196 protein-coding genes, 1 other RNA gene, 1 pseudogene and 1 other annotated feature are annotated in these 206,900 nt (G+C 38.7%); of the genes and pseudogenes, 38 read left to right on the forward strand and 160 right to left on the reverse strand.

The annotated features are described in order from the left end of the window. Positions 1–282, forward strand: a pseudogene (locus GHI93_RS12970) (integrase core domain-containing protein); the annotation flags it as partial. A 285-nt stretch (positions 283–567) separates the two neighbouring features. Here GHI93_RS12970 and GHI93_RS02085 read toward each other — a convergent pair. From GHI93_RS02085 to trpX, 48 genes are all read right to left on the reverse strand, one after another. Next, the gene (locus tag GHI93_RS02085) at positions 568–2,745 is read right to left on the reverse strand and encodes a toprim domain-containing protein (RefSeq protein WP_170272368.1); all 2,178 of its coding nucleotides are present in this window, start codon (positions 2,743–2,745) and stop codon (positions 568–570) included. Then, positions 2,738–3,712, reverse strand: a complete 975-nt coding sequence (locus GHI93_RS02090) for a DNA-methyltransferase (RefSeq protein WP_153495161.1) — start codon at positions 3,710–3,712, stop codon at positions 2,738–2,740. The genes GHI93_RS02085 and GHI93_RS02090 overlap by 8 nt, the downstream gene beginning before the upstream one ends. 1 nt (position 3,713) lies before the next feature. Then, positions 3,714–5,531, reverse strand: coding sequence for a VirD4-like conjugal transfer protein, CD1115 family (locus GHI93_RS02095; RefSeq protein WP_153495163.1), 1,818 nt, complete (start codon positions 5,529–5,531; stop codon positions 3,714–3,716). Next, a complete protein-coding gene (locus tag GHI93_RS02100) occupies positions 5,528–6,049 on the reverse strand; it encodes a DUF3801 domain-containing protein (protein WP_170272369.1) in 522 nt (173 codons plus the stop codon). The genes GHI93_RS02095 and GHI93_RS02100 overlap by 4 nt, the downstream gene beginning before the upstream one ends. 145 nt (positions 6,050–6,194) lie before the next feature. Beyond that, positions 6,195–6,332 (reverse strand): hypothetical protein, encoded by a 138-nt coding sequence (locus GHI93_RS02105; protein WP_211368869.1) that lies wholly within the window; start codon positions 6,330–6,332, stop codon positions 6,195–6,197. A gap of 273 nt (positions 6,333–6,605) precedes the next feature. Further along, positions 6,606–9,749, reverse strand: coding sequence for a DEAD/DEAH box helicase (locus GHI93_RS02110; RefSeq protein ID WP_153495167.1), 3,144 nt, complete (start codon positions 9,747–9,749; stop codon positions 6,606–6,608). Beyond that, positions 9,743–10,552, reverse strand: a complete 810-nt coding sequence (locus GHI93_RS02115; RefSeq protein ID WP_153495169.1) for a Hachiman antiphage defense system protein HamA — start codon at positions 10,550–10,552, stop codon at positions 9,743–9,745. Before GHI93_RS02115 ends, GHI93_RS02110 begins: the two co-directional genes overlap by 7 nt. A 91-nt stretch (positions 10,553–10,643) precedes the next feature. Further along, positions 10,644–11,549 (reverse strand): Fic family protein, encoded by a 906-nt coding sequence (locus tag GHI93_RS02120; RefSeq protein ID WP_153495171.1) that lies wholly within the window; start codon positions 11,547–11,549, stop codon positions 10,644–10,646. Between the two features lie 55 nt (positions 11,550–11,604). Further along, positions 11,605–12,588: a nucleotidyl transferase AbiEii/AbiGii toxin family protein gene (locus GHI93_RS02125; protein WP_153495172.1), complete on the reverse strand. Its 984-nt coding sequence runs from the start codon at positions 12,586–12,588 to the stop codon at positions 11,605–11,607. After that, positions 12,581–13,168 carry a type IV toxin-antitoxin system AbiEi family antitoxin domain-containing protein gene (locus GHI93_RS02130; RefSeq protein ID WP_153495174.1) on the reverse strand — a complete coding sequence of 196 codons (588 nt, stop codon included), beginning with the start codon at positions 13,166–13,168 and terminating at the stop codon, positions 12,581–12,583. Before GHI93_RS02130 ends, GHI93_RS02125 begins: the two co-directional genes overlap by 8 nt. Positions 13,169–13,239: 71 nt before the next feature. Continuing rightward, positions 13,240–14,289 (reverse strand): hypothetical protein, encoded by a 1,050-nt coding sequence (locus GHI93_RS02135; protein ID WP_153495176.1) that lies wholly within the window; start codon positions 14,287–14,289, stop codon positions 13,240–13,242. Beyond that, positions 14,276–14,575: a hypothetical protein gene (locus GHI93_RS02140; RefSeq protein WP_153495178.1), complete on the reverse strand. Its 300-nt coding sequence runs from the start codon at positions 14,573–14,575 to the stop codon at positions 14,276–14,278. The genes GHI93_RS02135 and GHI93_RS02140 overlap by 14 nt, the downstream gene beginning before the upstream one ends. Beyond that, the gene (locus tag GHI93_RS02145; RefSeq protein ID WP_153495180.1) at positions 14,575–15,267 is read right to left on the reverse strand and encodes a hypothetical protein; all 693 of its coding nucleotides are present in this window, start codon (positions 15,265–15,267) and stop codon (positions 14,575–14,577) included. Before GHI93_RS02145 ends, GHI93_RS02140 begins: the two co-directional genes overlap by 1 nt. A 17-nt stretch (positions 15,268–15,284) precedes the next feature. Then, positions 15,285–17,876, reverse strand: coding sequence for a phage tail tip lysozyme (locus GHI93_RS13145; RefSeq protein ID WP_153495182.1), 2,592 nt, complete (start codon positions 17,874–17,876; stop codon positions 15,285–15,287). 10 nt (positions 17,877–17,886) lie between these two features. Next, the gene (locus GHI93_RS02155) at positions 17,887–20,262 is read right to left on the reverse strand and encodes a VirB4-like conjugal transfer ATPase, CD1110 family (RefSeq protein WP_170272370.1); all 2,376 of its coding nucleotides are present in this window, start codon (positions 20,260–20,262) and stop codon (positions 17,887–17,889) included. Next, positions 20,186–20,566, reverse strand: a complete 381-nt coding sequence (locus tag GHI93_RS02160; RefSeq protein ID WP_023164109.1) for a hypothetical protein — start codon at positions 20,564–20,566, stop codon at positions 20,186–20,188. Before GHI93_RS02160 ends, GHI93_RS02155 begins: the two co-directional genes overlap by 77 nt. Next, positions 20,566–21,348: a hypothetical protein gene (locus tag GHI93_RS02165; protein ID WP_153495184.1), complete on the reverse strand. Its 783-nt coding sequence runs from the start codon at positions 21,346–21,348 to the stop codon at positions 20,566–20,568. The genes GHI93_RS02160 and GHI93_RS02165 overlap by 1 nt, the downstream gene beginning before the upstream one ends. Before the next feature lie 9 nt (positions 21,349–21,357). After that, positions 21,358–21,585, reverse strand: a complete 228-nt coding sequence (locus GHI93_RS02170) for a hypothetical protein (protein WP_023164107.1) — start codon at positions 21,583–21,585, stop codon at positions 21,358–21,360. Between the two features lie 74 nt (positions 21,586–21,659). Continuing rightward, complete coding sequence (locus tag GHI93_RS02175; RefSeq protein WP_023164106.1) at positions 21,660–22,076, reverse strand: hypothetical protein; 417 nt, start codon at positions 22,074–22,076, stop codon at positions 21,660–21,662. A gap of 10 nt (positions 22,077–22,086) precedes the next feature. Then, positions 22,087–28,233 (reverse strand): LPXTG cell wall anchor domain-containing protein, encoded by a 6,147-nt coding sequence (locus GHI93_RS02180; protein ID WP_153495186.1) that lies wholly within the window; start codon positions 28,231–28,233, stop codon positions 22,087–22,089. Next, positions 28,197–28,754 carry a hypothetical protein gene (locus GHI93_RS02185; protein ID WP_153495193.1) on the reverse strand — a complete coding sequence of 186 codons (558 nt, stop codon included), beginning with the start codon at positions 28,752–28,754 and terminating at the stop codon, positions 28,197–28,199. Before GHI93_RS02185 ends, GHI93_RS02180 begins: the two co-directional genes overlap by 37 nt. Before the next feature lie 202 nt (positions 28,755–28,956). Then, positions 28,957–29,613, reverse strand: coding sequence for a histidine phosphatase family protein (locus GHI93_RS02190; RefSeq protein WP_050490624.1), 657 nt, complete (start codon positions 29,611–29,613; stop codon positions 28,957–28,959). After that, the gene (locus GHI93_RS02195; RefSeq protein ID WP_043994610.1) at positions 29,610–29,951 is read right to left on the reverse strand and encodes a biotin/lipoyl-containing protein; all 342 of its coding nucleotides are present in this window, start codon (positions 29,949–29,951) and stop codon (positions 29,610–29,612) included. The genes GHI93_RS02190 and GHI93_RS02195 overlap by 4 nt, the downstream gene beginning before the upstream one ends. 24 nt (positions 29,952–29,975) lie before the next feature. Then, positions 29,976–30,899 carry a ketopantoate reductase family protein gene (locus GHI93_RS02200; RefSeq protein WP_023164100.1) on the reverse strand — a complete coding sequence of 308 codons (924 nt, stop codon included), beginning with the start codon at positions 30,897–30,899 and terminating at the stop codon, positions 29,976–29,978. Further along, a complete protein-coding gene (locus tag GHI93_RS02205) occupies positions 30,880–31,311 on the reverse strand; it encodes an RrF2 family transcriptional regulator (RefSeq protein ID WP_023164099.1) in 432 nt (143 codons plus the stop codon). Before GHI93_RS02205 ends, GHI93_RS02200 begins: the two co-directional genes overlap by 20 nt. Positions 31,312–31,369: 58 nt before the next feature. Beyond that, entirely contained in the window at positions 31,370–32,695 is a 1,326-nt protein-coding gene (locus tag GHI93_RS02210) for an MFS transporter (RefSeq protein ID WP_143459866.1), read from the reverse strand. Then, positions 32,688–33,374 carry an HAD family hydrolase gene (locus tag GHI93_RS02215; RefSeq protein ID WP_031559204.1) on the reverse strand — a complete coding sequence of 229 codons (687 nt, stop codon included), beginning with the start codon at positions 33,372–33,374 and terminating at the stop codon, positions 32,688–32,690. The genes GHI93_RS02210 and GHI93_RS02215 overlap by 8 nt, the downstream gene beginning before the upstream one ends. Positions 33,375–33,376: 2 nt before the next feature. Further along, entirely contained in the window at positions 33,377–34,081 is a 705-nt protein-coding gene (locus tag GHI93_RS02220) for an AfsA-related hotdog domain-containing protein (RefSeq protein ID WP_161487261.1), read from the reverse strand. Further along, positions 34,074–35,297, reverse strand: a complete 1,224-nt coding sequence (locus GHI93_RS02225) for a beta-ketoacyl-[acyl-carrier-protein] synthase family protein (protein WP_153495195.1) — start codon at positions 35,295–35,297, stop codon at positions 34,074–34,076. Before GHI93_RS02225 ends, GHI93_RS02220 begins: the two co-directional genes overlap by 8 nt. Continuing rightward, entirely contained in the window at positions 35,287–35,538 is a 252-nt protein-coding gene (locus GHI93_RS02230; protein ID WP_153495197.1) for an acyl carrier protein, read from the reverse strand. The genes GHI93_RS02225 and GHI93_RS02230 overlap by 11 nt, the downstream gene beginning before the upstream one ends. Positions 35,539–35,713: 175 nt before the next feature. Beyond that, entirely contained in the window at positions 35,714–36,100 is a 387-nt protein-coding gene (locus GHI93_RS02235) for a hypothetical protein (protein WP_081144231.1), read from the reverse strand. 2 nt (positions 36,101–36,102) lie between these two features. Continuing rightward, entirely contained in the window at positions 36,103–36,549 is a 447-nt protein-coding gene (locus tag GHI93_RS02240; RefSeq protein ID WP_023164092.1) for a hypothetical protein, read from the reverse strand. 22 nt (positions 36,550–36,571) lie between these two features. Next, positions 36,572–36,739 carry a hypothetical protein gene (locus tag GHI93_RS02245; protein ID WP_021215274.1) on the reverse strand — a complete coding sequence of 56 codons (168 nt, stop codon included), beginning with the start codon at positions 36,737–36,739 and terminating at the stop codon, positions 36,572–36,574. Positions 36,740–37,690: 951 nt separating this feature from the next. Next, positions 37,691–38,530, reverse strand: coding sequence for an acetylglutamate kinase (gene argB, locus GHI93_RS02255; protein WP_153495199.1), 840 nt, complete (start codon positions 38,528–38,530; stop codon positions 37,691–37,693). Then, the gene (gene argD, locus GHI93_RS02260; protein ID WP_153495201.1) at positions 38,527–39,660 is read right to left on the reverse strand and encodes an acetylornithine transaminase; all 1,134 of its coding nucleotides are present in this window, start codon (positions 39,658–39,660) and stop codon (positions 38,527–38,529) included. The genes argB and argD overlap by 4 nt, the downstream gene beginning before the upstream one ends. Positions 39,661–39,670: 10 nt before the next feature. Next, positions 39,671–40,858: a bifunctional glutamate N-acetyltransferase/amino-acid acetyltransferase ArgJ gene (gene argJ / locus GHI93_RS02265; protein ID WP_153495203.1), complete on the reverse strand. Its 1,188-nt coding sequence runs from the start codon at positions 40,856–40,858 to the stop codon at positions 39,671–39,673. Positions 40,859–40,867: 9 nt separating this feature from the next. Next, positions 40,868–41,887: an N-acetyl-gamma-glutamyl-phosphate reductase gene (gene argC / locus GHI93_RS02270; RefSeq protein WP_343030302.1), complete on the reverse strand. Its 1,020-nt coding sequence runs from the start codon at positions 41,885–41,887 to the stop codon at positions 40,868–40,870. A gap of 168 nt (positions 41,888–42,055) precedes the next feature. Continuing rightward, the gene (gene rnr, locus GHI93_RS02275; RefSeq protein ID WP_153495207.1) at positions 42,056–44,068 is read right to left on the reverse strand and encodes a ribonuclease R; all 2,013 of its coding nucleotides are present in this window, start codon (positions 44,066–44,068) and stop codon (positions 42,056–42,058) included. A gap of 180 nt (positions 44,069–44,248) precedes the next feature. Next, positions 44,249–44,986, reverse strand: coding sequence for an MIP/aquaporin family protein (locus GHI93_RS02280; protein ID WP_153495209.1), 738 nt, complete (start codon positions 44,984–44,986; stop codon positions 44,249–44,251). 15 nt (positions 44,987–45,001) lie between these two features. Next, the gene (glpO, locus tag GHI93_RS02285) at positions 45,002–46,834 is read right to left on the reverse strand and encodes a type 1 glycerol-3-phosphate oxidase (protein WP_153495211.1); all 1,833 of its coding nucleotides are present in this window, start codon (positions 46,832–46,834) and stop codon (positions 45,002–45,004) included. 10 nt (positions 46,835–46,844) lie between these two features. Beyond that, the gene (gene glpK, locus GHI93_RS02290; protein WP_153495213.1) at positions 46,845–48,341 is read right to left on the reverse strand and encodes a glycerol kinase GlpK; all 1,497 of its coding nucleotides are present in this window, start codon (positions 48,339–48,341) and stop codon (positions 46,845–46,847) included. A 193-nt stretch (positions 48,342–48,534) separates the two neighbouring features. Continuing rightward, positions 48,535–49,907, reverse strand: a protein-coding gene (locus GHI93_RS02295; protein WP_153495214.1) for an IS3 family transposase whose coding sequence is annotated in 2 segments (ribosomal slippage) — positions 48,535–49,448 and positions 49,448–49,907 — 1,374 coding nt in all. Because the reading frame shifts where the segments join, the coding sequence is not laid out codon by codon here. A gap of 51 nt (positions 49,908–49,958) precedes the next feature. Further along, a complete protein-coding gene (locus tag GHI93_RS02300) occupies positions 49,959–51,428 on the reverse strand; it encodes an AcpB/EbpR/MafR family transcriptional regulator (RefSeq protein ID WP_153495221.1) in 1,470 nt (489 codons plus the stop codon). 147 nt (positions 51,429–51,575) lie between these two features. Next, a complete protein-coding gene (locus tag GHI93_RS02305; RefSeq protein WP_246176995.1) occupies positions 51,576–52,697 on the reverse strand; it encodes a polysaccharide deacetylase family protein in 1,122 nt (373 codons plus the stop codon). Between the two features lie 210 nt (positions 52,698–52,907). Continuing rightward, on the reverse strand, positions 52,908–53,354 hold the full coding sequence (locus GHI93_RS02310; protein WP_153495223.1) for a hypothetical protein: 447 nt from the start codon (positions 53,352–53,354) through the stop codon (positions 52,908–52,910). After that, positions 53,351–54,106 (reverse strand): ABC transporter ATP-binding protein, encoded by a 756-nt coding sequence (locus GHI93_RS02315; RefSeq protein ID WP_153495225.1) that lies wholly within the window; start codon positions 54,104–54,106, stop codon positions 53,351–53,353. The genes GHI93_RS02310 and GHI93_RS02315 overlap by 4 nt, the downstream gene beginning before the upstream one ends. Further along, complete coding sequence (locus GHI93_RS02320; RefSeq protein ID WP_153495227.1) at positions 54,090–54,935, reverse strand: ABC transporter permease; 846 nt, start codon at positions 54,933–54,935, stop codon at positions 54,090–54,092. Before GHI93_RS02320 ends, GHI93_RS02315 begins: the two co-directional genes overlap by 17 nt. 21 nt (positions 54,936–54,956) lie before the next feature. Further along, entirely contained in the window at positions 54,957–55,937 is a 981-nt protein-coding gene (gene trpX, locus GHI93_RS02325; protein WP_153495229.1) for a tryptophan ABC transporter substrate-binding protein, read from the reverse strand. 411 nt (positions 55,938–56,348) lie between these two features. Here trpX and GHI93_RS02330 point away from each other — a divergent pair, with 411 nt between their 5' ends. From GHI93_RS02330 to GHI93_RS02350, 5 genes are all read left to right on the forward strand, one after another. After that, positions 56,349–57,971: an Rqc2 family fibronectin-binding protein gene (locus GHI93_RS02330; protein ID WP_153495231.1), complete on the forward strand. Its 1,623-nt coding sequence runs from the start codon at positions 56,349–56,351 to the stop codon at positions 57,969–57,971. Then, positions 57,968–58,801: a putative RNA methyltransferase gene (locus GHI93_RS02335; RefSeq protein ID WP_153495233.1), complete on the forward strand. Its 834-nt coding sequence runs from the start codon at positions 57,968–57,970 to the stop codon at positions 58,799–58,801. Before GHI93_RS02330 ends, GHI93_RS02335 begins: the two co-directional genes overlap by 4 nt. A gap of 187 nt (positions 58,802–58,988) precedes the next feature. After that, the gene (locus GHI93_RS02340; RefSeq protein WP_153495235.1) at positions 58,989–60,512 is read left to right on the forward strand and encodes an ABC transporter ATP-binding protein; all 1,524 of its coding nucleotides are present in this window, start codon (positions 58,989–58,991) and stop codon (positions 60,510–60,512) included. Beyond that, a complete protein-coding gene (locus tag GHI93_RS02345; RefSeq protein ID WP_153495236.1) occupies positions 60,502–61,572 on the forward strand; it encodes an ABC transporter permease in 1,071 nt (356 codons plus the stop codon). The genes GHI93_RS02340 and GHI93_RS02345 overlap by 11 nt, the downstream gene beginning before the upstream one ends. Next, positions 61,569–62,522, forward strand: a complete 954-nt coding sequence (locus tag GHI93_RS02350; RefSeq protein ID WP_153495238.1) for an ABC transporter permease — start codon at positions 61,569–61,571, stop codon at positions 62,520–62,522. Before GHI93_RS02345 ends, GHI93_RS02350 begins: the two co-directional genes overlap by 4 nt. A gap of 46 nt (positions 62,523–62,568) precedes the next feature. Here GHI93_RS02350 and GHI93_RS02355 read toward each other — a convergent pair whose 3' ends face one another. Next, complete coding sequence (locus tag GHI93_RS02355) at positions 62,569–63,498, reverse strand: LysR family transcriptional regulator (RefSeq protein ID WP_153495240.1); 930 nt, start codon at positions 63,496–63,498, stop codon at positions 62,569–62,571. A 132-nt stretch (positions 63,499–63,630) separates the two neighbouring features. Between GHI93_RS02355 and metE the strand changes: the two genes are divergently transcribed. Next, on the forward strand, positions 63,631–65,892 hold the full coding sequence (gene metE, locus GHI93_RS02360; RefSeq protein WP_153495242.1) for a 5-methyltetrahydropteroyltriglutamate--homocysteine S-methyltransferase: 2,262 nt from the start codon (positions 63,631–63,633) through the stop codon (positions 65,890–65,892). After that, on the forward strand, positions 65,889–66,761 hold the full coding sequence (gene metF, locus GHI93_RS02365) for a methylenetetrahydrofolate reductase [NAD(P)H] (RefSeq protein WP_153495244.1): 873 nt from the start codon (positions 65,889–65,891) through the stop codon (positions 66,759–66,761). The genes metE and metF overlap by 4 nt, the downstream gene beginning before the upstream one ends. Positions 66,762–66,882: 121 nt before the next feature. Here metF and leuD read toward each other — a convergent pair whose 3' ends face one another. The 12 genes from leuD to GHI93_RS02425 form a co-directional block, all read right to left on the reverse strand. Next, the gene (leuD, locus tag GHI93_RS02370; RefSeq protein ID WP_153495246.1) at positions 66,883–67,473 is read right to left on the reverse strand and encodes a 3-isopropylmalate dehydratase small subunit; all 591 of its coding nucleotides are present in this window, start codon (positions 67,471–67,473) and stop codon (positions 66,883–66,885) included. A gap of 28 nt (positions 67,474–67,501) precedes the next feature. Beyond that, on the reverse strand, positions 67,502–68,896 hold the full coding sequence (leuC, locus tag GHI93_RS02375) for a 3-isopropylmalate dehydratase large subunit (RefSeq protein WP_153495247.1): 1,395 nt from the start codon (positions 68,894–68,896) through the stop codon (positions 67,502–67,504). Between the two features lie 78 nt (positions 68,897–68,974). Next, positions 68,975–70,009, reverse strand: coding sequence for a 3-isopropylmalate dehydrogenase (leuB, locus tag GHI93_RS02380; protein WP_153495249.1), 1,035 nt, complete (start codon positions 70,007–70,009; stop codon positions 68,975–68,977). A gap of 36 nt (positions 70,010–70,045) precedes the next feature. Then, the gene (locus GHI93_RS02385; protein WP_153495250.1) at positions 70,046–70,633 is read right to left on the reverse strand and encodes a LysE family translocator; all 588 of its coding nucleotides are present in this window, start codon (positions 70,631–70,633) and stop codon (positions 70,046–70,048) included. Between the two features lie 175 nt (positions 70,634–70,808). Then, positions 70,809–72,350, reverse strand: coding sequence for a 2-isopropylmalate synthase (locus tag GHI93_RS02390; RefSeq protein WP_153495495.1), 1,542 nt, complete (start codon positions 72,348–72,350; stop codon positions 70,809–70,811). A gap of 374 nt (positions 72,351–72,724) precedes the next feature. After that, the gene (locus GHI93_RS02395) at positions 72,725–73,702 is read right to left on the reverse strand and encodes an L-lactate dehydrogenase (RefSeq protein WP_153495252.1); all 978 of its coding nucleotides are present in this window, start codon (positions 73,700–73,702) and stop codon (positions 72,725–72,727) included. 211 nt (positions 73,703–73,913) lie between these two features. Further along, complete coding sequence (pyk, locus tag GHI93_RS02400; protein ID WP_153495254.1) at positions 73,914–75,446, reverse strand: pyruvate kinase; 1,533 nt, start codon at positions 75,444–75,446, stop codon at positions 73,914–73,916. A 129-nt stretch (positions 75,447–75,575) separates the two neighbouring features. Further along, complete coding sequence (gene pyk / locus GHI93_RS02405; RefSeq protein WP_153495256.1) at positions 75,576–77,108, reverse strand: pyruvate kinase; 1,533 nt, start codon at positions 77,106–77,108, stop codon at positions 75,576–75,578. A 74-nt stretch (positions 77,109–77,182) separates the two neighbouring features. Continuing rightward, positions 77,183–78,205, reverse strand: coding sequence for a 6-phosphofructokinase (gene pfkA, locus GHI93_RS02410; protein WP_153495258.1), 1,023 nt, complete (start codon positions 78,203–78,205; stop codon positions 77,183–77,185). A 232-nt stretch (positions 78,206–78,437) separates the two neighbouring features. Beyond that, positions 78,438–79,586: an N-acetylglucosamine-6-phosphate deacetylase gene (gene nagA / locus GHI93_RS02415; RefSeq protein ID WP_153495260.1), complete on the reverse strand. Its 1,149-nt coding sequence runs from the start codon at positions 79,584–79,586 to the stop codon at positions 78,438–78,440. Between the two features lie 133 nt (positions 79,587–79,719). Beyond that, positions 79,720–80,886 (reverse strand): toxic anion resistance protein, encoded by a 1,167-nt coding sequence (locus GHI93_RS02420; RefSeq protein WP_153495262.1) that lies wholly within the window; start codon positions 80,884–80,886, stop codon positions 79,720–79,722. A gap of 117 nt (positions 80,887–81,003) precedes the next feature. Beyond that, positions 81,004–81,618 (reverse strand): 5-bromo-4-chloroindolyl phosphate hydrolysis family protein, encoded by a 615-nt coding sequence (locus GHI93_RS02425; RefSeq protein ID WP_153495264.1) that lies wholly within the window; start codon positions 81,616–81,618, stop codon positions 81,004–81,006. A 240-nt stretch (positions 81,619–81,858) separates the two neighbouring features. On the opposite strand from GHI93_RS02425, the gene GHI93_RS02430 reads away from it, so the two are divergent. From GHI93_RS02430 to rsmG, 6 genes are all read left to right on the forward strand, one after another. Next, on the forward strand, positions 81,859–82,872 hold the full coding sequence (locus GHI93_RS02430; RefSeq protein WP_153495266.1) for an NAD(P)H-dependent glycerol-3-phosphate dehydrogenase: 1,014 nt from the start codon (positions 81,859–81,861) through the stop codon (positions 82,870–82,872). Between the two features lie 90 nt (positions 82,873–82,962). Further along, positions 82,963–83,886 carry a UTP--glucose-1-phosphate uridylyltransferase GalU gene (gene galU / locus GHI93_RS02435; protein ID WP_153495268.1) on the forward strand — a complete coding sequence of 308 codons (924 nt, stop codon included), beginning with the start codon at positions 82,963–82,965 and terminating at the stop codon, positions 83,884–83,886. A 92-nt stretch (positions 83,887–83,978) separates the two neighbouring features. Then, the gene (locus tag GHI93_RS02440; protein WP_153495270.1) at positions 83,979–84,365 is read left to right on the forward strand and encodes a NusG domain II-containing protein; all 387 of its coding nucleotides are present in this window, start codon (positions 83,979–83,981) and stop codon (positions 84,363–84,365) included. Then, the gene (locus GHI93_RS02445) at positions 84,362–84,892 is read left to right on the forward strand and encodes a Gx transporter family protein (protein WP_153495272.1); all 531 of its coding nucleotides are present in this window, start codon (positions 84,362–84,364) and stop codon (positions 84,890–84,892) included. The genes GHI93_RS02440 and GHI93_RS02445 overlap by 4 nt, the downstream gene beginning before the upstream one ends. After that, positions 84,883–85,842: a polyprenyl synthetase family protein gene (locus GHI93_RS02450; RefSeq protein WP_153495274.1), complete on the forward strand. Its 960-nt coding sequence runs from the start codon at positions 84,883–84,885 to the stop codon at positions 85,840–85,842. The genes GHI93_RS02445 and GHI93_RS02450 overlap by 10 nt, the downstream gene beginning before the upstream one ends. Further along, positions 85,839–86,552 carry a 16S rRNA (guanine(527)-N(7))-methyltransferase RsmG gene (gene rsmG, locus GHI93_RS02455; protein ID WP_153495275.1) on the forward strand — a complete coding sequence of 238 codons (714 nt, stop codon included), beginning with the start codon at positions 85,839–85,841 and terminating at the stop codon, positions 86,550–86,552. Before GHI93_RS02450 ends, rsmG begins: the two co-directional genes overlap by 4 nt. Before the next feature lie 65 nt (positions 86,553–86,617). Here the strand turns inward: rsmG and GHI93_RS02460 are convergent, their stop codons facing one another. The 5 genes from GHI93_RS02460 to GHI93_RS02475 form a co-directional block, all read right to left on the reverse strand. Next, entirely contained in the window at positions 86,618–86,860 is a 243-nt protein-coding gene (locus tag GHI93_RS02460) for a hypothetical protein (RefSeq protein ID WP_153495277.1), read from the reverse strand. 149 nt (positions 86,861–87,009) lie between these two features. Next, a complete protein-coding gene (gene pyrF / locus GHI93_RS12975; RefSeq protein WP_211368870.1) occupies positions 87,010–87,732 on the reverse strand; it encodes an orotidine-5'-phosphate decarboxylase in 723 nt (240 codons plus the stop codon). A gap of 15 nt (positions 87,733–87,747) precedes the next feature. Beyond that, positions 87,748–88,386, reverse strand: coding sequence for an HAD-IA family hydrolase (locus GHI93_RS12980; RefSeq protein WP_211368871.1), 639 nt, complete (start codon positions 88,384–88,386; stop codon positions 87,748–87,750). Continuing rightward, positions 88,376–89,311, reverse strand: a complete 936-nt coding sequence (locus GHI93_RS02470; protein WP_153495278.1) for a dihydroorotate dehydrogenase — start codon at positions 89,309–89,311, stop codon at positions 88,376–88,378. Before GHI93_RS02470 ends, GHI93_RS12980 begins: the two co-directional genes overlap by 11 nt. Next, the gene (locus GHI93_RS02475; protein ID WP_153495280.1) at positions 89,308–90,108 is read right to left on the reverse strand and encodes a dihydroorotate dehydrogenase electron transfer subunit; all 801 of its coding nucleotides are present in this window, start codon (positions 90,106–90,108) and stop codon (positions 89,308–89,310) included. Before GHI93_RS02475 ends, GHI93_RS02470 begins: the two co-directional genes overlap by 4 nt. 599 nt (positions 90,109–90,707) lie before the next feature. Here GHI93_RS02475 and GHI93_RS02480 point away from each other — a divergent pair. The 4 genes from GHI93_RS02480 (at position 90,708) to GHI93_RS02495 (ending at position 94,236) form a co-directional block, all read left to right on the forward strand. Beyond that, the gene (locus GHI93_RS02480; RefSeq protein WP_153495282.1) at positions 90,708–91,925 is read left to right on the forward strand and encodes an SPFH domain-containing protein; all 1,218 of its coding nucleotides are present in this window, start codon (positions 90,708–90,710) and stop codon (positions 91,923–91,925) included. Positions 91,926–91,934: 9 nt separating this feature from the next. Further along, a complete protein-coding gene (locus GHI93_RS02485) occupies positions 91,935–92,282 on the forward strand; it encodes a hypothetical protein (RefSeq protein WP_153495284.1) in 348 nt (115 codons plus the stop codon). Positions 92,283–92,347: 65 nt separating this feature from the next. Beyond that, the gene (locus GHI93_RS02490; protein WP_153495286.1) at positions 92,348–93,448 is read left to right on the forward strand and encodes a TFIIB-type zinc ribbon-containing protein; all 1,101 of its coding nucleotides are present in this window, start codon (positions 92,348–92,350) and stop codon (positions 93,446–93,448) included. Then, positions 93,445–94,236, forward strand: a complete 792-nt coding sequence (locus tag GHI93_RS02495) for a TPM domain-containing protein (RefSeq protein WP_153495288.1) — start codon at positions 93,445–93,447, stop codon at positions 94,234–94,236. The genes GHI93_RS02490 and GHI93_RS02495 overlap by 4 nt, the downstream gene beginning before the upstream one ends. 37 nt (positions 94,237–94,273) lie before the next feature. On the opposite strand, the gene GHI93_RS02500 is transcribed toward GHI93_RS02495, so the two are convergent. The 3 genes from GHI93_RS02500 to GHI93_RS02510 form a co-directional block, all read right to left on the reverse strand. After that, positions 94,274–94,810 carry a pseudouridine synthase gene (locus GHI93_RS02500; RefSeq protein ID WP_153495290.1) on the reverse strand — a complete coding sequence of 179 codons (537 nt, stop codon included), beginning with the start codon at positions 94,808–94,810 and terminating at the stop codon, positions 94,274–94,276. A 165-nt stretch (positions 94,811–94,975) separates the two neighbouring features. Further along, the gene (carB, locus tag GHI93_RS02505; RefSeq protein ID WP_153495292.1) at positions 94,976–98,170 is read right to left on the reverse strand and encodes a carbamoyl-phosphate synthase large subunit; all 3,195 of its coding nucleotides are present in this window, start codon (positions 98,168–98,170) and stop codon (positions 94,976–94,978) included. 315 nt (positions 98,171–98,485) lie between these two features. Then, positions 98,486–98,959, reverse strand: coding sequence for a glutathione peroxidase (locus GHI93_RS02510; protein WP_153495293.1), 474 nt, complete (start codon positions 98,957–98,959; stop codon positions 98,486–98,488). 306 nt (positions 98,960–99,265) lie between these two features. On the opposite strand from GHI93_RS02510, the gene GHI93_RS02515 reads away from it, so the two are divergent. The 3 genes from GHI93_RS02515 to ssrA all read left to right on the forward strand — a co-directional run bounded on the left by GHI93_RS02515 (position 99,266) and on the right by ssrA (position 100,726). Then, complete coding sequence (locus tag GHI93_RS02515; RefSeq protein ID WP_153495295.1) at positions 99,266–99,916, forward strand: glycoside hydrolase family 73 protein; 651 nt, start codon at positions 99,266–99,268, stop codon at positions 99,914–99,916. 66 nt (positions 99,917–99,982) lie between these two features. Beyond that, positions 99,983–100,318 (forward strand): putative DNA-binding protein, encoded by a 336-nt coding sequence (locus tag GHI93_RS02520; protein ID WP_153495297.1) that lies wholly within the window; start codon positions 99,983–99,985, stop codon positions 100,316–100,318. Positions 100,319–100,366: 48 nt separating this feature from the next. Beyond that, positions 100,367–100,726, forward strand: a transfer-messenger RNA (tmRNA) gene (gene ssrA / locus GHI93_RS02525). A 261-nt stretch (positions 100,727–100,987) separates the two neighbouring features. Here ssrA and GHI93_RS02530 read toward each other — a convergent pair. The 3 genes from GHI93_RS02530 to GHI93_RS02540 all read right to left on the reverse strand — a co-directional run bounded on the left by GHI93_RS02530 (position 100,988) and on the right by GHI93_RS02540 (position 102,546). Further along, positions 100,988–101,611 carry a DUF2812 domain-containing protein gene (locus tag GHI93_RS02530; RefSeq protein WP_153495299.1) on the reverse strand — a complete coding sequence of 208 codons (624 nt, stop codon included), beginning with the start codon at positions 101,609–101,611 and terminating at the stop codon, positions 100,988–100,990. After that, positions 101,608–101,928: a PadR family transcriptional regulator gene (locus GHI93_RS02535; RefSeq protein WP_153495302.1), complete on the reverse strand. Its 321-nt coding sequence runs from the start codon at positions 101,926–101,928 to the stop codon at positions 101,608–101,610. Before GHI93_RS02535 ends, GHI93_RS02530 begins: the two co-directional genes overlap by 4 nt. Before the next feature lie 408 nt (positions 101,929–102,336). Further along, complete coding sequence (locus tag GHI93_RS02540) at positions 102,337–102,546, reverse strand: CsbD family protein (protein WP_153495304.1); 210 nt, start codon at positions 102,544–102,546, stop codon at positions 102,337–102,339. 860 nt (positions 102,547–103,406) lie between these two features. Here GHI93_RS02540 and GHI93_RS02550 point away from each other — a divergent pair. Both GHI93_RS02550 and GHI93_RS02555 read left to right on the forward strand, forming a co-directional pair. Further along, positions 103,407–104,108, forward strand: a complete 702-nt coding sequence (locus tag GHI93_RS02550; RefSeq protein WP_153495308.1) for a response regulator transcription factor — start codon at positions 103,407–103,409, stop codon at positions 104,106–104,108. After that, positions 104,095–105,657: a sensor histidine kinase gene (locus GHI93_RS02555; RefSeq protein WP_153495309.1), complete on the forward strand. Its 1,563-nt coding sequence runs from the start codon at positions 104,095–104,097 to the stop codon at positions 105,655–105,657. Before GHI93_RS02550 ends, GHI93_RS02555 begins: the two co-directional genes overlap by 14 nt. A gap of 134 nt (positions 105,658–105,791) precedes the next feature. Here the strand turns inward: GHI93_RS02555 and glmS are convergent, their stop codons facing one another. The 4 genes from glmS to GHI93_RS02575 all read right to left on the reverse strand — a co-directional run bounded on the left by glmS (position 105,792) and on the right by GHI93_RS02575 (position 109,735). Further along, positions 105,792–107,609, reverse strand: coding sequence for a glutamine--fructose-6-phosphate transaminase (isomerizing) (gene glmS / locus GHI93_RS02560; RefSeq protein ID WP_153495311.1), 1,818 nt, complete (start codon positions 107,607–107,609; stop codon positions 105,792–105,794). A gap of 169 nt (positions 107,610–107,778) precedes the next feature. Beyond that, a complete protein-coding gene (locus GHI93_RS02565) occupies positions 107,779–108,678 on the reverse strand; it encodes an RluA family pseudouridine synthase (RefSeq protein ID WP_153495313.1) in 900 nt (299 codons plus the stop codon). A 58-nt stretch (positions 108,679–108,736) separates the two neighbouring features. Next, positions 108,737–109,195, reverse strand: a complete 459-nt coding sequence (gene lspA / locus GHI93_RS02570) for a signal peptidase II (protein WP_153495315.1) — start codon at positions 109,193–109,195, stop codon at positions 108,737–108,739. Between the two features lie 141 nt (positions 109,196–109,336). After that, positions 109,337–109,735: a MerR family transcriptional regulator gene (locus tag GHI93_RS02575; protein ID WP_153495317.1), complete on the reverse strand. Its 399-nt coding sequence runs from the start codon at positions 109,733–109,735 to the stop codon at positions 109,337–109,339. 187 nt (positions 109,736–109,922) lie between these two features. On the opposite strand from GHI93_RS02575, the gene GHI93_RS02580 reads away from it, so the two are divergent. Genes GHI93_RS02580 through GHI93_RS02590 form a run of 3 tightly spaced genes read left to right on the forward strand, consistent with a single transcriptional unit; the run spans position 109,923 to position 112,139 of the window. Further along, positions 109,923–110,558, forward strand: a complete 636-nt coding sequence (locus GHI93_RS02580; protein WP_153495319.1) for a hypothetical protein — start codon at positions 109,923–109,925, stop codon at positions 110,556–110,558. 52 nt (positions 110,559–110,610) lie between these two features. Then, positions 110,611–111,996, forward strand: a complete 1,386-nt coding sequence (locus GHI93_RS02585; protein ID WP_153495497.1) for a DHA2 family efflux MFS transporter permease subunit — start codon at positions 110,611–110,613, stop codon at positions 111,994–111,996. Beyond that, positions 111,993–112,139 (forward strand): hypothetical protein, encoded by a 147-nt coding sequence (locus GHI93_RS02590; protein WP_153495321.1) that lies wholly within the window; start codon positions 111,993–111,995, stop codon positions 112,137–112,139. Before GHI93_RS02585 ends, GHI93_RS02590 begins: the two co-directional genes overlap by 4 nt. Positions 112,140–112,331: 192 nt before the next feature. Here GHI93_RS02590 and GHI93_RS02595 read toward each other — a convergent pair whose 3' ends face one another. Then, positions 112,332–113,441, reverse strand: coding sequence for a vitamin B12 independent methionine synthase (locus tag GHI93_RS02595; protein ID WP_153495323.1), 1,110 nt, complete (start codon positions 113,439–113,441; stop codon positions 112,332–112,334). A gap of 141 nt (positions 113,442–113,582) precedes the next feature. Next, positions 113,583–114,515 carry a homoserine O-acetyltransferase MetA gene (gene metA / locus GHI93_RS02600; RefSeq protein WP_153495325.1) on the reverse strand — a complete coding sequence of 311 codons (933 nt, stop codon included), beginning with the start codon at positions 114,513–114,515 and terminating at the stop codon, positions 113,583–113,585. Between the two features lie 56 nt (positions 114,516–114,571). Beyond that, positions 114,572–114,800, reverse strand: a binding site (T-box leader). 217 nt (positions 114,801–115,017) lie between these two features. Here metA and GHI93_RS02605 point away from each other — a divergent pair. After that, positions 115,018–116,187 carry a MalY/PatB family protein gene (locus GHI93_RS02605; protein WP_153495327.1) on the forward strand — a complete coding sequence of 390 codons (1,170 nt, stop codon included), beginning with the start codon at positions 115,018–115,020 and terminating at the stop codon, positions 116,185–116,187. A 27-nt stretch (positions 116,188–116,214) separates the two neighbouring features. On the opposite strand, the gene parC is transcribed toward GHI93_RS02605, so the two are convergent. The 4 genes from parC to parE are packed head-to-tail and all read right to left on the reverse strand — an operon-like array spanning position 116,215 to position 121,998. After that, positions 116,215–118,689, reverse strand: a complete 2,475-nt coding sequence (parC, locus tag GHI93_RS02610; RefSeq protein WP_153495329.1) for a DNA topoisomerase IV subunit A — start codon at positions 118,687–118,689, stop codon at positions 116,215–116,217. Between the two features lie 35 nt (positions 118,690–118,724). Beyond that, positions 118,725–119,171, reverse strand: a complete 447-nt coding sequence (locus GHI93_RS02615; RefSeq protein WP_153495330.1) for a GNAT family N-acetyltransferase — start codon at positions 119,169–119,171, stop codon at positions 118,725–118,727. A gap of 3 nt (positions 119,172–119,174) precedes the next feature. Then, positions 119,175–120,011 carry a 3'-5' exonuclease gene (locus GHI93_RS02620; RefSeq protein WP_153495332.1) on the reverse strand — a complete coding sequence of 279 codons (837 nt, stop codon included), beginning with the start codon at positions 120,009–120,011 and terminating at the stop codon, positions 119,175–119,177. 52 nt (positions 120,012–120,063) lie between these two features. Continuing rightward, positions 120,064–121,998: a DNA topoisomerase IV subunit B gene (gene parE, locus GHI93_RS02625; RefSeq protein WP_153495334.1), complete on the reverse strand. Its 1,935-nt coding sequence runs from the start codon at positions 121,996–121,998 to the stop codon at positions 120,064–120,066. Positions 121,999–122,310: 312 nt separating this feature from the next. Between parE and plsY the strand changes: the two genes are divergently transcribed. The 5 genes from plsY (at position 122,311) to nrdF (ending at position 127,163) form a co-directional block, all read left to right on the forward strand. Then, positions 122,311–122,949 (forward strand): glycerol-3-phosphate 1-O-acyltransferase PlsY, encoded by a 639-nt coding sequence (gene plsY / locus GHI93_RS02630; RefSeq protein WP_153495336.1) that lies wholly within the window; start codon positions 122,311–122,313, stop codon positions 122,947–122,949. 162 nt (positions 122,950–123,111) lie between these two features. Beyond that, on the forward strand, positions 123,112–123,330 hold the full coding sequence (gene nrdH / locus GHI93_RS02635; protein ID WP_153495338.1) for a glutaredoxin-like protein NrdH: 219 nt from the start codon (positions 123,112–123,114) through the stop codon (positions 123,328–123,330). A 3-nt stretch (positions 123,331–123,333) separates the two neighbouring features. Then, positions 123,334–123,768: a class Ib ribonucleoside-diphosphate reductase assembly flavoprotein NrdI gene (gene nrdI / locus GHI93_RS02640; RefSeq protein WP_153495339.1), complete on the forward strand. Its 435-nt coding sequence runs from the start codon at positions 123,334–123,336 to the stop codon at positions 123,766–123,768. Positions 123,769–123,845: 77 nt separating this feature from the next. Beyond that, positions 123,846–126,014, forward strand: coding sequence for a class 1b ribonucleoside-diphosphate reductase subunit alpha (nrdE, locus tag GHI93_RS02645; protein ID WP_153495341.1), 2,169 nt, complete (start codon positions 123,846–123,848; stop codon positions 126,012–126,014). A 171-nt stretch (positions 126,015–126,185) separates the two neighbouring features. Then, positions 126,186–127,163 carry a class 1b ribonucleoside-diphosphate reductase subunit beta gene (nrdF, locus tag GHI93_RS02650; RefSeq protein ID WP_153495343.1) on the forward strand — a complete coding sequence of 326 codons (978 nt, stop codon included), beginning with the start codon at positions 126,186–126,188 and terminating at the stop codon, positions 127,161–127,163. Positions 127,164–127,355: 192 nt separating this feature from the next. Here nrdF and ftsX read toward each other — a convergent pair whose 3' ends face one another. The 39 genes from ftsX to GHI93_RS13155 form a co-directional block, all read right to left on the reverse strand. After that, positions 127,356–128,288 carry a permease-like cell division protein FtsX gene (ftsX, locus tag GHI93_RS02655; protein WP_153495499.1) on the reverse strand — a complete coding sequence of 311 codons (933 nt, stop codon included), beginning with the start codon at positions 128,286–128,288 and terminating at the stop codon, positions 127,356–127,358. Continuing rightward, positions 128,281–128,973 carry a cell division ATP-binding protein FtsE gene (gene ftsE, locus GHI93_RS02660; protein ID WP_153495345.1) on the reverse strand — a complete coding sequence of 231 codons (693 nt, stop codon included), beginning with the start codon at positions 128,971–128,973 and terminating at the stop codon, positions 128,281–128,283. The genes ftsX and ftsE overlap by 8 nt, the downstream gene beginning before the upstream one ends. A gap of 226 nt (positions 128,974–129,199) precedes the next feature. Then, positions 129,200–130,300 (reverse strand): peptide chain release factor 2, encoded by a 1,101-nt coding sequence (gene prfB / locus GHI93_RS02665; protein ID WP_153495347.1) that lies wholly within the window; start codon positions 130,298–130,300, stop codon positions 129,200–129,202. 70 nt (positions 130,301–130,370) lie between these two features. Continuing rightward, positions 130,371–131,132, reverse strand: a complete 762-nt coding sequence (trpA, locus tag GHI93_RS02670) for a tryptophan synthase subunit alpha (protein ID WP_153495349.1) — start codon at positions 131,130–131,132, stop codon at positions 130,371–130,373. A gap of 43 nt (positions 131,133–131,175) precedes the next feature. Then, the gene (locus tag GHI93_RS02675; protein WP_153495351.1) at positions 131,176–131,706 is read right to left on the reverse strand and encodes a cysteine hydrolase family protein; all 531 of its coding nucleotides are present in this window, start codon (positions 131,704–131,706) and stop codon (positions 131,176–131,178) included. Positions 131,707–131,723: 17 nt separating this feature from the next. Continuing rightward, positions 131,724–131,990, reverse strand: coding sequence for a hypothetical protein (locus GHI93_RS02680; RefSeq protein ID WP_153495353.1), 267 nt, complete (start codon positions 131,988–131,990; stop codon positions 131,724–131,726). Beyond that, positions 131,987–132,184 (reverse strand): hypothetical protein, encoded by a 198-nt coding sequence (locus GHI93_RS02685; RefSeq protein WP_153495355.1) that lies wholly within the window; start codon positions 132,182–132,184, stop codon positions 131,987–131,989. Before GHI93_RS02685 ends, GHI93_RS02680 begins: the two co-directional genes overlap by 4 nt. Beyond that, a complete protein-coding gene (trpB, locus tag GHI93_RS02690) occupies positions 132,184–133,437 on the reverse strand; it encodes a tryptophan synthase subunit beta (protein WP_153495357.1) in 1,254 nt (417 codons plus the stop codon). Before trpB ends, GHI93_RS02685 begins: the two co-directional genes overlap by 1 nt. Positions 133,438–133,615: 178 nt before the next feature. Next, positions 133,616–134,128, reverse strand: a complete 513-nt coding sequence (locus tag GHI93_RS02695; protein WP_153495359.1) for a YbhB/YbcL family Raf kinase inhibitor-like protein — start codon at positions 134,126–134,128, stop codon at positions 133,616–133,618. A gap of 1 nt (position 134,129) precedes the next feature. Beyond that, a complete protein-coding gene (locus GHI93_RS02700; protein ID WP_153495361.1) occupies positions 134,130–134,666 on the reverse strand; it encodes a P-loop NTPase family protein in 537 nt (178 codons plus the stop codon). Between the two features lie 46 nt (positions 134,667–134,712). After that, a complete protein-coding gene (locus GHI93_RS02705; RefSeq protein ID WP_153495362.1) occupies positions 134,713–135,501 on the reverse strand; it encodes an SDR family NAD(P)-dependent oxidoreductase in 789 nt (262 codons plus the stop codon). 15 nt (positions 135,502–135,516) lie between these two features. Then, positions 135,517–135,996, reverse strand: a complete 480-nt coding sequence (locus GHI93_RS02710) for a GNAT family N-acetyltransferase (RefSeq protein WP_153495364.1) — start codon at positions 135,994–135,996, stop codon at positions 135,517–135,519. Further along, positions 135,997–136,974: a phosphoribosylanthranilate isomerase gene (gene trpF, locus GHI93_RS02715; RefSeq protein WP_153495366.1), complete on the reverse strand. Its 978-nt coding sequence runs from the start codon at positions 136,972–136,974 to the stop codon at positions 135,997–135,999. A 112-nt stretch (positions 136,975–137,086) separates the two neighbouring features. After that, complete coding sequence (locus GHI93_RS02720; RefSeq protein WP_153495368.1) at positions 137,087–137,617, reverse strand: GNAT family N-acetyltransferase; 531 nt, start codon at positions 137,615–137,617, stop codon at positions 137,087–137,089. Further along, positions 137,614–138,384, reverse strand: a complete 771-nt coding sequence (gene hisF / locus GHI93_RS02725) for an imidazole glycerol phosphate synthase subunit HisF (protein WP_153495370.1) — start codon at positions 138,382–138,384, stop codon at positions 137,614–137,616. Before hisF ends, GHI93_RS02720 begins: the two co-directional genes overlap by 4 nt. Further along, on the reverse strand, positions 138,381–138,836 hold the full coding sequence (locus GHI93_RS02730) for an NUDIX hydrolase (protein ID WP_153495371.1): 456 nt from the start codon (positions 138,834–138,836) through the stop codon (positions 138,381–138,383). Before GHI93_RS02730 ends, hisF begins: the two co-directional genes overlap by 4 nt. 37 nt (positions 138,837–138,873) lie before the next feature. Then, the gene (locus tag GHI93_RS02735; RefSeq protein ID WP_153495373.1) at positions 138,874–139,419 is read right to left on the reverse strand and encodes a hypothetical protein; all 546 of its coding nucleotides are present in this window, start codon (positions 139,417–139,419) and stop codon (positions 138,874–138,876) included. Then, complete coding sequence (gene hisA, locus GHI93_RS02740) at positions 139,416–140,432, reverse strand: 1-(5-phosphoribosyl)-5-[(5-phosphoribosylamino)methylideneamino]imidazole-4-carboxamide isomerase (protein WP_246176996.1); 1,017 nt, start codon at positions 140,430–140,432, stop codon at positions 139,416–139,418. Before hisA ends, GHI93_RS02735 begins: the two co-directional genes overlap by 4 nt. Before the next feature lie 167 nt (positions 140,433–140,599). Then, on the reverse strand, positions 140,600–141,745 hold the full coding sequence (locus tag GHI93_RS02745) for a DNA glycosylase AlkZ-like family protein (RefSeq protein ID WP_153495375.1): 1,146 nt from the start codon (positions 141,743–141,745) through the stop codon (positions 140,600–140,602). Between the two features lie 45 nt (positions 141,746–141,790). Continuing rightward, the gene (locus tag GHI93_RS02750) at positions 141,791–142,084 is read right to left on the reverse strand and encodes a chorismate mutase (RefSeq protein WP_211368872.1); all 294 of its coding nucleotides are present in this window, start codon (positions 142,082–142,084) and stop codon (positions 141,791–141,793) included. Positions 142,085–142,115: 31 nt separating this feature from the next. Beyond that, a complete protein-coding gene (locus tag GHI93_RS02755) occupies positions 142,116–143,045 on the reverse strand; it encodes an SMI1/KNR4 family protein (protein WP_153495377.1) in 930 nt (309 codons plus the stop codon). A 41-nt stretch (positions 143,046–143,086) separates the two neighbouring features. Continuing rightward, complete coding sequence (locus GHI93_RS02760; protein ID WP_153495379.1) at positions 143,087–143,473, reverse strand: hypothetical protein; 387 nt, start codon at positions 143,471–143,473, stop codon at positions 143,087–143,089. A gap of 29 nt (positions 143,474–143,502) precedes the next feature. Further along, positions 143,503–144,414, reverse strand: a complete 912-nt coding sequence (locus GHI93_RS02765) for a hypothetical protein (RefSeq protein ID WP_153495381.1) — start codon at positions 144,412–144,414, stop codon at positions 143,503–143,505. A gap of 139 nt (positions 144,415–144,553) precedes the next feature. Next, positions 144,554–145,087: a hypothetical protein gene (locus GHI93_RS02770; RefSeq protein WP_153495383.1), complete on the reverse strand. Its 534-nt coding sequence runs from the start codon at positions 145,085–145,087 to the stop codon at positions 144,554–144,556. 35 nt (positions 145,088–145,122) lie between these two features. After that, a complete protein-coding gene (locus GHI93_RS02775; RefSeq protein ID WP_153495385.1) occupies positions 145,123–145,395 on the reverse strand; it encodes a hypothetical protein in 273 nt (90 codons plus the stop codon). A gap of 2 nt (positions 145,396–145,397) precedes the next feature. Next, positions 145,398–146,189 (reverse strand): indole-3-glycerol phosphate synthase TrpC, encoded by a 792-nt coding sequence (trpC, locus tag GHI93_RS02780; protein WP_153495387.1) that lies wholly within the window; start codon positions 146,187–146,189, stop codon positions 145,398–145,400. After that, complete coding sequence (locus tag GHI93_RS02785) at positions 146,186–146,452, reverse strand: DUF3977 family protein (protein WP_170272372.1); 267 nt, start codon at positions 146,450–146,452, stop codon at positions 146,186–146,188. The genes trpC and GHI93_RS02785 overlap by 4 nt, the downstream gene beginning before the upstream one ends. Continuing rightward, on the reverse strand, positions 146,442–146,825 hold the full coding sequence (locus GHI93_RS02790; RefSeq protein ID WP_153495391.1) for a VOC family protein: 384 nt from the start codon (positions 146,823–146,825) through the stop codon (positions 146,442–146,444). The genes GHI93_RS02785 and GHI93_RS02790 overlap by 11 nt, the downstream gene beginning before the upstream one ends. Beyond that, positions 146,818–147,261: a GNAT family N-acetyltransferase gene (locus tag GHI93_RS02795; protein WP_153495393.1), complete on the reverse strand. Its 444-nt coding sequence runs from the start codon at positions 147,259–147,261 to the stop codon at positions 146,818–146,820. Before GHI93_RS02795 ends, GHI93_RS02790 begins: the two co-directional genes overlap by 8 nt. Positions 147,262–147,269: 8 nt before the next feature. After that, positions 147,270–147,767 (reverse strand): methylated-DNA--[protein]-cysteine S-methyltransferase, encoded by a 498-nt coding sequence (locus tag GHI93_RS02800; RefSeq protein ID WP_153495395.1) that lies wholly within the window; start codon positions 147,765–147,767, stop codon positions 147,270–147,272. Between the two features lie 22 nt (positions 147,768–147,789). Further along, positions 147,790–148,764, reverse strand: coding sequence for a S66 family peptidase (locus GHI93_RS02805; RefSeq protein WP_153495397.1), 975 nt, complete (start codon positions 148,762–148,764; stop codon positions 147,790–147,792). Positions 148,765–148,979: 215 nt separating this feature from the next. Then, a complete protein-coding gene (locus GHI93_RS02810; RefSeq protein WP_153495398.1) occupies positions 148,980–149,549 on the reverse strand; it encodes a TMEM175 family protein in 570 nt (189 codons plus the stop codon). 29 nt (positions 149,550–149,578) lie between these two features. Further along, positions 149,579–150,589, reverse strand: a complete 1,011-nt coding sequence (gene trpD, locus GHI93_RS02815; protein WP_153495399.1) for an anthranilate phosphoribosyltransferase — start codon at positions 150,587–150,589, stop codon at positions 149,579–149,581. A gap of 19 nt (positions 150,590–150,608) precedes the next feature. Continuing rightward, the gene (locus tag GHI93_RS02820; protein WP_153495401.1) at positions 150,609–151,352 is read right to left on the reverse strand and encodes a hypothetical protein; all 744 of its coding nucleotides are present in this window, start codon (positions 151,350–151,352) and stop codon (positions 150,609–150,611) included. Next, on the reverse strand, positions 151,333–151,926 hold the full coding sequence (locus GHI93_RS02825; protein WP_153495505.1) for an aminodeoxychorismate/anthranilate synthase component II: 594 nt from the start codon (positions 151,924–151,926) through the stop codon (positions 151,333–151,335). The genes GHI93_RS02820 and GHI93_RS02825 overlap by 20 nt, the downstream gene beginning before the upstream one ends. A gap of 47 nt (positions 151,927–151,973) precedes the next feature. Then, positions 151,974–153,344: an anthranilate synthase component I gene (gene trpE, locus GHI93_RS02830; RefSeq protein WP_153495403.1), complete on the reverse strand. Its 1,371-nt coding sequence runs from the start codon at positions 153,342–153,344 to the stop codon at positions 151,974–151,976. A gap of 429 nt (positions 153,345–153,773) precedes the next feature. Continuing rightward, complete coding sequence (queG, locus tag GHI93_RS02835) at positions 153,774–154,832, reverse strand: tRNA epoxyqueuosine(34) reductase QueG (protein WP_153495405.1); 1,059 nt, start codon at positions 154,830–154,832, stop codon at positions 153,774–153,776. A gap of 450 nt (positions 154,833–155,282) precedes the next feature. Continuing rightward, positions 155,283–156,908 carry an ATP-binding cassette domain-containing protein gene (locus tag GHI93_RS02840; protein WP_153495406.1) on the reverse strand — a complete coding sequence of 542 codons (1,626 nt, stop codon included), beginning with the start codon at positions 156,906–156,908 and terminating at the stop codon, positions 155,283–155,285. A gap of 80 nt (positions 156,909–156,988) precedes the next feature. Continuing rightward, positions 156,989–157,123, reverse strand: coding sequence for a hypothetical protein (locus GHI93_RS13155; RefSeq protein ID WP_281347473.1), 135 nt, complete (start codon positions 157,121–157,123; stop codon positions 156,989–156,991). Positions 157,124–157,570: 447 nt separating this feature from the next. Here GHI93_RS13155 and GHI93_RS02845 point away from each other — a divergent pair, with 447 nt between their 5' ends. Continuing rightward, positions 157,571–158,584, forward strand: coding sequence for a radical SAM protein (locus GHI93_RS02845; protein WP_343030299.1), 1,014 nt, complete (start codon positions 157,571–157,573; stop codon positions 158,582–158,584). Between the two features lie 457 nt (positions 158,585–159,041). Here the strand turns inward: GHI93_RS02845 and GHI93_RS02850 are convergent, their stop codons facing one another. Then, a complete protein-coding gene (locus GHI93_RS02850; protein WP_153495410.1) occupies positions 159,042–159,446 on the reverse strand; it encodes a hypothetical protein in 405 nt (134 codons plus the stop codon). Between the two features lie 439 nt (positions 159,447–159,885). Here GHI93_RS02850 and GHI93_RS02855 point away from each other — a divergent pair, with 439 nt between their 5' ends. Then, positions 159,886–160,779, forward strand: coding sequence for a metallophosphoesterase family protein (locus GHI93_RS02855; RefSeq protein WP_153495412.1), 894 nt, complete (start codon positions 159,886–159,888; stop codon positions 160,777–160,779). 84 nt (positions 160,780–160,863) lie between these two features. Continuing rightward, on the forward strand, positions 160,864–161,394 hold the full coding sequence (ntdP, locus tag GHI93_RS02860) for a nucleoside tri-diphosphate phosphatase (RefSeq protein ID WP_153495414.1): 531 nt from the start codon (positions 160,864–160,866) through the stop codon (positions 161,392–161,394). A gap of 17 nt (positions 161,395–161,411) precedes the next feature. Here the strand turns inward: ntdP and GHI93_RS02865 are convergent, their stop codons facing one another. The 4 genes from GHI93_RS02865 to GHI93_RS02880 all read right to left on the reverse strand — a co-directional run bounded on the left by GHI93_RS02865 (position 161,412) and on the right by GHI93_RS02880 (position 167,287). Next, the gene (locus GHI93_RS02865) at positions 161,412–162,482 is read right to left on the reverse strand and encodes a 6-phosphofructokinase (RefSeq protein ID WP_153495416.1); all 1,071 of its coding nucleotides are present in this window, start codon (positions 162,480–162,482) and stop codon (positions 161,412–161,414) included. A 12-nt stretch (positions 162,483–162,494) separates the two neighbouring features. Continuing rightward, entirely contained in the window at positions 162,495–164,576 is a 2,082-nt protein-coding gene (gene ppk1 / locus GHI93_RS02870; RefSeq protein WP_153495418.1) for a polyphosphate kinase 1, read from the reverse strand. 168 nt (positions 164,577–164,744) lie between these two features. Continuing rightward, positions 164,745–166,379 (reverse strand): ABC transporter permease, encoded by a 1,635-nt coding sequence (locus tag GHI93_RS02875; protein WP_153495420.1) that lies wholly within the window; start codon positions 166,377–166,379, stop codon positions 164,745–164,747. Beyond that, entirely contained in the window at positions 166,376–167,287 is a 912-nt protein-coding gene (locus GHI93_RS02880) for an ABC transporter ATP-binding protein (RefSeq protein WP_153495422.1), read from the reverse strand. The genes GHI93_RS02875 and GHI93_RS02880 overlap by 4 nt, the downstream gene beginning before the upstream one ends. A gap of 209 nt (positions 167,288–167,496) precedes the next feature. Here GHI93_RS02880 and GHI93_RS02885 point away from each other — a divergent pair, with 209 nt between their 5' ends. Continuing rightward, positions 167,497–168,060 carry a TetR/AcrR family transcriptional regulator gene (locus GHI93_RS02885; RefSeq protein ID WP_153495423.1) on the forward strand — a complete coding sequence of 188 codons (564 nt, stop codon included), beginning with the start codon at positions 167,497–167,499 and terminating at the stop codon, positions 168,058–168,060. 57 nt (positions 168,061–168,117) lie between these two features. On the opposite strand, the gene purD is transcribed toward GHI93_RS02885, so the two are convergent. The 24 genes from purD to GHI93_RS03005 form a co-directional block, all read right to left on the reverse strand. Then, positions 168,118–169,371 carry a phosphoribosylamine--glycine ligase gene (purD, locus tag GHI93_RS02890; RefSeq protein WP_153495425.1) on the reverse strand — a complete coding sequence of 418 codons (1,254 nt, stop codon included), beginning with the start codon at positions 169,369–169,371 and terminating at the stop codon, positions 168,118–168,120. A 15-nt stretch (positions 169,372–169,386) separates the two neighbouring features. After that, positions 169,387–170,943, reverse strand: coding sequence for a bifunctional phosphoribosylaminoimidazolecarboxamide formyltransferase/IMP cyclohydrolase (gene purH, locus GHI93_RS02895; RefSeq protein ID WP_153495427.1), 1,557 nt, complete (start codon positions 170,941–170,943; stop codon positions 169,387–169,389). 128 nt (positions 170,944–171,071) lie between these two features. Continuing rightward, positions 171,072–171,614, reverse strand: coding sequence for a hypoxanthine phosphoribosyltransferase (gene hpt, locus GHI93_RS02900; RefSeq protein WP_153495429.1), 543 nt, complete (start codon positions 171,612–171,614; stop codon positions 171,072–171,074). Between the two features lie 106 nt (positions 171,615–171,720). Next, a complete protein-coding gene (gene purN, locus GHI93_RS02905) occupies positions 171,721–172,260 on the reverse strand; it encodes a phosphoribosylglycinamide formyltransferase (RefSeq protein WP_343030303.1) in 540 nt (179 codons plus the stop codon). A gap of 56 nt (positions 172,261–172,316) precedes the next feature. Next, the gene (purM, locus tag GHI93_RS02910; protein WP_153495432.1) at positions 172,317–173,333 is read right to left on the reverse strand and encodes a phosphoribosylformylglycinamidine cyclo-ligase; all 1,017 of its coding nucleotides are present in this window, start codon (positions 173,331–173,333) and stop codon (positions 172,317–172,319) included. A gap of 78 nt (positions 173,334–173,411) precedes the next feature. Beyond that, on the reverse strand, positions 173,412–174,860 hold the full coding sequence (gene purF / locus GHI93_RS02915) for an amidophosphoribosyltransferase (RefSeq protein ID WP_246177001.1): 1,449 nt from the start codon (positions 174,858–174,860) through the stop codon (positions 173,412–173,414). Positions 174,861–175,005: 145 nt separating this feature from the next. Then, positions 175,006–178,719 carry a phosphoribosylformylglycinamidine synthase gene (locus tag GHI93_RS02920; RefSeq protein WP_153495434.1) on the reverse strand — a complete coding sequence of 1,238 codons (3,714 nt, stop codon included), beginning with the start codon at positions 178,717–178,719 and terminating at the stop codon, positions 175,006–175,008. Between the two features lie 10 nt (positions 178,720–178,729). Further along, complete coding sequence (purC, locus tag GHI93_RS02925; protein ID WP_153495436.1) at positions 178,730–179,437, reverse strand: phosphoribosylaminoimidazolesuccinocarboxamide synthase; 708 nt, start codon at positions 179,435–179,437, stop codon at positions 178,730–178,732. Positions 179,438–179,600: 163 nt separating this feature from the next. Beyond that, positions 179,601–180,722 (reverse strand): 5-(carboxyamino)imidazole ribonucleotide synthase, encoded by a 1,122-nt coding sequence (gene purK, locus GHI93_RS02930; RefSeq protein ID WP_153495437.1) that lies wholly within the window; start codon positions 180,720–180,722, stop codon positions 179,601–179,603. Position 180,723: 1 nt separating this feature from the next. Next, positions 180,724–181,206, reverse strand: coding sequence for a 5-(carboxyamino)imidazole ribonucleotide mutase (purE, locus tag GHI93_RS02935; RefSeq protein WP_153495439.1), 483 nt, complete (start codon positions 181,204–181,206; stop codon positions 180,724–180,726). 140 nt (positions 181,207–181,346) lie between these two features. Then, complete coding sequence (gene whiA, locus GHI93_RS02940; RefSeq protein WP_153495441.1) at positions 181,347–182,270, reverse strand: DNA-binding protein WhiA; 924 nt, start codon at positions 182,268–182,270, stop codon at positions 181,347–181,349. Between the two features lie 33 nt (positions 182,271–182,303). After that, positions 182,304–183,275, reverse strand: coding sequence for a gluconeogenesis factor YvcK family protein (locus GHI93_RS02945; RefSeq protein ID WP_153495443.1), 972 nt, complete (start codon positions 183,273–183,275; stop codon positions 182,304–182,306). Next, the gene (gene rapZ, locus GHI93_RS02950) at positions 183,272–184,159 is read right to left on the reverse strand and encodes an RNase adapter RapZ (RefSeq protein ID WP_153495445.1); all 888 of its coding nucleotides are present in this window, start codon (positions 184,157–184,159) and stop codon (positions 183,272–183,274) included. Before rapZ ends, GHI93_RS02945 begins: the two co-directional genes overlap by 4 nt. 96 nt (positions 184,160–184,255) lie before the next feature. Continuing rightward, the gene (locus GHI93_RS02955; RefSeq protein ID WP_153495446.1) at positions 184,256–185,611 is read right to left on the reverse strand and encodes an RsmF rRNA methyltransferase first C-terminal domain-containing protein; all 1,356 of its coding nucleotides are present in this window, start codon (positions 185,609–185,611) and stop codon (positions 184,256–184,258) included. Positions 185,612–185,652: 41 nt separating this feature from the next. Continuing rightward, entirely contained in the window at positions 185,653–187,107 is a 1,455-nt protein-coding gene (gene cls / locus GHI93_RS02960; protein WP_153495448.1) for a cardiolipin synthase, read from the reverse strand. Between the two features lie 167 nt (positions 187,108–187,274). After that, positions 187,275–189,185 carry a PTS fructose transporter subunit IIABC gene (locus GHI93_RS02965; RefSeq protein ID WP_153495450.1) on the reverse strand — a complete coding sequence of 637 codons (1,911 nt, stop codon included), beginning with the start codon at positions 189,183–189,185 and terminating at the stop codon, positions 187,275–187,277. 76 nt (positions 189,186–189,261) lie between these two features. Beyond that, complete coding sequence (gene pfkB / locus GHI93_RS02970) at positions 189,262–190,179, reverse strand: 1-phosphofructokinase (protein ID WP_153495451.1); 918 nt, start codon at positions 190,177–190,179, stop codon at positions 189,262–189,264. 12 nt (positions 190,180–190,191) lie between these two features. Beyond that, positions 190,192–190,896 carry a DeoR/GlpR family DNA-binding transcription regulator gene (locus GHI93_RS02975; RefSeq protein ID WP_343030300.1) on the reverse strand — a complete coding sequence of 235 codons (705 nt, stop codon included), beginning with the start codon at positions 190,894–190,896 and terminating at the stop codon, positions 190,192–190,194. Positions 190,897–191,007: 111 nt separating this feature from the next. Then, positions 191,008–192,153: an amidohydrolase gene (locus tag GHI93_RS02980; protein WP_153495453.1), complete on the reverse strand. Its 1,146-nt coding sequence runs from the start codon at positions 192,151–192,153 to the stop codon at positions 191,008–191,010. A 313-nt stretch (positions 192,154–192,466) separates the two neighbouring features. Then, the gene (dnaK, locus tag GHI93_RS02985; protein WP_153495455.1) at positions 192,467–194,290 is read right to left on the reverse strand and encodes a molecular chaperone DnaK; all 1,824 of its coding nucleotides are present in this window, start codon (positions 194,288–194,290) and stop codon (positions 192,467–192,469) included. Between the two features lie 72 nt (positions 194,291–194,362). Next, positions 194,363–194,920, reverse strand: a complete 558-nt coding sequence (grpE, locus tag GHI93_RS02990) for a nucleotide exchange factor GrpE (RefSeq protein WP_153495457.1) — start codon at positions 194,918–194,920, stop codon at positions 194,363–194,365. A 36-nt stretch (positions 194,921–194,956) separates the two neighbouring features. Further along, positions 194,957–195,997 carry a heat-inducible transcriptional repressor HrcA gene (gene hrcA, locus GHI93_RS02995; protein ID WP_153495508.1) on the reverse strand — a complete coding sequence of 347 codons (1,041 nt, stop codon included), beginning with the start codon at positions 195,995–195,997 and terminating at the stop codon, positions 194,957–194,959. A 147-nt stretch (positions 195,998–196,144) separates the two neighbouring features. Further along, complete coding sequence (locus GHI93_RS03000; protein ID WP_153495459.1) at positions 196,145–196,558, reverse strand: hypothetical protein; 414 nt, start codon at positions 196,556–196,558, stop codon at positions 196,145–196,147. A 25-nt stretch (positions 196,559–196,583) separates the two neighbouring features. After that, on the reverse strand, positions 196,584–197,276 hold the full coding sequence (locus tag GHI93_RS03005; RefSeq protein ID WP_153495461.1) for a histidine phosphatase family protein: 693 nt from the start codon (positions 197,274–197,276) through the stop codon (positions 196,584–196,586). 158 nt (positions 197,277–197,434) lie between these two features. Here GHI93_RS03005 and GHI93_RS03010 point away from each other — a divergent pair, with 158 nt between their 5' ends. Together GHI93_RS03010 and GHI93_RS03015 are read left to right on the forward strand one after the other, a co-directional pair. Further along, positions 197,435–198,385, forward strand: coding sequence for a UbiA family prenyltransferase (locus tag GHI93_RS03010; protein WP_153495463.1), 951 nt, complete (start codon positions 197,435–197,437; stop codon positions 198,383–198,385). A 71-nt stretch (positions 198,386–198,456) separates the two neighbouring features. Beyond that, positions 198,457–199,338, forward strand: a complete 882-nt coding sequence (locus GHI93_RS03015; protein ID WP_153495465.1) for a sulfite exporter TauE/SafE family protein — start codon at positions 198,457–198,459, stop codon at positions 199,336–199,338. Positions 199,339–199,355: 17 nt separating this feature from the next. On the opposite strand, the gene GHI93_RS03020 is transcribed toward GHI93_RS03015, so the two are convergent. The 10 genes from GHI93_RS03020 to GHI93_RS03065 all read right to left on the reverse strand — a co-directional run bounded on the left by GHI93_RS03020 (position 199,356) and on the right by GHI93_RS03065 (position 206,795). Then, a complete protein-coding gene (locus GHI93_RS03020) occupies positions 199,356–200,405 on the reverse strand; it encodes an endonuclease/exonuclease/phosphatase family protein (protein ID WP_153495467.1) in 1,050 nt (349 codons plus the stop codon). A 65-nt stretch (positions 200,406–200,470) separates the two neighbouring features. Further along, positions 200,471–201,058 carry an isochorismatase family protein gene (locus GHI93_RS03025; RefSeq protein WP_153495468.1) on the reverse strand — a complete coding sequence of 196 codons (588 nt, stop codon included), beginning with the start codon at positions 201,056–201,058 and terminating at the stop codon, positions 200,471–200,473. Between the two features lie 73 nt (positions 201,059–201,131). Further along, entirely contained in the window at positions 201,132–203,507 is a 2,376-nt protein-coding gene (gene rnr, locus GHI93_RS03030; protein WP_153495470.1) for a ribonuclease R, read from the reverse strand. 424 nt (positions 203,508–203,931) lie between these two features. After that, positions 203,932–204,147, reverse strand: coding sequence for a hypothetical protein (locus GHI93_RS03035; protein ID WP_153495472.1), 216 nt, complete (start codon positions 204,145–204,147; stop codon positions 203,932–203,934). A 58-nt stretch (positions 204,148–204,205) separates the two neighbouring features. Continuing rightward, positions 204,206–204,427: a hypothetical protein gene (locus tag GHI93_RS03040; protein WP_153495474.1), complete on the reverse strand. Its 222-nt coding sequence runs from the start codon at positions 204,425–204,427 to the stop codon at positions 204,206–204,208. A gap of 26 nt (positions 204,428–204,453) precedes the next feature. Beyond that, entirely contained in the window at positions 204,454–204,654 is a 201-nt protein-coding gene (locus GHI93_RS03045; RefSeq protein ID WP_153495476.1) for a hypothetical protein, read from the reverse strand. 23 nt (positions 204,655–204,677) lie between these two features. Beyond that, positions 204,678–204,929: a hypothetical protein gene (locus tag GHI93_RS03050; protein WP_153495478.1), complete on the reverse strand. Its 252-nt coding sequence runs from the start codon at positions 204,927–204,929 to the stop codon at positions 204,678–204,680. Positions 204,930–205,131: 202 nt separating this feature from the next. Beyond that, on the reverse strand, positions 205,132–206,064 hold the full coding sequence (locus tag GHI93_RS03055) for a GH25 family lysozyme (RefSeq protein ID WP_153495480.1): 933 nt from the start codon (positions 206,062–206,064) through the stop codon (positions 205,132–205,134). Between the two features lies 1 nt (position 206,065). Beyond that, positions 206,066–206,473: a phage holin gene (locus GHI93_RS03060; RefSeq protein ID WP_153495482.1), complete on the reverse strand. Its 408-nt coding sequence runs from the start codon at positions 206,471–206,473 to the stop codon at positions 206,066–206,068. A gap of 1 nt (position 206,474) precedes the next feature. Then, positions 206,475–206,795 (reverse strand): hypothetical protein, encoded by a 321-nt coding sequence (locus GHI93_RS03065; RefSeq protein ID WP_153495484.1) that lies wholly within the window; start codon positions 206,793–206,795, stop codon positions 206,475–206,477. Between the last annotated feature and the right edge of the window lie 105 nt (positions 206,796–206,900).

Genomic DNA, 206,900 nt, shown 5'->3' on the forward strand with positions numbered 1-206,900 from the left:
TTTAATTTTTCATTCTGACCAGGGATCACAATTTAAAGCTCAAGCATTCAGAAAGCTCTTGGATGAAAATAATATTCTAGCTTCCTATTCTAAACCTGGTTACCCCTATGATAATTCTGTCACTGAGATTTTTTCAAGTACCTGAAACTTTGGGAAATCAATCGGAAGACTTTTCATTCCATTCAAGAAGTACAACTTTCTTGTTTTGAATACATTGAATGTTTTTACAACAACTACAATCCTCATTCTGCCAACCATGAATTAACCCCTAATCAGAAATAAATGGAGTATTTTAAAATTTAATTTCCATTTTTTGTGTCTAATTATTTGACATTAGTCCAACAATCAATCCATTCTTTTTCAGGCATTTTCTTCACCTATTTTATCAGAAAGTCCCATTTTTTACAAAAAGATTTTTTAAAGGGAATTTTCTTGCTCCTGAACCTCCAAAAACCTAAACTATTCGCAAAATTAACTTGCTAAAACGTGAAAACTCATCATTTTTACACCTTGAAAACGTGATAAAAAAGCCAAATTTACTCCTCAAAAACGTGATTTTTCTCTTTTTTAGACTGAAATTCCCTTAGCGACAGGCAGATTTCCTTGAGCGGCAACGGCTTTTATTTTATCTTGTTCCACTTCTTTGGCCTGTTGGAGTCGCGTGTCAAAGTTCTTTTTAGACTTTGACCGCTTTTTAGCCGTCTTTGACTTCTCTGCTTCTGGCTGTTTTTGACCTTGCGTCGCCAGTTGGGCTTTCAAGTCCTCAATCACTTTTGCTTTCTCTGACAGTTCCTCAGCCAATGCTTTTCTACTTTTGACTTTTTTAGGGGTCTTAGGCACCTCCTCCAAAGCAAAACGCTGCGCTAAGTTTTGACTTATGGCTTGGAGTTCTTGACTCAATTTCAGAAAAGGGGATTTCAGAGTATTGGTCACAGAAATTCTTGTGGCTTGGAGCGCTGTACCCATTTGATTTCTCTTATTGAGAATCGCTCCTTTTACCTGATTCACAAGCTCCAATAAGCGCTCATGAATCTGTGCTCTAATCCCTTTGACTTCTGTTTGAGTTTCCTCTTTGGACATAGTCTTATTTTCCAAGACTTCCTTTTTAAATTGATTGACCAGTCCCTCAATTTTTGAAAAATGCGCCGAGAGTACGATTTCTAGCTCTTCTTTTGTGAGGACACTTTTGACCTCGCTAGGAAGCTCCTTCTTCGTTTCTACCTTTTGGGGAGACGTCCTTGTCTCAACGGGTGAAGTGGTCTGCGGTGCTTGGGGTGGCTCAACGACTGGATTTGTTGTTGCTTCTTTTTGAGGTTGAGGGGCAGGTGGGGCCTGTGTAAAGAGATTAGTCATTTCATCATCAAATTGTTGCGTTTCTTTAAGGAGCGTTTGCACCACTTCGTCCTGCGTTGGCTCTAAAGCAAGCAGGTCAAGCGGGGAAAAGTCTTGGTCAATCAACTGGTCATAAAGACCATCTAATCGGGTCTGATCCTCCTTTTTGAAATTCCATTGCAGCTCACGGAGGTGTTGCGCCGCTACAATTTGATCTGCCGTCTTTTTCTCTTCATCCGCACGAGATTTCTGAATGAGATAAGTTTGTTCCGTGTCTGAGAGCTTTAAAAAGCTCGCCCTTTTCTCTGATTTTTCACTTGACTCAGTTTTCATTGTCATCAATCCTTTCTGACTTTTTAGTTCATCATTCCAATCATTTTTTACTTGTCCCACATGAAGCGGTGGGAAATCTGTCTGTGCAAATTTGGGGGCATTAGGATACTGGTCATTAAACCGTTTCACAAAAGTTTTCCCTGCTTCATCATGGTCATAGGCAAAAGTAATCAGCTGCTTAGGTAAGTCCTCAATATTTACCGCCAAGCGGTCAAAAGTCTCTAAAAACTTTTCCTTTTGGACAAGTGCCAGCTCCTCACAACCATAAATCTCTGCAAGGTAGCGTGAGATGACTTGAGACTTATAGCCATCACTTGAAATCAGCTTGACGTTTTCAAGTTCTGCCTGATGAAGTTCATAATAACTCATTAAGTCAATCGGGGCTTCAAAAACAATCAAGCGCTCCGGTTGGCCAATATCAAGCACCATGCCTCCATAAGCTCCTGAGTTTTTCAAGACCCGTTTCAAATGTCCACTGGCGTGATCCTTGTGCAATTCGGGATAAGCCTTAATGCCTTGCACACTGGCACCCACCATGTGGAGGGGCTTATCAAAATGCTTAAAGACCAAAATCGGTTCATAAAAATATTGACCATTTTCGAGGGTATTCCGCCACTGCGATTGTGCGATTAAGCCTTTTTCCTCAAAGAACTGAATCGTTGCTTGAGATAAGCAACGAGCTTTGCTAAGGTACTTCTCTGCAAGGCTTTTGTTGGCCTGGTCTCTCAAATAGTAATGAAAAGGTTGCGCTTGGGGGATTTTTTGAACGTCAAACTTTTGCCACTCTGTTTGTGTGAGGTAAGCTACTGCTTCTTTGAAGTGCGCTCGACGCTCCTCAAATGTCCGAGCGTTAAAAAGAACCAAGCTGACTAAATCAACAGGCCCACCCCACAAGTTTTCTGAGAACCAATTAAAACGATTCTTTCTGGGATTAAGCCAGATACTTTGATGTCCCTCCCAGTCATACATATTCGAGCCAAGCGCTTTTAATCCCAGTTGCTGGGCAACTTGAAAGATATTCGCCGATTGCGCTTGGGCTAAAAGTTCTTTTCGATCATCAAGCGTTTGAATTTCAGCCACTCTTGCCTCCCTTCTGATTTTTCCTACTTTTTTTCTGGTCGAGCCAGGTATTTCTTTCCCAGAATACACCTGCCGCATAGCCTTGAATGGTGGAATCTCGCTCTGCCCGTTTCAACCTCACTTCGCCCCAAGCTGTATAACGCAAACTTTGTTCAATCCCGACGTAGCGCCGTCCTAGCTTTTTAGCGGTGACGAGGCTTGAACCTGACCCAGAGAATGGATCAAAGACGAGGTCACCCCGATTAGAACTTGCTAAAATCAATTTTGCCAGCAACTTTTCAGGCTTTTGGGTCGGGTGCGCTGTATTCTCTGGCATGGACCAATAAGGCACGGAAATGTCCGGCCAAAAATTAGACGGTAGGGTATCTCTGAATTTTCCTGCTTGGGTCTCTTGCCAATCTTTAGGCTGACCGTTTTCCTTATAGGGGGCAAACACCTTATGACGTATTCTGACCTGCTCCAAATTAAAAGTATAGTCTTTCGTGTTGGTTAAGAACCAAATGTCCTCCATTCCATTTTTCCAGTTAGATAAAGTCCCTCGCCCTTTCTCTCGTTGCCATGTGATGCGATTTTGAATGTGAAAATACTGACCAAGGAGGGGCGCAATTTCTAGGCTTGTTTGCCAATCCGTACAAACATAGACTGTCGCCTTTTCTTTGAGTAAGGGCTTGAGTCGTTCAATCCAAGCCACTGTATAGGCTTGATAATCAGCCGACTTCATCTTTTTAAACGACTTGCCGTCGTATTTTTTATCCAAATTATAGGGCGGGTCCACAATGGCTAAATCCACACATTGCTTAGGGAGCCACTCCATCAACTCAAAGGTATTACCACAAATGGAGTGATTGACGATGGTTTCAAGTTTTTCTAAGGTATCGTCTTTTGATAATATCCTGTTCAACTGTGCTTTAGGAATATCTTTAAGCTGCCAATCAAGCGTTTTGTTTTTAGGAGACTTTGGTTTCATCTTAGGCCGCCTCCTCGTGGGTAATGACACCATGGTCAATGATTTGTGTGGCCTTATCCAAAAATTCTTCCTCCTCGTCCATATAACGTTTATAGGTGTACCAATTTGGGTCTTGTGGGTTTTGAGCCAATAATGCGGCATTCGGGTGGTCATCCACCGTGTATTTTTTATCCTTAAAGACATACTGTCCTGAGATGAAGAGTAGCGCCGAGTTATTGTTTAATCGGCCAATCTCATCAGGCGTAAAGAGATCCCGCGCTTGTTTTTGATAACTCGTTGAGCCTCCACCTCGCCCATGATTTTGCGTTCGATTGCGAATGGAAATAGTCTGCTTCCCTGCACGTTGAGAGAGATAGGCTGTGGTTTCTTTCTCATCTCCCCCCAAAAAGAGCAGGCTGTCACAACTATTCAGCAAAGTTTCCCAACCGTTCTTATACATAGTTTTGAGCTGAGCTAAAGCTTGCAGGATAATCACAATCGACATTTCTCGGCTTCTAAAGGTGGCCAAGGCTTTATCAATGTTTGGAATCCGCCCAATGTTTGCGAACTCATCTAAGATAAAGCGCACATTCAAAAGCGTTTTCCCATTTGGCAAGGTTCTCGTACCTTGCAGCACTTCATCTGCTTTTTTACGCAAGCGCTCCATGACCGTTGATAAAAACATAGCTGCGATAAAGTTATAGCTGTCATCTGTTTCAGGAATCGCCAAAAAGACGGCTGTCTTTTCTTCATTCCAAGAATCAATGTCCATGGTATCTTCCGCAATCAGATTAACGACTTTATCATGGTCAAACACCGAAAAGCGGGTTGCCGCAATCGCAAGCGCACTGGAGCGTGTTTCCGCTTTAAAAAGGTCATTAAAGAGTGTCCATTGTTTATAAGCGTAGTTATTTGGGTGGCGAGCGTTTTGTTCTTCCATCCACTCCTCCACCACACTTGGGACCTTTGCCTCTTTGCGTTCAATATGACGAAAAAGTTCTGAGACCATGCCAAGGTCAGGGGTATAATCGTTATCTTGTCCATCAATCCACAAAAAGGTAATCATCGCACGGGCAAGGAGTCCTTCTGCGCGTTGCCAGAAATCTTCGCTTTGATTATCGCCTTTTTTAGTGGCTTCTGAAATGGCTCCAAAGATTCGATCCACATCCATTTCATCCTCTAAATAATGAAAAATATTAAAGCGGTCGCTGTTAAAAAACGTGACCAAATCAAAGATTTTAACTTGATAGTCATTTTCCTCTAACATCTTGCCACATTCACGGACTAGTAGTCCTTTCGGGTCGGTAACGATATAACTTCCCAGCAGTTGCATGAGATTAGGCTTGACAAAGGTATAAGTTTTCCCTGAGCCCGGCCCGCCCAACACCACGACGTTTTTATTCTTTTGGTAGCGATAATCAATCGCTTGGTTAATCAAGCCCATGCGGGCTTTTTGCGTATAGATAATATTATTCTCAGGTCTTAAATCCGCAAAATGACTGATTTCTTCTGGCCGCGCAAGCCTTGCCGAGCCATGTTCTTCATTATTGCGGTAAACGCCGTGGTCATTATTGCGAACATAAGCAATCAGTCCCGAAGATCCCCCAATAAGGGCAAATAAAAAACCGATTGAGGTCGGCACATAAAGAAATTGGAAGTCCTGGTCTGATAAGAGTTCCAATAAGGCATAGTTAAAGAGGCTGTCGAACTGATCTGCCAGCGTTTGCCCCGGTAGGCCTGTCAAAAAATTCCCCAACCAAAATCCTAAAATAAAAAGCACTCCCGATAAAATCAGGTAGTGCTTCAAATTCTTTTGATAGGGGCGGGTTCTATCACTCATTTTATTCCTCCCATCTTTGGTGTAGCTTCAACACTTTTGTCCTGTCGTCTCGCCACACGGGACAGGCGCTCTGCCTCTTGGGCTTTACCCGCTTTGAGTTTTTCTTCAAAGGTTTGTACATTAGGATTTTTAACCAGTTGACTCACTACCTCGGCAGGGCGGGTTGTCAGTTCTGCCAAAATTCCCTCTAAGGCCTTTTTAGCTAAGGCCTCGTCTTTCACTTTGAAAAAAATGTTGGTGCCATGCTCCACTTTCTTAAAAGCAAAAGGTAGCCCCTGTTCCTCAAAATAATGCTTGACTTTTTTCAAATCCACTTCCTGCCTTAAAAATTGCGAGGTCACAGGGTCTGTTGCATTGAGTAAACGATGCAGTTTATTTTGTCCTGTCGTTAGAGTATCTTGTCGTTCTAGCCATGTATGGAGCCCATCGCTCGACAAATTTTCTAAGATTTTGAGAAAGGTGCGTAGCGTATTAGTTCCATTGACGACAAATTTGTCAATCACTTGTTCTTGATCCATTTTCCCTCTTTCTCCACAAAAAGAGACCATGAACAAAATGTCATGGTCCCCATTCTTAGTTATTTATAATGTATCTAAATAGAGCAAATTATCACTCGCTTATTTTTCCAAAAGCTGATTCAGTAGAATTTTTGATTTCAACTTGTCATAAATCGTCCCAATCAATGTCATTGGCATTTGTAGAAATAGAGTCATCGTTTTCACGGCCCACAACTTTGTCAAGTGTCCCTGTTGTGAGAAGATAAAGCGCTTCTTGAATAGACTCCCAATCTCTTTTATTCATGATGACCACATCAAAATCAGAATTTTTTGTCGTATTATCACCTGCTTGTTCTCACTTGCAATCTGCTTCAATAAACTGAAAAAATTTCTTCTGGCATTCGTTGGCGAATAAATGTTTTGCACGTTTTCCCCTTCCTTACCTCCCCATTGTACATGGTGTACAATTTTCGCCTACAATAAGATACTTTTTGAATTTCATACTTCAAGAGACTGAATACGAAAAATAAAGCTCATACATCTTTTAGGCCAGTTCTCCCCCACTTACTTCTATCTTTTACAACTCACTCAAAACATGCTCAAAATAGGAAGGATAGGCGGATAGGATTTCGGTAATTGTTACCTTATTTTCCTTGATTGTACTTTTTATATTTGCTTTATTTAGGTTAAGAACAAATAAAACTTCACCAATTCTTTGAGCAACTACACGATCTGAAAATCCTATTTCATATACCAAAATTGCTTTCTTATCAGGTAAGCCATACCTCATTTTTTGGCTTAGTAAATTTAGTTTTTTTCTTATCACATCGCTGTTCGGAACTACTGCAGCCACAATCTCAGCAATAGCATTTACCACCATTATTGCTGAATAACCAAATCCATTATCACATATTTCAATGATATCGCTCAACAAGATGTCTCTCTGCTTTGCCTTCGGGCGATTGTCTTTAACGGTCACCCTATTTTGCTTGCAATATTCCAAGATACTAAAATAACTCTCCCCAGCAATCCATTTCATCAGTATATTAGCAATTTCTTCTTCTTGGATAACCTTTTTTATTGAGTTATTTTCTGAATATCTGATAAGTTGTGGAAAAATTAATCTTATCAAATCCTGTTCATTTTCTGAAGAATTGAATAATTCAACTTTTGACAGAACCCAGTTATTTAATTCTTCCGATTGAAAAACGCCTAGCTGTGCTTTACTAAAGATAGAAATATCATTTTCTGAAATATTGTTCAAAATATATTCTTGTACAAGCTCAAATAAATGTATTAGCTCACGCTTTTCTTCATCATTAGCCAGAAAATAGCCAAAAGTTTGACCAAGTATCACTTTAATATCTTGCTCACTTTCGGAAGAAGCAGCAAAGGACTCAAGAATATAATTTTCGATTGCTTCAAGAGTATTTTCAAGAATGCTCAACCTTTCTTCGAAAGTTTCTAACCCAACTTTATAGCTTTGTAATACTTTTCTCCATTCTTCTATTGTTTCACGGTAGCTTGCCTTATCAGAATACCTAAACTCCACCAATACTTTGAACGGTACCGTATAAGTTATGGCTCCTTCCTTAAAACTAACCTGTTGTACTATCTTCAAAATATTACTAGAACATTTCTCTGAATTACCTGTCTCTAATAGATGAGTATATTTTTCAAATTTCCATCGGTTACGGTCTTGAAACCGTTGAGGATAGACGGTAGAATCAGAAAAAATGATACTCCCTTCTGTATACTTCCCTGCTCTTCCTGTTCGTCCTATCAGATTATGAAAATCCCGAACTTTGAATTCCTTTCCTGCTTGATAAAAACTTGGAACAATTAAGTATTTAATTGGCAAGTTAACACCTTGGGCTAGTGTTGATGTACAAACCACGCACCTTGATAAATTATTCTTGATAGCATACTCTACACAATTACGGATGCCATTGGAAATACCAGCATGATGAACAAAGATACCTCTAAGCGCTGCTTTATAAATCTCATTCTCTGTCCCATAATTATGTTCAATTAACCTCCCTACTTTTTCATGTTCATTATGTTTACAGAACCTGGATAGGGTAGAAATGTCATAACCACGCTCCTCAATCTCTATAAACCGTTTCAAAATGTTATCTGCAACTACTTTAGTAGGACAAAAAATTGCAACCCCTCCATTATGAATCAGCTTAATCGAGAAATAAATCCCTATGTCACTCGTTTTTCCATATTCAGGAAATCTTCTTTGTTTCCTTTCTTTGCCTTTTTTCTCTAAATTAGAGGTTTCTACAACACGCGGAACAAAAAACTCTTCCTCATTCATATTTTCTGGATTTATAAAATGCAAAATTCCATTTTTAGATTTTCCACTTTCTCCCCAATCACTGAAAGCAACTGTTTTTTCAGACGATTTTATTGTATTATCCGCAATAATTTGCCCACTTCCATTATTGAACCAATTATTTAATTCTTCTGGATTTGGAATAACAGCAGATATAAGTAATTTCTGAATATCCTTTTTCCCATCCAAATAAAGCTTTATTGTTGACAATAATAGCTCATAATCTGCTCCTCGCGATCCATCATCAAATAAATGAGCCTCATCAAAAATGACTAATCCCATTCGTTCCAGAATGGTGTGATCATTTCTAAGTAAGTAGAGGAATTTTTCTGGCGTCAGAACAATAACCTGCATTTTCTCTTCATGCAATTGAATTGTTCCAAATAGTTCCTCCGTGTTCGGTATATCGGAAAGCTGTGATAAAACAAAATTTGAATTTGCTTTAAAATAACTGCCCAAGTCATCACTTATTTCTTTACATAATGCTCTAAATGGAGCCACTACTACAGCTAAATTCGTTCTACCAGAAAGAAAAGCAGACTGGATTGTCAGAGCAATTGAGGTCGTTTTTCCTGAACTCGTAGGCATTTGGATAACTCCCGAGTTACCGTCAAAAACGCCTTCAATTCCAAATTTGATTTGCGCTGGCCAAAGTTCTGTTATTTTTTCTTGAACCCCTAGCTGTTCATGCCACACTTCACTGCTGATATTTGAAAATCCTGGCATTAGATTCTGCGGTGAATGAAGAATTTTTTTCTTGAAAATCGCCAATAATGCATCAACCAAAAGTAATTCACGACTTGTGCCTTCGCTATAGACTTTATTCTTAAGTTTTTCAAAAAATGTAAAATCTACATCACGTTTTTGCTCAAAATATAACTCATAATCCGTAAGAAGCCTCATAAGCTCATCCTGATATTTTCCGTTAAGTAACTCAATATCTGGCTTATCCTGCTTTCCCTTCAGAAAGTACTCAATCAGAACTGCAATTCCAGAGGACCCAAAATTGTCTCCAAACTCCAACTTTTGACTTAAAACCATTGAACTACCAATCATATCAGAAAAGTAATAAGCAATCGAACCTAGTAGTAAATAATATTTTTGATGCCTCAGTTCCAACTTAGATTGAAAAAGTGCATCAAAAAAGCGTGATGAAAATTCCAATTCTTTTTGGTCTTCTTCGCTGACTATGATTGGGGCGGTTTCAGATTTCCAAATATTATTTGAGCTATTTCCTATTACGCCAATAGTTATCAACAGTAAATCAATCGCATTTGATTCTACGTCAATATGCTCATCAAGAGGAACGTCGTACTCAAACATCTTTGATTTAGCTCTTGTTTTCTTTAGTAAATATTTTGAATGATCTTCAATCAGCATCGACTGGCCCTCTCATAAAGTTCTTTGATAAATTCCAATAATTTGTCAGAATAAATAACTAAAAGTTTAAGATTCTGATTAACGTTCTTGGAAACATCAACCTGTCTCACTAAGTCTTCACTATAAGAGCGACTGGAATGGACAGCTACAGCACTGAAAACAAGATTATAAGGCCTATCTGTTTTATTTTGAAACCTTTTAACCAGCTTTGCTTCTTCGAGCATATTGTATCCCCGCAACCTTTGTACCTCAGCATTAAGAGACTCAGCTAGGCGTAATTTATCATTTGCTTTTACTGAATCATTAACTGCCTTTTGAAGCTTTGCTTCTGGCTTAGCTTCCCTAGCTTGTGCCTTCACTTCTAGAACATGTAATTCATCACTTGATGAAGGAGAGTCAGCATTTTTACACTTATAACCCAAAACATCACTTCCCATCGGAGAAGAATTTCGATTAATTTTATTTCTATACCTTGTTCTTGTTGTGTAGTAACCTTGTATAAATTCAATGTAATCACTAACTAAAATCTCTGCGAAGTCCCCTGACATTGTCGCCGCACCTATCCCAATAGTTGGGTCAGGAAACTTAATTTGGGCTAGAAATTCTTGGTATGTAAGTCCCGTATCTGGAACCAAAAATTCGAGGTCATCATCCGAACAGTATTCTTCCCTTAGATGTCTCGCCCATTCGTTGATAATTGTAACATCCTGATCTATCTTTAATTCATAGATTGTAACTACCTTCCCCTGAATAGTTACTAAGTCAGATTTCTTTTTAAAATACTTTATATGGGAACTTGACATACTTAGCTCACTCCTTTTTTATTGTCACCGAAGCAAAATAAACGTTGGATGGTACTCGAAAAACCATCTCTCAAATCCAGATTCTAACCAATTATAATTTTGGAGATTTTTGTTCGTTGGTATTACTTGAGGGAAATTTTGCCTGTTTCTGCTTTGCCTCTTCCAAGTGCGTATAGAAATCTTTTTGGCTTTTAAAAGGCACAATCACAAGCTCATGAGTACCGCCAAATAATAGGTTATCGGTAAACCATTTGAGGTATTGGTCTGTCCGATAGCGTGAAGTGGTCGCCGCATTAGCTAGGACAAGGGCATCTCTAAAGAACTTTGAATTTTTCTTGAATGGTTCATTATTCACTTCAAAACCCATGTGGCGGAGGTATTTAATCAAAAAGACGGCTGACGTTCTGGTGTTCCTCTCCCGAAAAGGGTGCGTCTGCCAGGTTCCAGAAACGAACTTCATGACTTGGTTCGCAATCTCGTGTTTTGTCATCATAGAATAATCCCGATTTTTCTCCATTTCAAAATCATAAGCAAGATTTTCCGCAATCATAGAAGCACTGGCATATTCAACACTTTTACCGTTCAAAACAGGTTCTGTCTTCGTGACGTTTTCCGTCCGATAACGCCCGACAGGATAACGAAAACTCTCAACGCCATGAAATAGGCGCTTGTGATAGTTGAGTAGAGTCACAGGACTTAGGCTGAAACCTTCTTCTGCTAAAATTTGGAAAATCCCAAGAGACGAAACATCCGCTTCTTCATGGCGCTTGTCATCTTCTGATGGATTCTCCACATAATAACTTTTGACATTTTGCTCAACTTCCTGATAGCTGACTTTTCCATCAATATGGGATTGTGCTTGTTGCACCATGTACTCAGACGGCTCTAATCCATCTGTTTTTTGTAGTCCAAAAGCCGTCTCCCAGAGGTCTAACTTATGGCGGCCGCTATATTCGGTCTTTTCAACCTGATACGGCCGTTCTTCATCAAAGGACATCTATATCTCTCCATTATTTTTTTATCTAGTGATACATCCAACTTTTTGCTTTTCCTTACAAATGTGCCGACCTTGATTTCTCAGGGGAGTTATCTTCTATAAATTTTACTTGTTTTTCTTCTGCCTCCCGTAGCCGTTTCTCAAAATTTTTGGATGGATTTTCACCTTTGGTACGGTTCAACATCTTCTCTTCCGTTACAGCCAAATCATCAACTACAGCCTTTACTACTTCAAAAACTATCTCAAAGCCAAGTGTTCTCGCATAGCTATTTTGGTTTTGAAACTTTCGCCAATGGCTTTCCTGTTCCGCGGAGTGAGAAAGCCTTGAGATGATTTCTCCATATTCTTTCGCTGGAATTTCTAAGTTTCTCTGAGTCTTTGTTTTATTCATCGCCACTACCACATCCTTTAGCGAGAAATTAGGAAAAACATTTTTTAAGACATAAATGTCGTACAAATCTTTTGAGCGGGAATTCGTATTATCGACTTGCCCATAAGAGAGCGTTGTAATGACTTTATCTGCCATAATCTGCTCAATCGGGTAAGACCTGAAATCAATTTTTTCATCTTCAAACAAGAGCTGAATTTGTTGGTTTTGAACAGGAAGAATATCTTCTCCTGTTGTTAAATCAATCTTGATTGGAATTTTCATTTTACCAATGCAGTAATTCAAATGGATTTTAAAGCCATTGTACAAGAAATCTTCTCGCGTTTCTTCTTGTCGCAACCATTCAAAATAGCCTTTATCACTGCTTTCTGGTTTCGAAATGAGCTGTTCAAATTGCTTTAAACCTTCTTCATCAAGACGCATATTAGCGATTGTTCCATCCAAATCTGCGGTCGCACGATTCGCCAGCTGCAAAATTATTGTTAAGAGATAGCCCCCTTTGAGAATAAATTTATCTTTTAACTGTTCGGTTGAGGCAATCTTTTTGGCAAGTTGCTCCACTGCATAAAGCCGATAGAGTTGTTGGGCTGACAAGCCTGTCCCATCCATTTTCTCCTTAATGAGATTTTTAACGCGTTGTTCACTAAGCATAGACCGTCATCTCCTTTTTCATTTTGTCAAGCACGCCAAACTGTTGGGCATAGCCTAACAGACGCTCCACATTGACATCTCCCAAGGCAAAATAACCTTGCATGACCTCCTCAAAAATAAGGGGAAGCGTATAGCGAGAACGCGCTAAATCAACCAGCGTTTTCTCTGGATTATAAGCCAAAATTGGATTTCCCTCCCAAGTTTGTACCTCCTTGATTCCTGTCTGGTACTGCTCACGACTAACAAAATAGGGAGCAATCGCAAGTTTAGGATTACGATAGAGTTTATAGCCTTGTGGAAAGGAGAAAATGGGTTCTGTTGGTGTGAAGCTCGTAAAGCCGTATAAAGCAGCTGCACTCTCATGACTGAGAACCCCTTTAGAATAAACCGTTTGTAACAGTAACAGTTCATCTGGGAGGTCATTTTTTAGCGTATAGACCCCTGCATGGACTTTTTCAAGCTCGCCACGCAAATACATCTTACGCACCCCCTCCTTAGAAAGACCACATTCTAGGGCTTTCGGTAGGGTCAACACGCCTCCATTTTTTTCAAAAATTTGTCGGGTTTTCTGATTTAGCATGGCGATCCCACCACCTTTCTTGCTCTCATTATACCATTTTATAGTGAAATATACAACTTTTCCTATACTTCCTATTTATCTCCTTCTTCAAAACCGATGTCCCTAAGAAGTGTGGAAAGGACTTGTTCAGAGAGGGCTTGGGCTTTTTCACGCTGTGCCTCTAAACGTTTTTGACTTTCCTCAAAGATCAGAAGTTCATATTTTTCTTTTAAGTCCTGCTCTGTGGTAAGCCGACTATTTTGAGCTTCTACCTTCGCTGCGCGCTCTTTCTCGTCAAATTCTTGTTTGGCAATTTTTAGAGCAGCCACTTTAGTTGCTTCAATTTTGGCCCTTTCTTTTTCCAGTTCTTGCTGGTAAAGGGCTTGAAAACTGTCTTGGACTTGTTTCGTAATCTCTGCTTTGTCCAATAAACCGAGGGCCTTTAAGGTGGAATCAGGGACAGAATTTTTATCCAGCAAAGGTAAAAGTTCCGTTATCTCTGATGAATCAATGGATGGTATTTTAGAAACTGACGATTTCTTGGAAAGTGGTTCAGACTTAGGAGGTTCAGATTTAGGAGGTTCAATGATTTCTGCTTCTCTAGGTACCTTCTTACTTTCAGATTGATTGAGTTGTTGCTTCAACTTCTCAATCTCCGCTTCTTGCGACCTGATCTGCAAGGAAAGCCTTGCTTTTTCTTCATCTTCCCTTTCTTCTGGCCCCTCGTCCATAGCAGACAAATCAGGGGCTGGCGCATAAGCCTTAACATCAGGATTTTCTTGTTCAGCCACTTTAGGACGTTTAAAGGGCATCACTTTAGGAAAACTTTTTTCTTTTTCCAAGCGGTCTTTTTCTTTGACGGGTTGCGTGGCATAGAAAAACTCAAGCCAGTCGTCATAGTCCTCTTCGTCCGCAATCAAAACGGGAAAGTGAAGTGCGGCGGAGTAAATCTCCTGCTCGCCTTTCGCCGTGGTTTTGACTTTTGTTAAAGTGACTGAGCCATTGACTTTTAATTCCTGCAAGCGCAAGTTTTCCGCAATGACCCAATTGATAAGCTCATAGGCATCTGAGACCTCTGTCGCTCGAAAGTTCACGCAATTCCTCATCTCATAGCGAAAAGCAGTCTTTTTAAAGGGATTCATGACTTTCCTCCTCTGGTTGTACTACTGGAAGCGTTGGTTTTCCCTGTCTGCTTGGACTTTTTGCTTGCTCTACCATTTGCGGCATTTGTTTCAAGAACTCTGACATGGTCAACTGATGAGAAGCCAAGATTTCTGCGATGACATTGGAGTTCGTGGCTTCTAACTCTTCTTTTTTGTGTGCGATTTTACCTTCGAGATCTTTTTGCTTTTGTTCTAAATCTGCCAGTTCTTTTTCTTGGCGAAGACGTCGATTTTCTAGATCACTGAGTTTTGTTTGTCTTACCATTACGGGTTCTCTCCATTTTCTGTTGTAGTTGATGCTTGCGTGACGCCACTTCCTGTAATTGCCACCTTGTCATTGGGTTTTGTACCAAGTTTATTAGACGAGGACGTAGCGTTCGTGCTTTCTGGATAGGTATTTTGATTGTCCGCGTCCAAGGGTTCTGAAAAAGCCACGTTTTGTATGTTATTGACAAGGAGCTTTTTACCTTGTTTGGTGTAGCTCAATAGAATCGTATCGGTATTTTCTTGGTCTTTCAACTCGCCCACCTTTGATTGAAGACTAGAGCGCTGAGTATTGGTATAATGCACCACACAAAGCGCCGTCAATTCTGTTTCATCCAAGTAAATCGTGGCTTTTTGATAGACCTGATTGATAATATATCCTTTATAAGCCTGATTGACAGGTTGATTTTCTGTCGCAACGGCCTCACGGTACATTTCATCAGTCATCAGGTTCTTATAACGATTCCGATTTTCCGACAGTTCTTTTTTCGTGTAGTATTCCGTCAAGAAATGCGTGACATTTCCTGGTGATAGGCGAGACGTGGAAATAACCTTTGTGGGGACTTGCCTTTGAGACACTTTGGCAGGCTTTCCGAGTCGCAGCCCTACGAATAAGCCCGTTAACAAAAGCAAGACCACTGCTGCTCCAATGCCCAGCCGTTTGACCAGTTGTAATTTTTGTTCGTTAATCAATTTTTACCTCTATTTCTTTACTTTGTTGGATCAATAAATGTAATCCCAGCGTTTGATGCAATCACGCGATAGCTAATCTTGCCAGAGCCAGGATTGACCACATTCATCTCACTCACAAGAAAACTTCCGTCTGGATTGACATATTCCACAAAAGCAACGTGCCCATAGATTGGAGAACAGCCTAATAGACCAGGGGTAAAGGAGGCCATATCGCCTACTTTTGGGGTAGAAGAGGTCGCATAACCTGCCGCCTTAGCACTTATCCCCCATTGTCCACCATTGCCAAGATTTGCTGGAATGTGGTTTCCTAACTGATATTCGCGGTTATAGACATACCAGGTACAGTTATTGAGGGCATAGTTATTGCCTGGGTAGCCTGTGACATCTTGTTCATTCGGTGCTGGTTCAGTGAGTTTCCCTGCATATTCAGGAGGAACAGAGACGTCCGCTTTTCCAGAACTGCCACTAGCTGCCCGCGTGAAGTAAGCCTGCCAATTTTGTGCGGCTTGAATCCTCTCTGAAATCTTATTCCCAGGATTTCCCTCCCAGTAGGTCAAGAAATAATTGGTCAGCGTCGGGAGGTCTTTTCCGACTTTTCCTTGCAGGGTATTATTTAAAGCGGTAATCGCACCGGGCGAATCGCCTGTGGTCGCAAATTGGATTTGTAAGCTCCCGTCATACCACGGTTTCTTTTGGGCTTTGGCAAAAGCTAAAAGAGCAATATCGCGCTCGTTCGTCCATTGCCCTAAGCCAATCCCAGCCTGATGAATGGCAGGGTATCTAGCGGCATAAGCCGCGTCCATGCTCGCAATCGCAAAACCAGTGGCTTGCGCCGCTTGTTTACGCGGCCCCATTTTAAAAGGTTCATCGTATATGGTCTCGACCGCCGTCGGGTCAAGATTCCCTTCCACTTGATAATTGCCAAGCACTGCACAGACGCCATTCAAAGTCCCACCGTGTGCCATGGCATAATTGTAAATGGCTTGGGCGGAGGCTAATTGGCTACTGTCTGGGTTGTAATCATTCGCCGCAAGCTGCGTCATTTGCGTATAAGTGACTTTGGGAAAATAAAAAGCTGGATTGACAAATTTCCAGTTTTTCGACGCGTCATCGTATTTTTGAAGGGTGATGTCTAACTTACTTCCTAAACTATTCCCAATAAAAGCCCCAGACGAGAGGTTTTGGCCATTGGTTAGGCGGCTCGTATCTACTTTTTTGAGGCTGACTTTTTCTTCTTGGGTAGTATTTTCAATCGTGACTTGCTGGTTGGAATTGATTGTGACCTTGCCTGAGAGTGGCGAAACAATCGGTTGATTTTCAGATGTCGTCACCTCAATGCTTTGGTGGAGCTTCGTTCCCTCATAGCCATAGCGCCGATTGATGATGAGATTATCTGTCGCATAAGGAAAAGCCAGCTGCCCATCCAGCGCTTGATAACCCATTTCAGAAATCATCTGCTTCATATTGGTGTAATCCTCTTGACTGAGCGCATAAGCGCCTTTTTTCTCTAAATCGTCCATCGTTGTCAGCTCATAATTTGGTGCTTTCCCATTGAGGGCTGTCCACAAGTCAGAAAGGTAAGTCTTAGCAGGTTGTCCATTTGATAAGGTCCCATTGACGTCGTAATCATCAAACTTCTCATTCATATAAAACATGACTCCATCAAAATTCGTATAAAATTGATTGCCGTCCTTGGAATGGTCCGCATCTAGTTTTGTCATGGTTGTCCACGCGTCCGTGAGTTCAAAATCATTTTGCTTAATCGAAGGATTAGGAACATCTGCGGCTGCGGCCACAATCATCAAGACCAGAAACAAAACCAGACTGGCAATCCAGACCACAGGATTGTGGGTTATGCCTTTGAGAGCGGCTTTAGGAGAGATTTTCCCCCGCAACAAGTTCATCATAAGGGACGTTGATTCTTTCGCCTGTTTGGCTTCTCTTCTCAATTTCTTTTGTTGGATAAAGCGTTGATAGCGATGTTTAAGTTGCTTACGGAGTCTTAAGTCATCGGGGGTCCTTGTAAAGCCTTTGCCTTGAACCCAATTAAAGGTTCGATTGGATAACCCATACGTTCGTTTCGTTAGTCCCAAGACGACACGTCCTCCTGACTTGGTCAGTTCAATGTGCTGCTTGGCGAGGTTCACTTGACGCATGGTTTTTTGGACTTTTTCAACGCCCTCAGAAAGGGTCTCATCACTTTCTAAGACATTCGCAGGTGAGGTCATGAGATTTTCCTTTACCGCCACTTTACTCGTAAGTTTAAGCTGCGTGGGGAGGTAAGACGGGTCTTGCTTACGCATTTTCTTGAGCAAGAGTTTTCTCGCCGCAAGCTCTCGCTTAGCTTCTCCTATTTCATTTTCTCCTCCAGAAACATCGTTTTGCTTGAGTTGCACTTTTAGGTTTTCCAAATCATGAGTTTCTTTGGGCGTTAATTTCTGTGCGCTTTTGCGTTTGAGGCGCAACATTTTCCTTGCGAGATGCACATTTTTAGAGGCAGTCAGCCGCACTTGACGGGGCTTTTGCTGGGCTGTTTCTTTGAGGAGTTCAGTTGCCCGTTGCTTGACCTGAATGGTTTTTTTAATCTGTTGCTTTTGTTTCTCGTCCATTTTCCTCCCTCTAGGCGGCGTTTGCGTCCGTATTCATCAACTCAAAGAGTGCCGTATCTCTTGGAATCGGGTTTTCAAAGGGCACAATCGTGCCCCCTGCGTAAATCAGGCCTGTGCCTTGTGGCGCGGTCTCTTGGACATATTTAACCAGTTGGGGACTTAAGGTCATGACTTCGCGCAAGCGATTGATGTCATCAATCTTTTGGCGGAGGAGAACGATAAACTCACTATTAGTAATCATGGCGCGACCTGCTTCAGAGTTTAAGAGGGTTCCTACCTTTTGCGTAATGCCATTTGTGACCGTGCCATATTTGCGCACACGCGACCAAAGGCCTGAGAACCATTGCGCGGTGGCTTCATCATTAAACATCAGCTGCAATTCATCAAAGTACAAGTGGGTCGTGACTTTACCCTGACCTGAGACGACCTGTTTCCAAATCTGATCCAAGATGACTTTCATGGCAAAAGGTTTGAGCCGTGGGTCCAACTGCTTGATGTTAAAAACGACAAAGCGGGCATTCAAGTCAATATTGGTTTTATGCGCAAAAATATCTTGCGAGCCAATCGTGAAGCGCTCAATTTTTGTCGCAAAATTCTGAGCGAGTTCTTCGGGTTGCTCTAAGAGCACTTTGTGCCACTTGACCAGCGTCGGCTCCGCATAGCGGTCATAGGTCAAACGCGTCACGCGATCAACCATGGTTTCCTCGGCATCACTAAAAGATTTTAAGAGGCTATCAAACAGACTGGAAAGAAGATTGGTCTTTTCTTTAATCAAGTCCACATTACGGTCTTCTGCTTTTAAAAGGCTTTTATCAACCAAATCTAGGATATTCAAGTGGTGCGGGGTTCCTGTGGAAATATCCAAAATCTCTGCCCCGAAACGCTTGGCAATTTTGAGGTATTCACTTTCTGGGTCCACAATAATCAAGCGGTGCTTGCGCCATTTCAATAAGACATTGAGCATTTCCCATTTGACCGTCATGCCTTTCCCTGAACCTGATGAGCCTAAGTAAAGCCCACTTGGTGTAATCAAGTCTTTCAAGCGGTTGACACTAATCATGTTATGGGTTAGTTGGTTACGGCCATAGAAAAGGCCATTTTTACTTAACAGATTGATGTTGGACCACGGGATTTGCGTTGCGACATTAAGAGAAGTCATATCGCGCATGAAGTTCATCTCCACATCCAGATAGGGTTTGCCAATCGGAAGAATGGTATTTAAGGCTTCCTCGTTATACTGCTCTACCGCTTCAAATTCCACATCATAGGTCTGACCAATTCCTAGAATGGTCTCCGTATTTTTGTCCAGTTCTTCTTTGTTGTCCGCCGCTTGATAGACCGCAAAAATCCCTGAAAAGAGCTTTTGCCCTTCTTCTTTGAAGGCATTCAACTGTCCCTCAGCCGCATATTGAATCTCACTTTCTTCGCCAGAAATATCATCATCTGAGAAACCGCGTTTGAAGTTTTTGCGTTGTTGTTTGCGAATCTCGGAACGATTGAGGGTCTTTTTGGTGTTAATGTCCCGTCTCGCTTTGACCATATCGTAGGTTTGGGCATGCAGGCTAATGTCTAGCTCGATGCCTGCCCCACAAAGCTCTTTAATCAGCTTGTCCTCTAAGTATTTTGGAAATTCGCGCACGTAAAAGACCCTTGCATAGCGTTTGCCCACCCGAAAGAAATCTGCGCCATTAGGGAATTTCAAATGACTCGGCACAATAAAGGCTTTACTGGGCAGATTTGATAGGGCGATGTCTTGATAGCTCGTGGTAAAAGGATGGTTGGGTCTTAGCAGATCACTCATCACTTCCAAGCGTTCAATGCCTGAGAGCGGTTGACTTGTGAGCTTCACGTCTTTTGAATCAAAGCGGTTGATGAAATTGGTATTTAGTTTATCCAATTCATGATTGGCGATGGCAAGTGTTCTTGCCTTAGTCGTAAAAATCGCATACTTGGTTGCCGTGAAATTCTTGGGGTCTGTTTTTTGTTGGGTTTGAATGACGGTGTTCAACTCTAAGCGTAAGCTATCATTCTCGTCGCCTTGATAGTCATGCAGGACGTGTTCTAAGCTGCTGGCTTTGACTCTCCGATTGGTAATATAGAGCTGGTAGCGAGCGTTCTGGTTAAGCGTATTCAGGGCTTCCACATAAGAAATCACCGTATTGTCTTGCGTGCTATCGTCGGAGATTTCATAGTTTAATTCGCCCAAGCGGTACATTTTTGAGCTTTCTTGTCCCACGATGTGCATGAGTCCATTTTCAAATTGACTGGTGTATTTGATGCGGTGCATACTGTTGGGATTGGCTTTTTTCTTAGAACGCGTGGTTCGGTGTTTCGCTAAGGAGGAAGTCTCCTGTTTCGCAAATGTTGTCTTTTTCAATAAATTCATTGGCCTCATACCTCCTGATCTGACCTGTGGTGTAAAAATTGTCTTCATAAACAAAAAAGAGTTCGAGCTTTCGCCTTACTCTTTTCCATTTATCCATGTAATCCAGTGCTGGAATGGTTCCCAAAAAAAGGGCTGTGGGAAGTGTCACTAAATAAAAGGCCCAATCGGGAACCAAGAACGATTCCACAAGGGCAATCAGCGTAATCCCAAAGAATTGAAAGCCGATTTTGATTTTTTTGAGTGAAATCCCATGATACTTCTTTTCGATTTTGGATAAGTCTTTATAAAATTCTGATTGTGCCATTAGCCAAGTACCCCCATCAATTTATTCGCGAGGCGTTGCGAGCCGATAATGAGTAAGATAAAGATCACAGCTTTTCCAATGACCGTAAAAAAAGCGCCGACGTTACTTAAAAAGTCGCCGCTTGCACTCACAGTTAGAAAATCGCTACTCACAATCGCAGGATAAATCCCGATAATCAGAATCAGCAAGCTCCCTTGAATCACCAGCGCCCCGAGCTGCTTGAGAAAGCCTAGTGAGATGCTTCTCAGTTCATCATTCATAAAGAAAACAACCATAAGCGGTGCTAAACCTTTATAAAAGAAGAGGGTCAAGGCACGCAGATAAACAATGATGCTCGTGATCCATGAGCCTAACCAATCGACCACTTGGGCAATCGCCATGAGGACATAAAGGAAGGGCTTTTCATACCACGCAATCGACCCTTTGATTGTCGGAATGGTAGTTTTAAGATTTTGAGAGGGCATGACCGAATTGATCCATTCGGAAATCTGAATGCCCAGCCAAATCACGCTATCTACAATATAGGGCGAAAGCATAATCAAGGCATAGGCCATGAGATATTTGATGGCCAAGTTTGCCAACAACTCCATGGTGGGTGTACCACCCTCTTTGATGAGTTGCTTTCTAAACTCTAGCCACTCTACCATGAACAAAATTGCCAAAAGGGCCAAAGAAATCGGAATCAAGACTTTTGTGACTTTATCAATCACACCACTCACAACGGGATTATAGTCAAGCAGGTTTTTAAAAATCTGCTTGACCGTATCGGTTGTATAGTCCATGGTGTCTCCTTAAAATTGAATGAGGGAGAGGGCAGCCACAGCGGCTGCCGCAATCGTTGCGGCTCCTCCTGCAATAATGCCGCCCATTAACATACCTGAAACGCCTTTATCGACTTCTTCAGGGCGGTCATAGGACAAGCCCTTTCGCATGGTGTTAAAGTTAATCAAGATTGAGATGAGCCCGACTACGGTAATAATCGCCCCAATCGCGGTAATAATTTTCTGTACTTCTGACATTGATGTCTCCTTTAAATTAAAAAAGGCAGTCGAAAACTGCCTAAAACGGTGTTTGAACTTTTACTAAATGAGGACTAGCCGTCCTCAAAATTAGTCGCAAAATCAAATTCTTCTTGGTTGAGAAACGTCTTAATGACTGAGTGACGCTTGTCTTGATAGGTTTCCATTCCGACTTTGATATAAACTTCTTTTCCCGTTAAAAATTGAGCGGTCGCCCCATCATAACCAAAGGACATCTCTGGAATGGGTTCCCCATTATCATCAATGCTCGTTAAAATGAGGTTGAGATTTTCTGCGACAAAATCGTTAAAAGTCAAGTTATAAAAGCCTGTTTCTCCGTTCTCGCCCTCTAGCAACAAGACTAACTTTTCAAGTCCTGCTTTGGTCTTTTTAAGGCTGACGCGTTTAATCGTTGCCAAATGTGCACCGACTTCAAAAGGAATTGACTTCTCACGATTACTTGTGTACCTTTGATAGTTGATTTTTTCCATTTCGCTCCTTTCATTTTTTCAATTTACGGCGCAGCTTCCGCTTCAAGCTGACGAATGCTTTGCGTTTCAATACGGCCACACTCGCAATCATGAGTGCGCCTAGAAGAACTAAGAGGCCGCCACCTTTATCGCCTGTTTTAGGCAAGACACTTGTGAGGACTTGTAGGGGACTCTTTGGAGTCTGCGGACTTTGAGGCGTTTGAGGAACGGTTGGTTTTTCCACATGAACTGTTTCAGACGCCGCATTTTTATCCCGAAATTGGGCGACTTTGATGTCCTTTTTCGTTGTGACATCATTTATGAATAAGTCTTCCATGGTCACTAAATCATGTCCTGCAAGACCACTTGCGTCCAATTTGACAGGAACTTTAACCGTCATGACGGGGGCAGTTGCAACAAAAGTCATACTGCCCGTTGCTTTCACTTCTTGATTGGTCGTCTTATCCCAGATAAAGTCTGGAACTTTGACCGTATAAGTTTGTCCAACCGTGAGTGGACGGTCTTTATCACTGGTCCAGTCGTCCACATAAGTCGCGTCATTGACGGGTTTTAAGGTATTCTTCTCCACTTTTGTACTGCCGCTTGGGGTGACGACTTGATTTTGTCGGGTTTCGGTGGCTTTTGTGACCTGATGACCTGACGTATCAAGGAGCGTTTCACTTGCCGTATTGACAATTTTCGTCCCATTTGGGGTGCTGTCTTTGACCGAGACGGGTAAATCAATGAAATAGCGCTCGCCAAGCGGGATTTTGGTGGTGTCCACAATTTTAACGGTTTGACCGTTCGCCTCTTTGATTTCCTTGGTGGCCTTGAAGGCAATCGTAATCGGGGTCTTGCCCTTCGTTTCTTTTCCTGCCGTCACGGTGTAGAGGCTAGGGTTAAGTGCTTGCCCTTCACTATTTCGGACAGTCAGCTGGTCAAGCAATAAATTCAAATACTGAGTTGGCAAAAGGTCAGTCATTTGAATTTCCGTTTCTTGGGCCGACTGGTTCAAATTGCGTACGTCCAACATCAAAGGGAAGTCATACGTTTGACCGAGCAGGACATTGCGATTATTGTTATTCATCTTGCGATTATTTTCAAACTGATTCACTGCTGGGTTTTTTGCGGTTTCTTTGACTTCCTCTTGGTAAGTGGCCGTTGTTTCATCGGTGGTGTTATCCCAGTTTTGATTGGTCAAGGCAAAATTGGAGATATTTTGACGGTCATCTTGAAGCTCTTGTAAGTCCTCTAAGATACTGGTTAGCGAAAGCTTTCCATTTTTATCCGTCCCAGCAATAAGATTATCCTCTTTATGGGGTTGAAAATCAGGAAGTTGAACCATTTCCTTTTTATCGTTGTGGCTGTCATTGACGACCACAGGGTTTGCGCTTGGCTTGCCATTAACCACTAAATAAGCTGTTTCTGTTGTGACAATGGTATCGCCCATTTCAGAATTATCAAGCGTAAAGCTCACAGGAATTTTTCCATCAAGCTTCCCATTCTCATCTGCGGTAAGGGTCGCCTCGCCCGTTGCTGGAATTGCTTTGTTTTTTGTCACGTCCCATTCGCCTGCTTTTACCAACACTTGCGTCCCTGAAACATAACTGCCGTTTGAGCTTTGGTAGTGATCTTCAATCGTGTTCTGACCTACTTGTACCGTTGAAGTAGCGACTTGCGTTGCCCCATCAGGAATTTTTGTGACGGTGCCCTTTTCATTCTTATCGGCGGGGTTATCCGCTTTAGCGACAGGGTTGGTACTGGTTTTTCCGCTAATCACTAAAAAGGCGGATTCTAAGGCAGTTAAATGGTGTCCCGTAAGAGCTGCTTCAGAAACCACCACGTTAACTGAGACCTCCCCTGAGATTTTCCCGTCCACGTCCGCCGTTAAAACAGCGCTGTCTGTGGCTGGGATTACTTTATTCATAGTTGAATCTATCATCCCATCCACCTTAATTTGGACTTGCTGGCCTGCTTCATAACCACTGCCTGAGATTTTATCTTGGAGCACATTATTCCCAAATTTAATGACGTTATCGGAGAGTTGTGTGCTAAAGGTCGGCACTTTACCAACCGTGACGGTTTCCGTCGGGTTATTTTGGTAATTTTTATCTTCCACCAAAACTTTGCCTGTATCATCAACCAGCGTTTCTTCAACGGTAAGCTTGGCATTTGGGGCATCTTCATCATCAAATGCTGGCAAAACGAGTGTCGTATTCAGATTTCCTTGATTATCCGCCGTGACCGCTTCACTTTTTTGAATCACATTTCCTGCACTATCTTTGACGGGGTTGCCAGAGCTATCTACCAAGACACCTGTCAACGTTTTGACGCTCGCAACATTTGTCGCCGTGACATTATCTCCAACCGTGACTTGACCAATCCCAAGCGTGGTTTTATTGGTCGCTTCATCAAAAGCATTGGTCGTGAGTGTCGGTGGGACAATCGGATTGTCCTTAATCTGTCCGAGATTGAATTTACCGAGGAGGTTGTTATCATCTAAGAGCAGCAAGCCGTCTTTTGTAGGGTCATAAGACACTGGAATGTCTTGGTCGGTTAGGACATGGTGGGTGGTTTCATCTATCACTTTGAACTCATAGTCATCAGGCGCACCATTTGGCGTTCCGTCAGGTAAAATATCCACCTCCATGTCATGGGCTTTGGTTTCGCCGTCAGGCACGGTGGTTTCACTGGCGATGTATTTGCCTGCTTGCACATGGTCAAACTCCACCATACCCGTTTCTAGCGCCCCTTGGGGGTCTGTGAAGTTGTGTGAGAGCTGGGTCGCACCAAGATAGAGCTGGTTGACTTTCGTGACAGGCGTCGCTAAGCCAGTGTCTGGCGAAATCATGGTGTCTCGACCAATCAAATTAGTTGCTTCGCCATTATTAAATTTCCCAAGGGTATTTTCGGCGGTGGTTGTTCCAGCAACTGGTGTGAGGGTCCAACCTGAACCTTTCAATCCTGTCGCGCCATTATCTCCTGCGACTTTATCAAACATGAAGTCAAAATCCACCACGCGATCTGCAATCGTGCCTTTGAGATTGTCACTATCTTCGTAGTTATTGCTTGCGCTATCCACTTTAGCGTCCTTAGTGAAGTGCCAGACATGAGCTTTGGTACTTCGGGTGTAGCCGTAAGGGGCTTGAAGTTCAATCCCATAATAGGTCAGGCTTTGTGACAAGTCCAGATTTTGAACCTCGCCAAAGTTGCCTTTAGCATCAGACACCAAGACAACCTTTCCGTTCGCATCCTTGGCATAGGTTTCCCCATTTGAAAGGACTACTGGAGCAGACTCACCCGTTTGAGGATTGACCCCTGCACTTTGGTCAACGGGCACTAAGGTTCCAGAATAAGTCACGCCATCAATCACGGTCGTGCCACTTGTGGAGGTTTCGACGTAAAGCCCTAATGTAGCGCCTTGTAAGAGCGCTGAACCTTGGGTCGTGCTTGATTTGGTATCCGAGTCAATCTTGATTAAAGCAAGCTCCCCCATGGGTTTATCGGTGGTCGTGGCACTTGCTTCAAAGTTGGTGCCGTCTGAACTGGTGGTGTCAGGCTTCATCGTTTCGTCCACTTCAGCTTTACTCTTTGCGTGGCCGTCGGCTGGGTTCACTTCCACAAAATGGAGGTTTCCTGAGACTTTCGTCCCATCAATGTTTTGCAGGGAGATTTTACCGTCACTTGTCGCTTCCACCTCTAAGAGCTGCTGGTCATTTTTAACCAGTTTGCCTGTTGTGACATCAATATTAGCATACGCCCCTGTTTTAGGGTCCAATCCCTCATCGACTGTGAGGGGTGTGCCTTTATCATCGACCGCCTCATAAGTCGCTTTCCCTAACACTGTATCAAATTCTGCATTCGTTGAGTTTTTATCCAAACTAAGAGCAAGCATCGGTTTATCTGAAATTGTACCGCTGTTTTTATGGTCATCTTCAAGATTATTATTTGCGGCATCAATGGTATTACTGTTTTCAAAGTGTTCCGAGAGTCCATCAGGGTTATTCGTAAAACCTTTCGGTGTTTTCGTTTCAAACCAGTATAAATCATCGGCACTTGGTAAGGCAAGGTTGGAGACTTTTCCTGCCAGCCCGTCTTGATTCGTCACGAGCACAATATTCCCATTGGCGTTTGGCGCATAGATGGCACCCGCAGATAAAGTGACCGCAGCGCTTTTTCCTGTGTTTGGATCAATCCCTTGACTTTGTTTAACGGGGACAAAGGTACCAGATTTAGTCAGTCCGTTAATGACTGTGGTTCCTGAATCGGACGTTTTCACATACAAGCTCAACTCAACGCCCGACAAATCAGGTTTTCCGTTGGTGCCTTGATAATTTGTATCTGCGTCAATCTTGGCAATGCCTGTTTCAACCATTGGGCTATCCTGAATCTGGGTGTCAGCCGTTTCTAGATTGTGGGACGTAGAATCAATCGTGTCATCAGCCGAAAAGCTAAAGGTGCCTTTTTCATCAGGGGCACTCAGGGCTTCGCCTTTAGGGGCTTTGACTTCCACATAGCGATAGGTGTCATAATTGCCTTTATCGTCTGCGATGGGGAGGTTTATCAGCCCATACTTTCCGTCAGCACCTACCTCTAGTTGCAAGTTTCCATCACTTCCTGTGGTTAAAGTGCCACTACTTGCCTTAATTGGATCATCGGGGTCAATCGCGTCCGTTGCTTTCAGGCGTTTGCCTGTTGCGACATTTTCCACTTCTAAGACGGCGCCTGCTTGCGACAGGCCCGTCGGGTAAGACGTGACAATTTGGGCTTTTTGCCCTTTGTTTTCGCCCATGGCAAGCATTTTAATGGATACGTTTATCGTACCAAGTGCAGGAGTGCCTGCTTTGAATAAGCCAACGGGGGAAAGTCGTGTTTGAAGGCCAGCCCCTTCTGCGTTATTGGCTTTATCCGCAATATAAAAAGGCGCAGTCCCAAGCGAGGTTCCTGCCGTGCCTTTGGTTTCAATCTTAGGAAAAGTCACGGTTCCATTCGTTGGCTTTAAGGCCTTGACCCAAAGGTTGCCATTGTCTCCCACGTAGAGCTCTGCGTTCCCGTCTGAGCTTTTAAGAGGCAATTTTTCAGACAAGCTTGAGGCATCAGGAGCTTTAATCCCTGTATCCGCATTTCCCATGCCGATAATGGTCAGTTCATTACTCGTCGCACTAGGTCCTGCCGTCCCTTGGGCATTCTTTTGATTGCTTGTCATCTGAGCCATAATTTTTGACCAGTTATCGCCGATCCATGTGCCTGCCCATGTGCTTTGCGTCATGATTTGACCGTCCGTCATCTTGGCAAAAGAGCCAAAAGTGCCGTGCGCCGCATTGATGGCTTGCTCAATCACGCCGACATTCGCGGTTAAGTTTTGAGCGGTTCCTACATCTACGCCTTGACTATTCCCTGCTAAAGCGACCTCTGTTGTGGCGTAGAGCAAGTCCATTAAGTCGTTCAAACCAGTCGGATCAGACGGGAGGAGGTTCGCGATATTGCCAGCATTCGTACCAGAGGTTAGCCCATTATTTCCATTATTGACCGTATTTAAGACGTAACTTGACGATTCATTCGCCCCTCCGTCCGCAATATCAATACAGTAAGACGGATAGTAGCGTCCGTTTGGCGCTAAGACCCAGCCGCCACCGTCGCCACTCGGATCATTGATGAAATAGTCATTGGCTTGATCACTGGTGGCCGTAAAATTACCATCGGCTTGAATGACCCAGCCGCTCCCAGAGGCGCTAAAGTTAGTGCTATCCGCATGCGCCACTAGGCCCCCGAAGAAATCAGAGAGTGTCCCTACGTTTGATGTCCTTTCTTTAGGTGTTAGTCCTTGTTTAAGAGAGGCGCGCATGGCCTCATCCAAAGTCTTGGCTTGCAAAATCTGGGTAAGGAGGTCTTGCGTGGAGACCTTCCCTTGCATGGCTTTGGCTTTTAAGAAAACCGCGGCATCGCCACTCGCGTCCACGAAAGGCGTTTGACTAAACTTTTTGAGTCCCGCCCTATTTAAAATTTTTCCTCGCTCAGCAAGCGGGATAAACTTAACCAGTTCGCCTGAGTAAATTTGTTGGAGGTTTTCAACCGCAGACGAGCTTGATGCGGTCTCTCCTTTTTTTGGCGTGATGTGAATGGTCGCGTCTAACGGCGCATTCACACTTTCAAACAGCTCCTCATCTCTGGCGACCAATTCTCCCAGTTAGCTTCTTGTTTGAGTTTTGTGACATAAGCACTAAAGGCTTGCCCTTTTTGAAGCGTCGTAAGCTCTTGTGCACTCATGGCCCATTTGCTCAAGGTGTCAATTCCTAGGGAATGTGCTTGAGCATTGAGGCGTTTGGCTTCTGCTTGTCCTGCCTCAGAGTTAAAAGCCTGACTTTCGGCCGTCATTGCCTTTTGGCTGTTTTCTGTGATCTCTTTAGCCGTCGTGGCCTTTGGAATTAACGTGAGTGCCCCGCCTTTGATTTTCCCATCTTTGGAAAGCTTTCGTGTGGCCGCCAAAGCTTTCTCATCACTCGCCGCTTTCACATAAGCGGTCTTTTGTGCAAGCGGCGCAAAGCTCTTGGTCGCCTGTGCCATGGAAGGTTGTGCGGAAGCCTTTGGCTTTGTTTGGGTACTTGCTTGAAGGCTGAGCACGCCTCCTAATGTCATGAGCGCTAGGGCGCTTCCTGCGAGCAACCACGGAGAATGGTTTCTGCGTTTTGTGTGTGACATAAAAAATCCTTTCTATAAAAAGTAAGCATGAAAAAACGGTCAAGTCGAAACTTGACCGTTAACGTCTGGTTTTACGTCGCCTCGGACGCGTGCCTTGAGGGACACAAAAAGCGCGGTTGTTTGAAACCACGCTTCTTCTAGCTCTCAATTTTAGCCTTTTGATGTTTATAGAAATATAAGTCATCTCCTTCTCACTCGAGGTCTAAATCAAAGTTATTTCTCGATTAACGAGTTCAAATTTCTCATTTTCAAATATTATTTGTGTAATTGTACCAGACTTTATATCATTGAATTTAGGCTGACTGTCATCAATCAACCATAAAAATGTAGAAATGCTAAGGCTATGCCCCACTATGAGAATGTTCTTTTCCCCTTTTCGTGAAGATTTCTCAGCAATTTCAAATATGGACTGAAAAATTCTTTCTCTCAAGTCTTCCCAAGACTCAGTCCATTTTTCTGTATCCATTCTCGTCAATATTTCAGACATCTCTGGATATAAAAGTTGCTCTCGATTTTTTCCATAAATATCAAAAGCATTATCAAGCAACTTCTTGACAAATAAACCATAATCCTGGCCTTCAAAGCTCCCAAAGCACCACTCTCTTAAACGTGTATCTTTGTTGTGAGGAATTTGAATATTCAATTCTTCAACAATAGTTTCTGAAGTTTCTATTGCACGTCCAGAATCACTTGAAAAAACAGCTTCAAGCTTAATTCCATTAACTAAAAAATATTCTGCAATTTTTCTGCTTTGACTTAATCCTGTCTGAGTTAATGGAGAATCAGACCATCCCTGTACTCTTCTGAATTTGTTAAAAAAAGTTTCACCATGTCGAATTAAAAAAATATTTAACTTCAAATTTTATTTTCCTTTTTCTGAACTTTGATGATAACTAGAGGAGTATCATACATTACCATTTGTCCATCTCTTACTAAAATATCTTCAACTATTCCGTCTCCTTCCATCAAAACAGTATTAATAATTTTCAAACTCTCAACTTCAAATAAAATATCTCCTTTGTGAAGAGAGCGGACTTCATAAGGAATCTTTACATGAACAATTCCAATCAACTTGCTAACATAAACAAATAAGGTTGGATTAAAAAGAGCATCATACATTATTGATTCATTGTTCTCCGCAAAAGTTGTCTTTTTTCTTTCCTTTACGTTATGAGCTAAAAAGTTAAACATGTCCATGATTTAAGTTGCCTACCTTTTGAATTATTGAGGAAATTTCATTGATAAAAGTTCTGACTGCAATTTTCCCATTTCTTCCTTACTTTTTTTACTTCCAGAAGCAAGAGCTCCCTCTGCAAATTTTGTTTTAAAAAGCTTTTTCAATATATCCCTTTGTATTTTTAAAGGTAAGTGATAAAAGACTCGCAAATTTTGAGGTTCTATAGTAAATCCTGCTTCTGAAATTACTTTAAAATTCCTATTTAGTGATTGAACAATTTCAATTAACTGATCATTATGCTTAGCAACTTCCTTGCTGGTTTCTCCATAAGAGTAGATACCTAACTCAAGTGCGGTAATAAAGGCGACATGACATTTCTGCCACGCCTCCATATTTCTGGAAATTTCACAAGGAATTCCTGAAGAACGGAATAATTTTAACAGAACTACTACTCTTTTTGAAGTTTTTCCATTAAGCTCTCCAAAGGTTGTTTTCTGGATAAACGAGGGGACTAGACTATATCTCAAGACCCCTTTTTCAATTTTTCCTCCTGCTCCTGGAAAAGCAGGAATAAGCCTTCCTTGACCTAGGATTTCTCCAAATGCTGTGTATCCCTCAATATTATTTACCATCGTAACAATATTTAAGGAGATATTGTTTTTGAGCTCTGAAAGAGCATTGAGTATCTGATTCCGCCGTACCGTAACAAAAATATAATCGTAATAGTCTCCGTCACTCACATTGCTATCGACTGTTACTCTTGCTTTTACAACTTTTCCCTCTTCTTCGTAGAGGAGACCTTTTTCTTCTAAAACCTCTAACCTATCATTTCGCGCATAGACATGGACATCATTCCCATTTTTTGAAAAGTGTACTGCTAGAATACTACCAATAACTCCTGCACCATAAATTAAAATTTTATATTTTCTCTTTTGAGACAAAATATCATTACCTCTTATCCAGTTCATCTAACGTTACTCCACGTAAAACGTTTTCCATGGCATCTTCCGCTTCATAAAGTAATTTTGAACTCTCTTGAAGCCATTTTTCAACACTCTCTCTATTTTGGAACGCTGTTGTATCAAAATCGGTGTGAATTTTAAACAATTGCCGAGTTCCTTCTATTGCTTCCAAAATATCGTAAATTGTTATTTCCTTAGAATCTTTTGCTAATCTCAATCCCCCTGAGCTGCCTGTTTTAGAGGTCAGAATCCCATTTTTTTTAAGGAGAGAAGATATTTTCTTGATACTAGGAATAGGAATATTCAACTTTTCAGATATTTTCTGTATTGACAAATATTCATAGTATTGTTCTTCTGACTTGATAGCAATATATGATGTAATTTCTAGTGCTTGTGAAAATGCGATAGAGTAGGACATAATGTACCTCCAATTATTATATTTAGTATATTCCATTATACCAAATATAATCGCAAATTTACTTTCTTTCCATTGGAACTATAAAGATTAGCACTAATATAAGTCCCACAAAAGTTAGTCCAACACCAATTAACATAGATTTTCCAAAAACATCTGAAATTCCTGTTAACTTTTCAGTAAAAGCCGCAAAAATTGCTAAGCCTAATGCTCCACCAAATTGACGCGCGGTATTATATACTCCCGATGCAGCCCCCGAAATTTCGGTGCGGATTCTGACAAGTCCTGAAGTAGCAAGTGTTGCGAAAGCTAATGCAAAACCTACTGCAAATCCAAGTGTTCCAATTAGGAGCAACCAATAATTTGCCGAATGAGCAATAGCGGATAACTCTGCCATAGATAGGATGACCACAATAAAGCCAATGACCATAACACGTGCATTTCCCCACTTTTGCACCAATTTTCTTGCCTGTACCGCAATAACAAAGAGAAGAACGGCCATGGGTACCATGCCTAACGCTGTTACAAATGGGCTATATCCCAGACTTCTCTGCATGAATTGCGGCGTATAAAACCAAAAGCCGATACCTGCTGAACTAAAGAGCAGGGAACTCAGATACGAGGCCGTGCGTTCTCTATCTTTGAATATTTCAAGGGGCATAGTGGGATGATTCACTCTGCCTTGGCTATAAATAAAGGCAATCCAGAAAACAAGGGAAACAATCAGCGTTGGAACTCTCCATGGACTTCCGTCCAATCCATAAGAAATAGATGTCATCGCAAGAATAGACAGAATCGTTCCTAACCAATCAAGGTTCCCTGTCTGCTTTTCAGGCTTTGCTAAAACTTTTAGGGCAATAATGACCATAATGAAAGCAATCGGTCCATTGATATAAAAACCAATCCGCCAAGAAGCAAAGGTAGCAAAAAATCCACCAATTACCAAGCCAATCGCAGCACCTGCGCCAATAACGGAGGCATAGTAGCCAATCACTTTTTGTCTTGCTTGTCCTTCAAATGTATCCGTTAAGAGTGCCAAACAATTTGGGGCAAGGACAGCCGCCCCTATTCCTTGTAGTGCACGAAAGCCAATAATCATCGTCGCATTCATTGATGCGCCAACTGCTAAACTGCCAAGGCCAAAAATAATAAGGGATAAAATGAAGAGGGGCTTTCGTCCATACAAATCCCCTAATTTCCCACCAATAAGCATAAATCCTGCATAAGTTAAAGCGTAAGAAACTTGAACCCACGACAATGCTCCAGCATTCAAGTGAAGTTGGGAAGCTATTTTAACTGTACCAGTATAAACAATAGAAGTATCAAGAACCCCGATGAAAGCTCCGATAAGTGCCAAGGCAAGGATTATTTTTTGTGTTCTAGTCATCTTGCTCCTCCCAAATAGCTTGATCGGAATCTAGTCTTTCTAAATATTCTTTTGTAATTTCTTTTACTGAGCTTACAATATACTTCGTCCCCACTTTTGTCATCTCATCTTTTTGAAATCCCCAGCTATGTTGAGTGGGAATGCCGATGAAAGGGATGGAATATTTCTTAGCCTCTTTTGCTACCTCAGCAACATCATCAATAAACAGTACCTCTTGATACTCTAATTGATAAAAATTCTTGACAATTTCCTTTAGACCTGGGCGGAAGTCATTCGTACAAATATATTGATCGAAATTTTTCAAATAAGAAGTAAAGCATTTATCAATCATTTCATAATCTAACCCACCATAACAAACGATTTTTACATCCAAATTCTTCAATAAACTTATAAACTCTGGGACTCCATCAAGTATTGGCGTACCACTTTTATCAATATATTTTTGACGCTCATCAAAAAATAATTTAAGGACATCTTCTGATTCTTTATGACCTGAGAGTGATAATTGCTTTAGAAAATAATTCACTGCTTTCCCTCTGTTTTGGGAAAACATATTATTTTCTAATTCGGCAGTATATGGAATATTAAATCTTTGAGCCAAGATATGGAGCACTGGACTAAATGTATCTTCCAGTAAAACCCCATCAATATCACATGCAATCAATTTTATATTTTTCATTTTCATCTTTCCTTTCTCTGTATTCCCAAGAAATATCCTAAAACACATCGCGAATCATTTTGAAATAAGGAAAATAAACAAATAATCATTCCCCCTTTTCCATGTACAAGGAATGTTTGAATAATAACTTCCTTATCTCGTTGAACCAAATGTTCGTATTTTTTAAATTCCTCTGAAATATAAAATTGACTGTCGTTGGTAAATTCCGAAACAACTGTCGCGATAGCCGCTTGACGGCACATCTCAGTTAGTAAAATTGCTTCGACATGCTCTGAGTTAATGTGATCAAGAACAATCTCTTGAGTATGTGTAGGACTTCCTACATACTTTGATATTTTCCCAGTTTGCTCAGACAAAACTTTAGAAACCATGATATCCTCTTGATTTGTTTTATGCAAATCTTCTATGCTCAATGTTTCTCGCTTATTTAGGTCATTTTCTTCTGGATAGATTTTTCCAAGAGCTAATAAAATTTTACTTTTATCCAAAAACGAAAGTTTTATCTTATTGATGTCACTAATCTCTTGCTTCCATCTTTTAATTTCAGCAGATTTACTACTTTCATCAAAATATACATTTCCCTCAAGCATATAAAGTAAGATTTCAAATTCTTTTTTATCTGAAACAATGACTACATTTTTTTCAAATTTCCTATCCTTGTCTGTACTTAATATGACCTGATTCACTTTGCCATCAAAATTACTCATCTTTCCCCTCCACTTTTTCAAATAGAAGAGCTGCATTGTGACCTCCAAAACCAAATGAAGCAGAAATCGCTGTATTAACTTCTTGATTGGTCTTAACTTCTGACACAAGATTTAAATTCTCTATTGGGTGGTCAATCAAATTGGGGTGAACAATACCATATTTTATTGCTATAGCACACACCATTGCTTCAATTGCTCCGCTTGCACCAAATGTATGTCCCAGTAATCCTTTAGTAGAATTTATCATTGGTTGATTTTTGACATCTTCCCCAAATATTCGTTTGAAAACTTCACTCTCAACCTTATCATTAAGAATTGTGCCCGTCCCATGAGCATTATAATAATCTATCCGTTTTCCTGAAGTAAGCTTGCGTAACATTTTTTCAATTACAGCACCACTTTCTTCAATAGCTACAATGCTATAAGCGTCCATTGATGCCGCAAATCCTGTTACTACAGCATAAATTTCAGCACCTCTTTTTTTAGCCGTTTCATAGTTTTCTAAAACTAGACAGCAAGCTGTTCCTTCATTTAGCAACAAACCAGAGCGAGTTTCCTGAAAAGGTCTAGGAAGACCATCAGGACTAGAGTCGAATACTTTTAATCCCTCTAGCAATTTGATGATTGAAAATTTATCATCTTGGAGCCATTCTGTTCCACCACATACTACGGTATCAGCGTGGCCATCGGCTATTTTCAGATAAGCTTCTCCAATTGCATTAGTTGATGAGGCGCAAGCGGCATTAATTACATAACATTCACCATGTAATTGATTAGTTATTGAAATCCAAGAAGCTGGCGCATTGGCCATAACTTTCGGTGCACCAAATCGATCCATCTTGCCTTCGGTAATAAACTTTTCGTAGTTTTTGAACCCACTAGATAAATCACCAACTCCTAACCCAAGAATAGCTGGAATTTCATTATCTTCTGGAATAGTAATCCCTGAATCTTCAATTGCTAGTTTTGAAGCTAATGCAACCACTTGAGAATTGATATTACTGAAAAGTTTAATTTTTCTATCCGTTTGTTCGCTCGTCAACTTAACGGCTGGAACATAATAATCAACATTAACTGGGTATTTTTTCTTTGTTTCTTCAGGTATTTTCTGAGAAAAATTTCTTTTTCCAGATAATAAATTTTTTATAAATTCAGTTTTACCAATACCTAGTTGTGTAACAGGACCAATTCCTGTAATAACTACCCTATTTTTCATTTTTCTCCAGCTTTCTCTCTATGAAAGTTGTTACTTCAGAAACTGTTTTAATATCTGAAATTTCACCTTCATCAATATCAAGATTAAACTTCTCTTCGAGTAGAGTAATAAGAATCATCATTCTAACTGAATCAAAATCTAAATTGTCTGCCAGTGAGTCGTCACTCTTAACCCTTCGCGTAACACCTTCATCTGTTTCTATTGCAGAAGCGATAACATCTTTTACCTGTTCGTCAACCATTTTTTATCTCCCTTTCCATTAGTATATTTAGTATATTCTTTATATATAAATATGTCAAGAGAAAATATTTCCTGTCTTGCTTACAATGTGAAAAATAAAAACGAGCCATAGGAGTATCTGGGTCGTTTTACAATCGGGTTATGATGCTTTTCTAGCTAGCTAGCTAACTAACTAGCTAACTATTTATTTTCTTATGATTATTGATAGCTGCTATCATCATTTCATAAATTTCAATCTCAGTTTGATCCGCCTTTTCTAAGATGAGGTGGAAATATTCCTCACGTTCTTCTGGGGTGGACTGGGTACGAATGAAACTACGCAAGGAGTTGTAGTTCTTTTGGCGGTTGAAATAGGCAGAGCGCTCAGTTTGCTTAACTTCATCACGTGGGGTATTCAGCACCTCGTCTAAATCCGGGAAACTCTTACGATAATAGGTCAAGTGTCCCAATTTCAGGTCTAACTTTTGTGCTATTTTTTCAAGCGACAGGCCTTGTTTGCGTAAGGCTTTAATGTCTTCTAGTTTTGGTTCCACCACCGTATAGTATTGATTGGGTCTGCCCATGCCTAATTCTCCTGTGAGCGGATAAAACCGCGCATGAGCGCCGCCGCTGCATCTTCTGTCAAATCCCCCACCACAATTTCACGCTTTGTTTTTTCGCCTACAAGGTCAGTTTCAATGAGGTCATCATAAGCGTCTGGCTTAAAGAGTGTTTCATCAAGCGCTAACATAGGCTTTCCATAAGCGACACGTTGGGCAATCACTTTACCGTTCTTTTTTATTTCCGCCACATCGTCCCAGAGGTCGCGCAGAAAGTGTACAAGGTCATAGTGACTTTTAGGAACTTCGACACCCTTATCCATGAGCCAAATGGTCTCACTCCCTGCCGCAAGCGTTGGGATTTTGGGAGCTGTTTTGGTATTGCCAGACAAAACGTCATAGATCGGAAAAGTAAAGGCGGCATTGGGATTGTTTTTTATGACGCGTAAGGCGTCGAGTGTTGTGATGATCATTATTGTGATCTCCTTTCAAGATTTATAAGGCAGGCTTTGTACCAAAGTGACTGATTCCCATTCCAAGGTGTTTCAGAATGAACCAGAGGGCTTTAAAGATTCCTTTAATCAGACCAACCACCAGTTTGAGGGATAAGAAAATCAGGCGGAAGAGAATGGCAAAGAGGGTATAGACGAGGGCGGATTCCATGAGCGATGCTCCTTTCGATTTTTACTTTGGATTTATTATACCTCTTTCCTTTTTCTACGTCAATAGTTATGAGTTATATTTTTATCTGAACAAGTAGATATTAAAAAGCCTTCTCTTCCAAGATTTCGATTGGTTAGAGAAGATTTTTTGTCGCTTAACCTTATCGAAAATGAGACTCAACATTTTTGATTTGTTCAATACGCCATTTTGTAAATTTTTGAGTTCCGTTCAAATTTTTAGCTCTTTTGTAACTATGATTGAGCCCTTTGTTGCCTTTTTATCTTTTTTGAACTTCCAAAAAAATGGGGGCAAATTTGGGGGCAAAAAATGAATTTTATAGCTTATTATTGCTCAAATCAAATAGACCTACGCAGAATCTTGAAAATTATTTTATGAGATGTATATATTATAAAAAACATAAAAGCCCTTGATATAAAAGGGCTTATGGCTAGTTTTTTTCTAAATTTCATCTGTTTTTCATAAACTATTTTCGAAGGAATCAGAATTTATGCTATTCAACCACTGAATTGTAACCATTTTCTCTAACTCCTTATATACCAAGGCTTTATAAGCCTATTTTTTTGTTTTTTTCTTACTTGTGGGCAAATTTTGGGCAAAAGCACTGCTTATTGCTCATTTAAAATTCCCAACTTTTGAGCAAACCGACTAATCACCTCGACAGACCTTTCTTGACCATGCGAAAGTAAATGTGTGTAACCATTTGTGGTTTCCTCCATGACATGTCCCACTCGCTCCTGAACCTCTTTAAGTGGCACCTCGTAGCACTAAAAATGTGATATTTCCCTTTTTATTTTCAATCTGATCTTTATTGCTCCATGAAAACTGAACGTCCCACTAAAAAAAGACAAGGCTATCCTGTCTATTTTACCATTTTTTACTCGTTTTTTGTCGTGCTTTATTTTATTTTTCATTTGATGAAAATCAAAAGCGCTATCGTTTAATCAATGTTCCTACTCCTTTTTCTGTAAATAATTCTAAAAGAAGTGCATTTTTAATGCGACCATCCAACAAAACAACTTGATCAAGTCCTTGTTTTAGCGCATAATTTATCGCTTCAACTTTAGGAATCATCCCTCCTGATATGCGATGAGAGGATACTAATGCTTTAAGTTCATGATAAAAAATTTCTTCAACAAAACTTGATTCATCAGGAAAATTCGTATAAATTCCTCTTACATCACTCAAAATGATCAACCGTTCTGCTTTTAGAGCCGCTGCAATATGACTCGCTGCAGTATCCGCATTCACATTGTAGATATTTCCCATTTGATCTACTCCAGATGTTGCAATGATCGGCATCTGATCCATTTTTAAAACATTTTCTATTAATTCAGAATTAATCCGTGTGATTTCCCCGACATAACCATATTGCTCAGACAATTGTTTTGCTTCAATTAATGTTCCATCTACTCCAGACATCCCAATCGCTTTACCACCGAGCTTTATCATGTCACACACTAAACTTTTATTCAAATCACAAAGCGCCATTAAGGCAAGACGAGCTGTTTTTTTGTTTGTATATCTTAAGCCATTGACAAATTGATGTTCTACCTCAAATTTATCCAAAATTTCTGTGATTGCTGGACCACCACCATGTACAAGCACAATTTTAAGACCACTCATTTTTAAAAAAAGAAGATCAGACAGGACACTTTGTTTCATTTTCTCATCCAGCATTGCATTTCCACCATACTTTATTACAACCGTTTGTCCTTGATACTTGAGGAGATAAGGAAGGGATTCCGTTAAGACTTTTGCCACATCACTCATAATACTTCTCCTAATATCTCACTGGCTTGCTTTAACTCACTTTTCTTGATGACTAACGGTGGAAGGAGGCGAATCACATTTTTTCCAGCACTTAACACTAAAACTCCTTTTTCTCTCAACCGTGCCATCATTTCAGCACGATCACAGGAGTCATCAAGTTGGATTCCAAGCATCAGCCCCATTCCTCGAATCGCAAGAACTTGAGGATGATGATTTAGCTGTTCAGATAAAAGCCGGTAAAAGTAATCGGATTTTTCTTCAACTTCTGCTAAAAAATCTTCCGTTAGATGTGAAAGCACTGCATCAGCACTCGCCATTGCTAATGGATTTCCTCCAAAAGTGGATCCATGTTTTCCAGCCGAAAAATAAGACGCATACTTATTTTTAGCCAACATCACACCAACTGGTAGTCCATTGGCTAAAGCCTTTGCAGAAGTAATCAGATCTGGTTTTAAATCAAAATGTTCAAACGCAAAGCGTTTCCCAGTTCGTCCAATTCCCGTTTGCACTTCATCAACAATCAGAAGAATCCCATTTTTCTGTGCTTTTTTTAGTGCCGCAACAAAATCTGGATGAATGACCAAAATACCGCCTTCTCCTTGAATGATTTCAAAAATTATTGCACCAATCTCTTCTTTTTTTAATTGTGTTTCAAAATCAAAAACATCATTAAAATGACAAGAAACAAAATCTGGTACAAGCGGAGAAAATCCTTCTTGAATTTTGGGTTGCATGGTCGCAGACATCGCACCAAAAGTACGACCGTGAAATCCATTCTTGAATGCCAAAATTTTTTTATTGGGTCGGATTAAACGCGCTAATTTTAACGCGGCTTCATTTGCTTCAGTTCCTGAATTACAAAAAAATGATTTATAGTTTCCGTTTGCGCTCAATTTTTCTGCTACTTTTTCTTGCAAAGGATTAATATATAAATTTGAGAGATGAGCCAAATGATCCAATTGATAGTTCACAGCAGCTTTTCCAGCTTCAAATGAATAGCCCATATTCATTACTCCAATGCCAGAAGTTAAATCAAGATAAGATTTTCCAGTATGATCAATCAAATGGCACTCTTTTCCATCCATTAATGCAAAATCAAGTCTATTATAATTTTCTAATAAGTGTGTCATTTTTTTCTCCTCAACTCGTATATGTGGCGTTTATTTCGACATAATGATAAGTTAAATCACATCCCCAAGCCTTGCCATAGCCTTGACTTTTATTTAGATCCACTTCAATCATCACTTCTTTTTCTTTTAATTTTTGACTGAGTATTGCTTTATCAAAATAAAGTGGTGTGGAGTGTTCGAGGACTTTTTCATTTTGAATTTTGACTAAAATATCATCTGGTTCAAAATCAGCAGCCTGTCCAATACTAGAAACAATTCTTCCCCAATTTGGATCTGCTCCAAAAATAGCTGTTTTAACTAAATTAGAACCTACAATTTTTTTGGCAATCATCCGTGCACGTTCATCTGTCGGCGCCCCACTGACAGAAACTTCAATGAATTTCGTTGCCCCTTCTCCATCTGCTGCAATTTTTTGAGCTAAAATGGTACACGTTTCAAACAGCATCGCTTTGAAAATTTCGTAATCTTGCGTTTTCTCTTTAATTGCTTCGTTGCCTGCCATCGCATTTGCCATTACCAATACCGTATCATTTGTTGAGGTGTCTCCATCTACTGTGATTTGATTGAATGTCGTTTCTGTGACTTCTGACAATAATTTTTGAAGTAACTCATGAGAAATATTAGCATCCGTTGTGATAAAAGCAAGCATCGTACACATATTGGGATGAATCATTCCAGAGCCTTTGCACACGCCTGACATGGTCACTGTTTTGTCATTAATGACAGAAGTTAAAGTCACTGTTTTAGTCACCGTATCTGTTGTCAAAATCGCTTTTGCAAAGCGATCTGCTTGTCCGTTTTCACTCAGCCGATTGATTCCAGTTTCAATTTTTTCCATCGGTAATTGCACACCAATCACACCAGTGGAACAAACAGCTACAAGTGATTCTTTGATGTTGAATTTTTTAGCCACAAATTTTTGTGTCAGCATGGCATTTATCATTCCTTGATCACCTGTCACAGCATTCGCAACTGCTGAATTACACAAAATTGCTTGTATCTCCCCTGATTTAACCAACGTTCTATCCAATACAACCGGTGCTGCACATACTTTATTTTTCGTAAAAACGCCAGCCACTTGTGCTGGAATCTCACTTATGATAATTCCCAAATCCAAATTTTTATATTTTAATCCTGCATGCACCGCATCCGCAGTAAATCCTTTTGGACTTGCAATCGTTCCATCCTTTTTAATCATTAATAGCCTCTATATTCTAGCAAGATGGGATAATCCCATTTCTTCTTTTATGTCAAACAAGTGATTAAAATTTTGAATCGCTTGTCCAGCTGCACCTTTTATTAAATTATCAATCACAGAAATTATTGTGATGATACCCGTTGTTTGATTATAGGTCAAATAAATATCGCAAAAGTTAGTTCCAACGACATCACTTAATTTCGGTGCTTCACTTCGAATGCGAACAAATTTTTTATCCTTATAAAAATCTTTCACATCCTGTTGGACCTCATCAAAACTAAATCCCGATTTTAATTTCACATAGCCGGATACAAAAATTCCATAATTTACAGGAATCAAACTCGTTGAAAATTGAATGAACTCAACCTTACCATTCCATTTTTTTAGCTCTTGTACAATTTCAGGCAGATGTTGATGTTGATTAATTTTGTACATCATCATATTATCATGTACATTAACAAAATGACTCGATTCACTTAGCACTTTACCTGCTCCAGAAAGTCCCGATTTTGCATCTAAAATGATTGAATCTAGCTCAATAAAATCTCCTTTGACTAATGGAATCAACGGCAGTAAACAAGCCGTAGCAAAACATCCTGGATTTGAAATAAGCTGATGCGCAGTTGTATTGACATCTGCTAAGACATAATCCGCCTTTTCTAAATGTTCCTGTTGAGCAGATGGTTTTTTGTACCATTTTTCATAACTTCTCGGATTTTTTAATCTGAAATCTCCTGACAAATCAATCACTGGAAAATCGTGCTCAATAAATGGAATGGCTAAGGAATTGGTAACGCCTGCAGGCGTCGCAAAAAACACGACATCTGATTTTTGCATAATTATACTTGGATCAAAAGAAGAGATCATTATCTCTGAACATTCTTTTATTTGTGGATAGATGTGGTGAAGTGGTTCACCAATATGACTTGTCGCGCAAACCTTTACCACTTGGGCTTTTTCATGCTTTAAAAATAATCTAAAGAGTTCAAAACCACTATATCCCGTAATTCCAACAATTGTTATTTTTATCATTCTTCACCTCGTTTCGTATTTTTATACATTATATATTATAATTATTAATTTGTCAATACAATAACATCATTTTTAATTCTGTCAGTACTGACAGAATTAAATTCGTGCTTTTGTCAGTACTGACAAAAATAAAATAAAAAAAGAACTCATTTTTGAGTTCTTAAATTATTGATGATGTTCATCTTTTTTTTCATACTCAGGCAAAACATGTTCAAAATCAACTGCACCTTTACGTTTGTTCGTTGCAATGACTTTTACTTTGATTGGTTGTCCCATCTTGAACGTCGTTTTTGACTTACTTCCAACGACAGTTTGTTCTTCTTCGTCAAATTCAAAGCGATCACCTTTTTCACCCTTCAAGAGATTTAAGCGAATCAAACCTTCGACTGAATTTTCAAGTTGAACGAAGATTCCAAATTTCTGAATCCCATTAATCGTACCATAGAAACTTTCACCAATAAATTGAGTCATGTATTCTGCTTTTTTCATCGCATCCACAATCCGTTCAGTCACAACTTCTCGATGCTCCATATCACTAGATTGTTTCGCAATCGGTGGAATTTTTTCCGTCCACTCTTTTTTCACATCATCCGTCACATCATGATCCCGATAAAAATGCAACAACCGGTGAACCAATAAATCAGGATACCGTCGAATCGGACTTGTAAAGTGTGTATAATCTTTCGCTGCTAAGCCAAAATGATGAGTATTTTCTTCAGAATAAAGTGCTGTTGACATGGTGTGCAAAAGCATCGTTGAAAGCACTGCTTCCTCTGGAGTTTCTTGGATACTTTCCATGAAATACTCTAATGATTCATGACTTGGTGATGAGATAGAATAACCCAAATCCCCAGCAAAAACCATCAATTTTGCAAACGCCTCTTTTTTAGGTTCATCATGAACCCGATAAATAGCAGGAAATTTATGACGCATGAAATAATTTGCCACAGACTCATTTGCCGCGAGCATAAAAGATTCAATCATGCGCTCAGCAGTTCCACGTTCTCGTTTCACAATTTCAACAGGAACTCCTTTATCGTCTAAAATAATTTTAGACTCCGCCTCATCAAACTCAATCGCGCCTCGATCAGAACGCATCTGATACAGTACATCATGCAATTGTGTTGCCACTTCAATTGAAGATGCAATTTTATTAAATTCAGCTAGAGTTTTTTCATCTTGAGCAATCATTTGATTTACTGCATCATAAGTCATCCGATAAGTCGTTTTAATGAGAGAAGGATTAATTTTCGCAGATAATATTTTTCCTTGAGCAGAAATTTCCATCACACAAGATTGCGTCAGTCGCTCAACTCCTTCATTAAGTGAACAAATTCCATTAGACAACCGCTCTGGCAGCATTGGAACAACGCGATCAGCCACATAAACCGAGGTTGCACGAGACAAAGCATCCACATCTAATGGTGAGCCCTCCGTCACATAATGCGCCACATCTGCAATATGAACCCCCAGCTCAAAATTTCCATTTGGCAATTTTTTAACGTGAATCGCATCATCTAAATCTTTAGAATCCGCGCCATCAATCGTATAAGTCACTTCATCACGATAATCAACACGTCCTTTTCTTTCTTCATCAGAAATTTCTTCTGAAATACTGTTTGCTTGCGCCATTACTTCATCTGGAAAATGCTCTGGAATCCCCATTGCACAAAGTACTTCTAAAATATCAAGTCCAACATCTCCTTGATGTCCAATAACCTCTGTTACCATCCCTTGAAATGAATAAGGTTCTTTTTTATTAGGATATTGATCAATATGAACACGAACAACATCATTTGCTAATAATTCCACCTGAGTTTTTGTAATATATAAGGCCGACGTAATTTTTTCATTGTACAGTAGCACTTGACCAATCAGTCCATTTTTTTCATCCTTAGAAAACGGAATAAACGTCCCTACCGTGTCCACAGTAGCACGTTTCGTAATCTTAAGGACTTTCCCATCTGCCCCCTTTTTTGAGGTTTCAGCAGAATGTAAAATTTCTACCAGTACCTCATCTCCATCTAACGCATTTTTAGTATTTCTCATACCAATAAAAACATCTTGTTTTCGATCTGTTGCATCCAAAGGTTTCACAAAACCAAAACCTTTTGCATTGGCTCTAAAAATCCCCGTTATTTTTTCTTTTGTCACAACAACTGAATCGGATAATTTCAAACTATTTCCTCTTATCTTTTAATCACTTCTTCCATTATAACACACTGATTTCAAGTATCCGCTTACTTAAACGAAACTCATAAAAAAAAACAGTTTTTTAAATTTTAAAATAATCCTATCACTCAAAAAAAATCAAACACATCAAAAAAGCATTTCTAAAAAATGCTTTTATTTCTTCATTTATTTTGTGACAAATTGAATCGCAGCATGATATAAAACAGCCCCCAATGTTCCACCGACGATTGGACCAACTACAGGAATCCAAGCGTAAGACCAGTCAGAATTTCCCTTATTTTTGATAGGTAAAATCGCATGCATAATCCGTGGACCAAGATCACGCGCAGGGTTTAATGCATACCCTGTTGTTGCTCCTAAAGAAAGACCAATAGCAGTGATAATTGCACCAACCAATAACGGTGAAAAACCAGTTGTTTTTGTGACGGCATATTGACTAAATGATAAGATTGCTGCAACTAAAAGCGCAGTACCTACCACTTCACTGACGACATTAGAAAAGGTATGTTTAATTGCAGGTCCTGTTGAGAACGTCCCCAAAATATCCGCAGGATTTTCAGTTACTTCATAGTGTGGCAAGTACATGAGATAAAGAATAAAGCTCGCCACCATCGCACCAAGCATCTGAGCAATGATATAAGGAATAACTAAACTCCAACTGAAACTTCCAATCATTGCCATTGCAATCGTCACAGCGGGATTCAAATGAGCTGGAGACATAAATCCCGATACATAAACCCCCATCATAACCGCAAAGCCCCAACCTAATGTGATGGCGACCCACCCTGCTCCTGTTGCTTTTGTTTTCTTTAGAACGACACCACTAACAACACCATTCCCAAGTAAAATAAGAACAAATGTCCCAAGAAACTCTCCTAATAATTGAACTAATTCTGAATGCATATTTTCCTCCGTTAATTAATTTTTAGTTTTCAATTCAACTAAATCTGACTCTGAAACCACTTGATTAAGGGATTCAATATTTTCTTCCTTTTCTTTTTCATCCCATCCTAAATATGAAGCCATTGCTTCAATCACTGGCATTTTAATCTCATCTAAACTTTCTCTTGCAAACAAAATGTGATTGGTGCGACGCAACAAATAATCTGCTGGTGACAAAACGATTTCCTCTTCGAGTGCATAGAATAATCGAGCAGATTCAGCCAAACTCAATCCAGGATACGCAGTCATGTTTTTAGCATATTCAAACACTTTAAGCGCGTTCATGCCATAAAAATCTGCGATATATTCTGACTCTTTTTCAGATAAACCTGCAGCGATTCCAACTTGACTGTTTTTCGCAACGGTTTCTTTGACCTTTGTCGCATCAAATTCTCCACCAGAAATTTGATAGTGCTTTGAATCAACAAGTGAAAAATCTAAATCATAGTGTGTCTTTAAGAGGTTTTGAATTAATTTGACCGCACCTTGCGCCATCTTGCGATAATCCGTAATCTTTCCACCTGCAAGTGTGATTAATCCATCACTTTCTTGTTCTAAAGAGCTTCCACGAGAAACAGAAGATGGTGCATTATTTTTTTCAACCAAACTTGATTCCAAATGATTCAAAACATTTTCCACCTCAACTTTAGTTGCTGTTTTATTTTGAAATTGAGTGACAATATCAACCACGTCTTTGAAACTCTTCTCAGAAATCGCCCCATTATCTCCTCCATTATAATCTGAACCAGAATTTCCATCCAATAATGGACGCAAACCAGCCCAAGAAGCTTCGATGTCATCAATTGTAAGATGCGCATCTGGATAACGGAAATTAATCACATCAAGAAGATAATCGACATCCTCTTGATTGACTGTTGGATGATTATAATCTCCTTTATAGTCTGTATCTGTTGTTCCGAAGTATGTTTTATTTTCACGTGGAATCGCAAAAACCATCCGCTTATCATTTTTACCCGTATCAAAGTAGGTCGGTTGAGGAACGGGGAGTTTTTTCGCATCAACAACCAAATGAACACCTTTTGTAGGACGCATTTTAGGGACAACAGCTCTGTTCAAATTGAGCGTTCTTATCTTATCTACCCAAGGTCCACTGGTATTAATAACCAATTTTGCTCTAACTTCAAAATGATTATCTGTCAGTAAATCACGTACTTTAACCCCGATAATTTTTTGATTTTCATATAAAAATCCCGTTAATTTCGCTTTACTTACAGCAGCTGCACCGTCTTCAACCGCTTTTTTGATGTTATCAATAACTAAACGCGCATCATTATTTCGATAATCAAGATAAACTCCAGCTCCTTGGAGTCCTTCTTTTTTAATTAAAGGTTCACGTCTTAGCACTTCCTCAGGAGAGATGGTGTAGTTTGCATACTCCGTTCCCTTAACTCCTGCCAAATGATCATACAAATCCATCGCAACTTTAACAGAAAACATATCAAATGTTGTTGGTCCCTCATCATTATAAATTGGTAAAAGCATTGGGTCTGGTTTTGGAATATGTGGTGCAATTCCTTGAACTACAGCACGTTCTGAAACCGTATCAGAAACAACTTCAACATCAAAATTCTTTAAATAGCGGATTCCACCGTGAACAAGTTTTGTAGATCTTGAAGAAGTCCCTTCCCCAAAATCTTGCATCTCTAATATCCCTGTTTTCATACCGGCAGCAGCCGTTTGAACAGCTAATCCAGCACCAGTAATCCCACCTCCAATAATCAAAACATCTAAAGCTTCATTTTGAAGTGTTTCAATCGTTTCATTTCTTGTCTTTTTTGAAAAAGTCATCCTAATCTCCTTATTTAAAAACGCGCGTAGCTTCAATTGCTTTTTTCCAACCATGGTAAAGTCGGGTTCTGCGTTCTTCATCCATCTCTACTTGGAAAATTTTTCCTGCTTCATAATTTTCTTTGATTTCATCTGTATCTTTCCAAAAACCAACAGCAAGACCTGCAAGGAACGCTGCACCTAAAGCGGTGGTTTCAAGATCGCTTGCGCGTTGAATCGGTGTATTTAATATATCTGCCTGAAATTGCATTAAATATTCATTATTTGCTGCTCCGCCATCCACTTTTAGGACTGGAATTTCAATGCCAGTGTCTTCTTGCATAGTATTAACTACATCACGCACTTGATAAGCGATTCCTTGAAGCGTTGCTTTAATAATATCTTCTTTGGTCGTGCCTCGTGTCAGTCCAAACATTGCACCACGAGCTTCTTGATCCCAATAAGGTGCACCCAATCCTACAAATGCTGGAACAACGTAAACCTCATCTTGATTATTTGACATTTCTGCTGCAGCTTCAGAATCACTTGCTTTTTTCAACATTTTCAAACCATCGCGTAGCCATTGAATGGATGATCCTGCGATAAAGATACTTCCTTCTAAAGCATAGTACACCTTCCCATTGATTCCATAACCAATAGTGGTCAACAAATTATTTTTTGAAAGTTGAGGCTTTTCTCCTGTGTTCATGACAATAAAAGAACCTGTGCCGTAAGTATTTTTAATCATTCCTGGTTCAAAAGCCATTTGTCCAAAAAGTGCTGCTTGTTGATCTCCTGCCATTCCAGAAATTGGAATTTCTGAGCCAAAGAAATGATACCCTTTCGTTTTGCCATAAACTTCTGAGTTTGAAACAACTTTTGGAAGCATGACTTTTGGGATATTGAGCAGTTCTAAAATTTCATTATCCCACTCTAATTTATGAATATTATAAAGCATCGTCCGACTGGCGTTTGAATAATCTGTTGCATGTACTTCACCATCCGTTAATTTCCAAAGTAACCATGTGTCAATTGTTCCAAAGAGTAACTCCCCTTTTTCTGCACGTTCTTGCGCTCCTTCTACATGATCTAAAATCCAACGAATTTTTGTTGCTGAGAAATAGGAATCTACGACAAGTCCTGTCCTTTGATGAATCAGCTCTTCAAAGCCTTTTTCCTTTAATTCGTTTGCAATCTTTGATGATTGTCTGGATTGCCATACAATGGCATGGTAAATCGGACGTCCCGTTTTTTTATCCCAGATGATGGTTGTTTCACGTTGATTGGTAATTCCAATCCCTGCAATCTGATCTGGTTTAATCCCTGATTCGATGAAAGCTCCTGCAATAACAGATTGAACAGAATTCCAAATTTCATTGGCATCATGTTCCACCCATCCTTCTTGTGGAAAATATTGAGTAAATTCTTTTTGAGAACTTCCAATATGATTTCCTTTTTTATCGAAAATGATGGCTCTTGAACTTGTTGTTCCTTGATCAATTGCCATAATATAAGAATTTTTTTGCATTTCTCTCTCCTTTATGTAATCGTTTTCTTTACTTTCTCATTATAACATCTCTTTTTGAAATAATTCATTCAAAATTTTTAAAAATCGAAAAAAAAATGAAAGCGCTCCTATTTTAATGCAAAAAAAGGAACCATCATCTGATGTGCACCCCAAAAGTTAGACTTTTTATCCAAGTAGAAATACTTGGATTTTTTTAATTGTTTTGGTAATTTAAGCGAAATTGAATTGGACTCATCCAGTTCAATTTTTGTTTGATTCGTTTTGTATTATAGTACCTAATCCAGCTTACAATAACCTGCTCAAGTTCTTCGAAAGACGAGAAGATATGTCCATAATAAATTTCTTGTTTAAGTAGCCCAAAGAAATTCTCCATGACTGAATTATCATGACAGTTTCCTTTACGGCTCATAGACTGAAAAATTCGATGAGATCTTAATTTAGAAACATAGTATCTCATTTGGTATCCCCATCCTTGATCTGAGTGGAAAGTACGTCGATAAGGACAATCAGATGTCACAGCTACGGCTTTATTTAGAGCAGTCTCAATTGATTGATAAGAGGGGTGTTTAGAGATATGATAGCTGATCACCTCGCTATTAAATAAATCAATGTAAGGATTGAGATAACATTTTTTCTGAATCCCTTCTTCATAATATTTGAATTCAGTCGTATCTGTTGTGATTTTTTGATGAGGAATGGAAGTTCTGAATCGTCTGTGCAATTTGTTTTTAGCTACCGTCCCTACTTTTCCTTTATAAGAATTATATTTACGTGATTTGTGCCAATAAGACGTTACACGAAGCCCTAGCTTCTTCATTAAGCGCTGGACCTTCTTGTGGTTGACGTGATAGCCACGTTGCTTAAGTAATTCACTCATTGGACGGTAACCTGCATTGGCATGTTCTTGACGTATTTTAAGCATTTCTTTTTCGATAAGCTCATCTTTGTTTACCCGTTTAAAACAGTTGACCCAATAATAATAAGTGGCTTTAGGGAATCCTGTAACTTTCAAGATTTCTTTGAGTTTGAAGGTTTTACGGAGACTGTAGATGAGTCTTGATTTTTGTTCATTAGAGCATTTTTCTCCAATCTCCGAAGTCCTTTTAAATAAGCTACCTCAATTTGCGCATAACGTAATTCTTGTTCAAGTTCTTTAATTCGTTGAGAATCATTTGAGTTCTGAGTCATAGACGATGCAATGCTTTCTAGTTTTTTACGTCGTCCTCTCTTTTTGCTTATTGGGACTTCTCCATAGAGTTTGAAATGATTAACCCAGCTTGCAAGTAAGGTAAAATTAGTAATTTCGAATTTTCTTGCCACAGCTTCATAAGTTAAATCAGTTGTTAAATAACATTGTACCGCATTTTCTTTCAATTCCATAGAATAATTTTTATTGACTTTGGAGTGAGCTGTAGGAAGTCCCTCTGCTCGATAATTGCGAATCCAGCGTCTAACTTGACTAGATGAACCTATGTTGTGCATTTTAGCAAGATAGGTAGAGCCTCCTTTGCCAGATAAATAATCTTGAATAACACGTTGTTTTAATTCTATGGAATATTTGACCATAAGAAAAGACCTCCGAAATATAGATTTGAAAAGTCTATATTTTGGGGGTCACTACAATCTAAGGTTCACTTTTTCTTGTTTTAATTGCTCAATTTTTTTTGTAATGATATCTAAATCATATGCTGAGGCATATTCTGAAAGATAATATGCTTTTTTTCTCTGATCATCTCTTTTACTTGTAATTAATAAATCATAAGACTTTTCTTTTCGATACTGATTCAATGCGATATTCTCAATACCGCGTAAATGATTGACTAAAAACTGCTCGAGTGGAATTTGATAAACTGGATTGCTTGATAGATCGTATAAAATTATTATATTTGGTGCAAATAATACTTCTAGTAGTAATAAAACATTACCATAACCAAAAGTTAATTCATCTAAAGCGGATTCTGACTTTTGCTTTTTTTCGATACTTTCTGAGGCAGATTTTCTAAGTTGAGTTAATAAATTAATGAGTGTAGGTTTCAGTTGTGATTTTTGGATGGTTAATAATTGAGCTTGCTTGATATGGTTGATCACCCCTGAAAAAAAGTAATATTTATTATTGATTTGAGACAATTGATATTCTATCGTTTTTTCTTCTTCAATATCTAATCGATTGAGATGATAATAATTTAACATTTTTTCTCTGATTGTGATATTCAAAAGAATTGCAGGCATTTTTTTACTTCTTAGAATATCAAATCTGTAATAATCATCTTTATTTAAAATAAAAAATGAAACCAAGAAACTGTAAAATAAAATGGTTTCACAATGTTCCTTATCACTTTTTGTATAGACTTCCTGATAAAAAAAGGAATCCAGAAGCTGGTAAAGGTGATCATTTTGATACATTGATTTCTGTAAAAGCATTGCATCAACCGCTCCGATTTCCCCTTTTCGTCGAGCATCAGAAATCCCTTTCCAACACATCATTTTTTCTTGACTTGAGATTGAAAGGTGCACACGCAAACTTTCTTCTAAACGTTGAATAAATTTCCTGTTTTTTTCAGTAATTTGCTGATTTTGTGGACGTTCTTTTTGAGGGAGATGGCTATAGAGCATAAAATAAAAGTAGCGAATTTGTTCCTCTTGACCAATGAGCTGGATATTTTTTATTTTGATGTGAAATTCTTTTAAAAGTTGATTACATTCTTTTATTTTCCGAAATAAAGTTGATTCACTGATTAAAAGTTTCATCGAAAGTTCAAGAATCGAAGGATTTCTTTCCTCTAAGAGCAATCTTAATAAATTAAATTTTATACTCTGCTTAAGAAGATAAACAAGGATTAAATCAAAATTTAAATGCTCATCCATTTCTAAAATAACATCTGTTTGATCTCTTACAAGATTAAATTTTTTTCCTAAAGAAGCCCCAAAATCCTGCAGTTCACTTAGATAAGTATCTAAAGATGGGCGAGACACATCAATTTGAGCGGCTAATTTTTGAAATGGTATTCTTCCTTTTTCTTGAAATAAAATGCTTAATATTTCAACTTGAATCTGTTCTTTTTTTTCTAATAATTCCTCATATCTCACAATTTCTTCTCTTCCAAAACTCTATATTTTCTTCATCCATCTTATCATAAAGTTTTAATGAAACATTCATATATGATTTATAATTTTGGCATCAATGAAATATAATTATTTTTTTAACATAAAAACTACCCTTAGGTAGTTCTGATATTAGTATCCTGTGTAAACTTTTCCTGATTGTATTGGCCCTTCTTTTGCATTCAGAAGTTCTGATACTGTTACAAAGGTGTAGCCTTTTGCTTTGAGTTGTTGGATGATGTCTGGCACTGCATTGATAGACCAACTGTGAATATCGTGTATCAAGATAATGCCACCGTCATGAGCATAATTAACTGCGTTTTGGATGACCATAGGTGTGTTATTGACATAGCGCCAGTCATTCGTATCAATCGACCAATCTACTGCTGCTAATGGGGTTTGCGCAAGAGTCGTCGCATTGTAGCTTCCATAAGGTGGTCTAAAGAAATTTGTTTTTTGACCCGTCAAACTATTAATCAAATCATGTGCTGATAATATTTCTTGTTTTTGTTGTTCTGGTGTGAGGGTCACAAGGTTTTTGTGATCCCACGTGTGCGATGCTACTTCATGTCCTTGAGCGGCTTCTGCTTTTATGATATCAGGATTTGCTTTGGCTTCTTCGCCAAGTGGGAAAAATGTTGCTTTGACATCATTATCGGCTAGAGTTTTCAATAATTTTGGTGTCGTAGTGGGGTTTGGACCGTCATCAAAGGTAAGCGCAATAAGCTTTTTACCTTCGTATTTTGCTTTTTCTGCTGCTGCTTTTTCTGCATCAACTTCCTTTTTTACGGTTGCTAGTGTCGTGTTAAGTTCGTTTTTTTGAGCAGCTTCAGATTTCGAAGTTAATAAATTTATTTTGTTGGTCACTGCAGTATAATCAGCGTCATTTTTTGACTTTTTATACGTTTTAAGCGCATTTTTTGCTTGATCAATATGATCTACGTAGCCCTCTAGTGTCGCCAAACTTTTTTGATAAGGTACTTTGTCCTTTTTGTCAAGTTTTGCGACAAGTGTTTTCATTTGAGCAACGTTTTTGTCTGTTGGTGAATTGAAAGCTGTTGTTTCAGCAGATTTTACAGATGTTTTTAGTTTTTTGTATGCAATCACTTGAGCTTTTTTTACTTCGTTATTGTGATAAACAGCGACTCCTGCACCAACTCCTGCAAGTACGAGGAGGAGAATGACAAGACTCGTCATTAGTGTAAATTTTTTGTGTTTCCGTCTTCTTGCTAGGTTTCTGCTCTCCTGTCTCATCTTTTCTCCTTAAATATTGAACTTTTTATTCTGCACTTTTTTCGTGTTTTGATAATGCTCCTAATATGAAACAGACTGGAGCAATCACGAAAAAACATGAACATTTACATTTTATCACAATTTTATTTCTTTTTCATTAAGAAATAAATAAAAAATGATTCTTTTTTTCTATTTATAATAAATAAAAAAGATTATTTATCATAATCTTTTTCATTTATTTCTATCGAGTTTCTCAAGTCGATTGATTCGATTCAATAATTGACGTTCACCGAGTAATATAATAAGTAATAAAAGTCCCCAACCGCCCATTAATTCAGCAGTACGAATCAATCCATGCCCATCTTGGTCAAGAAAAACGCGATCTGGGTATTTGTTTACGACATAAACGTCGATTTTTTCGCCTGCATCACCAAGCTTACTAAAATAGACATCCAGAGGTCTGCGTCTGATAGTTTGACCCTTCCACTCAAAACTGACTTCATGAATGGCACGCAAATCATCCCCTTCAATGATCACCGCAGAGGTTTTCGTTTTTTCTAGGTTTTTGTTGGCCATATGAATGCCAATAAAGGAGATGCTTGACGCTAAAAGTGCTGCTGCTACAACTAGCATCACAATTCTGATTATACGCTCAATAATGGGAACTATTTTTTTCATTCAAATATCCTGTAAAAGTCTTCTAATTTCATCTTTGTTTTTTCTTCTGAATTTAAGTCTCTTACTATTTTACCATTTTTCATAACCAAAAGTCGATTTCCAAATTTTAATGCGTCATCCATTTGGTGCGTGATCATTAAACTGGTAATTTTTTCAGTTTTTATGACGTCATCAGTGAGGGACATGATTGTTTTTGAGGTTTTTGGATCTAAAGCCGCGGTGTGTTCATCTAAAAGAAGGAGCTCTGGTTTTTGTAAAGTTGCCATGAGTAAAGATAAGACTTGACGTTGACCACCTGAAAGTGTTCCTGTCGGGCTGTTGAGACGCTGATCTAATCCATTTCCGATAGCTTTTGCTTTTGTGAGAAAACGCTCTTGAAGTTCTTTTGATGAGGTAATTTTAAGTGTGCGCTTTTTTCCGCGTAGTTTTGCAATGGAGAGATTTTCTTCAACCGTCATCCGTGGTGCAGTCCCCATTTTAGGATCTTGAAAAACACGTGAGATGAATTTTGAACGCACTTGTGGAGATTTTTTGGTCATATTTTTTCCAAGAATTAAAATTTCTCCAGTGGTTAGTGATAGATTTCCTGAGATGACATTAAATAAGGTGGATTTTCCTGCTCCATTTCCTCCGACAATTGTAATGAAATCAAGGGGAAAAATCTTGAGTGAGACATCATCTAAAATGGTTTTCTTTTCTGATCCATTTTCTACAATAACGCTTGCGTTCTTTAACTCAATGATGGCTTGCATTTATTTTTACCCCTTTAAATATTTTTGTTCTTAATGTTGGAATCATTAAGCAAAAGGCGAGTACAATCGCGCTAAACAGTTTTAGATAATTGGTATTTAGTCCAACTTTTATAACAGCAAGAATTAAAAATTGGTAAAAAATGGATCCAATTACGATGGTGATTAGGCGCTCAAGCATCGAAACATTTGCAAAGAAAACTTCACCGATAATAATGGCAGCAAGTCCAATAACAATGACTCCAATCCCTTTGGAGACGTCAGCATAGCCGTCATTTTGACAAACTAATGCGCCAGATAACGCAATAATTCCATTTGAGACGATCAAACCCAAAAGTTCCATGCGATTGGTGTTAATGCCAAAACTTGTCGCCATTTCTGGATTATCACCTGTTGCGATGAATGCTTGTCCTAAGTCGGTGTTTAGGAAAAAAATCATTAATCCAACCACTAAAACAACCGCAATGAGACTTACCCAGATATTTTGAAGTCGGGGATAGCCAAGCATGCCAAGATTTGCTTGTCCCATGACCATCAACATGATGGAATTGCTTGATGTCATAACTAAAATGCCTGCAAGTAATGTGGGAATTTTTCCGTTGACGTAAAGAAGTCCAGTCATAAGTCCAGTCAAACATCCTGCGATAAATGCGATGAGTGTTGCTAAAATTGGATTGATGCCGTGAACAATCAGCGTTACAGCTACTGCACCTCCGAGTGGAAAACTTCCTTCTGTCGTCATATCTGGAAAATTGAGAATGCGAAAGGTCATAAAAATACCAAGTCCTAAAATGGCCCATAACAGACCTTGATTAATGGTTGATAGAAGCATTGCGTCTCCTTAAAATGAAATTTATTTTGTTTTGGTTGATTGATCTAAAACTGATTTTGGAATCGTGATTTGAAGTGCTTGAGCCGCTTTTGTGTTGATAATTGGTGTGGTATGATCATAAAAATCGACTGGAATTTGACTGACTTTTTTTCCTTTAAGAAGCGCTGCAGCAATTTTACCAGTTTGAATGCCTAGTTCCCGTTGGTTGATACTTACTGCAGCAAGTCCACCTTGTGTTACCATTGTATCAACAGAAGGAAAAACTGGAATTTTTGCTGCGTTTGTGATTTGGAGAACATTGTTAAAGGCAGACGCGATTGTGTTATCGTTGCCGATATAGAAAGCTTGGACTTCTTTAGATGCAACATTGACGGTAGTTGTGATGTCATTAGATGAAGCAATCGCATACGTTTTTACAGTTAATCCGTTTTCTTTTGCTGCTTTTGTGAAGCTTTCAACTTGTGATTTAGAGTTGGCTTCTGATGACGTGTAAAGCACACCCACCGTTTTTAGATTAGGCAGGATTTCTTTCATTAATTTGATTTCTTTAGCTACTGGAAATCGGTCAGAAACGCCCGTGATATTTCCTTTTGGATGACGTACATTTTTGACGAGATTTGCTCCGACTGGATCTGTGACAGCTCCCATTACGATAGGAGTTTGACTTGTCGCATTAGCGAGTGCTTGAGCTGCTGGCGTTGCAATTCCGATGAGGACGTCATTTTTTTCTTGAACGAGTTGACTTGACATGGTTTGGAGTTTGGATTGATCTGCTTCACCATTATAAAAATTAATTTTTGCATCAGCATACCCCTCTTTTTTCAGCTCATCTTTTGCTCCTTTAGTGATGGCATCCAGTGCTGGATGGGTTACAAACTGTAAGATTCCAATTTTTACTTCTTTATTCGCGCTCTTTTTAGTGGTGATTTTGGGATATATCACTGCAACAATAGCGATGATGACGATGATGACAATGGCGATGATCATTTTTTTATTTTTCATTTTTATTTTCCTTATTATTTTCTGTCATTTATAGATGAATCGTTTTTCAAAAAGAAAGACCGAACAGTCCAAAACTATCCGGTCTTTTTCTTTTAGAATCACCGGCATAGATACTTTTTGAAAGTCCTCCAAAATTGTATCCATGCCTTCTGCACAAATACAACTTCAAAAATGCCAGCTTTGCCATGATTTGAAATTTGATTTTAACATTTTGATTTCACTTTTTCTGTGATTTTTTATTTAGTATAAACCAATCTTTGATAAAATGCAAGAGAAAAGTGAAGCAATTTGTGTTAAAATTAAGGTTAATGATTTTTGTCAGTACTGACAGCCCTTTTTTAGTCAGCGGCTCCTATGCCAGATTAAAATAAGTTTTTGTCAGTACTGACAAACAAGAAAAGAGGTCAATTCATGTCCTTTGACGGCATTTTTTTACACCACATGACTGACGAATTAGTGCGCGCACTTAATGGCGGACGGATTCAAAAAGTCAATCAACCTTTTGAGCAAGAATTAGTGTTATCCATTCGATCAGAGCGTAAAACACAAAAACTTTTATTGTCAGCACATCCTACTTTTGGACGGGTTCAATTGACGACAACAGAATTTCAAAATCCACAAAATCCGAATAATTTTGTCATGATTCTAAGAAAATATTTGGCTGGGGCTTTAATTGAAAAAATCGAACAAATTGGAAACGATCGTCAAATTTGGTTTCATATTTCAAGTAAAGATGAAATTGGAGATCGCATCAAAATTGCATTGGTTGTTGAGATTATGGGAAAACACAGCAACATTATTTTGCTTGACAAAACTTCTGAGCGCATCATTGAATCCATCAAACACGTTGGATTTTCTCAAAATCAATATCGAACAATTTTGCCAGGATCATCTTATATTGCCCCACCACTTTCCAGTGAAAATAATCCTTTTGTCAGTACTGACGAAAAAATTTTCGAAGCCCTACAAACCAACACACTTCAAAAAACTTTTCAAGGGATCGGGCGTGACAGTTTAAAAGTTCTGTCAGTACTGACAGTTTCTGATTTTAAACAAATTCTACAAACAAAATGTCCATCAATTTATGAAAACGATAGTTTTTCATCCATCAAACTATCAAATCCTTTAAAAACGTTTGATACACTTTCTGAAATGCTTGATTTTTACTATGATGATAAAGCTGAGCGCGATCGGGTTAAACAAATCGGAAGTGAAGTAATTAAGAAAGTACAAAACGAACTTAAAAAAAATCGTGAAAAATTAAAAAAACAAGAAAAAGAACTTTTAGCAACAGAAAATGCAGAAATTTATCGTCAAAAAGGAGAACTTTTAAACACGTTTTTACATCTTGTTCCAAATGATAAACCATTCGTAATCCTTGATAATTACTACACCAATGAACCGATAGAAATCGCGTTAGATCTCTCAAAAACTCCAGCTCAAAATGCGCAACGCTATTTTCATCGCTATCAAAAATTAAAACAGGCGGTCAAATTTCTAAACGAACAAATTCTTAATACCAAACAAACGATCTCTTATCTGGAATCTGTAGAATCCAATCTCGAAAATGCAGACGTTCCTGAAATTGCAGATATACGCGAAGAATTAATTCAAACAGGATACATCAAACAAAAATATCGCAATAAAAAACAAAAAATGCTTCCTCCTGAAAAATACAGGGCAGATGATGGCACCGTGATTATTGTCGGAAAAAATAATTTACAAAATGAACAGGTCAGTTTCAAACTCAGTCGTAAAGGGGATTTGTGGTTCCACGTTAAAGATATTCCAGGATCTCATGTGCTCATCACAGGAAATCCCCAGCCGTCAGATGAAACCATTACTTTTGCCGGAGAACTCGCAGCTTATTTTTCAAAAGCAAGAAATTCTAATCTTATTCAAGTTGATGTTTTAGAGGCTAAAAAGCTTCATAAACCTACTGGAACTGCGCCTGGATTTGTTACTTATGATCGTGAAAAAACCATTCGTGTCACGCCAAATGAAGAAATCATTAAAGGTAGGAAAATAAAATGATAAGCATATTAAAATGTCCTGTGTGTGGGGAAATATTAGAAAGAAAAGAACGCGTTTTCTTATGTTCCAACGCTCATTCGTTTGATTTGGCAAAAGAAGGTTACTTAAATTTAGTGCTAAATGCGAAAAAAACCGCCGGAGATGCGAAGGAAATGATGACTGCACGACGCAATTTTTTAGCGCACGGATACTACAGTCCATTGTCTGACGCACTCAACGCTACACTTCTTGACGCATGCTCAAAAATCGCTTTACCACAACCTTCAATCGTTGACATCGGCTGTGGTGAAGGATATTATCTTTCAAGGTTTCAAGAGAAAACCGATCAAAATTTTGACGGTTACGGTCTTGACATCAGCAAAATTGGGATTCGCATGGCCGCAAAGCGCGATAAAAATCTTCAATGGATTGTTGCAAATTTTGCTCATTTACCTTTTATGGATCACTCGATCTCCATTCTTTTATCCATGTTTGCTGAATACTCCGTTGAAGAAATGGACCGGATTTTAACACAAGATGGTGCAATTGTCATTGTCCGTGCGGGATCAAACCATCTCATTGAGCTAAAAAACATCATCTATCCTGTCATCCACGAAAAGGAAAAATCAGAAACCATCAAACCCTTTTTCGACTATGATATTCAACGCCACACCCTAAGTTATCAAGTGTTAATTACATCAAAGGAAGATCTGATGAGTTTATTATTAATGACGCCTCACTACTGGAAAATAAAACCCAGCGGATTAGCGCATTTGAAAACTTACGACCAGCTCACCGTCACAGTTAATATCGAAATTGATTTATTATATCGAAAAATTCATATCCAATAAAATTTCAATAAAAAGTGCTTTCACATTGCACTGTTTTTTGATATAATGAGTTGTATTTATTTTCCGTTAACCGCTGATACGACGGGCTTTCGATGGTGTTGTTTTTCAGAAATATTTACGGCATAATTTGACAGGAATTGAAATATATTTTAAATAAATGTCATATATTTTATAGTAAGGAGCCAAAATGGCCAACGAAAATGTAATCGAAATGATTAACGTTACCAAAAGATTTGGTAATTTTGTTGCAAACGACAACATCAATCTTGAGCTTCGAAAAGGTGAGATTCACGCTTTGCTTGGTGAAAATGGTGCAGGAAAATCAACGCTGATGAATATTTTATCAGGGTTATTAGAGCCAACCGAGGGCGAAATTCATGTAAAAGGAAAACTCGAAAAAATCGATTCTCCCTCCAAAGCGGCAAATCTTGGAATTGGAATGGTACACCAACATTTTATGTTAGTTGATGCTTTTACCGTCACAGAAAATATCATTCTTGGAAGCGAAACAACAAAAGGAATCTCACTTGATTTAAAGACAGCACGTCAAAAAATTGTTGAATTATCTGAAAAATACGGACTTGCTGTGGAACCAGATGCGTACATCAGAGATATTTCTGTCGGACAGCAACAGCGAGTTGAAATATTAAAAACGCTTTATCGCGGTGCAGACATCCTGATTTTAGACGAACCAACAGCAGTTTTGACTCCTGCTGAAATCCTTGAATTAATCGATATTTTACACAATTTGATCAAAGAAGGAAAATCAATTATTCTCATCACTCACAAACTAGACGAAATTCGTGCCGTAGCAAATCGCATTACAGTGATTCGGCGTGGAAAGTCCATCGAAACGGTGGAGTTAGGTGATAAATCCAATAAAGAACTTGCAGAAATGATGGTGGGACGTTCTGTTTCTTTCACTACTGAAAAAGAACCTGCTCATCCAAAAGGGATTGTTTTAGATGTCGAATCACTCAAAGTGAAAGAATCACGTGGATCATTTGCTGTTAAAGGATTATCTCTTCAAGTACGTGCTGGTGAAATTGTCGGAATCGCTGGAATTGATGGCAATGGACAAACAGAACTCATCAAGGCCATCACAGGATTAATGAAAGTTGATTCTGGGAAAGTGACCCTCAAAGGTAAAGACATCACCAATCAACGCCCCCGTAAAATCACAGAACAATCGGTTGGACACGTGCCAGAAGATCGCCACCGTTATGGCTTAGTTTTACAAATGACCGTTGCTGAGAATATGGCTTTACAAACTTATTATCAAGCACCATTTAGTAAATTTGGATTTCTGGATTACAACAAAATGAATGCAAAAGCACGCGCATTGATGGAAGAATTTGATGTGCGCGGTGCAGGTGAACTCATTTCTGCTGCTTCTTTGTCTGGCGGAAATCAACAAAAGGCCATTATCGCGCGTGAAATAGATCGAGACCCTGATTTATTAATTGTCAGCCAACCCACTCGAGGACTTGATGTAGGCGCTATTGAATATATTCATAAACGACTCATTCAAGCACGAGATGAAGGAAAAGCAGTGCTTGTTGTTTCCTTTGAGCTGGATGAAATCCTTAACGTCTCTGATCGGATTCTTGTCATTCACGATGGCAAAATCCAAGGTGAAGTTACTCCTGAAACAACAAATAAACAAGAACTTGGCATACTAATGGTCGGAGGTAAGATTAATGAGCAGTAAGACAAAAACAATTCTTGTGCCCATCATTGCAGTCCTTGCAGGATTTGTACTTGGTGCAATCATCATGTTAATTTTTGGATTTAATCCGATTTGGGGATACGAAGACCTCTTTATTTCTGCATTGGGAAATTCACGTGCAATCGGCGAAACAATTCAAACTGCAGGGCCATTAATTCTTGAAGCACTTGCCTTTTCAATTGCGATGAAAGCAGGACTTTTTAATATTGGAATGTCTGGACAAGCGCTATCTGGCTGGCTCTTTTCGATGTGGTTTGCCCTTTCTTTTCCAGATATTCCTCGACTGATCATGATTCCATTAGTGATCATCATTGGGATGATTTTTGGGGCAATCATGGGGTTCATTCCTGGTGTATTACGCGCATTACTTGGAACCTCAGAAGTCATCACAACCATCATGTTGAACTATATCATTCTTTACTTTTCAACCTTCGTGGTTCACAATGTCATGGCTAAAAAATTAATTATGGCCACTTCTGTTGACCAAACAAACCCTGTTGGTTCAAACGCCACTTTCCGTGCGCAATGGTTATCCAACTTAACGAATAGCTCGACACTTAACATCGGGATTTTCATTGCCCTTATCGCCCTCGTTGTAATGGCCGTGACTTTCTCTAAAACCACACTCGGATATGAAATTAATGCCGTTGGGTTAAATCCGGATGCTTCTGAATATGCTGGAATTTCCTCAAAACGAACAATTATCTTATCAATGGTTGTTGCTGGAGCTTTGGCTGGACTTGGTGGCGTGGTTTATGGTTTTGGTTACATGCAAAATTTCGTCGTTCAAACAGGTTCACTTGACATTGGATTTAATGGAATGGCTGTTGCACTTCTTGGAGGTAATAATCCGATTGGTATTTTGTTTGCCGGACTTCTCTTTTCAATTTTACAAACCGGTGCACCTGGAATGATGACAGACTCTATTCCACCACAGATTATTCAAGTTGTTACGGCAGCCATCATCTTCTTTATTGCCATTAAGTTTGTAATTGAAGTGATTCTTCCAAAATCCAAGAATAAAGGAGAACAAGTAAAATGAATTTAGTCAATACCTTGCAAATCATTGTTGCAAATATGCTTATTTATTCAACTCCATTGATTTTTACTTCTATCGGTGGTGTTTTCTCAGAACGAGGTGGCATTGTAAATGTCGGACTTGAAGGAATCATGACCATGGGTGCCTTTGGTTCGGTAATCTTTAATTTAACCACCGCAAGTATCTTTGGAAGTATGACACCTTGGATTTCCATCCTATTTGGTGCATTGATTGGTGCACTCTTTGCATCATTACATGCTGTTGCGACGGTTAATCTTAGAGCGGATCATATTATTTCGGGGACAGTCTTAAATTTGATGGCACCAGCACTTGGTGTGTTCTTGGTGCAAGTCATTTACAAACAAGGACAGATCAATATAAACCAACAAATCGGATACTGGAATTTTCCTCTCCTCAATAAAATCCCTGTGATTGGAAAAATATTTTTCACTCAAACTTCTCTTCCTGCATTTATTGCCATCGTCATCGCTTTTATCGCTTGGTATGTTTTGTTTAAAACGCGTTTTGGACTTCGGTTACGTTCTGTTGGAGAAAATCCTCAAGCGGCGGATACACTTGGGATTAACGTTTATGCTTATCGTTGGGCAGGTGTTTTAATTTCTGGCGTACTCGGAGGAATCGGAGGAGCGATTTATGCACAAGCAATTTCTGGAAACTTCTCTGTTTCTACTATCGTTGGTCAAGGATTTATCTCATTAGCAGCCATGATTTTTGGAAAATGGAATCCAATCGGTGCAATGCTTGCATCACTTCTGTTTGGATTATCTACTTCACTTGCAGTAGTGGGTGGACAAATTCCTGGAATTAAAGAAATTCCATCAACCTTCCTGCAGATGTTACCTTATGTTGTTACCATCGTCGTTTTGGCTCTTTTCCTTGGAAAAGCAGTCGCGCCAAAAGCAGATGGAACAAATTATATTAAATCGAAGTAATCGAATTACAAAACAACCCGTTGTCAGTACTGACAGCGGATTGTTTTTATTTTTCCTCAAAGACATGAAAACCATAACTTTTTATATGATGATTAAGTAAATCTAAATATTTTTTAGCTGTTTCACTCATTTCAATCTTTTTGTGTTTTAAATATCCCAAAGTAATCGTATCTTCAACTTCCAGTGGAATCGCAATAATTTTTTCATCATTCAGTTGATTACTAATAATCCCTGAACTGATCGTATAACCATTTAAACCAATCATTAAGTTAAAAATTGTTGCTCGATCACTCACTTGGATACTTTTTTTATGTGCTAAAGGACTCAGAATCTCTTCTGAAAAATAAAATGAATTCGTATCCCCCTGCTCATAAGAAAGGTAGGGGAAATCTTCTAAATCAGAAAGCTTAATGCTTTTCTTTTTTGTCAATGGATTGTCTCGTCCCACAAAAATATGCGGTTTCGCTTCAAATAATGGAGTAAATTCTAATGATTTTTCAGAGATCAACCGTTTCAATACTGTTTTATTAAAAGCATTGAGATAAATAACCCCTAACTCACTGCGAAAACTTTGAATATCATTTAATACATTTTCTGTTTGAGTTTCTCGTAAGGTAAAGTGATACTGCTCTCCTCCGAGCTGTTTAACCAATTCAACAAAAGCGTGCACTACAAACGCGTAATGTTGGCCAGAGACACTGAAAATCTGTTTGCGTTGCATTTCTGTTTTGAAATGCTCATCTAAAAGATTCACTTGGTCCAACACCGAACGGGAATAGTTTATAAACTCACGTCCTGTATCCGTTAATGTAATCCCAACTTTACTGCGATAAAAAAGTTGAACATGGTACTCTTCTTCTAAATCTTTCATCGCTTGGGACAAGGAGGGTTGACTAATAAAGAGTTTTTTGGCTGCCTCATTAATTGATCCAGTTTCTGCGATTTTTTCTAAATATTGCAATTGTTGAATTCTCATGACCACCTCTATATAGTTAATACCTATAATATATCACAAAAAATATATATTATCTATAATTTCAATTTCGTGCTATACTATTTTCATACTAAAAATGAATAGAAAAGCAAGTTTTGCTATGGAGAATGACTGATGACCACTTCAATTATTGGATTTCCACGAATTGGAAAAAACAGAGAACTTAAATTCGCTACTGAAAAATATTTCAAACACGATTTATCACAAGAATCACTTGAAAAAACAGCAAAAGAAATTCGAATCGAAAATTGGAACCTTCAAAAACAAGCTGAGATTGAGTATCCTGTTTCAAATGATTTTTCATTTTATGATCAAGTCCTTGATACATCTCGTTTTTTAAATGCGATTCCAAAACGTTTCCAAGACTTAAATCTGAATGCATTAGAAACATATTTTGCTATGGCAAGGGGGTTGCAGACTGAAAAAATTGATGTTAAAGCACTCCCTATGAAAAAATGGTTCAATACAAATTATCACTATATTGTACCTGAACTTAGCTCTGAAACTCAAATCAAAGCAAGTACAGATCAGATTCTCGAATCAATTTTAGAAGCAAGAAAATCTGGAATTGAAACGCGTCCGACGCTCGTTGGTCCTTATACTTTCTTAAAATTAGCGACTTACACTGAAAACGCACGCCCCGAAGATTTTATTGCTTCATTTCAAACTGCTTACAAACTTCTTTTAAATGAATTGGATAAAAACAATGTGACTTGGCTTCAGATTGATGAACCAGCGTTAGTTTTAGAACAAAATGATGCAGATCTTGAGTTGTTCAAAACTTTATATCAAGAAATTTTGAAAGAAAAGAAAACCACAAAAGTCTTACTCCAAACTTATTTTGGAGATGTCAGAGATGCTTATTTGACGCTTTTAGCGCTTGATTTTGATGGAATCGGTTTGGATTTTGTGGAAGGACGCGAAAGTCTTCATTTAATTGAACGCTATGGTTTTCCTGAAAATAAAATTTTATTTGCTGGTTTAGTTAATGGAAAAAATATTTGGAAAAATAATTATCAAAAAACTCTGGACATTATCAGTCAATGGCCAAAAAATATTCACTTTGTATTGAGTACCAGCTGTTCTTTACAGCATGTTCCTGTCACAATCACCTCTGAAACACAACTTTCTCAAGATATTCTCAATCATTTTGCATTTGCTACAGAGAAACTTCAAGAACTTCATGAGCTTGATGCCATTGTATTTCACGGAAATACTGCATTTTTAGTTGAAAATGAACGTTATTTTACTGGAAATCGGATAAAAAAAGATGATGCTTTAGCTCAAAAAATTGATCACTTGACCGCTTTAGATTTCGAACGTCAGCCTTCTTTTTCAAAACGACTTGAAATTCAAAAAGAAGCACTCAAACTTCCCCTTCTCCCAACAACAACGATTGGTTCTTTTCCTCAAACCAAAGAAATTCGCGTGGCGCGTTTAGCACATAAAAAAAATGAACTTTCTGATGATGCCTATGAGCAATTTTTAAAAGAAAAAATCACGCAATGGATCAAATTCCAAGAAGAAATCGGTATTGATGTATTGGTTCATGGTGAATTTGAACGCAATGATATGGTTGAATACTTTGGCCAGCAATTGAGTGGATATGTCTTCACACAAAAAGCGTGGGTTCAATCTTATGGAACACGTTGTGTGAAACCACCGATTGTGTGGGGGGACATTCGTCGTCCTAATCCCATGACGGTAAAATGGTCAAAATTTGCACAAGAACAGACTCAAAAAGTCATGAAAGGAATGTTAACTGGTCCTGTTACGATTTTAAATTGGAGTTTTCCGCGTGAAGACATTAGTCTAAAAGAAAGTACACTTCAACTTGCCTTAGCCATTCAAGAGGAAGTTTTGGATCTTGAACGTGCAGGTATTCGAATCATTCAGATTGATGAAGCTGCGCTTAGAGAAAAATTACCCTTAAGAAAGAGCGATTGGAATAAGGAGTATTTGGATTGGGCAATTCCTGCTTTTCGCCTCGTCCATGCAAAAGTCAAAGCAGAAACTCAAATTCACACGCACATGTGTTATTCAGAGTTTACGGATATTATTCCTGCTATTGATGCAATGGATGCGGATGTCATTTCATTTGAGGCGAGTCGTTCAGATCTTTCTATTTTGGATAGTTTAAAAGAAAATCATTTTAAAACACTTGTTGGACCTGGTGTTTATGATATTCATTCGCCAAGAATTCCATCAGTTGAAGAAATTGAAACGCAAATTGAGCGCATATTAGAGAAAGTTCCTGTTGATCATGTTTGGATTAATCCAGATTGTGGTTTAAAAACAAGAGCAAGTAAAGAAACAAAAGAAAGTTTAGCTCATCTTTCTGAGGCTGCTAAGACATATAGAAAGAAATACCTATGACAAAAAACGAGAGTGCTGCTCGTCTCTCTTTTGAAGTTTTCCCGCCAAATACGGATGTGGGAACCTCAAAATTATTGACCACACTTGACGAATTGAAAAGTTTATCTCCTTCTTTTATCAGTGTGACATGCAGTAATAAAAGGGAAAATATTGAAAATACAACCATTAAAGTGGCTGATTATGTCACGAATGTTTTAAATATTCCAACAGTAGCACATCTTCCTGCTTGTGCGCTTAATCAAAAACAAGTTGAAAATATTTTAAAGCGTTGCGCTGAGCTAAACATTAATCGTGTATTAGCTTTGCGAGGTGATTTGACTCCTGATTTATCAACTCCTTCGGATTTTAAATATGCGAGTGATTTGATTGAATTTATCCAATCTACCGCGCCAGACTTTAAAATCAGTGGGGCGTGTTATCCAGAATGTCATCCTGAATCTCAATCGGTCATTAGTGATCTTCACTATCTCAAACAAAAAATGGATGCCGGGTGTCAGGAATTCATTTCCCAATTTTTCCTAGATAACGAGTGTTTTTATCAGTTTCAAGAGCGCTGTGCCTTATCAGATATTAACATCCCAATTTTGGCAGGAATTATGCCGATCATCAATCGCAAACAAGCGTTGAGACTTTTGAAAACTTCACACACACATTTGCCGAGAAAATTTGTTGCGATGCTTGATAAATATGAGCATAATCCAATTGCTTTAAGAGATGCGGGTTTGGCATATGCGATTGATCAGATTGTTGATTTATTGACGCAAGGCGTGAGTGGGATACATCTTTATACCATGAATAACAGTCAAACGGCTAAAGCGATTCATGCGGCGACTGCCTCGCTATTTGAGGAAGCTTGCTCAACACACTAACCTTCGATTTGAATGTCGTTCCGTGATAAAAAATTCACATTAAAAAAAGTTATCTTTGGATAACTTTTTTGTGCTCATATTGTCAGTAGTAATCATAAAAAAGTGCGGAGGTACTTTTTCGTTATTGCCAATATGAGGGACGTGATTTTTCGTATTTTTCTATCTGATCGAGGTATTGTAAGGTGATACCGATGTCGTCAAGTCCGTTGATGAGTTTGTGTTTCCATGTGGCATCAATTTCAAAGGGAAATGTCCCTTTTGAGCATTGAATTGTTTGGTTGGGTAAATCAATTGTAATGGCTTCTGATGCGTCCAATTGTGCCAGCTGTTCTAACACTTCACGTGGCTGGACAATGGGCAACAGTCCATTTTTTAAACTATTATTATAAAAAATATCTGAATATGATCCTGCGATCACTGCTTTAAATCCGTAATCGGAAAGTGCCCAAGCGGCATGTTCGCGACTTGATCCAGAACCAAAATTATCACCTGAAATTAATAGTCCAGCGTGACGGTATTCAGGCTGATTCAATATAAATTCTGGATTTTCATCGTAATCGCCATTCAAAAATCGCCATTCAAAAAAAAGATTTTGTCCAAACGCTTTTTTATCTATCGCTTTGAGGAATTGTTTGGGGATGATTTGGTCGGTATCAATATTATCATTCATGAGTGGAACGGTTGTTCCAGAATAAATTGTAAATTTTTCCATTGTTTTTGCTCCTTATGTGCGGATAATGTTAGGATTCATTGACAGAAGTGACGAGCGCTCTGACATCCACGAATTTTCCTGCTATTGCTGCTGCTGCAACCATCGCTGGACTTGCAAGGTGTGTACGCGCGTGAGGACCTTGGCGCCCTTCAAAGTTACGGTTACTTGATGAAGCACAATGGACGTATTCAGGAATTTGGTCGGGATTCATGCCAAGACACGCCGAGCAGCCAGGGTCACGCCACTCAAAGCCTGCTGTCTTGAAGATTTCATCTAATCCTTCAGCTTCTGCTGCTGTTTTGACTGGTCGTGAACCAGGAACGACAACGGCCACGATATTCTCTGCGATGTGCTTGCCTTTAACAATCGCGGCTGCTTCACGCAGGTCTTCAAGGCGCGCATTAGTACAGCTCCCAAGGAAAACGTAGCCAAGATTAATGTCCTCAGCTGTCATGCCGGGTTTCATATCCATGTAGTTATAAGCACGCTCATAGTTGATATTTCCATCAATTTCAGGGAATTTTTCGCCAAATTCGAGTCCCATTCCTGGGTTCGTGCCCCATGTGACCATTGGTTTGAGCTGACTCACGTCAATTGTGAGGACTTTATCATATTCAGCATCAGGATCACTGACAAGCGTTTTCCAGTCTTTGACTGCTTCATCAAAATTTTCAGGTGCTTCTGGACGTCCTTTGACGTATGCGTAAGTTTTTTCATCTGGATTCATCAGCCCCAATTTCGCGCCGAATTCGATGGACATATTGCAAATCGTCATTCGCGCTTCCATCGAGAGATCAGAAATCGCCTCTCCTGTGTATTCGACCGCATAGCCGACACCTGCATCGACACCGTATTTAGCAATCAAGGCTAAAATATAATCTTTGGAATAGACCCCTTTTTGTGGTTTTCCTGTAAACTCAATTTTCATGCGCTTTGGCTTTACTTGCCAGAGTGTTTGAGTTACTAGGACGTGTTCCACTTCGCTTGTCCCAATTCCAAATGCCATCGCACCAAATGCGCCATTAGTCGCCGTGTGGCTATCGCCGCAAACCACTGTCTTTCCTGGCTGCGTCCGTCCTGATTCAGGTGCGACCATGTGGACAATTCCTTGTCCTTTTGAGCCATGGAGTTCTGCAGGAATGCCAAATTCCTTGACGTTTGCCGTAAATGTATCAATCTGTTTTTTGGAAATCAAATCGCGGATGTCAAAAATTTCTTTTGTTGGTACATTGTGATCGAGCGTGCCGTAAGTTAAATCAGGTCTGTGAACGCTGCGATGGTTATCGCGCAAGCCTTGAAACGCTTGTGGGCTTGTTACTTCGTGAATCACGTGGAGGTCAATAAATAAAAGTTGAGGTTCTCCAATTTTCCCAGCAATCACATGCCGATCCCAAAGTTTGTCAAAGATTGTTTTTCCACTCATCATTCTACTCTTTTCTATTTTTTATTTCTGTCAGTACTGACAGCACCGATTTTTCATTTCTGTCAGTACTGACAGTTTTTAAAGGCGCGCGATAATTGCTTTTGTCAGCGCTTGTGTGGTCGTTGTGCCACCTAAATCTTTAGTTCTATACCCATCACGAAACGTTTTTTCAACTGCATCTTCGATTTTTTGAGCGGCAGCACTTTCATTAAAGCTTTCTCTTAACATCATCGCAACGGATAAAATCATCCCAACGGGGTTCGCAATCCCTTGTCCTGCAATGTCTGGTGCTGAGCCGTGAATGGGTTCATAAAGTGCTAAGCCACTTTCGCCATGAGAACTTGATGGCATCACGCCGAGCGTTCCAGCCAAACTCGATGCTTCATCTGTCAAAATATCGCCGAAAAGATTTTCTGTCACAATGACATCGAATTTTTGCGGATTGGTAATCAAAAGCATGGCACAAGAATCAACCAATTGATGCTCTAACGTGACATCTGGATAATCTTGTGCAACTTCATCTGCAATTTTTCGCCAAAGTTTAGAAGTTGCGAGTACATTTTGCTTATCTACTGAAGTGACGTGCTTTCTGGAGCGCTTTCTGGCTGTTTCAAATGCGAAGATCATGATGCGCTTGATTTCTTCTGCTGAATAATCATTGATGTCACGTGCTTTCGTTTCTTCAAGCTCATGTGCGCCAAAATAGATTCCACCTGTCAATTCACGGATGACCACAAAATCAACTTCTGAAACATTCTTAATCGGTGCAAAATTTTTAAGTTCTTCATATATTTTTAATGGTCGAACATTTGCGTACAATCCGAGTGCTTTTCGCAATTGAAGTAAACCCTGCTCTGGACGTACTTTTGCGCCATTGTATTTCGGATGTCCAATTGCGGCCAATAAAACCGCATCCGCATTTTTTGCCGCATCCAATGTTGATTCAGGCAATGGTGTATTAAAATGATCAATGGCAATGCCACCAAAATCATGCGCTTCAATGTCGTACGTCTCGTTTAAACATTCTGTCAGTGCTGACAGCACTTCAAGTCCTGCTTCCATAATCTCAGGACCGATGCCATCGCCTGATAAAGTTACAATTTTTTTAGTCATTTTTTTCTTTCTATTTGCGTCAAATTTGACGCACTTTTATTTTAACACTATCAAAATTCCAGAGAGGATTAAAAATCCTCCGCCAAATATTATCGCCATCCGACTTATCTTTTGACCAAGCAATTTCCCCAAATAATGGGCAAAAGTCGCGTATGTGAAATCGTTTATCAAGCCAACCACCAGATATAGCGTTCCCAATATAAAGAATTGCAAAGCAATATTTTCATTTTTATTAACGAATTGAGGAATAAATGAAGCAAAGAAAATAATGGTTTTAGGATTGAAAAACGTTAGAAGAAATCCTGATAAAAACAGTTTATTCTTTTCCTTATTTGCCTTATTTCGCTGATAAATTTTCAATGCACCGAGATAAATCAAGAGTGCACCACCAACGTATTTTAAAACAATTTCAAAACTTGGAACACTATGAATTAAAGCACCAACACCAATAAACGAAAGAATCATCGCTGATAAATCACCAAGAAAAGTCCCTGGAATAATTCTGTAAGCACTGTTTTTTCCTTGCTCAACGCTTGTCGTAATCAAAAAAGTAACCGACGGACCAGGAGCACAAATGATGAAAACACAAGCAATGAGGTAAGTGAGGAGTGTTGTGCTATTCATGATTTTTCTCCTCTTATTTCAAGTTCTGATGCTTTTGTTCATTCTTGTGAACGCCAAAATAATTCAGCGTTGACGATCCATGTTTCCCACTCGCTACATTGCTAAAAAAATTTTTTCAGCTCAGTTAGACGTGGACTATTTTCATCGTTCATTTTTTAGTTTTTTTTATTTTCCATCAAATCCCATCATGTGCTGAAATCTTATTTTGTTTTCCTTGCGAATTTTCCTTTTGCACGAGAACATTGGCATTCATGTAGGCAATTGCGCCACCTTTCAAGACATCATAGTCAATTCCTTTCGCGTTGAAAATGGTCCCTGTCGCGAGGTTTTCAACAGAAATGACAGTTGTTGCCTGCGCGTCAATCCCATCTGTAACAGCATCCACGGAGTAAGAGACAAGTTGAACCTCATGATTGAAGACTTTATCAATCGCTTTGAAAATCGCATCAATCGATCCAGATCCAGATCCTTCACTCTCAAAAATCTCACCATCTTGATTTCTCAAGGTCACGACTGCCGCGTGTCCATCTATTTTGACGGTATCAAAGACGAAACCATCGAGATTTTTGACGGTATCGCCCGCGACAAGTGCACGAATATCCGCGTCCGTAATGTCTTTTTTCTTATCTGCAAGTGTTTTAAATTTTGCAAAAAGTTGTGGAATTTCATTTTCATCAAAACTAATTCCTAAACTTGTCATCTTATCAACAAATGCATGCCGACCTGAAAGTTTTCCAAGCGGAAGTGAATTATGATGAACACCAACCAACTCTGGCGTGATAATTTCATACGTTTCAGGATTTTTAAGTACCCCATCTTGATGAATTCCGGATTCATGCGCAAATGCGTTCGCTCCAACCACAGCTTTATTTTTCGGAATCGCAATTCCAGAAAATTGTGAAATAAGACTTGCCGTATTTACAGTTTCATTGAGCTGTAAAGGAGATTTTGCTTGATAATAATCTTTACGAATATGTAGCGCCACAGCGATTTCTTCAAGCGCAGCATTTCCAGCACGCTCACCAATCCCATTCACTGTACCTTCCACACGACCAGCACCAGCCTTAATGGCAGAAAGACTGTTTGCCACCGCCATTCCCAAATCATCATGACAATGAGGACTGAAAATGATCTCATGATCTGCTGTTACATTTTCAATCAAATAAGAAAAAATGTCGGTAAATTCAGCTGGCGTTGTATAGCCGACTGTATCTGGAATGTTGATGTAAGTCGCACCACTATCAACTGCAGTCTGAACAGCGCTCAACAGAAATTCACGATCAGTACGCGTCGCATCTTCTGGCGAAAATTCAACTTTCTCCACAAATTGATGTGCATAAGAAACACATTTTTTAATGCTTTCAAGCACCTCAGCTTCGGACATTTTTAATTTATACTTCATATGAATCGGACTGGTCGCAATAAAGACGTGAATTTGCGGATGTTTTGCATCTCGTACCGCCTCAACAGCTCGATCAATATCTGAGATAACACAACGCGCAAGCGCAGTCACAGCAGTTTTTGTCAGTACTGACGAAATCTGTTTTACAGCTTCAAAACTATCTGGACTCGCTGCAGGAAATCCCGCTTCAATGACAGTGATTCCCCATTTTTCAAGTTGTTTTGCAATCGCGATTTTTTCTTTAATTGAAAAACTCACTCCTGGCGTTTGCTCCCCATCTCTTAAACTTGTGTCAAAAAATTCAATTTCTCTCATACTTTCATCTCCATCATCAATTTTCAATTGATCTCTTTTCTATTTATTAAGTTAAAACGTTACAAAAAAGCGCCCCTTCAGGGACGTTTATCTATCGTCCCCGTTTTGACAAACGCAAAGAGGACTTACACCATCGCAAAATAATTTGCTAGCGCAAGTCCACCTTCAACAACAACAATGCAAACTGTTGATTTGTCATAATTAGAGCTCCTTATGTTTTGTTTTTTTCTATAATACACTTTATTTTCTTAATTGTCAAACATTTTATCAACAAATACAGAAAATTGATTCTTTTGTACTATTTTAAACAGGAATTATATCATCATTTTGGCAAAAAAAATAGCACCTTAGCGCTATTTTTAAATATGATAGGTTTAAGCTTTTACAGCTGATGCAAATTCTTCTTTACTGAATGCTTCGTCAATAATTGCTTTTAATTGTTCACCTGATGCTTGCATTTTTTGCATTTCAGCATCATTCAATGGGATATGGATCGGATTAATTACCCCTTCAGCCCCTACAATTGCAGGTTGTCCAAGATAACAATCAGAAATACCATAATAACCATCTTGGAATGTTGAAACAGGCAATACTGCACGTTCATCATCAAGGATTGCTTTTGTAATACGAGCAAGTGCGACTGCAACACCGTAGAAAGTTGCACCTTTTTTAGCAATGATTTCATAAGCAGCATCACGAACGCCCTCAAAGAGGCCTACGATTTCTTCTTCATTAAGATAATCATTTTCTTGGAACCATTGTTCCAATTTTACACCAGCTACATTGGCGTGTGACCATACCGCAAACTCTGAATCTCCGTGTTCACCCATGATGTAGGCGTGTACAGAACGCGCATCAACACCCACTTTTTCAGCCAAAGCTTGACGGAAACGCGCAGTATCAAGAGAAGTTCCTGATCCTACAATCCGATTTTTTGGCAAACCTGAAAATTTCCACGTCGCATAAGTCAAAATATCAACAGGATTAGCAGCAACAAGAAAAATTCCATTGAATCCTGAATTCATGATTTCTGTAACAACGCTCTTTGTGATACGGAGATTTTTTTGTACCAAGTCAAGACGAGTTTCTCCTGGTTTTTGAGGTGCACCTGATGTTAAGACCACCAAATCCGCATCTGAAGCATCAGAATAATCTGCAGAATAAATGTTCTTTGGTGAAGTGAATGCCAATGCATGTGATAAATCCATCGCATCACCTTGCGTTTTATCTTTAAATAAATCCACGATTCCAAGTTCTTGTGCAATCCCTTGATTGACAAGTGCGAAAGCGTATGATGATCCAACTGCACCATCACCTACAAGGATTACTTTTTTACGTTGTTTCTCTGCCATAGTATTAAACTATCCTTTCTCTAAATAAGAAAAACTTTTATCAATTTACATTACTATTATACCAAAAAAAAGCGTTTTTGTCATTAATGTGACGTGTTTCACAGAGATTTTTTTCATGCTCATTAATAGGGTTAATAAGTAAGAAAATTTAAATTTTTCTTACATTTATTTCAAATAAAAACGATAAGATATTCATCTCATCGTTTTATCCTTATCTCACTGTACGAATCCGACAAGTGTTTGTCCGGCCTGAACCAACTGGTACACCAGCTACAATCACGATATTGTCCCCTGATTCAACCAAACCAGATTTTACTGCAGCACGTTCAGCCACATCAAACATGTCATCAGTTGATGCAGGACGCTCCGTCAATAAAGGGATTACTCCCCAATTAATCAACAGCGCACGCTCAACTTTTTCATCAAAAGTGACTGCTAAAATATCCGTATCAGGACGATATTTAGAAATCAAACGTGCTGTATTCCCTGTCTCAGTCAATGCAACAACCAATTTAATATCCATTGAACGCGTCGTATTTAAGACATTTGAAGCAACTACTTCAGTCACGCCATGACGTGTGTACTTGTCTGGATTTAAACGACCGTATTCCTTCAACATGGTTTGAGCTTCCATATCGACCTCAGCCATTGTTTTGACTGCTTGTGCTGGATATTTCCCATTTGCTGATTCACCTGAAAGCATGGTTGCATCCGTGCCGTCAATGACAGCATTGAAAACATCAGAAATCTCAGAACGTGTTGCACGAGGATTATAAGTCATAGATTCTAACATATTTGTAGCTGTAATCACTGGTTTTCCAGCATGCGCACATTTTCTGATGATCATCTTTTGATAAACAGGTACACGAACAAATGGAACTTCAATTCCCATATCGCCACGCGCAACCATAATTCCGTCGGACACACGAATGATGTCATCAATATTTTCAATTCCTTCTTGATTTTCGATTTTAGGGAAAAGTTGAACGTGTTCATTTCCCGTTTCTTTCAAAATATCACGAATGACTTGTACGTCTTTAGCAGTCCGCACAAATGAAATTGAAATATAATTGATGCCTTCGGATAGACCAAAGCGAATATCATCTTCATCACGCTCTGCAAGTGCAGGGAAAGGAATTTTCGTATTTGGAATATTTACACCTTTTTGTTTTGCAATAATGCCGTCATTTTCAACCTCAACGACAAATTCACGTGTCACAACATCTTTTTCGATGACAGTCAATCCGAGTTTTCCATCATCAATCAAGATGCGTTTTCCAACTTCAACATCATCAAAAATGTCAAGTCCGCCAGCAACGTTTAATGCAATCAAATCCTTCTCTGATTGAAGGCCTTGTTTCGTAGCAATCCGGAGTGTATCTCCAGTAACATAACTAAAGTAATTTCCTTCATGATCATAAGTTGCATCTGATTTAGCATGGGCTGAGAATAATTCTGTCCGAATTTCAGGACCTTTCGTATCTAATAAGAAACCAACTTTTTGTCCTGCAATCTCTTCAGCACGACGAACAGCAGCCATCAATTCACCTTGACTAGCATGGTCTCCATGTGAAAAGTTAAAGCGAAAAACATTTGCACCATTTCTGATTAATTCAGCAATGACCTTTGCTGATGCTTCAATATCAAGAGATTCATCCCAATACCCTTCTTGCATGAAGGTTTTTCCACCACGAATTTCAACTGCTGGTCCAAGTGTTGATACAATTTTTACACGTTTATTCATTATTATTTACCTCTTTAATAACTAGTGCTATTTTACCCCTCTCGCAAAATAGTATTTTTTCATTCTATCTACGACAAATCTGCTAACGGAAAAAGTCCCTGCACTCCTGCAAAGACTCCTTCAAGTTCTTTATTTCACGGTGCGAATACGCATAGTGTTAGTGCGTCCAGAACCTACTGGTACACCAGCAACGATAATGATGTTATCTCCTGATTCAACAAGACCTGATTTGAGAGCTGCTGCTTCAGCAACTTCAAACATATCGTCTGTAGAAGCGGGTTTTTCAGACAACATTGGAATAACTCCCCATGCAATAGTCAAACTGCGTTCTACTTTTTCATCAAATGTAACAGCCAGAATATCTGCATCAGGACGATATTTAGAAATCAAGCGTGCAGTTGAACCTGACTCAGTCAAAGCAACAATCAATTTAATATCCATTGCGTTTGCGGCATCTTTAACAGCTGCTGCAACAACTTCTGTTACAGAAGTACGCGCATATTCTTCTGGGTGAAGACGACCATACTCACTAAGCATGTTTTGTGCGTTCATATCCACAGTTGCCATTGTTTTAATAGATTCAGCAGGATAATGTCCGTTTGCTGATTCTCCTGAAAGCATTGTTGCATCTGTTCCATCAATAACAGCATTGAAAACGTCAGAGATTTCCGCACGTGTCGCACGTGGGTTATAAGTCATTGATTCAAGCATGTTTGTAGCAGTAATGACTGTTTTACCTGCTTTATTTACTTTACTGATGATCATCTTTTGATAAACTGGAACCATTTCAAACGGAACTTCAATTCCCATGTCTCCACGCGCAACCATGATTCCGTCAGAAACTTCGATAATTTCATCGATATTTTCGATTCCTTGTTGGTTTTCAATTTTTGGATAAAGTTTTACGCCAGTGTGGCCCATTTCTTCCAAAATACTGCGTACGGCAAGAACATCTTCAGCTTTACGAACAAACGAAATCGCAATAAAGTTAATCCCTTGTTCAAGACCAAAACGAATATCAGCATCATCGCGATCTGCAAGTGCTGGGAAATTGATTTTTGTTCCAGGAATGTTTACACCCTTTTGTTTAGCAATCACACCATCGTTTTCAACTTCTACTTCAAATTCACGAGTAGCCGTATTTTTACCGATAATCAAAAGCCCAAGTTTACCATCGTCAACAAGGATACGTTTACCAACTTCAACATCATCAAAAATATCAAGACCACCAGCAACATTCAAGGCAAGCATATCTTTTTCTGATTGAAGACCTTGTTTTGTAGCCACACGGAGTTTATCGCCGATTTTGTAGTTGAAAAGGTTTGCTTCTTCGTCGTATTCTGGATCTGCTTTCGCTTGATCTGAGAAGATTTCAGTACGAATTTCAGGACCTTTTGTATCCAACAAGAACCCAACTTTGCGTCCAGCGATTTCTTCAGCACGGTGAACGGCTTTCATCCGAGCACCTTGTTCTGCGTGGTCGCCGTGTGAGAAGTTAAAACGGAAAACATTTGCACCGTTTTCAATCAATTCTGCGATTTTTTTTGCTGATGATTCTACATCAAGATCGCCAGCCCAAAAGCCTTTTTCAAAGAACGTTTTTCCTGCACGAACTTCGATTGCAGGTCCAAGAGTTGAGACGATTTTAACACGTTTATTCATTAGTGTTTTTCTCCTATAAAATTTATAAATTCCCGTTACAAACTAAAATTAGTTTGTTTTCGGATTGATTAACATTAGTTAAGATTGAGGTTATTCAACGCAGAGTTGAGCTTATAAAGTTCTTCTCCTGCTTTGTGAGGGTTGTTTACTTTGATGCCACCATCTTCATTTAAACTAAACAAAGCCCCCTCTTCTTCAGTTCCAAGAATTGGACTTTCAACCAGCTCTTCATTATGGATTCCAACAGCAACGCCGCCAATCCCATCACGAAGTAATTCCACAGCACGAGCACCCATGCGTGAAGCAATCACGCGGTCACGAACCGTAGGTTGTCCGCCACGTTGAATGTGACCAAGGACAGAAACACGCAAATCTGAATCATCTCCAGCTTCTTTAAGCTTTTTAGCAAATTCAGCCCCTGACATTACACCTTCTGCGACAACGATAATGTGGTGATTCTTACCTTTTTCGTAGCCTTTTTTGATGTTATTCACGATATTTTCAAACTTGAATTCTTTTTCTGGAATACAAATATCATCTGCTCCAGAAGCAATTCCAGCCCAAAGTGCGATGTCTCCTGCATTACGTCCCATCACTTCAACAATAAATGTCCGGTGATGTGAAGAGGAAGTATCGCGGATTTTATCAATAGCATCGACTGCAGTTGTTACGGCAGTATCAAAACCAATGGTATAATCTGTGCCAACAATATCATTATCAATAGTGCCAGGAAGTCCAACTGCAGGGAATCCGTGTTCTGTCAGACGCATCGCGCCGTGATATGATCCGTCTCCACCGATGACGACAACACCTTCAATACCGAATTTTTTAAGTTGTTCAATCCCAGCTAATTGACCTTCAAGTTGTGCAAATTCAGGGTAACGTGCTGAATACAAGAACGTTCCTCCACGACCAACTTTGTCGCCAACTGCTGCTGAGTCTAGTTTGTGGATATCTCCAGCAACCATTCCTGCATAACCGTAGTTGATGCCATAAACTTCCATGCCTTCAGAAATTGCTTTACGAACAACAGCACGAATAGCTGCATTCATACCTGGTGCATCACCACCAGAAGTTAAAACCGCAATGCGTTTCATTAGATCTTTCCCTCCAAAAATTTTTATCTTGCGTGAATTTTTTTATTCACTTGATCACCTCAAAATACGGATGATTTCTTTATCTCTTACATTATAGCATGTATTTCAAAAAAAATCTCATGCCAAACTGTCTTAAACGTTTACATTTTCACAAAATTTTTAATTTGAAAATATTTGACAATTTAACCCCAAAAAGAAAACGTTTATTTTTGAGAATAAACGTTTTCTGATTTTAAATATGATAACGTCTCACACCATCTAGGTAGGTCGCTTCTAAATTCATTTTGGTATCAAGAACAATAAAATCTGCATCATGTCCCGGTTTTATTTGACCACAAACCTCATCAATATTAGCGGATTTCGCAGGGGTCAAAGCTCCCATCATAATCGCTTGAGCTGGCGTTGCAATTCCCCAATCCACCACATTTTTCACCGCTTTATTCAAAGTCAAGATTGATGCGGCAGGTCGTCCAGTAGGAAGCCAAGCTGCACCATCTCGTACCTCGACTTGATATTCTCCAAGCATATACGGTCCATCAGGAAGTCCAGCCGCGCGCATGGAATCCGTGATGAGAACCACATGATCGGCTCCTTTCATTTTAATGATGATTTCAGCTGCTTCTGTTCTAACGTGGTGCCCATCACAAATTAATTCTGCATAAGTATTAGGGGTATTTAAAATAGCACCAACCATTCCTGGCTCTTGATGGGTGAGTCCTGACATGCCGTTATAGGTATGAATCCACATCGTGGCTCCCGCTTCAACACCTGCTACAGCTTCTTTATAAGTCGCATTGGAATGTCCTAGAGCAATAGTCACGCCAGCTGCAGTCGCTTTTCTGATAAAATCTTCTGATCCTGCACGTTCTGGAGCCAAACCAACTTTTTTAAGTAACCCATGGGCTGCATTTTGCCAATCCTCCACTTCCCAGATTTGAGCATCACGCATGTATTTTGGATTTTGAGCGCCTTTATGTTCTTCTGTGAAAAATGGACCTTCAAAGAAAATTCCACGAATTTTTGCTCCGGTTGCTTCATTGTAATGAGTTCCAATCACTTCACAACACTTGAGAAGTCCTTCATGTGAATCCGTTAATGGCGTTGGAAAAAAGCTTGTCACGCCAGCGCTTAAAAGTCCCTCTGACATCGTATTCATGATGCCATCTACACGAGCATCTTGTGAATCCGCTCCTCCAAATCCATGAATATGAGTGTCCACAAGACCTGGTGCAATCCATTTTCCAGTGTAATCTACAACGTCAGCCTCCTTTGGAAGTGCTGCGGTCCATTCACCAAATTTTCCGTCTAAAATTTCAAGAAATCCACCTTTTTTAGTCTCGTAAGGATAGAAAAATTGATCCGCTTTAATAAAATACGACATGATATGCCTCCTTATATTTGCTTCTATTCTATCAAAAAATGACGCTTTTGTCAATATATTGGTATAAACCAATTTGCAATTATGAGTGGTTTTGATCTCAAAAAAATCTGTCAGTACTGACAGATTTTCATTCTTATTTTGAAGAGGATAATTGAAGCAATTTTTGTTTAATTTCATCTTCCATTTTTACTAATTCAATCTCACTTTGTTGACGTTTTTGGCGTCCTTCTGATTGAATGCGAAGCGTTTCTTGAATCGTATCTACTAAATTTTGTTGTGTAAGTTTGAGTGTTTCCACATCAATCAAACCACGTTCATTTTCTTGGGCTGCTTCAATGGTTGAATTTTTAAGCATTTCAGAATTTTTCTTTAATAGATCATTTGTTGTTTCTGAAACAATCCGTTGACTCGTCAATGCATCTTTTTGTTTTAACAAAGTCAAAGCAATTGCCACTTGATTTTTCCAGAGTGGAATCGCTGTATTAATCGACGTTTGAATTTTTTCAGCAAGCTCTTGATTCGTATTTTGAATCAACCGAATTTGTGGAGCTTGTTGTATCGTAAGTTGACGGGCCAAACGTAAATCGTGCGTGCGTTTTTCGAGTCGATTTTTATAATTTTCAAGATCATTAATTTTTTGGACGGCAAGTGAATTTTCAGCTGATTGCTGTGCTTCTAATCTCGCTTGAGGTAAAATTTCAGTGTCCAAATTTTCAATTTTTAACTCCGCACCCGCAATATAAACATTAAGTGCTTTAAAATAATTTAAATTTTCGTCATATAGTTTGTCAAGCGTTTCATTATCTTGCAACAGTCCAGACTGTTCATTGTTGAGTTTTGCTGAAATTTTATCAATCCCCGCTCCAATTTTTTGATATTTTTGAGTGATTTCAAAGATTGATTTTTTGACTTTTCCAAACATTTTCTGAAAAACACCTTTATTTTCAGAAACAAGTTCGTTTGGATTGGCTTGCTGAAGATTATACATCAAATCAGTCAACGAACCACCAACTTCACCCAAATCTTGAGCTTGAACTTTATTTAACACACTTTGTGAAAATGCTGAGATTTTATCTTGCGCATTCGCACCGTAAGTAATGACAGATTGTGACGCATTTTCATCAAGCTGCTTGGATAGCGCTTTTGCTTTTTCAAGTTCTTCAGCTGATAATGTATCAATGGCACGCAAGGTTGCATTTTTTTTCATTTCCACAATTTCTGATTTTTGTACTTCTTTTAACTGCTCATGTGACGCGCTTGAATCTTGATTAATTAAATCATCTAAAACTGGATTTCCCATCTTTTCTCTTTTCTACTTGATTAAAAATAATTCTGTCAGCACTTAGTTATCTCAACTAATCGATGACAGAATTATACCTGTTTTTGTCAGTAATGACAAGCCCTAAATTGAAAAAAATCAATCAAATTTTACTTCATGTTTTATGACATTGACATCATCCATCAAAATTTCATGATAATTTTTAGAAATTCGCTCAGCAAGTGTTTTAATCAACAGCAAAGTTTCATCTAAATCGCGTGAAATTTCATCCGAGTGCAAGGATTGTTTTTTCATTTCAAGAAATTTATCTGTCAATTTGACCATGTTAGGCAAATCTTTATATAAAAATTCGTTTTGTTTTGTCAATTCTTGCGGATTTTGTACGATGTACTTAAATGTTAACTTGCTTGCTTCAAGTCCTCCTGTTACGGACTCAACAACTTGCAAATCATCATTTTTCTTGGTATTTTTCTCCCAATTTTCGATGTTTGATTTCGCTTCTGCTAAATTCTCTCTAAAAATCTTAATGTCACTATCTGATAACCCAGCTTCATGATAACGCTCCATATTCACTTTCAAATTTGAAGCTTTATTTTTGGTTTTTCCAGAATTTTCTTTCCAATCATTTTTAGAAAGTCCAACGCCAACAATTATTTTGATGACGACAAAAACCAAAATACAGATAAGAATAAGATTAAAGAATCCCAAATGACCTCGTGTCATTCCATCCATCATCATAAAATCAACTGGCATAAGTGTATCTCCTCTTCGTTTCATTTTTATACGTGTTCAGTGGAGCAATGAAATTTCTTTCTTTTGCTCTACTCTTATTTTATCATATTTTCTTGATTTGAATTCATACTTTGGTATGATTTTTATTTTATAATGTGTTAAAATAAGAGATAAATGACGAGTAATAGAATTGCTTTTTAAATCTTCTTGAGGATGTGATACGTTCTCTTTTTAAAATGAATTCATGGAAGGATATCATCAATGATTCAACAAACAATCGCAGTTTTAGGCCCAGGTTCTTGGGGAACAGCTTTATCACAAGTGCTTAATGACAATGGACATACGGTCCGAATTTGGGGAAATAATGAGCAGCAAATGCAAGAAATCAATGCAACGCATACAAATCAACGTTATTTTAAAGACGTTGTTTTAGATGAAAAAATCACGGCTTATTCAGATTTAAGTCAAGCACTTGATGGCGTTGATGCGATTTTATTCGTTGTTCCTACTAAAGTCACGCGCATGGTTGCAAAACAAGTGGCACAAGTGCTCGATCACAATGTTCATGTGCTTCATGCCTCAAAAGGTCTCGAACAAGGGACACACGAGCGGATCTCAACCGTACTTTCTGAAGAAATTCCAGAAGAATTACGCGGTGAAATTGTGGTGGTTTCTGGTCCTTCACATGCAGAGGAAACGATTGTTCGTGACATTACTTTAATTTCTGCCGCCTCAAATGATGTAAAAGAAGCAAAATATGCTCAAGAAGTCTTTAGTAATGATTATTTTAGACTCTACACTAACACTGATGTCATTGGTGTTGAAACTGCTGGAGCATTGAAAAACATCATCGCTGTTGGTGCTGGTGCATTGCATGGTTTGGGATTTGGTGATAATGCTAAAGCTGCGATTATTACACGTGGATTAACAGAAATTACTCGTCTTGGTGTTGCAATGGGAGCAAAACCACTTACCTATATCGGGTTGTCTGGTGTTGGAGATTTGATTGTCACAGGAACATCCATTCACTCTCGAAATTGGCGTGCTGGGGACGCATTAGGACGCGGGGAAAAATTGGCAGACATTGAAAAGAATATGGGCATGGTTATTGAAGGTGTCTCAACAGCCAAGGTTGCGTATGAACTGTCTCAACAACTGAATATTGATATGCCAATTACAGAAATCATTTATCGTGTACTGTATGAAGGACTTGATGCACGTGAAGGAATTTTGGAGATCATGCGTCGTGAAACCCGTGCGGAAAATGAGTTCTAAACACTGATTATCAATTGAATTATCCTAAAGAAAACGTTATAATTTATATGATTAAGTTTATATTAAAAAAAGAAAAAATAAGGAGTTCTTATGCCAGAAATCACTATTAAAGGCAAAAAAGTCCGTAAAGCGGTCATTCCCGCAGCTGGACTTGGCACACGCTTTTTGCCAGCCACAAAGGCGATTGCAAAAGAAATGTTGCCGATTGTTGACAAACCAACCATTCAATTTATTGTTGAAGAAGCTTTAAAATCAGGAATTGAAGATATTTTGATTGTCACAGGAAAAGCGAAACGTCCGATTGAAGATCACTTTGACTCTAATGTTGAATTAGAACAAAATTTAAAAGAAAAAGGAAAAACTGATCTTTTAAAATTAGTTGAAGAAACAACAGATATTAATCTTCATTTTATCCGCCAATCTCATCCAAATGGACTTGGACATGCGGTTCTTCAAGCAAAGGCATTTGTTGGAGATGAGCCGTTTGTCGTCATGCTTGGAGATGATTTGATGAACATTATGGGTGAAGGAACTCCTTTGACAAAAGATTTGATCACGGACTATGGTAAAACACATGCTTCTACAATTGCGGTCATGAAAGTTCCTCATGAAGAGGTGGATAAATATGGCGTGATTGCTCCAAGTGGCGAAGTTTCAAAAGGGCTGTATAATGTGGAACGCTTTGTTGAAAAACCACCTGTGAATGAAGCGCCTTCTGATTTAGCAATTATTGGTCGTTATCTTTTAACTCCTGAAATTTTTGCAGTGCTTGAAAATCAAAAACCTGGTGCTGGTGGAGAAATTCAATTGACGGATGCGATTGAGACATTGAACAAAACGCAACGTGTTTTTGCTCATGAATTCACTGGAAAACGTTATGATGTCGGAGACAAATTTGGGTTTGTTGAAACGACAATTGAATATGGACTTCATCATCCACAAATCAAGGATGCGCTTCAAAAATACATCATTGAAAAGGGAAAGTCATTATCTAAAAAAGTGGATAAAAATTAAGAAAAACAATAAGGAGCTCATCTCGCTCCTTTTTTGATGTTATTCTACGGATTTCATGAAAAATATGTGATTTTATGCTATGATTAGTAGTAATGAAATTTCTAAAAGAGATAAAAATAAAACCTTTGGATATCGTGATTGTGCTTTTTCTTTTTTTATCTAGTTTTTCTGTATTAGCCTTTCTTCCCAAAAAAGAAGCTGGGGCAAGAGCGGAAGTTAGAGTTAATGGCATTGTCGTTAAATCTTTTGATTTGAGTCAAGATGATGCTTGGACTTATCGCTCAAAAAATGGACAGTGGAACATTATTGAAGTTAAGAATGGAAAAATCCGAGATCGTGCAGATAATTCACCCGATCAAATCGCAGTCCATACTGGGTGGATTTCAAATGTCGGACAAACAGCCGTTTGTTTACCCCATCATTTAGTCATCGAAGTGATGAGTGGTCAGAAAAACAATGAGGTTGATTATAACGCATGAACATTAAAGAATATATCTATGTTTCTTTATTAACAGCAGTTGCTGTGGTGATGGGAATTGTCGAATCATGGTTTCCACCTTTTTTTGCTTTTGCACCTGGTGCTAAGATTGGTTTAGCTAATTTGGTCATGATCATTGCGATTTTTACTCTGAATTGGCGGAAAGTTTGGATGATGGAGTTGCTTCGTTTACTCATCACAGCACTTTTTACAGGATTTTCTGTGTTTATTTATTCAGCAGTAGGGGGAATTTTATCGCTTCTGATGATGTATGTAATGAAACAGTTTGGCCCCAAACGCGTCTCAAAAATCGGCGTTTCTGTGGTGGGTGGTTTTTTTCATAATTTAGGACAATTAGCAGTGGCAGCACTTTTAGCTCAAACGTATTCGGTGATGCTTTATTTGCCTTGGTTGACGGTTTTTGGAATGCTGGCAGGTTTTGTGATTGGCATCGGAGCAAATCAATTGATTGAGAGAATCAAACCGATCCACGATTTATTTATTAAAGAAAGTAAACAATGGAAGTAAAAAATAAGTTTTGGAGCGATGATCCTGTGCTTGAAAAAGAATTGGATCAGGTCGCACTTTTAATGAAAAAACAGATTAAAATTCAAAATAAAGACATTCAACAAGCTATTTTTGATTTATTAGATGCGGGTGGAAAACGACTTCGTCCTGCTTATTTGTTGTTGTTTGCAGGATTTACATCACTAAAAAAAGAGGAAACTTATGCGCTTGCAGCCAGTATTGAATTATTGCATACAGCAACCTTGATTCATGATGATGTGATTGATCATGCAGATACAAGACGCGGGGTAAAAACATTATCTACAAAATATTCACCTGAAATTGCGGTTTACGGGGGAGATTATCTTTTTGTTGCAGTATTTAAACTTTTAGCTCAGCACACCTTTGACACGTCAAATTTGGTAAAACATATTGATGCGATGGAACGATTATTAGGTGGAGAATTGGGGCAATTGGATCATCATTTTGATCTGAATCAATCAATGGCTGATTATCTGAAAAATATATCTGGAAAAACGGGTGAATTATTTGCACTTTCTGCTTGTGCTGCACCACTGGTTCAAAAAGAAAATCGCTTGGCGAGTTTGGCCAATAAAATAGGAATGGCAATTGGGATTGCTTTTCAGATCATGGATGATTATTTGGATTATGCTTCTGATGAGGCGACACTTGGAAAACCCGTTTTTGAGGATGTAAAGCAGGGAATTTATTCTGCTCCCGTTTTATTTGCTTTGGAAGAAAATCGGCCGGTTGTTGAGCAACTCATCCTCAATGAGCAATACGACGCTCTTTATCATTGGATAAAAAACTCACACGCACTTGAGTCAACTAAAAATCTTGCGCGTACTTATACAAATACTGCACTTGATTTAATCGAAAAATTGCCCGATCACAAAAACAAAAAAAGTATCGCACAACTGACCTACAAACTTTTAGAGAGGACTTTATGACACCTGAAGAATTTTACTTGCAATTGGAGAAGTTTCAATTAATCGTGACTGATGAACAAAAGGAAAAATTTGAACGCTATTTTGAACTTTTAGTGGAATGGAATGAAAAAATCAATCTGACCGCGATTACACAAAAAAACGAGGTGTATTTGAAACATTTTTATGATTCGATTGCTCCCATTTTATATCAACTGATTTCTAACTCGCCTGTAAAGCTGTTAGACATTGGTGCTGGCGCTGGTTTTCCGAGCTTACCGATGAAGATTATTTTTCCAAAGCTGCACATTACTATCATTGATTCGCTCAATAAGCGCATTAAATTTCTGTCAGTGCTGACAGAATCGCTTGAGCTTGATCATGTTGAGCTTTTACATGGACGAGCTGAAGATTTTGGGCAAGATCGTATGTATCGGGGACAATTTGATTTTGTCACAGCGCGTGCAGTTGCACGATTGTCAGTTTTGTCAGAGCTGACGATTCCTTTTTTAAAGAAAAATGGACGGTTACTTTCTCTAAAAGCCGCTCAATTTGAAGAAGAGTTAGCCGATGCTAAACACGCGATTGCGGTTTTAGGCAGTCAATTTCAAGAAGAGATTGCTTATGAACTTCCAAATGGTGATGAGCGTCATATCGCAGTCATTGAAAAGAAAAAAGAAACGCCAAATCAATACCCAAGAAAAGCTGGGATTCCGAATAAAAATGCCTTATGACACACGAGCGCTTCTGCGTTCTTTTTTTGTCAGCACTGACAGTTTTAAACGCACACGTTTTGGAATCAGAATGCAGAAAATGGAAAGACTTTACTCAACTCTTGTCTAAAATGCGTTGTCCGTTTTGAGTTTGGGATATGATTAAGCTCTTTTAATAAAGCTGTAACTTCTGTTTCAAAAGTTCTTCCAAACTCGATTTCGTTTTTAGTTTTGACAAATAAAACACGTTCCATTGTCGTCAAACTTGGATCAAGAATGACATCATACATCATTTTTAATATTTTATTTTGAGGATCTGTTAATCTCATCGTTGTCCCTCTCGTTCTTTTATGGATTACATCTGTTATACTTCTTTTTTCAGAAAATTGCAACGATTTTGAGTTTAAAAATAATAAAAAGATAAGAAAAAACACACCTGTTTTATTTTCACGTGTGTTTTTCAATCCTTCGTTGGTCATTAAATGGCTTCGTTCCATGCCTTATAAATTTGATAATAAGCGTCAACTGGATCTTTTGCTTGCGTGATCGGACGTCCAACGACAATGTAGTCTGACCCGATTTTTCGTGCTTCTTGCGGCGTCATCACGCGTTTTTGATCTCCATGATCTCCCCCAGCCATACGAATCCCTGGTGTGAGACAAATGAATGCTTTTGATGTTGCATTTTTGATGAGGGCTACTTCTTGTGCGGATGATACAACACCATCCAACCCTGCAAGAGCAGTTCGTTTAGCATAATGTACAACAGAATCTTGAACGCTCGTTTGGATATTTTGATCTTCATTCAAAATTTCTTGCGAAGTGGATGTGAGCTGTGTCACTGCAATCAAAAGAGGGACTTCTTTGCCTTTTACTGTGCCATCTCGCAGACCATCTTTTGCTGCTTGCATCATTTCGACACCACCTGCAGCATGGACATTCGTCATCTCCACACCCATTTGAGCTAATACGCGCATGGAACGATAAACTGTATTTGGAATATCATGTAATTTCAGATCTAAAAATACACTGTGTCCTAGCGATTTTACGTAAGAAATCACACGTGGTCCTTGTGCGTAGTAAAGTTCCATTCCGATTTTGACAAAAAGTTTTTCGTCTTCTGGAAATTTCCCTAAAAAATCCTTCATTGCTTCAAAAGTTGGAAAATCTAGTGCGATGAGTGGTCGTTTTTCTTGTGTCATTCGATTTTTTCCTTTTTATATGAGATAAGTGCGCAATTGTGCAACAGATGAAATGATATGATCTGCATGAGCTGCTTTGAGTTCTTCTCGATTACCATAGCCATATAGCACACCAATACTCTTTAAATGATTGGCTTTCGCGCCAATCATATCAAATTTTCGATCGCCGATCATGACAATATTCTTACTTTTCATTTGTTCTAAGCAATATGCAATCACTTCTGACTTTGTACTTCTTTTTTGATCTCGTGTAGCTCCAGCAATCACTTTAAATGCCGTGTCAATTTTGAAGTGATGTGCGATGATTCGTGCAGACTGCTCTGTTTTTGATGTTGCAATCGCAAGTTGCTTTCCAGCTGCGTTTAAGTCAAAAAGCAAATCTGAAATGCCGTCATAAAGCTGATTTTCAAAAATTCCTTTAGCTTCATAGTATTCTCTAAAATATATCACTGCTTGTTTAACATCTGCTTCGTTCATCTGATAAAAAATTTTGAAAGAATCCGCAAGCGGTGGACCGACAAATTTGAGGAGCGCTTTTCGATCAATTTCTTTTATTTGCATCTTTTCAAGTGCAAAAACAGCAGCATTAACAATGCCTTCGGCAGATTCAATCAACGTCCCATCTAAATCAAACAAAATTGTGTCATAGTCCATGTTTTGATGCCTTCACTTCTTTGATGAGTCCTTCTAATGTTTCAATACCGTAAAAATCCATCAGCTCTGGTAATTGAGCAATAATTTTTGGACAAATCATCGGATCTGTAAAATTCGCCGTCCCAACTGCTACTGCTGAGGCGCCTGCAAGATACATTTCGAGAACATCTTGGGCTGTTGCAACGCCGCCCATGCCGATGATGGGAAGACTGACAACTTGTGACACTTGATGAATCAGTTTGAGTGCGACAGGTTTGATCGCAGGTCCAGATAAACCACCGGTAACATTTGCTAAGATCGGTTTTCTTGTCTTCAAGTCATACCGCATCCCCATTAAAGTATTGATCATCGTGATGCCGTCTGCTCCCGCTTTTTCAACTGCTTTTGCAATTGGAATAATGTCCGTCACGTTTGGTGAGAGTTTTGGATAGATTGGAAGTTTTGTTACTGCTTTGCAGGATTGGACCAAATCATAAGCAACTGAAGGATCCGTTCCAAACGCTTGTCCACCATGTTTGACGTTTGGGCATGAGATGTTGAGTTCAATTGCTTTAACATTGGGCGCCTCACCAATTCTTTCACACACGCCAACATAATCTTCAACCGTTGATCCAGCAACATTTGCAATGATGGGCAAGGTTTTAAAATTTTCTTCAAGAAAAGGTAATTTATCTCGGAGAATCACATCTACACCAGGATTTTGCAGTCCAATCGCATTGAGCATGCCTGAGGCGGTTTCTGCGACACGTGGCGTTGGATTGCCAAAGCGTGGCGTTATCGTTGTTGCTTTAATCATGATAGACCCTAGAAGATTAAGGTCATAATACCGTGCATATTCTTCACCAAATCCAAAGCAGCCTGAGGCTGGCATGATTGGATTTTTGAGTGCTAATCCAGGTAATGTTACAGCTAATCGATTATTCATAAAATGATTTCTCCTCCGTTAAATACTGGACCATCTTCGCACACTTTCAATGCGTGACCTGACGCACCCGTCGGGTCATCTTTGGTATGCACCACACAGGCATAACATGCGCCAATACCACAAGCCATGCGCGATTCTGTCGAGATATAGAGACGCTCAAGGTCGTGATAGTGCTGATAGACTGCTTTGAGCATGGCTGGAGCGCCACACGTATAGACCGCATCAACTGGCGTAGTTAAGGCATCCATTAATCCGCCCACGTGTCCCTTTGTCCCATAAGAGCCGTCATCTGTCGTCACGTTCACACTGACATGCGCTAACGCTTCAAATTCCTCTTCTAAAATTTTTACTTCTTTGGAGGCAAAGCCAAGCAGGACAGTGATTTTAGCTCCCTTTTGATCCAATTGTTTTGCAAGCTCATACAGCGGTGGAACACCAATCCCCCCACCCACAAGAAGGATGTGTTCATCCTTTTTGACTTGCGCTAATGGAAAACCATGACCTAAAGGACCCATCACATCTACGTTTTGACCTTCTGTCAGTGCTGACAAGGCATACGTCCCACTCGTCTCATCTCCAATACGATATAGAATCGTACAGGTCTTTTTATTTTTATCCCAACTTGAAATTGAAATTGGTCGTCTCAACAACAAGCTCTCATTAGGGGCTTTGAGGTGTAAAAATTGACCTGGCTGATCAAGGTCTAAAACAATTTCTCCAGTCAACACCATTTCAAAAATATGGTGTGCCACTTCTTTTTGGCTGACAATCGTCATCATTTCTTGTAGTATGGGCATGCGTTCTCCTTTTCAAACAAAAATGCACTTACAAAGAAGCTGTAAGTGCATCAAAATTTCTGTCAGTACTGACAGCCCTTTAAAAAGAGCTATCCGCTGTGAAATTCTATCTTTTTTGCGCCTTACAAGCCTCTCTGGACTCATTTAAAGGGTTTTAAACATTATAACTTATTTTTTTGATTTCGTCAAAAATTTATTCAAATCAAATGCGATTTTCATTTGATTTTCCAAATTTAGCTTTCTGAACGCTGGACTTTTTGATATAATAGAGTGCGCGCAAATAAAAAGTGTCAAGAAAGCTGAAATTTTTGAACCTGTTTGCACAGAACCATAAAATTCCTTCTTTCTCGCCTCTTTTTGAGCGATTTGCGCTTACATCTTGATATAATAGAGTGCGCGCAAATAAAAAGTGTCAAGAAAGCTGAAATTTTTGAACCTGTTTGCAAGAAACCAAAAAATCCCTTCTTTCTCGCCTCTTTTCGAGCGATGTGCGCTTACATCTTGATATAATATAAACAGGCTCATTCTAAAGGAGCTGGGATTTCTTATTATTAGAACAATAATTTTTCAAAATAGATTTTTAAAAAAGGAGAACACAAATGGGAATCATTAAAGCTGCAACAAGTGCAATGGGTGGAAGTCTTGCTGATCAATGGCTTGAGGTCATTGAACCAAATGAAATGAGTGATCAAACAGTATTCACCAAAGGAGTGATGGTCCGTCAAAATGATAAGCGCGGATCAAATAAAAAAGGCACGCAAGATGTCATTACTGACGGTTCTATTGTTCATGTGTATCCTAACATGATGATGCTTTTGGTTGACGGGGGTAAAATCATTGATTACACTGCTGAAGAAGGCTATTATACCGTCAAAAACGAAACCGCTCCAAGTATGTTCAATGGGAATCTTCGTGCATCGATTCAAGAGAGTTTTTTCCGCTTCAAATTTGGTGGGGTCACTCCTCAACGTCAGCAAGTGTTCTATATTAATTTGCAAGAAATTAAAGGGATTAAATTTGGAACATCGACACCTTTACAATACTTTGATAATTTTTATAATGCTGAACTTTTTGTCAGAACATACGGAACCTATTCGATTCGAATCACTGATCCTCTCGCATTTTATGCGAATGCCATTCCTAAAAATCAGGAGCGTGTAGAGATTCAAGACATTAATGATCAGTATCTTTCAGAATTTTTGACAGCCTTAAACACATCAATCAATCAATATTCCGCTCAAGGAGAGCGTGTTTCTTATCTGACCTCAAAAAGCATGGCACTCGCAAAATATATGGCGGATGTTTTGGATGAGGACTGGAAAAAATTGCGTGGGATGGAAATCGTCTCCGTCGCGCTTTCTGGCATCAGCTACACAGATGATAGTCAAAAACTCATCAACATGCGCAATCAAGGGGCAATGCTTGGAGATGCTGCTGTTCGGGAGGGATATGTTCAAGGTGCAGTCGCACGTGGATTAGAAGCGGCTGGTTCAAATTCGGGCGGTGCGATGAATGCGTTTATGGGAATGAATATGGGGGGGCAAAATCTCGCTAATTTTTCACAAACGAATCAAGCACAAATGGCACAAGAACAAACAAAAAATGCAACTCAAGCGACTTGGAACTGTCCTAAGTGTGCCACAGAAAACACAGGAAAATTTTGCTCGAACTGTGGTCAATCCAAACCCGTGCCTGAATCAGCTCCTTCTGAGATCAAAATGGCATGTAATGCGTGTGGTGCTGTTGTGAATTTAGCTGCTGGCGTACCAAAATTCTGTCCAGAGTGTGGTCAACCTTTTGTTGCAAGAGCTTTGTAGGAGTGATTCATGAAAGCTGCACGCATTTTAAGTCGAATCGGAAATATTTTGAATTCGATTGTGTTTGGATTTTTATGGATTGGTGCGCTCAGTCAATATCTGGAGAAACATTTTCCCAATGAGATGCTGGGTTATTTGATTTGGTTTTCATTGATTTTACTGTTGGGTTGGATTGGTCATTTGTGCTTACGCCACACTTCTTTTTTAAGTCGAGTGCTTTTGCGCTGTGCTGCGGTACTATCCTTGATTAATCTCCCCGCATCGCTCCTTCTTTTTATTGCAAGTTTCATCGCAAAAAAACAGCAGATGGATGCACGAAATGATGATGAGCCTGACAATGATTGGTCAGACTACTGATTCGAGAGATTCAGATGCTGACAAAAAGTAGCGATTATTTTAAAAAAAATGAAAGAGAAAAATCAATGAGCGATAACGCTGTATTCACTCAAAAGTGTCCCAACTGTGGTGGTCCGCTCTTGTTTGATCCTAAATCACAAAAATTCCACTGTAACTACTGTGGCTCAAGTTTCAGCAAAGATGAGGTGAGTGCTGCAGAAGAAAAACAAGTGGACGCCTCATTTTCGTCAGCACTGACAGAAAATGCTGTCAGTGCTGACAACAATGAAACGACGCAAGAATCAAGTGAAGTGGGCCTATTTTTATGTCCATCTTGTGGCGCTGAAATCGTGACAGATGCAACCACTGCTTCTACGTTTTGTTTTTACTGTCATAATCCTGTTTTACTCACAGAACGCTTATCTGGAACATTTTTACCTGAAAAGGTGATTCCGTTTCAAATTGAGCGTGAAACAGCTGAACAGCATTTTTTAAATTGGGTCGGAAAGAAAAAATTCATTCCAAAAGCTTTCTTTAATAAAAAGCAAATTGAAAATCTCTCTGGTGTTTATTTTCCTTATTGGCAAGTCGAGGCGAGTGTGGCGGGAAATTTAAGTGCGAGAGGACGAACTGTGCGCGTTTGGGTTCAAGGAGATACTGAATTTACTGAAACATCAGACTATGCGATTGAGCGAAAAGGAAATTCTGAATTTAAGGATTTAGTCAAAAAAGCACTTCAAAAAAATCTTTCCGATCATTTAGTGGGTGCTGTTGAACCCTTTGATTTTTCTCAAGCTGTCACTTTTCAGAATCAATATTTGGCAGGTTTTTTAACTGAAAAACGAGACATCGAATTTAATACATTAGAAGATCAAGTGGAAAATGAATTTCAAAATTATGCCACTCAATTAATGAAAAACACGATTACAGGCTATGTTTCAGTCACTCAAGAACAAGCCAATCAAACACTCCAAAAAATGGAAAAAGCCTACGTTTTGCTTCCGATTTGGCTATTGACTTATCGTGAACCTGGACGCGATAAGCTGTACTATTATGCGATGAATGGGCAAACAGGAAAAGTCGCTGGTGTCCTTCCGATAGATCAAGCAAAATTGATCATCACTACCGCTTTCTTCGCAGTGATTTTGCTGATCATAGGACTTGCAGTGGGGTATTTATTATCATGAGAAAAAAAATTATTTTAATCTTCCTCTTCTTTTTGAGTAGTTTTATTTTGGCAAAGCCAATCGCTGCGCAAACCTCTCCTTTTCAGACGGGTATTGATGATCAAGCACACCTTTTGGGAACACAAGCTGACACATTGAAAACACAAGCCCAACATCTGTCAGACGAAATAAAAGCCAGTGTTTTTGTGGTAACCACCCAAACCAATACGCAAGAACCCGCAACTTTTGCGAGAAATTATCTTTCTGATCAGATTGGGAGCGGAAAAAATGGGATTGTGTTGTTGATTGATATGGGGCATCGAAAAGTCTATATTTGGGCGACTGGAAATATGAAATATTACATGACAAAAAGTCACATTGATCAAGCACTTGATCACATTCAGCCCCCGCTCACAAATGGGGATTATCTGTCAGCAGTCACAGCTTTTTATCGCACGACAAAAAGTGCTGTCAGTGGTGGGATTCCTGGAAAAAATTACACCGTGGATCCTGTGACGGGTGACATTACTTTTCATCGCTCTTTTCAACCCCTCAATATCCTTGTTGCAGTCATTGTCGCGCTCCTATTTCCAGCAACTTTTTATTTTAGTGTTCTAAGACGCTACCAAATGAAAGATGCTTCAGCAAAAGTGAGCTATAATCTTGCCCAAAACGGACAATTAAATCTGACACAAAGCCAAGATACGTTGATCAATCGATTTGTCACAACCAGACAAATCCCACGAAATACCGATTCAAATGGTGGTTCTGGTGGTCAAGCAGGTTCAGGTGGCGGACGAAGTTTCTAAAAATAAAATGAAAAAACGAAATGCAAAAGCACTTCGTTTATTTTTTTATGATACGAGAGGCACCTGGTGCTAGATTTCCGAGTTCAAATTCACCAATTCGTGTGCGAATCAAACGCAGCGTTGGAAATCCGACGTGTGCAGTCATGCGTCTCACTTGCCGATTTTTTCCTTCTTTAATCGAAATTTCAATCCAACTCGTCGGAATAGACAGCCGCTTTCGAATCGCTGGAACACGCTCCCAAAGCCATTCTGGCTCTTTGATTCTTTTGACTTTTGCGGGTAACGTTTTTCCATCTTTTAATACAACACCACGACAAAGCGCATTTTGAGCAGCTTGTGAGAATTCACCTTCTACTTGCACCACATACGTTTTGTATGCTTTTGTTTTGGGATCTGTCAAGCGATGATTCAACTTTCCCTCATCTGTCAATAATAACAAGCCCTCACTGTCTTTGTCAAGTCTTCCTGCCGCATAAATATTTGGCAGCGCAATATAATCCGCTAAAGTGGGACGTCCTTTTTCGTCTGTGAATTTGGTCAACACATCGAACGGTTTATTAAATAAAACAATCATTCTTTACTTTCTTTTTCAATTTTTCATTTTGAATTCTATCAAAAAAACGTAAAAAAGACAAGTCCAACTTGTCCTTTTTATGCTTAATTCCTGAATTCACCTTGATTTTTTTCTGTCAGTACTGACAGAATTAGTTTGAATCGGTTGTGATTCATCCTCACCTTTTTAAATGCTCGTTGCCGCAAAACTACGAGATTCCATTACTTTTAATATCGCAGCGACAGTGTCCAATGCTGTAAAGAGTGGGATTCCTCTTGAAATTGCTTCTTGTCGGATTCTAAATCCATCAGTTTCAGCAGTCAATGACGCCCGATTGGATCCCATCGTGTTTACAACAGCTTGAACGCGCCCGTGACGAATGTCCTCAACAATCGTTCCTTCTTCATCCGTTGATCCAGAAAGTTTTTCAACTTCACGAACATAAAGTCCATTTTCTTTGAAGAATTTTGCCGTACCAGATGTTGCCACAAGACTATACCCAATCTCAGCAAATCCTTTTGCAAGTGTCAACGTTTCTTCTTTATCTTCATTAGCAACTGTAAAGAGAATGGATCCAAAATCTTCCATGTGAAGTTTTGCAGCTTCAAACGCTTTATACAGTGCTTTTTCTAGTGTCACATCCGATCCCATTGCTTCACCTGTCGACTTCATTTCTGGTCCCAGTAAACTATCTACTTTTGCAAGTTTCGTAAATGAAAAGACTGGAATTTTAACGTGAACCATCTTCGGTGTTGGTAAAAGTCCTGATTCATACCCGAGTGAGCGAAGCGTTTGTCCTAATATCATCTTTGTTGCAAGTTGCGCCATCGGAACATCTGTAACTTTTGAGAGGAACGGGACCGTACGTGAGGCACGCGGATTCACTTCGATAACAAAAACTTCTTCATTGTGGACGACAAATTGAACATTCATCATCCCAATACAATTGAGTCCCAACGCCATTTTCTTCGTATAATCCACAATCGTATCAATAATTTTTTGCGAGAATGTTTGAGGAGGATAAACGGCCATCGAATCTCCTGAGTGAACGCCAGCACGTTCAATATGCTCCATAATTCCTGGTAAAAGCACATCTGTCCCATCACAAATCGCATCCACTTCACACTCGCGCCCTTGAAGATAAGAATCCACAAGAACGGGATGTTCAGGACTTGCTTTAACGGCACGATTCATGTAATCCCGTAAATCTTTTTCATTATTAATGATTTCCATTGCACGCCCGCCAAGGACAAAACTTGGACGAATCAACACAGGATAACCAATTTTATTGGCATTTGCGACAGCTTCTTCTTCATTTGTGGCTGTTGCCCCTTTGGGTTGAGGAATGCCGAGCAATTGAAGTGCTTGTTCAAATAATTCACGGTCTTCAGCACGATCTAAATCTTCGACTTGTGTCCCAAGAATTTTCACTCCAGCTTTTGTTAATGGCGCAGCCAAATTAATTGCAGTTTGTCCACCAAATTGCACAATCACGCCTTCAGGCTGCTCCAGATCAATGACATTCATGACATCTTCAAAAGTCAAAGGTTCAAAATAAAGTTTATCAGAAATCGAGAAATCCGTAGAAACCGTTTCAGGGTTTGAATTAATCACAATTGCTTCAAATCCTGCAGCTTGTACCGCTTTTACTGCATGAACCGTGGCATAATCAAATTCTACCCCTTGTCCAATCCGAATCGGACCAGATCCAAGAACAATGACTGATTTTTGATCTGATTTGAAAGATTCTGTCACTTGCTCATAAGTTGAGTAAAAATAAGGGGTTTCACTCTCAAATTCTCCCGCACACGTGTCCACCATTTTGTAAACAGGTGTGAGATGATGTGCTTTTCTAAATGTTCTGATTTCGTCAGCACTGACAGACCAGAGTTGAGCGATTTCACGATCAGAAAATCCATTGCGTTTTGCATCTGTCAGTACTGACAACGTGTTCGGATGCGCTTTTAAGTCATTTTCAATCTCAATGATGTGAAGTAATTTATCCAAGAAGAACAAATCAATTTTTGTCAATTCATGAATTTCTTCAATTTCGATGCCACGACGAATCGCCTCACTCACATAGAACAAGCGATCATCTTGAACTTTAACCATTTTCTCATAAAGGACTTCATCACTCGCAGTCCGTGCTTCTTGTAAATCATTATGAAATACACCAATTTCAAGCGATCTCACTGCTTTTAAAAAGCTTTCTTCGATATTTCGACCGACCGCCATCACTTCACCCGTCGCTTTCATTTGGGTGCCCAAATGTCTGTCGCCATGCTCAAATTTGTCAAATGGGAACCGTGCAATTTTTGCAACAACATAATCAAGCGCAGGTTCAAACATCGCGTACGTCGTATTGGTGACAGGATTTATGATTTCATCCAATGTCATCCCAACTGCGATTTTTGCAGACATTTTTGCAATCGGATATCCAGTTGCTTTTGATGCGAGTGCTGAAGAACGAGAGACACGAGGATTTACTTCGATCACACGATATTGAAAACTCTCTGGATCAAGTGCGAGTTGTACATTACATCCACCTTCGATTTTGAGGGCACGAATAATATTGAGCGACGCATCACGCATCATCTGTACTTCCACATCCGTCAAGGTTTGAATCGGAGCAAAAACGATAGAATCTCCTGTGTGAACACCGACTGGATCAAAATTTTCCATATTACACACGACAATCGCATTATTGGCTGAATCACGCATGACTTCATATTCGATTTCTTTGTATCCTGCAATCGACTCTTCAATCAAACATTGCGTCACTGGACTTAATTTAAGACCGTTTTCAACAATCTCACGCAAACTTCCTTCATCATCACAAATACCACCACCAGTTCCTCCCATTGTAAACGCCGGACGTACTATGATTGGATAACCAATTTCATTTGCAATCGCTACCGCTTCATCGACCGTTGTTGCAATGTCACTCTTACAAAGTGGTTCACCGATTTCCTCACACAGTTCTTTGAATAATTCACGATCCTCAGCGCGGTCAATCGCCGTTAATTTTGTTCCTAAAAGTTCGACACCAAGCTCTTCAAGAATCCCTGATTTAGAGAGTTCCATGGCCATATTTAATCCCGTTTGCCCACCAAGGGTTGGTAAAAGAGCATCGGGACGTTCTTTACGCAAAATTTTAGACACAAATTCAACGGTGATGGGTTCGATATAAACAGTATCTGCAATTTCACGGTCAGTCATAATGGTTGCTGGATTTGAATTCACCAAAACAACCTCATACCCCTCTTCTTTCAAAGCAAGACACGCTTGTGTTCCAGCATAATCAAACTCTGCAGCTTGTCCAATAATAATTGGACCTGAACCGATAATCATAATTTTCTTAATATCATTACGTTTTGGCATCGTTTTTTCTCCTTATAAGCGACAATCGCGCTAATTGCTCACAACAAAAATCGTTGCACCCTTGCAAGCTCTGACAACACAACGCGTTTATCATTGCCATTCGGGCAAAAAAACATCTGCCAGAAACCTAGCAGATGTGTTCAAAAATGCAGTCTGTCAGTACTGACAGAACGCCATCAGCACCATTTACATTTCTATTTCTGTTCACAACCTTGCTAGCCTCTCTGGACTAGATTAAAAGTTTTATTTTTTATATTGTATCAAAGTCATCCCAAAAATTCAAGTCACAACATCAGTGAATGCCATTATTTTCTCTCAAAGCAGTTTTTCAATCGCATCCACCATTTTTTCAGGTTCATCAGCGGATGCAAAACGACACACCACATGTCCTGATCGATCAATTAGAAATTTCGTAAAATTCCATTTAATGGATGACCCTAATGTTCCTTTCGCTTCGCTTTTTAAAAATTGAAATAATGGATCTGCCGCTTTACCATTGACCTTGATTTTTTCAAACATCGTAAAGGTCACGCCATAATTTAACTGACAGAACGCTTCAATCTCACTGTTTGTGCCTGCATCTTGCCCCGCAAATTGATTACAAGGAAAGCCCAAAATCTCAAATCCCTGATCCTTATACGTTTTATACAACTGCTCCAATCCCGCAAATTGGGGCGTGAACCCGCATCGACTTGCCGTGTTCACAACAACAACAACTTTACCTTTATAATCCGCCATCGAAACGGATTGTCCATCCATTTTCACTGCAGAAAAATCATAAAATTCCATCGCAATGCTCCTTTTTATCAAAATGCCCCTTTTTTATTTCTGTCAGTACTGACAGAAATAAAACGTGAGCGTGTGTTCGTGATCTAACGTGTTCTTCTCTTATTATAGCACACGATTAAAAAAAGAACGCATCCAATCACCGTTAGGACACGCTCTACATCTAAGAAAATTCTACACCTCACAGCTTAAATTAAACTAAAATGAGAAAAGTCCATTAAAATCAATGCTTTGACAGGATTCTCACCTTTTCAATCCCCAACTCATCCAAAATCATTTTTTTTAAGAAAATTGTGATAAACTTAAACTATGCCAAAACGAATAAAAAAACAACAGCATTGGACCAATAAAATCACACGATTCATTGCAAAATTAATCTTAGTCATTCTCATGATCGCGGGCATTTCCAAGTTTTCAAGTACTCAAACGAACGATAATCCCACATCCAAAACGCTTGCCACCCAAGTTCAACAAGTCACACAATATCATTTTATTCGCACCATTGCTCCGATTGTGAAAACAACCTCAGCGCCCTATCATCTCCTAAGCTCGATCACACTCGCCCAAGCCTGCTTAGAATCCGATTTCGGACAATCCAGTCTTGCCAGTCAATACCACAATTTATTTGGAGTCAAAGCGTACGGTGATGTGCCAAAAATCAAATTAGATACAAAAGAATTTGTCAATGGAAAATGGATTACCATTTCAGGATCTTTTCGTGTGTATGAAAACGATACAGCATCCATCCAAGGACACGCACGTTTGTTGGCAAACGGAACCACCTGGAATCCCAAGCAATACGCATCAGTGCTCCAAGCAAAAGATTATAAAACTGCCGCAAACGCTCTCTACACCTCAGGTTATGCAACCGACCCAACTTACGCAAAAAAAATAATTGAAATGATTGAAACCTATCATCTTGACCAATACGATGCCAAAACACCTCCCACTACCCCTTAAAAAATAAGCACAATATGTTATACTTAATAAAAATAGTTTTTAGAACATCAAAAACACAGGAGTCTTATGGAAATCGAAAAAACCAATCGCATGAACACGCTTTTTGAATTCTACGCCACGCTTTTGACGGATAAGCAAATGAATTACATTGAACTTTATTATGCCGATGATTACAGTTTAGCCGAAATAGCAGAGCAGTTCAGTGTCAGCCGTCAAGCCGTGTATGATAATATCAAACGAACAGAAAAAGTGCTCGAAAGCTACGAAGAAAAACTTCATCTTTTTTCAAATTACGTCGTCAGAAATCAACTGCTCGATCAACTCATTGAAAAATATGCTGAGGATGCTTATCTCATTGACTCCCTTCAAAAAATTCAAAAAATCGATGAAGAAGAATTCTAATTTTTGACCAAAGCACTCAAAATTATGATATAATAAACTAGTCTATACGGGGCTGTTACGGATTCGACAGGCACTGCCTGCTCATGAACTGCAACTGCTGCTGGCACCAGCGAAATCTGCCGCAGAAATATAACTGCAAAAAATAATACACAAACTTTCGCATACGCTGCCTAAACACCAGCCTGCGTGCCTGATTATTGCTTTCTGATGACAATTTGACGGTCTAAACTTTTAATCAGATACAATGTTATGTCGTCTTAGCCTAACATAAGAGAATCATGAGAATCGCAAAGGAGTGCTGTTTGACGCTTTCTTTATTCCTTTGTTAAATTTGAGAAAGTGCTATGGTTGTAGATGTTGATGTAGCAAGGTGTTTGGACAGGGGTTCAATTCCCCTCAGCTCCATTGTATCATTTCCATCTTATGATGAGCCCTGTAAAACCGCATTATTATGCGGTTTTTATTTTTTATAAATAGATAGAAAGTGATACAAATTAATAAAATTAAGACCAAAAAAGCACCCTTGATTGCGTGCCATTGTCTAAATTTTCAAATTCACAGCAAGTCTTTTAAACGCTTCACAACATCTCATGACCATCATTTATCGGGATCACAACGAAAAATAGAGTAAGAATAAGCGTAAAAATACATCGTTTACTGCACGACCACTTACGCTTTACCTCTTTTTTGCTCATAATATGCACGTAGTGCTTGAATGCCTAAAATTACTGAAATCAAAACTAAAATAAATGGAGGAGCACTCCGAAAGATGACAAACGGTGTCTCAAATAAGAATGAAAACAGAAATCTCCAGCCTGTCATCTCCCAAAGTCCAGGTGTGAGATACCACGTTTTTGGGTCAAATATGGAAATCAACGAATTATTTAAAGCACTTCCCCAAAACACAATCGCATAAATAATAGATAATAAAAATCCATACAAACAATTTTTCACAAGAGCATTGATGCGTTGGCGATAAGATTCCTCATCAGAAAATAAAGCATCGTTTTCAAACGATTTATCTTTAGGAATGAAAAAATGATACCCTAAATGATAGCCCCCACTCACCAATTTCCACCCCGCATCATCTAAAAAATCAATGTAATCGGAATGTTTTTTACGATTTTTAAACGTTCGATAATCAATGCGATAATTAATCTGTTGCGGTGGATTTTTTTTGAACGTATAAATACCAAAAATTGAATACCGCTCCAACTTCCACCCGTTTGACGCCATTTCGGACAAATATTTTTCTTCTTTTTCAAAATTGACAAACCATCTCAATTTTTTCATTTCACACCTCTCATAATTTCCTTAGAATGATTTAAAACCTTCTCCAAACGTTCCATCTCAGATTCAATCACACAAATGCCAAGTTCCGTCAATTGATAGAGTTTTCGACGCGCGTTTCCACCTGGAACTTCCTCAATCCATTCTTGTTTCAAAAGATTTTCAATCGCACCATACATGGTTCCAGCAGCAATATTAACACGATGATGTGTCAGTTCTGCAATATTTTTCATTACCCCATATCCATGATTTGGATGTTTAAACCCCAAAAGAATGTACGTTGTTGTTTCTGTCAAAGCACTTTGTTTATTTCTTCTCATTTCTCCTCCGTTTATAAAGTCTAACGATATAGTTTAATTATATATCGGATGACGATATATGTCAAGACTAAAATACAAAAAAATCGCATCCGCTTTACGACATGCGTTCATTAAAAAAATGGATAACAGCACTCTTCTACGTAAGCACTGACTTATCTTTTCTCTCTTCATTCCTTCATATTGAAAAAAATAACCCCTAAAGTGGGGTCAATATAGAGGTGGTTAGCCAGAATTGTCTAGTATATTCTACTCCTTTCCCACTATTTTTGCAAGACATAACTTTATAAATGATTTCACTTTATTAAAGAAAGTTTAACACGGCTTCTCATTTGCTATTTTTTATAAAAAAGACTTTATCGTAAAAATCCCTTCATTAATTAAAAAACACCCAAATCTGGGCATTTTTACTTATTTTTCTTTATTGACCGCTTCTTTTACTTTCTCAACAGCACCTTTGACAACATCACCAGCATCTTCGAATGCTTCTTTTACCTTACCAGCTGTTTTTTCAAGTGCACCTTTTGTTTCTGTCTCTTTATCGCCTGTTAATTTCCCAGCCGTTTCTTTGACAGACCCTTTAATTTGGTCAACTTTTGCATCAAATTTATTTTCTGACATAATGTTACCTCCTTGTTTTATAATTATATTATAACACATATAAATGTAAGTGCATACAAATATGCTTATTTTTTTTAATAAAAAACACAGTATCAAACTGTATTATTTTTTGTTCCGATGATGATGATAGTGATGCCGATGATGATGCGCATGTTCATGCGTTTCAAAGTGAAAATACCTCACGAATAGAATCATCGTAAAAAGAATAAGAGCCGCTAAAATATAAATTTTGGAATGAGGAAAATGAGCAACTAGACTAAAAACCCCGATGATGACAATGAAAGCCGAAATTAATTTGGAATCGTTATGTATCATTGTACAGCCCTTTCGTTATTATTTATTCATATTATAACATTTTATTAATAATTTGTCATTATCTGAAAATAGAAAGGAAAAAGAACAAACCGTTGACAAGGACTGTTCTTTTTACTTTTTCCTAAAACTTTTTCACTTTTACTCCTAAAAGCCAAATCGTTTTGTTGTTTCCACAACAGTTTAATTATACAATAAACAGTCAAAAATGACAAGACTATATCATTTTTTAGATTGATGTGTTTTTTTTGTTGCTTTAAATAAGGAAAATCCCAAAATTAAAAATAAAATGATCATAATAATAATAAATAATCCAATCAATCCCGTCATCACTTTTTCCTCCTTTTTCACATCACTTACTTTAATAAATAATTTCTTAAAAATATCAATTATTTATTATTTATTTTTTATATTATATCATTTTTACAAAAAAGATGAAACTTTATTTTTAGAATCTTTGATTTTAAAGCCATCATTGTTTCGTGCTTTTCTCTGAATGATGATAAAATCAATTAGACGCACTGCTTCTTTTTTGTTATAATTGACTCATGAAAAGAATTTTAATTGCGGATGATGATCGCTCTATTTTGACGTTGTTATCTTTTAATTTTAGGCAACATGATTATGAAGTCACGACGGCTTCAAATGGAAAACAAGCGCTCGATTTAGCTCGAAAAAATCCATTAGATTTGATTTTATTGGATTTGATGATGCCTGAATACAATGGGATTGAAGTGACAGAGATTTTAAGAAAAAAGGGAAATTATACACCAATATTGATTTTGACTGCGCGAGAGGATGATGAAATCAAGTTGACTGGAATCAAAGCAGGTTCTGATGAATATTTAGATAAATCTACGCCAATGAAAGAGGTCGTCGTTCGTGCCGATGCACTGATTCGTCGTGCTCAAATGTATAATCTTCCAAAATCGTCTCCATCAGCTCCAAATGAGCAATCTCACTATGAAAACCGAAGAATGACTGTAGATTTCAAACGCAAAGAAGTTATTTTTGATGGAAAACGATTAGAATTAACGAAGCGAGAATTTGAAATTTTAGAATTATTAATTCAAAGAAAAAACGATGTGGTTTCACGTCAAGAACTCCTAAAACATTTTTGGGGCATTTCTGATACTGCCGAAACTCGGACGATTGACGTCTTGATTTCAAAAATCAGAAAAAAATTAGATAATGATTTTATCAAAACTAAACGAGGGTTTGGGTACACATTTACGGATGAAGAAATTTAAAATAAAAAACATCATCATCATTACGATTGTTTATGCTGCAGTTTTAAGCGCTTTATTATTATTAGTCAATCGTCATTTACTCAATAATGACATTACGCGTGCATTGGATACTTCCAATCAAGTCCAACTTTTTTTGGAAAAGCATCCCAATGTGCCACTTCCCAGTTCTTATCGTTTGCTTGATGCAGATCTAAAAAATGAAGAAACCAAAAAAATTGCGGATGGTGCGCCTTACTCTCGCCAATTGAAAGACGGTCAAATCATTGTCACAGCACCCATTTATCAAAATGGACAAATCAAGTCTTATTTGAGTGTCAGTCAAGATTTAACACAAACGATTTTTATTGATTCTTCAATTATTTTCTTCTTTTTGATCATTTATCTGGCGGTTGGTTTTATCACAATTGAGCGTCAAAGAAAAGCAGCTCTTTTTTCTCAAAATATCATTGCAAAAATAAAAAATATTGAACGAAGTCCACTGACGCAAAGTTATCTCATTAGTGATGACACGGACCAAATCAGTGTCGCACTAAATGGATTGGGAGAAAATATTCAATCTCAGATTTTATCACATTCTGAAAAAAAGGAAAATCTGTACGAATTTATCGAATTTTTTTCATTTCCGATTTTTGTTTATAATGGACGAGGAAGCATTCGTCGGACAAATGCAGCATTTAAAAATGATTTTTCTGATACAAAAAATTTAGATATTTTTAGTCCTTATGCCGAATTTCTTCAATTTTTAGTTGATAAAATGCTTCATCCGGATATTCAAGAAAAAACGTTCTATTTTGAACCCATTTCTGCCTACTATCAAGTGCGCATCACACCACTTCCTGAGCTTGATAATCGCTTTATTGTGACCATGATGGACATTACACGTTACAAAAAAACATTGGATGCACACAATACGTTCATTGCTAATGTGAGTCATGAATTGAAAACGCCATTGACGTCAATCAAAGGGTTTGCTGAATTGCTTGAAAATGAAAAATTGACCGCTGAGGAAACGCATCACTTTGCAAGTATCATCACCAAAGAAACAACGCGTTTAATGGATTTAGTTCATGATACGCTACTTTTAACAAAGCAAAATCATCGGATTGAAAAGAAAAAAACAGATCTTTCGCTTTTGATTCAATCCATTTTAGACCGCTCGCTTCCTCAAATCCGTGAAAAAGAGATGACCCTTCATTCTGAATTGAAGCCATTATCACTTAAAACTAACGCACCTATGGTGCACAGTATTTTTGAAAATCTAATTGAGAATGCAATCAAATATACTCCTGAGCACGGTTCAATTTTTGTCAGTTTGACCAAAGAAAATTCAAAAATTATTTTTAGTGTCACTGACAATGGACATGGATTAACTGAGATTCAAAAAGAACGCATTTTTGATCGGTTCTATCGCGCTGACGAAAGTCGCTCTGAGGTTCCTGGAACTGGTTTAGGATTAGCCATTGTCAAAAAGAACGTGAGTGATCTTGGCGGTTACGTTGATGTCATAAGCGTACTTGGAAAAGGGACGACGTTTACTATTACATTATAAAATTTTTTCTGTCAGTACTGACAGAAAACAAACAAGGAAACCTGTGCTAATATGCGTGCGACGCTTTGAGTCACAAGAATCAAAAAAATTTCTGTCAGTACTGACAGAAATTTTTTTGATGTGTTTGACTCTTATTATTCAACAGTCACGGCTTTTGCAAGATTACGAGGTTTATCAACGTCTAATCCCCGTTGGAAGGACGTTTCGTAAGCAAGAAGTTGTGTTGGGATAACCATTGAAATCGCTGATAAATATGGATGTACCGCATTGACAACAATGTCATCCTCTGGACGCGCTGCACCTTCTTCTGCAATAACGATTGCAGCAGCACCACGCGCTACAGTTTCCATGACATTTCCGCGTGTATGTAAGGCTACTTTTTCATTATTTGAAATGAGTGCAATCACAGGAGTGCCTTTTTCAATCAATGAAATTGTCCCGTGTTTCAGCTCTCCTGCAGCGAATCCCTCACATTGCACGTAAGAAATTTCTTTAAGTTTAAGTGAAGCTTCCATCGCAACGAAATAATCTTGCTTGCGACCAATATAAAATGCATTGCGTGTGGTCAAAAAGTTTTTCTTAACAATTGCAGCAATTTTTTCTTTTTCAGATAGTGTTGCTTCAATGGATTGTGCAACCAAAGAGAGTTCTTTGACAAGATCGAACTCAAACGCAAGTGGATTTTCTTGTGCTTCACCCACGGCTTTTGCTAAAAATGCGAGTGTTGCAATCTGTCCAGTATAAGCTTTTGTTGATGCGACAGCAATTTCAGGACCCGCACCAATCAACATCGTATAAGTTGCTTCACGTGATAGCGTTGATCCTGGAACATTAGTCACTGTAAGTGATGGCAATGAAAGTTCGTTTACTTTGACAAGCACTTGACGACTATCTGCTGTTTCTCCTGATTGTGAAAGGAAAATAAAGAACGGATTTTTGCTCAAAAGTGGCATATCATAGCCCCATTCTGAAGCTACGCCAAGCTCAACTGGTGTATTTGTCAATGCTTCAAGCATTGCTTTTGCTCCAAATCCAGCATTATATGACGTTCCAGCTGCGATAATATAGAGTCGATCAGAAGCTTGGATTGCTTTAACAATGTCTGGATCAACTTTCATTTTTCCATTCTCATCCGTATAAGTCGAAATCAATTTACGCATCACTGTGGGTTGTTCATCAATTTCTTTGAGCATATAAAATGGATAAGTTCCCTTACCAATATCTGACAAATCCAATTCAGCAGTATAAGATGGACGTTTTACTTCATGACCTTCAGCATCCAAAATCGTCACCTGATTTTTTTTAAGAATAACCAGTTCCTGATCATGAATTTCCATGAATTCACTCGTTTCACGAATCATCGCCATCGCATCAGAACAAACCATATTATACCCGTCACCCAAACCAATCAACAATGGGGATTTGTTTTTTGCGACATAAATGACCTCTGGATCCTCAGCATCCATCAAACCAAAAGCGAAAGATCCTTTAATCAGTTTTAAAGCTTTTTGGAATGCTTCAAGCGTTGTTAATCCATCTTCTTCAGCAAATTTTGCGATTAAGTGAACCGCAATTTCAGTGTCAGTTTCTCCTTTGAAAACATCATTTGAAAGATATTCCTCACGCAATTCAACAAAATTTTCAATCACTCCATTATGAACAAGAATGAATCGCCCTGACGTTGAAGTGTGCGGATGAGCATTATCTTCTGTAGGTTTTCCATGGGTTGCCCACCGTGTATGTCCAATTCCAGCAGTGCCTGCCACATCAATCCCGATTTTTTCACGTAAACTTGCAATACGACCAACCGATTTAACTAATTTCGATTTTTTGTTGGATCCCGTCACGAAAACTCCCGCCGAATCATAGCCACGATATTCTAATTTTTCCAATCCTTGCATTAAAATATCTGTACAATTTCTTGTTCCAACAACACCAACAATACCACACATTTTATTTTTCTCCTTTAATACCGAATTGGTATAGTTTAATTTTCTTTGTTATTTATATTACAAATAGCATTATATAACACATTTTTTGCTTTGTCAAGGATTTTTTTCACTATTGGTTTATTTTTTGTCTAAATTGGTATAATTAAAAAGTTTTCCTAAACAGAAAACTTTATTGTGATCTTAGATTTTTTAGGGTTTGCTCAAAAATTTTAGGAACTTCTGCTTCAAATTCCATCCATTCTCCAGTTCTTGGATGTTTAAATCCAAGCGTTTGAGCATGCAGAAACTGACCATGGTTTGGCGTCAACGTCTTTTTTGGACCATATAACGGATCTCCCGCAACAGGATGTCCAATATAGGCCAAATGAACACGAATTTGATGCGTCCTTCCAGTCTCTAATTCTAACGCAAGAAGCGTGTAGCGCTCAAAACGCTCAAGTACCTCAAAGTGAGTCACTGCAGGTTTACCATTCGCTATAACCGCTTGTTTTTTGCGATCTTTAGGATTTCTAGCAATTGGTGCTTCAATCGTCCCAAAATCGTTAGGTAAAATTCCGTGCACAATCGCGACATAGCGCCGTTTGTTACTTTTTTCTTTCAGCTGAGCAGCTAACCGCTCATGTGCTTGATCATTTTTTGCAATCATTAACAGCCCAGAAGTATCTTTATCAATCCGATGAACAATTCCTGGTCTAATCGTTCCATTAATCCCACTTAAGTCCGTCACATGATACATCAACGCATTCACTAATGTTCCATCAGCATGTCCTGCTGCAGGATGTACGACCATTCCTTGTGGTTTGTTCACAATTGCGACATCCTCATCCTGATATACGATTTCAAGTGGAATGTTTTCTGCTTGAATGTCTAATGCTTTTGCTTCTGGGATTTCAAATGTAATCACATCTCCAGTTTTTACTTTATATTTTGCCTTTTTGACTGCACCATTGACACTCACTTTTTCATTTCGGATCAATGCTGTGAGTACTGTTCGTGAAAGTTCTGTTTGATTGGATAAAGCTTTGTCCAAACGTTGTAAATCATTTTCTTTTGTTATTTCAAGTTGCAAATTCTTATTTCCTAATTTCTAATGCATTCATTTTAATGATGCGCTTTGAGATAAAAGATCATCCTTTTTTATCTTCTTTATCTGTTATGATGGCAATAAATAAAATCACAAAACCAATCGAGAGCAAAGCATCTGCGACATTAAAAATCGGGAAATTAACAAACATCGTTTGAAACATATCCACTACAAACCCTTGACGCACACGATCAATGAAATTCCCTAATGCACCAGAAATGATAAGTGTTAATCCCAAATAATACCACTTTTGATTTGCTTTTTTCCAAAGAAAATAAGCAGCAACGACGACAACAATCGGCGTTAAAATCATAAAAAACCACTGCTGTCCTTCTAAAGAAGACCACGCAGCGCCTTTATTTTGTAAATACGTTAATGCCAGAACATTTGGAATAAACGAGCGACTTTGCCCTAAAGGAATGTTTGCAACAATCCAATTTTTAAACACTTGATCAATCAATACACCAATCAAGATCATCACGAGCGAAATTATTTTTTTCATAATATGATTGTACCATTTTTTATCATGAAATGGGGGGAAGAAAAGACTTAAAACCACACCTTTCACAGGATAAACGTGAAGAGGTAGGTTATTACTTATCACTTCATAACGTTAACATGAAAAACATAGAGTAAAAAATTTTTACTCCATGTTTTTAGGACTTTTTATATTTTCAATCAGCCAACTTTTTAGCATTTTATTATAAATTTCAATTTTATTGTAAAGTGTCATTAATTGTTCATCTAGTGCTTTACGCTCTAAAAGGAGAGCCTCAGAATGAGCAAAAAGCAATTCCATGCGCTCTTCAATTGTCTCTTGACCTTTTTCAGTAAGTAAAGTATAGCGTTTTATTTCTTTAATTGACATCCCTGTACTTTTAAGCTTATGTACAATTTTAGCCCATGACACATCATCATCTGTATATAAATGACGACCATTCTCAGATTGATGAGAAAGAATTATTTTTTGAGCCTCATAATATCTGAGCGTGTCTTTACTAAAACCAGTCAATTCGGAAAATTTGCCGATTGAATATTCCATGAAGTCTTCTTTCTTGACATTGAGTTCACTCCACAATGTACAATTTTTATTATAACACAATGCCCGTTGAGTATTTTAAATAAAGTCAATTCCCCTCAAAAATACTTCTCTTATTCTATTATTGAAATATCAGATGAGTATTGATTTAAAGTTTATTCAGCATGGTCAGGAAAGAAGAAAAAACAAAATGAGCAAAAAATTGACAGAAGGAACACTCTATTTGAAGAACTTTGATCAGTTTTCAAAATACATTACCCTCGCAAAAGCAACAGGTTATGTACCAGAAACTTTTGAAATAGAAGGTATCCAAGATAATATCAAGCAAAATGGTGATGTGGTGATTCGTCTTCGGTTTAGTAGGCATGGAAAAACAAGTGGCTTCTATGACGAACATTTTTCAATAATAATCCGTAAATCTGACGATCTGATATTAGGATTTGTAGATTTGAGACGAGAAAATAGTATCACTCCAGAAGAAGTCGCACAACTTCCAAGAGAAAATGAGATGCCAGCGCTTGTAAAAAACTTTTTTGACAGTTGGGATGCGAATTATCTTAACGAACTGGATGACTACGCTTATCGCTCGCCTTACGGTGAAAATATTCTCATTAACGGTGTCAAATTAGCCGTTGCAGGTACCGAATGGAAATGGGTTGCGCCAAAAACGCGCGATTGGGGCTGGGTCGTTTTTGGTAAAAATCGCAAACCGATCATTTTTGAGCGCAATATCCGCTGGGTAGCAGGACGTACGACGGAAAAATGGCTGCACGATACCTATCTCGAGACGGGAAGTCTTGATTTTATTCCTGTGGAGGTTGATTGATTTGAAAAAACCTCAATTTTTAGACATTCACGGAAAGCCCTACCATCGCACGATGATGGTTGTTTTGCTTCTCGTTTCCGCTTTTGTCGGCATGATGTTGCAGACAATTTTGGCAGCGATTATTCCGCCACTTATGCACGATTTTCACATTGACATTTCCACTGCGCAGCAGGGTGCGAGCCTGTTTTTACTCGGAAATGGCATTATGATTCCAATTTCTGCCTATCTTGCGACGAAGTTTTCGACGAAATGGCTGCATTTTGCCGCTTACGGCTTGTTGCTTTTTGGGACGCTCGTCATCATGATTGCGCCGACATCGAATTACTATATTTTTATTCTAGGACGAATTATTGAAGCGGTTGCTGTTGGGCTCTCGATTCCGCTCTTGCAGTCCGTGTTTATCACGATTTTTCCGCCTGAAAAGCGCGGAAGCGCGATGGGTCTTGTCGGGATTGCTTTTGGCTTAGGACCTGCGGTCGGTCCGACTTTCGCTGGCTGGGTCATGTCTGCCAATCATACCTTTCTTGGCTTTACGTTGACTGATTCATGGCGCTCAATTTTCCTGATTCCTGCGGTGCTTGTCGGAATTAGCTTTGTTCTCACGCCTTTTTTCATTAAGGATGTCCTGCCAAATCGTCCGATGAAGCTGGATATTATCAGTTTTATTGCTTCAATTTTTGGCTTTGGTCTCTTTCTGCTTGGCTTTACGAATGTTGCGACAGGTGGCTGGGGAAGTATTAAGACGGTTATTTTGCCGATTTTAGCAGGTGCGTTGATTATCGCTTATTTCATTTGGCGGCAATTTCAACTCAAAGAGCCATTACTTAATCTCCGACTTTTCAAAATTCACAACTTTTCACTTGCTGCGACGCTAACGGCGCTTGCGACAATGGCGATGATGTGCATTGAAATGTTGGTGCCGACTTATTTGCAAAATGTACGTGGGCTGACGGTGCTTTATTCGAGTTTGGCCTTGTTGCCTGGTGCACTTGTCATGGGTGTCATGCAGCCGCTCGCAGGGCGTGCTTATGATCGGATTGGTGGGAAACGCCTGGCGATTGTTGGTTTCGGCATTTTGACGATTGGGACTTTTCCCTTTATGTTTCTCACAGCAAAAACGCCTGACATTTATACAATGACGCTTTATGGTGTGCGAATGTTCGGTGTGGCACTGATTATGATGTCCATGCTCGCTGCTGCGATGGGTGCTGCACCTAAAAACGAGATTGCACATGCTTCAGCCGCAAATAATACCTTACGAACGATTGCATCAAGTCTGTCAGTTGCTTTGCTTACCAGTATTGCGCAGAATGTCGCCAGCCAAAATCATGGTAATATCTTGATGGGCTTTCATGCTTCATTTTTGCTCGGCTTTATCCTAGCGGTTGCAGGACTCGTCTTATCATTTTTCTTGCAGAATAGGAGGACAGACGCATGACGATCGTTGCAACAATTATTTTGACGATTTTGATTTATCTTATCTTTGTCTATATAACACATCCCAAAATTCGTTTGCTTGCTGGAAGTTTGGCCTTTTTAGGGCTTATTGCTTCGGTACTTATTATGATGATACATTTCTAAAATCAAAAGGTAATTAAAAAAACCACCAAACGGTGGTATTGTAATAAATATAAAGAACTTGTTTTTAAAATTAAGACACGTTCTTTATATTTAAAAAATCGGTGTGAAACGAAATCACAATTTTGCTTGTGGCCCCACGCTCATTTAGACTAATATTCAAGAATAATAAAGATTATCAACCGCCCGTACTTTTTAAATGCCTTTAAAAACTTCGTCGGATACTTGTTTGATGTAGGCAAGTTTTGCCCATTGTTCTTCTTGTGTTAGCTGGTTGCCTTCTTCTGTAGAGGCAAAGCCACACTGGGTGGATAGGGCGAGATTTTTAAGTGGGACATATTTTTGTGCTTCGTTTAGGCGTGCTAAAATTTCTGATTTATCTTCGAGTTCTGCTTTTTTAGAGGTAAAAATTCCTAAAACAAGCAACACGTTTGCTCTGTGATTCCAGATTTCTGAGAGCGGAGCAAAGCTTCCGCTTCTTGCATCGTCATATTCAAGAAAGAAACTATCATAATTTAATTGTCCAAGATATTTTGCGACAGGTTCATAACTTCCTTCAAATAGATATGTCGATTTGAAATTTCCGCGACAGATGTGTGTCGTCACGCGCAAATCATCAGGCAGACCATCAAGAATGCGATTGATCACATAAACAATATCTTCACACATTTGTTCATACTTTTCATGATTTTCAGGTTCATCAATCAATCGGGCAATCAAGTACGCCCATGTGGTGTCATCAAGTTGAACGTATCTTGCACCTAATGCGTAAAAATGAAGAATGGTTTCGTGATAGGCTTTTGCGAGATCATCCAAAAAATCTGTCCAATTTTCATAAAATTCAGGCCAGCGATCGCTTCTATGATCACGATTTGGGATTAGTGATGGTGAAGGAATCGTAACTTTTGGCTCCACACCTTCTGGAAGCACAGATTTGAGATACTCAAAATCAGAAAAGAATGGATGTTCTGGATTAAATGCAATCTTATCTACCAACTGAATATTCGTTGTTCTAGTTTTAGCACCATGAAATTTATATGAATCTTCTTGATTATATGACGCCACACCATTTAATCCCCAAAGAAAATCCAAATGCCACCATGATCGGTTAAATTCACCGTCTGTCACTGCTGACAGCCCTACTTTTGCTTCATGATCAACCAATTTTTTAATTTCTTCGTGTTGCACTTTTTTTAATTCAGCTTCTGAAATTTTATTGTCAAGATAGGCTGCTCTTGCTTCTTTTAAAGCTTGTGGACGAAGAAATGATCCGACGTGATCAAAATGGTAATGTGTGTGTGTCATATAACTTCTCTTTTCTATTTTTTATTTGATTTATTGCTTGATTCAACGTGTCTCCTCTGAAAGATGACAAATAAAGGGAAATATGCTGTTACGGTGATCCTTTTTTGAGCGACGTTCGTTTTTCATGCTTGTATCGTTTTTTCATGCTTGATTTTCTTTCAATTTTTCAATAATATAAGGCGTTTCTTGATAAACATAATAATTGAGCCAATTTGTAAAAAGGAGCGTGGCACTGGCATGCCAGTTCATTTTTGGGGACAAGTTTGGATCATCATTTGGAAAGTAATTTCGAGGCAAAGAAATGGGTTTATGTGCTTTGAGGTCTCTAAAATACTCTTGACTCAATGTGTCTTTATCATACTCAGCGTGTCCAAAAATATAAATGGCTTTATTATCTTTAGATTTGACAATGCTAATTTGTGCTTCATTTTCTCCCTGTGCTAGGATTTCCAAAGCATCACAAGAGGCAATCTTTTCTTTTAGAACTGTCGTATGTCTTGAATGAGGAATGTAAAAGGCATCATCAAATCCAGAAAATAAAGGATCAAGTGGTTTTTTTATGTCACTTTCAAAGATACCAAAGCATTTTTTATTTAACGGCGTCTTATCAAGATGATAGTGGTAATAAAGTCCTGCTTGCGCTCCCCAGCAAATGTGTAATGTCGAAAAAACGTGACTTTTTGACCATTCCATCATCATGGTTAATTCTTTCCAATAATGTACTTTTTCAAATTCAAGTTCTTCAACGGGCGCACCTGTAATAATTAAACCATCATAATAATTTTGCTTGATTTCATCAAAAGTGCTGTAAAATTGATTTAAATATTCTGCTGAAGTGTTTTTGGATTGATGTGATGCTGTATGCAAAAATGTCACTTCAATCTGAAGGGGTGTATTTGAAAGGAGGCGCAGCAATTGAATTTCTGTGACTGCTTTTGTGGGCATTAAGTTGAGAATGATGATTTTTAAGGGTCGAATTTGTTGCGTTTGCGCTCGTGTATCATTCATGATAAAGATATTTTCTTTCGCTAAAATAGGAATTGCGGCGAGATTTTGATCCACTTTAATGGGCATATTTCTCCTTTCTTTCAAAAATATTGCGTCAAAAAGCCCCTATTTACATTGCTGTAAACAAGGGCGATTGAATTTTTTAATCGTGATACCACCTTGATTTGAGCTTTGTTCACACAAAACTCCTCGTTCAGTACAAAATACTGTTGCTTTTATCGGGGCGTCCGTCAAGAAATCAATTCTTGAGAGCTCAAAGACCATTTTCACTTCTTTTGTGATTATTTCCTTTCAGCATTTGGAAACTCTCTAAAAATCGTTCTTGAAGTTACTTATCTTATCCGCTTTTATATTGAATTGGAAGCATTGAGAGATTTCTCAAGTGCATAATTTTATTTTAACAGATTTTTTTGATGGTGGACTTTTAATTTTTTTATTCACTGATAATATTTTTATCTTATTGATTATTTATCAGTCCATAAAAAAATAATATGATGATAAGCACGCCAAACTAGACAGGAAAAGGATATAATGGTGGAGATACTAAAAGAATGATGAGAGAAAAATTATGACAATCTATGATTTTACCACACAACCTAATCGTTTGGCGCATCGTGCAGTCAAATATCAAGCACCAGAAGTCAAATACGGAGTGCTTCCTTTATGGATTGCGGATATGGATTTTTTAGCTTTTCCTGCTTTGGTTGAAACGGCGCAAGCTTATGTGGATCACCACCTCTATGGGTATTCTTATGCTAGTGATTCATTGTTTGAACGGATTTCTGACTGGGAAGAAAAACGGCATCACTACCACTACTCACGGGAATCTATTGTTCTTGTTGAAGGAGTGGTTCCAGCCATTGGAATCGCAATTCAAGCATTCACAGATAAAAACGATGGCATTTTAATTAATACACCTGCTTATCCGCCTTTTGCGCGAACGATTCAGCTGAATGATCGAAAATTAGTAACTTCAGAATTGCTTTTTGATGAAGAAGAGGGCCAGTTTTTATTAAATTTTGATGAAATTGAGCAACTTTTTAAGAATCAAAAGGTCAAAATGTTTATTTTTTGTAGTCCTCAAAATCCTGGCGGGCGAGTTTGGTCTGCTTTTGAACTTAATCGCTTGGGAGAATTATGTCAAACCTATTCTGTGCTTTTGATTTCAGATGAAATTCATCAAGATTTGGTATGGAATGGTCATGAACATCATTCATTCCACACGATTTCTCCTGATTTTAAAAAGTTTTCGATTGTTTTATCTTCTGCAACTAAAACGTTTAATATCGCTGATACGAAATGTTCTTTTGCTTTGATTGAAGATGAGGTGTTGCGAGAAGCGTATTTGAAACAACGTTTAGCAAATAATCAGCATGAAATCAATGAGTTAGGACTTTTAATGACGGAAACTGCATTTCAAGAAGGTGAGCAATGGTTAGAAGCATTGAAGCCTGTCATTGAAAAAAATATTGATTATATCTACGCAGAACTGAGTCAAAAAACTAAGATTAAAGTGATGAAACCGCAAGGAACTTATCTGATATGGCTTGATTTTTCAGCTTATGCTTTATCTGATCACGCATTGCATGAAAAATTATTGCATGAAGCAAAAGTCATCTTAAACGAAGGCATTTCATTTGGAAAAGGTGGAGCTTCCCACGCCAGACTCAATGTTGCAGCGCCATTTTCAGTGATTCAAGACGCCAGCCAAAGAATCTGTGACGCTTTTAAAAAATGAAAAAAAGACAAGTTTTGCTTGTCTTTTTTATTTGAGTTGGGAGGATTGGAGATTTCTGATATTTTCTGAGATGGGATGTCCATTACTTGTCCGCTCTGAAAGTGCAAGTGCCATTAAATCAATGTCAATTTCCTCATTCGAATCTGTCAGTACTGACAGAATTTGCTGTTCAGCGGTTTTGTCAGTACTGACAGGTTCTGTAAATAAGTTGACATCTTCTGTCAGCGCTGACAATTCTGTTTTTGATGGGTAAACAAGCCCTGAGGCAAAAACAGTGTGATTATTATTCTTTAAGGTCCGTAACACTTGAAGCCCACGATTTGCTCTTGTGGTGGTTGGGATGTCACTTGTGGCAACACGTTTGATAAATCCGCGTTGTGTCAGTAAATACCAACTGTCACTAGAAGTAAAGAAAGCATTCTGAATCACATCATCTCCTTTTAGGTTCATTGCTTTTACTCCAGCAGCTTTTGCACCTAAAACAGGGACATCATCCAAATTAAAACGCAGCGCATAGCCGTTTTCGCTGATTAAAAGAACATCGTTAAATTGAACAGGTTCAACCATAACAATCCGATCATCTTCGCCTTTTAGTTTTCCATACGCTGTTGATTTTGAGCGATACGTGCGCCAAGGGCTAAAACTTTCCAGTTCAACTTGCTTAATCTGTCCTTTTTTTGTCAGCACTAATAACTTCTCATCCTTAAACGCATCCACAACTTTGACAAAAATAATGGCTTCATTCGGTGAGAAATTGCTGATGGCTTGTGATAAATGCTCTCCCAAGTCTTTCCAGCGTAAGTCAGAAAGCTCGTGGACGGGACGATAAATCACATTTCCTAAATTCGTAAATAAAAGGATGTGCTGTGTCGTTTTGAGTGTTTCATAAAATAAAAGCTCGTCATCTTCACGTTTTCCAATTTCTTCAATATTGGAGGATGCAAAAGAGCGTGGGGAAGTTCGCTTAATGTAACCTGCTTTTGTCACTGAAACGACTGTTTCTTCTTCAGCAATCAACTCATGTGCTTCAATTTCAATCGTTTCGACATCTGCTTGAAGCTCTGTTTTTCTTGCTTTTCCAAATTTTTTCTTCACTTCACGTAATTCACGTTTCATCAGGTTAAACAAGGTTCTTTTGTCATTAATGACAGCATTTAATTCCAAAATCTGATCATTCAGTGCATCACGTTCTTCTTCTAAAGTCACGATATCGGTATTTGTAAGGCGATAAAGTTGCAAAGTCACAATCGCTTCGGCTTGTTCTTCTGTAAATCCAAAGCTGATTTTAATGTTTTCTTTTGCATCTGCTTTGTTTTCTGAAGCCCGAATCGCTGCAACAACTTCATCTAAAATGGACACCATCCGAATCAATCCAACAACTAAATGAAGTCGTTTTTCAGCTTTTCTTAAATCAAATTTTGAGCGTTTAACAATCACCTCTTCTCGATGCATGATATAAGCACTTAAAATCCGTAAAATTCCGACTTGCCGTGGTGTCATTTTATCAATCGCCACCATATTAAAATTATAATTGACTTGCAGATCTGTATTTTTATAGAGATAATTTAACACAAGCTGAGGATCAGCTTCTTTTTTTAATTCGATGGCAATGCGTAATCCTTCACGATCAGATTCGTCTCTGACTTCTGAAATTCCAGGAACTTTTGCATTGACACGAACATCATCAATTTTTTTAACGAGATTGGCTTTATTGATTTCGTAAGGAATTTCAGTGACAATGAGTTGCTCTCGTCCTCCTTTCATCGCTTCAGTCGTCACACGTGACCGCACAACAATCCGCCCTTTTCCTGTTTCATATGCTTTTTTGATTTCGTCTTTTCCTTGAACAACAGCACCTGTCGGAAAATCCGGACCAGGTAATAGTCCCATCACCTGCTCAAGCGTTGCATTTTCATGATCAATCATAAAAATCGTTGCATCAATGACCTCAGAGAGATTGTGTGGTGGAATATCCGTCGCATAACCTGCTGAGATTCCCGTTGAACCATTCACTAAAAGGTTGGGGAAACTTGCTGGCAATACGGTTGGTTCTTTTTCGGTATCATCAAAATTCCAAGACGTCGAAACGGTTTCCTTTTCGATATCTGAAAGCAAATATCCTGAAATCTCCGCCAATCTTGCTTCTGTATAACGCATCGCTGCTGGACTATCCCCATCCATTGATCCATTATTTCCATGCATTTCAATCAAAGGTTCGCCCATTTTCCAATCCTGACTCATTCGAATCATGGCTTCATAAATGGAAGAATCTCCATGCGGATGAAAATTCCCCATGACATTTCCGACAGATTTAGCAGATTTTCGATACGCTTTTTCAAACGTGTTGCCATCTTTATTCATGGAGTACAAAATTCGACGTTGAACAGGCTTTAACCCGTCTCGAATATCTGGAAGTGCACGTTCTTGAATGATATATTTACTGTATCGTCCAAAACGATCTCCCATAATGTCCTCAAGAGGTAATTTTTGTATCGTTGACATATTTCTCACTTCTTTCAATTTTTCTTAATGTTGATTTAAAATTCAAGCGACATCAAGAGGTGCTCAATTCCATCTTCTAAAAAAACATCAGAAATTGGATGGAATCCTATTTTTTCATAGAAACTTTTCGCATAGCACTGCGCTTCAATGGTTATTTTTTTCTCATTTTGAGCGTTCAAAATCAACAGTGCTTCTTGAAGCAGCATTCGCCCAAGTCCTTTTTTTCTTACCTTTTTTGAAGTGATGACGCGCCCAATACTGGCAGCATCCAAAAAAAAGTCTCCCCTTTTAAATAGCCGACAGGAAGCTAAAATTTCTCCCTTATCATCTTCTAGCCACAGCTGCTGTGCGATGCGGTCTTTTCCATCCAAATCTTGATAAAAACACGCTTGCTCAAGAACAAAAACTTCCTGTCTTAATCGAAGTAGCCGATAAAGTTCGTCCACACTTAATTCATTAAAATTTTTTAATTTAAATTTCATCGCTCATTTTTCTTTTGATTCTTCTTTTTGCATCTCAGAAATAAAATTCTTCTTTTGCATCTGTACCAAAAAATCTGAATGAATGTTTATTTTTTCTTGATTAAATAAAGTGATGCATAGGCTGTATCCAGAAGAATATATTTGAGTGATCGAAATTTGAGTGATTTCAAAACGCTCCCAAACTTTCTCTTTAGTTAAATGAAAGTACATCAACGTTTTTGTCATCGGAAGTCCCAATTTTCGTCGCAACCCATCATCAATTCCCTCATCTTGATAAGCTGTAAATAAACTCAGCTGTTCTGAGTAATTTTTGTCAGTACTGACCGCTTTTTTGGGATGTTCAATTTCTTGTAAGTGCTGATAAAGTAGCGCAGTTACCACACAATCGTTTATAGCATCATGACTGCGCACATCACACTCAAAATAATCTTTTAAATCTTCCAATTTATAAGATTTCGCCTTCATCCACTTTTTAGCCTGTGTGAGTGTATCATACACTTGAAAATGCTCTGCATTCTGGATGCGGCAATCAATCATTGCTTGATACAAAAAACTGACATCAAAAGGTGCGTTATGTGCAACAAGTAAAGAATTTTTGATAAACGTTAAAAATTCAGGTAAAACGTCAGTAATGACAGGCTGATCCAATAAACTTCTTTGGGAAATTCCTGTCAAATTTGAAATGGTTGTTGAAACATAAGAACGTGTCGGTTTTACTAATTGATTAAATCTAGCGATTTCCTGATGGTTTTCGTCAAATTTAATGGCACCAATTTGAATGATTTCATTTTTTTGAGCGGATAAACCTGTTGTTTCAAAATCAAAAACCACATAACTCATTGTTTTTTCTCTTTCTTCCTAAACTTTTTGTCAATGCATTCAATTTCTCCACTTAAAAGACATTTTCTTCTTCTAGGGTAAATTTGACATTATTTTCAATCCATTTTCTGCGCGGTTCAACCTTATCTCCCATCAATACTGCGACACGTTTTTCAGCTTGCGCAGCATCATCAATCGTCACTTGAATCAATGTTCGCGTGTCAGGATTCATTGTCGTTTCCCACAGCTGATCCGCATTCATTTCGCCTAATCCTTTGTAGCGCTGTAAATTAGCATTTCGTCCAAAATGCTTTCGCATTTCATCAAGTTCTGCATTGGTCCAAGCGTACTCAATTTTTTCTTTCTTTCCTTTTCCTTCATTCATTTTATAAAGTGGAGGAAGTGCGATATAGACGTGTCCTGCTTCAACTAAAGGTTTCATATAACGATAAAAGAACGTCAATAATAAAACTTGAATGTGTGATCCATCATCATCCGCATCGGTCATGATGATAATTTTGTCATAATTGCGATCTTCCAAAACAAAATCTGCGCCTACTCCCGCACCAATCGTGTAAATCATCGTATTTATTTCTTCATTTTTCAAAATGTCCTGCATTTTGGCTTTTTCAGTATTGATGACTTTCCCTCGCAATGGTAAAATCGCTTGAAACTTACGATCACGTCCTTGTTTGGCAGACCCCCCCGCAGAATCTCCTTCGACTAAGTACAGCTCATTTTTTGTTGGATTTTTCGTTTGTGCGGGTGTTAATTTTCCAGATAATAATCCTTTGTCTTTTTTAGATTTTTTTCCTGAGCGAGAATCATCGCGCGCTTTTCTTGCCGCTTCTCTAGCTTCACGCGCTTTAATTGCTTTTCGGATCAAATTTTGTGCCATGTCGCCATTTTCCATCAAATAAAATGTCAATCGTTCAGACACAATCGCATCAACCACAGGACGTGCTAAAGGTGAGCCTAATTTATCTTTTGTTTGTCCTTCAAATTGCAAATGTTCCTCAGGGACAAGTAAGGAAAGGACGGCTGTTAAACCTTCACGATAATCTGAACCCTCAAGATTCTTATCTTTTTCCTTTAAAAGACCACTTCTTCTGGCATAATCATTCATGGCTTTTGTCAAGGCAGATTTCAATCCTGCCTCATGCGTTCCTCCATCTTTGGTCCGAACATTATTCACAAAAGAAAGAATATTTTCTGAGTAGCCATCATTATACTGTAAAGCAACTTCGAGCTCAAATCCATCTTGTTGCCCTTCAAAATCAAGCACTGGCGTTAACGTATCTTTGTCCTCATTTAAGTAATGAACAAAATCTTTTACCCCATTTTCATAATGAAATGAAGCTTTTTCGTCAGAACGTTTGTCCTCTAGTGATAACGTCACATTTTTCAACAAAAAAGCCGATTCATTTAACCGCTCAAAAATCGTTTGATATTTAAAATCAACGGTCGAAAAAATGGTATCATCTGGCATAAACGTCACTTTTGTCCCCGTTTTGGATTTTGGTGCTTTCCCAATTTTTTTAAGCCCAGATGCTGGATGTCCTCCATTTTCAAAACGCTGAGCATAAACGATACCATCTCGTGTGACTTCGACAACAAGCCATTTTGATAAAGCATTCACAACTGAGGATCCAACACCGTGCAATCCTCCTGATGTCTTATATCCACCTTGACCAAATTTTCCACCCGCATGTAAAATCGTAAAAATAACTTCAATCGTTGGCTTTCCTGTCTTGTGCATCCCTACGGGCATTCCACGTCCTTCATCTTCGACCGTCAAGGAACCGTCTTTATTGATAGAAACTGAAATTTTTTCACCAAAACCAGACAATGCTTCATCAACAGCATTATCTACAATTTCCCAAACTAAATGGTGTAATCCAGTGCCATCTGTAGATCCAATATACATTCCTGGCCGTTTTCGCACCGCATCAAGTCCTTCTAAGACTTGAATTGCACTATCATCATAATTATTTATATCTACAACCATTAAGTTCTCCATCGCTTTATATTGACACATTCATGTGCCATTATCCCTTTATTATGTCACTTTTAATCCTTCAGCGCAAATCGCAGCACCGAAAATAAAGAGCAGTAATTCTGTTTATGATACATTTGCGTTTTTATTTCATTAAAAATAACACAAAAGTTTATCATCTTTACTATTTTAACCTCTTTAAAATCGTTTGTCAAAGTCTATCAAAAAAAATGCTATTTTTTGAGCATTTTGTGCTATAATAGACCATACTCAAATTCAAAAGATGAATCATTATTGATGAAGATTTAAAAGCAAGGACATTTCATGATTACCATAATCTTATTTATTATTTCTTATTTGCTAGGTGCCATTCCTGCTGGGCTTTGGATTGGCAAACTATTCTTCCATAAGAATTTGCATGAGTTTGGTTCTGGCAATACCGGAACCACCAATACATTTCGCACACTGGGTGTGAAAGCCGGAATTGTGGTTTTTCTTTTTGATTTACTTAAAGGAACACTTGCCGTTTTACTGCCCACCTTTTTCCATCTTCACAGCCTTCCTGTCTTGATTTTTGGACTTCTTGCTGTGCTTGGACACACGTTTTCGATTTTCGATCATTTTCATGGAGGAAAAGCGGTCGCGACTTCTGCGGGTGTTTTATTGGGATATCGTCCACTTTTCTTACTTCTTTTACTTTTCATTTTCATTCTTGTCCTTTATTTGTTTAGTATGATTAGTTTATCAAGCATTGTGGCAGCGGTGGTCGCATTTATTGGTGCTGCTGTTTTTCCAGCCTTTCACTTTACGATGACACATTATGATCCTATTTTTACAATCATCGTTATGATTTTAGCTGGAATTATTCTTTTTAGGCATCATTCCAACATCAAACGGATCAAAAATCGTAATGAAAGTGTTGTTCCATGGGGATTAAACCTCACTCATCAACACAAGATATAGTGTGTGAAATAAAGCACAGTGCATTTTAAATACAATATCTAGTAATAAAACCTTGACTTAGGTTTTTTTTTATAATAAAATGAGAGTACGATTTAATTTATCCTTTCGCAAATTAAAAATTTTGACGAAGCGATAAAAAAACTTTAAAAAATGGAGGAAATTATGGTTACGGTCTATTCAAAAAACAATTGCATGCAATGCAAAATGGTGAAAAAATGGTTGAGTGAACATGAAATTGCCTTTGATGAAATCAATATTGATGAAAAGCCTGAGTTTATTCAAACCGTTTTAGATTTGGGCTTTCGTGCTGCTCCAGTCGTTAAAAAAGGGGAGCTTTCTTTTTCAGGATTTCGCCCTTCTGAATTAGCAAAATTGGTTTAATTCATGAAAATTGTCTATTTTAGCTTGACAGGGCAAACCAGACGTTTTGTCAACAAACTTCAAAATGTAGAAGCTGTTGAAATTACTGCTGATGCGCCTGATGTCGAACTCACAGAACCTTTTCTTCTCATCACACCAAGTTATGCTGAAGAAACACCAACCGTCAGCCACAGTCAAGATGTTGTCGATCCAGTTTTTGAGTTTATGGATTGGGGATTAAATGCTGCGTTTTGTAGAGGAATTATTGGAACAGGAAATAAAAATTTTGCAGGGATCTATATTTTTACTGCAAAAGAACTTTCAGCCAAACATCAAATCCCTATCCTTTATGATTTTGAGTTTAACGGCACTCCTAGTGATGTCGCTTATGTTGAAAAACTCATCCAACGTCTTGATGCTGGCGCAAAAATTAAAACTTCAAATAATCAATTGAAGTAAGGAGCGATAACGACGCATTGTTTTTTATTGCTCCTGTCTTATTTTACAAAGAAATTCACAGATATAGAAAGGCAGATATGTCTCTCAAAGAACTTAATCATATTACCTATTTTGAGCTAAATAATGAAATTAATATCCCTGTCAATGGTGCGATTCCACTTGCTAGAGATCGTGATGCCATCAGCGCTTTTTTTGAAGAAAATGTCAAACCAAATCGTTTTCGTGCGGAAACCTATCAACAAAAAATCGAGTGGCTGATTGAACAGACTTATCTTGAGGAAGCGTTTATCCGTAAATACGATCCTCTTTTTGTGACAGGATTAAGAAAAGAGTTGGAAGCGTTCCAATTTCATTTTGATTCTTTTATGGCGGCTTATAAATTTTACACGCAATATGCGATGAAAAATAACGATGGTACGCTTTATTTAGAGGATTTTGAAGATCGTGTGTTGATGAACGCACTTTACATGGCGGATGGTAGTGAAACGCTCGCGCGTGATTTAGCTTTTTCTATGATCAATCGACGCTATCAACCCGCAACACCTACGTTTTTAAATGCGGGACGGAAACGACGTGGAGAATTTGTTTCTTGCTTTTTGCTTCAAATCTCTGATGATATGAACTCAATTGGACGAACCATTAACTCTGCACTGCAACTTTCAAAAAATGGTGGCGGTGTGGGGTTAAACTTATCAAATTTGCGTGGTGCAGGTGCTCCAATCAAAGGATATGACGGCGTCGCTGCTGGCGTAGTACCGGTCATGAAATTATTTGAGGATGCGTTTTCTTATGCGAATCAGCTTGGACAACGTCAAGGGGCTGGTGTGGTTTATCTTTCAATTTTTCATCCCGACATTTTGGAATTTCTTTCCACTAAAAAAGAAAATGCGGATGAGAAAATTCGAGTCAAAACGCTTTCTCTTGGTGTCACCATTCCTGATAAGTTTTATGAGTTGGTCAAAAAAGGTGAAGTCATGTACACGTTTGAGCCTTATACTGTTGAGCGCGTGTATGGTAAACCATTTGTGGAAGTGGATCTTTCAGCGCAATACGATGCGATGGTCGCTAATCCGCAAATTCGCAAGAAAAAATTGGATGCACGAATGGTTGAGCAAGAAATTTCAAAATTACAGCAAGAATCAGGTTATCCTTATGTTGTGAATGTTGATACTGCAAATCGTGCCAATCCTGTTGATGGCATCATTTCAATGTCAAATCTTTGTTCTGAAATTTTACAAGTTCAAACGGCTTCTGAATTAAATGATGATCAAACTTACAAAACTGTCGGAACAGATGTGGCTTGTAATCTTGGCTCAACAAATATTATGAACATGATGACATCAAAAGCATCCTTTGGACCAGCTATTGAATCAATGGTGCGTGCATTAACTTTTATTTCTGAAACGACGAATTTGGACACTGTTCCAACTGTTCGAAAAGGAAATGGAGAAATGCATGCAATTGGGCTTGGTGCAATGGGATTGCATAGTTTCTTAGCCAACCATCACATTCATTATGATTCTAAAGCGGCGGTGGAATTCACGAGTGTTTATTTCATGTTATTGAATTATTATACTTTAGTTGCTTCAAATAAATTGGCGCTTGAAAAAGGGGCGAGTTTTGCAGGATTTGAAAAATCTGCTTATGCGGATGGTTCTTATTTTGATAAATATTTGACACATGATTTTTTTGCAGCAACTTCAACTCAAGTTCAAGCGTTGTTTGCCGATATAAAAGTGCCGACTTTAGACGATTGGGCTGCATTAAAAGCGTCAGTAATGACAGGTGGGGTTTATAACTCTTACCGTATGGCTGTCGCTCCAAATGGTTCTATTTCATACATCAATGATTGCTCTTCTTCAATTCATCCTATTGTTAATCGGATTGAAGAACGTCAAGAAAAGAAAGTTGGAAAAATCTATTATCCAGCAGCTGGTCTTGCAACAGATACCATTCCATATTACAAATCCGCTTATGATACGGATATGCGTGCTGTGATTGATGTTTATGCTGCAGCGACCGAACACGTTGATCAAGGCTTATCACTCACATTATTTATGCGTTCAACTTTGCCTGAGGGGCTGTATGAGTGGAAGGTTTCGAGCAACAAAATGACAACACGTGATCTGTCCATTTTGCGAAATTATGCTTATAAAAAAGGCATCAAAACGATTTATTATATCCGCACATTCACAGATGACGAGGATGAAGTCGGTGCTAATCAATGTGAAAGCTGTGTCATTTAAACGCTTTTATTTCTGTCAGTACTGACAGAATATTCCAGCTCAATAATAAAAAAATGGAGTAGCATTGTCCATTTTTTTCGAGATTTTTTGTTTTTTGTCAGTACTGACAAAAACGAAGAATGAGCAGCGCAATGAACACTCCTCATTTTAATCACTCAAAAAGGAAAAAAGATGAATTACGATACAAAACGTGACGCAACAAATTATGCTGCGATCAACTGGAACTCAATTGAAGATTCCATTGACAAATACACTTGGGAAAAACTGACCAGTCAGTTTTGGCTGGACACGCGTGTGCCTGTCTCAAATGACCTGGACGACTGGCGTGGAAAATTAAACGACCTCGAACGGCACACTTACAGTAAAGTTTTTGCTGGATTGACACTCCTTGACACATTGCAATCGCAAGATGGAAATGTGGCCATGCTTGATGATGCACGAACAATGCAAGAACGCGCATGTTTCAATAATATCATTTTCATGGAATCTGTCCACGCAAAATCCTATTCAACGGTCTTTTCAACATTACTTTCAACTTCAGAAATCGATGATTTGTTTGAGTGGGTTGATCACAATGAGTACATGCAAAAAAAAGCACGCATCATCAATCATTATTATCAAGAAGGTACGCCGCTTCAAAAGAAAGTTGCTTCTGTCTTTTTGGAAAGTTTTCTGTTTTATTCAGGATTTTACACTCCTCTTTGGTATCTTGGAAATAACAAGATGATCAATGCTGCTGAAATCATTAAATTGATTTTGCGTGATGAAAGTGTTCACGGCACTTACATTGGATATAAATTTCAACTTGGATTTAATGAACTTTCAGAAGAAAAGCAAGAAGAATTCCGCAATTGGATGTATGATCTCTTATACGAACTTTATGAAAACGAAGAAAAATATGCAGAATTATTGTATGATGAGATTGGATGGACCGAAGAAGTCAAAACTTTCTTGCGCTATAACGCGAATAAAGCATTGATGAATCTCGGTCAAGATCCACTATTTCCAGACACAGCAGCGGATGTCAATCCTGTTGTCATGAACGGCATCTCTACTTCTTCATCTAATCATGATTTTTTCAGTCAAGTTGGAAATTCATATCTGCTTGGAGAAGTCGAATCCATGAGTGACGATGATTATGACATCTAAAATTTTCTGTCAGTACTGACAGAAATCAAAAACGCCATTGGATCATAACAATGACGTTTTTTAGTGCTTTCAAGAATGAAAATTACTGATAATAGACAACAACTGCTTAAGCATAAAGTAAAAAAGTCAGCAACAACGCTTTTGACAAAAAAACAACAGGAATCACTGATTCGCGTTGTTTTTATTTTTCTTTTATATTTTAAGAAAGCGACGCATCGAGAGCAAAGCTCCAAATGAACCAATCAAAACACCAATGACAACCATGATTCCAACAATCATCGGAATGAATTCACTTGGTGTGTACATGGTCAATTGTTGAGTGTGCAATGTTGGGGCGAAACTAATGAAGGCCACGCGATAAACCCAAGCCATGAGAACACTAGGAACGATAGATCCCAATAAGCCAACCCATGCACCTTCAAGGAAGAATGGCCAACGAATATAACCATTTTTGGCTCCAACCAAGCGCATGATTTGAATTTCTCTTTGACGCGACATAATGGTGATCCGAATCGTATTTTGAATCAAAAAGATCGCAACGAGCAACAGTAAAATTGCACCGCCTAATCCCCAAAGCCGAATGGCTTTCGCAAACGCAAAAATTTGTTTCGTGTTTGACCCACCATAATTGACTTTGTTAATTCCTGAAATCTGCCCGACATTTTTTGCGACAGATTGAACTTTTCCAGGTGTTGACGCTTCAATAATGTAAGCATCATAAAGTGGATTAGCATCCCCTTTGAAAAGTTTGTAAGTTGGGATTGTTTCAGTCAACTGTTTGAGTTGCTCTTCCCGACTTGAAAATTTGATTGTCTTAATATCAGCTACTTTTGATATTTGATCATAAATTTTCTTATAGTTGGGATTCTCAATTTGTTTTGCATTATCTTTAGGATCAACGATTTTTTGACTTTGATCGTGAATATCGAGATTTGTAAAAGCAACGATACGAACATTATTTTCAATCCCTGACGCAAGTTTTGAAACATTCATGATAACGGATAAAAATGCGCCGACTAAGACTAATGTAATCATGACAGAAGAAACTGCAGCAACGGTCATCCAACCGTTTCGCTTCATATTCTTAAGTGATTCACCGATATGTCGAAAGAAATTTCTAATCATCATAGCCATAATCTCCTTCCTCTTGGTCACGCACAATTCGTCCGTTTTCAATTGCAATGACACGGTGTTTCAATGTGTTTACGATTTGGCTATTGTGAGTGGCCATCAAGATGGTCGTCCCAGAAAGATTAATTTTTTCAAGTAGATTCATGATTTCCCAAGAATTCTCAGGATCCAAATTTCCTGTTGGCTCATCGGCAATCAATACTTTTGGTGAATTGGCAATGGATCTTGCGATTGCAACACGCTGTTGCTCTCCACCAGAAAGTTCATTCGGAAATGATCGAATTTTGTGTTTCAACCCAACCAAATCAAGCACTTCATTCACGCGCTTTTTAATTTCGCGCGGATTCTTTCCAATAACTTCCATCGCATAAGCGATATTTTCAAACACTGTTTTTTTTGGAAGGAGTTTATAATCTTGGAAAACAACACCGACAGCGCGACGCAACATCGGGACATCACGGTGTCTCAATTTTTCTAAATCATATTGTGCAACGTGACCAGAACCCGTATCTACTTTGAGTTCACGGTAAAGCAACTTGATAAAAGTCGACTTTCCTGCTCCAGATGGACCAACAATATAAGTAAATTCTCCAGGTTCGATTTCTAGGGAAATATTACGCAGTGCTGTAGTTCCATTGGAATATTTTTTCGTCACATTGCTTAGTTTTATAATACTCATGCGTACCTTTCTTAGCAATAAGATTTACTTCATTTAAAAACATAAAGTAAAAATATTTGATGGATAAATTCTTTTCGAATTTATGCGATGATTCTCCGTACTTCAGAGCATACGGACTCTTTCATTATACCAAAAAAATAGAGCAAAAATAAAACGTTTTGTTTCTTAGATTGCAAATAATTAACAAAACAGTTAAAGCATCATTTCTTTGTGAATTTGCATCTGATTACAATGTTTTCCAACGAAGATAGGCATTGATAAAACCATCCAGGTCACCATCCATGACGTGATCAATCTGACCTGTTTCATAGCCCGTTCGTGTATCTTTTACAAGCTGATAAGGCATGAAAACATAAGAACGAATTTGACTTCCCCATGAGATTTCAGATTGATCTCCTCTGAGTGCGTCCACTTCTTCTTGTTTTTTGTCCATTTCAAGTTGAATCAATTTTGAACGGAGCATATTCATTGCGATTTCATCATTCCCATATTGGGTCCGGTCAATCGTTGATTGTACAACGATTCCAGTAGGAAGGTGAGTGTAACGTACGCCTGTTGTGACTTTGTTGACATTTTGCCCACCAGCACCACCAGCGTGAAAAACATCGCGTTTCAAATCTGATTTACTGATATTCACTTCGATGGATTTATCAAGTTCAGGCATGACATCAACTGACGTAAAAGATGTATGTCTGCGATTGGCAGAATCAAACGGTGAAATGCGCACCAAGCGATGCACCCCTTTTTCTCCGCGTAAAAAACCATAAGCATTGTGTCCACTAAAGCGAATCGTGACAGATTTTAGACCTGCGACATCTCCATCTTGATAATCGAGAATTTCCACTTTGTAACCGTGTGCTTCTCCCCACCGTGTGTACATCCGCATGAGCATGCTTCCCCAGTCTTGCGCTTCTGTCCCACCAGATCCTGGGTGAATCTCAACGATCGCATTCATGTGATCATAAGGTTGATTCAATAAAATTTCAAGTTCGTAAGATTCAATCACATGTGCCAGTGTGGTGATGATTTCTTCAAGTTCTTCTTGCATCTCCTCATCTGGTTCTTCTTGAAGCATTTCTAACATTGCCTCAGCTTCCTCATACAGGTTAGCCATGTGCATAAAATTGTCATATTTTGCCTTTAAAACATTGGATTCATCAATCACTTTTTGAGCAGCTGTTGAATCATTCCAAAAATTTGGATCGGACATGTCATGATCATAAAGGGCAATTTCTTCTTCAAGACGGTCTAGGTCAAGTGCATTTCGGAAATCCTCAACTTTTTGATGATGAGCTTCCAATTTATTTCTAATTTCAGATAGTTCCATAGGCTCTATTTTATCATATTTTGTCTCAAAAAAACAGTTTTCAAAAGCAAACGTACAGGCCAGATTCTCTTTACTTCGTGCTGGATTGGATGAATTCAACCACTGCTGCATCTTTTTTCTCGTACAGATCACGGACGATTTTAGATCCAACAATCACCCCTGATGCGACTTTATTAAATCGCGTGACGTCTGATGGATGCGAAACACCAAATCCAACACAAACAGGGACTTCTGTCAGTGCTGACAGCTGACGTAAATGCTCATCAAGCGTTTCAGAATAATCTTGTTCGTTTCCAGTAACACCATTGATTGCCACAGCATAAACAAATCCTTCTGCGTTTTTGACAAGCATTTTTTGTCGCTCAATTCCCGTCGTCAAGCTAACCAATTGGATCAGACAAATGTCTTGTGCTTTTGTCAAATGATCTGTGATAAAATATTGTGCCTCCAAAGGGACATCTGGAACAATCAAACCTTTGACTGCAGTTTCTGTCAGTACTGACAGAAATTTTTCAACGCCATATTGATAAACAGGATTCATATATGTCATGATTATTAAAGGGACGGGACTTTTGATTGTTTTGAGTGTGTTGAGTAGTGCTGTCAGCGTTACGTTTTTTGCCAATGCGCGCAATCCTGCTTGCTCAATAACAGGTCCGTCAGCAACAGGATCAGAAAAAGGAACCCCAATTTCAATCGCTGATGCCCCAGCATTTGCCAAGAGTTCAATCGTCTCAGCTAGTCCATCTAATCCCTTTACGTGATCTCCGGCCATGATATAAGGGATGAAAATCTTTTTTTGTTTTTTCAAATGTTTTTCTAATGTTTTCATTAGGTTCTCCTTTTTAAATGAAATATGTCTCACACGCACACGTTCAATCGGCGCTATCGCTTCTCTGAGCGAGTACTTCTTTTGTTGATTTGATTTTTCCGATTTTAGGAAATTCTTCTTGAATGATTTTTTCATAAGCTGAAGCATTTTTATCTGCTGTCGCATCACAAATGAGCACAACTTCAAATCCCAGTGCTGCCGCATCTTTAGCCGATTTAAACACCCCATTACTTGTTGAAATCCCTGAAAAATAAAGGCGTGTGATTCCTTGTGCTTTCAAGTGCGCAGCCAACTGAAAATCAGACTTTGTCATTACTGACGGACCAAATTTGACCACTTCCAAAGTCCCCTTAATCTCTGAAATGAGCTGACGTCCAAACGCTTTTGACCATCTTTTGGGTAAAAATTTAGGCTGTACGCTCGTTTGATAAACTGGACGTGCTTCTGATAAAAATGCGGACATCAACAAGCGATTATTTTTTTCTATCTCATCCCATGCGTGCGGATAGGGATTTTTCACAATTTTTTGAATGGCAGCATTTAAATCCCCAACAATTAATGCTGAATGGTTCATTTTTTACCTCTGTTCATTTATTTCAAATCATATCTTTTTAAATACCAAGCAACAAAAATAAACGCTGCAATCACGCAAATAAACAGCCAGATCATCGCCAAAACAATTGGCAATGTCAGCGTTGAACTGTGAACACGAAAACCATTTGATGCAAGAAATACCGCAATCAAAATTGGTGCCACTGCCACCACCAAATAGCACACCACAGCAAGCACACCACAGCGCGTTTGTGGCGTCACGCCCCAACCATACTCACGCGACCGAAACATCTGTTTTTTCTTCATTTTGAATTTCTCTTTTTCTGGTAAAAATGAACGCACGAAGCGCCAATAAAAACAATACTAGCAATTCCAAAAAGCCCCGTCGTCCCAATATGCACATGACCCGTCCCTACAATGCTGAGCAAAAAAGCAAATAAGAAACATACTCCAATCATCAACTCCGCCAAGGGAGACATTTTATTTTGTGATTTTTTCATTATTCACCTTTCAAGCCATCAATCCGGTCTTGATTTTTCAAATAATGCTCCAAACTTGTTTCGCCTGTCTCCAGACGTTCCTTAATCTGATTGACATCTTTGTCGCCACGACCTGATAGGCAGACAATCATGTTCTTGTCTTTGCCCAGTTCTTTGGCGAGTTTGACGGCGTAGCTGATGGCGTGCGAGCTTTCAAGGGCTGGAATAATGCCTTCAAGTTTACTTAAAAGCACGAAAGCATCAACAGCTTCATCATCGGTAATATCAACGTATTTTGCGCGTCCGATACTGTTGAAATAGCTATGTTCAGGGCCAATTCCAGGATAATCAAGTCCTGCAGAAATACTGAAAGCTTCTAAAATCTGGCCATTTTCATCCTGCAAAACGTCCATCAACTGTCCGTGAAGAATGCCGGGACGACCGCTGGTAATCGTGGCTGCATTATAGGGGCTATCAACACCTAAGCCAGCGGCTTCTACTCCGTACATCGCGACATTTTCGTCATTGACAAAAGGATAGAAAAGTCCCATCGAGTTTGAACCGCCACCGACACAAGCAACGATTGCATCTGGCAATTTTCCTTCTTTTTCGAGAAATTGCGCGCGCGCTTCTTTTCCGATAACGGACTGATAATCGCGGACAATCTCAGGATAAGGATGAGGACCGAGAACACTTCCCATAACGTAGTGGGTGTCTTCAACATTCGCCACCCACGCACGCAATGCCGCATTGACTGCGTCTTTCAGGACACGTGAGCCGTCTGTCACACTGTGCACTTTCGCGCCTAGCAATTCCATCCGAAAAACATTGAGTGCTTGACGTTTCACGTCTTCTTCACCCATGTAAATCGTACATTCCATGCCGTAAAGTGCTGCTGCTGTTGCTGTTGCGACCCCGTGCTGTCCTGCACCTGTTTCTGCGATGACTTTATTTTTTCCCATTTTTTTGGCAAGTAACACTTGACCTAGCGCATTGTTGATTTTGTGCGCGCCAGTATGGTTGAGGTCTTCACGTTTTAGATAAATCTTTGCACCACCTGCGTAGTCAGTCAGGCGCTTCGCGAAATAGAGCGGATTTTCACGTCCAACGTAATCTTTCAAAAGATAATCAAGCTCTTTTTGAAATTCTGGGTCTTTTTTGCTTTCTTCGTAGGCCACTTCAAGTTCTTTGACTGCTGTCATCAGAGTTTCTGGGACAAATTGTCCACCAAAATCGCCGTAAAATCCCTTTTCGTCGGGTTGGTTGTATGTCATGTGTTCTCCTTTTTATTTAGGGTACCTCTAAAAACTGCTTTTTGGCGCCTTCGAGCTGATTTTTCCAAGGCCAAGGAAAGCCGACGAAGGCAGGTTCTACCCTGTCTAAAAGACTTGACGATGGATTTGGGGAAATCAGCCGAAGCGACGAAATCTGAGTTTTTAGAGGTGCCCTTATCTAATCTGCACGGCTGAGGAAAGTTGCTGTTGCTCGTGCCATTATTTTTTTGTCCATTTGATGAAGCAGCTCGTTAAGCCAAAAGCCATTTTCTAATGCTAAATTTTCAGAAAGTGCATAGACGCTCAACGTATAACAATGCGCCGTGTCTGGCGGTGTTGGACCTGTATAAGTCTGCCTTAATCGCATATTCTTTTGCCCCACAAAAGGGGACGCTTGAGATGTTTTTCCTTGTAAAATGGGAGCATTCGCCTGCCGACTAAAATCCTCTGGAACACTGAGCGTCGTCCCATTTACAGGAAGATTTGCCCCTGTCCAATGAATCCAAGAAAAACCACACACAGAAATAGCATCATCATCAATCAATGTCCACGCCAGTACTTTTGCATCCGTTGGGATGTTTGAAACGTCAAATGGAAACGACACGATGGGCTGATTTTCTTCTTTTTCTGTTGCGAATTTTCCATATTTATCAGGTAAATACCCGTTTTTGAGTGCGAGAGTGATTTCCATGTTATTCTCCTTTTTTTTCGTTGTGAGCGTTCGTGAGCTGCCAGATGAGTGCTTCTTCTTCGCCCCAATCTTGTAAAATCACAAGCTTATCTGGAAAGCGATGTGCGAGTTTCAGAATTCTCCTGCGGTCACGAAGGTTGAAAGTTAAAAGATCAAATAAAAAGTTTAAGCTACGAAAAAACCCGATTTTTTGATCATCTGCTCCGTTTGGCAGACGGTCTTTCTCATTGCCCCGTCGCTTGAGTGCGCGCTTTAAGCAACCAAGCGGCTTACTCTCTAAGAAAACCACGCAATCTGACTGCTCAAAACGTGCAGCTAAGCCAACTTCTGCAAAAGTGCCATCAAGTACCCATTTTTCATTCGCCGTTATTTTTTGTTCTATTGCCAAAAATTCCGTTTTCGTGATGGGTGTCCAATTTTCCTGCCAATAATATAAATCCAAAGAAAAATAAGGAAGGTTGAGTTCTTGGGCAAGTTTTTTTGCGAGATAGCTTTTGCCTGAAGCTGTATTTCCCAAACAACTAATTTTATTTATCATTTTACTTTATTATGCACTTATTCTTTTAAAAATGCCACCGTCATCTTTAGAAAATCGTAGGGACTAGTCCGCCGTCCATGCGGAGCGCTTCACCAGAAAAGGCTGCGGCGAGCGGGCTTGCGACAAAGCTGACAAAATTGCCAATTTCTTCTGGTCTGATGAGACGTTGAATGGTTGACGTACTGCGGTTTTCAGCCATGAATTTTGCTTCGCGCGCGGACGGCGTCAAGTCTGGAAATAAACTTTCGAGGAGTTTTTCAACCCCTTCGGTCAATGTGGAACCTGGCATGACGGTGTTGACGGTCACTGTCGTGCCGGTTGTCTCACGGGAGAGCGATTTGGCGAGGCTCAGGTTCATCGTTTTCGTCATCGAATAATGTGGCATTTCTGGTGACGGCATGATGGCTGCTTCGCTGGCAATAAAAATAATTCTGCCATTGTCATTTTTCTTGAGAAGTTTTGGCAAATAAAATTTTGACAGAGCAATTCCTGCAAGCGAATTGACTTCAAAATAATGCCGCCAATCATCAAGCGTAAGCTCCTCAAAACGTGCATCCGCGAAAATTGCCATGTTATTGACAAGAATGTCAATGTCAGAAAAACTGTCAAAAAGTTGCGCACGTTGGCTATCGTCAGCGAGGTCAAATGGCGCTTCCGCGGTTTTGACAGCATATTTTTCGGCAAGTTCTGTCGCAATATTGTGAACTTCTGTCTTATTGCGTCCATTGATGATGACTGTTGCGCCTTCGCGCGCGAGACTTTCAGCAATCGCACGTCCAATTCCTTTTGTAGAACCAGTGACGAGTGCTGTTTTTCCTTTGAGTTGTAAATTCATTTTGTCTCCAATGCTCTATAAAGCCTTTGGCTTATTCTTTTCCATCAGCACTAATTTTCCGATTTTTCCATCAAAAGTTCGTGGTAACGTTTGAAAACCTGCTTTCTGATAGGCTTTCTGTGCGTGGATATTTTCCGCATTGACCGCAAGGACGCCCCTTGTAATTTCTGGGTTGATTGTGCGCGCAATAAAATCAAAAAGTCCTGTCAACGCGCTTGCTGCAATCCCTTTTCCTTGATAACGGTCATCAATAGAAAAGCCACGCAGAAGGACAGTATTTCTCCCTTGAAAACCATACATTTCCTGACTTTTCAACCAATGTAAACAGAAAAATCCAAGCATTCTGTCCTTGTCCAAAATCATGACTGGAAAACGTGCAGCATCGGTCTGACAGCGCGCTAGAACCTGCTTTGGATTGCCAGTATGTGTCGTATCTGCCAGCTGATAATTTTTGACAGCTTTGTCAAAAGCTGGTGTGTAAAGTTCACATTTCACTCAAATCTCCTTTTGTAAACGCAGCAAATCAATTCCCTTTAGTGGACAATCGTTTAGTGTGTGATAGACATGAAAGCCGTAGCGTTGATAATAATTTGGTGCATAGATGGAGAGTGTGTTGAGCGTTAGATAGTGAATATCATTGGTTTTGGCGTAGGTTTCTATTTTTTTAAGTAAGAAATGCCCTAATCCTGCTTTGCGAAAAGGTTCAGCTACAAAAAGTTGCTGAATATCTATACTCGTCCCCATCTGCCGCGCCACAAGTCCCGCCTGAAAAATTCCGTTATTTTCGATTTTAAATTGAATGGTTTGAATTGGTATCTTGAGTCCCAAATCCGCATCAAAATCGTCAAATTTTTCTGATAATCCCGCACTAAAATCTGCATCCTCAGGCTGTGACAGCGTTACATTCCAGATGAAGGTTTTGATTTTCTCTCCATCTTTTTTACCGTCCGTTTCAACACCAGAACTTACGTCAAAACCGTAAGCATTCGGGTATTTTTTGACCACTTCGGCGATATTGTCAGGCGTCAATCCACCCGCAATAAAATAAGGCAAGCTGATGTCGTCAAATTTGACAGCACTAAAATCCGCCAATTTCCCAGAACCACCACGAGGAGCGTCCAGCAGTAAGATGACATTGTCATACTCCGGAATTTTACTAAAATCTGACAGCGCCTTTATCACAGAAATATCGCCCAGCGCACGAATGTAAGCCATGTCTTCCGCACCATGGAGCTGCACCACATCAAGTCCTGCACTTTTGACAGTGTTTTTGACAAAGTCAATCGGCTCATTGACAAAAACGCCCACTTTTTTGACAGTTTTCGGCACGTCCATAGTCATTTTAGCCACGCTATCAGCACTGACAGAACGCCGAAACCCAGCACTCATGATAAATCCAACGTGCGTAGCACCCGCTTTGACAGCCGCATCTACGGAACTCTTTTCCATGTTCCCACAAATTTTTAAATTCATTAAAATGTTACTTTCTATTTTTTCTGTCAGTACTGACTTCTTCAGCGTTTCTTTTGAAATTTTTCTGTAAGTGATTGACTGTAATCCTATTTTCAGTCATTACTGCTCCTTTTTAAGCATGAAAATAGGGGTAAATGACCTTTCCCTCTACTCCAGCAAGTGCACCTGCAAGCAATTCTTTTGCCATCAGGCACTCAGGATGTGTCAGCGGAAAACCTGATGTTGCCTCAATGCCAAAGCCGTTGGATTGTTTGAAGCCTAGCTTGTGATAAAAGGCGGGATTTCCCTCGACCGTGACAGACGCATAACCTTTCACTTTTGCGGCGAGAAGTCCAATCTCAAGCATCGTTTGACCAATGCCTTGACGTTCCAAATCTTTTCTCACTGCAACAGGTGCCAGCATCATATTTTTTACCTGCTCAGCACCCGTGATGGCAAACTTCGATAGCATGAAATATCCAACAATCTCACCTGTCACTTCCGCCACAAAATCTAAATCGGGAATATGATTTTCAGACGCTCGAATCTCGCCCATCAGCGCAAGCACGTCTTCCCCCTCCTCAGCAAATGCACCTCGCACAAGTGTCTCTACTGTCTCAAGTTCATTTTCAGCAATCGGTCTGATTGTTACATCATTTCTCATTTTCCAAGTCTCCTCGCTGGAATCCCATTTTCTTGCATCGCATTTTTCACTTCGTCAACCGTTGCTTCGCCATAATGGAAAAGGCTGGCAACAAGGGCTGCATCAACATTTGTTTGCTGAAACACATCAACAATATCCTGAATGCTGCCACAACCACCACTTGCGACGACAGGAATATTGACCGCATCACATACAGCGTTGAGTTGCGCAATATCATAGCCCGACTTCGTGCCGTCCTTGTCCATACTCGTGAGCAAAATCTCGCCCGCACCAAGGCTTTCAGCCTTTTTGACCCAGTCAATCAGGTCAATACCCGTGTCCTCACGGCCACCTTTGACATAAATCGTCCAGTGTCCGTCAGGCTGCTGTTTCGCATCAATCGCCACGACGACGCATTGCACACCGAACTCGGCTGATGCGTCCGCAATCAGCTGCGGATTGGCAATCGCAGAGCTGTTAATGGCGACTTTATCGGCACCAGACTGCAAAATATGCCTGAAATCCTCAAGCGTGCGAATACCGCCACCCACGGTCAGCGGAATGCTCAGTTCCCGTGCTGCCCGTGAAATCAGCTCGTATATCGTTGCCCGATTTTCGTAAGTCGCCGTGATATCGAGAAAGACGACTTCGTCTGCCGACTGGTCTTCATAACGCTTCGCCAGCTCGACTGGGTCGCCAACGGCCTGCAAGCCTACGAAATTGATGCCTTTTACCACTTGCCCGTCTTTGATGTCAAGACAGGGGATGATTCGTTTTGTGAGTGTCATGTGTTCTCCTTTTCTATAAAATCCCTAATAGCTCGTGCGTGTATGGAAAAGAGTGGCGTAGGAAGTGCTTCCTGCACATCAAACCAGCGTAATTCGCTTACTTCTTCTTTTTGCGCCTGCAGTTGCCCTGAGAAATCACGGCAGACATAAATAATCGTCGGAAAGTAGATTTTGTCGCCGTTTGGATAGGTCAAAAAGCTGTCCTCGCCCGAATAAGCACCGAAGAGTCCAAGGTAATTTGCAATCAGACCGCTTTCCTCCAGCAATTCTCTTCGTGCAGCTTCCTCAAAAGTTTCTCCAGGGTCAATACCGCCAGCATGAATGCCCCAGCCAAGCCCGTCCGCACGATTTTGTAGCAAGATTTTGCCGTCTTTTTCGATAATCACGCCAGCACCCACGCCGATGAGGAGGGCGTGTCCAATTTTTTGACGGATGTCGTGGATATAGCTCATTTCAGCACACTTTCTAGTAAGTTTTCATATTTGTTATTTATTTTTTCTTTTGTCTTTTGTTCCCTAGCCATTGTAAGACAAAGAGAACAATAACGAGTCCTGATAATATCCATAATACAGCAAAAATAAGGTTCAATGTGGCTAATAGAGGGTAGGCGTCATCATGTTGCGCAAAGCTTAGAACTTGTACAAAGGTCATGTTTTCATAAGTTGGACCGCCTCGCTGGTCGCTGATTTCAAAACAAACTTCATCAACTGGCTTTAATTTTTTGAGTTCACTTTTACTGTATGGATTCCGATCATCACTCGGCTCAGCTCGTCCTAAATCCTTGTCAAGGGGATTTACATGGTACACGTCCCCCTCTAAGGCTGTTCCAACTTTTGGATACCAGCAGGCATCCACTATCTCAGAAATTTCTTGAGAGCTTGCATTTGAGTAGTCATAATAGGGAAGCCGAGCATGATAGAAAGCACCAAAAAGAGAAGCAGATAAAGAAATTATGAAAATAATAACTGTCCCAATCATGAATTTCTTAAGACGTGTTGCTTTGTCCTTTTTCTGAACAGGTTTTTCTTCTTTCAACTTTTCAACACCTTTTCCAAGTCAATTTTCCCTTCGTAATAAGCTTTACCGACGATAATGCCGTAAAAATCGGCTTTCTGTGCTTGTTTGATGTCAGTTGCATCTTTGACACCACCTGAAACAACGAAATTGAGTTTCGTTTCGCGGGCAATTTCTTCGTAGAGTGCAAAATTCGGGCCTGTCAGCGTGCCATCTTTGGAAATGTCTGTGATGACCGTCGTTGTCACACCGATGTTTTCCAGCTCATGCAAGAAGTCCAAATAAGGCGTGCTGGAGGTTTCAAGCCAGCCAGCAGTTGCGACGTTGCCGTCTTTGATGTCAACACCAACGACAATTTTTTCTGCGCCATATTTTGCCAAAGCAGCTTTCAAAAAAACGGGATTTTCAAGGGCTGCTGTGCCTAAAATCACGCGTGCGAGCTTGACGTCATCAAGATAGAGACTGACGGTTTCGAGGTCACGGATGCCACCGCCCAGCTCGATTTTGAGTTTGGTGGCTTGTTTGATTTTGCGAATCGTTTCAAGATTGGCGGTCGTGCCAGCTTTGGCACCGTCCAAATCCACGAGGTGCAGGTATTCTGCACCCATTGTTTCAAATTGTGCAGCGAGTGCTTCTGGCTGGTCGCTATAAATCGTTTTCTGGTCGTAATCGCCCTTGTAGAGGCGGACGGCTTGACCGTTTTGCAGGTCAATGGCGGGGATGATGTGGGTCATGAAATTTTCCTTTATATAATTTTCCAGCTCCGTGTCATTCATGGCTTTGCCACGGAAAGTTTGTATTTGGTCAATGAGTTTGAAAATAGACAATGCTGTCAACCCTGTCATAAAAAGCGTGATTAGAATGGTTATCCAGAGAGGTTTTGCGCCAGAAACGAGTAGATACCAGCTGCCAAGCGTGATGATGGCGAGAAATAAAATCAAAAGGCCGTAGGCAATCCAAAAGGAAATCAACCATTTGAGCGACGATTTTTCACGCTCATTCACAAGAATAGCGACTTTTCCGACAACTACCATAACTGCCAGTATGAGGCAGGCGTGTGTCAGTCGGTCAGAGATCGCTGGGTGACTTTCGTGAAGTGTTAGCCAGAAAATGCCGTAGAGAATGGCTAACGCTGATAATATCAGCCAGAAATACAGGTTGCGGTGAATGAATTTTGAAAACATTAAACTCCTTTGCTAACTCAAATTTGATTGTATCGTGCGACTTCTTTTTCTATCTTCGCACGGATTTCTGCTGTATCATAGCTTTCATTTTCAAACCAAAGATTTTTGATTTGAAGCGTGTTGTTGCGGGATTTATCGCGGTCAGGTTCTAAACGACCGATAAAGCTGTCGCCGTAGAGAATAGGCAGCACGTAATAGCCGTAAAGCCGCTTCTCAACAGGTTTATATACTTCCAAGACATAGTCAAAATCAAAAATTTCTTTGATGAATTTTCTGTCCCAGATGAGATTGTCAAGTGGAGCGATAAATCTGAGCTGATTGTGTGTTCCATTATCTGCACAGATTTTCACGAGTTTCTGATAATTTTCTCTGGTCAGATACAGCGGTGTTTTCAGGTCTTCTACGGTGATTTTGACAATTTTATCAAACTTTTCGAGCCGTTCTAGGGCAATTTTTCGGTCTGTCAAAAAATGTCCTTGCCATGCTGCGCCATTTTTTGCCCAATAAGCGCCCAGTCCTGACAAACGGCGCAGGACATACCAATCAAGGAAATCGTCAAAATTGTCAAAAGCATTTTCTTGCGGTAAATAGGTGGAACTTTTGTAGAATTTCCGACGTTCGTTGCGCTCAGCGATGACAGCTTCGCCCTTTGACCAGAGATAGGTCAGGGCAATATTGCCAAGGTCGGCAGAGCCCCAGCGACTTGTCGTTGATTTTCCGAGCTGGAGGTCTTGAGCAGAAAGCGGACTATCACTTGTGGTGAGTTTCTTTTTGACCTCTTCAATCAGGGCGAGTGCTTCCTCTTGCTTGCGGTAGCGAATCGTCGCCAATGCACCATTGCCAGAAGCCTCACGAATGTTGGCAAATGCCGTCCAATCCTGCGTCGGGTAAATGCTGAACTCTTTGTCCCAGCCCTCCATGAGCGTGCCGTCGCTGTAAAGGAGCTTACGGAGCAGCTCAGGATGATAGTCAGAAATCCGACTCGCAAGGATAATGTCGGGATTTGTCCCGATGATGTTCAACGGGTCTTGCTGGAGGCTACCAACGTGAGTGATATAAGCGAGAATGCCAGTTTTTCCCTTGCCGAAATTGTCCAACTGATCAAGCCCGTAATGGGAAATGAGAAAATGACGAATTTGTTGCTTGGTAAATGTTATTTGCATAGCTTTCCTTTTTCCAAATTTGACAGAAATTTTTTGATAGTTTTGTCAAAAATTATTTGTTTCAAATTCTGCCTGCTCAGCTTCTGTGAATGCTGAAATCATCGCGCGGTATATTTTTTCAATCAGTGCTGGGTCCGTTTGATTTTCCTCAGCCAGCGCACGAACCTTTGCGATAACAGCTTCTACACGCTGCGGTGCTTGCACACTAGCTGTGTCTGTCTTGAAAGCTGCTGCCTCGCCGACGAAAACCGCGCGTTCTCCTAACAGCTTGACCAGCTCTCGGTCAATTCTGTCAATGTTTTCACGCACTTCTGCTAAATTTTTTGATTTCATTGTCATTTTTTCCTCCTATCAGCGCTGATAGTTTTTTCTACGCTTTCAACAATTCTCTAAGCGTGTCATGAATATGAAATTCATTTTCAAGCGCTTCATTTGTCTCAGGAGAAGCTTGCCACGCGATAATCTTGTCAAACAATCCGCTGAGTGAATCAGCAAGAACCACCATATTTTCCTCGTCACGTCCGTAAATAATGACTTGTCCTTTCACTCCTGCCATATCGGGGTCAAAATCAAGCCCGATAAAATTTCCCCCAAAATCCTCAAAAACAGGCAACCATTTCGGGTTAAAATAATCTGTTTTAATGGCATTTTCTGGTGTTGATGTCATGTCGCTTGTAAAATCATAAATTTCACGTTTGACGTCGTAGTGTCCATTTGGCAAAACGGTAAAATTTAATCTGTCCCAATCATAGCTTGCTTTTTCAAGCTCGTAAATCTCTCGTGCCAATGCAAAACTTTCTTGCTTAAAAGCGTCTGTCGTCTCCAAAATTTCTCGCTCATTCTCAGATTTTCCCAATTCATAAAAATAAGGGCCACCAAGACTATTCGGACTCACATCAAATTCCAACTTTTTCCAGCGTGGTTTTGCCAGCAATCGTTTCTTGGGTGTGAGGGTCAGATAATGCGCCACAATCTTGTCAAGCACCTGCTTTGAAGACGCAGGATTCTCGACATAAGGATTTTCAGGTTTGGCATAACTTTTTGCAAAACGCAGCTCACGAATCATTTTTTCAGTCGTCACCAGCCCATCACCAAAGAAAACCCCATTCCCATCACTTTGCCCGTCTGAAAACGCATAGAGTTCCATAAAATCTTCAGGTAAACTTTCTCCCAAAAGTTCCGAAATTTGAGTCATGTTTTCTGGGATAGCAGGAGCCGTAAAAGCCCCAACTTCTTCGTCTTCTTCGGCATTTTCAAACTTCTCATTTGCCACGATTTGTTTCAATTTTTCTACTATCATTCTTTTCCCTTTTTTCTGTCAGTACTGACAGCTTGTTTATACTACCAGTTCCAGAATTTTAAATTTTCAAAATGAGTTATTTTCAAATTCAAATTTAAGGCTATTTTTTCACCTTTCTCTTTTTCTAACCTTCTATTTTTGAGATCTTCTTTCGTAATCTTACGAATCCATCCAAGCGCTGGAAAATCAGGCGCATCAAATTCCCATATTTGTCCACATTCTTTGCAAAGAAACCATTTATCGGAAAACCACTCTTCTATTTCGTTTTCGCCAATATAAATGTGATAAGGTAACTTCACTTCAACGTCTTTAAACAAGTTTCTTCTCACTTTTTTCTCAAAAAATGATTTATATTCCAGAAAGTTTCTTTCAGAATCTATTTTAACACCCCTACGCTCTTCACAATCACAAACCATTGTTTTCCCCATTTCCTTTCTATCAGTACTGACAGCGTTTATTATCTGTATTTTGTCATCCAAGCATTGTAAAAATCATCATGTAATTCTTTCAACTGGCGAAATGACTGATTTTCTCTGAAATTTTCTTGGTTGATTTTGCTCCACACAAAGGGACTAATGCTTTCTTTCACGCTCATTTTTAGATTGGCATCCCATTTTTCATAAGCATTTGCTAAGGCAGTAAAATCATCTCTGTCAATACTATTTCGCAGTTTCAAACAAAAATTAAGATACTTTTGGATGCGTTCAGCATCTGTCAGCGGTAAATGTTCAATCAGCTCTGACAAAAACTCATCTACAAGGAAAGCGTCAAAACTATCAGCTATTTCATCAAAGTAAATTTTTTCTTTATCGTAAGCCAAATATTTTTGAAGTTCGACATCATAAACATAATACCAATCAGGTGTTTCACCGACTAAATATTCATGTCTGTTTTGCCAAGTATAATTTTTCTCTATCAGCTCATTTGTCCCAAAAAGCTGATAAGCGTTGATATTTATCCCATTTATATGTCGCAAAAAATCAATATATTCAGGGGCAAGAAGATCTCCAGTTCCGCCAAATTCATGCCAAAAGGTATACTGAAAATGGCTGATTTCTTTATCTTTAGCACCCGCATTGAGTGGTGAAAGTCGTTTAAGATAGGTTTTCTTATCCTGTTCAAGTCGTATCTGATAACTGACTTGATTTTCATGACCTAATTGCTGGATACGCTTTTTCTCCTTTTTCCTACGAGAAAGCCCAACCAGAAACCAGCCAGCAAAAATGATGAGATAACAAACGAGAAAATAAACCATGAATTTTGTCGAATAGACCGCTGGCGACACAAAAGCTAAAAGACGCCAGATTGCAGCGGCTGCAATGAAGCACCAAAATGCACTCTTCAAAATGAAAGCTATTTTTGATTTCATCCTTTCCCTCCTTAATGAAAATCCTCTATTTTTTAGCAATCACCGTCAAAATAAACAGCCCGCGGCAATCTATCCGCTAAAATCCGTGCCACTGTCGTCTTGCCAATACCCATCGGACCGCCGATGAGATACAAATTTTTCAATCTCCTATACCATACTTTCTTAACTTTTTGCGCAATTCTTGCAGTTCAGGCGTATGCCTGACTAACTCCTCATTGAGAAAATTACATATTTCATCATTTTTCTCACAAGGTAAGTGTAGCAAAAGCTCTCGATTCAACGTTTTATCCTTTGGATAGCTTGAAAAATATTTATAACGCATTCCTTCCTTTCCAATCACATCCAAATAATAGGACAGACCTCCACCATTAGGCAATGGTAAGGAATTAATCTCAAAACGCTCAATATCTGCCCATAGAAAAGGAAGATTTTTAGGACAGTTCTTATTTCCTAAAAAAAGATTTCGATAACGAATACCCACGTCATCAATATCAACTGTACGAATTGTACCAATAATCATCAAAGAAAGACATAAAAAGAAAAATGCAAAAAACCAGCCACCAGGACCTAACGCTGCCATAAAAAGCCCCATACCGATACCTCCTATCAGTATCATAGCAAGTTTTCCACTCACAAAAGTTTGATGATAAGGGAGTTGATAGACTTTGTTCATTTCATACTTTCCTTTCTTACTCTTTTTAAAACATGTCAAATTTGATAACGTTTCTTTGGGAAATGCTCTCTGATGTCGAGAATCAACTTTGTCGTCTCTTCATAAGTGCATTCATACCACAAACTTCCCCGTTCACTTGATTTCCAATGCCATACACCATCATCAAACCATATTTCAGTCAGCGGATCCCAGCCAAGTAATAATCTATCACCAAACACTCGGATAATCTGTCCGTAATGATTAGGAAATTTAGGGACACCATCTAAAGCAGCAGAATATAATTCGTTAACGTTACTGATTTCGCTCATTTTCACTGCCTCTTTCTCGCAATTTTTAAATTCTTTAGCGCCTTTGCCACATTTCCAGATTGCATCAGCGCGGTGCCGACCAAAATCGCGTTGAAATCAGGTGCCAAAACTGTCGCTTCTTGCGTACCAAAGACGCCCGACTCCGATATATAGACCGTTTCAGGCTTGAAATCGTGAAACAAATCCAAGGAATTTTGCAGACTGACCTCAAAGGTTTTGAGATTGCGATTGTTCACGCCGATTATTTTAGCGCCAAGCCCGTGCGCAATGTCAAGTTCCGCCTGATTGTGTGTTTCCACCAAAATCTCCAAGCCAAGATTTTCCGCATACTCATAAAGCTCTTTCAAACGATTTTCATTTCCCTCAAAGCAAGCAACAATCAGTAAAATCACGGTCGCACCAGCCCAAACCGCGCGTCTGATCTGCTTTTCATCAATGATAAAATCCTTGTTCAACGTTGGAATCGCAACATTCGCTGAAATTTCACGCAAATAATCAATCTCGCCCTTGAAAAACACAGGGTCGGTCAACACCGAAATCATCGCAGCACCTGCTTGTTCATAACTTTTCGCCTGCGCCAGCAAATCAACCTCAGTATTGATGTCGCCAAGTGAAGGCGAAGCTTTTTTGCACTCCGCAATAATCTGCAACTCAGCCGTATTTTCGTACAAAAAATCATACAACTTGTAAGTCGCACGGACGTTGCCGAAATCACTAAACTCCGCCATTTCAGCCACTTCACGTGCTTTTTCAGACATTATCGTCTCTAAAAATTTTCCTGGTTTGATGTTCATTGATGACCCCATTTCCCAACTACTACTTTAAAATTATTTCTTGTTTTCTTTTTGACCGCTAGATGTGGTTTTTGACGATCTAAAACAAGGACACGTTTTCCCAACCAAATCCTGACATAATGCGATTCTATCTGTTTAAGTTTGAGTCGCTTTTTCATCCGATCTTCCGTCCCATCATCATGCTCAATTTCCAGACTTTTCCCAAAGCCAAAGCGGTTGTAATCCAGATCAAAGCCAATTTCTATAAAAATTTTATTCGCCATTTGTGTGTGCCGCCCCATTGTGACATACTGCCTCGATCCGATAACCGTCAGGATCAATGACAAATGCCGCATAATAGCCATCGTGGTAACTTTCTCGATATCCAGGTGCACCATTATCTCTTCCACCATTGGCAAGCGCTGCGCTGTAAAAAGCATCCACAGCAGCGTTATTTTCCGCTTGAAAAGCCAGATGAAAGGGATACGGCGTGCCGTTACCAAACCACAAATAACCATCACGCGTCTCTCCCGTCTGAAACGTTAGTCCATAAGCATTTTCACGAAAAAGCACGCCTCCCAAAGGGCGCAAAACCGCTGTATAAAACGCTTTTGTCCGTGCCAAATCCTGCACATGAAGATCCATGTGATCAATCATTTTTTACCCTCCTTATCATCACAAAACTAATGCCATCCACAGGATTCATCCTTTTTTCACCTGTTTTCACAAATCCCACTTTTTCATAAAATGAATCCGCTGGTGGACGCGCCGACACAGTGCATTTCTCAAAATCAGATTCCTGAAGTTCTTGAAAGAGTGCCTTCACAAGCGCAGTACCAATCCCTGCTTTCTGCCTGTCCTTTTTGATGGCAAAGGCACAAAGCTGCGCTGTTTTAGGGGCTTTCACAAAATAATTCAGACTGCCAATCAGCTTTCCATTCTCAACTGCTCCAAAAAACTGATTCTCAGTTTCATAGCTCAAATTCTCATCATAGATAGAAAAGCCCCAAGGTTGTCGTAAAATTTCATCACGCAACTCAAGTGTTTCTTGATAAAGCGCCATATCGCGCGATGTGTAGCGAATGATTTCCATATCTTCCCTCAAAATAAGTTTAATTGCTCAGGCAAATCAACACCTTCCAACGCCAATAAATACCGTTTTGCCGATAAACCACCGGCATAACCCGTCAAACTTCCACCAGCGCCCAGCACCCGATGACAGGGAATAATCACAGAAATCGGATTGTGTCCGACCGCGCCACCAATCGCCTGACCTGATCTTATCCCTAATTTTCTCGCGATTTCCCCATAAGTTGTCGTTTGACCCGCTGGAATTTCACACAAAATCTGCCAGACTTTATGCCGAAATTCCGAACCCTCTGGTGCAAACGAAAGCTCCATAATTTCAGGCTTTTCTCCAGAAAAATACGCGTCTAACCAGTTTTTCGTTTGCTCAAAAATCGGTAAATCTTTCTCTTCAAATGCTGCTATATCTGGAAAATATTTCTGATTTTCCAGATAACAGCCCGTTAAACTCACCCCGTCAGAAGTCAGCAGATACAGTCCCAAAGGGGAATGGTAACGTGTTTTATAGTTCATTTTTCTCCTTTTCTCGCAACTCTCAACCTTTTAAAATTTTGAGAGATAAAGTTGCCGTATCAACACTCACTTCGCCACCCAGCGGAAAAGTAAAAATCGGCTGCGTGTGTCCAAAATCAACATCATAAATCACTGGTATTTCTTGCAATATCGGATATTTATCTAAGATGAAACGAAGCATTTCCTCAGACATTTCACTTTCTTTTGGAAAGCGTCCCAACACAAGTCCCTTTAAGTCTGTGTTGATTTGTAAAAACTGCGCTAATAAGCGGTCAAACTCTGTATATTCGCCCTCTTCAGCTTCTTCAAGAAAAGCAATCGGAGCATTGATTTTCCTAAGATATTCTGTTCCTGCCTGTAAACCATAAGTTTGGATATTTCCACCAATAATCGTCCCTTCAGCTTTCCCATGATGGTAAACCTTCCATTCATTTTTCAGCGGATGACGGGGCAATGTTGGGTCAAACCAAGAATCACTCGTATAAACATCATTTGCCGACAAGTCATAAGAAGTCGTACCAGAGACCGCTTTTAACCATTCTTTTGTTTGAAATTCTTGAAGTTCATTCATTTTAAACGAAGAATAGGCAGGCGAATAGTAAGTAACCAAGCCTGTTTTTGCAAAAATCGCATTGTGCAGACTTGTCGTATCGGAATAACCAAAGAAAAATTTCGGATGTTCCTGCACGAGCTGCCAATCAATATAAGGCAGGAGTTCATTACAATTAAAACCGCCAATCGTTGTCATCACCGCTTTGACATTTTTATCTGCAAAAGCATCGTGAAAATCTGCTACACGCGATGCAATGCTTGCCGAAAACAAGCGGTCATTTTCATCAATATGTGCGCCAAAAGTAACGGTAAAGCCAAGTGCTTCCAAACGTTCTTTAGCAATGCGGTTATCTTCAAAGCCACCAACGCGCGCCATACTTGAACTCGGTGAAATCACGCGGATTTCATCACCTTTTTGTAATTTTACTGGATAAATTTTTTGCATAAAATACTCCTTTTATGTGATTTGATTTCTAAACTCACAACATCCTATAAAATGATGAGATTTTTTTAATTCTTACGATTCTATTTTGTTCAAAAAGTATCACGTGCTTTTCCGTGCTTTTTTCTTTTCACTTTTTGAGCATCCGCTAACGCGACGAATCTGTCAGTACTGACAGATACTTTGAGTTTTCTTTCCCATGTTCTGGCAGCTTTTGCTTAATTTCCTTGTGTTTTTGGGGCTAATTGCATAAAAATAGCCATGATTGAGAAAAAAAGTACGGTTAAAAGCACATAAAATGGCCAAATCCAAACAATCACAAATCCCGAAACAAGCACGAAAAGGGAGAGCCGTCGATAAAAGCCACCATACGGCCGCGACAGCCCTTTAATATGCGGATTTTCGCGAATCAGCTCAAACTCTGTCAAATTATAGGAAACTGACCAAAGCGTGATGACGATAAGGTAGAGAAATTCAGGAATAATCCCACTCGGCTGACTTCCGACAAATGCTGTGACCCACGGAAATAAACTCATCGAAAAAATCCATAATCCCGTCCACCAATAAATCCGCACGTTGATCGTTTTCACCTCACGAAATAGTGCATGATGATTAAACCAAACCGACCAGATCATTAAAAAGCTCAGCAGGTAAGCAAAAAAAGGCAATCCAAGATCTGTCAGTGCTGACAGACTCGCATTTTTTGGTCGCGGCAAATCCAGCACCATAATCGTCGCAATAATTGCCACAATTGCATCTGTAAAAGCTAAAAATCGCTCTTTTGCCATCTCAAATCTCCTTTTGACCGGCAGTATTTTTACTCACCGACTTGCTCTTTTTGTAAAGCTCTGAGTTTTTCAAGCGCTGCGCCATTTGCAATCACGTCGCGCGCAAGACTAATTCCTTCTTTAATCGTTGAAACTTTTCCCGCTGCATAAAATCCTAGTCCAGCGTTGAGCACTGTTGTTTCAAGATAAGGACTGGCGCTATTTTTGAGGACATTCTCAAGGATTTTCGCATTTTCAGGGGCTTCGCCTCCACGAATATCATTCAACGTCACTTCTTCCATTCCCAAATCCGCAGCAGTAAATTCATGCAGGCTGATGTCGCCATTTTCTAAAAGTGCGTAGTGATTAACACCAAAAAGTGTTGCCTCATCCACATTATTTTGGCCTGTGATGACAATGGCGCGCTTGCGTCCAAGTCCTTTCAAGACCTCAGCCGTTGTTTGCAATAAATCTGGACGACTGGTGCCCAAAAGTTGTGTTTCAAGTGGTACTGGATTGATTAACGGCCCTGTCAAGTTCATGATTGTAGGAATTTCAAGTTGCCTGCGAACAGGTGTAAAATATTTCATGGCAGGGTGCAGATTTTGTGCGAAAAGAAAGACCAATCCAATCTTATCAAAAACAGCGGCCAATTTTTCAGGAGAAAGATAAAGATTAATCCCTAGCGCTTCAAGAACATCGGCAGAACCTGATTTGCTGGTAATTGAGCGATTGCCGTGCTTTGCCATGTGTACACCTCCCGCAGCAAGGACAAAAGCGGCGGTTGTCGAGATATTAAAGCTAAAACTCCGATCTCCTCCTGTGCCACAATTATCCATTGCATCTGTAAATTGTGTCGGGATCGTTACTGCTGCACGTTGCAAAGCTTTCGCAAGTCCTGTGAGTTCTGAACTTGATTCACCTTTCATTTTTAGGGCAACAAGGAAAGCAGCGATTTGGACTTCGCTAAGTTCGCCTTGGATAATGCTGTTGGCGAGCATATTCATTTCATTGACGGTCATATCACGGTTTTGCATGACTTTTTCGAGTTCATTTTTCATTTTTATCTTCTTTCTGAAATTATTTTTTTCTTAATTTGGCAAAAATGCTTTTGGAATGAGGCGTTAATTTTCCGCTGAGATAAAATTCTCCTGTGAGAATATCTCCGACGTCTGGAAGTTCAGCAAAGAATTTCAATGACGCGACAACATCAATTATTCCCACGATACTTTCTGTTTTCAACCAGAGAAATTTTTGATTCGTCCATTCATTTTTTAACACTTTACGTTCAAGTATTTTTCCAGCAAATCCTGCATTGGGTGAGCCATTAAAAGAGCCATAACTGATATAATAATTGCTGCTATACTGATATTTTACCTTTTCTTGACTTGCATAATAATCTTCTTCGCTGCGAAAACTGCTAATTTTTTCAGGAAAAGCGGTTAACTGTAAGTTAAAGTCTGTTTTTTTATCTGCTTTTAGGTTGGCAACATTGACACAATCAAAAAATATCGGCGTGCTCTCTTCTTTTGTTTGAGCATCAATACACCAAACGCCAAGTACCGCCTCTAATTTCCCTTTGATTTCATCACTAACTTCTTGATTCATTCTGACGTTTATTTTGCTCTCACCATCAAAATGCGGAGCAAAACCTTGCTGTTTTGTGACAGGATCTTTAAAAAACCACAAACTTGCACCACTTTTAGACTGAGCAATACTATAGTTTCCTACGGTAATGCTTGATCTTCCAAATGCTGGGAGAAGTGCTTTAAATGCCTCAAAATTTTCAACTTCAAGACCAATATCAGCGATGTGTGAGACCATTTTTATTCTCCACTGTTTTCACAAAATTTTCAATCATTGTCATGCCATCACGTGTGCCAATGCTCTCTGGGTGAAATTGTAAGCCGTAAAGTTGCAGTTTTTCATTTTCAATCGCCATGATTTCGCCGTCGTCCATCGACACTGCTGTGATGGCAAAATCTGGTAGGGCTTGTTTTTCATCCATAACGATGGAGTGATAGCGCATCACCTCAAATTCATTCGAAAGATGATCAAAAAGAACATTTTTTGACGTTTGTTGAACAAGAGAATTTTTCCCATGCATGACGTGGTGAGCGAGGCGAAGTTTTCCTCCAAAGACCTCAACCATGGCTTGAAAACCAAGACAAATTCCAAGCATCGGCTTTTTCCCTGCAAATTCCCGAATCATCTCCTCCATTTTACCAGCATCTATCGGCCAGCCTGGACCAGGTGAAAAGATCAAAGCATCTGCCTTTTGAGCAACATCAAATAAAGTCTTATCGTCATTGCGTAACACCACAAGATCAACAAAACTCCCCAAATATTGTGCCAAATTATAAGTAAAACTGTCGTAATTATCAATAATTAAAATCATCATTTTCCTTTCTCATCTCGATCCATGTCAAAAATAAAAGCGCGGTGTCATTCTCCGATCTCTAAAAGCGCCTTCGCTTTATTGAGCGTTTCTTGGTACTCACTTGCAGGATCAGAATCATAAACAATTCCCGCACCCGCCTGAACATAAGCCGTTTGATCTTTTAAGACCATCGTCCGAATCGCAATCGCAAAATCACAGTTCCCATTTTTGGTCAAATACCCAATCGCACCACCATATATTCCTCGTTTTTGCGTCTCAAACTCGTAAATCCGATGATATGCTCGATTTTTTGGTGCTCCTGATAGTGTCCCTGCTGGAAGTGTTGAAATTAACGCATCCATCGCTGTGTATTCTGTTTTGAGTGTTCCTTTGACCTCACTTGTGATGTGCATAACATAACGATACTTCTCGATTTCCATAAAATGCGTCACTTCAACCGTGCCATATTCGGAAATTTTTCCGATATCATTTCGTCCTAAATCTACTAACATCCGATGTTCTGCACATTCTTTTTCATCATTTTTCAATTCTTCGATAAGCTTTTGATCTTCCTCGTCCGTTTCTCCACGTTTTCTTGTCCCAGCAATCGGGTTCGTTGACACAATCCCATTTTGGACCGCAACGAGGCGCTCAGGAGAACAGCCAATAATATAAAATCCATCAAATTCTAAAAAATACATATAAGAAGATGGATTTTCAATCCGAAGTCCCCGATAATAATTAAAAGCATCTCCAAAAAAATGCGCACTTAAACGCTGTGATAGAACAATTTGAAACATATCTCCTTGTCGAATGAGCGTTTTTGCTGCTTTCACTTTTGCTTCAAAATCTTCTTTAGTCATCTGACTTGAAAACGTAAGTTTTTTGTTCTGTGCAAAATGATTTTCCAACGGACTCAAAACATTGAGTGCTTCATATTTTTCTGTCAGTGCTGACAATAATTCCTCTTGCGTCCGATGACTATACACATCGTCCTCAACGAGCAAAAGTGTCTCTTTTTTATGGTCAAAAATGACATAACTTTCATAAAGCATAAAATATATATCTGGTGTTCCAATTGGGTCTTCAAGTTGCTTTGAAAAATCAATGTGTTCATAAATGCCATAAGTATCAAAGCCAGCATACCCAATCGCACCGCTTGAAAAAGGAAAACCATCTTGTTTCTCTTGCGGCTGATTTACAAGTGATTCGATGGTTTTAAGTGGATCAGTCGTTTCTTTTACTTCTCCATCAATCGTGAGTATCTGATTTTGAAATTTAATGTGATGCACAGGATTCACAGCAATGATTGAAAACCGAGATTTTTCATTTTCTCGCGGAATGGATTCTAACATTACTTTATTTTTTCCTTGTAAACGCAAGTAGATTGAAACTGGCGTGAGAACATCTGTTTTTATTTCTTTTGTTATTTTCATTTTTAAGCTCCGCTTTTCATTTTTTTATTTTTGAATTTACTTTTGAGCGTTGCCATCGTCTTTTTAGGGGAAATTTTTTCATGTGTTTTGTCCATGTTCTAATAAGAAATCAAAAAAAGTCCGCAGAGTATCCTACTCTACGGACGAATTAGCGTGGTGCCACCGTACTTTAAGCTTTTTAGGGGATTTCCCCAAAACATGCTTTTCTTTTTCTCGTCAAACAACGAGATGCTGGGTATCGGTAGCGCACCGTGATTCTTATGGGTTCAAATCAATATAATGACCAGTCCATTCACCTTTTTAGATTTATCTGCTTTCATCAGCACAGACTTTCTGTAAAATTTTTAAAAAAGGTTACTATTCTAGTATTGTCTGAATTATATCCTTTTTTCGACTACGTGTCAAGAAAAATCGTGCGTTTTCGTCATTTTATTTCGTTTTAGGTCGAATCCGAGTTTTCCCATTTTCTAATTTTTCAATCGCCCATTTTGCAGCATCCACCATAACATCACGCGAATCATTTTTTGCCATCTCTTTTAGCTTTGGAAGCGCCGTTTTATCATTAGCATTAGCCAAAGCATAGACGGCATTGCGCTGAATCGGATTTTTTCCACGCCAAGCTCCTGCCATCTTCCCAAATTTATTGACAAATTGTTTGTTTGATAAGTCAAGTAACGGGAGAAGTTCTGGATTGGTCAACGCTGCATCAGCTTCCATTTCAGGATGAAAATGACTGTCAATTCCTTTATTATATGGACATACCATTTGACAAATATCACAGCCGTAAATGACTGTTTTTATTTTTTCACGATATTCAAGCGGCATTTTTCCTTTCGCTTGCGTTTGATAGCTCAAACATTTTTGAGCATTTAAACGCCCATCTCCAAGAAGGGCTGTCGTTGGACAAAAGTCCACACAGCGTGTACACGTGCCACAGCCATAATCAACAGCACTATCAGGTTCAATTTCAAGCGTAGTAACCAACTCACCAAGAAACATCCATGAGCCGTATTCTTTGCTGATCAATAACCCATTTTTTCCGATAAATCCAATCCCCGCGCGCGCAGCAACCGCTACATCAACCAATGCACCAGTATCCACCATCGCTTGATAATGAAACTGCCCTGCCAATTTTTCGATGCCTAACGCAAGTGCATTTAATTTTCTTTGCAACACAGCATGATAATCTTCTCCCCAAGACCCGCGCGAAAATTGCCCCCGACGAAACTCCGTTTTTTCAGGCTTTGATAGCGTTTTATTTGGATAAGCAATCGCAATCGAGATAATGGTTTTAGCATCAGCAACCGCAAGTTTTGGGTGCAAACGCTCATCAAGATTTTGATGCTCAAACCCACTCGTGTGCCCCGCCTCTTTCTGTTCAACAAGAGATTTTCTCAAATACTCAAAATTATCTGCTGTTGTAAACCCAATTTTTTGAATGTTGAGTGTTTTTGCAAGATCTATTATCGCTTCTTTTAAATCATTCATGTTTCACATTATAACATAAGTCCGCTCCCGCGTGCGCATTCTCTTCCTAACTCCTCAAAGCCCATCCGTTATCAGCTTTCTCATTTTCAGTTTCAGCCTGACCTCCTGCTTACCCCTCGTATCTCCTCAGCTTTTTCGTGAATATTTCGTGAACTTTGAACCGAGAAACCTTGCAGGAGCTGGTCTGCTCGCTCTTGCAAGACTGGCGTCACGTGCCGTCCGTAAACCCGACTAATCATCTGCGTGTCGGCCCAGCCACCTCGCTGGACAATGACCTGCCCATTCATGAAATAGAACCCACTTTTTCCGATTTGACTGATCCATTTTGTGAGGCTTAAACATTTCCTAAGCTCTGTTTATGTGATTATTACAATATTTCAGAGATGAAAAAAGACAAAGCCACTGGGGCTTTGTCTTTAGTCTACCTACCAGTCGCTGATAAGTTTTTTATTAATTCTGTTCGAGTAATGAACTATTTTTTATTTCTAAAACTTTATCAAAAATAGAGAGAAATTCTTGATTATTAGAATGTGTCACCACAATGATAATGACATTTTCAATATTTCCGATAACCCCAGCTATGGCTTGCTCATTTATTGAATCTAAGCCACTCGTTGGTTCATCTAAAATCATAATTTCAGCTGCGTGATAAAGCGCTCTTGCAATATCTAGTCGTCTTTCTTCTCCTCCAGATAATGTCAAGCCTTTACCAAGCTCTATTTCAATATTATTATCAATCTCTTTTAGAAGTTTTCCTAGACCAGCTTTTTCTAAGCAAGAAATGACTTTAACTCTATCATATTCTTGATACATCGTCACATTTTCCGCTAAAGTCCCTGAAAATATAGCTGTTTTCTGTGGTACATAAGCTAGTTTTTTAAAATAACTTTGAGAGCTAATTTCATTTAAATTTTTTTCATTCAATAAAACTTCGCCAGAGTCACTTTTACTGATCCCCATTAAAATCCTTAGCAAGGTTGTTTTGCCTGCGCCACTTTCACCTTTGATGGCGTATTTTTTATTTGATACAAAATCATAAGTTACATTATCAAAAAGTATTCTATTCTCAAATGAGTAGGAAATATTTCGCACTTGAAGATGCTCTAACCTTTCTTTAAAATTCTGAGCTTTTTCTGCGTTTTCTTGCGTCTTATCCGTGATAAAACTTAAATAGTCTTTTGCAACACCTTTACTACCTGAAATCATGGTAGATAACTCGCTAAGATATTGAATAGGACCAGCGACAGTATTCATCAATGTTGTCATCGCGATCAATCCAGGTACTGTTAAATGATGCATAAAGACAAAAAAGCCCCCAATAATCCATGTTCCTGAATAAACAATACCAGAAAGACCATAAGAAATAGCAATCGTTTTTGACTCCTGTTTATTCAGAAAAATGGTAGCATCTTTCATCTGATGACTTGAATGATTCAATATTTTTTGAAAAACTTTGGAAGAATTTGTGATGATGACAGTAGAGATATTTCTGGAAAAGTTCTCGAAATCTTTCAGAAATTGATTTTTCTTATTTTGTGTCTCTTTCTTATTGTTAGAAAGAATTTTTGAGTTAATCAAAGGTGCTAAAAGCGGAATGAAACAAAGGGCTAACATAATTAGTGTCAAAATTCCTTGCAAATAAAAAGCACCAATCAATGAGAATACAAAAAGAAAGCTCGTTCTTATCAAAGCTAAAATAGGGGATAAGTATTCCGATTGAATCAGCGGCAAATCATTAACAACACGATTAGAACGCTCAGTTGCTTCTTCATTTAAGAGAATCCCTAAATCTCTCTTACTATAATGTATAATCAGCTCACATCTCATCGAATGCATGACCGAGTTGAGTAATTTTGACTTGGAATATCTAGGAACATAATCAAAATACGCCTCTACAATTAGATATACAATCGCAAATCCAGCTACAAGTAAAAATTGATGCAAATCTTTCCCCAGTGCCATTTGAGTTAAAAGACTATAAATAAATCCTAAACCTGCTGTTAAAAAGGATGAGAGAATTGCTATGAGCAAAAATATCAGCGACTTTTTCTTGTGCAATAAAAAATATTTTTTCATAAAATTAGTGATTGGAAAAAATCAAAGTAAAAATAAATGAACTAAACCACTCAACGACTTAGCTCACATAAACAATCCATTCAGCTTGCTTTGCAAACTTCAGTTATTTTTTCAACAGAATCAGATGATATCGTTTCTCTTTGGCTAGAAAACCGACCAGCACCACAGCCCATGATAATAACATTGGCAACATTGTTTTCAACGATAATTTCCATAATGCTCTCCTTTCTTGCATTAAGGATATTCTTTTTTTTCTTGTCTGTCAACCTCTCCAAACAACAAAACGTAATCATATATAAAATTTAATCAATTTGCAATCATTTAGTAAATTCAATTAAATATTGATTATGCTATATTATAATGTAATAATAAATATTATTGATTATGGTTAATGGGTGGTAAATTTAAATGAAATTATCTCAATATGTAAAGATTATCAATTCAGATAATATTAACATAAAAATCTTATGTCATCCTCTAAACAGAACAATCATTACTTTAGATAAAAATACTTCATCAATGATAACTCTATAAACGAGGAACTTCTAAGTAAAATTGAATTAGAATATTTAATCAAGAAAAATTTCTTTAGCAACAATGTACAAAAATATCTTGATGCTACTGTTAATCTCAAACGCAAGTATACTACAATCACAATAAATGTGACTGAACACTGCAACTTAAAGTGCCCTTACTGTTATCAGAATAATTTTGAAAATGAAGGAACACTCACTTCTAAATCAATAAATATAATCATAGATTACATTGAATCTGTAATGAGGAATGGTGAACAAAACTTTTATATCTATTTTTTTGGCGGAGAGCCTTTGCTCTATAAAAATAAAATTTTAGAGATTAAGTCAAAGATTGAGCAAATTCCAAAAATCAATGTGATTTTTGGAATTGGCACGAACTCTTATCTATTAACCCCTGAATTTTTAAATGAGTTTAACCATATTATCATTGATACTGTGCTTACTTTAAAAGAAGACCAAGATATTATGCGCCCAACAAAAGGAGGCAATGGGACTTACGATAAAATAATTAATAATTTACGTGAAGCGAGTAAATTAAAAAATATTACATTGAATATTGACTACAATACCCATAATGGTAATCTTTATGATTTTGAAAATTTTTTAAAATTGCTCAATCAAGAACAGATTAAAGCAAATATCGAATGTTATTATCTTGATAATTATGACTTTAATCTTAACTTTAACAACACTTTAAATTATGACGATTTTTTAAAATGGAAATCTTCCATTGCTATTAGGTTGCTAATCAAATATGGTTTTTCTATAAAAGGAAGTCCTTTTGTCCCCTATAACTTTGAGTGTGACGGCTACAATGAATGGTCAATAAAATTATTCTCTGATACTTCGCTTGGAATCTGTAATGCTACGCATTATAATAAAAGAATCAAATGGAATAGCGCATTAAAACACGAAAATATCGCCAAGCATCTCCAGCAGAAAATTTCAAATTTTAAAGAAAATAAATCCAAATTCAATTCCCAATGTCAAAATTGCTCACTCATTGGTCTTTGCAAAGGAAAAATATATTGTCACGATGAATTGTGCAAACCTATGGATTCCTACGATTTTGATACTTTCATTAACGAATATATTTATCAAACTAAAATTGGAAACGCTAAATTCTTTACCAGTATTTAATGACTAAAAAAATTACTGACAAAATTCTATCGGTAATCAAACTGAAGACAAAATTGCTAGAAATTTGTCTTTAGTCAAAATATGGAGTGAAAATTTTTCGCTCCATGTTTTGATAGTTAATTTTAAGTGCTCTGCTCAATGTTCAAATTTTAGGTTGTACTTGTTTTCAACCAAATCGTTTTGTTTTTCTCCACACGATCATAGCCACAAGCAAATCATTCAGCACGTGATATTTGTTGAAAGCTATCCGCTGCATCATTCAAGACGTGATCATCCTCTTTTTTGGCAACTCAACCATTTACAAAAAATAAAAAAACTCTTTCTATTCCGAAAGTGGCTCTAAAATCCGCTCAATCATTTCCTCCAGCAGCTCGATTTTTGCGAAAACCGTGCCATCCATGTAGAGATTGTAAATGTCGTATTCAATGATACTGATCGCGCCGTCGTAGCCTTTTTCTCACTCTTTCGAGCAGATATACGTGGCATTCATTCCGTTGTATAATTTAGAAATTTGATCGTTGATATTGAGATCAGGGAATGAAACCACCCAATCGTCAGTTCCTTTTCCATTACCAATTGTGCCTTTATGTCCGTCCACGGTTACATTTGCAGTATATCCATCTTCATTCTGAGTTGTGGATGTAATCGTATAACCGCCAGCAGTAACTGTTGCCTTAAAATCTGAGAAACTCTCGGGCGTGTTAGTTACATTTCCAACTATGCTATTATTATTCGCGGAATTATCAGATGAGGAAGTATTATTATTGTTCGTCGCGCTTTGCTCGGTCTTCGGCTCACTTGACCCGGCAGGTTTCGCACCAGCGTCATTATTTCCGCAAGCCGCAAGAGTCAAAGCTGCCATCGCTGTGATGGTCGCAAGTGTGGCTTTTTTCGCGAAATTTGCGTAATTCGAACCTTAGCCGTTAAACTTATTCTGATTCATAATATTTTCTCCTTGCTTTACTCTTGACAGTTCCTGCCTAAGATTTGCTGGTATTATAGTTCATTTCGCGAAAATGCAAGCATAAGCAACAAGAATTATTCGCAAATTTCACGTTTTTCCTAAGTTTTTTCACCCACCGAAAACCCTTGATATTCTTAGTCTCTCGCGATTTTTAGGCAGCAGAAAACTACTATTAACGATATTATACCCCCCCCCCCCCTCAACGTTTGTCAAGTGAAAAGTAATCGTTTTCTTACGATTTTCAGCTTTGCTGTGTGTTTTTTTAGAGATGTGTTGAAATAAATCAAAATAGCACGCATTACAACACATTCTTTTTTATTTTCGTTATAATGAACTCATGTCAAATACGAAAAAATTAGCAATCATTTCTGATTTTCATCTCGATATCAATCATTTTTCCGAGGAGGAATTAGAACTTTTTAATCAAGTGCTCATCAATGAAAACATTACACATCTTCATTTTGCAGGGGACATGTCAAATGACTTTAAAAATCTGACGGTGCCGTATTTTAAACATCTGTCAGTACTGACAGAAATTGCCGTGAGTTATAATTTGGGTAATCACGACATGGTAGGACTGACGGAAGAGACAATCAGCGCAAACGATTTTCAAGTTCAGTGGTTTTCTGACACTGCCTTTGTCAGTTTTTCAGGATGGTACGATTATTCTTTCATGCCTCAACCTGTGGATGTCAAAAAAATTGAGCGCTACAAACACGCCTTTTATTTCGATCGAAAAATTCACAGAGCCGCATCTGATCCACTGACCACAGCGCAGATTTTATCAAAGCTCAAAAAGGTTCTGTCAGCACTGACAAAAGCAAAGCGGATCATCATCAGTATGCATTTTGTCCCACATCACGCCTTCATCATTGACACACGCTATGAAAAATTCGCCCGTTTCAATGCTTATCTCGGATCCGAACATTTTCACGCCCTTTTCGCTCAATTTCCTCAGATTACTGATGTTGTTTTCGGACACATTCATCATCATTTTTCAGATGTTGTCATTGATGACATTCATTACCATGCCAAAGCACTGGGCTATCCTTACGAGTGGCAAATGGTTCCTCGCTTTTTTGAGCTTCATCCAGAGCTCCTCATTACGGACGCTTTTCATCTCAGAAAACGCTATAACGCCATACAATCCCTTACTCAATGGCAGACATTCAGAAAAAAAGAACTGGCAAAAGAATTTCTGTCAGCGCTGACAATTTTTGAATTTCATTAAAATGACTGCTCTCATACTATCAATATTTCAAAAAAAGTGATACAATAAGAGACGAGAACTTTGAATTGAGAAAGCGAGAATGCCTTGAATATTCCAAAAGAAGGCGACTTTATCACGATTCAAAGCTATAAACATGATGGGAGCCTGCATCGCACTTGGCGCGATACGATGGTTCTGAAAACTAATGAAAATTCAATCATTGGCGTCAATGATCACACCCTTGTCACAGAATCTGACGATCGTCGTTGGGTGACGCGCGAGCCTGCGATTGTTTATTTCCACAAAAAGTTTTGGTTTAACATCATTGCTATGATTCGTGAGGAAGGCGTCAGCTACTACTGCAATCTAGCGAGCCCCTTCGTCCTTGATAACGAAGCCTTAAAATACATTGATTATGATTTAGATGTCAAAGTATTTAAGGATGGGGAGAAAAAACTCCTTGACGTTGAAGAATACGAACGTCACCGTAAACAAATGCATTATTCTAAGGAAATAGACCACATTTTGAAAGAAAATGTAAAAATCCTTGTCGATTGGATCAATAACGGCAAAGGTCCATTTTCAAAAGAATATGTTGACATCTGGTACGACCGTTATCAACAGCTAAAAAAATAGCCCTAAAGGCTATTTTTTTAATCTCCAAATGAAATCCCGACATGACGCGCAGCTTCAAGTAAAGGATCATTTTCCAAAATGGGTTTTGCTTTTCCAGCAATATCACTCAAATGATTAAATGTTATTTTTCCATTCACAAGCGCGACAGTGACCCCAAATACCTCATCCATCACAAGCCCCGCAGCGACACTGCCAAGTTTCATGGTATAATTTCGATCACGCGCAGAAGGTTCTCCACCACGTAACGCATGTCCAGGTATTGCCACTCTCACTTCTACACCAAGTTTCTCATTGATTTCTTGAGCTATTTTTTCAGTGACCGAGCTAAATCCAGCCTCTTGCCGCGCCAAAAGACGTTCTTTATTTTTTAATTTCTTTTCATCTTTTGAATAAGCACCTTCACTCACAACAATAATCGCATAATTTTTCTTTGTTAGTATCTTTTTCAAATCTTGTGATACACGCTCAATCGAATAAGGAATCTCAGGTAAAATGATCGTATCCGCAGCACTTGCAACTCCTGTTGACAGCGCTAACCAGCCCACTTTATTTCCCATGATTTCAACCAAGAAAACTCGAGAATGTGACTGTGCCGTAGTTCTGATTCGTTCAATATAATCTACCCCAACCTGCACAGCCGTATCATATCCAAATGTTTCTTCTGTCCCAAAAATATCATTATCAATCGTTTTTGGTAAAGCGACAATATTTAATCCCCGTTGTGACAAAAGATTCGCCACTTTATGCGTTCCATTTCCCCCAAGTACAACCAATGCATCCAATTTCAACTTCTGATAATTTGCTACCATTTTATCCGCTTTTGAAACACCATTTTCGTCTTTGATATCAATCGTTTTAAATGACTGCCGAATTGAACGCAGAAAAGTTCCGCCCTTAGAAACCAAACCTTCGAAATCATGAGGTTTAAGCACTTGTGTGTTCAGATCAATCAATCCAGTGTAGCCATCATAAATTCCGATGATTTCAACATCATCCATCTCTTGATACAGCGTTTTTGCCACACTATAAACCGCCGAATTTAATCCAGCACAATCTCCACCACTTGTTAAAATACCAATTCTTTTCATGATTTTTTACCCTTAATCTTTCTTTTCTTTCATTTTTAATTGATTCTTTTGAGCTTCTTGTACAAGGAGTTCTTGACTATTCACTAACTTGGTTTTTTTCATCACTCGATTAGAACCATATTTTCCAGTTGATTTTTGAATGCGTGCGTTCACGTTATCCTTTAAGCAAAGTTCCAAAATATGCTCAATTTTTGCTTGACTTGCTGGATCAAAAACTGGAACAGCAGCTTCAACACGACCTGTCAGATTTCTCGTCATAAAATCTGCTGACGAAAGATAATATTTTTTCTGACGATCTCCAGCACCGAAAGCAAAAATTCGAGAATGTTCCAAATACCTCCCAACAATAGAACGAACAAAAATATGTTCCGTTTCTCCCTTAATCCCTGGGATAAGACAACAAATGCCACGAATAATCAAATCCACACGCACACCAGCTTTTGAAGCTTCAACCAGCTTTTCCATCATTTCTTTTTCAGTCAAAGCATTCATCTTTAAAACAATGTGCGCCAAAAGACCAGATTTTGCTGCTTCGATTTCTTCATCAATCAACTCAATCAATTTTGGCTTCATCAATAGCGGTGAAACCAATAACGCATTGGTTTGTTGAACAAAAGAACCTGCTTCAATATGAGAAAAAACACGTTTGATATCTTTAGTCAGTACAGCATTTGACGTCATCAATGCCAAATCCGTATAAAATTTAGCCGTTGTTTCGTTGAAATTTCCTGTTCCAACTAAACCAATCTTTCGACCATCAAAAAGCTCAATCAAAAGAAGTTTTGAGTGTACTTTATAGCCTGGTAAGCCATAAATCACAGTAATTCCTGATTTATTTAACTTCTCTGAAAGATCAATATTATTTTCCTCATCAAATCTTGCCCTTAATTCAATGACAACCGTAACTTTTTTTCCTTTTTTACTTGCCGCAATCAGCGCCGCAACAATTTTGGATTGTCTGGACACCCGATAAAGCGTCATCGAAATCTCCTGAACACGCTCATCATTTGCTCCTTGATTCAATAATTCAATCATCGGAGTAATACTTTCAAAAGGATAAGAATTTAACACATCTTTTTTAATCAATTGATCCAACATTGCTTCATTATCATCAATCATTTGATTTTGAGCAGGCTTAATTGTTGGATAAAATGCTTTTTTTCGCGCCTTTTTTGTAAATAAAGGTTCTATTTCTGATAAATAATCAAATTCAAGTGGCGTATCATAATTGAAAAATTGTGTTTTACGCAAAGCAAAATTATGTGCTAAATAATTCAATAATTTCGGAGCATTTCCCCCGTGATATTTTACCATGACTGGTGCTCTAAAACTTCTTACCTCAATAATCTTTGACATGGTTTCAGAAAAATCAGGATCATAATCATAAAGACCATCACTTTCGTCAATGTCCGCATTTCTCACCACAGAAAAAACGATTTTTCCCTCCACCGTAAATTTGTGGAAAATCCGATTAGCATATTTAAAGATCAAATCCTCAATCAGCATGAATCGTCTTGGATCACTTGGAATCCGTACAATTTTATCTACGCCTTCAGGAATTGGTAAAAATCCAAAGCGCGTATTTCCTTTTTTTGTTTTTAATGTTGCACCTAAAATCAAACGCTCATTCTCAAAAAAAGGAAGGGGATGATTTTTTTCAATAATAAAAGGCATAATGTGCGGCGCCACTTTATATTTAAATACATTTCTCAGATAGTTTTCGTCTTTTTCAGATAATTTATCATGCTCTGCAATCCTTGAAATGCCAAGTTCTGATAAATCTTTACAAATGCTATTGTACGCTTCATTAAATCGAGGAATGAAACGCTTTGTTTTTCTTAAAACCGTCCGAAATAGAGCAGTAGCGTTGTCTTTTTTTACATCACCCACTCCCTCATCAAGAATCAACTCATCATTTAAACGCCCCACGCGCACGCGATAAAACTCATCTAAATTATTCATAAAAATGGAGATAAAGCGCAAACGCTCAAAGGTAGGGTTATTCGTTTTTTCAGCTTCTTCAAGGACACGTTCATTGAACTGCAGCCAAGAGATTTCACGATTGGTATAAATATTCTTTTTTTCGTCTGACATCCTAATTCCTTTTCTATTGTATTACTTCCTTGATTTTATCACAAAATAGCGCCTTTTTAAATCAATACTTTATCCTTTTACACAAAATTTACGTATTGTTTGTAAATAGAGCAAATGTGCTAAAAAAAAACATCTAAAAAATGATTTCTTAAATGTTTTTTTAATAAATTATCCACTAATGATATCACGTTTTTTATACGCTACAAATCCTAGTGCGATCATGATAAGTGTAAGGAAAACAAGCACAAAAAGTGACGGAGTATTGAGTGTATTTGGCGCGCTATTGGTTTTCATAATCCAGTCAAATACATTAAGTTTGAGCATTCCCTGTGGTAAATCAAGGATGGGTCCAATCATACTTAAGAAAAATGAAAGTCCAACGTAAACCCAGATGGCATTTGAAAAACGTGGTAAAAATGCAATCAAAAGACACAAAATCCCCAAAACAAACCAAATCCCAATGACAAATGGGAGCCCTCCTTTAATCATTGCACTAAAGCTTACCGCATTTTTTTGTCCTGCTTGAGCTACATAAATTCCTAAAATACCTCCCAGTTGAGCTAAAGTGCCAAGTCCGAAAGCAGATAAAACATAAGTCAGATAAACGCTGAATCGACTATTCGGTAGAGCATAAAGTTGTTCTTGTCGTTGGTGTCTTTCTTCAGAAACCATTTTATTTAAAAGTGTTATTGCAAAACAAGTGGCAATGAGCGCAAGAACGACATAGATGGTAGATAAGAATTGTTGTTTCATTACCATTTGATTCGATCCTTGTGTGATTTGTAACTCTTTTTGAAGCAGGTGATTTGTGTTTGAATTTCCTCCAACAAGCGTTCCTATTTTACTAATCATCGAACCATACGTCAGCCCTAATACAAACAGCCCAAACACCCAACCGAGTGCTGAAATACGTTGCAATCGCAAAACTAAACCTTGAAAAGTGCTTAAAAAATATCCTGCATGTGCTCGTGCTTTAGATTGAGGAAGATATCCGACTGCAACATCTCGCCTGATTTCAAGTACCAATGCAATGACAAGCATCACAGCAGCAAACAAAAGCGTGTAAAGAATTGGGAGCCAGTTGTTTTTAACATAGACACCAGTAAGATAGCTCCAAGATAAAGGATTAAACCAACTTAAAGCAATATCTTTTATGTCTGTCCCCATCCGAATAATGTACAATAACCCGAAAAATCCAATGGAAGCGCCTTTTGCAGGACTTGCTTCTGGAAAAAGTTGAGAAAAAAGAAGCGCTATCATCCCCCACATCACACTTTGACTTGTGATAGAGGAGGCGAAAAGAAGATTTTGTGAAAAATGAGTCATTCCTAATGCATGTTGAAGCTGGATAGATAAAGCCAGAGCAAAAGTGAGAATCACTTGCAAGCAAAAAAGTTCTAAGACAACAGAAAGTGTATTGGATAATTTACCAATCTGAAAAGAACGTAAAAGTTCAGTGATGCCTTCATCTTCTTCTTTTCTCGTGCGATTAATGACATAAATCATTGTGATGATTGAAAAAACAAGCCCTGTCGTAAGTGGCATCAATCCACCAAATGCTGCTGCTGCCGTAAAGTGCTGCCAATCAGATACAGAAGTTGGACCAAATAAACTAACTAATGCAGGGCCATTAAATAAGGCATACATGCTTTGTTTTGTCGCTGTCGTTACTGCAAGTTCTAATTTTCCGACACCCGATGCGGCATAAATCAAAAGACCAAGTAACCAAAATAGATATTTTAATCCATCTCGCTTTAAAAGCAAGCGAAGCATGAATCCAGTATTATGAAAGGGTTGATTCATTTTTTCTCCTCTTGATTCTCTAAGGTATAGTGGTGTAAAAATAAGGATTCAAGGGTTTGAGGATTACTTTCTAGTTTGATGATGTGAGCATTTGATAAATAACTTACAACATCTTGAATGCGATCTGAATCTGCTTGAAAACTGATTTTTCTTGGTTCGTTTGAATTAAACTTGACCTCGTGGATAAAATCGATTTTTTCAATGTCTTGAATCACTTCTTGTGTTTCAACTTTGAATTCATAGCGTGTGAGATGTCTCATTTCATCTAAAGAACCAAATTCTACGATTTCACCTGCGCGAATGATCGCAATCTTGTCACAGAGTCGCTCTACCTCTGAGAGAATATGACTGGATAATAAAATCGCTTTTCCTTGCTGTTTTAACCGCTCTACTTCTTCTTGAAACACTGCTTCCATCAATGGATCAAGTCCACTGGTTGGTTCATCAAAAATATAGAGTTCTGCTTGACTTGCGAGCGCTGCAATGAGCGCAACCTTTTGACGATTTCCTTTTGAGTATGAGCGTGCTTTTTTCTTAGGATCAAATTCAAATTTTTTGATGAGTTCATCGCGCTTTTGAGGATCAAAATGACCATGCATTTTCAAAAATAAATCAATAATTTCTCCACCTGAAAGATTTGGCCACAAATAGACATCTCCTGGCACATAAGCGATGTTTTTGTGAATTGCTAGCGCATCCGTAAAAACATTTTTCCCAAAAATCGTAGCCGATCCAGAGCTTGCTTTAATGAGCCCCAATAAAATACGAATCGTTGTTGATTTCCCAGCACCATTTGGTCCAACATAGCCTAAAACCTCACCTGAATGGAGTTCAAAAGTGACATTTTTTAGGGCTTCAAATTTTCCAAATTGCTTTTTGAGTTGACTAACTTTAAGAAGAGCACCCATTATTTTTTCCTCCGATAGCATTCATTTTTCATCTGTTGCATTTCAAATGTTTTGTGCCTGATGGTTTTAAATTTTTCAAAATGAATTATAAAAATGAACTATTTATCTATTTATAGTTCATATTGTACGCCTTTCGTTGAAAAAGTTCAAATATTAAGTTATAATTTTGATAGATCAGATCAAATTTATGAAAAGATAAAACAAAACTAATGAATCAAACAGAAAAAAAACAAAATGCCGTTTTAAAAACGACGCTTCAATTGATAAATGAAAAAGCGATAAGTGACATTACAGTTGATGAAATCGCACAATTGGCCGAGGTGTCAAAAGTCACTTTATTTAAATACTTTAAAAACAAAAATCATCTGATGAATGTCGTGCTGATTCAGGCACTCCAACAGATGGTTCAAAAGATTGATGCGATTATAGAGAGTGATTTGGATTTCGAGTCCACTTATCGCGCTGTCGTCGCACTTGAACGCGAACAGCTGTATCAGTACCGTCCGTTTTTTTCAGAAAACCTGATGTTCCAATATTCAAAAAGTCCTGATTTTTTTGATGACGAAACGCTTAAAAGTCAATCCAAAATTTATGAAGCCCTTTTTCACAAAGGAAAAAGTGAGGGAGTGATCGATGCTAACTTTTCAAAGTCTGATTTTATGATGCTCATCACTATTTTTATGGAAGGGATGAAAAAAATAAGCGCAGAACAGCTTTTTGAAAAAACCGAAACCTTAACCCAATTTTTTCTACATGGTCTAAGCGGATCGTAAAAAATACTCATTTTTATTTTTGATTGAAAAAAAGCGTTGCGCGATGCGCAACGCTTTTTACAATGCACGCCAGCCAATATCATGGCGATAAAAGAGACCGTCGGACTGGATTTTTTTGGCTTCAGCATACACTTTGGTTTGTGCTTCTTTTAGTGTTTTTTCTTTTCGGGCAAGAAACAAAACGCGACCGCCATTCGTAAGCCATTGTTCGTTTTGCTTTTTGGTACCACTATGAAAGACGAGCGTTTCAGAATCTAATTCATCTAAGCCATTGATCACACTGCCTTTTTGAGGAGCATCTGGATAACCTGTCGCAGCAAGGACGATGCCTAAGACCTGATCTGTTGACCATTTTAGTGGGGTTGTTTTTTTATTGAGCAAATCTAAGATGACTTGGGCAAGATCATTTTCTAAGCGTGGGAGGATGACTTGAGTTTCAGGATCTCCAAATCGTGCATTAAATTCGATGACTTTTGGCCCTTTATCTGTCAAGATCAATCCAGCATAGAGCACTCCTGTGAAGCTGCGATTTTGGTCTTTCATGGCAGCGATTGCGGGGATCAGGATTTCTGACATCGCTGTATCTGTTGTTACTTTGGAGATTTGTGGAAGATCTGAGTATGCGCCCATCCCACCTGTGTTGGGACCTTTATCTCCATCACACGCACGTTTGTGATCTTGCGAGAGGGTGAGTGGTAGAATCAGCTCATCGTGAACCAGCGCCATAAAGGAAAATTCTTCTCCTTCTAAAAATTCTTCGATGACGACTTTTGTTCCTGTTTTGCCAAACTTCTCGTCACACATCATTTCTCGAAGTGCTGTTTGTGCGATTTCAAGTGTTGGTGCGACAACCACACCTTTTCCTGCCGCTAAACCATCTGCTTTAATGACAATTGGAGCGCCGACTTTTTCAAGATACGCCTGTGCTGCTTCATAATCTGAAAATGCTTCGTAATCAGCGGTCGGGATTTGATATTTTTTCATCAGCTCTTTTGCAAAGGTTTTACTGCCTTCAATGAGCGCTGCATTTTTTCTTGGTCCAAAAATCGGTAATCCTTCCTTTTCAAACGCGTCAACAATTCCTAAACTCAAAGGAACTTCTGGTCCGACAAAGGTAAGTGCGATGGTGTGTTTTTTTGCAAAAGCAATCAACCCTTCAAAATCAGTTTCTTTGATGGGAATGATTTGAGCAACGTCCATCATGCCTTCATTTCCTGGTGCCACATAGACTTGCTCAACGTTTTTTGATTGTGCAAACTTCCATGCTAATGCGTGTTCACGTCCACCAGAACCAACAACTAAAACTTTCATTTTTTTCTCCAATTTTTAATGTCTAAAATGACGAACACCAGTGAAAATCATCGCAATTCCGTACTGATCACATGCTTTAATCACTTCGTCATCGCGTACAGAACCACCAGGTTGAATGATGGCTTTCACTCCTGCTTTTGCAATCTCATCAATGTTGTCTGCAAAAGGAAAGAATGCATCTGAGGCGAGCACTGCATTTTCTGTCAGTACTGACGATTTTTTGAATGCTTCTGATAAGGCGATTTTTACGGAGCCTACACGATTGGTTTGACCTGGTCCAACTCCTAAAGTTTGGTTTTGATTCGCCACTAAAATGCCGTTAGATTTGACGAATTTACACGCTTTCCACGCAAATTCGAGCGCTTGTTTTTGCGTTTTTGTCGGTTGTGTTTTTGTTGGAACTGACCATTCCATTGGATTTTCTTCGATGATGTCTTGGTTTTGAACTAAAAGACCACCGATTACTCCTGTATATTCCATTTCTTTTTTGGAAGCTTGGGCTTGTGAAAAATCAAGTTGAAGAATCCGTAAATTTTTCTTTTTGGTTGTTAAAATATCTAGTGCTTCGTCAGAATAACTTGGTGCGATGATAATTTCGAGGAAAATTTCGTGCATTTTTTTTGCGGTAGCTGCGTCAACTTCGCGATTTAAGACAACGATTCCACCAAAAATAGAAACTGGATCTGCTTCAAAAGCATAGTCCCAAGCACGCGTGATGGTTTTTGCTTGTCCAATACCACATGGATTCATGTGTTTTAATGCGACAACTGTCGGTTGGTCAAGAAAATCACGTGCAATTTTGATGGCTGCATCGGCATCTCTGATGTTATTAAATGAAAGTGATTTTCCATTGAGTTGTTTGGCTTGTGCAATAGAGAAACTTGTTGGTAGTGCGGTTTGATAAAAAACAGCTGCTTGTTGTGGATTTTCACCATAACGCAAGCGTTGATTGAGATCGTAAGTTAAAGTGGTAGATTCAGGATCTGTAATATGGTTTTGTTTCCCGAGATAATCTGCAATGAGGGCATCGTAACTTGCAGTATGACGAAAAACTTTTGCAGCGAGTTCTTGGCGAAAAGCGAGCGTTGTTTCTCCGTTTTCAGACAGCTCCGTCACTACTTGTGCGTAGTCATCTGGATCGACAACTACAGTGACAGCAGCGTGATTTTTTGCAGCAGAACGCAACATGGAAGGCCCACCGATGTCAATTTTTTCGATCATCTCATCTGGCGTTCCTCCTTTAAGTAAGGTGTCTTTGAAGGGATAAAGATTAACAACCACAAGATCAATTGGTTCAATCCCGTGGACTTTCATTTGCGTCATGTGCGTTTCTAAGTCTCTTCGTCCAAGAAGAGCACCGTGGATCATAGGATGCAGTGTTTTCACACGTCCATCCATCATTTCAGGGAATCCTGTCACTTCATCAATCGCGATCGTTCGGATATTTTCTTGATCTAACGTTTGTTTTGTTCCGCCGGTTGAAATAATTTCCCAGCCTAGATTTTGGAGTGCTTTTGCAAATTCAGCAATGCCTGTTTTGTCAGATACGCTCATTAAGACACGTTTTGTCATTTTTTCTCACTTTCAATCGTTGTCAGTTACTTTTTAATTGCTATACTTCTATTCTAAATAAAATGTTCGTAAATAAAAAGTCTCGAATGGATTTTTCGAGATTTTTTTGTTCTATTGTTCGGAAATAATTAATCTTTGATTAAAAAATCAGTATTGAAAATGCCTATGTATGGCAATTGACGATAACGTTCTGCATAATCAATGCCATAACCAACAACAAATTCATCTGGAACTTCAAATCCGATATAATCTCCGTTGATTTTAACTTTGCGCCCTGCTGGCTTATCCAAAAGGGAGATGATTTTCACGGAATTTGCACCGCGGTGCGCGAGTAAATTTTTGACATAAAGCAGTGTATTTCCAGAGTCAATGATGTCTTCACAAATTAAAATATCGCGTCCTTGTGCTTTTGTATCTAAATCCTTCAAGATTCGAACTTCACCAGATGTGCTTAATCCATTGCCATAACTTGAAACATCCATGAAATCAACTTGTGCATCGATAGAGAGTGCTTTGAGTAAATCAACAGTGAACATGATGGATCCCTTTAGAATCCCCACAATCAATGGATTTTTTCCAGCGTAATCCGTTGAAATCTCATGCGCGAGTGCTTTGACTCTGCTTTCAATTTCTTTTTCTGTAAATAAAACTTCCTTTAAATGAGGGTGCATTTTTCACTCAATTCTAATCTTTTTCTTTTATTGTATCGCAAAATTTACTCATTTTCGAGTGTTTTCATTCAAAATGGCGCATAATCTCAGAAAATGTTCGGATTTTTTACTTTAAAAATCTTCCAATTACCTCAGGATAAAGCCGGTGCTCTAAGTCATGCACACTTTTTTCATAAGCACAAAGATCAGGCAGATAAGCTAAGCGTTCTTGGGCAATAATCTCTCCAGTATCCACTCCTTCATCTACAAAATGGACGGTAACACCACAGCCGTGTTGTCTTGCGTGACTTTCTTCAATCGCGTGAGGTGATCCTGCAAAATCAGGCAGATAAGAAGGATGAATATTAATGATTCTTCCTTTGTAAGCATCAAGTAAGGTTTTAGAGATGATTTTCATGTACCCTGCAAGGACGATGAGAGAAACCTCATTTTCTTCACATAATGTGACGATTTTTCGCTCGTAATCTTCTTTATTTTGACAGTCTTTAAGTTCAATACTCACACTTTTTATGCCTAAATGGGCAGCACGTTTGAGGACATAAGCATCGTGATGGTCGGAAAATACAAGTGCGACAGCAGTTTTAAATTGCGTAGCGATGGCTTGAAAATTTGAGCCATTTCCAGATGCAAAAACGGCGATCCGAATTGGGCGGTGGGTGGTATGCTCTGAATGGCAAAAAGGATTTGATTCTAGCTGTTTTTTCATTCGATGATCACAGCTTTTTCTTTGCGTGAAACCATTTGTCCAATTTCAAATGCACCGAGTTCATCTTTAATGGCTTGGGCATTTTCTGGCGCTACTGCAAGGACCATACCTAGACCCATATTAAAAATTTCAAACATTTCTTCGTGTTTAATTTTTCCATAATTTTCGAGTGCTTTAAAAATCGGAAGAATCGGCCAGCTCCCTTCTTTGATCTGTGCTGTGAGCGTTGAGTTGAACATTCGAGGAAGATTTTCTTGGAATCCGCCTCCCGTAATGTGTGCAATTCCTTTGATTTTTTGTGCTTTGATGAATGGCAAAAGCGCGCTAACGTAGATTTTTGTGGGCGTTAAAAGTTCATCAATCAGTGGTTGAGTGAGTTCTGGCAAGGTTTCATTCATGTCAAAATCAGCAAAAACGCGACGCACAAGAGAGTAGCCATTGGAGTGGATTCCTGAGGAAGCAAGTCCGAGTAATACATCTCCTTTTTCAACATTTTTCTCTCCATCAATCAAGTTTTCTTTTTCAGCAATTCCGACTGCAAAGCCTGCAATATCATAATCATCTTCTGGCATCACTCCTGGATGTTCTGCTGTTTCTCCACCAATCAATGCTGCATTAGCTTGTACGCATCCTTTAGCAACTCCTGCGATGACTTGCTCTAATTTTTCAGGTTTCGTTTTTCCAATCGCAATATAATCCAGAAAGTATAGTGGTTCAGCTCCTGCTGCGATGATGTCGTTGACACACATGGCAACACAGTCGATCCCGATAGTATCGTGACGATTATGCTCAATAGCGAGAACTAATTTTGTCCCAACACCGTCTGTTCCTGAAATCAAAACAGGTGCTTTGTAATCTGATAGGGCAGATAAATCAAATGCGCCGCCAAATCCACCTAATCCACCGAGCACACCTAAACGTTGCGTACTTTTTACGTGTTTTTTTATTCTGGAAACAACTTCGTAGCCTGCTTCTACATCAACTCCTGATTTTGCGTATGCGTTTTGAGACATTTTTTCTCCTTTTGAATGTTTTTTTCGTTTATTAATTTTAGCACAGATTCCCTGTTTTCTGTCAGTACTGACAGAAATTTAGTGTGTGATTTCTAAGCTTTCAAGGTACTCTTTTTCGTAGTCATAGAGTGGGGTGGGGTATTTTCCGTCAAAATAAGAAAGGGTTAATTGATCATGTCCAATTGCTTCAACTAATCCTTCTTTTGAAAGAAAATGCAAGCTGTCAGCACCGATTAATTGGCGGATTTCATCCACTGTATGATGTGCTGCAATCAGCTCATCACGACTTTGGATATCAATCCCGTAAAAACAGGGATAAGCGAGTGCTGGACTTGCGATTGCTACGTGAACTTCTTTGGCACCAGCGTCTTTAAGGAGCTGCACGATGCGTCTGCTCGTTGTCCCACGAACGATGGAATCATCCACCATAATCACACGTTTTCCCTCGACAACACCGCGCACCGCTGACAACTTCATTCGGACGCCCTGCTCACGCAATTCTTGTGTGGGTTGAATAAATGTTCTTGCGACATATTGATTTTTGATCAATCCCATTTCGTAGGGCAATCCAGATGCTTCTGCATAGCCAGATGCTGCAGAAAGTGAGCTGTTAGGAACGCCAATGACAATATCTGCATCAATTTGTGACTCATTTGCCAAAATTTTTCCAGATCGTTTTCTTGCAGTATGGACATTGACACCATGGATGGTGCTGTCAGGACGGGCAAAATAAATGTACTCCATTGAACAAATTTTTAGGTCCGTCTGATCCGTGTAAGTATCAAAATGAATCCCTTTGTCATCGATGACAACAATTTGTCCAGGTTCTACATCTTGAATAAATTCGGCACCAACGACATCAAAGGCGCACGTTTCAGAAGCGACAACGTAGGCCCCATTTTTTAATTTTCCTATTGATAAGGGGCGAAAGCCATTTGGATCAAGTGCTGCGACAAGTGAGGTTGGGGTCAATAACAAATAAGCAAACCCACCATTTACAGTGTTGAGCGCTTCTTTTACTTTTCCCATAAAATCAGGATGATGACTGCGTTTGATTAAGTGCATGAGAATTTCTGAATCTGAATCTGATCCAAAAATTGCACCATCTTTTTCAAGCTCACAGCGCAGTGTGACCGCATTGGTCAGATTTCCATTATGCGCAAGTCCTAAGCTGCCATCAAAGAAATTGAAGCGAAAAGGTTGAATATTTGAAATCGATGCTGATCCAGCTGTTGCATAACGCACATGGCCAATTCCAGCATTTCCTGTCAGTACTGACAGATCCTTTTCATCCCGAAAAACCTCTGTCACAAGCCCCAAACCGCGATAACGATGAAAACTTCCAGCATCATTCGTTAAAATTCCAGCACCTTCTTGTCCTCGATGTTGCAGTGCGTGTAGGCCAAAATAGGTCAATTTTGCAGCATCTGGATGTCCCCAAATCCCGAACAATCCACATTCTTCATTTAGATGACTATTTTCTGTCACATTCTCTTTTTTGCTAAACCAATTGTCTATCTCAGTCATTTTTTCCTTGTCAGCACTGACAAAACGCATATTTTTGCTGACACACTCCATTTCATCTTCGTTAGTTCTATTTTAACGTGATTGTTCGTCAAATAAAAGTCTTGAATCGAAATTCAAGACTTTTTATCTCTTATTGTTCGGATTTTCATTTATTCAAGAAATAATTGACACCCGCTTCAAAAATCTTTTGATCGTATTCGCCAATGACGTTTTTGAAAATATCCTGTCCCATCCGCTCAGAATGACCCATCTTTCCAAGAATGTGTCCATCCTCAGAAATAATGCCTTCAATCGCCTGAACGGATCCATTTGGATTATATCGTTCATCCATCGTAGGCACATTGTCCTGATCGACGTACTGCGAAATGACCTGACCTTTTTCTGTCAGTACTGACAACAGCTCTGAAGTGGCTACAAATTTTCCTTCACCATGAGAAATCGCAACATTTTGAATTTCTCCTGTTTTTGTCAGTTGCAACCACGGCGATTTTGCACCCGTCATGCGCGTTCTGACAATTTTTGATTGGTGACGATCACTATTATTTCTGACCAACGTTGGCGAATTTTTCGTGACTTGTCCAAATTTTCCGTACGGTAACAATCCAGATTTTATCAGCGCTTGAAATCCATTACAAATTCCCAAAATCAACCCGTCGCGTGACAATAAATCCTCCACAGCCACTCGAATTTTCTCATTCATCAAAACGGTCGTGATGAATTTTCCAGAACCATCCGGCTCATCACCAGCAGAAAAACCACCAGAGAGCATCAGAATTTGAGATGCTGAGATTTGTTTTGCAAACTCATCAATAGAATCCTCAATTTGGCGCGCAGATTGATTTCTGAACACAGAGATCTTCGTCTTTGCACCCGCCGCTTCAAACGCACGCGCACTGTCATACTCACAGTTCGTACCAGGAAATACAGGAATAAACACCTGTGGCTGACCACGAAAAACAGTTGATTTTTGATTTCTGTCAGTACTGACAACATCAATTTTCGCTACTTTTTGAGTATCATCCGTTGATACTACTGGATAAACCGCACTAAATTTTCCTTGCCAAGCTGAAATGGCCTCATCAATCGTGATGATTTCACCATTGATCTCTAATTCAGCAGCAGCTGTTGTCATCCCAAGAAATTCTGCCTGTTCAAAATCCAATTTTGAGCGACTTTCCACCACAATTGATCCAATATTTTTATCAAATAAATGGTCACAAACAACAGAGAGTCCGATTTTATTTCCAAAACTCATCTTTGCAAGTCCTTCAGCCAATCCACCTTCTTTAATCACAAAACTTGAAACAATATCCCCAGACGTGATGGCGTGATGGATAAAATCAAAATTGCGACTCAAAAGTGCCGTATCTGGCATAAAATCAGCTTTTGGCGTATGTTTGATCAAGTAAAGATAATGATCTGCTGCTTTTAATTCAGACGAAATAATCTGACGTGCATCTGCAGTTTGAACCGCAAACGAGATTAATGTTGGGGGGACTGTCAATTCTTCAAATGTTCCTGACATCGAATCTTTCCCACCAATAGCAGCCAATCCAAACTCATGTTGAACTTGAATCGCACCAAGAAGCGCAGCAAACGGTTTTCCCCATTTTTCAGGATCATGTCCTAAGCGTTCAAAATATTCTTGAAATGAAAATCGAATGCCTTGCCATTTTCCACCCAAAGCAACGATTTTTGCCATTGATTCCACCACCGCATAAGCTGCACCGTGAAATGGAGACCATGCTGATAAATCTGGATTATATCCAAAAGTCAATAAACTTGCTGTATTTGTTTTGCCGTGGCGCACAGGAATTTTATGAACGGATCCTTCTGTTTCAGTCAATTGATACTTCCCACCAAAAGGCATCAGTACGGTCGTTCCACCAATAGTAGCATCAAAACTTTCAATCATGCCTTGTAAACTTGCCACATTATCCTGCTTCAAATGATCCAAAAACTGAGTTTTTAACGCTTCATTGCGTGCTGGACGAGCAAATGGATCCCCTTTTATTTCCGTTTCAACTTGCACACCAATTTCTTGTTTTGCCCCATTCGTGTTCAAAAAATCGCGTGAAATATCCACAATTGACGTCTTTTGCCATGTCATGACTAAGCGATTTGTATCCGTCACCTCAGCGACAACCACAGCATTCAAATTTTCCATTTCAGCATAATGAATGAATGCTTCAACATCACTTGGTGCAACGACAACAGCCATCCGCTCTTGCGATTCAGAAATTGCAAGTTCTGATCCATTCAACCCTTGATATTTCACAGGTACTTTATCCAAGTCAATCAAAAGCCCATCAGCCAATTCTCCAATCGCAACTGCGACGCCACCTGCACCAAAATCATTACATTTTTTGATTAATGTCGTTACTTTTTGCTCACGGAATAAGCGCTGAATTTTTCGCTCCGTTGGTGCATTTCCTTTTTGAACCTCAGAAGACGCTGTTTCAACAGAATGTACCGTGTGAGATTTGGATGACCCTGTCGCACCACCAATCCCATCACGACCTGTTGCACCACCAAGTAAAATAATCTTGTCTCCCGGATCTGAAGAATCCCTACGAACATTCGCTACTGGCGCAGCCGCAACAACAGCTCCTGTCTCCAAATGTTTTGCTTTGAATCCTGGATGATAAAGCTCACGCACAAAACTCGTTGCCAATCCGATTTGATTTCCATAAGAAGAATTTCCTCGTGCAGAATTTTTAGAAATCAATTTTTGTGCCAATTTTCCTGTCCGAGTTGCCTCAATCGGCTCTAAAATATTCGCCCCACCAGAAATCCGCATCGCTTGATACACATAAGATCGCCCAGACAATGGATCTCTAATTGCTCCGCCAATACATGTCGATGCCCCACCAAAAGGTTCAATTTCTGTCGGATGATTATGTGTCTCATTTTTGAACATCAATAACCAAGGCTCTTTTTTTCCATCCACATCCACATCAATATAAATCGAACACGCATTAATTTCATCTGTGATTTCAAGATCTTCAAGTAAGCCAAATTGACGCGCTTCACGCGCATTAATCGTTGCCATATCCATCAAGGTCATGTTTTTTTGATTGCGATGTGTCACTTTTCGCATATTTAAATACGTTGAAAACGCATTTTGCAAACTCTCTTGAAATTTTCCTTCTTCAAACGCGACTGATTTGATGACGGTCTCAAATGTCGTATGCCGACAATGATCTGACCAATACGTATCTAGGACTTTCAGTTCCGTATCACTTGGATTGCGCTTTTCTACATCTCTGAAATAATCCTGAATAAAAATTAAATCAGCAAGCGTCATTGCCATTCCTTTTTCCGTCAAAAATTCATCTAATTGCGCAGCGCTAAACGTAATGAACCCCTCATAGATTTCGACCGTTTTTGGGGCGATTGCTGCATCAATTGCAAGCGGTAAATCTAAGTTTTTCTCTCGACACTCAATAGGATTGATTAAATAAGCCTTGATTTTACTCAATTCATCAAAAGTGATGCCCTCAAAAACAAAAACTTTTCCACTTTTAATTTTAACTGCTTCATTTCCAGTCAATAACGTCAAGCATTGCTCAGCAGAATCTGCCCGTTGATCATATTGCCCTGGTAAAAATTCGATTGCAAAATAAATTTTCCCCGAAACATCAAGAACATCAAAAACCTCATCTGTCACGACCTCAGAAAAAACATGACCTTTAGCGATTTCCAACTCCTCTTTTGAGAGATTAAAACAATCATAACTATTGATTAATCGAACCGATTGAATGTCTAACTTCAAAGACTCATTTAATTCCCGTTTCAATGCGAAACTTTCTGTTGCAAAATCTCCTTGTTTTTCAACAAAAATGCGAAATTGATTCATTTTATTCTCCTTAAACCCCTTGTAACCGACGAAGGACTTCATCATAAACATCCGTCAAACTTCCAAGATTACGCCGAAAAACATCCTTATCCATATGATGTCCTTCTTTATCCCAAAGTCGTGTACAATCTGGACTAATTTCATCTGCAAGGATAATTTCTCCTGCCTTATTTCGTCCAAATTCAATCTTAAAATCAACCAAACTCAAGTCAATCGACGCCCAAATTTCTTTTACAATCTCATTAATCTTGAGTGTTTCTTTTTTAAGATCAGCAATCTCATCATCCGTCGCAATCCCTAAATACTTCACATGTTCGTCATTAATGAATGGATCATCAAGTGCATCTGATTTATAATAAAATTCGATGATCGGATTACGAAGTACTTCTCCTTCTTCAAGTCCAAAACGTTTTGCAAAAGAACCCGCTACACGATTACGCAATACGACTTCAAGCGGAATAATTTCAACCTTTTCATTTAATTGTTCGGTTTTTGAAATCATTTCGATAAAATCTGTTTTTATCCCTTTGGCATTCAATTTTTCAAACATAATGCTTGAGATTTGATTATTCAATGCACTTTTGCCAATAATTTGTTCTTTACGAAGTCCGTTGAGTGCCGTTGCTTGGTCAAGATGTTCGACCCAAACTACATTTTCATCATCCGTTGCATACAGTTTTTTTGCTTTTCCTTCATAAAGTAATTCGCCTTTTTGCATTGTTTTTTTCTCTCTTTTCTTTTTTATGATGTGTTTAATTAAATTTCCTATACTCCTATCTTAAAGTTTATTGTACGATTTTTCAAAGTTTTACCGTGATTCTTCCTGTTTTTACATACGATTGTTCGGAAATAGAAAAAACCAGTTCACACTGGCTTTTATTTTATTCGACATCCGTCCAGATGCCCGTGTCGTGAATTTTTTGAAGCGTTTCTTCAAGCTCATGTTCAACACGGACATTGATGTGTCCCATTTTCCGATTCTTTACGGCTTTTGCTTTGCCATACAAGTGTAGTTTACTAAAAGAAAGCAAGGAATCATATTGAGCAAGATCTAGCAAATGTTGTCCTAAAATATTGACCATGACCACTGGATAAAGTAAATCCGTTTGACCTAACGGCAACCCACAGATTGCACGAATTTGTTGTTCAAATTGTCCAGTACTGCAAGCATCCATACTAAAATGTCCAGAATTGTGAGGACGTGGTGCCAGTTCATTGACATAAATTTTATCTTTCGTCACAAACATTTCAATCGCTAAAATTCCAACCAATTTTAATTCATCTGCTATTTTTAATCCAATTTTTCGTGCTTCTTGATTGAGCGTTTCTGAAAGTAGTGCAGGAACGATGCTTTCATGTAAAATATTATTCACATGTCGATTTTCTGCGACAGGTAAAACACTCACTTCCCCCGTGACAGAGCGCACTACAATTACTGATACTTCTTTTTCAAAAGGAATCAAATCTTCTAAAATACACTCTTGTTGTTCACAAAGTTCAAGTGCTGGCAAAAGATCCGCTTCACTTCGCAAAACCACTTGACCCTTGCCATCATATCCTCCCGTTGTGGTTTTTAGGACTGTTGGATAATGAACTTTCTCAAGTAACGCTTCTTTTGAAGTAATCAAAAGAAACGGTGCAACCGGAATTCCCATCGCTGAAATGGTTTTTTTTTCAGTCCAACGATGCTGACTGATCTTTAAAACTTCACTTCCTTGAGGCAAGTACGCATGAGATTCAAGATAAGAAAGTGCCTCATAATCAATATTTTCAAACTCATAAGTGATCACATCACTTACTTTTGCTAACGCTTTGATCGCGTCTAAATCATTATAAGCAGCTGTGATTTCAATATCTGCGACTTGTGCACAGGGACAATTTGGAGTCGGATCCAGCACAGCAACAGTATAGCCCATTTGTTTTGCAGAAATAGCCATCATTCGTCCTAATTGACCGCCACCTATAATGCCAATCGTTTGATTTGATCTGATTATTCTTACCATCTTATAAATCACTTTCTAAAACAGATTGTTCGATTTTTACTCTTCTTTGAGTCAATTTTTCAAATAATTGTTCGTCTTGATTCGCCAAAATTTGGGCGGCTAAAAGTCCTGCGTTTGTCGCTCCTGCTTTTCCAATCGCCACAGTCGCAACAGGAACACCACCAGGCATTTGGACGATAGAAAGCAACGAATCCATTCCTTGTAGTGCTTTCGTTTGGATAGGAACGCCAATCACCGGAACGAGTGTTTTTGCCGCTACCATTCCTGGTAAATGAGCTGCTCCGCCAGCCCCTGCAATAATCACCTTGATTCCGTTAAGGTGCGCATTTTGAGCATATTCAAACATCAAATCTGGTGTGCGATGCGCAGATACGACCTTTTTTTCATAAGCAATGTTAAGTTCATCTAAAACTGCACATGTTGATTGCATGGTTTCCCAATCTGATGTAGATCCCATGATGACTCCAACTTTTATTTTTGTCATGACCTCATATCCTTTTTCTCTTGATACTTTCAGTTTATCTTTTCATCCGTTGAATTTCAATAAAAAACTAACGCTCACACCATCATTTCTCACTAATGTTCGGATTTTAAAAAAATACAGCAGCGCTGTACTTTTTGAGATTATAGATGGATGCCTGTGTTTTTTATATCATTTGAACGCTCTATGATTTTTCTTAAGCGATGATTAACTCCTGATTTTCCTAAGGGGGGATCAAGTAAAGCTCCAAGTTCCTTATAGGATGCTTCAGGATTTTCAATTCTTAACCGTGCAATTTCCATTAATTGTGGTGGAAGTTGGACAAATTCTTTTTTTTCATAAAGAAATCGAATTGCATCAATGGCTTCTTGTGCTGCTGAAACTGTTTTTCCAATGTTTGCAGATTCAAAATTAGACTGACGATTGGCAAGTCCTCGCATTTCTCGGATCATTTTTGCATCTTCAAACTTTAATCTTGCCTGCATGGCACCAATTAATGTCAGAAAATCCATGATTTCTTCTGCTTTTGATAAATAAAGAATGTATCTATTTTTTCGCTCGATAATTTTGGCGTTTAACTCAAAATTTTTAAAAAGTTCTTGAAGATCTTCTGCATGTTCTTGATAAACATTAGCCAGTGAAAGTTGATATTCTCCTTTTTCAGGATTATGTAAACTTCCACTGGATAAAAAAGCCCCACGCAAATAATCTCGCTGAATCAACAGATCATTTTTTACAAATTCTGGAACGCCATTATCTAACAAAAGAGAATCCGCAAGGGATAATTCATCAAGCAATTCATCGACCTGATGGTCAATAAAAACGGTGTAAACACGATTTTTTGATAGTGTTGTTTTTTGATGGACGTGAATTTCTGCACGGATTTCAAACAAATCTTGAAGCATTTGATAGATGTATTTTGCTGTTCCAGCGTTTTCAGTCGTAATCGAAAGGGTTAATTTTCCAAAAATCCCTAAAGATCCATTCATTCTTACTAATGCTAAAAGAGCACCTGTAGTTGAAAAATTCGATGTGAGTTCTTTTTTGACATCACTTGTGAAACTCATGAGATGTGTTCCTTCTATTTTTTTAAGCTCCCGTCACACACGATTTGCGATGGTGACAATTTCTTTTGCGACTGCTTCACCATCATGAAATGCTCCTCCATCTCGCAAATTAAGAAAATTGTTTGAGATGATATTGACATGCTGTGCTGTTAGTGCTTCGAAATCGTGGTCCACTTGAACCAAATACTCATCAAACTTATTACTATTCATGTATTCTTTTGGAACTTTTTCGCTATTGACTAAAACAGTGTCGATGATGTTAGTGCCAAGATGTTCATGTAACACACGCACATGGTCAGCATCTGTAAAATGCTCTGTTTCTCCTCGTTGAGTCATGATATTGCAGACATAAACGATCCGCGCAGAGGTTTTCCACAGTGCTTCGCAAATTTCAGGAATCACAATGTTGGGTAAGATCGAAGTAAATAAAGATCCTGGACCAAGAACAATCGTATCTGCTTCCATGATTGATTTGACAACATTTCTTGAAGCAATCGGATCTTCTCCTGTCGAGGTTTCAGTCAAATAAACATGATCAATTTGTCCTTTGTATCCTGCAATGTGACTTTCTCCAGAAACTTCATGACCGTCTTTAAATACGGCATGTAGGGTCAAGGTCATGTCCGAAGAAGGATATATTTTTCCATCAATATGAAAAAATTTCGCGAGCGTTTGAATCGCACGATAAGTGGATCCTTGCATTTCTGCAACGGCAGCGATAATTAAATTTCCAAGTGGATGTCCTGCAAACTCACCATCTGATTCATCAAAACGATATTGCAGAATTTCTTCATTAAATTTTGGCATATCCGACATTGCAATCAATACATTTCTCAAATCTCCTGGAGGAGCGATATTGACTGCTGAGCGAATGCGACCGGATGAACCACCATCATCTGCCACAGTGACAATCGCTGTCAAATCAACATGTTCTTTTCTGAGGGCTTTTAGAACTACTGGAATTCCTGTACCGCCTCCAATCACGACTATTTTTGGTTTACTCATGAGCGATTCACCGTTTCTTTTCTTCTGTCTTTGTCTCTATGGCTTGTGTTGACGCGCCAATTTTGACTGAGTTCTTTTGATAAACGCTCAGCAAATGCAACGGAGCGATGTTGTCCTCCTGTGCAGCCAAACGCAATGGTTAAAACCGATTTTCCTTCTTTTTTGTAATCTGGCAAAATCGGAAGGAGGAGGTGCAATAGATTTTGATAGAATGCTTCTGATTTGGGATGATTCATGACATAATCATACACTGGCTTTTGAGTCCCATCAAGCTCTCTTAAGTCTGGAAGATAGTATGGATTGGGCAAAAAACGTACATCAAAGACGAGGTCAGCATCAAGTGGAAGGGCATATTTAAAGCCAAAAGACATGATTTCAATCCGGAAAGTAGAGGTGGTTTGCGTTGAAAAAGCGTGTAAAATCTTTCCGCGCAATTGGCGTGGTGTTAATTCGCTTGTGTCAATCACGACATCTGAAAGATTTTTTAAATCCGTCAGAATTTCGCGCTCAAGTCCAATCCCATCAAAAATACGTCCATCAATTGCAAGTGGATGACTTCTTCTCGTTTCTTTATACCGCGCAACAAGTTCATTATCGTTGGCATCCAAAAACACAAGTCGAAAATTGACATGTGGCAGATCTGAAAGTTCTGTGATGATGCTTTTGAGGTGCTCAAAAAAAACACGCGAACGCATATCAACGACCATTGCGATTTTATCAATTTTATTATCTGGAGTATTTAATAATTCCACAAATTTTTCGATGAGCATGGGAGGCATATTATCCACTGTAAAATAGCCCATGTCCTCAAATGACTGGATTGCGACTGTTTTTCCAGCTCCTGACATCCCTGTGATGATCACGATATTTAATTTTTTATCCATTATAAATCCTCTCTGATTTAGTTCTGTCAGTACTGACAGCATTTTTCTCGTTTCTGTCAGTACTGACGGCGCAGAAAACTCCTCGATCAGCGCTTATCAATCCACGTGAAAGCGCAGTCCTTTGGGGAAATAATTTTTAACAACGCCATCTACTATTTTTGCAAATCCTAATCCATTTTCTTTGATGAGCAATTGAACCCACCCTTTTTTGTCAGTACTGACAGAAAAAGTTGCACCAGAAACATAGCTTTTAAATTGCGCTGATGTGATTTCAAGGCTTTGCTTCACCTCATCAGGTTTTAGGGCAAGCCCCAATGCAAAACTTGGTTCGAACCGATTTTTCTTGAACTGTCCCAAATGAAGTCCATTGCGGGCAATTTTAAGCTGTTTTAATGGCGGAAGTCCTGTTGGTAACAAATAAAGATTCTCTCCAAAAACTTGTAAATTTTGCTTTTCGTATGTAAACATGAGATTTTTATTTGCAAAATCTTGCCATAATTTCATTTGTTCTTGTGAGAGATTAAACGCTACTTTTTGATTTTTTTTCTGTGGTTTTGATGAAATCGTGTCCACGTTCTCATTTTTTCCGTGATTTTTTACTTTCGCAACAAATTGTCCCTCCCCCGAATACGAAAATGGCCAGCATCGGATTGCTTCAGGCATTTCAATGCCTTCACTCAAGCCATCTGAATGAGGTAAATTGACCAACTCAAGTGTGGGATAATTTTGAAGTAACCATCTCACATTTTCCTCATTCTCCTCAAGAGACCACGTACACGTTGAATAAATCAAAATTCCCGTTTCTGACAGCATTTTCATGGCTTGACTCAAGATTTCTCTTTGCAAAATCGCACACGTTCTTGGATAATCTTCTGTCCAATAAGTCATTGCGTCTGGTGTTTTTCTAAACATCCCCTCACCTGAGCACGGTGCATCAATCACAATCAAATCAAAAAATTCTGGAAAAACTTGTGCTAATCGCTCACTTGTTTCATTGAGCACAATAACATTTCTTGCACCAAAACGCTCAATGTTTTCAACTAACACTTTACTTCTTTTTCCTGAAATTTCATTTGAAACCAAAAGTCCTTCATTATTCAAATCGCTCAATAATTGCGTCGATTTTCCACCAGGTGCTGCACATAAGTCCAGTACTTTTAAATTTCCTTTGGCATTTGCCATCTGTGCTACGACTTGTGCTGCAGGTTCTTGTGAATAAAGCAATCCTGTGACGTGTTCAGCAGATTTTCCAGATATTTTCCCATAAAAACCGTGAGCGCTGACAGGAATCGGCTGATCCTGATTCGTTTTTAAGTAAACTTCTGTATTTTTAAGCGGATTAATTCTGTAAGCACTGACAGGAGTATTATTGAAGCTCTCAATGAACCTCTCATAATCATCAGCACTCAAAATTTCCTTGTATTTCTTTTTAAATTCTAAAGATAAATTCATAAAACTTTCTATTTCTTATCATCTTCACATTTCTTTATCATTTACAACATTGGACTGATTAATCGTGCTAATCCTTCTTTAAAACGGATAATCAGCGATCGTGCTTCATAACGCTCCATCGTCAAAGGCTGACTGACTTTTAAATCATCCATAAAATTATGCCGCAAATCTTGAGCAAACTGATAATCATACACGACAACATTTGCCTCAAAGCAAAGTTGCAAACTCCGATAATCAAAATTTGCAGAGCCAACCGATGCATACTCTCCATCAATAATCAGATTTTTTGCGTGCACAAAACCATTTTCATAAGTATAAACTTTGGCACCATATTTCAATAAATCCGCTGAATTATAATAAGTTGCCCAATACACAAGCGGATGATCTGGCTTGTTTGGAATCATCAACTTCACTTGAACACCAGACAACAATGCCAATTTCAAAGTTTCATGAAGCGCATCCGATGGGATATAATATGGTGTTTGAATAATAATTTCACGCTCTGCACCAGAAATCATCTTCATATATGTCAGTTTGATTTGCTCTTTTGCCTCATCAGGACCTGACGTAACAAGCTGTGTCATCACTTTTCCATCACTTTTCACATCAGGAAAATAAGGTTCTCCTTGAGTAATCTCAAAATGATGTTGTGAATTCCAATCTAAAATAAACCGATGTTGCATTGAATAGACAATATCCCCCGTTAAACGTAAGTGATTATCACGCCAATACCCGAATTTTTTCGTCACTGTCGCATATTCATCTCCAACATTAAAACCGCCCGTATAGCCAATTCGACCATCAATCACCACAATTTTTCGATGCAGTCGATAATTCGTCCGCGGATTGATCAACGGCATAATTAGAGGAAAAAACTGAGCCACATGTCCGCCCTGAGCAATCAATTCTGAAAACTGTTTTAATTTTGTTTTATTTGACCCCCAAGCATCAAAAAGCAACCGCACTTCAACCCCTCGTTTACTCGCTTCAACTAAGGCGGCATAAATCTCTCTTCCCAAATGATCCATCCGAAAAATATAATACTCCATATGAATCGACTGTTTTGCTTCATTAATATCTTTTAGTAAAGCATCAAATTTCTCTCGTCCATCATTGTAAATTTTCACATCTGTATTTGTTGAAATAATGGATTTTTCTTCACGATAGAGCATGTTCATCAACTGACCGATGGCATGATTTTTCCTCATTTTTTTAATGAATTTTTTATCATTATAAGCTTTATTCGCATTAATCAGTTGTTTTTCAAATCCCATATGAAATTGTTTACGATCTTTAAAAATACGATAATGAGAAATTCCACGTCCAATCAAAATATAAAGAATAAATCCAAAAACAGGAATAATATTAACGACAAAAAGCCACGACCACGTCGCTGCCGTACTCTTTCTTTCTCGAAAAATAATAATCATTGACAAAACAAAATTCAAAGCAAAAACAAACAATTCAAATAACGCCAACACATTAAAATCTAACATCATCCCTCCTTTATAATGAATCCTTCTTTTATTATATCAAAAATTGAACCATTTATGTCAGAGTCTCCAGAGATTCATTCTATATCAGCAAAAAAAATGCGTGATTTTACTGATTCTTATTATTTTTAACTAAAAAAGAAGTCTTTCAACTTCTTTTTTTATGATGCTTATTTTGCTTTTTTCAATACACCGAATAAAACACCTGAAACAATCGCTCCAATGATGATAAAGAGCAAATATAAGAGTGGATTATTCGTCAATGCAAGAACGAAAATTCCTCCGTGAGGAGCCATGAGCTTAATGCCCGCAGCACCTGTCAAACCTCCAGCAATCGCAGCACCAATCATAAATGATGGAATCGCACGCGCAGGGTCAGCTGCACCAAATGGAATAGATCCTTCTGTGATGAATGAAAGTCCCATCACGATATTCGTCAAGCCAGCGTTGCGTTCTTCTTTTGTAAATTTATTTTTAAAGAGAAGTACAGCAACAGTTGTTGCAAGAGGTGGAACCATTCCACCTGCCATTACGGCAGCCATCACAGGTGATCCACCTGTAGCGACTGTTGCAGCAAGCGTACCAGTCGCAAAGATATAAGCGGCTTTATTGATTGGTCCCCCAAGGTCAATGGCCATCATTCCACCAACAACAAGACCAAGCACAAGAGCAGATGCACCAGATAAGCTATTTAAGAAATTAGATAAACCAGTATTAATCGCAGCCATCGGAATATTAATAAAGAGCATCAAGAATCCTGTGATAAATGTCCCAACCAGCGGATAAATCAAAATTGCTTTGATTCCATCAAGGGAGTGAGGCAATTTCGCAAATACTTTACGCAAAACAAGAATCACACCACCTGCAAGGAACCCACCGACAAGCGCACCAAGGAATCCTGAAGGAATCATTTTTGTAGGATCAAGATGACCAAAAGCCAATCCTGAACTTGACATTGATCCTGCTACAAAACCAGCAACAAGTCCTGGCTTATCCGCAATGGAATTCGCAATAAATCCAGCAAGAACAGGGAGCATAAAGGCAAATGCAGCACCACCGATATTTTTAAAATAAGCAGCCAATGGATGATAAACACCGAGTTGGGCCAGATGATCGTGTGGAACTCCCATCGCTTGGTCAATCAAGAATGCTAGTGCAATCAAAATCCCTCCACCAACAACAAATGGAAGCATTGCAGAAACACCGCCCATCAAGTGTTTGTAAAATTTTTGACCCATTGTTTGTTCTTTATCGGCAGCACTAGAACTTTCAGCTGCATCTTTTGACTCATAAACGGGTGCTTTTCCTGAAAGTGCTTCGTCAATCAATCCTTTTGTATCACGAATCGCACGAGCTACCGGAACTTGAACCATTTCTTTTCCTGCAAAACGCGCCATTTCTACTTTTTTATCTGCGGCAACAATAACTGCATCTGCTTTTTCGATATCACTGCTGGTTAATCTGTGATCTACACCACGAGCGCCATTCGTTTCAACTTTAATCCCCACTCCCATCTCAAGGGCTTGTTTTTTAAGGGCTTCTTCTGCCATGTAAGTATGTGCAATCCCTGTTGTACAAGCAGTAACGGCAACGATAAAGTGTTCTGCATCTTCAACCACAGCTGTTTCTTTTTGTTTTTCAGAAAAGAGTGCAATCACATCTTTTGGATAGTGTGTTGCACGTAATTTTGCATTAAATCCATCTTTCATCAAGAACGTTGAGAGTTGAGACAGTGCCTCTAAATGAGTATTATTAGCACCTTCTGGTGCTGCAATCATGAAGAATAAATAGACAGGTTGTCCATCTAATGCTTCGTAATCTACCCCAGCAGCAGATTTAGCAAATACTACCGCGGGAAGTTTAACGGCAGCATTTTTACTGTGCGGCATCGCAATTCCTTCACCAAGACCAGTAGAAGTTTGAGCTTCACGTGCCAAAATTCCTGCTTTGAATGTTTCAAAATCATCAACATAACCTTGTTCTACAAGACTTGAGACCATTTCATCAATCGCAGCAAGTTTTGTTGTTGCTTTTAAGTCGAGCAACATCAGCTCAGGCTTTAATAAATCTTTAATTTCCAAGAGAAATCCTCCTATTTTTTTTAAGAAGAAGGGATATGTACTTCTTCTCTAATACATTTATTATTTTCGAATTTACTTAAACCAACTTTGTAATTTCGATTTGTTGCAAACATTTTTGTAAATAGCTACTTGATGGCATGTCTTCTGAGAAAACTTTTGCTGTCCCACAAGCAACACCTTGTTTAAATGCCTTTACGGGATCTTTACTTTTAGACCATTCTGACAAGAATCCAGCAACAGTTGAATCTCCAGCACCAACTGAATTTTTAATGATTCCTTTGACAGGGGCTGCAAAATAAACTGAAGTATCACTGAAAAGCAGCGCACCATCACCAGCCATAGAGACCATGACATTTTGAGCTCCCATTTCCAACATTTTTTGTCCATAAGGAATAATGTCTTCTTTTGTCTCAAATTTTACATCGAACATTTCTTCTAATTCTTCTCGGTTTGGTTTGATGACTAAGGGTTTTTTAGACAAAGTGCCTAAGAGCTTTTGACCATCGACATCAATCGCAAAATTAGCATCTTGCAATTTCACAAGCTTAATCAATTGCTCATAAAAGGAATCTCCCAAGCTTTTTGGGGCAGTGCCCGCAAAAACCACGATATCCTCAGAAGTCAATCGATCAAATGTTTTTACAAAATTTCTAACATCTTCTTCGGTCAAATCTGGACCAGCAGCATCTAAACTCGTTTCTGTTTCTAGTGTTTTGACTTTAACATTGACTCTGGATTGTCCAAAAATTTGGGTAAATTCTGTTGTAATCCCTTGGGCTGCTAGACTTTCTTGAATGGCTTTTCCTGTGAAACCACCAATAAATCCAAGCGCAGTATTTGGTGTTCCAAGAAGTGAGAGCATCCGACTTTCCATGATGCCCTTTCCTCCAGGTGTGATGCGTGTTATCTTTGTTCGATTGACTTCGCCAACTTCTATTTGGTCATAAGCCATGAAATAATCCAATGCTGGATTAAGTGTCACTGTGTAAATCATAATTCCTCCATTTTATTCTGTAATGACTTCTACTTCATCTTTTGTCGCGAAACGCACAAAACTTGTTTGTCCAAGTTTACTACGATCCATCAAGAGATAACTTTGTTGAGATTGAAGCACAGCTTGTCTTTTGATGGCTGCTTCTTCACTGTCTGGTGTCATTGCTCCATTTTGAGCATCAAAACCATTTGCACCAAGAAAAGCTACATTAAATCGATAAGTGCGCAATTGATCTAGCGCAAGCCCACCGATGACAGAATCCGTACTTTTTTTAATCATCCCTCCCAAAATATACACGTTAATTTTTTCGTTTGTCAGTAATGACGCATGCGTTGCAGAGCTTGTGACAACCGTCAAGTGTATATTGAGCTGATTCATCTCAGGAATCAATGCTCCTGTCGTTGTTCCTGCATCCAAATAGATCGTATCTCCGTTGGCAATCTTTTTAACCGCTTTTTTTGCGATAATGAATTTTTCTTGAACGTTTTTGGAATATTTTTCAATCATGGTTAATTCAGTGGAAAAGTCTTGTAAAAGTTCGGCTCCTCCATGAATCCTTCGCAATAATTGATCCTCTTCAAGTTCATTTAAATCCCTTCTTATCGTTGATACAGAAGAATCCGTAAGCGATTGTAACTCTTCTAATGTCGCTCGAACGTGTTGATTGAGATGGGCTAAAATTTTTTGTTTTCGGTCATTTGCTAAAATATAAATCACCTCCTGAAATTGCTTTCATTTTAATTATACACTTTTTTCTTCCAAAATCAACCATAAACTTTCATTTTTAACAAAAAAAATAACTTTCACGTTATTTTTTAATGTTTGTTATTATTTATTAAAGTATTCAAGCATTGTATCAGCAGTATGAACATAGTATTCAACAGCTGTTTTTATGGTTTCATCTTGCACAATCATGTCCGCAAAATGTAAGCCCGATGACAAGGGAGCATTTGATCCAATAAGGGCAAAGACACTTGGTGCCAATTTTCCGTACGCTGCAAAATCTTCGCCAGCACTTGAGGGATCTGGAACGATTGTTTTGGCATGCCATTTTTTTGTTTCAGAAAATAAGACTGCTGTTAATTCTGGATCATTGTAAGTAGCATCTGAGCCCATCACCCACGTGATTTCTGCTTGAACGCCCAGCGCTTGTGCTGTATGTTCGACAATTTCGATGAATCTTTTTTTCATTAATTGTGTGATTTGATCATCAAACGTTCGAATGGTCCCCTCAAATCTAGCTTGATTCGGTAAAACATTCCAGGTCTGACCTGCTTCGATATGCGTCACAGAAAGGACTGTCGCTTCTAATGGCGGAGTATTACGTGAGACAATCGTTTGCAGATTTTGAATGATGCTTGCACTCGCAACAATTGGATCAATCCCTTCGTGAGGGTAAGCTGCATGGCTCCCTTTTCCTTTGATTGTCACATCAAATTGCTCTACTGCTGCCATCACTCCTTTTGCGCGTAAGCCAATTGTCCCAGCTGTTAGCGTCGGGAGATTATGATAACCAAAAAATGCTTCCACATCATCAACCAATCCACTTGCAATCACATCTCTTGCTCCTGTTCCCAGTTCTTCTGCTGGTTGAAAAATTAATTTGATGGTTCCTTTTAGCGTCTGCTCTTTTGCTTTGAGTAGTTTAGCCGCACCTAAAAGACTCGTCATGTGTAGATCGTGACCGCAAGCATGCATCACGCCCGAATTTTGAGAAGAGTACGCCAAATGTGTGGCTTCTAAAATTGGTAACGCATCAAGATCTGCTCGTAATGCAATCACAGGTTTTCCATTCCCAATTTTTGCTACAAATCCCGTTTTTAACGTTTTGGAAGCTAAAATTTCTATTCCGAATTCATTCATCTTTTCGCTCAGAAACGCGGTCGTTTCCACTTCTTTTTCAGACAGTTCTGGATGCTTATGAAGGTGGTGACGGATATTTACAAGTTCTTGATAAAAACTTTCTTCAATCATATTTTTCAACTCTTTTCAACGTTTTTTGTTTTTCATCGTTCTTGAATGATTTTTCACTCACTTTTTTTAATCTCATGCTTAAATTTACTCTTCTTATCTTTCTAAAAAATCTCCTCATTTTAGTATATCAAAATCATTTTTGATCTGCTATTTTGATTTTTTATGTCGCATTCGTATTTTTCGAACCCCGATTAAACCGCATTACTTTTCAAACGCAAAAATCAATAAAAATAATTTCTGTCAGTACTGACAGAAATTTATCTGGCTAATTACTAAAAAACGTGTTGTCAGTACTGACAGCACGTTTTTACTTTTATTTACTTTCTTCAAAATCGCCATCAAAAGTATTTGCATCTTTTGGAGCTTCTTGTGATTGTTCTGCATTTTCTGCGCCTGCTTGAGCAGCGTTCGCTTGTTCATAAAGTTTCACAGCGAGATTTTGAGCAATTTCAGAAAGTTCTTCTGATTTTTTCTTGATGTCTTCTGTATCGTCCGCTTCAAGAGCTTTCTTCAATGCTTCTTTAGCGTCTTCGGCTTTTTTCACTTCAGCTTCATCAACTTTTCCATCAAGATCTTTCAGAGTCTTTTCAGTTTGGAAAACAAGGGCATCTGCATTATTACGCACATCAACTTCTTCTTTACGTTTTGCGTCTGCTTCTGCATTTGCTTCTGCATCTTGTTTCATTTTTTCAATTTCTTCTTCAGAAAGACCAGAGTTTGATTTGATGACAATGGTTTGTTCTTTTTGTGTGCCAAGATCTTTAGCTTTTACAGAAACAATACCGTTTTTATCAATATCAAATGTGACTTCGATTTGAGGAATGCCACGTGGTGCTGCAGGGATATCTGTCAATTGGAAACGTCCCAACGTTTTGTTGTCAGCGGCCATTGGACGTTCTCCTTGGAGAACATGAATGTCAACAGCTGGTTGATTGTCAGCAGCAGTTGAGAAAACTTGTGATTTAGATGTTGGGATCGTTGTGTTACGGTCAATCAATTTTGTAAAGACCCCACCCATTGTTTCAATCCCAAGTGACAAAGGAGTCACATCAAGTAAAACAACATCGTGAACATCACCTGTGATAACACCCCCTTGAATCGCAGCTCCCATTGCTACCACTTCATCAGGGTTCACTGATTTATTTGGTTCTTTTCCTGTTTCATGACGTACAAGTTCAACAACAGATGGGATACGTGTTGATCCTCCGACAAGTAAGACTTCATCAAGATCAGACGCTGAAAGTCCAGCATCAGAAAGTGCTTGACGTACAGGCTGACGTGTCGCTTCAACAAGTGACAACGTCAATTCGTCAAATTTAGCACGTGTCAAGTTCATTTCTAAGTGAAGTGGTCCTGCAGCACCAGCGGTGATAAATGGTAAAGAGATGTTTGTGTTTGTCACGCCTGACAAGTCTTTTTTGGCTTTTTCAGCAGCATCTTTCAAACGTTGCAAGGCCATTTTATCTTGAGAAAGGTCAATTCCGTTTTCTTTTTTGAACTCAGAAACCATCCAATCAATAATCACTTGGTCAAAGTCATCCCCACCGAGTTTATTATTCCCTGCAGTAGCCAACACATCAAAGACCCCATCACCAAGTTCAAGGATAGAAACATCGAACGTTCCTCCACCAAGGTCATAAACCATGATTTTTTCATCCTTGTCCGTTTTGTCAAGGCCATAAGCAAGCGCTGCTGCTGTAGGTTCGTTGACGATGCGTTCTACTTCAAGTCCTGCGATTTTACCTGCATCTTTTGTTGCTTGACGTTGTGCATCATTGAAATAAGCAGGAACTGTAATGACTGCTTTATCAACTTTTTCACCAAGATAGCTTTCAGCTGTTGCTTTCAAATTTTGAAGAATCATTGCTGAAATTTCTTGTGGTGTATATTCTTTACCGTTTGCAGAAACTTTTGCGGGTGTTCCCATTTTTGATTTGATAGAAATAATCGTATCTGGATTTGTAACTGCTTGACGTTTTGCAGCATCACCAACAATGATTTCACCATTTTTGAATGCGACAACAGATGGAGTGGTACGATTTCCTTCTGGATTTGCGATAATTTTTGCTTCTGTTCCTTCAAGAACAGCAACTGCTGAGTTTGTTGTACCTAAGTCAATACCAATAATTTTAGACATATTTATTTCCTTCTTTTTTTGATTTATCTTTTCTATAGTTTTATGACATCACGGTCAATTTTAATTCGATTTTTAAGCTTGCGCAACAACAACCATTGCTGGACGAAGTAAACGCTCATGAAGTTTATATCCTTTTTGGAAAACTTGAACAATACTGTCGGCTGGATGCTCATCATCTGCCGGAATGGTTTGAACGGCCATGTGAAAGTTGTGATCAAAAGTAGTCACAGGAACTTCTTCAATGCCTTCATCTTTGAGTGCTGAGACTAAACTTTCTTGAACCATTTCAAGTCCTTTTTTGACTTCTTCTGTGATTCCTTCAACAGCAAGGGCGCGTTCAAGATTATCAAGCGATGGAATGATTTTTTTAGCCAAGTCTTGAGAACGATATTTTACTAATGTCAATCGTTCTTCATTCGAGCGACGTTGCATATTTTGCATTTCAGCTGAAACTCGTAAATATTTATTTTCAAATTCTTTTGCTGTGTTTTGCGCTTCTTCAAGTTCTGAAACTTCATCTTCAACGATGTCTTCAAGTACTTCTTCTGTCAGCGTTTCACTTTCTTTTATTTCTTCTTGATTTTCTTTGATCGTATCGTTTTTTAGTTCTTCTTTATTATCTTTGGACATAAGTCCTCCTTTTTTAAATGGATTTTTCAATTGATTCTATGTCCTTATTTCATAGTGATTACCATCAAGATAACGATAATAATCAGCAAGTTTCATGGACAACACTTTAGCAACCAAATCAAGAACAGATAAGGTCTGACGATAATCTAACTCAACAGGTCCAATCAACGTCAAACTTCCAAGTCCACGATAAGGAATCACAAATTTTTGATTGAGAATCGTTAAATTTTTTAGAAAGTCTTTTTTATTGAACTCAACCAAGCGCATCTCATCATTATCCGTCATTTCTCTAATTTCATGAACCATAAGTCTGTCATTCGTCAAGAGTTTATAAAGTTCTGAGAGATTTTCAGTTGTGTAATCAAACACACTTTGACGTCCACCAGAAATTAAGCGCTCATCAAACAAGTCAGAAAAGACGGTCTCAAAAAGCTGTAAAACATCTGACGTTACTTTGAAATAACGTTGAACAATTTGTGGAATTTCAGTGCGCAAAGTATAATGAATTTCTAAGACTTTTTTTCCCACTAATCTTTCTTTCACAAGATTTGAAAAAACTTGTAAATCACTATCCGTCATACTTTTGGGAAGTGAAAATTGATTGGTCCGAACTTCACCAGTTCCTAATGTGATTACTGACAAAACAGAATGCGTATCCAGTAATACTAACTCAAAGGAGGCAAGTTTTTGTTCTTGTTGTGGAATACTTAAGACAAAGCTTGTTAATCCTGTCAGTGCTGACAGCGTGTTTGCAGCGGTTTGAAATAAATCTGTCAGCCTGTAAAATTCACCATCAAAAGCTTTCATTACTTGAAACAAGTCATTTTGACTAAATTCTTCAAAAGTTAAAACATGCTCGACAAAATACTTATATCCCAGAACACTCGGAACACGCCCACTTGACGTGTGTTCTTTTTGAATGAATCCCAGATCTTCTAGCACCTTCATATCGTTTCGAATGGTTGCGCTAGAGGCATGAATTTCATCAAGCAACGCTTTTGAGCCAATCGGATTTCGATCTTTGGAATAAAGTGAGACAATTAGATTTAAGATTTGTCTTTGACGTTCTGTAATCAATGACAACACCTCGCTTTCCATTGATTCAACTTCAAGATTAGCACTCTTATTCCTCAAGTGCTAAAACTATTATATCGCTTTTAAAATCCTCTGTCAAGAAAAGAAGCACAAAAAATTAGCACTCTTTTTAATAGAGTGCTAATTTTTTTATAAAAGGTGTAAAATCTTAGAATTTTTCCAGATATTAATGAGCGAAACAAGCATCACAATCACAATAAAAATCTGCTCAAGCCCAATGGTATGACGAATGAAAAGATAAATAAAATCCACCAACAAAAATAACGCCATCAATTCTAACAAAACAAAAGTCAATCGCCAAAATTTCACTAATAAGCCCGCAACAATCAAAATAAAAAGAATGATTAACCAATTTCTCCACGAACTTAACGATGGTTGCGTATTGGTGTAAAGAAACGAAACTTTCGCAAAAAAACTTTTTAAAAACTGAGTAAAAGGATTTTGATAGGTCATCAAAAATTTCACTGCTTGTGTCATCGCGTAGAAAAATAGTGCGACATTGAGATATAAAATTAACCAAGAAGACTCAAAAAATTTTTTCATTTTTATGCTCTTTTTCTTATTTTAATCAGTGATCATCATGCTTTTCACTCATGATTTTTTTCCCGATTTCTCGATAAGACATATCTCCCACTTTGAAAACCGAAAAATGATCATTTTCATAAGTCAAGTGCGTGACCGAGCCATTATCAAGTCCATGGGGTCTAGGTTTATCCGGCTGTAATAACTTGATTAATGTCGCAATCGTCATCCCATGACTCACAATAATCATGTTTTTGGCTCCTTTTTCTTGCGCTTCTTTTGCCATATCCGAAAAACCATTCAAAATCCGTCCAGAAAGTGTTTCCCATGTCTCAGCCCATCCTGCCGTATCAACTTCATATATTGCATTGGCAATGGCTTCAAAACTTTGTTCTTCTCCATTTTCAACAAAAACACGAGGGAGCACACCATCAAAAAGTTCCCCATCATATCCACCATCAAAGCTTCCAAAACACCACTCTCGAATCCGCGGATCAAACCGATATGGAATGCCTTCGTTTTCTGAGTGTTTCAAAATCAATCCCATGGTTTGAATGGTTCGTCCAGAATCAGATGAAAAAGCAAGATCAAATGTTAAAGCTTTTGCTTTAAATCCCAGTCCCAGCTCAATAATGCCTCGCTCCCCTTCTTTTGTCAGTGGTGTATCAGACCATCCTTGCGCGCGTCCAATCGTATTAAACATCGTCTTTCCATGACGAACCAAGTAAATATTTACCATTTTTCCCCCTTGAGATGATTATTTTTCTTCTTCTAATATTATACCAAAAAAAGAGCAAAAATCGTAAGCCCTTACGCTTTCTTTTTTGATTTTAAAAATCATATTATTTTTTTTAAAAAATAACTTTTTTTTATATCCAAATTTGCTATAATATGCTTATGAACTTCAAAACTTTTCTTAATTTCACACGAATTCAAACACTTCCTGTAGCACTGTTATCTCCCTTAGCTGGAATGATGTTTTCACTTTGGTATTTTAGAAGTTTTCACTTGATTCAGACCATTCTATTTGTGATTGGACTCATTGCAATCAATCTTTTTGTGAGTGCTTGGAATAATCTGATGGACTATTATAAGGCCAAAGATCCCGAATATAAAGCGCGTGAAAACATCATCTCAAATCGCAACATTCCCCCAAAATTAGCACTTATGACCTGCCTTTTTCTTCTTTTTATTGATATTATTGTGGGAATCATCGTCCTGTTTTTGACCAATCTTGCTATTTTACCCGTCGGTGGGCTGTGTTTTTTAGTCGCAATTTTTTACACCTTTGGTCCATTTGCCTTTAGTCGCTTTCCATTAGGAGAAATTTTAGCTGGTTTATGTGAGGGATTTTTTGGATTCTTTTTAGCCGTTTACATTAATTCTTATGATCAGAATTACTTTTCAATTCATTTTGAAGGATTAAAGATGAATTGGATTTGGGATTTTTCTGCACTATTTCCCATTGTATTAGTTGGTTTAATTTGCTTTTTTCAAAATTTTAATGTCATGCTCTCAGATAATATTTGTGATTTAGAACAAGACATTAAAAATGAGCGATTCACACTTCCTTATTATCTTGGAATTCCCTTTTCTTTAATTGTTTATCGCGTGATGTATCTCATTCCACTTGTTTGTCTTTTTCTTTCCCTTTACTTTAAAACTTTACCACTTTCTTCACTTTTGATGCTCTTCATTCTTCCACTTTTATTTTCAAACATGAAGCATTTTTTAGCAAAACAAGTCAAGTCTGAAACTTTTCATTATCAAATCGACAACTTAATCTTATATAATGGATCACTTGCAGCCAGTCTTTTGCTCGGAATTTTAATCCGTGGGTTTCATTAAAAATATGAGAATATGATTCAAAAACAGTACCTCATCTGGCATTTTATGCCTTTTTTTGTTATAATCATGCAATGGAAAATACAGTTTTAAAAATTATTCAAATCATTCTTTTACTCGCCGTGCTTTACATCATTTTTCAAATCGCAAGGGCTTATCAAAAAAAGCAGGCCTCATTTGGGGACTCTAAAAAGTTTTTTACAGGATTTCTGATTGGTTTTATTACAGATTTATTGGATACTTGGGGAATCGGTTCTTTTGCAACAACCACAACCCTTTTTAAGTTTGCGCACTTTCATGACGATGATAAAAATCTTCCAGGAACCATGACCGTCGGGCACGCAATTCCCGTCATTGTGGAAGCTTTTTTGTTTATCACAGTTGTCAAAATTGAAATGACCACACTTATTCCGATGACTTCTGCTGCGATTCTGGGAGCTTTTTTTGGGACACGCATTACGAAAAATTGGAATGCTAAACTTGTGCGTGGTACATTGGGCATTCTTTTAATCGTTGCTGCTATCATCATGCTACTTCGTTTAATTTTAAACCCTGGAGAAAATTTAGCTGAAAACGTGCATGGTTTATCGTTATATTGGTTAATTGGAGGACTCTTTTTTAATTGTGGCGTTGGGATTTTAATGACAATGGGACTTGGAAATTATGCTCCTGAGCTTGTTTTTTTCAGCTTAGCTGGTGTTAATCCACTCATTGCACTTCCTGTAATGATGCTTGATGCTGCTATGATTATGACAACTTCTGTTGGCGCATTTATCAAACAAAAAAGGGTTTATTGGCCGGGCCTTTTAGGCATTGCTCTGGGAGGAATTTTAGGAGTATTTTTTGCAGCAAAAATTCTGACAACAATTAATTTAGAACTTTTCAAAATTTTAACCATTGTCATTGTCATTTACACTGGTGTTATGCTTATCCTTGAATCTCTGAAAGCAAAATAAAAAGAGCCTTGCTCTTTTTATTTTTGGAGTTTGAAACTCATTACTACGGGTTGGTGATCGGAGGATTTAAAGTCATTGTTGATGGTCTGGACAGAAAGACTTTCGATATTATCAGAGACTAAAAATCCATCAATTGTTCCAAAAATATTTTTGGGATTTTTTTGATTGTAGGGGACATCTAACGAACGGACGGTTGGAGCGTTTGTTGGGGCAACAACGCGCATACCTTTGGTGAGATTTTTTGTTGGAAATTCCTTCATCCATGTTAATTCATTGTGGGCTTTTCCAGCTAATGCATGATTATAATCTGCACCACAGATTACATAATCTCCTTGGTTCACATATTTTTGCATTGCATCAAATAATGTCAATAATTGTTGCTTTTGAATTTTTTGATTTTTTATAAATGCTGATAAGTGAGTATTAAAAATGACCAAATGCTTTGAAGAGGAGGTAATTGGTAAGATATTTACATCAAATGCACGATCCAAATCAAAGAATTTATTGAAATTTGTCTCGATTGGGAGCTGATAGCGTGTGGATTTTTCAATCTGGTATTTAGAATATGTCATTATTCCTGATTTTGCTTTTCCAATCGGGTTTGTTAGTGGATAAAAGAGATACGCGGAATCATAATTTTGTGTTAAGACGGTCGTGTATGGTAAAAGCGCATCTTGAACCATTTGAGGTTCATTGACGTGTTGGGAGCGGTCTGCGTTCCAGTCAATCTCCTGAATATTTCCAAAGTCAGGATTTTCTTTTTTAATGAGGCGAATGTCTTCATTTATTGCGGATTGGACTGCTTTTTTTGACGTTGCGCGTACGTCTTTTCCACCATCCATAAAGAAACTAAAGCTTGGTGGATAAGAGCCATAACCAATATTAAACGTCATCATTTTGTAGGTTTGATTGAGATGAACGCGATTGGTTTTGGGATTGAGTGGCGCTTCTGCGAGATCATTAGGAACTCTGTGATATTGGGCATACGCATAGATAAAGTAGCCTCCAATCATGACCAGTAGCACCGCAAAAATGAGTGCAAGTCCTCGGAGCAATCTTTTTAACATGTTTTGTTTCCTATTTTCTTGATTGTTTTGAATTAAATTTTCGTCGCGCTCTGATGCGGATGCTTTTATGACCGGGCAATCATTTCTATGATTTCAAGAGTAGTTCGTACGCGTCCAATGCGTGTAAAAATGTGCTCCACAGTATCATTATGGAGTGCAGCGTTAAAATCTGTCATCGCATCTTCTATTGAAATCAGCTGATAACCTGCTTGATACGCTTCACGCGCTGTTGTATCAACACCAATCGATGTGGCAATTCCAGATAAAATAATTGTGTCAATGCCTCTTCGACGAAGCTGGACTTCTAAGTCTGTGCCGTAAAATGCACCCCAATTATGTTTTTTGACGTGAATCAGATTTTTTACGGAGGAATCCGTAGCAATTGGCAAAACGAAATCACTAAAATCCGCTGGTTGTTTTTGCACACTTATTGGTGTTTGATCTGTAATGGGGCGAAGAATTTCAGGACCGTCATTTTTAACATGAACGCAGACAATGGTTGCTTGTGTATTTGCTAATTTTTTTGCAATGCGCTCATTTTTATCAAGCACTTGCTGTCCAGAATAAGGAACAAGGTGGGGACGTAAAGCAATGCCTTTTTGTAAATCAATCATGACAAACGCTGTTTTTTTCAAATTGAGTGTTTCAACCATTTTTTCTCCCTCTGAGAGCTGATAAATTTTTTTCTGATTCTATTTTATCGTATTTTTTAGATGCTGTCATTTATTAGCTCCGATTTTTTTTAGTTTTTAATTTTTGATGCGCTTTTTTCTTTCCAGATTTAAATTTTGAGTGATCATTTTTCTTGTCTAACGTGTCGAATGATTTTTTCTTTTTCTTATGATCCGAGTTAAATTTTTCGTGGGTGTTCTTTTTCTTGTGGTCACTTGATTTTGTGTCGTATTTTTCTTTGTCTTTTGAATGTTTTTTTCGTGTGGCTCTTTCGATAGGATCTAAAGCACTTGGAAGGTACTCAAAATCAATTTCTCCAGTCATTTTATCTGCAGAGATGACTTTGATTTTTATTGCTTGTCCAATTTTGAAACTTTTGTTTGTATGCTCTGAAATCAAGGACATACTGCGCTCGTGATATGTCAGAACATCACCTTTAAACGTTGAAATATGAATCAAGCCTTCAATGGTGTTTTCTAATGCGACAAATATCCCAAAACGAGTGACAGAAGCAATGATTCCCTCAAAAATTTCTCCAATCTGTCCTGTCATGTACTCTGCTTTTTTCATTTTTTCAACTTCACGTTCAGCATTAACCGCACGTCTTTCACGATTGCTGGTGTGTTTTGCGATTTCTGGAAGAATTTCTTCCCAGCTTTCAAGTGTTTGGGGTGTTGGATGGTCCATCACACGCAGTAAGCGATGGACGATTAAATCGGGATATCTCCGAATTGGGGAGGTAAAGTGCGTATAAGTCTGTGCTGCTAAGCCAAAATGTCCAAAATTTTGTTCTGAGTATCTTGCTTGTTGCATGGAGCGTAAAAGGAGCGTTGATAAAACCATTTCACCAGGTTTTCCTTTGACATTTGAGAGGAAACTTTGAAGGGATTTTTGAGTGACTTGATTGGCACTCCCTGAAAATTTTTCTCCAAAAGTGGATGCAAAATCAATGAAGCGTTGTAATTTATCCGCTTTGGGTTGTTCATGAATCCGATAGAGAAATGGGAGCTTTCGTTTTTCGAAATCTGATGCAACAGTTTCGTTTGCAATCAACATGAAAGATTCAATCATTCGCTCAGCCACACCTCGCGTGCGTTTTTTTATTGCTGTTGGTATTCCTTTTTCATCCACACTAATTTTTGCTTCAACCGTGTCAAAATTAATGGCACCGCGCTTTTGACGCATTTTTTCAAGGATATGATGGAGTTCTGTCATGATGGAGACTGAATCTGCGATACTTTCAAAAGCTGTCAGTGCTGATAAATCCCCTGAAATCATTTGATTCACTTGATCATAAGTCATTTTCGCTGTTGTTTTAATGATGGAAGGTGAAATTTGATAGTGGATTACTTGTCCATTTGGTGTGATTTCCATGACGCAAGATTGTGTCAGTCGATTCACGTGAGGATTGAGTGAGCAAATGCCATTTGATAAGCGCTCCGGGAGCATTGGAACGACGCGATCCGTGACATATACTGAAGTTCCACGCTCATACGCTTCACGATCAAGTGCTGATCCTTCAGTGACATAATATGATACGTCCGCAATGTGGACTCCGAGTTCAAAATTTCCGTTGTCCAGTCGTTTAGCGTGCACTGCATCATCCAAGTCTTTTGCATCAGCACCATCAATCGTAAAGGTGATTTCATTGCGATAATCCACGCGTGACGCGGCTTGATCATCAGAAACCTCCTCTGGAATTTTTTTTGCTTGATTGAGTACGGCTTGTGGAAAATTCGCGTGAATTTCCATTGAAGCTAAAATTTCAAGCACGTCAATGCCACGATCGGTGTCACTTCCAATAATTTCAATCACGCGACCGCACATTGTTTTTGGTGCTTCTTCATTTGGATAGTGCGTCAGCTTCACACGGACAATGGATTGATCGTTAGGAATCAAGCCGTCATCTGTAATCAAAGTTTGAACGCTGATTTTCTTGTTTCTTGCTTTGACATAACCAATTGCTTGCATACGATGGCGTTCTTTTTTTCCGAATGAAAAAAATGTTCCAACGATCTGCTCAACGTGATGATGCGTAACCCTCTCAATACGTGCTTGCGCATTTTGTCCTTTGAATGGATTGGCATTTTTGAGCAGTTCAATTTCCACCTCGTCACCATCCATTGCGTGATGCGTTTCTTCTTTTGCGATAAAAACATCCGCTTCTTCAGGATCAATCGTCACAAACCCAAATCCATTTGCATGCGCATGGAAAATGCCTTTTATTGTGATTTTTACGTGATTTAATCCGATTTTACCATCAGAAGTAAAACGGATCACACCTTCATCCTCCAGCTCTGCTATGGTTTTGACTATCATTTTAAAAGCTTTGGGTTGATTGAGCTGTAATTTTTCTGTAAGCTCTGACACAGCATAAGTTTGATTTGGATTTTCTTTCAAAAATCCCTTTATTTTTTCTTTTATTTTCATTTTTTTCCTTTTATAAGCGTTCATTTTTTCTGTCAGTACTGACAAAAAAATAATAACGGGCTGTTTTCAGCCCGCATTTTTATTTTGTTGATAATAAGAACCGCTTATACAACAGCGATTATTAACATCAAATTTACAAAAGGGGCTAAAAAGGGGCAATATGGTTCTTGCTGGACTCGAACCAGCGACCAACTGAGCTAAAGAACCAAAATGTACGCATTAATCGTACACTCCGTATAACGGTCTAGCACCGCTATCCTATCACTTCTATTATATCATATTTTGCGACCATCAAAAATGATGGTCACAAACCAACAAACTGCATAATACCAAATGTTGTTGAGGTCGGCAATAATGTAACCGGGTAGAATTCGACCCGTTTGGATTTAATTGGGAAAATAAAAAAGCCACTTCGAAGAGTGACTTAAAAAATATCATTCTGTTTTTTCAGCTTAACAAGCAACTCTTTCAAGTCCATTGCTTCATACTCAAGTCCTTCTAGCTTCTTCATATCTGCTTTATATTCTGCAATTGCTCCGTTGAATTCCTTGTCTGTCGCACTCTCCATCTCTTCACGAGTTGACATATCACAGTCGATATAATCCGTGATGAATTCTCCATCGTAAATAGCAATAACCATGAATGTATCGCCTAAGTCAGCTATATCCTCAAGAGCTCTGTGGATAAGGTCTCCGCTCTCATAGCTCGTCTTTATTTTCGTTTGTATGCCTTTCTGTTATTAATTCGTAAAGTTCTACGAACTCTTCACTTGTGTATTTTTTATCTCTGATGAAATTCCTTGCTCTAGTGAAAGATGATCGTCTATTATTTTCGGCTTTCTGTTCTTTAGTTAGCGAAGCTCTATATTTTTTGTCAGCTTTAGGATTATAAACAGCTTTTCTTTTCTTTTTCTCTTCCATTTTACCTCATTATATCATTATTTTTCTTAAAAATTAACAGGAACTCCATCTTCAGTTTGTCCGATATATTCTGCTTCGCTATCATCTCCTTGGTAAGCCATTCCGCTTGCTTCATAACGAACACTGTCATAGTTTTGTTCGTAATAGAAATCATATAATCCGCTCATGTCATTACCGTTTTCTTTTTCAAATTCAATGAGTTCATTTACCATTTGTTCTTTTGTCATTTTGTTTTCTCCTTTTTTCTATTTTAATCAATTACTTTCAATTGACGGTTTGCAAATGCTGCCACGAATTCACGTTCTTTTCCGTCTGAGCCAAGAACTACCACTGTCATTCCGTGTTCGTTTTCGATTTCTCCTGCCATTACTTCAAGCTCTCCTTCATTGTTGCGAGCTTTGAAAGCGACCTTTTGGCCTTTTTTGAAATCTGTAATTTCAAAGCCTTTGTAAGTTAAGTAAGCGTCTGCTGTAATTTGTGCGAATTCTTTTGCTGTTGTCATTTTGATTTCCTCTTTCCTTTACTTTATATATTGATTATATCATAGACGGACAACTATGTCAACAGTTTAAATATTAAAATTGTGTTACAAAATAAACTAGTAACGATTTTATTTTGTGACCGGCAAAAATGTCGGTAGCAAACCGCTGGAATCCTCGTATTTATTACAAACAAAAAAGCGCCCCTTTCGGAGCGCGTGATTGTTATTTCCAAGCTATTTCTGGTGCTTTCTGGTTAATTGCCTGCATGAACCGAACGTACCAAGGAGCGTCAGTCCGCCAGCTGTATTGCTTTAAGTCTTTTCCAGTCGTGTCTTTGTAAATTTGGCGAATAATTTTAAGTTGATCTTCGTGAGATAAAGCTACTACTTTATTACCATCATAATAATAGATAGTACCTTGTGATTTTCCTGTTTTAGCGTCAATGATTTCGTATGTAAATTTCATGAGTTCGTCATCCTCCAAGTCTGATGTAATAGTATTGTTATTTTCTGATTTTCTTGCTACTCCTGCCATTTCTTGCCATTCTTCTTCTGACAAATAAGCGAGGTTTAGGTCAAGCTCTCCGTCCCAATTATCAAGGCTACCCGTTGAGGTGTACTGATAGATTGTTGGACGATTCCAAGCCCCGTACGAGCTATTTCCTCTCCATGGCTGTGACTGATAGCCTGTAGTGTCTGTGTTAGCATATTGAGCCAACCATAATCCATATTTACTTGCTGTACTTGTCCAGTCAAACTCACGAGCAGTCGCAGCGTTCATGTAAATTACTGGTCTACCGTTCGTCCGAGCGCTGACATAGTCAAGCCATACTTCTGCTTGGACTCGATGCGCAAGCGTGATATATGGTATTTCGTTGCCAATTGTGCCAGTTTCAAAGTCAAGCGCTAAGATGGATTGATTAACATAGTTTTTAGCCACGTTCAAGAAAAAGTTAGCCTGTTCAATGACTGAATCGTTCGTAATGAAGTGATATAGTAGTAGGTGTTTTCCAGCTGATAGGGTCTGCTTAGCTTGCGTCTCCCACGTTGGATTAATATATCCTATCCCTTCTGTCACTTTAATCCCAACGAAGTCACTGGGAACGCTAGCAGGGTTTAAACTTGACTGAACCGAGCTAATATCGTAACCGTTCATATTAAATTCCTTCTGTTCCGTTAATAATTGGTGCGACTAATTCAGCCACTTTTTCAGCGTTGTCAAACACTTCATTCGTTACTTCTTTAGCTTCTTTGACTGTCCCGACTGGGTCACGTTGAAAGTTTGCCAGTGAGGCTTCAATTTGAGCTTCAATTTGATGTGGCGTTGCTTTGAGCTTCAATTCTTTAGCGCCTTTTGTCACATACTCGATCGCAGCACCGAGCTTTTCAGGATTAGTCGCATAGTTCTTCTCTACCCATGCGACACCTTGATTTGCAAGCTTTGCGAGTGCGTCGATATTCTTCACATTGCTGTTTTTCTTTGCCGAAACAGAAATAAAGTAAGAGACAATTGAGCATGCGAGCGTGATGATTCCGCCGAAAATTGTAAGTAAGTTTTGATCCATTTTATTTTTCCTCTTTTTCTTTTTTGTATTTGTCGTAAATTTCGTGAGCATAATGATTCCCACCGAGGGCTACATACTCATCGAAAATACTACTGACGATTTGCAAGCCGTAATCATGGTTGATTGCTTGCGATAATTCAATGCGCTTGATTTCGATTCTCATTAACTTCATGGAATCCTCCTGCGCTCTGTCGCGTTGGTCTTGTCGCTTATTGATTTGTCGAAATCCTAAAGCAACAATTCCACTTGCTGAGACGATTGCAGGCCAATAATTAATGATGTCACGAATGACGCTTATTACATCCTTTATTACATTTTCCATACCTCCCTCAATTTCTCCTATTCAACATACTTCGCAGATAGTGTCAGAACGTCATCAATGAACGTTTTCAAGTCATCCGCAATTGTTTGCGAATCTTTCAACTTT

Origin of the sequence: Lactococcus hircilactis, from assembly GCF_009601015.1 — a bacterium.
Classification (GTDB): Bacteria; Bacillota; Bacilli; order Lactobacillales; family Streptococcaceae; genus Lactococcus; species Lactococcus hircilactis.

Bases quoted from the DNA above. Each gene is read 5' to 3' on its own strand.
- GHI93_RS02090 (WP_153495161.1), bottom strand. From the start codon at position 3,712: ATGAAACCAAAGTCTCCTAAAAACAAAACGCTTGATTGGCAGCTTAAA.
- GHI93_RS02095 (WP_153495163.1), bottom strand. From the start codon at position 5,531: ATGAGTGATAGAACCCGCCCCTATCAAAAGAATTTGAAGCACTACCTG.
- GHI93_RS02100 (WP_170272369.1), bottom strand. From the start codon at position 6,049: ATGGATCAAGAACAAGTGATTGACAAATTTGTCGTCAATGGAACTAAT.
- GHI93_RS02105 (WP_211368869.1), bottom strand. From the start codon at position 6,332: ATGAATAAAAGAGATTGGGAGTCTATTCAAGAAGCGCTTTATCTTCTC.
- GHI93_RS02110 (WP_153495167.1), bottom strand. From the start codon at position 9,749: ATGCTGATTGAAGATCATTCAAAATATTTACTAAAGAAAACAAGAGCT.
- GHI93_RS02115 (WP_153495169.1), bottom strand. From the start codon at position 10,552: ATGTCAAGTTCCCATATAAAGTATTTTAAAAAGAAATCTGACTTAGTA.
- GHI93_RS02120 (WP_153495171.1), bottom strand. From the start codon at position 11,549: ATGTCCTTTGATGAAGAACGGCCGTATCAGGTTGAAAAGACCGAATAT.
- GHI93_RS02125 (WP_153495172.1), bottom strand. From the start codon at position 12,588: ATGCTTAGTGAACAACGCGTTAAAAATCTCATTAAGGAGAAAATGGAT.
- GHI93_RS02130 (WP_153495174.1), bottom strand. From the start codon at position 13,168: ATGCTAAATCAGAAAACCCGACAAATTTTTGAAAAAAATGGAGGCGTG.
- GHI93_RS02135 (WP_153495176.1), bottom strand. From the start codon at position 14,289: ATGAATCCCTTTAAAAAGACTGCTTTTCGCTATGAGATGAGGAATTGC.
- GHI93_RS02140 (WP_153495178.1), bottom strand. From the start codon at position 14,575: ATGGTAAGACAAACAAAACTCAGTGATCTAGAAAATCGACGTCTTCGC.
- GHI93_RS13145 (WP_153495182.1), bottom strand. From the start codon at position 17,876: ATGGACGAGAAACAAAAGCAACAGATTAAAAAAACCATTCAGGTCAAG.
- GHI93_RS02155 (WP_170272370.1), bottom strand. From the start codon at position 20,262: ATGAATTTATTGAAAAAGACAACATTTGCGAAACAGGAGACTTCCTCC.
- GHI93_RS02160 (WP_023164109.1), bottom strand. From the start codon at position 20,566: ATGGCACAATCAGAATTTTATAAAGACTTATCCAAAATCGAAAAGAAG.
- GHI93_RS02165 (WP_153495184.1), bottom strand. From the start codon at position 21,348: ATGGACTATACAACCGATACGGTCAAGCAGATTTTTAAAAACCTGCTT.
- GHI93_RS02170 (WP_023164107.1), bottom strand. From the start codon at position 21,585: ATGTCAGAAGTACAGAAAATTATTACCGCGATTGGGGCGATTATTACC.
- GHI93_RS02175 (WP_023164106.1), bottom strand. From the start codon at position 22,076: ATGGAAAAAATCAACTATCAAAGGTACACAAGTAATCGTGAGAAGTCA.
- GHI93_RS02185 (WP_153495193.1), bottom strand. From the start codon at position 28,754: ATGTCACACACAAAACGCAGAAACCATTCTCCGTGGTTGCTCGCAGGA.
- GHI93_RS02195 (WP_043994610.1), bottom strand. From the start codon at position 29,951: ATGGACATGTTTAACTTTTTAGCTCATAACGTAAAGGAAAGAAAAAAG.
- GHI93_RS02200 (WP_023164100.1), bottom strand. From the start codon at position 30,899: ATGAACTGGATAAGAGGTAATGATATTTTGTCTCAAAAGAGAAAATAT.
- GHI93_RS02205 (WP_023164099.1), bottom strand. From the start codon at position 31,311: ATGTCCTACTCTATCGCATTTTCACAAGCACTAGAAATTACATCATAT.
- GHI93_RS02210 (WP_143459866.1), bottom strand. From the start codon at position 32,695: ATGACTAGAACACAAAAAATAATCCTTGCCTTGGCACTTATCGGAGCT.
- GHI93_RS02215 (WP_031559204.1), bottom strand. From the start codon at position 33,374: ATGAAAAATATAAAATTGATTGCATGTGATATTGATGGGGTTTTACTG.
- GHI93_RS02220 (WP_161487261.1), bottom strand. From the start codon at position 34,081: ATGAGTAATTTTGATGGCAAAGTGAATCAGGTCATATTAAGTACAGAC.
- GHI93_RS02225 (WP_153495195.1), bottom strand. From the start codon at position 35,297: ATGAAAAATAGGGTAGTTATTACAGGAATTGGTCCTGTTACACAACTA.
- GHI93_RS02230 (WP_153495197.1), bottom strand. From the start codon at position 35,538: ATGGTTGACGAACAGGTAAAAGATGTTATCGCTTCTGCAATAGAAACA.
- GHI93_RS02235 (WP_081144231.1), bottom strand. From the start codon at position 36,100: ATGGGCAGACCCAATCAATACTATACGGTGGTGGAACCAAAACTAGAA.
- GHI93_RS02240 (WP_023164092.1), bottom strand. From the start codon at position 36,549: ATGATCATCACAACACTCGACGCCTTACGCGTCATAAAAAACAATCCC.
- GHI93_RS02245 (WP_021215274.1), bottom strand. From the start codon at position 36,739: ATGGAATCCGCCCTCGTCTATACCCTCTTTGCCATTCTCTTCCGCCTG.
- argB (WP_153495199.1), bottom strand. From the start codon at position 38,530: ATGAGTGATGTGGCAAAAGTCTTAACGGAATCCCTTCCTTATCTCCTC.
- argD (WP_153495201.1), bottom strand. From the start codon at position 39,660: ATGACACACTTATTAGAAAATTATAATAGACTTGATTTTGCATTAATG.
- argJ (WP_153495203.1), bottom strand. From the start codon at position 40,858: ATGATTAAAAAGGATGGAACGATTGCAAGTCCAAAAGGATTTACTGCG.
- GHI93_RS02280 (WP_153495209.1), bottom strand. From the start codon at position 44,986: ATGCATTCAGAATTAGTTCAATTATTAGGAGAGTTTCTTGGGACATTT.
- glpO (WP_153495211.1), bottom strand. From the start codon at position 46,834: ATGACTTTTTCAAAAAAGACAAGAAATGAAACGATTGAAACACTTCAA.
- glpK (WP_153495213.1), bottom strand. From the start codon at position 48,341: ATGCAAAAAAATTCTTATATTATGGCAATTGATCAAGGAACAACAAGT.
- GHI93_RS02305 (WP_246176995.1), bottom strand. From the start codon at position 52,697: ATGAGACAGGAGAGCAGAAACCTAGCAAGAAGACGGAAACACAAAAAA.
- GHI93_RS02310 (WP_153495223.1), bottom strand. From the start codon at position 53,354: ATGAAAAAAATAGTTCCCATTATTGAGCGTATAATCAGAATTGTGATG.
- GHI93_RS02315 (WP_153495225.1), bottom strand. From the start codon at position 54,106: ATGCAAGCCATCATTGAGTTAAAGAACGCAAGCGTTATTGTAGAAAAT.
- GHI93_RS02320 (WP_153495227.1), bottom strand. From the start codon at position 54,935: ATGCTTCTATCAACCATTAATCAAGGTCTGTTATGGGCCATTTTAGGA.
- trpX (WP_153495229.1), bottom strand. From the start codon at position 55,937: ATGAAAAATAAAAAAATGATCATCGCCATTGTCATCATCGTCATCATC.
- GHI93_RS02330 (WP_153495231.1), top strand. From the start codon at position 56,349: ATGTCCTTTGACGGCATTTTTTTACACCACATGACTGACGAATTAGTG.
- GHI93_RS02335 (WP_153495233.1), top strand. From the start codon at position 57,968: ATGATAAGCATATTAAAATGTCCTGTGTGTGGGGAAATATTAGAAAGA.
- GHI93_RS02340 (WP_153495235.1), top strand. From the start codon at position 58,989: ATGGCCAACGAAAATGTAATCGAAATGATTAACGTTACCAAAAGATTT.
- GHI93_RS02345 (WP_153495236.1), top strand. From the start codon at position 60,502: ATGAGCAGTAAGACAAAAACAATTCTTGTGCCCATCATTGCAGTCCTT.
- GHI93_RS02350 (WP_153495238.1), top strand. From the start codon at position 61,569: ATGAATTTAGTCAATACCTTGCAAATCATTGTTGCAAATATGCTTATT.
- GHI93_RS02355 (WP_153495240.1), bottom strand. From the start codon at position 63,498: ATGAGAATTCAACAATTGCAATATTTAGAAAAAATCGCAGAAACTGGA.
- metE (WP_153495242.1), top strand. From the start codon at position 63,631: ATGACCACTTCAATTATTGGATTTCCACGAATTGGAAAAAACAGAGAA.
- metF (WP_153495244.1), top strand. From the start codon at position 65,889: ATGACAAAAAACGAGAGTGCTGCTCGTCTCTCTTTTGAAGTTTTCCCG.
- leuD (WP_153495246.1), bottom strand. From the start codon at position 67,473: ATGGAAAAATTTACAATTTATTCTGGAACAACCGTTCCACTCATGAAT.
- leuC (WP_153495247.1), bottom strand. From the start codon at position 68,896: ATGAGTGGAAAAACAATCTTTGACAAACTTTGGGATCGGCATGTGATT.
- leuB (WP_153495249.1), bottom strand. From the start codon at position 70,009: ATGACTAAAAAAATTGTAACTTTATCAGGCGATGGCATCGGTCCTGAG.
- GHI93_RS02385 (WP_153495250.1), bottom strand. From the start codon at position 70,633: ATGAATAGCACAACACTCCTCACTTACCTCATTGCTTGTGTTTTCATC.
- GHI93_RS02390 (WP_153495495.1), bottom strand. From the start codon at position 72,350: ATGAGAGAAATTGAATTTTTTGACACAAGTTTAAGAGATGGGGAGCAA.
- GHI93_RS02395 (WP_153495252.1), bottom strand. From the start codon at position 73,702: ATGGCAGAGAAACAACGTAAAAAAGTAATCCTTGTAGGTGATGGTGCA.
- pyk (WP_153495254.1), bottom strand. From the start codon at position 75,446: ATGAATAAACGTGTAAAAATTGTATCAACACTTGGACCAGCAGTTGAA.
- pyk (WP_153495256.1), bottom strand. From the start codon at position 77,108: ATGAATAAACGTGTTAAAATCGTCTCAACTCTTGGACCTGCAATCGAA.
- pfkA (WP_153495258.1), bottom strand. From the start codon at position 78,205: ATGAAACGCATTGCGGTTTTAACTTCTGGTGGTGATGCACCAGGTATG.
- nagA (WP_153495260.1), bottom strand. From the start codon at position 79,586: ATGTCGTATTTTATTAAAGCGGATCAATTTTTCTATCCTTACGAGACT.
- GHI93_RS02420 (WP_153495262.1), bottom strand. From the start codon at position 80,886: ATGGGAAATCCAGTTTTAGATGATTTAATTAATCAAGATTCAAGCGCG.
- GHI93_RS02425 (WP_153495264.1), bottom strand. From the start codon at position 81,618: ATGCCAGTTGATTTTATGATGATGGATGGAATGACACGAGGTCATTTG.
- GHI93_RS02430 (WP_153495266.1), top strand. From the start codon at position 81,859: ATGATTCAACAAACAATCGCAGTTTTAGGCCCAGGTTCTTGGGGAACA.
- galU (WP_153495268.1), top strand. From the start codon at position 82,963: ATGCCAGAAATCACTATTAAAGGCAAAAAAGTCCGTAAAGCGGTCATT.
- GHI93_RS02440 (WP_153495270.1), top strand. From the start codon at position 83,979: ATGAAATTTCTAAAAGAGATAAAAATAAAACCTTTGGATATCGTGATT.
- GHI93_RS02445 (WP_153495272.1), top strand. From the start codon at position 84,362: ATGAACATTAAAGAATATATCTATGTTTCTTTATTAACAGCAGTTGCT.
- GHI93_RS02450 (WP_153495274.1), top strand. From the start codon at position 84,883: ATGGAAGTAAAAAATAAGTTTTGGAGCGATGATCCTGTGCTTGAAAAA.
- rsmG (WP_153495275.1), top strand. From the start codon at position 85,839: ATGACACCTGAAGAATTTTACTTGCAATTGGAGAAGTTTCAATTAATC.
- GHI93_RS02460 (WP_153495277.1), bottom strand. From the start codon at position 86,860: ATGAGATTAACAGATCCTCAAAATAAAATATTAAAAATGATGTATGAT.
- pyrF (WP_211368870.1), bottom strand. From the start codon at position 87,732: ATGACACAAGAAAAACGACCACTCATCGCACTAGATTTTCCAACTTTT.
- GHI93_RS12980 (WP_211368871.1), bottom strand. From the start codon at position 88,386: ATGGACTATGACACAATTTTGTTTGATTTAGATGGGACGTTGATTGAA.
- GHI93_RS02470 (WP_153495278.1), bottom strand. From the start codon at position 89,311: ATGAATAATCGATTAGCTGTAACATTACCTGGATTAGCACTCAAAAAT.
- GHI93_RS02475 (WP_153495280.1), bottom strand. From the start codon at position 90,108: ATGCCCATACTACAAGAAATGATGACGATTGTCAGCCAAAAAGAAGTG.
- GHI93_RS02480 (WP_153495282.1), top strand. From the start codon at position 90,708: ATGGGAATCATTAAAGCTGCAACAAGTGCAATGGGTGGAAGTCTTGCT.
- GHI93_RS02485 (WP_153495284.1), top strand. From the start codon at position 91,935: ATGAAAGCTGCACGCATTTTAAGTCGAATCGGAAATATTTTGAATTCG.
- GHI93_RS02490 (WP_153495286.1), top strand. From the start codon at position 92,348: ATGAGCGATAACGCTGTATTCACTCAAAAGTGTCCCAACTGTGGTGGT.
- GHI93_RS02495 (WP_153495288.1), top strand. From the start codon at position 93,445: ATGAGAAAAAAAATTATTTTAATCTTCCTCTTCTTTTTGAGTAGTTTT.
- GHI93_RS02500 (WP_153495290.1), bottom strand. From the start codon at position 94,810: ATGATTGTTTTATTTAATAAACCGTTCGATGTGTTGACCAAATTCACA.
- carB (WP_153495292.1), bottom strand. From the start codon at position 98,170: ATGCCAAAACGTAATGATATTAAGAAAATTATGATTATCGGTTCAGGT.
- GHI93_RS02510 (WP_153495293.1), bottom strand. From the start codon at position 98,959: ATGGAATTTTATGATTTTTCTGCAGTGAAAATGGATGGACAATCCGTT.
- GHI93_RS02515 (WP_153495295.1), top strand. From the start codon at position 99,266: ATGCCAAAACGAATAAAAAAACAACAGCATTGGACCAATAAAATCACA.
- GHI93_RS02520 (WP_153495297.1), top strand. From the start codon at position 99,983: ATGGAAATCGAAAAAACCAATCGCATGAACACGCTTTTTGAATTCTAC.
- GHI93_RS02530 (WP_153495299.1), bottom strand. From the start codon at position 101,611: ATGAAAAAATTGAGATGGTTTGTCAATTTTGAAAAAGAAGAAAAATAT.
- GHI93_RS02535 (WP_153495302.1), bottom strand. From the start codon at position 101,928: ATGAGAAGAAATAAACAAAGTGCTTTGACAGAAACAACAACGTACATT.
- GHI93_RS02540 (WP_153495304.1), bottom strand. From the start codon at position 102,546: ATGTCAGAAAATAAATTTGATGCAAAAGTTGACCAAATTAAAGGGTCT.
- GHI93_RS02550 (WP_153495308.1), top strand. From the start codon at position 103,407: ATGAAAAGAATTTTAATTGCGGATGATGATCGCTCTATTTTGACGTTG.
- GHI93_RS02555 (WP_153495309.1), top strand. From the start codon at position 104,095: ATGAAGAAATTTAAAATAAAAAACATCATCATCATTACGATTGTTTAT.
- glmS (WP_153495311.1), bottom strand. From the start codon at position 107,609: ATGTGTGGTATTGTTGGTGTTGTTGGAACAAGAAATTGTACAGATATT.
- lspA (WP_153495315.1), bottom strand. From the start codon at position 109,195: ATGAAAAAAATAATTTCGCTCGTGATGATCTTGATTGGTGTATTGATT.
- GHI93_RS02575 (WP_153495317.1), bottom strand. From the start codon at position 109,735: ATGGAATATTCAATCGGCAAATTTTCCGAATTGACTGGTTTTAGTAAA.
- GHI93_RS02580 (WP_153495319.1), top strand. From the start codon at position 109,923: ATGAGCAAAAAATTGACAGAAGGAACACTCTATTTGAAGAACTTTGAT.
- GHI93_RS02585 (WP_153495497.1), top strand. From the start codon at position 110,611: ATGATGGTTGTTTTGCTTCTCGTTTCCGCTTTTGTCGGCATGATGTTG.
- GHI93_RS02590 (WP_153495321.1), top strand. From the start codon at position 111,993: ATGACGATCGTTGCAACAATTATTTTGACGATTTTGATTTATCTTATC.
- GHI93_RS02595 (WP_153495323.1), bottom strand. From the start codon at position 113,441: ATGACACACACACATTACCATTTTGATCACGTCGGATCATTTCTTCGT.
- metA (WP_153495325.1), bottom strand. From the start codon at position 114,515: ATGCCCATTAAAGTGGATCAAAATCTCGCCGCAATTCCTATTTTAGCG.
- GHI93_RS02605 (WP_153495327.1), top strand. From the start codon at position 115,018: ATGACAATCTATGATTTTACCACACAACCTAATCGTTTGGCGCATCGT.
- parC (WP_153495329.1), bottom strand. From the start codon at position 118,689: ATGTCAACGATACAAAAATTACCTCTTGAGGACATTATGGGAGATCGT.
- GHI93_RS02615 (WP_153495330.1), bottom strand. From the start codon at position 119,171: ATGAAATTTAAATTAAAAAATTTTAATGAATTAAGTGTGGACGAACTT.
- GHI93_RS02620 (WP_153495332.1), bottom strand. From the start codon at position 120,011: ATGAGTTATGTGGTTTTTGATTTTGAAACAACAGGTTTATCCGCTCAA.
- parE (WP_153495334.1), bottom strand. From the start codon at position 121,998: ATGGTTGTAGATATAAATAATTATGATGATAGTGCAATTCAAGTCTTA.
- plsY (WP_153495336.1), top strand. From the start codon at position 122,311: ATGATTACCATAATCTTATTTATTATTTCTTATTTGCTAGGTGCCATT.
- nrdH (WP_153495338.1), top strand. From the start codon at position 123,112: ATGGTTACGGTCTATTCAAAAAACAATTGCATGCAATGCAAAATGGTG.
- nrdI (WP_153495339.1), top strand. From the start codon at position 123,334: ATGAAAATTGTCTATTTTAGCTTGACAGGGCAAACCAGACGTTTTGTC.
- nrdE (WP_153495341.1), top strand. From the start codon at position 123,846: ATGTCTCTCAAAGAACTTAATCATATTACCTATTTTGAGCTAAATAAT.
- nrdF (WP_153495343.1), top strand. From the start codon at position 126,186: ATGAATTACGATACAAAACGTGACGCAACAAATTATGCTGCGATCAAC.
- ftsX (WP_153495499.1), bottom strand. From the start codon at position 128,288: ATGATTAGAAATTTCTTTCGACATATCGGTGAATCACTTAAGAATATG.
- ftsE (WP_153495345.1), bottom strand. From the start codon at position 128,973: ATGAGTATTATAAAACTAAGCAATGTGACGAAAAAATATTCCAATGGA.
- prfB (WP_153495347.1), bottom strand. From the start codon at position 130,300: ATGGAACTATCTGAAATTAGAAATAAATTGGAAGCTCATCATCAAAAA.
- trpA (WP_153495349.1), bottom strand. From the start codon at position 131,132: ATGAAAACATTAGAAAAACATTTGAAAAAACAAAAAAAGATTTTCATC.
- GHI93_RS02675 (WP_153495351.1), bottom strand. From the start codon at position 131,706: ATGAACCATTCAGCATTAATTGTTGGGGATTTAAATGCTGCCATTCAA.
- GHI93_RS02680 (WP_153495353.1), bottom strand. From the start codon at position 131,990: ATGAAGAAAAAACAGATGTTTCGGTCGCGTGAGTATGGTTGGGGCGTG.
- GHI93_RS02685 (WP_153495355.1), bottom strand. From the start codon at position 132,184: ATGAAAAAATCACAAAATAAAATGTCTCCCTTGGCGGAGTTGATGATT.
- trpB (WP_153495357.1), bottom strand. From the start codon at position 133,437: ATGACATACAACCAACCCGACGAAAAGGGATTTTACGGCGATTTTGGT.
- GHI93_RS02695 (WP_153495359.1), bottom strand. From the start codon at position 134,128: ATGGAAATCACTCTCGCACTCAAAAACGGGTATTTACCTGATAAATAT.
- GHI93_RS02700 (WP_153495361.1), bottom strand. From the start codon at position 134,666: ATGATAAATAAAATTAGTTGTTTGGGAAATACAGCTTCAGGCAAAAGC.
- GHI93_RS02705 (WP_153495362.1), bottom strand. From the start codon at position 135,501: ATGAATTTACAACTCAAAGGAAAAACAGCACTCGTCACTGGTTCTACA.
- trpF (WP_153495366.1), bottom strand. From the start codon at position 136,974: ATGAATTTAAAAATTTGTGGGAACATGGAAAAGAGTTCCGTAGATGCG.
- GHI93_RS02720 (WP_153495368.1), bottom strand. From the start codon at position 137,617: ATGAGAAATGATGTAACAATCAGACCGATTGCTGAAAATGAACTTGAG.
- hisF (WP_153495370.1), bottom strand. From the start codon at position 138,384: ATGACACTCACAAAACGAATCATCCCCTGTCTTGACATCAAAGACGGG.
- GHI93_RS02730 (WP_153495371.1), bottom strand. From the start codon at position 138,836: ATGAGCTATATCCACGACATCCGTCAAAAAATTGGACACGCCCTCCTC.
- hisA (WP_246176996.1), bottom strand. From the start codon at position 140,432: ATGGTAGTTGTCGGAAAAGTCGCTATTCTTGTGAATGAGCGTGAAAAA.
- GHI93_RS02745 (WP_153495375.1), bottom strand. From the start codon at position 141,745: ATGCAAATAACATTTACCAAGCAACAAATTCGTCATTTTCTCATTTCC.
- GHI93_RS02750 (WP_211368872.1), bottom strand. From the start codon at position 142,084: ATGACAATGAAATCAAAAAATTTAGCAGAAGTGCGTGAAAACATTGAC.
- GHI93_RS02755 (WP_153495377.1), bottom strand. From the start codon at position 143,045: ATGATAGTAGAAAAATTGAAACAAATCGTGGCAAATGAGAAGTTTGAA.
- GHI93_RS02760 (WP_153495379.1), bottom strand. From the start codon at position 143,473: ATGGGGAAAACAATGGTTTGTGATTGTGAAGAGCGTAGGGGTGTTAAA.
- GHI93_RS02765 (WP_153495381.1), bottom strand. From the start codon at position 144,414: ATGAAATCAAAAATAGCTTTCATTTTGAAGAGTGCATTTTGGTGCTTC.
- GHI93_RS02770 (WP_153495383.1), bottom strand. From the start codon at position 145,087: ATGAACAAAGTCTATCAACTCCCTTATCATCAAACTTTTGTGAGTGGA.
- GHI93_RS02775 (WP_153495385.1), bottom strand. From the start codon at position 145,395: ATGAGCGAAATCAGTAACGTTAACGAATTATATTCTGCTGCTTTAGAT.
- trpC (WP_153495387.1), bottom strand. From the start codon at position 146,189: ATGAACATCAAACCAGGAAAATTTTTAGAGACGATAATGTCTGAAAAA.
- GHI93_RS02785 (WP_170272372.1), bottom strand. From the start codon at position 146,452: ATGGCGAATAAAATTTTTATAGAAATTGGCTTTGATCTGGATTACAAC.
- GHI93_RS02790 (WP_153495391.1), bottom strand. From the start codon at position 146,825: ATGATTGATCACATGGATCTTCATGTGCAGGATTTGGCACGGACAAAA.
- GHI93_RS02795 (WP_153495393.1), bottom strand. From the start codon at position 147,261: ATGGAAATCATTCGCTACACATCGCGCGATATGGCGCTTTATCAAGAA.
- GHI93_RS02800 (WP_153495395.1), bottom strand. From the start codon at position 147,767: ATGAACTATAAAACACGTTACCATTCCCCTTTGGGACTGTATCTGCTG.
- GHI93_RS02805 (WP_153495397.1), bottom strand. From the start codon at position 148,764: ATGCAAAAAATTTATCCAGTAAAATTACAAAAAGGTGATGAAATCCGC.
- GHI93_RS02810 (WP_153495398.1), bottom strand. From the start codon at position 149,549: ATGGCAAAAGAGCGATTTTTAGCTTTTACAGATGCAATTGTGGCAATT.
- trpD (WP_153495399.1), bottom strand. From the start codon at position 150,589: ATGAAAAATGAACTCGAAAAAGTCATGCAAAACCGTGATATGACCGTC.
- GHI93_RS02820 (WP_153495401.1), bottom strand. From the start codon at position 151,352: ATGGTCTCACACATCGCTGATATTGGTCTTGAAGTTGAAAATTTTGAG.
- GHI93_RS02825 (WP_153495505.1), bottom strand. From the start codon at position 151,926: ATGATTTTAATTATTGATAATTACGACAGTTTTACTTATAATTTGGCA.
- trpE (WP_153495403.1), bottom strand. From the start codon at position 153,344: ATGAAAATAACAAAAGAAATAAAAACAGATGTTCTCACGCCAGTTTCA.
- queG (WP_153495405.1), bottom strand. From the start codon at position 154,832: ATGAATGATTTAAAAGAAGCGATAATAGATCTTGCAAAAACACTCAAC.
- GHI93_RS02840 (WP_153495406.1), bottom strand. From the start codon at position 156,908: ATGAAAAAATATTTTTTATTGCACAAGAAAAAGTCGCTGATATTTTTG.
- GHI93_RS13155 (WP_281347473.1), bottom strand. From the start codon at position 157,123: ATGGAAATTATCGTTGAAAACAATGTTGCCAATGTTATTATCATGGGC.
- GHI93_RS02850 (WP_153495410.1), bottom strand. From the start codon at position 159,446: ATGGCAGCTTTGACTCTTGCGGCTTGCGGAAATAATGACGCTGGTGCG.
- GHI93_RS02855 (WP_153495412.1), top strand. From the start codon at position 159,886: ATGTCAAATACGAAAAAATTAGCAATCATTTCTGATTTTCATCTCGAT.
- GHI93_RS02865 (WP_153495416.1), bottom strand. From the start codon at position 162,482: ATGAAAAGAATTGGTATTTTAACAAGTGGTGGAGATTGTGCTGGATTA.
- ppk1 (WP_153495418.1), bottom strand. From the start codon at position 164,576: ATGTCAGACGAAAAAAAGAATATTTATACCAATCGTGAAATCTCTTGG.
- GHI93_RS02875 (WP_153495420.1), bottom strand. From the start codon at position 166,379: ATGAATCAACCCTTTCATAATACTGGATTCATGCTTCGCTTGCTTTTA.
- GHI93_RS02880 (WP_153495422.1), bottom strand. From the start codon at position 167,287: ATGGGTGCTCTTCTTAAAGTTAGTCAACTCAAAAAGCAATTTGGAAAA.
- GHI93_RS02885 (WP_153495423.1), top strand. From the start codon at position 167,497: ATGAATCAAACAGAAAAAAAACAAAATGCCGTTTTAAAAACGACGCTT.
- purD (WP_153495425.1), bottom strand. From the start codon at position 169,371: ATGAAAGTTTTAGTTGTTGGTTCTGGTGGACGTGAACACGCATTAGCA.
- purH (WP_153495427.1), bottom strand. From the start codon at position 170,943: ATGACAAAACGTGTCTTAATGAGCGTATCTGACAAAACAGGCATTGCT.
- hpt (WP_153495429.1), bottom strand. From the start codon at position 171,614: ATGCACCCTCATTTAAAGGAAGTTTTATTTACAGAAAAAGAAATTGAA.
- purM (WP_153495432.1), bottom strand. From the start codon at position 173,333: ATGTCTCAAAACGCATACGCAAAATCAGGAGTTGATGTAGAAGCAGGC.
- purF (WP_246177001.1), bottom strand. From the start codon at position 174,860: ATGACTGAGATAGACAATTGGTTTAGCAAAAAAGAGAATGTGACAGAA.
- GHI93_RS02920 (WP_153495434.1), bottom strand. From the start codon at position 178,719: ATGAATCAATTTCGCATTTTTGTTGAAAAACAAGGAGATTTTGCAACA.
- purC (WP_153495436.1), bottom strand. From the start codon at position 179,437: ATGCAAAAAGGCGAATTACTTTATGAAGGAAAAGCAAAAAAACTGTAT.
- purK (WP_153495437.1), bottom strand. From the start codon at position 180,722: ATGGTAAGAATAATCAGATCAAATCAAACGATTGGCATTATAGGTGGC.
- purE (WP_153495439.1), bottom strand. From the start codon at position 181,206: ATGACAAAAATAAAAGTTGGAGTCATCATGGGATCTACATCAGATTGG.
- whiA (WP_153495441.1), bottom strand. From the start codon at position 182,270: ATGAGTTTCACAAGTGATGTCAAAAAAGAACTCACATCGAATTTTTCA.
- GHI93_RS02945 (WP_153495443.1), bottom strand. From the start codon at position 183,275: ATGAGTAAACCAAAAATAGTCGTGATTGGAGGCGGTACAGGAATTCCA.
- rapZ (WP_153495445.1), bottom strand. From the start codon at position 184,159: ATGGATAAAAAATTAAATATCGTGATCATCACAGGGATGTCAGGAGCT.
- GHI93_RS02955 (WP_153495446.1), bottom strand. From the start codon at position 185,611: ATGAATTTATCTTTAGAATTTAAAAAGAAATACAAGGAAATTTTGAGT.
- cls (WP_153495448.1), bottom strand. From the start codon at position 187,107: ATGTTAGATTTTAATGTGTTGGCGTTATTTGAATTGTTTGTTTTTGCT.
- pfkB (WP_153495451.1), bottom strand. From the start codon at position 190,179: ATGATTTACACAGTGACACTTAATCCAGCATTGGATTATTTCATGGCT.
- GHI93_RS02980 (WP_153495453.1), bottom strand. From the start codon at position 192,153: ATGATTGAAGAAAGTTTTTATCAAGAACTTGTAAATATCCGTCACCAC.
- dnaK (WP_153495455.1), bottom strand. From the start codon at position 194,290: ATGTCTAAAATTATTGGTATTGACTTAGGTACAACAAACTCAGCAGTT.
- grpE (WP_153495457.1), bottom strand. From the start codon at position 194,920: ATGTCCAAAGATAATAAAGAAGAACTAAAAAACGATACGATCAAAGAA.
- GHI93_RS03000 (WP_153495459.1), bottom strand. From the start codon at position 196,558: ATGAAAAAATTTTTTGAGTCTTCTTGGTTAATTTTATATCTCAATGTC.
- GHI93_RS03005 (WP_153495461.1), bottom strand. From the start codon at position 197,276: ATGGTAAATATTTACTTGGTTCGTCATGGAAAGACGATGTTTAATACG.
- GHI93_RS03010 (WP_153495463.1), top strand. From the start codon at position 197,435: ATGAACTTCAAAACTTTTCTTAATTTCACACGAATTCAAACACTTCCT.
- GHI93_RS03015 (WP_153495465.1), top strand. From the start codon at position 198,457: ATGGAAAATACAGTTTTAAAAATTATTCAAATCATTCTTTTACTCGCC.
- GHI93_RS03020 (WP_153495467.1), bottom strand. From the start codon at position 200,405: ATGTTAAAAAGATTGCTCCGAGGACTTGCACTCATTTTTGCGGTGCTA.
- GHI93_RS03025 (WP_153495468.1), bottom strand. From the start codon at position 201,058: ATGGTTGAAACACTCAATTTGAAAAAAACAGCGTTTGTCATGATTGAT.
- rnr (WP_153495470.1), bottom strand. From the start codon at position 203,507: ATGAAAATAAAAGAAAAAATAAAGGGATTTTTGAAAGAAAATCCAAAT.
- GHI93_RS03035 (WP_153495472.1), bottom strand. From the start codon at position 204,147: ATGGTTATTGCTATTTACGATGGAGAATTCATCACGGATTATATCGAC.
- GHI93_RS03040 (WP_153495474.1), bottom strand. From the start codon at position 204,427: ATGGAAGAGAAAAAGAAAAGAAAAGCTGTTTATAATCCTAAAGCTGAC.
- GHI93_RS03045 (WP_153495476.1), bottom strand. From the start codon at position 204,654: ATGACAAAAGAACAAATGGTAAATGAACTCATTGAATTTGAAAAAGAA.
- GHI93_RS03050 (WP_153495478.1), bottom strand. From the start codon at position 204,929: ATGACAACAGCAAAAGAATTCGCACAAATTACAGCAGACGCTTACTTA.
- GHI93_RS03055 (WP_153495480.1), bottom strand. From the start codon at position 206,064: ATGAACGGTTACGATATTAGCTCGGTTCAGTCAAGTTTAAACCCTGCT.
- GHI93_RS03060 (WP_153495482.1), bottom strand. From the start codon at position 206,473: ATGGATCAAAACTTACTTACAATTTTCGGCGGAATCATCACGCTCGCA.
- GHI93_RS03065 (WP_153495484.1), bottom strand. From the start codon at position 206,795: ATGGAAAATGTAATAAAGGATGTAATAAGCGTCATTCGTGACATCATT.